Genomic DNA, 226875 nt, shown 5'->3' with positions numbered 1-226875 from the left:
AGGAAAAGAGCCGCGCCAAGGAACGCATCTTCAGCTTCCGCAGCGCGCAGCACCGCTGGGACCCGAAGGCGCAGCGGCCGGAGCTCTGGCGCCTGTACAACGGGCGCAAGCGCAAGGGCGAGTCGATCCGCGTCTTCCCGATCAGCAACTGGACCGAACTGGATGTGTGGCAATACATCCACCTCGAGAACATCCCCATCGTGCCGCTGTATTTCGCGGCCGAGCGCCCGGTGGTCGACCGTGACGGCACGCTGATCATGGTCGACGACGACCGCATGCCGCTGCGCCCCGGCGAGGTGCCGATGTCGAAGAAGGTGCGCTTCCGCACGCTGGGCTGCTACCCGCTGTCGGGCGCGGTGGAATCCGAGGCCGACTCGCTGACCGCCATCATCCAGGAGATGCTGCTCACGCGCACCAGCGAGCGCCAGGGCCGCATGATCGACCACGACGCCGCGGCGTCGATGGAGAAGAAGAAGCAGGAAGGGTACTTCTGACATGGCCCACGTTTCCGACCTCATCGCCACCGACATCCAGGCCTACCTGGCCCAGCACGAGAAGAAGAGCCTGCTGCGTTTCATCACCTGCGGCTCGGTCGACGACGGCAAGAGCACGCTGATCGGGCGGCTGCTGTACGAGTCGAAGATGCTCTTCGACGACCAGCTCGCGGCCATCGAGGCCGACAGCAAGAAGTGGGGCACCCAGGGCGGCGACATCGACTTCGCACTGCTGGTAGACGGCCTGGCCGCCGAGCGCGAGCAGGGCATCACCATCGACGTGGCCTACCGCTTCTTCAGCACCGACCGCCGCAAGTTCATCGTCGCCGACACGCCGGGCCACGAGCAGTACACGCGCAACATGATCACCGGCGCGTCCACCGCCGACGTGGCCGTGGTGCTGATCGACGCGCGCAAGGGGGTGCTGACGCAGACCCGCCGCCACAGCTACCTGGTGCACCTGATCGGCATCCGCAAGGTGGTGCTGGCGATCAACAAGGTCGACCTCATCGACTGCGACGAGGCGGCGATCCGCAAGATCGACGAGGACTACCGTGCCTTCGCCGCGCAGATCGGCCTGACCGACATCACCACCATCCCGTTGTCGGGCCTGAAGGGCGACAACATCGTCGAGCGCAGCGACCGCATGCCCTGGTACCACGGGCCGACGCTGATGGCCTTCCTGGAGACCTGCGAGATCGACGAGACCCGGCTGCAGAAGGACCCGTTCCGCCTGCAGGTGCAGTGGGTCAACCGCCCCAACCTCGATTTCCGTGGCTTCTGCGGTCTCATCGCCGCCGGCAGCGTGCGCCCGGGCGACCGCGTCCGCGTGCAGCCCTCCGGCCGCGAGAGTACGGTGGCGCGCATCGTCGCGCTGGAAGGCGACCGGCCACTGGCGGTGGCAGGCGAGTCGGTGACGATCACGCTGGCCGACGAGGTGGACATCTCGCGCGGTGACCTCATCTCCGCGGCCAGTGCGCCGGCCGAGGTGGCCGACCAGTTCGAGAGCACCATCGTCTGGATGGCCGACGAGCCCATGCTGCCCGGCCGGCCGTACCTACTGAAGATCGGCACCCGCACCGTCAACGCGACGATCACCGAGCCCAAGTACAAGGTGAACGTCAACACGATGGAGCACCTGGCGGCCAAGAAGCTCGACCTAAACGAGATCGGCGTGTGCAACATCGCGCTCGACCGGCCCGTGCCCTTCGACGCCTACGAGGTCAACCGCGACACCGGCGGCTTCATCCTGATCGACCGGATGAGCAACAACACGGTGGGCGCGGGCATGCTGCACTTCGCGCTGCGCCGCTCACACAACATCCACCTGCAGGCGCACGACATCGACAAGTCTGCGCGGTCCACGTTGATGGGTCACGGTCCTGCCGTGCTGTGGTTCACCGGCCTGTCCGGTGCCGGGAAGTCCACCATCGCCAACCTGGTGGAGAAGAAGCTGCATGCCGCCGGCTGCCACAGCTACCTGCTCGACGGCGACAACGTCCGCCACGGCCTGAACAAGGACCTCGGCTTCACCGAGGCCGACCGGGTGGAAAACGTGCGCCGCGTGGCCGAGGTCTCGCGCCTGATGGTGGATGCCGGCCTCATCGTGCTGACAGCCTTCATCTCGCCCTTCCGCTCCGAGCGCGCGCTGGCGCGCGGCCTGGTCGCCGAAGGCGAGTTCATCGAGATCCACGTCGACACCCCGCTGGCGGTGGCCGAGCAGCGTGACGTCAAGGGCCTCTACAAGAAGGCGCGTCGTGGCGAACTGGCCAACTTCACCGGCATCGACTCGCCCTACGAGGCCCCGGAGACGCCGGAACTGCGCGTGGACACCACGACGATGACGGCCGAGGAGGCGGCCGACCGCGTCGTGGCACTGCTGCGAGAGCGAGGCCTGATCCCGTCATGACGCTGCAGCAGGGCGCCGTCTTCCTCGGGTTGGCGGTGCTCGTGGTGGAACTGCTGCGTGGCCGGCGCGCGCCGGCGGTGGTGTTCGCCGGTGTCGCCTTCGCGTTCGTGCTGCTGGACTTCGTCAGCGTGCAGGAAGGCCTGGCCCAGCTGGCGAATCCCGGGCTGGCCACCGTCGTCGTGCTGCTGCTGCTGTCGGTGGTACTGGACAAGTCGCGCCTGCTCGAAGCCATGGCCGAAGGCCTGGTGCGCGGCCCGTACCGCTGGGCGCTGACCAAGCTCTTCGCGGCCACGGCGCTGTACTCGGCTTTCTTGAACAACACCGCGGTCGTCGCCTCGCTGATCGGCCCGTTGCGCACGCTCCGCGCGCACGCGCCGTCTCGCCTGCTGATGCCCATGTGCTTCGCCGCCTCGCTGGGCGGCATCCTGACGCTGATCGGCACCTCGACCAACCTGCTGGTCAACTCCCTGCTCATCGGCCAGGGCATGACCGGGCTGCACATCTTCGACCTGTTCCCGGTCGGCATCCTGATCGTGCTCGCCTGCGGGGTGACGATGGTGCTCCTCTATCCGCACCTGCTCCCGGCCCAGCCGGCGGTCGGGGAGCAGCCCTCCGACTACTTCCTGGAAGCCACGGTGCAGCCCACGTCGACGCTCGTGGGCCGCAGCGTGGAGGCGGGCGGCCTGCGCCGCCTGGCCCACCTGTTCCTGGCCGAGATCGTGCGCGATGGCAGGGTCATCGCGCCGGTGCAGCCGGAGCAGGTCATCGAGTCCGGCGACGTGCTGGTCTTCACGGGCGACCTCACCCGGCTGGACCTGCTGATGCGTTTCGACGGTCTGGAGACGCGTGGCCAGCACTACCGGCTGCCACAGGACAACCTCGTCGAGGTCGTCATCGCCGCCAACTCGCCCCTGGCGCGGCGGACGCTGAAGCAGACCGACTTCCGCTCGCGCTTCGATGCCGCAGTGATCGCGATCCGACGCGGCAGCGAGCGCCTGCGCGGGCCCATCGCCGACCTGCCGCTGGACGTCGGCGACACGCTGGTGCTGGTCGTGGGCAGCGACTTCGAGAAGCGCAACAACCTGCAGCGCAACTTCATCATCGTCACCCGGCACGAGGTGCAGAAGTTCACCGACCCGCGCAAGGGCCTGGTGGCCACCGCCGGCTTCGTCGCTGCCGTCGCGCTGTCGGCGCTGGGCGTGATCGACTTCCTGAAGGCGCTGCTGCTGCTGCTGGTGCTCTTCCTGTCCCTGGGGTTCACGCGGCCCAACGAACTGCGGCGCAACATGCCGTACGCCATCATCGTGATCATCGGCGCGTCCTTGGTCATCTCGCAGGTGATGGTGCAGACAGGCGCTGCCGGGCTGTTGGCGGGTGCCATGCTCGGTGCGATCCACCAGCTCGGGCCCTATGGCGCACTGGCGATGATCCTCATGGGCACCTGGATCCTGACCGAACTGATGAGCAACAACGCCGCCGCCGCACTCGCCTTCCCGGTGGCCATCGGCGTCGCGCAAAGGGCCGGTCTGGATCCGCAGCCCTTCGTCATGGCGGTGCTCTACGGCGCCAGCTGCAGTTTCCTGACCCCCTACGGCTACCAGACCAACCTGATGGTGATGTCGCCCGGCCGCTACACGCTCCGCGACTTCGTGCGCGCCGGCCTGCCGGTGGCTCTGGTCTTCCAGGCGGTGGCGCTGGTGTCGCTGCCCGTGTTCTTCCCGTTCGGCCGCTGAACCAGGACTCCGTGGGCATCGATGTGTTCTCGTCCCGCGCGCGTCAAGGGTGGCGCGTCGCCTTCTGGCTGCAGATCGCCCTGGTGACCGGCCTGATGCTGTGGCCCCGGCCCCCCGCAGGGTTGGACCTGACCGGCTGGGACAAGCTCAACCACGCCATCGCCTTCGCCGGCCCGGCCTTGGCGGGGCTGCTCACGCGGCGCCGGCCAGGCGTGCGGTCGGCGACCCTGCTGCTCGCGAGCCTGCTCGCCTGGGGCGGTCTGCTGGAACTCCTGCAGTCCCGGCTGCCGCCGCGCCAGGGCGACTGGGCCGACCTGCTGGCCGATGCGGTCGGTCTGGGCGTCGGCGCGCTGGCCTACGTCGGCCTGCGCCGCCTGAGGGCGGTCAGACGGTCGTCCGGCTGACCGGCGCCGACACCGAGGCCGCCGTCTCTTCGGCGCTGCGCTCGTTCACCGCCACCGCCATCTTCGAGCGCAGCGTGGCCAACCCCGTCGGGGACCAGTTGGACACCAGGCCCTCGAACTGGTCCAGCGCCTTGTGCAGCACGTCCACCGGCAGGGTCTGCAGCGCGGCCAGGCCCTGCTGCCGCAGCGCCGTCTCCAGGTAGGCCAGGTGGCGCAGTTCCGGCCGGATGTCGGGGTCGGCGTCCAGGCATTGCGCCAGTTCGCCGACCATGCGTCCCAGCTCGGCCCGCTGCCGGCGCGCCTCGGCCTCGGCCGGCGATTCGGTGCGCCTGCCACGGCTGTCCACGAACTCCAGCCGCACGCCCCCGCGCAATTTCAGACTGAGCTGGCTGCGGAAGAAGAGGTGGGCAGCGTGGCGGGCGGATCGAAGCATCTGGCGCATCACGGGCATGCTGGAATCGGGGACGGCTCTCGGGACAGGTCATCTTCGTTATCGGCAACCCGGCGCAGCACTTCACACCGGGCGTGCAACGGGATGTCAAGGATCCGCCGCACGCTGCCCTGCCCTCACGGCCTCCGTCAGGCCACGCAGGTGCGGTTCTTGCCCGTGCGCTTGGCCTCGTACAGCGCCTCGTCGGCACGTTCCAGCGCCACCTCGAGCGCCTCGCCCGCGCGCCACGCCGTGACGCCGGCGGAGAAGGTGACGAAGACCTCCCGGCCCTCGTGCATGAACAGGCTGGCGGACAGTTCGCGCTGCAGCCGGGTCAGGGTCTGCTGCGCGGCATCGGCCGCGGTGCCCGGCAACAGCACGACGAACTCCTCGCCGCCGAAGCGGGCCACCGTGTCCACCGGCCGCAGGCGCTCCTTGACTGCCGCAGCCAGCGACTTCAGCGCCACGTCCCCCGCCGCGTGGCCCAGCGAGTCGTTGAGCTTCTTGAAGTTGTCGATATCGATCAGGCCCACCGCCAGCAAGGGACCCCCATCGGCCCGGCCGGCACGCGCGACCTCGCCTTCGAAGGCCTGCTGCAGGCCACGCCGGTTGGCCACCGACGTCAGCGCATCGGTGGCGACCTCGTCGGACAGACGCCGCAGCTCGGTCTCCAGTTCGCGAACGCGGGACTCCAGTTCGCCAGCGCGGTCGTGGTCCCGCTGCAGACGCTGCTGCGTGCTGCGCACGCGTTCGCCCACGGCATGGCTTTCGGCGACCAGGGCTTGCACGACACCGGCCAGGCTTTCGAGGCTGTCGGCGCGCGCGATCGCCTCCGCGTGGCGTTCGACGCTGTCGCCGAAGCGGCCGGCGTGGTCGCCGAGTTCGCCCACCTCACCCAGCAACTGGCGGATCAGGTCCTTGAGCGCCCTGCTGGCCGCGGCCCGTTCTTCACGCACGCGGCGTTGGCGCGCCCGCGTGTCGGCGAGCAGTTCGGTCGCGGCACGGACATCGCGCGCGCCGATGCCGCCGGCCAGACGCGACTGCAGCACCTCGCACTGGCCGCGCGCCCAGCTGTCGTCCTCCGACAGTTCCACCAGACCCGCGCCGAGCTCGCCACAGAGCCGGCCCAGGTCATCGAACAGCTGCTGGCGGTGGCCGAGCCAGCGTTGCGCTCGCACGCAGGCGGCCTCGACGGCCACCACGATCTCGGGCGTGGCCCCCTCAGCGGCCAGGCGCTGCGCCAGGCGTGCCAGTTCGTCGGCCAGTTCCTCGGCACGCCCTTCCTTGGCCGACAGCGCCGTGCCCACGGTGACCTGCAGGCCACGCACCACACGCGGCCAGTCACCCTGGACGACCGCATCCGTCACCGTCGCGGGCGCCGGCTCGCCGTCGAGCGGCGCATCGCTCTCCCAGGCCTGCAACAGGGCCTGCAGCCGCTGCTGCAGGCGCGCCGCATCGCGCGAGCTGCCTTCCAGCACGCGTTGCAGGCTGTCCTTCTTGCGCGCCGGCGTCCACTGGCGCGCGCCACGCTCGAGCCCACGCACCACCCGGTCGATGAGGCCGGCCCACTGCGCACCGGCCGACCGCGCGTCGGGCGGCGGCGGCTGCCCGGCCTCCTCGGCATAGGCGCGGGCGTAGTTCTCCGGCGTCGGCTCCTGGCGCGCCTGCGCCAGGCGGCGGAGCGCGCCCTTGGCCACCTCGGCAGGCGTCATGCCGGTGCCGCCCCGCCGTCCACCAATACAGCGCGCAGGCGCACCGTGACCAAAGGACCCGAGGGCATGCGGTCAGTGGCGATGCACCACATGTGGGTCGTCGGCGCCGAGGGCCACGACCGTGCGGTCGGCCACGATCAGCTGGCCCGCCTGCAGTTCGGCCGCCAGGCTGTCGGCAGCCACCGGTCGGCAGAAGATGAAGCCCTGCATCAGCGAGCAGCCCAGTCGGATCAGTTGCTGCTGCTGTCGCAGGTGCTCCACGCCTTCGGCCACCACGCGCAGGCCCAGCGCCTTGGCCAGCGCCACGATGGCCTGCACGATGGCCGGGCTCTGCGCGGTGATGCCTAGGTCGCGGATGAAGGTGCGGTCGATCTTCAGCTCGGCGATCGGCAGCGTGGTCAGGTAGGCCAGCGACGAGTAGCCGGTGCCGAAGTCGTCGATCGCGATCTCGACCCCGATCTCGTTGAGGCGCAGCAGGGTGGGCGTCACCGCGTGGTGATCCTCCATCAGCCGGTCCTCGGTGATCTCCAGCCGCAGTGCGCCCGGGGGCACGCCGTGCTGGCCGACGGCATCGTGGATCTGCTCGACCAGGTCGCTGCGGCTGAACATGTGGCTCGGCAGGTTCACCGCCACCGTGATGTCCACGCCCAGGCTGTCGCGCCAGGCGCGGACCTGGCGCGCGGCCTCGCGCAGCGCCCACTCCGACATCGGCACGATCAGCCCGGTCTCCTCGGCCAGCGGGATGAACTCGGCCGGCGGCACGAGGCGACCATCCCGCCGCCAGCGCATCAGGGCCTCCACGGCCGTGACCTGGCGGGTGCGAACCTCGACCTGCGGCTGGTAGTGCAGCACGAGTTCCTCGCGCTCGATGGCCTTGTGCAGCGCGGTCTCGCGCTCGAGCTTGTCGCGCGCGGTGCCGGCGAGCATCGGGCTGTAGATGGCCGCGCCATTGCGCCCGGCGCCCTTGACAGAGTACATGGCCACGTCGGCGTTGCGCAGAAGATCGACCACGTTCTCGCCGTCGCGCGGGTACATCGCAATGCCGATGCTGGCGGTGACGAAACACTCCTGGCCGCCGACGACGACCGGCTCGCGCATGACCTCGAGCACACGCTGGGCGACGCGGTCGGCGTCGCCTTCCTGCACCACCTCGGGCAGCAGCGCCACGAACTCGTCGCCCCCCAGGCGGCCGACGGCCTCGAGCGCCCGGTGCGAGCGCGCACCCACGGATTCCAGCGCGCCATCGAGCACCTGGTCGGTGTGGCGAACGCACCCGCGCAGCCGCTGGGCCACCTGCCGCAGCAGTTCGTCGCCCGAACCATGGCCCAGCGTGTCGTTGACGACCTTGAAGCGGTCGAGGTCGATCAGCAGCATCGCGAACTGGTGCTGCATGCGCCGTGCCTGCTCCAGCGCCTTCTCCGCCCGCCAGATCAGCTGGTGACGGTTGGGCAGACCGGTCAGCGTGTCGAAGTTGGCGAGGTGGCGGATGCGGTCCTCCGCGGCCACCCGGTCGGTCACGTCCTGGACGATGCCGCTGTAGCCGGCGCAGACGCCGTGCTCGTTGAACTCCGGCTCGGCCTCGACGTGGATCACGCGTTCATGGCCGTCGAACTGCTCGATCCCGACGTCCAGCGCGATCACCGAACTCGCCTGCCACTGGTCGCGCAGCACGCGAAGGAAACGCTTGCGGTCGTCGGTGCGCACCATGCGCAGCAGACGGCGCATGCCGACCCGCTCCACCGGCGGCAGGCCGAAGACCCGCAACGCCTCGGGCTGCATCCACAGGGCATGGTCGCCGCGCCGCCAGTCGAAGCTGCCCATGCGCGCCAGGTCCTGGGCCCGCGCCAGACGCGCCTTGCTGCGCTGCAGCTCGATGAAGGTGCGCGAACTGCGCAGCAGGAAGTTCAACCGCTCCGCCAGCAGGCTCCACTGGGTGGCCTTGACGAAGAAGTCGGTCGCGCCGGCCTGGAAGGCGCGCGCCACCGAGGCGTCGTCGTCCAGCCCGGTCAACATCAGCACCGGCACCTGCTCGAAGCCCGGCAAGGCGCGCAGGCGCCGGCAGGTGTCGAAGCCGTCGAGACCGGGCATCTGGGCGTCGAGCACGATGATGTCGGGCGTCCACTGGCTGACCAGCGCCAGCGCACGTTCGCCGCTGGACGCCTCGGTGATCTGCATGCCGCGCTCACGCAGGGCAAGCGAGGTCAACAACAGGTTGACCTCGTCGTCGTCGACCAGCAGTACCCGGGGCTGCAGGGGTGGCTTGTCGTCGGCAGGCGGCGGCGGGGGCATCTAGGCGAAGCGATTGACTCAGGCGGGGAGCATAGCCCGAACTGCGGCCTGCACGCGCGCCGCCTCATCGAGCAGGTTCGACAGCGGCGCACCGAGTGCCGACGTGTCGCCGTGGCGCGCCTGGCGCTCGATGTCCGCGCAGACGGCGGCGAAGGCCGCCGCGCCGATGGCCGCCGAGGACGACTTCAGCGTGTGCGCGGTGTCTCCGGCCAGCTTCAGGTTGCCGGTGTCGCGTGCCTCGTGCAGGCTGAGCAGGTAGCGTTCCAGCGACGCCGCGTAGGTGCGCAGGACCTGGGCGACGAAGCCTCGGCTGCCATCGGGGTCGAGCTGCTGGAGCCGGGCCAGCGCATCCGGCGCCAGCACGGGCGGCGACCCACCGTAGCCGGCCGGGGCCTCCGGGTGGTGCAGTCGGTGACGTTGGGGACGGTTCATCGGCGTGACCAGTAGTTTGACACCGGCCTGGACGGGTGCGTGGCAAGCCCCAACCCGGGCATCCGCCGGTGATTGGCCCTTCTTTCGGCGCCAACCCCACGGACTTGAACGGCCGCGAGATGCCGCGTGTGACCCATTCGTACAATGCCGCGATGCGGAATTGGCATGTTCCCGCCCGGGCCGGCGGTGCGCTGGCGGCGACAGGCCTGCTCGGCGGCTGCACGGGTGATACCGGCCCCTGGTTCTTCGGCAGCGTGGCCCTGGTCGTGTCCGCACTGACCGCCGGCGCCGCCGGGTGGCTGATCGGGCGCCGACGCGACCGCCGGGCACTGCACGCCGCCCGGCAGGAGAACCGGCTGCTGCTGGCCCTGGCCGGCGGCGACGGCTGGCGCACCACGGTGGCCGGCGATGGGATGGCCAGACTGGCGGACGGTCGACGACTGTCCGACCTGTACGACCTGGGCCCGCAGGCCGCCACCATGGAGGCCACGCTCACCCGGCCCGACCCGTTCGGACCTTGCGAGTGGTCGCGACGCGACGGCGGCGGCGCGCATACCGTCGGCGGTGTGCCCTGGTTCCACGGCGACGGACGCTTCGGCGGCCACGTCGTGCTCGCCCGCCCGGGTGATGGTGGCGGCCAGGCGGCGATGGGCCTGAAGGCGCTGGCCGAGACCTGGCCCGACGCCCTGGCCGTTCTGGTGCGGCAGGGTGACGACGCGCCCTGGCGGGTACTGCAGGCCAGCGCCGCCGCCCGCGCGGTGCTGGGCCGGACCGACCGCTTCGACGGTGCCGCCCTGCAGGCGCTGCTGCCGCCGGCTCTGGGCGCGGCACTGGGCACGCCCGGTGATGCACAGGCCGAAGGCTGGCAGCTTCACCATGTGGCGGCCGACGGCGCGGCAGTGCTGCTGCTGGTGCGCGCCGGATCGTCGGGATTCGACGACACGGCAACGATGAGCTACACCGTCTCGCACGACCTGCGGGCGCCGATCCGGGTCGTCGAGGGGTTCACCCGCATCGTCAAGGAGGACTACGGCAACGTGCTGGACCGCGTGGCCAACGACCACCTCGACCGCGTGCTGGGTGCCACCGCGCGCATGAACCAGATGATCGACGCCATGCTGACGCTGGCCCGGCTGTCGACGCAACCGCTGGCCCGCCAGCCTGTCAACCTGTCGCAGCTGGCCACGTTCGTGATCGACGACCTCCGCCGCGCCGCGCCCGACCGCGAGGCCGTGATCCAGGTCGAGCCCGACCTACAGGCCACCGGCGACCCGACGCTGCTGCGCCTGGTGCTGGAGAATCTGCTGGGCAACGCCTGGAAGTACACCGCCAAGCGCGCCCAGGCCCACATCGTGTTCGGCCGGGAAACCACGGACGGTCAGACCGCCTTCGTGGTGCGCGACAACGGTGCCGGCTTCGACATGCGCTCGGCCGAACGCCTGTTCGGCCTGTTCCAGCGCCTGCACAGCGCCAGCGACTTCGCCGGCACCGGCGTCGGCCTGGCGTCGGTGCGGCGCATCGTGCAGCGTCACGGCGGGCGCATCTGGGCCGACGGCGAGCCCGGCCGGGGTGCCGCCTTCTACTTCACGCTGAGGAACTGAGAGCGCGAGAGCCTGCCGGCCTCGCAGATCGACCGCAGCGGCCGATCAGGCATCCGTGTCGGCCAGGGCCTCCACCGCATCGACCAGGCGTTGCGCCTGCTGCTGCGCCGTCAGTCCCTTCTCGCTGGCCAGCGCATGCAGCTTCTGCAGCGCACGGGCTTGGGTGAGCGTATGCCGGTGCATCAGGATGCCGGTGGCCAGGCTCACCGGGTCCGGCGTCGACGCGCTGGCCGGCGCGGGCGGCACCCCGGCCGGCGCGGCCGGACGCTGCGGCGGCGCGGCCGGCGGCAGATCCGCCCCTCGGCCCTGCGCCAGCTGCGCCATCACGCGGTCCACCGTGGGCACGATCTGCCCGACGTCCAGCGGCTTGACCAGGTAGGCCAGGGCCCCGAGTTCGGCCACCTTGGCCCGAGTCGGCTCATCGGCGAAGGCCGACAGGAACATGAAAGGCACGCCGACCACGTCGCGCAGGTACTCCGCCACGTCGAAGCCGGTCTTGCCTTCCATGCGGATGTCCAGCAGCGCCAGCGCCGGGCGGTGCTGGCGCGCCAGCAGGATGGCGTCGTCACCGTTGTCGGCGTCGATGACCTCGTAACCGGCCTGGGCCAGGCCATGGGTCACGGTGGCCAGCACCAGCCTGTCGTCGTCGACGACGAGGATCCGGCCCTTGCCGTGGGGTGGGGCAGCGTCGTTCATGGCGAAGCGTCGTTCGAAGCCCCGATTGTCGCCGCAACGCCGGCAGCACCGGCGTCGCGGCGCACGCTGGGCGGGCTCAGGCGCACACGGGTGAGCACCTCCTCCCCCACCTGCTCCAGCGACAGCGTGGCGCTGCGCCGCGGCAGCAGGGCCCGCACCAGGCCGAGCCCCGACACGCCGCCCGGGAAGCGGGCCAGGTCGAAGGCCTCCGGCAGCTGGCCGGCATGCCGGATGTCAACCACCGCCGCGTCGCCGTCCGGCTCGGCCATCACGCGACAGCGCACGGTGCCACCGCCGTGCTTGACGGCATTGGTCAGCAACTCGTTGACCACGAGTGCGATCGGGATGGCCTCCGCCTCGGGCAGCTCGAAGGCCAGCGCCCCGGCCCCACCCTCGAAGCCGATCTCGCGGCCGAAGGTGCGCTGCACCGACTGGACGATCGCCTCCACCACGCGCGCCAACCGCAGCGGCCCGCTGGCGCCGACCTGCAGTCCGTAGACCTGGGCGATGGCCTGCACCTGGGAGACGGCCTCGCCGAGCACCGGCGCCACCTCGGCGTGGCGCGCCGCGTACTGCTGCAGCAGCCCGGCCACGCCCTGCAGGTTGTTCTTGATCCGGTGGTGCACCTCGCGCACCAGCACCTCGCGCTGCGCAATGGCCGCCTGCAGCCGCGCGAGGTCGGCTGCACGCTGCTCGGTCACGTCGCTGGCCACGAGCAGCAGCTCGGCCGGGCCGCCGTCCACCGCCGACAACGGCACGGTGCGCGTGTCCCAGAGCCGGCCCTCGGCGTCGCGCAGTTCCAGCCGCTGCGGCGCCTGGGCCACTGCACCGTCCAGGCCGGCCGGCGGGGCGGCCAGGAACGCGTCGGCCGCAGGGTTGGTCTGCAGGGGGCGCCGGGTCGGCCCGTCGACCAGTGCGATGGCCAACGGCACGGTCTCGATCAGGCGCTGCAGCGACGCCTTCGCCCGCGCGATGCTGACCTCGGCCTGGCGCCGGCTATCAATGTCCAGCAGCGCAAAGGTCAGCTGGCGACCGCCGCCATCGCGCACCGTCTGCACCACGTTGCCCACGACCCAGAACTCGCGGCCGTCGCGCCCGCGCAGCCGGCACTCGAAAGTTTCCGACTGCCCGTCGGCCAGGCGGCTGGTCCAGTCCGTGCGACGCAGCGGATGGTCGGCCTCGGCGGTGGCGACCACATGGATGGGCTCGCCGGTGAAGTCCGTCAGCTCGCCGCCGAACATGCGCCGCGCCGGACGATTCATCCACACGATGGCGTCGTCCGCCACGGTGACGATGCCCACCAGCACGGAATCGAGGACCGCCCGCGTCTGCTCGGCCTGACGCTGCAGCGACTCGCGCGCGCGGTGGCGTTCGTCGACGTCGACGAAGGAACACACCATGCCGGCGTCGGGCCCGCTGCCGGCGTCGGCCGACACCGGCCGGGCGGCCACCTGGACCCACAGCGCACGGCCGTCGCGCCGGCGCAGCCGGCGCTCGCCGACGAAGACGCCGTCGCGCGCCAGGCCCTCGGCGAGCGCGCGCTCGAAGTCCACGCACTCGCGCGTGCTGGGGTAGAGCTCGGCACCGTCGAGCGCCGTGAGCTCGGGCACCGACCAGCCGGTCAGGTCGGCCAGCGCCTGGTTGGCACGCTCGATGCGCGCGCCCCGCTGCCAGGCGATGCCCACGGCCGAGTGCGCGAACATCAGCTCGCGTTCGCGCGCCAGTGTCTGCAGCTCGGCCTGCTGCGACTTCAGCCGCGTGATGTCCGACAGCACCGCGACCGACTCGCTCAACGCATCGCCGGCCTCGGCCGCCGAGGCGCGCAGCGACAGTGCGTACCAGCGGCCACCGGGCAGCTGCAGCTCGGCATCGAAGTCCCGGCGCTCGAGCACGCTGGACAGGGCGCTGCGCGCCAACGGCGCCCCCTGCACCGTGAGCGCCAGCAGCGACTGCAGCGTGGCGCCGGGACCGGCACCCTCGGCCAGGTCCAGCATGCGCTCGAAGCGGCGGTTGCAGCGCTGCAGCACGTCGCCGCGCAGCAGCGCGATGCCGGCCGGCGAACCTTCCAGGATGGTGCCCAGCTCGCGCAGCAGCTGCTCGTTGCGGCGCTGGGCACGCTCGCGGTCGGTGACGTCGATGGTGACGACCGACGTCGCCCGTCGGCCGCCGGCCAGCGCGCCCGGTTCGACACGCGTGAGCAGCCAACGCTGGCCGAGTTCCGGGTGGCGAACCGCATACCGCACCTCGGCACGGGTGCCGCCACGAAGGGCGGCCTGCAGCTTCTCGTACTCCGGCAGCGATGACGGCTCAACGATGTCGCGGGCAATGCCCTGCAGCGCCGTCGTGGGCGGCGGCGACACCCCGCCGCGCACCGCGCCGGCCGAACGCAGCCAGCCGCGCGCGGGATCGTAGGTGGCCACGAAGATGCCGGCCGTGTCCATCAGCGCGCCGATCTCCAGCAGCGCCAGGTCGCGTTCGTCCTCGGCACTCAGATCCTCGACCACCGCCATGTAGCGCAGCTGCCCCTGGTCGGTGGCGAAGGCGCTGACCCGTGCCGACAGCCGACGCCGGCCGTCGGCCCCTTCGACCAGGGCCTGGCATTCCATCGGCGGAGCACCCGGGACCAGGCCGGCGCTGGGTGCCCTGCCATCCCAGGCCAGCAGCGCCTGCAGGGCCAGCGGCGCCTCTTCCAGGGTCACCGGCACCTGCCCGATGAGCGCCTCGAAGGTGCGGTTGGATCGCACGATCAGGCCACTGGCGTCGAACACCAGCATGCCAGCCGGACTGAGGTCGAACCACTGTGCCAGTTCGTGGCTGGTGCGGTCGGCCTGCGCGCGCGCGGCATGCTCGCTCGTCGTGTCCTGCAACACCGACACCACCAGGCCGTGGTCGCCCAGCGGGGTGCGCGTCTGGCGGTACCAGCGTGCGAGTCCAGCGGCGTCGAGCAGCCTCTGGTCGCCGACGTCGATCTCGCCCTGGACGCGGCGACGGCGCGCCGTCGCCTGGTCTTCGGCAGGCTGCAGGGACACCAGCTCCCTGCCACGCAGATGCTCGCGGGTGTAGCCGCAGAACTGGGCGAAGGCCTCGTTGACGTCGATCAGCCGACCCCCGCTGTCCTCGATCAGCGCCGGGTATGGCGCGGCCCACAGCAACGCCAGCAGCGCACGCGCGCCGTCGGACAGCGCCTCGCCGACCCCGATGGCCGGCGCAACGCCGGCCCCGTTCAGTCCAGCTCCCGCGCCGAGGCCAGTGCGCGCAGAAGCGCGGCGTTGGCTTCGGTCAGGCTGACGAAGGCCGTGTCGGCGGCGTCCCGGATGTCGCCACGGACACCTTGTTCCATGGCCCGCACCAGTTGCAGGTAAGGGTGGAACGGCCCGCCGCCGGCCACCAGGGCCTGCTGGACGCGGTCGGGCACGGGCACGCTCTCGAACAGCGTGGCGAAGTCTTGCCCCAGCATGCGGTCCAGCAGCGAGAAGACGCCACAGATGAACATCTCGCCGCGCATTTCGTCGTCGGCGCTGTGGCGTACCAGTTCCTCCATCAGGAGTCCCCGGCGCACCGCGGCGAACATGGCTGGCTTCATCTGCGGATCCTTGCTCGACGACGCCAGCAGCAGCGCCAGCCAGCGCTTGAGCTTCTGGTAGCCCAGCATCATCAACGCATGCTGGAACGACGAGACCTCCACCGACAAGCCGAACGCCGCCGAATTGAGGTATCGGATCAGGCGGAAAGCGAGCTGAGGATCGTTCTTGAGCACCGCCTCGAGCTTGTCGACCGGTTCCTCGCGGTCGACACGCTTGATCAGTTCGGTGACCACCGCCAGGTCGGGGCCGCCCGCCTGCACGCTGCCACGCCGGAACTCGTCCTCGATCGGCCAGCCCAGCACGCCGACGGCCCCACGGGCGAACGCCGCGTCCAGTTCCGCCAGCGTGCGCACGCCCACCTGGATGTGGGAAATGCGGCGCGCCACCCCCTCCGGAGGCTGGCTTCCGCCACCCCGCCGGTCCTCTGCCGCGTCGATCAGTGAGTGCCGGAAACAAGGCAACAGTTCACGGGGCAGTTCGGTGACCGGGCGACCTTTGACAATGAGCGCACTGCCGGCCGCATGCAGGGCCTGCAGCGCCGCAGCATGCACCGGGTCACCGACCATGAAGGCCGGCACTTCCAGCATGACGTGCGGCGGTGGCTGCACCGCCAGCATGGCGCGGAGCCAGGGCTCGGAAGCGATGTTCAACGTCAGCGGCGTCGCTTTGGTCGGCGCCACCGGCGCCGCGTCGGCGGCCGCGCCGGGCGCCTGCCCGGGCATCGCGCGCAGGTTCAGCGAGATCGTCGCGGCATCGGCTGGCGCCGGCCAGACGTGCATCAGCGCCTGCAGCAGCGCCGCGGCATCGGGCGACTCGTCGCGCTTTTCCGGGAAGACGGTCAGGCGCGTGGCAATGACCGAGCGATCGCGGGCGATCAGTGGGCTGTGACCCAGCACCAGCTGGCCCAGGATGGCAGGCGTGGACATGCGGGAATGAGGCGGTCAGCCGCTGACGTAGTCGAACAGGGACAGGCGCTGCACCATGGCATAGGCCTTCAGGGCGGCATCGTAGCCGGTTTGCTGGTTCTGAAAGTCGGAGACGACCTGGACCATGTCCGCATCTTCAGCCGCCGATCGCTCGGCCTGCGCCGCCAGCGCCTCGCGCGACAGCCGCAACTCGAATCCGTCGGCGTGGTTCAAGGCCTCGCCGAAGCCGGCCCTGACCGCGCCGAGGTGGTCCATGGCGGCGTCCAGCCCGCGCACGCCCACGCGGACGGTCTCCGAGATCTCGTCGTTGCCCCGCCCCGCGGTCTCGAGTTCCGTGGCCAGTTGGTCCAGCACGTTGAAGACCGACAAGGTAGGGGTGCCCGTGTCGGGGTCGGGCGCCTGCAGCCAGGTCCGTCCGCCGTCGGCGGACAACTGCAGGGGCTCCGGGGTGGCGGTCTGAAGCGCCCCGCCATCGCCCCGGTAGGCGACGCCGCCTGGCGCGTCCACGAACGGGGTCTGCGTCGAACCCTGGCCGCCGAACAGGTAGCCGCCCGCGCCGTCGCCACGATTGGCCACCGCCAGCAACTGGTCGCGCAGGCCGCGGATGTCCTGCGCCAGGCTCCTCCGCTCGGCGTCGCTGTAGGTCGGGTTGCCAGCAGCCAGCGTCTGCTCACGGATTCGCTGCATCAAGCCGGTGGCATCGCCGAGCGCCGACTCAGCCTGCTGCATGGCGTTGCGGCTGGCGTCGAGCGCCCGCTGGTCAGCCTCGCTGCGCGCAATCGTGGCCAGCGCGCGTTCGGCCCGCGCGGCTGCCGCCGGATCGTCGCTGGCGCGCGCCACCCGCTTGCCGCTGGTCATCTCTTCCTGCAGGCTCGCGAGTTCGGTCTGGCGCCTCTGCAGCGTGCTGAGTCCGCGCTCGTAGGCGCTGAAGGTGGACATGCGGACGGTCATGGGTTCCTCCGGCAGCGTCAGGTCGTGGCCGACAGCAGGGTGTCGAAGATGGACTGCGCGATCTGCAGCACCTTCGCCGCAGCCTGGTAGCTTTGCTGGTAATGAATGAGCATCGCGGCCTCCTCGTCAAGGTTGACGCCCACCTCGGAACTGCGGTTCGCATCGGTCTGCGCTGCCAGCGCGCTCGAGATGTCCGTGATGGCCTGGGCCCCCTGCACGCGCACCCCGATATCCGCCATCGCCGACGCATAGGCGTCGGTGGCCGACACACCGCCGGCCACGCTTCCGTCGGGCTGCACGACCCGCCCCAGAACGGGCTGGTCACGCAGTGCTGCCAGCGCCACGGCGTTGCCGTTGTTCGAGGCCACGTTGGTCGTCATCGCAACGTTGACCACGTCGCCGGTGCGGGGTACGCCGGAAAGGACCAGGGCGAAGCCGTTGATGTCCGAATCCGGCGGCTGCGGCATGGGAGAACCGGGCTGCCAGGTGCCCGTTCCACTGGACACCAGCGCGTTGGTGATCCGGTCCCTGAGTTCCCAGCTGTAGGCACCGCTGTCGTCGGTGAACGTGATCGCGGCCGTGTGCGCGGGGTTGACGGTGTCGCTCGTGATCGTCAGCGAGGCCAGCTGCGCGGTGCCAGCGTTGGACGTGCCCAGCGTGGCCGTCAGCGGCGATGCCGCCGCGATGTCCTTCGGGTCGGACAGCAGGACCTTCATGCCCTGAGCGGCACGCGTCACCGGCTGCAGCAGGAAGGCATCGCCGGACAGCGGCGCAGGGACACCAGGGTCCACGCGGAAGCCATCGACGACCTCGCCTGGCGCCACCGTGCGCACGAGGCCGTCGGACAGCCGCGTCAGGACGAAGGAACCTGGCACGCTCGGGTCGTTGCGCAGCGTGTACTCGCTGGCCTGCAACTGCGAAGGCTCGACGATGGTCAGCGACAGCTGGCCGATCGGGCGCCCCTGGGCATCGCGGGCATTGCTGCCCATGGGCTGCGCCACGCCTGACCCGGTGCCGAACATGTCCTGGGCCGCCACCGAGCCGGCAGGGGCGTGCAGGGTCAGGCCCAGCCGCTGCTGGGCGTTGACCGCGCCGGCAATCGCCGCCGCCATCTGCCCGATCAGCAGGCCGGCATCGACGAGGTCATCGTCCTGGAACTGCAGCATGCCGGCGATTCGGCCACCGCCCAGCGCCTGCGAATCCAGCCGCACCATCCGCCCGCCGTCGTTGATGGCCAGCGCGGCCCGCGACGGATCACCCAGATCGTCGGCGACCACCAGGGTCTGGGACTGCGCCCCGAGCACCAGCCGTTGCCCTCCGCCGGCGAAGACGGCCACCGTGCCGTCGTCGGCCTGCACGGTGGTGATCGCAATCTCGCCGGACAACTGAGACAGCATGCGTTCACGCGCATCGAGCAGGTCGTTGGGGGGCTGACCCAAGCCGCGCACAGACGCAATCTGCTGGTTCAGCGACGCAATGCCCGAAGCCAGTTCGTTGACGTTGGACACGGTGGCCTTCAGGTCCTCGCGCAGCGTCGACTGCATGCGGTCGATCTGCTGCCCAGCGTCCGCGAAGCGCGCCGCGAGCTCCCGCGCCCGTGCGATCACGACCTGGCGCGACGACGCGTCTGCCGGCAGGTTCGCCAGGTCGCTGAAGGCGTTGAGCAGCTGGGTGGTGGCATGGCCCAGCCCCTGCTCGCCCAACGGGAACAGCTGTTCGAGCTGCTGCAGCTGCTGCAGGCGGGCATCGTCGCGCGCGGCCAGTGCGCGGGTGCTCATCGCCTCGCGGGTGAGGAACTCGTTCTGGTAGCGGCTGATGGTGACGACATCCGCTCCCTTGCCGAAATATCCTGCGCCGCTGTACTGCCCTGCGGCCGTGGCGAGCTCCACCCGCTGCCGCGAGTAGCCGGCCACGCTGGCGTTGGCGATGTTGTGGCCGGTGACCTGCAACGCGGCATAGTTGGCCGCCATGGCCCGCATGCCCAGCGACATCAGCGGTGTGGCGCCCATGGCTTATCCGTTCGTGCGCTGCAGGCGCAGCGTGGTGTTGATGACGGCCGTCAGCTTGTCGGCATACGCCGGATCGGTGGCATAGCCGGCGCGCTGCAGGCCCTGCGCGAACTCGCGCGGGGTGTCGGCCTGCGTCACAGCCGCGTAGCGCGGGCTGTTGCTCATGAGCTTCGCGTAGTCGGCGAACGACTCGGCATAGCTGGCGTAGGCGCGGAACTTGGCGGTCACCTTGCGCGCCACGCCGCCGATGTACTCGGTGGTGGTGATTTCGGCCACAGGGCCGTTCCAGCCGGCACCGGCCTTGATGCCGAAGAGGTTGTGCGACGGCGAGCCGTCGGCGTGCAGGATCTCGCGCCGGCCCCAGCCGGACTCGTGCGCCGCCTGGGCCACCATGAAGGCGGCCGGGATGCCGGTGGCGGCCTCGGCGGCCTGGGCCGAGCGCGTGTGCTGCTGCACGAAGGCCGCCGCGCCCATTTCCGGGATGCGCGGCGCACGCTCGGCAGCGGCGCCAATGGGCGCCGGCATCGGGTTGGCGCGCCGGTCGATCGTCACCGGGATCGGCCCGGGCGTCAGCCCCATCGAGCGCTCCAGCTGGCGCGTCAGTGCCTCGGCCAGGCCGCCGGGCATGCCGGTCAGCGACGTGGCGTACTGCTGGTCCAGCATGCCGGTGGCCAGTTCCTCGCTGGCACCACCCCCCATCAGGCCCTCGCCCTGCGTGGTGGCGCGCATGCTCTTGAGCAACTCCTGCATGAACAGCGCCTCGAACTGCTTCGCCGCAGCCTGGACGGCCGCGCGCGGGTCGTCCTTGGCGCTCGTGCGGATCGACTCCAGCGAGCGGATGTCGGCAGCAAGGCCGTTCACGGCCATCAGAGGACGTCCAGTTCGGCGTTCAGCGCGCCGGCGGCCTTCATGGCCTGCAGGATGGCCAGCAGGTCCTGCGGCGTGGCGCCGAGCGCGTTGAGCGCACGCACCACGTCGGTCAGCTGGGTGCCGGCGGCCAGTTGCACCAGGGCCCCGCCCTGCTGCGTGATCGCGATGTCGGCCTTCTCGCCAGCCACCGTCTGGCCCTGGCCCAACGGGTTGGGCTGGCTGACCACCGGGGTGGAGCTGATGGTCACCGCCAGCGCGCCATGCGCCACCGCACAGGCGCCGATGGTCACTGCTTCGTTCATCACCACCGAGCCGGTGCGCGGGTTGAGCACCACACGCGCGGCCGGGCGCTCCAGCGCCACCGGCAGGTTCTCGATGTCGGCCATGAAGTTCACGCGCGTGATGCCCGCCGGCGGCATCTGGACGCTGACGGTGCGCCCGTCCACCGGCACGGCCGTGCCCTCGCCCTTGGCGGCATTGATGGCGTCGGCCACCGCGCGCGCGGTGCTGTAGTCGTTGGCCTTGAGGTCCAGCTGCAGGCGGTCGCCTTCGTACAGCGGCGTGGGCACGCTGCGCTCCACCGTGGCGCCGCCGGGGATGCGGCCGGCCGACAGGTGGTTGATCTGCACCTTGGAGCCGCCGGCCGAGGCGCCTGCGCCGCCCACGATGAGGTTGCCCTGGGCGATGGCGTAGATCTCGCCATCGGCGCCGCGCAGCGGTGTCATCACCAGCGTGCCGCCACGCAGGCTCTTGGCGTTGCCCATCGACGAGACCGCGATGTCGATCGTCTGCCCCGGCTGCGCGAAGGCCGGCAGCTCGGCCGTGACCATCACCGCCGCCGAGTTGCGGCCCTGCGGTACCACGCCGGCCGGCAACGTGACGCCCAGCGACTGCAGCAGCGCCGAAAGACTCTGCGCCGTCACCGCGTTCTGCTCGCCGGTGCCGTCCAGGCCCACGACGAGGCCGTAGCCCACCAGCTGGTTGGCGCGCACGCCCTGCACGCTGGCGATCTCCTTCACGCGTGCGGCAGCGGCGTCGGCCGGCCACCACAGCGCGGCACTGGCCAGCAGCGCGCCCAGGGTGACGACGGCGCGCATCCAGCGGTCGGTGTCCATGATCGTCTGCATCGCGGTCAGATGGGCAGCACGCTGAGGAACACGCGTGCCAGCCAGCCGATGACCTGGGCCTCGGCCTGCGCGCCGCGCCCGCGGTGCTCCAGGCGCACGTTGGCCACCTGGGTGCTGGAGACGGTGTTGCCCGGCTTGATGCTGCGCGGGTCCACCTGGCCCGAGAAGCGCAGCACGTCGACGTTGCTGTTGACGCCGATCTGCTTCTCCCCGCTGATGATCAGGTGGCCGTTGGGCAGCACCCGCGTCACGGTGGCGGTGATGTTGCCCTTGAAGTCGTTGCTGGCGTCGGTGCTGCCCTTGCCTTCGAAGGTGTTGCTTGAGCTGGCCGTGGCCGTGCCGCGGGCAAAGGCCTTGGACGGCACACCCGGCAGCGCACTGATGCTGGCGTCCAGCCCGCCAGACTTCTCGACCGTGCTGTTGGCGCTCTGGCTGGCGCTGATCTTCTCCTCGATGGCGATCACCAGGATGTCGCCCACATGGCGGGCCCGGTGATCCTCGAACAGCGGCCGGTAGCTGGCGAGCTGGAAGATGGCGCCGTTGGCCACCTTCACCGGCGCCGGCGCGGCGGGCTCCACCGGGGTGGTGTCGGCCACGTCCACGCGCGGGAAGAGGGTGGCGTTGCAGCCGGCCAGCGCGACCGCCGCGGCCATGATGAAGAGCTTGGTGGCCATGGTCATCACAGCTGCGACAGGCGTTGCAGCATCTGGTCCGAGGTGCTGATGGCCTTGGAGTTGAGTTCGTAGGCGCGCTGGGTGGCGATCATCGTCACCAGCTCCTCGACCACATTGACGTTGCTGCCCTCCAGCATGCCCTGCTGCAGCGGGCCCAGGCCGTTGGCATTGGGCGCGCCGACGTTGGGCGCACCGGAGGCGGCGGTCTCGGTGAACAGGTTGCCGCCCATGGGCATCAGGCCGGCCGGATTGACGAAGCCGGCAGTCTGCAGCTGGCCGACCACCGTGGGCGCGTTCTGGCCCGGCAGCAGCGCGCTGACCGTGCCGTCCTTGGCGATGGTGACGTTCTGCGCCGTGGCGGGTATGGTCACTGGCGGCTGCACCGGGTCGCCAGCGCTGGTGACCAGTTGGCCGTTACCGTCGACCTGGAAGGCGCCGTCGCGCGTGTAAGCGGTGGTGCCGTCGGGCATCTGCACCTGGAAGAAGCCCTGACCCTGGATGGCGACGTCGTAGACATTGCCAGTCTGCGACAGCGCACCCTGGGTGAAGGTGCGCGCAGTGGCCGCGGCGCGCACGCCCAGGCCCACCTGCAGGCCAGTAGGCAGCGTCGTGCCCTCGCCGGCGGCAGCCCCGCTCTGGCGCAGGTTCTGGTACATCAGGTCCTCGAACACGACACCGGCACGCTTGAAGCCGTTGGTGCCGACGTTGGCGAGGTTGTTGGTCACGGTGTCCAGCTTGGTCTGCTGGCCTTCCATGCCGGTCTTGGCAATCCACAGGGAGCGGATCATGGAGCGATCTCCCGAAGTCCTGGGGCGCATCGTCGCCCGGACTTGAGGGTCGCCATCCAAGAAAAAGCGCCGCTTCCGCGGCGTTCTTCGGTGCCCGATGCGGAGCCGACGTCAGGCGCCCAAGGCCGGACCCAGCAGCTTCTGCCCGGTCTGGTCACGCTGCTCGGCGCCCTTGAGCGCCTGCATCTGCTGCTCGAACTGGCGCGCGGCGGCGATCATCGCCACCATGGTCTCCACGGCACTGACGTTGCTGCCTTCCAGCGCGCCGGCCTGCAGGCGGGCATTGGGGTCGGCCGGCAGGTCGCCATCGGCGGCGCGGAACAGACCGTCGGTGCCACGGTCCAGCGGCGCCTCGGGCGTGACCAGCTTCAGCCGGCCGACCAGCTGCGGCGCCCCGTTGCCCACCGTGGCGCTGACACTGCCGTCGCCGGCGATGTCCACCGCGGCACCGGCAGGCACCGTGATCGGCCCGCCCTCGCCCTGCACCGGCAGGCCGTTCGCGGTGACGAGGTTGCCCTCGGGGTCGAGTTCCAGCGCACCGGCGCGGGTGTAGGCCTCGGTGCCATCCAGCGCCTGCACGGCCAGCCAGGCGTTGCCCTTCATCGCCACGTCCAGCGGCCGGCCGGTGGATTGCACCGGACCAGCCTGGTCGCTGTAGCCCGGGGTACTTTCCAGCGCATAGACGCGGGTGCTGGCCCCGTCGCCCAGCACCGGCACGGCGCGGAAGGCCTGCAGTTCGGCGCGGAAGCCGGCCGTGGACACGTTGGCCAGGTTGTGCGCCAGCACGTCCTGGCGCTGCATCGTGGCCTTGGCCCCGGCCATCGACAGGTAGATGAGGCGGTCCATCGTGCTTCAGCCGGCCTGCCGTGGCGTCAGCGCAGGTTGACGATGGTCTGCATCACCTGGTCGATCGTCTTGATCGACTGCGCGTTGGCCTGGTAGATGCGCTGCGCGGTGATCATGTTGACCAACTCGCCGGTGATGTCGACGTTGGATTCCTCCAGCGCGCCGGCCTGCAGCACGCCCAGGTTGCCGTCGCCCGGCACGCCGACCACCGGGTCACCCGAGGCGAAGGTCCGGGCCCAGCCGTTGTCGCCGATGGGCTGAAGGCCCTGTGGGTTGCGGAAGGTGGCGATCTCGATCTGGCCTGCCGAGCGCGACATGCCGTTCGAGTAGCGGGCCGAGATGATGCCGTTGGCCTCCACCGTGATCGACGTCAACTGGCCGGCCGAGAAGCCATCCTGGCTCATGTCAGTGACCCCGAACGACGAGCCGAACTGCGAGGCATTGCTCAGGTCCAGCGTGATGCCGGTGATGGCCATCGTCTGTGCGCCGGCCGCATTGACCGACGCCGGGACGTTGAAGGTGATCGGGTCGGTCGGCGCCAGCAGGCTCGCCCCGTTGGCGCTGAAGGTCAGGGTGGCGATCGGCTGTGGCGCCACGTCGCTTCCCGACACCGTCGTGCCGTTGGCCGTGCCGAAGACGTTCCAGGTGTCGTTGCCCGCCTTCTGGAAGTAGTAGGTCAGGGCCACCTCCTGACCCTTGGCGTCGAACACCGTCAGCGAGGTCAGGCTGTTGTAGGTGTCGCGCACCGAGAAGTCGATCGCCATGCCGGCCTGTGCCGACGGCACGGCGTCCACGGCCGCCACGTGCCGGCGCGTGTCGGCCACCAGGGAGTCGAGTTCGGTGATCGCATCCTGCAGCAGGGTCTGCGCCGTGATCAGCTCGCCGTTCGAAGGGTCGACGGCCAGCGCCGCGCGCAGCGACGTCATCGCCGTCTCGGCCGAGGTAAGGGCCGTCTGCGCCGACGACTGGGCCGCGGCCGCGCTGGTCTCCGCCGTGGCCTGGGTGGCCGCCTCGTAACCCGCCGCTGCCGTGGCCATTGCCGCTGCGGCGGTGGTGGCGCTGGTGCGCGCCGCAGTCACAGCGGCCAGGGCTGCAGTCGTCTCCGGTGTCACCGACGTCACCGCGGTCATGGCGGCCAGGGCATCGTCCATCGCCAGGACCGCGTCGGACCCCTGCGCTTCGCCGTTGTCGGCCGTCTGCTGCGCGAGCTCCACTGCGACCGTCACCGGGTTGGTGCTACCCTCGCTGGCATTGAGGTTCATCTCCAACCGGACGTTTTCCGTCGGGTTGGGCTCGATGCCACCGGTGGGGAGGCGGATGGCGCTGGCCAGTCCGGCCTGGATGTTGCCCTCCCCATCGGCGCCATAGCCCAGCAGTCGCTGGGCCGCGTTGTTCACGATGTAGCCGTCCCGGTCGACCTTGAACTGGCCGTTGCGCGTGTAGCTCACGGGGCTGTTGCCGTCGCTGACCTGGAAGAACCCCCCGCCGTTGATCGCCAGGTCCATCGGGTTGGACGTGGTGGTGATGTTGCCCTGGGTGAACTGCTGCGCCACCGCGGCGAGGTTGGTGCCGATGCCGATGGGTTGGGTGCCAGCGCCGCTGAGCGCGGCCGCATACACGTCGTTGAACTCGGCACGTGCCACCTTCGAGCCGTAGGTGTTCGCGTTGGCGACGTTGTTGCCGATGATCTCGAGGTTCTTGCTCGTGGCATTGAGACCGGACAGGCCTTGCTGGAAACCCATGGTGTGTGTCCTTGACGTGAAATCGTTGGAATCGGTGCGCGCGCTCAGTTCAGCGCGTGCACTTCGCCGTACGGCTTGTCGCCACTGCGCTCGAGCGTCAGCACCAGGCCGCTGCTGCCGTCGAGGCCGACGGACACCACACGGTCGAGCATCAGCGGCAAGCTCGCGACCTCGGCGGCGCCGAGCCTGGCGCTGACACGGAAGGTGTGACCGCCGGCGTCAGCCAGCTTCGAAGCGTCCCAGGCGAAGCCGTGGCGGCCACTGTCCTGGGCGCCCAGCTGCAGCGTGTCGACCACCTGGCCTGCAGGATTGAGGATGTCGACCTGCACCGCGTCGGCCGGGCCGGCGAGCGTGAAGCCACCCTCGAGCTGGCCGTCGACCAGCGTGAGCTGGTTGCCGTCGACAGTGACGTCGCGGCCAACCAGGCTGGCGCCCTGCAGTGCCTGCATCTGCAGGAAGCTGGCGTGCATGGCTTGCACGCTGTTGTTCAGGTTCTCGATCCCGGTGACGGTGTTGATCTGCGCCATCTGCGAGGTCAGCTCCGCGTTGTCCATCGGGTTCAGCGGGTCCTGGTTCTGCAGCTGCGTGACCAGCAGCTTCAGGAAGCGGTCGGCACTGCCGGCCTCGCTGGCATTGCTGCCGCCGATCACGGCCGAGAGGTCGGTGCTGGCGCCGGTGACGGAAGCGGTGGTGGTCATGGTTCAGGGCGCTCCGTCACACCTGCCCCAGCTGCAGCGTCTTCATCAGCAGCGAGCGGGCGGTGTTCATCACTTCGATGTTGTTCTGGTACGACCGCGAGGCGGAGATCATGTTGACCATCTCCTCCACCGGGTTCACGTTGCTGTAGGTCACGTAGCCCTCGGCATCGGCGGCCGGGTGGTCCGGGTCGTGCACGCGGCGGCCTTCGGCGGCGCTCTCGGTGACGTTGGACACCTGCACGCCGGCAGCGGCCTCGGCGGCGCCGGTCTGCCCCATCATCACGGTCTGGAAGGTGACCTGGCGCGCCTTGTAGGCCTGGCCGTCGGGGCCGGCCACGGTGTCGGCATTGGCCAGGTTGGACGCCACCACGTTCAGGCGCTGGCTCTGTGCGCTGACCGCACTGCCGGAGACGTTGAAGATCGTGAACAGGCTCATCGGGGTACTCCTTCAGCGCATCAAGCCTGCGTGTGGCTCTTCATCGCGTCGTGCAGCGTGCGCAGGCTGCCGTTGATGAACTTCAGCGTGGCTTCGTAACGCAGTGCGTTGTCGGCGAAGCTGGCGCGCTCGCGGTCCATGTCGACGGTGTTGCCATCGAGGTTGTTCTGGGCCGGCGTGGCGTATCGCATCGTCGGCGCCTGCGTCGCCGGCACGCCAACGCCGGGAGCCATGCCGCCCTTCGGTGCGATCGGATCGCCGAGCTTCGCACCACCAGCAGCGGCCGTGGCTGCACCGAGCGCCGCCCTGAAATCGAAGTCCCGCGCCTGGTAGCCCGGGGTGTCGGCGTTGGCGATGTTGCTGGCCAAAAGGCGCTGGCGCTCCGAGCGCAGCAGCAGCGCCTGCGACTGGAAGTCGATGGATGCACCCAGACGGTTCAGCATCGCGGGCTCCTTCGGGTCAGGACGCCGCCGGCCGGACGCGGGAGGCGCCCTGGCAGGCCGGGTTGAAGGGCAGGTTCATGGGGGCCGATTCTTCGGCGCCGGGCCGGCCGACGATGCACCGATCAGCAGGCGGTTCACCCTGCTATTCCCCGCCTGTCACGGTCAGACGATCCCTACAGTCCAGCCGTCATGTTCCGAAACCCTGCCCTTCCCTTCGCGCCTGCCCGCCGGTGCCGCGCCCGCCGCGCCATCACGCTGGTGGCCGCGCTGGTGACCAGCTTAGTCGCGCCGGGTATGGCCGCCGCCGCCCCGGGACCCGATGCCGACAGCGGCGTGATCACGACCGACCTGGCCAGGACCCTGGCGTCCTGGACCAGCGAGCAGGCCCATGCCGGCGCCGCTGCAGCCGCCGGTAGCGTCAGGGTGGAGGTGCAACTCGGTCGTCTGGACCCGCGCCTGCGCCTGGCCCCCTGTGCCCGCATCGAACCCTACCTGCCCGGCAACAGCCGGCCGTGGGGCCGCACGCGGGTCGGGCTGCGCTGCGTGGACGGGCCAACGCGCTGGAACGTCTTCCTGCCGGTGCAGGTGCAGGTCTTCGGGCCGGCCACGGTGCTGAACACGCCGCTGCCGGCCGGCGCGGAGATCCTGCCCGAGCACCTCACCGAGGCCGAGGTCGACTGGGCCGACGGCCGCCAACCCGTGGTCACGGACCCGGAACAGCTGATCGGCCGCCGGCTGACGCGGGCGCTGTCAGCCGGGGAGCCGCTGCGCGCCACCGACCTGCAACGTGCAGTCTGGTTCCAGGCCGGCGACACCGTCAAGCTGGTGGCCGTGGGCCCGGGCTTCGAGGTCTCCGCCCAGGGACAGGCCCTGGCGCGAGGCATCGATGGCCAGACCGTGCGCGTGCGCACCGCCGGCGGGCGCATCGTCAGTGGCACCGCGGTCGCCGAGCGCCGCGTGGAGATGCCGCTGTGAAGCGCCTGCCACTGCCGGCCCTGCCCCCGGTTCACGGGATCGTTTCCGATTTCGAGAAGTTGCCACTAAAGTCCGGCGCACCACGTGCCGATAGCACGTCCATGACAGGCCGGCACCGCCCAACCGGGCAACGCCGTTGGAGCACGCCATGAAGATCGGTCCTTTCGAGAACAAGCACGCCGGCGTCGACCGGGTCGCGCCCTCGGGCGCCGAGCGCAAGGGCGACGCGGCGAAATCCGGCCAGGCCGCCGGCGGCGACGCCAGCGCCACCGTGGCCCTGTCGTCCACCGCGGCGGCGCTCAGCAAGGAGGGCGTTGGCGAAACCAGCTTCGACCAGGCCAAGGTCGACCGCATCGCCCAGGCCATCCGCGACGGCAACTACCAGATCAATGCCGAGGCGATCGCGGACAAGCTGATCGCCAATGCACAGGAACTGCTCGGCAAGTCCGGCGGCTGACCCCGCCATCGCGCAGATGCTGACCTCGCCTTCCGAGATGCAGGCGCTCGAACGCGCCACGCAGTCGCTGGAACGTCCGCTCGCGATTCTCGAGTCTGCGCTGACCGCCATGTCCGAGGCCCTGCGCGAACGCGACGCCTCGCGCATCGAGAGCGCCGCAAGCGAGTTGCACCGCGCCCTGGCCGGCGCTGTAGACCAGTTCGGCCGCTGCACCCGCCAGGGTCCGATCCCGGCCCCCCTGCGCCGCCGCCTGATGGCTGCAGGCGCCCAGGTGGCCGCGCAGCGCGAGATCCTCGCGCGGGCCACCGCGTCGCTTGACCGCGCCATCGACGTGCTGCTTCCGGCGCAGGCCCCCGACGTCTACGCCGCCGGTGGCCTGGCCGATCGTTCAGCCCACAGCGGCAGCACCCACGCCTGAGCCTGCTGGCGCCCGATGCGCGTGACTTTCGTCACGCCAGCCGCGCCACCCCCTCTTTGAGGGGGCTGCAGAGGCCACAATCAGCTTTGGGGGTGGAACGAACCAAAGGCCAGGGCCCTTGGTCAGGCAGCGAAAGCGACGTTGGGATCACATACTGAAGCGGCCGCCGAGGGCGGGCGGATCGGAGGACGAGCCGCAGCACAGACGCACCGTCGCCCCGAGCGCTGGCTGTTGCTGGCATCGGCGGCGCTCGCGGTGTGTGCAGTGGCGCTGGGGCTCAGGGCAGCCTGGCATCCCGATGCACCCTGGCCGTTGCTGACACGCGCCGCGCTCGCGGGGGGTGGGCTGCTCGCGGCAGGCCTGATGGCGTGGGCGGCCTGGACGCTGAGCCGACAGCGCCACCTGCTGCGCCACCTCGCCACCGAGGTCTCCGGCGCGCTGGGCAGCGGCGACTGGCAGGACGCGGTGCGCTCGCTGCGCAACGACAGGCTGGCAGCACCATCGGCCTTCGACACACTGGCCACGGGCATGGAAGGCGCGCTCGGCGAATCGGAGCGTCGCTGGCAGACGCTGGCCGATCTGGCGGCCGACTGGTACTGGGAGACCGACGGCCAGCATCGCCTGACCTGGATGTCGGGCGCCGGCGCCCTGGTGACCTCACAGGGCCTGCGGGCCGCCGACATGATCGGCCGCCGCCACGACCAGATCGAGGCGTTCGAGGAGCCCACAGACGGCTGGGCGCCCTTTCATGCCCTGCTGGACCAGGGGCGGGCGTTCCGTGACCTGGAGTTCAGGGTCCGCCTGCACGGCAGGGACGACTCCAGCGTATGGGTCGCCGTCAGCGGCCGCCCGCGACGCGACGCCAGCGGCCGGGTGATCGGCTACGAGGGCGTGGGCCGCGACATCACCGAGCGCAAGCAGGCCATCGAGCGTCTGCGCGCCAGCGAGCAGCGCTGGACGCTGATGGCCGGGCTGGTGTCGGACTACTACTGGGAAACCGATGTGCAGCACCGCATGCTGCCACTGCGTCCCGAGGTCGCGCGGCGCTTCGGGGCCGTGGCCGACGCGCTGGAGGGCCGCACCCCCTGGGAGGCCTACCCCGATGCGTTGCCAGCGACGGCCTGGGACGAACACCGTGCCGACATCGCGGCGCGGCGCCCGTTCCGCGGCGTCGAGATGGACATCGACGGCGACGACGAGGGACGCACGCGCCGCATCGTCTCGCTCAGCGGCGTGCCGCGCTTCGACGGCAAGGGGCGCTTCCTCGGCTACCACGGCATCGGCCGCGACATCACGCTGCGGCGCGAGGCCGAACGGCTGATGCTGCGCCAGTCGGAGTCGCTGAAGCAGGCGGTGGACGAGCGCACGCGGACGCTGGAGACGCTCAACCGCGACCTCGAGGCCTTCTCGCGGGAACTGGCGCACGAGCTGCGCACCCCCATCGGCCACGTGCAGGGCCTGGCGCACCTGCTGGTCACCAAGGCCGGCGACCGCCTGGCCGCCGACGAGTTGAACCTGCTGGGGCTACAGCTGCGTGCGGCGCGTCACATGCGCGAGACCGTGGATGCCCTGCTGGCGCTCGCGCGATCCACAGCGCAACCGCTGCTGTTCGAGGACGTGGATCTTTCCGCCCTCGCCGCCGAGGTCGTGGCCGAACTGCCGGAGATCGCGCGCGACGCGCCGGTCGCCTGGCAGCTCATGCCCGGCATCGCGGTCCGCGGCTCGCATGCGGCGCTGCGCATCGTGCTGCAGAACCTGCTGGGCAACGCAGCCAAGTTCACGCGACGGGCTTCGGCGCCGCGGGTCGAACTCGGCGCCGAGGCGCTGGCTGACGGCAGCGTGCGGGTCTGGGTGGTCGACAACGGCGCAGGGTTCGCCCCCGAACTGACCGAACGCCTGTTCCGGCCGTTCGGCCGCCTGCATGGCGACGAGGAGTTCCAGGGCACGGGGATCGGCCTGACCATCGTGCAGCGCATCGTCGAGCGCCATGGTGGCCTGGTGACCGCCGAGGGCAACCCGGGCAGCGGCGCCCGGTTCACCTTCACGCTGCCGGGCGCGCAGGCCGCCGGCGACGGCGCAGCCACGACCTGAACGGCGGCCTGGCCGCGCGCCTCCCGGGCGCGGCCCGCTGCACTCACCAGTCGCGCAGACGCGTGCGCAGCCGGGCGATGGACTGGCTGTGCAGCTGGCAGACCCGGCTCTCGGTGACCCCGAGCACGGCCGCGATCTCCTTGAGGTTCATGTCCTGCTCGTAGTACATGCTCATCACGAACTGCTCGCGTTCGGGCAGGTTCTTGATCGCCTCGACCAGCGCCTCGCGCATACGCTGGTCCTGCAGGCGCATCAGCGGGTTGGCGTCGGCGTCGGCGACGTGGCGGTCGAGGTAGTCGTTGTCACCGTCGTCGCCGCTCATGTCTTCCAGATGGATGAGCTGCGTGCCGCGCACCTTGGACAGCAGATCCTGGTACTGCGTCAGCGACAGCCCCATCTCGGCGGCGATCTCGCTTTCGCTGGGCGCACGGCCGTGGCGTTGCTCGAGCTTGTGCACCGCCGCCTCGATGCTGCGCTGGTGCCGACGGTCGCCGCGGCTCATCCAGTCGTTGCCGCGCAGTTCGTCGAGCATCGCACCGCGGATGCGCTGGGTGGCAAAGGTCTCGAACTGCACGCCCTGCGCCGCGTCGAAGCGGCTCAGCGCGTCGGACAGACCGATCATCCCGACCTGGATCAGGTCGTCGAGCTCGATGTTGGCCGGCAGCTTGGCGATCATCTGGTGGGCCAGGCGGCGCACCAGCGGGCTGTACTGCTTGAGCATCGAGTTGGCGTCGAGTTGTCCCTTGGCGGTGTACATGGCGGGGTCAGCCTTCTCTTCTCGGTCGGGGTCGTTCGATGGGTCGGTTCAACGCAGCGCGGCACGCTCACGGCGCACTGCGGCAGGCACCGCCTGGGTCGGCCGGTCGTCGCCGGCCAGGGCGAGCTGCCCTTGCACCAGCGCCGCGAGTTCGGGCGACGGGCGCGCGGCCGGATCACCGGCCGGGTCGATCACGGCCCAGCGCTGCAGCACGCTGCCGAGGAAACCGTCGGCGGTGCCGGCCAGGCTCTGGGCGATGTGGATCAGGCGCGGGCTGCGCGGCGGCGCGGCCAGCAGCAGGTCGAAGGTCATCAGCGTGCAGCGCTGCGCCAGCAGCTTCACCGACGCATAGGCGTGTTTGATGCTTTCCGGGTGGTCGGCACCGATGACCACCGGGCGCACGCTGCGGCGCTGGAAGATGCGCGCCAGGTCGCTGGCGCTGGCATGCAGCAGCACCACGTCGGCCTGTGGTGCGGCGTCTGCCAGAGCTTCGAGCAGTGCGGATGCCGAACCGCGCGTGTCCACGTAGGCCAGCGGCAGCCCGCGGGCCGCCAGATAAGCCACGTCGGGCCCCAGCGGCTCGATCACGCTGGCCAGGTCGACCCGGGCCAGTTCGTTCGGCGCCGGCGCGCTGTCGGCCGCGTCGACCACCAGCGTGTGGCGGCCGGCGGCGCCAAAGGCCGCGGTCAGGCGCTCGATGGCCGCCCCGGAGAACGGCACGTGCGGGTTGGACACCAGCGGCACCAGGCAGCGCCCGCGCGCGCCGGCGAACAAGCGGCGCAGGCCGTCGGCCTGGTCCAGCGGCATGCTGGCGGAGGTGGCGTAGAAGTCGCGCATCGGTGCCGTCCTCAGGCGGCGGCAGCGGCAGCCGCCACCGCGGGCATGCCGGCGAACACGAGGTTGACATCACCGGCATCCAGCTTCCAGGCCGGGCTGCCGCCACCACGCAGCGCGCGCTGCACCAGGGCATGGGACGACAGGCGATGCCAGTCCTCCGGCACGCGCTGGCCGTTGGCCACCCCCAGCACCGGCAGACGGTGGCGGATCATCGCGTCCACTGCGGGGCCGAGCTTGACAGCCTCGTCGATCTTCGACAGCACGATGCCCTTGCAGCTGGCGGCGCGGTAGCTCACCAGCACGTCCTCGATCGTCTCGCCCTGCTGCGCGGCGTTCACCACCAGCAGGCGGTTGACGGCGCGGTGGGACAGCATCTCGAGCAACTCGCGGGTGCGGGTGTCGCGCTGGGCCATGCCAGCGGTGTCGATGAGCACCATCTTCTTGGCCGACAGCAGGTCCAGCAGGTCCTCCAGCGAGGCGCGGTCGTGGGCCGTGTGCACGGGCACGCCGAGGATGCGCCCGTAGGTGCGCAGCTGTTCGTGCGCAGCCACGCGGTAGGCGTCCAGCGTGACGAGACCCAGGTTGGCCGCACCATGTTTGGTGGCGAACGCGGCGGCCAGCTTGGCGGTGCTGGTGGTCTTGCCCACGCCGGTGGAACCGATGAGGGCGAAGACACCGCCCTGATCCTCCAGCGCCGGCTGTTGTTCACCGGTGGCCAGGTTGTGTTCCAGCACGCCGGCCGCCCAGGCCAGCGGGTCCACGCCCTCGGGCAGGCTGTCGACCAGCTTGCGCACCAGCTGCGGCGAGAAGCCGATGTCCAGCAGGCGCTGCGACAGCTCGGCCTGGCGCGGCTGCTTCTGCAGCTTCTCCATGAAGGCCAGGGCGCCGAAACGCTGCTCGATCAGGCCGCGCATCGAGCGCAGTTCGTCCAGCAGCGGCTGCTGGTTCTCGCGGCGCGCCGGCTCGGCGGCCAGCGACGACGCGAGGATGGGCAGCGCCTGCGGGTCCTCGTGGGCCATCGGGGCGTCGCGCAGCATCGGCATGTCGCGCGGGGCCGGCTTGTCGCGGCCGTTCAGCGACTCGCGCGCCGACATCGCCGACAACGCCTCGCGCGCCGGCACCGGCGTCGGCTCACGCCGCGCGGCCGGCTGCGGTGCCTGCGCCTGCAGCTCCTGCTCGCGGCGCTTGAGCATGCGCTCGCGCACGTAGTCCTGGAACGACAGCGTGCTCATCGCCAGCTGCTCCACGTCCTGCTCGATGTCCTGCTCGGGCACTGACGGGGTGGCGCGCGGGCTGGCCGCTGCCGCCTGACGGGCGGGCGCCCGTCGCGCCGGGGCGGCAGGCTGTGCCGCCGGCTGCGCGGCCACGCGCTCGAGCTGCTGCACGCTCTCGGGCGCCATCGCCAGCACTTCCACGCCTTCAGGGCAGGGCCGGGTGGAGACGACCACGGCGTCGTCGCCGAAGGCCTGGCGCACCAGCATCAGCGCGTCGCGGGAGGTACGGCCGGTGAATCGCTTGACGTTCATGCTGCGCTTCCGATGATCGACCCGATGCGGATCGAATGGGTGTCAGGGATCTCGCTGTGGCCCAGCACCTTCAGGCGCGGAGCGGCTCGCTTGAGCAGGCGCGCCATCGGCGCGCGGATCATGTCGGGCACCAGCAGGCAGGCCGGGTGCCCCAGGTCTTCCTGCTTCTGCGCGGTCTCGGTGGCGCCGCGGCTGAGCGCGTCGGCCACGCCGGGGTCCAGCGCCGCACCGTGCGGCGAGGTCAGCGCCTGGGTCACCAGGCGTTCCAGTTCGGGGTCGAGCGCGATCACCTCGAGCTCCTTCACCGGGCCGTAGATCTGCTGCACGATGGCCGGCGCCAGGTGCACACGGATGCGGCGCGCCAGTTCCGACGGGTCGGTCACGGTGGCAGCATGCTCGGCCAGGCATTCGACGATGGACCGCATGTCGCGGATGTGCACGCCCTCCTCCAGCAGCAGCTGGAGCACCTTCTGGAGCGTTGCGATTCCGACCATCTTGGGTACCACGTCCTCGATCAGCTTGGGGGCCAGCTTGGTCACGTGCTCGACGAGCTGTTGCGTCTCGACACGTCCCAGGAGCTTGGCGGCATTCACCTGCATCAAGTGTGAGAGATGGGTCGCCACGACGGTCGCGCAATCAACCACCGTAAATCCAGCCATCTGCGCCGTCTCCCGGTGGCGCTCGTCGATCCACACCGCGGGCAGGCCGAAGGCAGGGTCCATGGTCTTCTGACCCGGCAGCTGCTGGGTGGCGCCGCCGGGGTTGATGGCCAGCAGCTGACCTGGGAAGGCCTCGCCCTCGCCCACGACTGCGCCGCGCAGCGTGACGCGGTACACGCTGGGCTTGAGCTCGAGGTTGTCCCGGATGTGTACGCTGGGCGGCAGGAAGCCCACGTCCTGCGCAAACTTCTTGCGCACGCCCTTGATGCGGCCCAGCAGGTCGCCCTGGCGGGCCTTGTCCACCAGCGTGATCAGCCGGTAGCCCACCTCCAGGCCCAGGGTGTCCACCGGGGCCAGGTCGTCCCAGCTGGCCTCGTTGCTGGCCATCGGGGCGTCCGCCTCGCCCGGCTTCTTCTCCGGCTGCGCAGCGGCCAGCTTCTGCTTGTGCATCAGCGTCCAGGCCATGGCCCCCAGACCCGACGCAATGAGCAGGAACACCAGGTTGGGCATGCCCGGGATCATCCCCAGGCCACCGACGATGCCTGCCGTGATGCCGATGGCCTTCGGCGAGGCGAACAGCTGGCTGCGGATCTGGGTGCCGACGTCCTCGTCCTTGCCCACGCGCGACACCACCATGGCCGCGGCCACCGAGATCAGCAGCGCCGGGATCTGCGCCACCAGCGCGTCACCCACCGCCAGCAGGATGTAGTTCTCCGCCGCCTGGCTGGCCGACAGGCCATGCATGGCCATGCCGATGATCAGGCCGCCGACGATGTTGATCAGCAGGATCAGCAGGCCGGCCATGGCGTCGCCGCGCACGTACTTGCTGGCACCGTCCATGCTGCCGAAGAAGTCGGCCTCCTCGCCCACCTCGGCACGCCGCCGCTTGGCTTCCTGCTCGTCTATCAGGCCGGCGTTGAGGTCGGCGTCGATGGCCATCTGCTTTCCGGGCATCGCGTCCAGGGTGAACCGCGCGCCGACCTCGGCAATACGCTCCGAGCCCTTGGTGACGACGATGAAGTTGATCACCACCAGGATCGCGAAGACGATCAGGCCGACGGCGAAGTTGCCGCCGATCAGGAAGTGCCCGAACGACTCGATCACCTTGCCCGCTGCGCCGGTGCCGTTGTGACCCTCCAGCAGCACCACGCGGGTGGACGCCACGTTCAGGCTCAGCCGCAGCAGCGTCGTCACCAGCAGCACCGCCGGCAGCGCCGCGAAGTCCAGCGGCTTGACCATGCTGGCGGCCACCATCATCACCATCAGCGCCAGCGCGATGTTGAAGGTGAACAGCAGGTCCAGCATGAAGGGCGGCAGCGGCAGCACCATCATCGCCAGCATCAGCACCACGAACAGCGGCGCCATGCCGGCGGCCAGCTTGCCCGCGTGGGGGCCGAGGGTGGCGTTGAGACGTTGCATCCAGTCGTTCACGGCTTAGGCTCCGGCACGCTTCTTGTTCAACGGGTCGAGTTCAGGCGGGACGCTGATCGCACCCGGCGCATCGGGCAGCGGCAGACCGGCCGCGACGGCAGCGCGCAGCTGATACACCCAGGCCAGCACCTGCGCCACGGCGGCGAACAGCGGGCCCGGGATCTCCTGGTCGAGTTCGCAATGCGCGTACAGCGCCCGCGCCAGCGGGGGCGCCTGCAGCACCGGCACCCGGGCCTCCATCGCGACCTCACGGATCTTGAAGGCGAGGCGATCGGTGCCCTTGGCCACCACGCGTGGCGCACCGGAGCCGGCCTCGTCGTACTTCAGCGCCACCGCGTAGTGGGTCGGGTTCATGACGACGATGTCGGCCTGCAGAACGGCGGCGAGCATGCGCTTGCGGGCGCGCTGGCGCATCAGCGCCTTCATCTTGCCCTTGACCTCGGTGTTGCCCTCGGTCTCCTTGTGCTCCTGCTTGACCTCCTCGTGGCTCATCTTGAGGTTCTCGGCCAGCAGCCAGCGCTGCAACGGGACGTCCACGAGGGAAAAGACCGCGAGTACAGCCACGGCCAGCAACAGTCCGTCCAGCAACATCTGGCCGGCACCGGCCAGCGCCGAAGGCAGTGGCTGGCCAAGCAGCAGCACGAAGTCCTGGCTGCGGTCGCTCAGGTACCACCCACCCAGTGCGAACAGCAGCAGCGCAAGTCCGCAGGCCTTGAGCGTGGGCACGAACTGCTGCTTGGAAAACAGCCGACCCAGCCCGGCGATCGGATCGAGCTTCTCGAGCTTGGGCCGCAGCGGCTTGAGCGTGAAGTTCCAGCCTCCGGACAACGCCCCCGCGGCCACGGCCACTGCCGCCAGCAGCACGCCAAGCGGTACGACGAAGAGGAGCATCTGCCAGGCCAGATCGGCCATCAGCGCGGACATCGCCGCCGGATCGGTGGCCGCAGCGTGGTCGAAGCGGAGGCCCTGACCCACCAGAGCGACCAGCCAGTCCGTCAGCGGGCGCGCCAGGCCGACGATCAGCGCGCCGCCGGCGGCGAAGGCGACGAAGTGCCCCAGGTCGCGCGATCGGGCAACCTGGCCTTCCTTCTTCGCCTTCGAGATCTTTCGACCTGTGGCGGGTAGTCGCTTGTCCTGTGCGGAATCTGCCATGACGGGTGGGCCCCGCGGACGATGGATTCCGCAGGTTCCGCCATGGTGCCGGCCCGGGGCCGGAACTTGAGCCCGATAAGCCGGGCAAACCGGTGCGTGTTCCGCACAACGGCAACGGCCGGGGCAAGGCCCGGCCGGGAGGTGTCAGGGACGCTGGTGCGTCAGAAGCCCAGGGACGCCAGCAGGTCGTCGACCTCGCCCTGGTTGGAGACCACGTCGGCCCGCCCCTCGGCGTCCACCACCGGGCCCTGCAGCACCTGCTCGACCTTGTGCACCTGGTCGGGCGGGATCACCTGCATCAGCAGCTTCAGCAGGCTGCCTTCCAGGTCGTTGGCCAGCGTCACCACCTTGGCCACCACCTGGCCGGTGAGGTCGTGGAAGTCCTGGGCCAGCATGATGTCGGTCAGGTGCTGGTCGGTGCGCGCGGTGGCGGATTCGACGTCCTGCACGAAGTTCAGCACGGCGCCGCTGGCCACCGCCTTGACCGGGTTGGCGGTCAGCGCGGCGGCCAGCTCACGTGTCTTCTGCGCGATCGAAGCCTGTTCGGCCTTGGCGCTGTCGACGGTGTTGAGCACCTTCTCGGCCGCATTGGCGGTCTTGTCGGCGATGTAGTTCAGGCGGCTGCGCGCGTCGGGCAGGCCGTCGGCGGCACGCTGCAGCTGCGGCATGACACCCAGCTGGGACAGGGTGTCGTGCAGCAGGCGCGTGATCGTGCCGACCTGCACGAACACCTCGGTGGCGCTCGCTTCCTTGACGGCGCGCTGCGACAGCGTCTCGGCGGATTCCATCTTCATGGCGATGCTCCCGGGTTCAGGCCGTGGCCGCCAGCTTTTGCAGGATCTTGGTGACCTTCTCTTCCAGCGTCGCCTTCGTGAACGGCTTGACGATGTAGCCGGCCGCACCGCTCTGTGCCGCCAGAACGATGTCTTCCTTGCGCGCCTCGGCCGTCACCATCAGCACTGGCAGGTGCTTCAGGGTGTCGTCGGCCTTGATGGCCTTGAGCAGGTCGAAGCCGTTCATGTTGGGCATGTTGATGTCCGACACCACGAAGTCGAACTTCTGTGCCTTGAGCATGCTCAGCGCGTGCGCGCCATCCTCCGCCTCGTCGGCGTTGTTGCAGCCCATCTCCTTGAGCAGGCCGCGCACGATGCGGCGCATGGTGGAGAAGTCGTCGACGATCAGGAACTTGAGGTCGGTGTGGTTGCTCATGGCGGAATGTCCTCGGGACGGAATGCTGGGGGACTTATCGGCGGGCTTCGCCAGGACTTGAGGGGCGCTGCGCGTGAGGCGCCAGGTCGGGCCGGATCGACGGCATCGGCGCGGGTTCGACCTCGGCGTCAGGGTCGCGGCCGAAGAAGCGGTCCTCGGCGTCGCGGTTCATCACGATGATGCTGATGCGCCGATTCGCGGGGGCGCGCGGATCCTGTTCGTCGAAGGGCCGGCTGTCGGCCAGGCCCTGCACGCGCAGCATGTGCTGCGGCGGCAGGCCACCGGCGGTGAGCTCCCGGCGCGACGCATTGGCACGGTCGGCCGACAGCTCCCAGTTGCTGTAGCCGGTCTGAGCCCCGGCAAACACGGTGGCGTCGGTGTGGCCCTCGAGCGTGATCCGGTTGGGCACCTCGGCCAGCACGCTGCCGATGGCGCGCAGCAGTTCGCGCATGTGCGACTCCACCACCGCGCTGCCGCTGGCGAACATCGGCCGGTTCTGCTCGTCGACGATCTGGATGCGCAGGCCGTCGTGCGTCATGTCCAGCCGGATCTGCGAACTCATGGCCGCCAGCACCGGGCTCTGGGCGATCTTGTCCTCGACCTGCTGCATCAGCCGCTCCAGGCGGGTGATCTCGGCCCGGCGCTGTTCTTCCTTCAGCGCCTTGAGGTTGATCGTGCGCTTGGGCGAAGGGGTCTCGCCTTGCTTGATCTGGCCGGTCTCGCGGGACAGGTCAGCGCCACCGCCCTTGATGATCGACGATGAGTCGCCGGAACCCGAGCCCCCGAACATCGCCACCTTCAGCGGCGACTGGAAGTAGTCGGCGATGCCCTTCTTGTCGCCCTCGGTGGTGGAGCCAAGCAGCCACATCAGCAGGAAGAAGGCCATCATCGCCGTCACGAAGTCGGCGTACGCGATCTTCCAGGCGCCGCCATGCGCCGCGTGGCCGCCCTTCTTGATCTTCTTGACGATGATCGGCTGCAGCTTCTTGGCGTCACCGGCCATCGTCGGCCTCCGGATTCAGCGGGCGCGGCAGCGCCGGCGAGGCGGGTCGGCGAGTCGGCCGCGGCAGCACCGGCGACGCCTTCGTGAGCGACCGCTGCGCCGGCCGGCCTGGCGGGCCGAACGGCAGGGGCCGTTGCTGCGTGACCGTCACTTCTTGCCCTTCACATGGCTCTCCAGCTCGCCGAAGCTGGGGCGGTCGGTGGAGTACAGCACCTTGCGGCCGAACTCGATGGCCACCTGCGGCGCATACCCCTGCATGCTGGCCAGCAGCGTGGTCTTGATGCACTGCAGCTCCTTGCTGCTCTCCTCGTTCTTCTGCTCCAGCAGGCCGGCCAGCGGTTCGGCGAAGCCGTAGGCCAGGAAAATGCCCAGGAACGTGCCCACCAGGGCCGAGCCGATCATCGCGCCCAGCACCGCGGGTGGCTGGCCGACCGAGCCCATCGTCTTGATCACGCCCAGCACCGCGGCGACGATGCCGAAGGCCGGCAGCGCGCCGGCCACCCGCTGCATCGCACCCACCGGGGCATGCGCCTCGTGGTGGTGGGTCTCGATCTCGTTGTCCATCAGGCTCTCGATCTCGTGGGCGTTGAGGTTGCCCGAGACCATCATGCGCAGGTAGTCGGTGACGAACTCCGTCACGTGGTGGTCGTTGCCCACCGTGGGGTACTTCTGGAACAGCGGCGAGCTGTGTGGGTCCTCGACGTCCTTCTCGATGGACATCAGGCCTTCCTTGCGGGCCTTCTGCAGGATGTCGTAGAGCAGCGCCAGCAGCTCCATGTAGCGCGCCTTGGTGTACTTGCTGCCCTTGAAGCAGCTGATGGCACCGCTGATCGTGGCCTTGACCACCTTCATCTGGTTGTTGACCAGGAAGGCGCCCAGCGTGGCGCCGCCGATCATGCCCATCTCCCAGGGCAGGGCCTTGAGGATCGGCCCCATGTTGCCGCCGTGCGCGATGAACACGCCGAAGACGCATCCCAGCGCGACGACCCAGCCGATGATGACGAACATGGTGTGGAATCAGGTCAGGTGCTGCCCCGAAGGGCGTTACCGGGTCTTATCGGCGTCACAGGCGGCGGGTTGAGCGTCGATTGCCGGCCCGGCAGGCGCCAGGCCAGCACCTCGCGCCCGCCCGGCAGCGGATGGCGCAGGTCGGGGGCCCGCCCCGGCACGGCGAACTCCAGGCTCACCAGCCAGCCCCCTGGCAGTTCGGCGCAGGCCTTGTCCCAGGCGCGGGCCATGCTTTCCGGCCGCTGGAAGAGGTAGACGAGGTCCAGCCCGGCCCAGGCCCCGGGCTGCCACATGTCGCCCTGGCGCACGTCGGCGAAGCGGCAGCGCCAGCGGGCCAGCAGGGCCAGGGGCAGGCTCCATTCGACGCCGGTCACGGCCGCGTGCGGCCAGGCCGCGTGCAGGGCACGCAGGCCGTGACCCAGTCCGCAGCCGGCATCGAGCAGCCGGGCGCCGGCGGGCAGCAGCAGCTGCCGGGCCAGGCCCTGGAGGGCGCCAGCCGGTGTCGGGAAAACCGGCGCGTCGCGCCACGCGCGCACCGGGTAGACCGCCAGCAGCAGGGCCGGCGGCAGCAGCCACACCCAGGCCGGCCAGGCCGCGCCGCCTTGTGACGCCAGCAGCCCGGCCGACAGAGGAAATCCGGCGGCCACCCACAGCCGCCGAGGCCAGCTACGCTGGCGCACAGCCAGCCCCAGGGCCAGCAGCCACGCCACCAGGGCCGCCGGCGCGCCGACCATGGGCTGCAAGGCCAGGTAGACCACCCAGCACACAGCCCAGGCCAGCAGCGCCGGCAGGGGCCAGCGCCGCCACCAGGACGGCAGGGCCGTTGGCGCTGCGGCTGGAGCATGAGAGACGGGCATCGACGCAGTATTCCGGCGCACAGGCCAGGCCGGCGGCCGGAACAGCACGGGAATTGCCCCCCAACCCGGGCAAAAAAAGGGCGGGTCCCGAAGGACCCGCCGCAAAGGCACAACGGATGTGCCAGGAGGAGACAAAGTGTCGAGACGGTCGGTCTGTCCAGGATGTCGGCACGCCGACGACAGGACTTGAGCCCGACGGTCCTGGATTCAGTGCGCGTGAGCGGGAATCTGCAACGAACCGGCCTGCTTGCCCTTGCCGGCCCGCGCCGGCGGGTTGCACAGGCCGCACACGAAGTGACGCGCGATCTCGTGGGGGTGGGTGACGAAATGGCCGCCGCACTTGCTGCAGGGCGTCATCGTCAGCATGCCGTTGTCGACGAACTTCACCAGGCGCCAGGCACGGGTCACGCTGAGCATCGGCTCCAGGCCCTGGGCTTGGATCTGCTCCTGGTAGAGCTGGTAGGCCTTGATCACGGCGTCGATCTCGTCGAGCTCCGAAGCCTTGTTCAGGTACTCGTGGATGTTCAGGAACAGGCTCGAATGGATGTTCGGCTGCCAGGTCATGAACCAGTCGGTGGAGAACGGCAGCTGGCCCTTGCTCGGGCTCTTGCCCGCGACCTCCTTGTACAGGCGCAGTAGGCGCTCGTAGCTCAGGTCGGTCTCGCTCTCCAGCACCTGCAGGCGGGCGCCGAGCTGGATCAGCGTGACGGCGCGGTCGATCTGCTTGGCTTCGGTGAGGATGCTCTTGATGCGGGCCATGGTGCTCTCTCCTGTGTTCTGGGTGTGTCGTCAGTCGTCGGCCGGCGTCGGTGTCAGGCGGCTTCTTGATGGCGGCCGGCCATCAGGATGCTGGCGTGCAGGCGGCCGATGCCGTCGTTGGCTGCAGACTTGCCATGGTTGGTCAGCAGGTTCCACACCAGGTCGTCGTCCATGCGGAAGCGGCACAGCAGGGTGTTGCCCGAGGCGATCTTCATCATCTGCGCGGGGGTCAGCATGTCGATCATGGCGGCGGTGTCCTCGTTGACACCCAGGCGGTACAGGGCCTGCTCGCGGTCGGTGCGGATCAGGCTCTGGGCCAGCATCAGGTACGACAGGTTGGCTTCACGGATTTCGGCAAGGATCTGGTCGGCGGTCATGGTGGCTCTCCGGTGGGGTTGCGTTGCAGCGTGAAACGAACTGTAGAGACCGGAACTGGCCGGCGCGATCAGGCCATTTCCACGGCTTGAGTCCGCCTTGCGCCATCGGTCTTGTAGGAATTTGTCTGACAAAGGGCCGGACACACCCGGGCGGTTCGCTGGCAACTCCGCGGGAGAAAGGGGCGCTTGCCGTCGGTTATCCAGCCTTCAGGCAGCTGCGGTGCGGCCGACACTGCGACCCACCCCAAAGCTGCGCAGGAGACCGGCTGCATGGACACCCTGATCGTCGGCGCCGGATTCGCAGGTGCCACCACCGCCCGTCTGCTGGCCGAAGCGGGCGAGCGTGTGCTCGTGATCGACAAGCGCCCCCACATCGCCGGCAATGCGCATGACCGTCGCGACGCCGCCGGTCTGCTGGTCCACTCCTACGGGCCGCACATCTTCCACACCAACAGCGAGAAGGTGTTCGCCTTCCTGTCCCGGTTCACGGCCTGGCGGCCCTACGAACACCGGGTTCTGGCCGTGCCCGACGCGCGTACAGGCCGGGCGTATCCGATGCCGATCAACCGCACGACGATCAACCGCCTCTACGGCCTGAACCTCGACGCGGCGGGCACGGCCGACTTCCTGGAGCGTGTGCGCGAGCCGCGTTCGACGATCCGCACCAGCGAGGACGTGGTGCTGAACTCGGTGGGCCGCGATCTCTGCGAGAAGTTCTTCCGCGGTTACACGCGCAAGCAGTGGGGGCTGGACCTGTCTGAGCTGGCCGGTGGCGTGGCTGCGCGCATTCCCACCCGGACCAACGACGACGACCGCTACTTCACCGACCGCTTCCAGGCCATGCCGGCCGAGGGCTACACGCGGCTGTTCGAGCGCCTGCTGGACCACCCGGGCATCACCGTGCAAACCGCCACCGCCTACGAGGAGGTCGGCACGCAGATCGACCGCCGAAGGACAGTGTTCAGCGGCCCGATCGACGCTTACTACGGCCACCGCTACGGCCGATTGCCCTACCGCAGCCTGCGCTTCGAGCACGAGCACCTGGCAAGGTGCGAGCAGTATCAGCCGGTGGGCACGGTCAACTACCCGAACGACCACGCCTACACGCGCATCACCGAGTTCAAGCACCTCACCGGGGAGTCGCACCACGGCACCTCGATCGTGCGCGAGTACCCCACCACCGAAGGCGAGCCCTACTACCCGATCCCGAACTCCGCCAACGAGGCCCTGTTCAAGCGCTACCAGGCGCTGGCAGACGTCGAGACCGAGGTGTTCTTCATCGGCCGCCTGGCGCAGTACCGCTACTACAACATGGATCAGGTGGTGGCGGCCGCGATGGCGCTCGCCGAGCGGCTGTCGCCGAACCACTGCCCACGATCCCAGGACGCCGCCGCGGCACTGGCCTGACGCCCCGCCCGCCATTCCACCCCTTCCATCCGCGAGACCCCCCATGACCCCCACCAGTGCCGTCGACCGTGCCGTCAGCGAAGTGCGCCAGGCTGCCTTCGAGATCAGTGCCACCGACCAGCGGCAGGCCTATCTGATGCTGCGCGAAGCGCTCAAGCTGCAGCCCGGCCACCCTGACCTGCTGGGCGACCTGGCGGTGCTGCACCTGCAGGCCGGCCGCATGGACGCCTGCATCGAGGCCGCCGGTGAGGCACTGGCCGCCCGCCCCGACCACGACGACAGCGCCTACGCGATGGCGCTCGCGCTGGAAGCCAGTGGCCGCCTAGATGCGGCGCGCGCGTGCTACCGCGAACTGGTGCACGGCGAACGCGCGGCACGCTTCGCGGCCGCACAGCCGGACCTGGCCGAACAGTGCCGGGCCAAGCTGGCACAACTGGAAGCCATGGCACCGACCGCCGCGGTGTCGGCCGCCCCACCTGCACAGGCACCTGCCACTTCCAGCCCCGTGGCGAACCTGCCGGTGGCCACCGCCCCGGCGCCCCCCATCGCACCCGCGCACAAGAGCATCGACGTTGCCGCCGACCGCGCGCCATCGGGCGACGACGAAGAGGTCTTCACGCCGCGGGTCGTGCGGGCTGCCGGCCTGGGCACGCTGCTGAGGGAGACACGCGGCATCCGCGCACTCACGCTGGACTGCTTCGACACCATCCTGTGGCGTCACACACCGCACCCGACCGACGTGTTTCACGACATGCAGCAGCGTCCGGCGTTCCGGACTGCCGCCATCGACGCCGCCCTGCGCCAGAAGGCCGAGCTGTATGCGCGTCAGCTGCAGCGGGTGCGCACCGGCCGGACCGAGGTGTCGCTGGAGCAGATCTACCAGGCTGCCCGCCCGGGCATCGACGACACCCTGGTCCGCTGGCTCGCCGAGGACGAACTCGCCGCCGAGATGGCCGCCTGCCACGCCCACCCGGGGGCCGTGCAGCTGCTGCGCGATGCGCGCGCCCGCGGCCTGCCGGTCACCATCGTCAGCGACACCTACCTCGACGAGTCCCGGCTGCGCCGGCTGCTGGCACACGCCCTGCCCAGCGATGCCTACGAGGCCATCGGTGCCGTCGTGTGCTCGTGCGACCATGGGGTGTGCAAGTCCCAGGGGTTGTTCAAGATCGCCAAGCTGCCCATGCCGGCCAATGCGTCGGCCATGCTGCACGTGGGGGACAACAAGGATGCCGACGTGCAGGCCCCGCGTGCCCTGGGCATCTCCGCCACCCAGCTGTTGCACGACGGTACCGACAGTGCTCAGCGCCGGGCGATGAGCGCCGCGGCCGCATGCCTGCTGGACCCGTCGGCACGCGACTCGCGGATGCTGTGCGCACCCTACCGCGCCGTGCACGCCACCTTCGGCCAGGACAACGCCCTGCCCGCTACCACCATCGGCCACGGCGCACTCGGGCCGATGATGCACGCCTTCGTACGCTGGATCGAAGAAGAGGCCGAGCGCCTCGCGGCCACCCACCCCCGGGTCAAGCTGCTCTTCCTGATGCGCGATGCCCACCTGCCATTGCTGGCCTACCGGGAACTCGGTGGACGCTTCCCCAGCCATTCGGCCCACATCAGCCGCTTCAGCGCCTACGCCGCCTCGTTCCGACGCCAGGAGCATGTCGACCACTACCTGGCGCACTTCGCGAACAACCTGACGCCGGAGATGATCGCGCGCCAGCTGCTGCTGTCGCCCGAACGCACGGCACGCCTGCTGGAAGACGCCGAGAAGGCCGCACAGCCGCGCCAGGCCTTCCTCAGCGCGGTCCGGCAGCCCGAGGTCATGGCCGAGATCGCCACCGCGTCCGCTGCTTACCGGGCGCGCCTGCGCCACTACCTGCAACGCCAGGCAGACCTGATGCCCGGAGACACCGTGATGCTGGTCGACCTGGGGTACGCGGGCACCATCCAGCGTGTGCTAGGCCCGGTGATGGCCGGTCAGTGGGGCAACGAGGTCTTCGGCCGCTACCTGCTGGCGGTGGGGTCGACCGACGATCGCCACCGCGGTCTGCTGGACCGCAGCTGGCTGGACGACCGCGCCTTGTCCACCCTGCAGCCCTACGTGGGCCTGCTGGAGACCCTGTCTGCCGACGACGGAGCCAGCGCCGTGGGCTACGACGAGGACGGGCAGCCCCAGTTCGACGCGCGTCAGGTCGAGGACGTGCAGCACCGTCTGGTGGCCGCCATCCAGGCCGAATGCCTGCGCTTCGTGCGTGAGGCCGAGGCGCACTTCCACGCTGGCGGGCGCACACCGCACACGCACCACCTGCGCGACGAGGCCCTGGGTGGCCTGGGCCGGCTGCTGTTCCTGCCCAGCGAGCAGGAACTCGTCCACCTCAGCCAGTTCAAGTTGGAGATCAACCTCGGCAGCGGCATCGCCCGGCCACTGTTCGACATCGAAGCCGGCCTGGACGGGCTGCGCCGGCACGGCATGTTCTATGTCGGCCTGGCGCAGAACGGCGCGCGCATGGCGGTACCGGCAGAGCTACGTGCCGCCGGCATGGAGATGTCGCTGACCATGCTGGCGCAGGCGCGCTTCGGCGTAGAGGCAACGCGCCAGGACTGGACGATGAGGCGCCTGCCCGTGCCGCTGCTGGTGGCGCGAGACGGCGGCACGCCGGCGGAACTGCAGCTCGACGCCCTGGCCACCCACGACGGCTACTTCTCCGTGCTGGTTCCGCTGCCGACCACACCCACCGACGTGGCGCTGCCTTTCGGCCGCGACCACGCCTGGCTGCAGTTGCACAGCGCGACGATGGTGCCCGTCAGCGAAGGCCGGGCGATGGAACGCCACGAGGCGGACGCAATGCACCTTCTCGTGGCCGACGGCGTCGTGAGCCATGGTGCCGGGCTGCTGAACTTCGAACACGAGAACGCGATGCTGATGTTCCCCAGCGAGTCGTTCACGCACGAGGGCCGCATGGCGATCCGCCTGACCTTCCGCCCGGTCACGTCGCGCACGGAGGCCGTGCAGGCCGCCGCAGCGGCTGGTTCCTAGCGCCTGGATCACATCGCGCGCAACCGAGCGCCTCGGGGTGTGCCGACAGGCGCGTCATGAGACGCGCCGCCGTGACGCCTTGCACGCAAACGGGCACCAGCCCCTCCTCAAGGCAGGAAGGGGACGGCCGAGAGAACGGAGCAGTCCGCGGGAACGTCCCCCGGCGCAGCAGCCGGAGGCCCGCCCATGACCCTCGCCCGTTTCCTGCGTGCCGCCCTGACGGTGGCCGCCATGGGCATGGCCCTGCATGTGGTGGCGGCGCCCTCGGGTGCCCGTATCAGCGCCACCGTGGCCGAGCGTGCCCAGCGCGGCCAGCCGGTGGACGTGATGATCGTGCTCGACGATACGCTGGAGCAGCGGCAACTGCGCAGCAGCGTCGGGCCGCTGGCACTGCATCGCCGTCTGGGACGGGACGAACATGCCCGTGTCGTGCGCGCGCGCCGGGCACTGCTGGGGGCGTTGAAGGTCGACGTCCTGGCGGCCGCCGCGGAACCCGATGTGGAAGTGCTGCGCGACTACGACCAGTTGCCGGTGATGCATGCACGCGTCCGGTCGGCGCGTGCGCTGGAAAACTTGCGCCGGCAGGGTCGGATCCGGTCCATCGACGCCGTCGTGGCTGTCCGGCCGGCGCTGACGGAAAGCCTGGCGCGCATCCAGCAGCCCGCGGCCTTGGCTGCGGGTCATGTCGGTGCCGGTACCACCGTGGCCGTGCTCGACACGGGCGTGGACTATGCGCGGGCGGCCTTCGGGTCCTGCAGCAGCCCTGGCGGCTCCTGCAAGGTGGCCGTGGCCTTGGACTTCGCGACGCCCGACGGTGCGCGCGACACCGGCAGCTTCCACGGCACCAACGTTGCCGGCATCGTGCTCGGGGTGGCGCCAGGCGCCCGCGTGGCCGCGCTCGACGTGTTCGAGGCTGACGGTCTGGCCTACAGCAACGTCATCATCAATGCCATCAACTGGTGCATCGCCAACAAGGCCACCTACAACATCGCCGCCATCAACATGAGCCTGGGCGGCGGTCGCCACTTCGCGGCGCTGGCACCCACCGATGCCTGGGGAACGGCGATCGCCAACGCCGTGGCGGCCGGCATCGTCGTCGTCGCCGCCACCGGCAACAACGGCTACAGCGATTCGATCAGCGCGCCGGCCGCCTATGCCAACGTGGTGTCCGTGGGCGCCACCCATGACGCGGGCGGGTCGACGGACCAGGTGACGAGCTTCTCCAACAGCGCACCCTTCATGACGATGCTGGCACCGGGGTCCATGATCTCGGCCGCCGGCATCACGATGCAGGGCACCTCGCAGGCCACGCCCCACGTGGCCGGCGCCGCGGCGGTGCTGCGGGCCAGCTACCCGAACGACACCGTGTCGGCACTGGTCACCAAGCTCAAGCTCGGCGCCACGGTGACCGACGGCCGCAACGGTGTGCCCAAGCCGCTGCTGGATCTTCAGGCGTCTTTGGCCATCCCACCGGAGACCTACCGCATCACCATCAGCCGAGGAGGCAAGGGCAGTGGAACGGTCACCGGCAACGCCGGCAACCTGAACTGTGGCTCGACCTGCAGTGCGGACATCACCAATGGCGCCAGCGTGACCCTCAAGGCGTTGCATGGCGCCGGCTCGCAGTTCGTGGGCTGGTCCGGCGCCTGCACTGGCGGAGAGATCGGCTGCACGGTGCCGATGACCGCGGCGCGCAGCGTGACGGCCACCTTCGCAGCCTCCACCGCCGAGGACTTCCTGGGCGGCGGCGCGCTGCCCCCAGGCTGGGCCACCGCCAGCGGCGCGTCCGCCGGCTGGGCGCCGACGAGCAGCGGCCCCTACGTGGGCACGCACGCCCTGAAGGCGGCCACCGTGGGGCATGGCCAGGTCGCAGGCATCAGCGTCGGCGGCAGCTTCCGTGCGGGCGACATCAGCTTCGCGCGCAGGGTGTCGTCGGAGGCCGGGCAGGACCAGCTGCAGTTCTTCATCGACGGGCAGTTGCAGGACAGCTGGTCGGGCGAGGTGCCGTGGGGCATGGTGCACTTCCCGATCTCGGCGGGCCAGCACACGCTGACCTGGCGGTACACCAAGAACGGCAGCGGCAGCGCCGGGGCCGACAGCGCCTGGATCGACTCCGTGAACCTGCCCTGGGCCGCGACCAGCGCCCGCGAGGCGCGTCACGACTTCAATGGCGACGGCCGCGCGGACATCCTCTGGCGCCACGACGTCAGCGGCGCAGTGACGCTATGGCACATGGACGGCGCCACCCGGCTGAGCGGTTCCGGCCGGCTGCCCAACCCCTCCGACAAGAACTGGCGCGTCGCCGGCACCGGCGACTTCGACGGCGACGGCCGGGCCGACATCCTCTGGCGGCACGGACTCCATGGCGGCAACTCCGTGTGGTTCATGGACGGGCTCGTGCGCACCAGCATCGGCAAGCCGCCCACCATCGCCGACGTCCAATGGGAGGTCGTCGGCGTGGCCGACTTCGACGGCGACGGCAAGGACGATGTGCAATGGCGACACCGGACGAGCCGCCGGAACCTGATCTGGTTGATGGACGGCGCCACGAGGCGATCGTCGACGGAATTGCCCAATCCGTCGGACCCCAACTGGCAGATGGTCGGCGCCCGGGACTTCGACGGCGATGGCAAGGCCGATCTTTTGCTACGCAACGGCGCCAACGGGGCCACCGTGCTGTGGACGATGGATGGTGCCGTGCGCACCGCGACGGCACGGTTGCCGGACCTGACCGACCTCAACTGGCGCGTGGCCGGCACCGGCGACCTCGACGGCGACGGCAAGTCCGACATCGTCTGGCGCAACGGCAGCACCCGGGCGGTGATGGTCTGGCTCATGAACGGAGCGGTCCGGCTGGCGTCGGCGACCGTGGGCACACCGTCGGACGCAGGCTGGCGGGTGGCTGCCGTGGCCGATCTCAATGCAGACGGCAAGGCCGACATCCTGCTCCGTCATGCCAGCACGGGCGCGCTGTCGGCATGGACCATGAACGGCACCTCCCGCACCGGCGTGGGCCAGCCCCCGGGCATGGGCGACCTGGGCTGGAAGACGGTGGCGCCGCGTGCCTACCCCAACTGAACCGCAGGGTTAGGCGCGACCCACGACGGCGGCGGGCCGAACACCCCGAACAGCTCCCGCATCACGGCGTCGTCGTCCTGATCGACGTACTTGACGCCGTCGTTGCGCCCCTGCGCCTCGAACGCCAGCGTGAACGTGTCGCGGTCGACCGGGCCGACCTGCAGACTCTGAGTCCCCTGCGTGCGGTGATCGATGAAGACGAAGCGGGCGGCCTGGTTCTTGGCCTGGATCAGCCGTCGCACCGCGGCATAGCTTTCGGCAGTCTGCTGCAGCGGCAGCGCGTGCTGGTGCTTGAACCCGTTGGCCCACCGGAGCCGCTTGCCAGGCTCATTGATGAGCTGGCAGACGAACACCACCGGGATCCCAGGGCTCAGCAGTGCCCGGAAACGCCCGACACAGCGCACGTAGTACGCGTGGTCCGCTTCGGTACTCAGCGGCGAACGATGGTTGAACATCGACGCGTGGTACGCCAGATGGCCGGCAGCCGAGCCGTCGCGGATGGGCACCATCTGCGAGCGGTCGAGGAAGGTGGTGAAGTCGTCCTCCAGGCACGCCGCCACGATGCTTGCGGCGCTGAAGATCCAGTCGAACGGCCCGGAGAAGGCCTTGGCGCCAACCTGCGACAGGTACCACGCGACATTGCAGTTCTGGCCCAGCGAGACCGCCTGCCAGGGCCGCGCCCCCAGCCATGCTTTCAACCGACGCCTGGCGTCTGCCAGGTCTGCCGCGATCGGTGGCCGAACCCGTAACGGCGCCTCCGGGCGGCACACCAGGGGTTGCGCCACCCCGTTCAGCGCAGATGCCGGCGTCTGCGTCATCATCGCAACGGCTGCCAGCGCCGTTCGGACCCGTCGCGCGGCGATCCGACCGGACGTACAGCACTGGATCGCAGATCGCGCACGCGCTGATCCAGCGGAAAGCGGCTCGCCAGCACGCTGGCCAGGTCATGCGCCAGGGAGGTCTCACCAAGCGCCAGCATCAGTTCGGCCACGACGAGCGATGGCAACAGTGGCTGGGTGGTCGCATCGCGCCTGAGCAGCGCCGCGTCGATCTCGACCTGACCCCGCAGTCCCATCGCCTGGCACCGGCGCTGGAACGACGCCCGCTCGGCCGCGTCCAACGGCCGCTCGGGTGGCGTGGCGGCCAACGCGCGCTCCAGCTGCAGCAGCGGATCGCCACCCTCGGCGTCCACGGTCTCGGCGAAGGGCCGCGACAGCGACGCGGCCACCGCCGGTAACTCATCACCCGTGTGCTCGACCGGTGGCGTCCAACGGGCCCGGAACTCGGACAGGCGCGTCTGGATGTCCGCATCGCGCGGCCTGGCCAGGCCGGCCAGGTGCCCGGCCCAACGCGCTGCACTGGCGTCCACCGCTCCCGGCGCGACGTCCAGGAGCAGATGTTCGAACAGGAAGGCAATATCGACGCAGAGCCGCTCACGCCGGGCGGGCCAGTGCTCCAGCGCGATGAGCGCATCGACGAAGGCGGCCGTGTCCGCATAGTCGCCCACCATTGGCACCAGACCGTCCCCATGCAGGACGCTTCGCGAAAGCAGCCCGAAGGGCTTGTCCAGGAACACGGCATCGAACTGCAGGGTGGCGATGGTGAACAGGCAGACGTCAGCGGCATCGAGCACGCTGCTCACGTTGGCCTTCACGGGAATCACCCGTGGATCGGTGCGGAGCCTCAGAAGGCGGCCGTTGTCGTGGTTGAACGGGTGCTCCTGCACCAGCAACCAGCAACCGCGTGCCAGCAACTCGTCGGTCACGGCGTCCATGCGCCGCTGCAGCAGTTCCGGCGACAGGTCGTGCAGTGGGCCTGCCGCGCTGCTGCCGTAGGCAGCGAACGACGGCTCGCCGTGCGTGAACACGGCCACCACGGGCGCATCCGGAGGCACGCCCAGACGCGAGCGCAGGGCCGCGCCGTCGACCCGCTCTTCAGCGGGGTAGCGGGCCAGGCTGGCTGCCGCGCAGGCACGGTGCGTCAGGTCTTCGAGCAGACCTTCGGCAGGGACGTAGCGCGCACGTGCCGTGGCGAGCCCGAGGCTCAGGCGGCACTCGCTGAGTAGGCTGTTGTCGACCAGGTCGAACATCAACGTGTTGCGCACCCATCCGCGTTCGCCCGACCAGAACGGCACGTCCAAGGCTCTGGCACATCCACGCAGGATGCGGGTCACGGGGTTCGCACTCTGCCAACCCATCACCGCTACCGGACGCACGGCGTCGATCAAGGCGTCGAAGCAGGCGGTGGCCACGCCATGCCCCGCCTCGGCCTCCTCGACGCTGCAACCGTACCAGCGGGCAAGCTCCGACAAGGTCTCGCCGGACACACCCCCGGGCGCCTTGGCCGATGTCGGGTAGCGCCGGGGGAAGTCCGGCAGCAGGAACGGGATCTCGATGACGTCGACCTCGGGTGCATCCAGCGGCATGGTGCTGGCCAGCACCAGCCGGTAGCCGAGCGCGGCCAGGTGGCGGTGCAAGGCCATCCAGAACGCGTACACCTGGGGATCGGCCTCCGGTGGCGTGCAGTTCACGGCCAGCACCACGCCGCGCTGGCCCGAGGCCTTTTGGTGAGGGCCGATCATGCAGCCTCGCGTTGCTCGTAGAGCGCGCGGGAGAGGTGCAGCCACTGCAGGTCAGGCAGCACCTGGTCCTGCAGCAGCCGCGCGCGCGTGGCGCGCAGCATGGTCCGCCCGTCGAGCACGTCCTCGTAGACGCGAACGTAGTGGTCGACCATGCGCGCCGTGGCCCAGTGTTCTCGCATCCACGCGGCCGAGGTCTGCCCGACCTCACGGCACAGCGCAGAGTCCTTCAGCAGGTCGGGCAGGATGTCCGCCATGGCGCCGAGGTGCACGTTGACCCACGGCAACGCATCGCTGCCAGTGAGTGCGGCCAGCACGGCCACCATGCGTGTGTCCAGGTAACCCAGCGTGGGACGGCCGAGGGCCAGGGCCTCCAGGCCCGAAAGGTGGTAGCTGCCGGTGACGAGTTCGTCGATCACGACGTCGGCGGCGGCCTTGCGCCGCAGCGATTCGGCATGGGGAAGGTTCTCGAATGCATCGATGACGAAATCGTGCGCGGCCCCGAGCCGGCCCAGCAGGGCCCGTGTCTCCGGCGCGCCCTTGGTGTTCCATCTGTCGGCACCGGCCGCCACGTCCGATGTCGGCGCAAAGCTCACGACCGGCGTCCGCCGTGCAGCCTGCGCCGGCAAATCCTGCAGCGTGCGGTCGATGGCGTCGAAATTGATCAGGTTCGGCACCGGGCGTGCCCTCGGATAGAGCCGCTCGTGGAACTGCGCGATGACGACCTGTGGCAGCGGATCGTCGACGATCGCCTGCACGTCCACACCCGCATGCCGGGCGACAAAGCCTGGCTCGGAATGGAACTGGCGGAGCACGACCTTGTGCGAAAGGTCGACCCCGAAAGGGTTGGCGCGCAGATCCATCCAGTGGTGGCAGTGCACGAGGTCGGCCTCGTGCAGCAGTTCAAGCGCCTGAGCGCGGTGACGCGTGAAGTCCAGATCTTCGTCGAAGGTACGCGTGCCGTAGGCCCCCGGGTTGAGGTTGACCAGGCGGGCGTGCACATCGGTGCAGGTGTTGAGTGCCTGCACCAGACGGATGGGCGCGCCAGCCAGTGGCGTCATGGCAAGATGCACGACCTTCATCGCAGCCATCCTCACTCCAAAGCGATGTCGACCACGACCTGCGGATCACGCGAGTAGCCGAAGCGGTCGAAGTCCTCCGCCGCCCACGCCCGGACTGCCTCGACCGCCCCGGGTGTGAGGTAGTCCCGAGCCGCCGAGCGCCGTCGCTGCGGTCGCGTGCTGAAGGCCAGGTCGCCGTCGCCGGCCTGCAGTCGCTGCAGGTCCATGATCCCCTGCTGTTCGGTCGTCGTGGCGTTGAGCAGGCCCAGGCTCGCGCCAGGCCGGGCAAAGGGGAGCGCCGCGAACTCGGCGTCCAGGTCCTCGATCTTCAGGAAGCGGTCGACGCGGGTGTCACGGTGCCACTGGCTCTGGGTCAGGAGAAGTTCGTGGGGCACTGTCCGCAGGCCGTTGACCCATTGCATGAAGCCGCCCAGGGTGTCCGGATCGGCGCAGGCCTGCCGGAAGCCGTAGCGGTCCAGCGCATTTCGCATGCAGGTCGACCACCACAGCGAGATGGCGCGTGTGTACGGGTTGCGGCACACGGAGAAGGTGAAGTAGCCGGCCGGCACCAGTTCCATCCGTCGCTCGTGCAGGCCGCCGGGCATCACGCCGTCGAAGTCCCTGATCAAGGCCTGCGTCAGCGAGTTGGTCGCGCACTTCATCGTGCTGATGAACGCGAATCGATGGCTGTGGCTGATGATCATGCCGTGCGTGCCGACTGTCCCGCTCAGGCCGCGAGTCGCCGCGCATAGCGGCGGGTGAACCAGTCGTTGTCGTGCTCGTAGCCAAGCTCGCGGACCATCTCGAACAGCCCGGTGTTCTCCGTGAACTCGTTCCAGATGCGCAGTGGGTGGCGCGTCCAGGACTCCAGGCTGTCCACGTCGATCGGACGTTGGCCGTTGAGCGCCACGGCCATGCCCGCCGCCACTGGCGAGGTCTCGTCGAAGGACGAGAACCTCTGGGAGACCGGTTCGCCCAGGAAGTCGAAGAGCCCCGCCTGGGTGCCGTCCGGATCCTGGACGAGGTTCTCGTAGTGCAGCGTGTAGGCCCTGCCGCGCACGGCGCGCCAGGCCGCATGGATCTGCCGCAGGCCTGGGTTGCTTGGTTCGCAGATGCCTTGTGCCGGCACGATGAAATACTGGTGCCTGTAGCCGATGAAGTAGTCATGCGGGACCTCGGGGTGCGTGCTGCAGATCACGGCCCTCGGATCGCGCACGCAGAACACAATGCGCAGGTCCACCCCGGCGAAGCGAGGTTCGATCTGATCGAGCTGCAGGCAGTCCAGCGGCCGCTTGGTGACGAGGTTGCGCGGGTGCGTCACATGTGCGAGTGCAGGCACTTCACGGTCGAAGAAGTCGAACCCGGGCAAGGTGTTCATCAGCAGCGAGTGCAGCAGGGTCGTGCCCGCTCGCGACATGCCGCAGACCAGGATGTGCTTTCGGGTCATCGGGGGTCCCTGTGGCAAGATTGGCGCAACCTGTTCACGGCGAGACCTCGAAACCCTGCTGCCACACAACGCCTCGGCTGGGTGACGGCGACGAGGCCAGCAGTGGCGCGGGCGCTTGGCCATCGTGCCAGCGCATGACCATGCGCTCGAACAGCTGGCCGAGCTCGTCGGTGAAGGACAGGTTGTCGAAGAGCGGGAGGTCGCGACGCTGATCCCACAGGTGATCGCGGATGTCCACCAACGCAGCTCGGTCCTGTGCCAGACGCACCGCCAGCGTCTCGTAGTCTTCGGCATCGGCGACGGCCAGTTCCGGTAGGCCCACGGCAGTCAGGAGACTGGCGGCCACGCGGGCCGAGAAGCTGCGGCCCACCTGGGTGAGCACGGGCAGGCCCATCCAGAGCGCATCGCTGCAGGTGGTGTGGGCGCCGTAGGGGAAGGTGTCCAGGAACAGGTCGGCCTGGGGCAGGCGCGCCAGGTGCTCGGTAGGGCTGACGAACGGGGCGAAGATCACGCGCTCTGCAGGGATGCCACGCGCGGCAGCCTGCGCGTGCAGCGCGGCCTGGATCTCCGCCTGGGGCACCAGCAACCACAGAACGCTGCCCGGCACACGGTGAAGGATCCGACACCAGCGCGAGAACACCTCCTCGGTGATCTTGTAGCTCTGGTTGAAGCAGGCGTAGACGAAGGCGTCGTCGGGCAATCCGCAGGCCGCGCGCGACTCCACCGGCTCAGGATGATCACGCAATTCGTCGGTGGGCTCGTAGCACACCGGCAGTTGGGCGATGTGTTCGCTGAAGTCTTCGGCGTGTGCCATCGGGGTGAGCACGGGATCGCCGATCACGTAGTCCATGAAGTCGCCACCGGTCGTGCTGGGGTAGGCCAGCCACAGGGCCTGCACAGGCGCCGGGCGCAGCGTGAACACGTCCAGCCGGGTGTTCTGAGTGAAGCCGCTCATGTCCACCAGCAGTGCGATCCCGTCGGCACGGATGCGTGCCGCCTGCTCGAGGATCGTCATGTGGCGGCAGTCCACGAAACGCTCGGCTGCAGCCTCCATGCGGTGCCGCAACGGTGAACCGTCGTCCGGACCGTGCGAATAGAGCACCGGCTCGAATCGGCTGCGGTCCAGGCGCTCGAGCGTCTGCACCAGCAGCAGGCTGGTGGCATGGGTTCGGAAGTCTGCCGACACGAAACCCACGCGGATGCGGCTGCTCTCCAAGGCGGCCGCGGCCTCGGGGTGCCCGGCAGCTCCGAAGGATGGTGCCCGCCAATCCGCCGCCTGGCGCACGACACGGGCGATGCGTGCCGACTCCATGCGCGCCGCCTGCAGATGCATCGCGGCATCGTCGTTCATCGACAGCAGGCAGAAGGGGCTGAACGCCGGTGTGTCTGCCCGCCCGTGGAGCAAGGCCAGCGACCGCTCGATGCGCGCCATGTCGTCAGCATTGCCAGCCCAGTCGCAGGCCCATGCCGCGTAGTGGGCGGCGTAGACCGCCGCGCCCATGTCGGCTGGCTCGAGCAAGACGATCGTGCGGAAGCACTCCGCGGCTTCGCCATACCGCTTCAGGTTGGCCAGTGCGAAACCGAGCTGCGTGTAGGCCGCCACGTCGTCGGGGCGCTGCTGAAGGGCCTCCAGGAACGCCACGGCAGCGGCCTGCCAGTCGCCCAGCGACATCTGGGCTGCACCCTCGAGCAGGCGATGTTGCGCATCACGTACCGTGGAGGCATCGAGCGAACGCAGCACCTGCAGAGACTCGGCATGGCGCCCGTTCATGCGCAGCAGTTCGGCCAGCATCTGGCAGGCCAGCGCATGGCCTCGGTCACTTTCGAAGGCACGCCGGGCACTTGCCTGCGCATCTTCGGCCTGGCCCAGCCGACGCTCCGCGCCGGCCCTGTTGAGCCAGTACAGCGCAACGCCGGGTTCCAGTTCCGTGGCCCGTCGCAGGAGCGGCAGCGCCTTGGCGTCCTGGCCTGACCTGGCCAGCGCCACGCCCTGCGACCACGCCTGCTGTGCAGCACCACCAGCCATGCGTGCGGCCGACGCCGGTGGCGGCGCGAAGCGCAGGCCTTGGGTCTTCTTGGACATCGACAGCATCGCGGTGCTCATGGGCTCTCCAGGGGTCCCCCGACTCTAGGCTCGCGCGTTCGGCCACCAGCACGAAAACAGCAGGGAAAACCGCGTGCATTCCTTCGCATCCACGGGCCGAAAACTGGTTGACAGCGGGCGACGAAGTTTCGCTGGTCGGGCTCAAGTTCCGTTCGTTGGCTTCCGATACCCACCCCAACGGATCTTGCAAACACGGGGTCCGTGGTCCGGTTGGCCGGCCGATGTCCGAGGGATGCGATGAGAAGCACCCCGAGGCTTCACGGTTGACTAGCGCGGGCGGCATTGCAGGAAGTCGCGGAGCCTCTCCGCGGTATCCGGTGAATTTCGCCGGCGTTGTTGCCGGGAGTCTTGTGATCAACCTTTATTGACTGGAGTGCAGAAAATGGCTTCGACCATCAACACCAACGTCGGATCGCTGAACGCGCAGCGCAACCTCTCCGCTTCGCAGTCCTCGTTGTCGACATCCATGCAGCGTCTGTCCTCGGGCCTGCGTGTCAACAGCGCCAAGGACGACGCCGCAGGTCTGGCGATCGCCGAGCGCATGAACGCCCAGGTGCGCGGCATGAACGTTGCCATCCGCAACGCGAACGACGGCATCTCGCTGGCCCAGACTGCCGAAGGCGCGCTGGGCAAGGTTGGCGATGCACTGCAGCGCATGCGTGAACTGGCGGTGCAGGCCCGCAATGCCAGCAATTCGAACAACGACAAGGAGTCGCTGAACAAGGAGTACGGCGAACTTGCCAAGGAAATCCAGCGCGTGCTGGGTGGCACCAAGTTCAACGGCAAGTCGATTCTCGGCAGCGACGCCGGTACGCAGACCTTCCAGGTGGGCGCCGGCGTGACGACGAACGACTCGATCGACATCGCGACGACCGACCTGACGGCCAACTCGACGATCAGCACGGTGGCGGGCACCGGTGGCTCGGCCCCGACGGCCGGCATCGGTTCGGCTGCATCGACGAGCGACCTCGCCACGGTGATCACGAACATCGACTCGGCGATCGACACGATCAACAGCGAGCGGGCCACGCTCGGTGCGTCGCAGAGCCGCTTCGACTCGGTGATCTCGAACCTGCAGATCTCGGTGGAGAACCAGTCGGCCGCCCGCAGCCGCATCATGGACGCCGATTTCGCCGCCGAAACGGCGAACCTCAGCCGCGCCCAGATCCTGCAGCAGGCTGGCAACGCGATGGTGGCCCAGGCCAACCAGATGCCCCAGCAGGTCCTGCAGCTGCTGGGCTGAGCCTGGACGAGGAACAGTCCCTGCGGACTGTTCATCGCCTGGCGAAGCGGCCGAGCTCTGCGAGGCCGTGGGAGCACCTGGACGAGGAACAGTCCCTGCGGACTGTTCGGCGCCTGGCGAAGCGGTCAGGCGCCGGGGAGCTTCAGGGTGCTGCAACGCAGCCCACGATCCGCCGACAAAATCACAACGCCGCCCTCGGGCGGCGTTTCCATTTGTCAAACGCGCTCAAGTCAGCGCAACGGGCGCCGATAGCGGCCTCAGGATCGTCGAAAAAAGGCGGCGATCCACACCGCTTTTCGGAGATTCGCCCATGCCAGTGGTCATCAATACCAACATCGTCGCGCTGAACGCCCAGCGCAACCTCAGCGGATCACAGTCTTCGCTGATGACATCCATGCAGCGCCTGTCGTCCGGCCTGCGGGTCAACAGTGCCAAGGACGACGCCGCAGGCCTGGCGATCGCCGAGCGCATGAACGCGCAGGTGCGCGGCATGTCGGTGGCAGTGCGCAACGCGAACGACGGCATCTCTCTGGCACAGACAGCCGAAGGTGCGCTGGGCAAGGTGGGCGACACGCTGCAGCGCATGCGGGAACTGGCGGTGCAGGCACGCAATGCCTCGAACTCCAGCAGCGACCGCGAGTCGCTGAACAAGGAGTACGGTGAACTGGCCAAGGAAATCCAGCGCATCCTGGGCGGGACCAAGTTCAACGGCAAGGCCATCCTGGGCGCCGATGCAGGCACGCAGACCTTCCAGGTCGGCGCTGGCGTGAGCAGCAACGATCAGATCGACATTGCCACCACCAACCTCGCCGCCGACTCCACGCTGACGACGGTGGCCGGCACTGGCGGTTCGGCCCCCGCCGGCATCGGCTCGGCCGTGACGACGACCGATCTGGCCACTGTGATCACCAACATCGACAACGCCATCGACAGCATCAACAGCGAACGCGCCACGCTGGGGGCGTCGCAGAGCCGCTTCGACTCCGTAATCTCGACGCTGCAGATCGGCATCGAGAACCAGTCGGCTGCGCGTAGCCGCATCATGGACGCCGACTTCGCGGCCGAGACGGCCAACCTGAGCAGGGCGCAGATTCTTCAGCAGGCGGGCACGGCCATGGTTGCGCAGGCCAACCTGATGAGTCAGTCGGTGCTTCTGCTGCTGCAGCAGCGCTGAGATCCTCGACGCCTGAGGACGGTACCCGGGCGGTTGGCCGCCCGATCCGCGCCCCTTGAACACCGGCCAGAAACGACGAAGCGCCCAAGCGGGCGCTTCGCTGCGTTTCGACGTGCTGACGGCGTCAGGCTGGGCTGCGGGTGTCGGCCGCGTCGTCGGCGGGCCAGTCGCGGATGTAGGCCTTGAGCATGCGGTTCTCGAAGTCCTGGCTGTCCACCACGGCCTTGGCCACGTCGTAGAACGAGACCACGCCCATCAGCGTCTTGCGGTCGAGCACCGGCATGTAGCGGGCGTGGCGCTGCAGCATCATGCGCCGCACCTCGTCCATGTCGGTCTCGGGCGTGCAGGTCAGCGGCGCGTCGTCCATCACCGTGCGCACGATGGTGGTGCCCACGCTGCCGCCGTTGCGCACCACGGCCTGGATCACCTCGCGGAAGGTGAGCATGCCCACCAGGTCGCCATGGTCCATCACCACCAGGGACCCGATGTCCATCTCGGCCATCGTGCGCACGGCGTCGGCCAGCGGCTGCTCCGGCGGCACGGTGAACAAGGTGTTGCCCTTGACGCGCAGGATGTCGGCGACCTTCATCTCAAGCTCCTGGAAAGCGCGGAAGTCGAAGCCAATATAGCCCACAATGGCTGTCGGTCCACCCCCTCCGGCGCACCTGGGCGCTCCGGATTCACCCCATGCCCGGCCCTTCCGACCCCGGTTTCGACACCCTGGCGCTGCACGCCGGCGCCGCGCCCGACCCGGCCACCGGCGCCCGCGCGGTGCCGCTGCACCTGAGCACGAGCTTCGTCTTCGAATCCAGCGAGCAGGCCGCCGGCCTGTTCAACCTGGAGCGTTCGGGCCACGTCTACAGCCGCATCAGCAACCCCACCAACGCCGTCTTCGAGGAACGCATGTCGGCGCTCGAAGGTGCCGTGGGGGCCATTGCCACCGCCAGCGGCCAGGCGGCGTTGCACCTGGCGGTGACCACGCTGGCCGGCGCCGGCAGCCACGTGGTCAGTTCCAGCGCGCTGTACGGTGGCTCGCACAACCTGCTGCACTACACGCTGCGGCGCTTCGGCATCGAGACGACGTTCGTGAAGCCGGGTGACCTCGACGGCTGGCGTGCGGCCATCCGCCCGGAGACGAAGCTGCTGTTCGGCGAGACCCTGGGCAACCCCGGGCTGGACGTGCTGGACGTGCCGGCCGTGGCCCAGATCGCCCACGACGCCGGCGTGCCCCTGCTGGTGGATGCCACGTTCACGACACCCTGGCTGATGAAGCCGCTGGACCTGGGCGCCGACCTGGTCTTCCACTCGGCCACCAAGTTCCTGTGCGGCCACGGCACCGTGGTGGGCGGCGTGCTGCTCGACGGCGGCGGCTTCGATTGGGCCCGTGCCGCGCGATTCCCGGAACTGAACCAGCCTTACGAGGGCTTCCACGGCATGGTGTTCGCAGAGGAAAGCACGGTCGGCGCCTTCCTGCTGCGCGCGCGCCGCGAGGGGCTGCGCGACTTCGGCGCCTGCATGAGCCCGCACACCGCCTGGCTGCTGCTGCAGGGGCTGGAGACCCTGCCGCTGCGCATGGCGCGGCACGTGGAGAACACACGGCGCATCGTCGACTTCCTGGCCGCGCACCCGATGGTGGCTTCGGTGGGCTACCCGGAACTGCCGGGTCACCCCAGCCACGCAGTGGCGCGGCGCCTGCTGCCCCGGGGCTGCGGCGCGGTCTTCAGTTTCGACCTGAAGGGCTCGCGCCGCCAGGGCGTGGCCTTCATCGAATCGCTGAAGATCTTCTCCCACCTGGCCAACGTGGGTGACGCCCGCTCGCTGGTCATCCACCCGGCGTCGACGACGCACTTCCGCATGGACGACGCGGCGCTGGCCCAGGCCGGCATCGGGCCGGGCACGATCCGGCTGTCGATCGGCCTGGAGGATGCCGACGACCTGATCGAGGACCTCAAGCGCGCCTTGAAGGTGGCGGAGAAGGCGGCATGAAGCTCGACGTACAAGGCCGCAGCGCCTACGCCTACACCGGCGGTCGCCCGTTCGACGCCGCGCTGCCGGCCGTGGTCTTCGTGCACGGGGCGCTGCACGACCACAGCTGCTGGAACCTGCTGGCGCGCTGGGCGGCCCACCATGGCCACGCGGCGCTGGCGGTCGACCTGCCGGGGCACGGCTTCAGCGACGGGCCGCCGCTGCCCGATGTCGAAGCCCTGGCCAGCTGGCTGCTGGCGCTGCTGGACGTGGCCGGCGTCCAGCAGGCGGTGCTGGTGGGCCACAGCATGGGGTCGCTGATCGCGCTGGAGACCGCTGGCCAGGCCCCAGGACGCGTGAGCCGGCTGGTGATGATGGGCACGGCCTACCCGATGCGCGTGTCCGAGGCGCTGCTGGCCACGGCGCAGGCCGAGCCGCTGAAGGCCATCGACATGGTGAACGCCTGGTCGCACGCCACGCATGCGGCCAAGCCGTCGTTCCCCGGGCCAGGCATGTGGCTCCACGGCAGCAATCGGGCGCTGATGCGGCGCATGCAGGCCGGCTGCACCGGCACGAACCTGTTCCACCACGAGTTCTCGGTCTGCGACCGCTACCGCGGCGGCGAGGCGGCTGCGGCCAAGGTCGACTGTCCGGTGCACTTCGTGCTGGGCCGTTCGGACCAGATGACCATGCCCAAGGCTGCGCGCACGCTGGCGGAGGCACTGAAAGCGCAGATTCACGAGGTGGATGGCGGCCACAACATGATGGCCGAGCAACCCGGGCTGGTGCTGATGGCCCTGCAACAGGCCATCCGCTGAATCGGGCGTTCGCACCGCCGGTTCGACGTTTCGTCGCCGCCGTGCGGACGGCCGCCGGCGACGCTGAGACACTGCATGCACACCTAGACCACAGGAGGTTTCGCCATGTTGACCCGCCGTGCCCTTTCTCTGCGACTGCTGGCGGCCGGCCTGGGCGCCAGCGCCGTGATGGCCTTGCTGCCGTCCGCCGCATTGGCCGCCGAGACGGCCACCTGGGAGTTCTTCGAGCCGCGCTACGACCAGCTGAGCCCGAACCGCAAGCGCCCGGTGACATTCGCCATCGAGTTCGACGGCGTGCGCGTGGCTCCCGGGCGGTCCTGGAATCGCCTCAGCGACGATGATCGTGCTGCCGTCATCCGCGCCCAGGTCAAGCACCTGAAGCCCGGCATGGAGCCACCGTACCCCAAGGTCGGCACCGCGCCGCTGATCGAGCGGCTGCGCCGCGTGCGTGGGCCGGTCGGCCAGGCGCTGCGGCTGAACCTCGAGATCGACACATTCGGCCGCGTCAACAGCATCGCCAGCGAGACGCCGGTGTCGCAGCAGTTCCTGGGCGACATGCTCCAACTGCTGCTGAACTCGTCGTTCAAGACCGCCAGCTGCGGTGGCGAGAGTTGCACCGGTGTGATCACGATGGACCTGGTGTACCTGGGCGATCCGGACTGACACGGCGGGCGCCCACGTGGGACCGGCGGGGGCCGGGAACCGGCTGCATCGGACGACGCGCCGGTACGCCGGTCCGCCTTGGCACAATGGCAGCGCGAACACCCCAGCGCCCCGGCGCCCGAACGATGAAGATCCTGCTGCTCAACGGCCCCAACCTGAACCTGCTGGGCACGCGCGAACCGCAGACCTACGGCGCGACCACGCTGCCCGAGGTGGAGGCCATCTGCGCCGCCCTGGCGACCGAGCATGGCGCCACGCTGCAGGCGTTCCAGAGCAACCACGAAGGCGCGCTGATCGACCGCGTCCACGCCGCACGTTCCGAAGGCGTGGACGCCATCGTCATCAACCCGGGCGGGCTGACGCACACAAGCGTGGCGCTGCGCGATGCGCTGGCCGGCGTGGCGATCCCGTTCATCGAGGTGCACATCAGCAACGTGCATGCGCGCGAGGCGTTCCGCCATCACTCGTACCTGTCGGGCATCGCCAAAGGCGTGCTCGCCGGCTTCGGGGTGGACGGCTACCGCATGGCACTGAGCCACCTGCTGCGGCCGCGCTGAGCGGGCCGCGCCGGGCAGCCGCGCGGAGGGTGGCGCGTCAGCGCAGCAGCGCGGCCAGCGACATGCGGTCCATGCCAGTCTCGCGCCGGAAACCTTCGACGGCGGCCGACGGGGCCAGCAGCAGGGTGTCCAGCAAAGGCGCCGCGGCCGTCCGTTCGAGGTCGGTCAACAGCACGTAGCGCGCGGCGCCCTCTTCGTCGAGCCGCCCGATCCAGTCCATGGCCACGAGCTGGTCGAGCACCGGCTCCAGCTGCAGCGGATCCAGTCGCATCGCCGCCGCCATGTCGCCCAGGCTGGCGCCCTGGCGGTCGCGGATCAGCCGAAGCGCGCGCAGCGACAACGCGAAACGCAGGCCGGGCGTGTCGGCCTGGCGCACCACCCGCATGCTCAGGCTCGGGGCATAGGCCGCGATCACGGCGCCCAGCAGCACGATGACCCAGGCCAGGTAGACCCACAGCATCAGGATCGGCAGCGTGGCAAAGGTGCCGTAGACCGCCGACAGGCTGGGCACCGACTTCAGGTACCAGGCCAGGCCGGCCTTGGCCAGCTCGATCGCCACGGCGACGAACAGGCCGCCGGCGATGGCGTGGCGCCAGCGCACCCAGGTGTTGGGCACGTGATGGAACAGCGCCGCCATGGCGGCGGCCAGCAGGCCGAACTCCAGCAAGTCGAGCACCAGTGACAGGCCACCGGGCAGGGCCTCGACCATGCCGCGCGACGCGGTGAAGGCGTAGGACGCCAGCGTCAGGCTGATGCCGACCACCAGCGGCCCCAGCGTGAGCGCACCCCAGTAGACCAGCAGGCGCTGGCCCAGGGGCCGCGGCCGCCGCACGCGCCAGATGGCGTTGAGCGTGCGGTCGATGGTCAGCATCATGGCCAGTGCCGTGGCGCCGAACAGCACCAGGCCGACGCCGCCGATGCCGCGAGCCTTGGTGGCGAACTGCGTGAGCGCGCGCAGCACCGGCTTGGCAATGGCCTCGGGCACCAGGGCCTGCAGCAGCACCTTCTCCAGCGCGCCTTGAAAGCTGGCGAACATCGGAAAGGCGCTGAACAGCGCCAGCGCCACGGTGAACAAGGGCACCAGGGCAATCAACGTGGTGAAGGTCAGGCTGCCGGCAGTGAGGCCCAGGCGGTCTTCGCCGAAGCGCTGGCGCAGCGTGCGCAGGGTGTCGAACCAGGGCCACTCGCGCAGCGAATGCAGCGACTCCTGCAGCTGTTCCCGCCAGGGCGCGGTGACCAGGGTCTTGGACATGCTGGCTATGATGCCGCATGACCCAGGATGCATCGTCGGCGCGCGCCGCCGACCCGACCACGCAGCGCATGCAAGCCCTGGCGCTGGCCATGACCGGCGGCCTGATCGTGCTGGGCGTGGCATGGGAGCTGTGGCTGGCGCCCACCGGCAGCGGCACGCTGGCGCTCAAGGTGCTGCCGCTGGTGCTGTGCCTGGCCGGCCTGCTGCGTCACCGCCTGTACACCTACCGCTGGCTCAGCCTGCTGGTGTGGTTCTACTTCACCGAAGGCGTGGTGCGCGCCACCACCGAGTCGGGCATGTCGCAGGTGCTGGCGATCGCCGAGATCGCGCTGACCCTGGGGCTGTTCGCCGCCTGCACGATGTACATCCGCTGGCGCCTGCGCCAGGGACGACTGCTCAACGCATGAACCCAGACGCCCTGCTCCAGGCCCTGCGCGACGCCGTCGGCGCCGCCAACGTGCTGACCGACGGCGACCTCGGCGCCTACGAACTCGACTGGCGCCGCCGCTGGCGCGGCAAGGCGCTGGCAGTGGTGCGTCCGGGCAGCACCGGGGAGGTGGCTGCGGTGGTGCGCGCCTGCGCCGCACACGGCACGCCGCTGGTGCCCCAGGGTGGCAACACCGGCATGGTGGGTGGCGGCGTGCCCGACGCCAGCGGCCGCCAGGTGGTGCTGAGCCTGCAGCGCATGAACCGCCTGCGGCGGCTGGACGCCGACAACCTGACCCTCACGGTGGAAGCCGGCGCGGTGCTGCAGGCCGTGCAGCAGATGGCGCGCGAGGCCGGCCTGTGGTTCCCGCTCAGTCTGGCGGCCGAGGGCAGCTGCACCATTGGCGGCAACCTGGCCACCAACGCCGGCGGCACGCAGGTGCTGAGGTTCGGCAACGCGCGCGAGCTCTGTCTTGGGCTGGAGGTCGTGACCGCCGACGGCGATGTCTGGGGCGGTCTGTCGGGCCTGCGCAAGGACAACACCGGCTATGACCTGCGCCACCTGATGATCGGCAGCGAGGGCACGCTGGGCGTCATCACCGCGGCCACTTTGAAGCTGTTCCCGCAGCCGGCGGCCACGCTGACGGCCCTGGCCGCCTGTGGATCACTGGCCGACTGCCTGGCCCTGCTTCGCCTGGCGCGCAGCCGGCTCGATGCCGGGCTGACCGGCTTCGAGGTGATGGAACGCTACGCGCTGTCCCTGGTGGAGAAGCACTTCCCCGCCCTCCCCCGGCCATTGCCCGGCGCGCCGTGGACCGTGCTGCTGGAGCTGGCCGACGCCGAGGGCGAGGCACCGGCACGCGCGCGGCTCGAGGCCATGCTGGGCGCGGCGCTGGAACAGGGCCTCGTCACGGATGCCGTGGTGGCCGAGAGCATCGCGCAGGCGCGCGGGCTGTGGCACCTGCGGGAGTCGATCCCGCTGGCGCAGGCCGAGGAAGGCCTGAACATCAAGCACGACATCTCGCTGCCGGTGTCGGCGATCCCCGCGTTCTGCGCGTCCACGGACGCTGCACTGCGCGCGGCCATCCCCGGCGTGCAGCTGGTCAACTTCGGCCACCTGGGCGATGGCAATCTGCACTACAACGTGCAGGCGCCGGCCGGGGCCGATGGCGCTGCCTTCCTGCGCGAACGGGAGGACGAGGTCAACCGCATCGTCTACGACGCCGTGGCGGCCCATGGCGGCAGCTTTTCGGCCGAACACGGCGTGGGCCAGTTGAAGGTGCACGAGATGGCCGAGCGCAAGCCTCCGGTGGCGCTGGCGATGATGAAGCGGATCAAGCAGGCGTTGGACCCGCAGGGGCTGTTCAACCCCGGACGCGTGTTGTAGCGGCCGGCCTTGCCGCGTGGCGGCCGCACCGCGCCGCGGCCGCCCGCTACTGCAGCGGGTCCTTCAGGGCCGCGGGCAGCGGCAGCGCAAAGGTCTCGATGCCCTCGTCGCGCAGCGCTTCACGCTCCTCGGAGGAGACCTGCCCGCGGATGCCGCGGTTCTCCGATTCGCCGTAGTGGATGCGGCGCGCCTCTTCGGCGAAACGCTCGCCCACGTCCTCGGTGCGGGCCAGCACCGCACGTGCCGCGGCCAGCCAGGCCGCCTGCAGATCCCCGGCAGCAGGGGCAACGGCCGTCTGCGTCGTCGGTTCCGCGGCATCGTCGCGAGGCGCCCGCGCACCGGAGAGGTTCAGCCGCGGCGCACTGGGCATGCGCGTGACCACGCGGTCGCCGCACATCGGGCACTCGATGAGCCCGCGCCCGTTCTGGTCGACGAAATCGTCGTCCGACCCGAACCAGCCTTCGAAGCCATGACCGTGGGCGCAGCGCAGATCCAGCACCTTCATGCCGTGCATCCTAGCCCGGTTGCTGCCAGCTGAGCGGCCAGCCGCCGGAAACCCAACGCTGGAACCACAACAATCCCACCAGTGTCTTGGCGTCGGTGAGTTCGCCACGGCCGGCCAGCGCATCCAGCTCGGCCGGGCTCATGGCCACGGTCTCGATGAACTCGCCGTCGTCCAGGTGCTGAGGGCCGGCGACGAGGCCACGCGCGAACCAGACGTCGATGCCCTCGTCGGAATACGCCGGGGCATTGTGCATCCAGCCGGCATGGGCCCACTCGGTGGCCCGGTAGCCGGTTTCCTCCAGCAGTTCGCGGCGGCCGCAGTCCAGCGGCGCTTCGCCGGCGTCGAGCTTGCCGGCCGGGAACTCCAGCAGCACGCGCTGCAGCGGGTGGCGCCACTGGCGCTCCATCAGCAGGCGGCCGTCGTCCAGCAGCGGCACCACCATCACCGCACCGGGGTGGCGGATGTACTCGCGTGTGGCCTGCGCGCCGTCGGGCAGGGCCACGGTATCGCGCTGCACGCGCAGAAAGCGGCCGGTCAGCAGCGTCTCGCTGCCGACCGTGCGTTCGATCAGGTGGGCGTCGGGCGCGGCACCGGGTGTCGGGGCGTCGGCCATCGGCGGGCGCGCCGCCGATCAGCCGGCCAGGGCCTTGACGATGGCGTCGCGGCAGGCGGCCAGCAGGCCGCCGGACAGCGGCCCCAGCAGCAGCACGGCCGCACCGTTGAGGGCCAGCAGCGCCGTCACGCCGCTGCCACGCTGCACGGGCTCCTGATCCACCGGCGCGTCGAAGTACATGACCTTGACGACGCGCAGGTAGTAGAAGGCGCCGATCAGCGACATCAGCACCGCCACCACGGCGAGCACGATGTAGCCGGTAACCGCGGTGGACACCAGGGCCTGCAGCACCGCCAGCTTGGCGAAGAAGCCCACCATCGGCGGGATGCCGGCCAGCGAAAACATGAACACGGCCATCACCCCGGCCAGCCAGGGCGCGCGCTGGTTGAGACCCGCGAGATCGCTGATCTCCTCGGCCTCGAAGCCCTGGCGCGACATGAACAGGATCAGGCCGAAGGTGCCCAGCGTGGTCAGCACGTAGGTGACGATGTAGAACATCGACGAGCTGTAGGCGTTGCCGGCCGACACGGTGTTGCCGCTGACGACGCCGGCCGACAGGCCGAGCACCACGAAGCCCATCTGCGAGATGGTGGAGTACGCCAGCATGCGCTTGAGGTTGCTCTGCGCGATGGCCGCGATGTTGCCGACCAGCAGCGACGCGACGGCCAGCACGACGAGCATCTGTTGCCAGTCCACCGCCAGGCCCAGCATGCCTTCCACCAGCAGGCGGATGGTGATGGCGAACGCCGCCAGCTTGGGCGCGGCGCCGATCAGCAGCGTGACCGCGGTGGGTGCACCCTGGTAGACGTCGGGCACCCACATGTGGAACGGCGCCGCGCCGAGCTTGAAGGCCAGCCCGGCGACGACGAACACCACGCCGAAGACGAGCACGTCGCGGTTGATGGCGCCGGTGGCAATCTTCTCGAAGACATCGGGGATCACCAGCGAACCGGTGGCGCCGTACATCATGCTCAGACCGTAGAGCAGGAAGCCGCTGGCCAGCGCGCCCAGCACGAAGTACTTCATCGCCGCTTCGGTGGCCACCAGGTGATCACGCCGCAGCGCCACCAGGGCGTACAGCGACAGGCTCATCAACTCCAGGCCCAGGTAGATGACCAGGAAGTGGTTGGCCGAGGTCATCACCGACACGCCCAGCAGGCTGAACAGCGTGAGCGAGAAGAACTCGCCCTTGAGCATGTCGCGCGCCGCCAGCGTAGGCCAGGCGTAGGCCAGCGTCAGCATCGTGGCCAGGCCGGCGCACAGCGCCAGCAGGTGGCCCATGGGGTCGGACACCACCATGCCGCTGAGGCCGTAGAGGTTGTGGCCATCGAGGAAGAACTGCAGGTGCAGCACCACGAAGATGGCCAGGCCGAGTTGCGTGAGCCAGAAGGTCGGCTTGCGCTCGGGGTCGGTGACGAAGAGATCGAGCAGCGCGACGCCGCAGGCCAGGCCCAGCAGCCAGATCTCGGGGGTGACGATGAACCAGTTCATGTGTTCCATGGCGGCCTCTGCGTCAGTTCAGCTTCGAGACCGCGACGTGCTGCAGCAGCTGGGTCACGGAGACCTGCATCACGTCGGTGAAGGGTTTGGGGTACAGGCCCATGGCCAGCACGGCCGCGGCCAGGACGGCCAGCATGGCGAACTCGCGGGCGTTGATGTCGGTCAGCTGGCGCACGTCGTCGTTGGCCACGTCACCGAAGTACACGCGCTTGACCATCCACAGCGTGTACGCGGCGCCGAAGATCAGCGTGGTGGCCGCCAGCAGCGCGACGACGAAGTTCACCTTCACCGCGCCCAGGATCACCATCCACTCGCCGACGAAGCCGGCCGTGCCCGGCAGGCCGGCGTTGGCCATCGCGAACAGCACCGCGAAGGCGGCGAACTTGGGCATGGTGTTGACCACGCCGCCGTAGGACGAGATCTGCCGCGAGTGCACACGGTCGTAGAGCACGCCGATGCACAGGAACATCGCGCCGGAGACGAAGCCGTGGCTGACCATCTGCACGATGCCGCCGGCCATCGTCAGTTCGTCGAAGAGGAAGAAGCCCAGCGTGACGAAGCCCATGTGGGCGATGGAGCTGTAGGCCACCAGCTTCTTCATGTCCTGCTGCACCAGCGCCACGAGGCCGATGTAGAGCACCGCGATCAGGCTCAGCGCCACGATCAACCAGGCCCATTCGCGGCTGGCGTCGGGCGCGATCGGCAGCGAGAAGCGCAGGAAGCCGTAGGCGCCGAGCTTGAGCATGATGGCCGCCAGCACCACCGAGCCGCCGGTGGGCGCTTCCACGTGGGCATCGGGCAGCCAGGTGTGCACCGGCCACATCGGCACCTTGACCGAGAAGGCGGCGAAGAAGGCGAAGAACAGCAGCACCTGCGGCGTCATCGCCAGCGGCAACTGGTGCCAGGTCAGGATGTCGAAGCTGCCGCCGCTCTTGAAGTACAGGTACACCAGCGCCACCAGCATCAGCAGCGAGCCCAGCAGCGTGTAGAGGAAGAACTTGAAGGCCGCGTAGACGCGGTTCGGGCCGCCCCAGATGCCGATGATGATGTACATCGGGATCAGCGTGGCCTCGAAGAAGACGTAGAACAGCAGGCCGTCGAGCGCGCTGAACACGCCGATCATCAGGCCCGAGAGGATCAGGAAGGCGCCCATGTACTGGGCCACGCGCTCGGTGATCACCTGCATCGCCGAGATCACGACTATGACGGTGATGAAGGCCGTCAGCGGCACGAACCACATCGACAGGCCGTCCACGCCCAGGTGGTAGTGCACGTTGAAGCGCTCGATCCAGGCGAACTTCTCGACGAACTGCATCTGCGCCGTCGAGACGTCGAAGCCGGTGATCAGCGGGATCGTGACCGCCAGCGACACCAGCGCGCCGACCAGCGCCACGGCACGCGCGATGGCGGGCTCGCGGTCGTTGCCCACCGCCAGGACCAGCACGCCGAAGACGATCGGCAGCCAGATCGATGCACTCAGGAGACCCATGTTTGTTCTCTGTGTTCGTCAGCCGGCCAGCAGGGGCCACAGGCGCCAGGTCAGGAAGCCGAAGATGCCGACCACCATCACCAGTGCGTACCAGTACAGCTGCCCCGTCTGCAGGCGACGGACCACTCCGGCCAGCGCACCGACGCCCTTGGCCGAACCGTTGATCAGCGCGCCGTCGATCAGCGCCTGGTCGCCGCCCTTCCACAGGCCGGTGCCCAGCGCACGCGCCAGCGCGGCCAGCACCTTCTCGTTGAAGGCGTCGAAGTAGTACTTGTTCTCCAGCACCGTGCGCACCGGCGCCAGCGAGCGGTCGATGGCCGCCGGGATGTGCGGCGCCTTCAGGTAGAACACCCAGGCCGTGACCACGCCGGCCACCGCCAGCCAGAACGGCAGTGTGACGAAGCCGTGCAGCGCCATGCCGACGGGGTGCGCGGCATGCTCGACCACCGCTGCCATCGCCGGGTGCGCGCTGCTGACGTAGATCGCGTCCTTGAAGAAGTCGCCCGCCAGCATCGGCGCCATCGTCAGGCCGCCGATCAGCACCGACGGGATGGCCAGCGCCACCAGCGGCCCCCAGACCACCATCGGCGTCTCGTGCGGCACGTGCACGTGGACGTGGCCATGCTCATCGGCGTGGTCGTGCTCGCCAGGGAAGGGCTTGTGGCGGAAACGCTCCTCGCCATGGAAGACGAGGAAGTACATGCGGAAGCTGTAGAACGCGGTGACGAAGACCCCGGCCACGACCGCGAAGTACGCGAAGCCCGCGCCCGGCAGCGTGCTGGCGCCCACCGCGAGGATGATGCTGTCCTTGGAGAAGAAGCCGCTGAAGAACGGCGTGCCGATCAGCGCCAGGCTGCCCAGCAGCGAGGTGATCCACGTGATCGGCATGTACTTGCGCAGGCCACCCATGTTGCGGATGTCCTGGTCGTGGTGCATGCCGATGATCACCGAGCCGGCGCCCAGGAACAGCAGCGCCTTGAAGAAGGCGTGCGTCATCAGGTGGAACACGGCCACCGGATAGGCCGACACGCCCAGCGCCACCGTCATGTAGCCCAGTTGGCTCAGCGTGGAGTAGGCCACCACGCGCTTGATGTCGTTCTGGATGATGCCCAGGAAGCCCATGAACAGCGCGGTGATGGCGCCGATCACCAGCACGAAGCTCAGCGCGGTCTCCGACAGCTCGAACAGCGGCGACATGCGGCTGACCATGAAGATGCCCGCCGTCACCATCGTGGCCGCGTGGATCAGCGCGGAGATCGGCGTGGGGCCTTCCATCGAGTCGGGCAGCCAGACGTGCAGCGGCACCTGCGCGCTCTTGCCCATCGCGCCGATGAACAGGCAGATGCAGGCCACCGTCAGCAGGTTCCAGTCGGTGCCGGGCAGCACCTGCTGCGACATCGTGTGCGCCTGGGCGAAGGTCTCGCCGTAGTTGAGACTGCCGCCGTAGGCCAGCAGCAGGCCGATGCCGAGGATGAAGCCGAAATCGCCGACCCGGTTGACCAGGAAGGCCTTCATGTTGGCGAACACCGCCGTCGGCTTCTTGTACCAGAAGCCGATCAGCAGGTAGGACACCAGGCCCACCGCCTCCCAGCCGAAGAACAGCTGCAAGAAGTTGTTGCTCATGACCAGCATGAGCATCGAGAAGGTGAACAGGCTGATGTAGGAGAAGAAGCGCTGGTAGCCGTCGTCCTCCTCCATGTAGCCGATGGTGTAGATGTGCACCATCAGCGACACGAAGGTCACCACCACCATCATCATCGCCGTCAGGCCGTCGACCAGGAAGCCGACCTCCATCTTCAGACCGCCGATGACCATCCACTCGTAGACGGTGGCGTTGAAGCGTGCGCCGTCCAGCGCCACGGCTTCCAGCGTCATCACCGACGCCGCGAAGGACACGGCCACGCCCAGGATGGTGACCCAGTGCGACGCCTTGCGGCCGATGAAGCCGCCGAACAGGCCGGCCACGATGGCGCCGAACAGCGGTGCCAGCGCGGCGGTGAGGAGCAGGGATTCGGAGATCATGTTGCGCTCACCCCTTCAGTGCGTCGAGTTCGCCGACGTCGATGGACGAGCGGTTGCGGAACAGCACGACGAGGATGGCCAGGCCGATCGCCGATTCGGCGGCGGCCACGGTGAGGATGAAGAACACGAACACCTGGCCCGCCATGTCGCCCAGGTAGTGCGAGAAGGCCACGAAGTTCAGATTGACGGCCAGCAGCATCAGCTCGATGGCCATCAGCAGCACGATCAGGTTGCGCCGGTTCAGGAAGATGCCGACCACCGACAGCGCAAACAGGATGCCGCCGAGCGACAGGTAGTGCCCCAGGGTGAGCCCGCTCATGGCTGGCCTCCTTCTTCCTTGGCCGGCGCGGCAGGGGCCTCGACCTCCGGCGCCAGCTTGACGATCTTCAGCCGGTCGGCCTTCTTCACGCGCACCTGCTGGCCCGGGTCCATGTGGCGCGCGTCCTTGCGGCCGCGCAGCGTCAGTGCGATGGCGGCGACGATGGCCACCAGCAGCAGCACGGCGGCGATCTGCAGCGGGTACAGGAACTCGGTGTACAGCGTGATGCCCAGCAGCTTGGTGTTCGGGATCTGCGCCAGTTCCGGCGGCAGCGGCATCGGCTCGACGCGGTCGAAACCGTGCGTGAGCACGAGCGCGATCTCTGCGGCGATCAGCGCGCCAATCACGCCGGCCAGCGGAAAGTGCTTCCAGAAGCCCTCGCGGAACGCGTCGCTGTTGTAGTCGAGCATCATCACGACGAACAGGAACAGCACCATCACCGCGCCGACGTAGACGAGCACCAGCGTGATGGCCAGGAACTCGGCCGTCAGCAGCATCCAGACACAGGACGCGCTGAAGAAGGCCAGCACCAGGTAGAGCGCGGCGTGCACCGTGCTGCGCGCGGTGATGACCAGGAACGCGGCGAACAGCAGGACCGCCGAGAAGACGTAGAAGAGCGCGGTGGTGGAATCCATCGTGTGTGTCTCGCCGGGCCTCAGCGGTACTTGGCGTCGGCCGCGCGGGCGGCGGCGATCTCTTTTTCGTAGCGGTCGCCCACGGCCAGCAGCATGTCCTTGGTGAAGTACAGGTCGCCGCGCTTCTCGCCGTGGTATTCGAAGATGTGCGTCTCGACGATGGAGTCCACAGGGCAGCTCTCCTCGCAGAAGCCGCAGAAGATGCACTTGGTCAGGTCGATGTCGTAGCGCGTGGTACGGCGCGTGCCGTCGTCACGCACGTCGGACTCGATGCTGATGGCCATCGCCGGACACACCGCCTCGCAGAGCTTGCAGGCGATGCAGCGCTCCTCGCCGTTGTCGTAGCGGCGCAGCGCGTGCAGGCCGCGGAACCGCGGGCTCAGTGGCGTCTTCTCCTCCGGGAACTGCACCGTGATGTGCGGCGACAGGAAGTGCCGGCCGGTCAGCGCCAGGCCCTTGAACAGTTCCAGCAGGAAGAAGCTGGAGATGAATTCCTTGAAGGCGGTCATGACGTCGGCCCTCTCAGTTCCAGATGTTCCAGGGCGACTGGATCCAGAGCCCCACGAACACGAGCCACACCAGCGTCACCGGGATGAAGATCTTCCAGCCCAGGCGCATGATCTGGTCGTAGCGGTAGCGCGGGAACGAGGCGCGCACCCACAGGAACATGGTGACGACGACGAAGACCTTGATCGCCAGCCAAATCCAGCCCGGGATGAACGACAGGAACTCCACCGGCGGCAGCCAGCCGCCTAGGAAGAGCAGCACGCACAGCGTGGAGACCAGGATCATGTTCGCGTACTCGGCCAGGAAGAACATCGCGAACGACATCCCGGAGTACTCGATCATGTGGCCGGCCACGATCTCCGATTCGCCTTCCACCACGTCGAACGGGTGGCGGTTGGTCTCGGCCAAGCCGGCGATGAAGTAGACGACGAAGATCGGCAGCAGCGGCAGCCAGTTCCAGGAGAAGATGCCCCAGCCGGCGTCGGCCATCGTGCCCTGCCCCTGCTTCAGCACGATCTCGGCCATGTTCATCGTGCCCGAGACCATGAGCACCACCACGAGTGCGAAGCCCATGGCGATCTCGTAGCTGACCATCTGCGCCGACGCGCGCAGCGCGCCGAGGAAGGCGTACTTCGAGTTGCTGGCCCAGCCGGCGATGATGACGCCGTAGACCTCCAGCGACGTGATCGCCATCAGGAACAGCAGGCCGGCGTTGACGTTGGCCACCACGGCCTCGGGGCCGAACGGCACCACCGCCCAGGCGGCCAGCGCCGGCATGATGGTCATGATGGGGCCGAGGAAGAACAGGCCCTTGTTGGCCGCGGTGGGGCGGATGATCTCCTTGAAGATCAGCTTCACCGCATCGGCAATCGGCGTCAGCAGGCCGAACGGGCCCACCCGGTTCGGACCCGGGCGGATCTGTGTCCAGCCGATGCCCTTGCGTTCCCACAGCGTCAGGTAGGCCACGCAGCCCATGAGCGGCGCCACGAGCACGATGATCTTGATGAGGCTCCACACCACGAGCCACAGCGTGGGGCCCATCAGGCTGGTGCCGAACTGGTTGATCTGGTCGATCATGGTCAGGCCTTTTCGACGGCAACCAGGCCGAACATGGGGCCGAGGCCCACGGTGTCGGGGTGGCCCGCGGCGACGCGCACCACGTCAACCGCCAGCGTCGGGTCGACATCGGCCGGCAGCACCTGGGCTACGGTGCCCTGCTGCACCAGCACCCGGCCGCCCGGCTGCAGGCCCAGCTTGTCCCACAGCGCCTGCGGCAGCACGGCACGCGGCGCGCGGGCGTCGGCCGTGTGCTGGAGCGCCGGGGCGCGGCGCACGAGCGAATCGGTGGCGTAGATGGGCACGTCGGCCACGCGCTGCAGCGCGGTCACGGCCGGCACGGGCACCGGCACACCAGCGGCGTTGTTCAGCCGGCCGGCGATGGCCGACAGGTCGCCCAGCGCTTCGGCGCGCACCTCGTCGGCGCTCTCCTGCTCGAAACCCGGGAGGCCCAGCAGGTTGCCCAGCACGCGCAGCACCTTCCAGCCCGGACGGGTCTCGCCCAGCGGCTTGACCACACCGTGGAAGCCCTGCACACGGCCCTCGGCGTTGACGAAGGTGCCTGCCGTTTCCGTGAACGGCGCGATCGGCAGCATCACGTCGGCCACGTCGGCCGCCGCATCGGCGAACGGCGTCAGCGCGACGACGAGGCCGGCCTGCTTCATCGCCGCCACGGTGGCGGCGGCATCGGCCGTGTCCAGCGCCGGCTCGGTGTTCAGCAGCAGTACGGCCTTCATCGGCTGCGTCAGCATCTGCTGCGCGCTCAGGCCGCCATCGCCCGGCAGGGCCTGCACCAGCTGCGCGCCGACGCTGTTGGCCGCCGCACCCAGGTAGCCGACCGTGGCACCGACCTGCTGGCCGATCCAGGCCGCCAGCGCCAGCAGCGCCGAGGCGTTCGGGTGGTCCATGGCGGCGTTGCCCAGCAGCAGTGCCTTGCGCTCGCCCATCATCAGCGACGCGGCGATGGCCTTGGCATCCTCGCTCGGCACGGCCGGCACGGGCGCCGGCACGCCGTTGATCGCGGCGATCTCGGCGGCCACCCCGGCCAGCGCATCGACCCAGGCCAGCGGCGCGGCCACCAGGCGGCGGCCCATCGGCATCGCCCAGTCGTCGGCCAGCGCGTGCAAGCTGTGCACGGCGGCGCCATGGCGTGCAGCCTGGCGGATGCGCTGCGCGAACAGCGGGTGGTCCTTGCGCAGGAAGCTGCCAATGACGAACACGCGGTCCAGCGTCGACAGTTCGGCGACCGGCCGGCCCAGCCAGAACGCCTGGCCCGCTGGCGCGCGGTGGCCGGCCTCGGCCTGGCGCACGCGGTGGTCGATGTTCTCGCTGCCCAGGCCACGCACCAGCTTGGCCAGCAGGTGCAGTTCCTCGACCGTCGAATGCGCCGAGCCGATGGCGCCGATCTGGCCGACGCCGAACTCGGCCTTGACCTTCTTCAGGCCGTCGACCACGTAGTTCAGTGCCGTGGTCCAGTCCACGGTCTGCCATTGCCCGCCCTGCTTGATGCGGGGCGCGGTCAGACGCTGCTCGCTGTTGACGGCCTCGTAGCTGAAACGGTCGCGGTCGGCGATCCAGCACTCGTTGACGGCCTCGTTCTCCAACGGCAGCACGCGCATCACGCGGTTGCCCTTGACCTGAACCACCAGGTTGGCGCCGGTGCTGTCGTGCGGGCTGACGCTCTTGCGGCGGCTGAGCTCCCAGGTGCGGGCGCTGTAGCGGAACGGCTTGCTCGTGAGCGCGCCGACCGGGCAGAGGTCGATCATGTTGCCCGACAGCTCGGAATCGACCGTGCCGCCGGTGACGGTGGTGATCTCAGAGTGCTCGCCGCGGTGGATCATGCCGAGCTCCATCGCGCCGGCCACTTCCTGGCCGAAGCGCACGCAGCGCGTGCAGTGGATGCAGCGGCTCATCTCCTCCATCGAGATCAGCGGACCGACGTCCTTGTGGAAGACGACGCGCTTCTCCTCGGCGTAGCGGCTGGCGCTGCCGCCGTAGCCCACGGCCAGGTCCTGCAGCTGGCACTCGCCGCCCTGGTCGCAGATGGGGCAGTCCAGCGGGTGGTTGATGAGCAGGAACTCCATGACCGACTGCTGGGCCTTCACGGCCTTCTCGCTCTTGGTGCGCACCACCATGCCCTGCGTCACCGGCGTCGCGCAGGCGGGCATGGGTTTGGGCGCCTTTTCCACCTCCACCAGGCACATGCGGCAGTTGGCCGCGATGCTGAGCTTCTTGTGATAGCAGAAGTGCGGGATGTAGGTGCCGGCCGCGTCGGCGGCATGCATCACCATGCTGCCTTCGGCGACCTGGACCTTCTTGCCGTCGAGTTCGATCTCAACCATGGCGGCGGCCTCAGGCGGGCACCGAGACCATGCAGGTCTTGTGCTCGATGTGGTGTGCGAACTCGTCGCGGAAGTGCTTGAGCATGCCTTGCACCGGCATCGCCGCGGCGTCGCCCAGCGCGCAGATCGTGCGGCCCTTGATGTTGTCGGCCACCGAGTCCAGCAGCGCCAGGTCCTCGGGCTTGCCCTGGCCGTGCTCGATGCGGTTGACCAGGCGCCACAGCCAGCCCGTGCCTTCGCGGCACGGCGTGCACTGGCCGCAGCTCTCGTGCTGGTAGAAGTAGCTCAGGCGCAGCAGGCTCCTGACCATGCAACGGGTGTCGTTCATCACGATGACGGCGCCCGAACCCAGCATCGAGCCGGCCTTGGCGATGCTGTCGTAGTCCATCGTGCAGTCCATCATGATGGACGCCGGCAGCACCGGGGCCGACGAGCCGCCCGGGATCACGGCCTTCAGCGCCCCGCCCTTCACGCCGCCAGCCAGTTCCAGCAGCTTGGAGAACGGCGTGCCCATCGGGATCTCGAAGTTGCCCGGCTGGTTGACGTCGCCGACCACGCTGAAGATCTTGGTGCCGCCGTTGTTGGGCTTGCCCACCTCCAGGTAGGCCTGGCCGCCGTGGTTGATGATCCACGGCACCGCGGCGAAGGTCTCGGTGTTGTTGATCGTCGTCGGCTTGCCGTAGAGGCCGAAACTGGCCGGGAACGGCGGCTTGAAGCGCGGCTGGCCCTTCTTGCCTTCCAGGCTCTCCAGCAGCGCGGTCTCCTCGCCGCAGATGTAGGCGCCGAAACCGTGGAAGGCGTGCAGCTGGAAGCTGAACGACGAACCGAGGATGTCGTCGCCCAGGAACCCGGCGGCGCGGGCTTCCTCCAACGCTTCCTCGAAGCGCTCATAGACCTCGAAGATCTCGCCGTGGATGTAGTTGTAGCCGGTGCGGATGCCCATCGCGTAGGCGGCGATGGCCATGCCCTCGATCACGATGTGCGGGTTGTAGCGCAGGATGTCGCGGTCCTTGCAGGTGCCCGGCTCGCCTTCGTCGGAGTTGCAGACGAGGTACTTGGCACCGGGGAAGGCACGCGGCATGAAGCTCCACTTCAGCCCGGTGGGGAAGCCGGCGCCGCCGCGGCCGCGCAGCGCGCTGCCCTTGACCTCGGCGATCACCTGCTCCGGCGTCAGGCCAGCGCCGCCGTCCTGCCCGAGGATCTTGCGCAGGGCGCTGTACCCCCCGCGGGCCAGGTAGTCCTGCAGGCGCCAGTTGCGGCCATCGAGCCCGGCGTAGATCTGGGCGCCGATGTGGCGGCCGTGGAAGCAGGTTTCCTGCCCCGTGGCCTGGAACTTGGAAAGATCGGCCATCGTCATCAACCTTCCGACTTCAAGGTCGCGATGAGTTCGTCCAGCCGCGCGTCGCTCATGAAGCTGAGCATCTGGCGGTCGTTGACCAGCATCACCGGCGCGTCGGCGCAGGCGCCGAGGCATTCGCTGGGCTGCACGGTGAACGTGCCGTCGGCCGTGGTGCCATAGGGCTCCACGCCGAGCTTCTGGCACACGTGGTCCAGCGCGTGGTCACCACCGCGCAGCTGGCACGGCAGGTTGGTGCAGACGTTCAGCTTGAACTTGCCGACCGGCTGCTGGTTGTACATGTTGTAGAACGTGGTGACCTCGTGCACCGCGATCGCGGGCATGCCGAGGTAGGCGGCGATGCCCTGCTCGGCCTCGGGACTCACGTGGCCCTGCTCGTGCTGCACGATGGCCAGGCACGCCATCACGGCGCTCTGCTTCTGGTCCGCCGGGTACTTGGCGACTTCCTTCGCGAAGCGCGCCAGCGTGTGTTCGGTGAATGTCATCACAGCGTCCCTCGTGCTCAGCGGTCGATCTCGCCGAACACGATGTCCATGGTCCCGATGATCGCCACCGCGTCGGCGATCATGTGGCCGCGCGCCATCTCGTCCAGCGCGGCGAGGTGGCTGAAGCCGGGCGGGCGGATCTTCAGACGGTAGGGCTTGTTGGCCCCGTCGCTGACGAGGTAGATGCCGAACTCGCCCTTCGGGTGCTCCACCGCCGCGTAGACCTCACCCTCGGGCACGTGGAAGCCCTCGGTGAAGAGCTTGAAGTGGTGGATCAGCTCCTCCATGCTCGTCTTCATCTCGACGCGCGACGGCGGGGCAACCTTGTGGTTGTCGGTGATCACCGGGCCAGGGTTGGCCTTCAGCCACGCCACGCACTGCTGGATGATGCGGTTCGATTCCCGCATCTCCTGGACGCGCACGAGGTAGCGGTCGTAGGTGTCGCCGTTGGTGCCGACCGGGACGTCGAAGTCCATGCGGTCGTAGACGTCGTAGGGCTGCTTCTTGCGCAGGTCCCAGGCGATACCGGAGCCGCGCAGCATCGGGCCGGTGAGGCCCAGGTTCAGCGCGCGCTCGGGGCTGACCACGCCGATGCCCACGGTGCGCTGCTTCCAGATGCGGTTGTCGGTCAGCAGCGTCTCGTAGTCGTCCACGTTGGCCGGGAACCGCTGGCAGAAGTCCTCGATGAAGTCCAGCAGCGAACCCTGGCGGTTCTCGTTCAGGCGGTCCATCACCTTCTGGCTGCGGACCTTGCTGGCCTTGTACTGCGGCATGCTGTCCGGCAGGTCGCGGTAGACGCCACCCGGGCGGAAGTAGGCCGCGTGCATGCGCGCGCCCGACACCGCCTCGTACATGTCGAAGATGTCCTCGCGCTCGCGGAAGCAATAGATGAGGATGTTCATCGCGCCGCAGTCGATCCCGTGCGCACCGAGCCACAGCAGGTGGTTCAGCAGGCGGGTCAGCTCGGAGAACATCACGCGGATGTACTGCGCGCGCTCGGGCACCTCGATGCCCAGCAGCTTCTCGATCGCCAGGCAGTACGCGTGCTCGTTGCACATCATGGACACGTAGTCGAGACGGTCCATGTAGGGCAGCGACTGGATGAAGGTCTTCTGCTCGGCGAGCTTCTCGGTGGCGCGGTGCAGCAGGCCGATGTGCGGGTCGGCGCGCTGGATGACCTCGCCATCCAGTTCCAGCACCAAGCGCAGCACGCCGTGCGCGGCCGGGTGCTGAGGGCCAAAGTTGAGGGTGTAGTTCTTGATCTCAGCCATCTGACGCAGTCCTCAGTGGAGGCCTCCGTAGTTGTCCTCGCGCACCACGCGCGGCGTGATCTCGCGCGGCTCGATCGTCACCGGCTGGTAGATCACGCGCTTCTGGTCGGCGTCGTAGCGCATCTCGACGTGGCCCGTCACCGGGAAGTCCTTGCGCATCGGGTGGCCGATGAAGCCGTAGTCGGTGAGGATGCGGCGCAGGTCCACGTGGCCCTCGAAGACGATGCCGTACATGTCGAAGGCCTCGCGCTCGAACCAGTTGGCCGCGGTCCAGAGCTCGGTGACGCTGGCCACGGCGGGCAGGTCGTCGTCCGGGGCGAACACCCGCACGCGCACGCGCTGGTTCAGGCTCACCGACAGCAGGTGCGAGACGACGGCGAAGCGCAGGCCGTCGCGGCCGCGGTTCTGCCAGTCGCTGTAGTCCAGGCCGCAGAGGTCGATCAGCTGCTCGAACTTCAGCGCCGCGTGGTCGCGCAGCGTGGTCATCGCCTCGAGGTAGCGCGCCGCCGGCACGGTGACGGTGAGCTCGCCGCGGTCGCGCACGATGGCGGTGGCGGCGTCGCCCAGCGCCGATGCCAGCGCGGCCTGCAGGGTGTCGAGTTTGGTGCTCATGGCGTCAGCGGGCGATGGTGTTCTCGCGCCGGATCTTGGCCTGCAGCTGCAGGATGCCGTAGAGCAGCGCCTCGGCCGTCGGCGGGCAGCCGGGCACGTAGACGTCCACCGGCACGATGCGGTCGCAGCCGCGCACGACGCTGTAGCTGTAGTGGTAGTAGCCGCCGCCATTGGCGCAGGAGCCCATGCTCAGCACCCAGCGTGGCTCGGCCATCTGGTCGTAGACCTTGCGCAGCGCCGGCGCCATCTTGTTGCACAGCGTGCCGGCGACGATCATCAGGTCGCTCTGCCGCGGGCTGGGCCGGAACAGCATGCCGAAGCGGTCGATGTCGTAGCGCGCCGCACCGGCGTGCATCATCTCCACCGCACAGCAGGCCAGGCCGAAGGTCATCGGCCACAGGGAACCGGTCTTCGACCAGTTGATCAGCTTGTCGACCGAGGTGGTGACGAAGCCTTCTTTGAGAACGCCTTCGATGCCCATAGCTTGCCTACTCCCAGTCCAGGGCGCCCTTCTTCCATTCGTAGATGAAGCCCACCACCAGAATGCCGAGGAAGACCATCATGGCCCAGAAGCCTGACGCGCCGATGTCGTGCAGCGCCACGGCCCAGGGGAACAGGAACGCGATCTCGAGGTCGAAAAGAATGAACAGGATGGCCACGAGGTAGTAGCGCACGTCGAACTTCATGCGCGCGTCCTCGAAGGCCTCGAAGCCGCACTCGTAGGGGCTGTTCTTCTCCGCATCGGGCCGGTTCGGGCCGAGCAGGAAACCGAGCACCTGCGGCGCCACGCCGACACCGATGCCGACGAGGATGAACAGGATCACGGGCACGTACTGTTGCAGGTCCATCGCGGTGTCAGTCAAGCGTCAGGTCGTACGTGGTCGCAAAAAAACGCGCCTTGTGGTGCACATCGCGTGCCTCACGAAGAGCGCGTCGTTGCTCCCCGGCTGTTCCCGGTGTTGGTGCCGACGGCGAGACTCGAACTCGCACAGCTTTCGCCACTACCCCCTCAAGATAGCGTGTCTACCAATTTCACCACGTCGGCGTCTACAACCTGGTGGCGGGACCGGGCCCGCCCTCAGACTTCGAACTGCCCGGTTCGCATGAGGGACTTGCTTGCCAGACAGCCGAAGATTCTAGCCCGAAAACCGAGGGTTTCCCCAGTGATTCGGGCCCGGATTCACTTCGGGATCTGGCCCGCCGGGGCCGAGGCCGCCGGCGCCATGCCCGCGGGGGTGTCGCCCGTGCCGGCCGGGATCGCGCCCGGCACAACACCAGGCACAGCACCCGGAATGGCCCCCGGCGCACTGGCCGCGGGGGCCAGTTGATCGAGCACCGTGCTGCCGCCTTCGGCACGCTGCGCACCGGTGCTGCCCAGGTAGGCCAGCGCCAGCGTGGCAATGAAGAAGACGGTGGCGCAGGCCGCGGTGGAGCGCGACAGGAAGTTCGCGCTGCCGGTGGCCCCGAACAGGCTGCCCGAGGCGCCGCCGCCGAAACTCGCGCCCATGTCGGCGCCCTTGCCGTGCTGGATCAGCACGAGGCCGATCATCACCAGGGCGGCCAGCAGCTGCACCACGAGGATCAGCGTCAACCAGACTTGCATTCTCGAAACTCCAGGAAAACGATTCAGGCCGCGGCGCGGCAGATGGCGACGAAGTCGGCGGCCTTCAGCGAAGCGCCGCCGATCAGCCCGCCGTCGATGTCGGGCATGGCGAACAGCGTGGCCGCGTTGTCGGGCTTGACGCTGCCGCCGTAGAGGATCCGCATGCGGTCACCGTGACCAGTGGCGGCCTGCAGCTGCGCACGCAGCACGGCGTGCACGGCCTGCGCCTGCTCGGGCGTGGCGGTGCGCCCGGTGCCGATGGCCCACACGGGCTCGTAGGCGACGACGATCTCGCCGGCGCAGTGCGCCAGCGTGTGGATCACGGCGGCCAGCTGACGCTTGACCACGTCCTCCGTCTGCCCCGCATCACGCTCGGCCAGTGTCTCGCCGACGCAAACGATGGGCGTCACGCCGCGCGCCAGCAACGCCTTGGCCTTGTCGGCCACCAGCTGGTCGCTCTCGCCGTGGTAGGCGCGGCGCTCGGAGTGGCCCACCAGGGCGTATCGGCAGCCGCATTCGGCCAGCATCGCGGCCGACACCTCGCCGGTGTAGGCACCCTGTTCGTGGGCCGAGACGTCCTGCGCGCCCCAGCGGATGTCGCTGGCGGCCAGCGTGGCGGCGGTCTCGAAGAGGTAGGGGAACGGCACGCACACGGCCACGTCGGCCGTGAACGGGCGTGCGGCCAGGATACCGGCCAACAGTTCGGCATTGGCCGGGCGGCTGCCGTGCATCTTCCAGTTGCCGACGACGAGTGTCTTTCGCATCTTGATCACCAGGTCAGGACGATCTTGCCCACGTGGGTGCTGGACTCCATCAGCGCATGGGCGGCGGCGGCCTCGGCGGCCGGGAACACGGCGTGGATCACGGGCTTCACGCGGCCGGCTTCGATCAGCGGCCAGACCTGCGCGCGCAGCGCGCGGGCCAGCTCGGTCTTGTAGGCCACGGGCCGCGGCCGCAGCGTGGAGCCTGTGATCGCGAGCCGCTTGCGCAGCACCAGACCGGCATCGATCTCGCTCTTCACGCCACCCTGCACTGCGATCAGCGCCAGCCGGCCATCGTCGGCCAGGCACTTCAGCTCGCGGCCGATGTAGTCGCCGCCGACCATGTCCAGCACCACGTCGGCGCCGCGCCCGTCGGTCAGCGCCAGCGTTTCGGCGACGAAGTCCTGCGTGCGGTAGTTGATCGCGTGGTCGGCACCCAGCGTCACGCAGGCGGCGCACTTGTCGTCGCTGCCCGCGGTGACGATGACCTTGGCGCCGCGCGCCTTGGCCAGCTGGATCGCGGTGACACCGATGCCCGACGAACCACCCTGCACCAGCAGCCATTCGCCCGCCACCAGGCCGGCGATGTGGAACACGTTCTGCCAGACGGTGAAGAAGGTCTCCGGCAGGCTGGCGGCCTCGACGTCGCTCAGGCCCGCCGGCACCGGCAGCACCTGGCCTGCGGGCGCCACGCACAGCTCGGCGTAGCCCCCACCCGCCACCAGCGCGCAGACGCGGTCGCCCAGCGCCACGCCGGCGGCCGCGAGATCGTCGGCGGAACCACCCACCACCGTGCCGGCCACCTCCAGACCCGGCAGGTCGGAGACACCCGGCGGCATCGGGTACAGGCCCTTGCGCTGCAGCACGTCCGGCCGGTTGATGCCGGAAGCCGTCACGCGGATCAGCAGTTCACCGGCCGCCGGCACCGGGTCCGGGCGCTGCGTCTCGCGCAGCACCTCGGGGGCGCCATAGGCCGTGATCTCGATCGCTCGCATTCAGCAGCAGCGCAATGCGCTCACTCGCCCTGGGCGGGCGGGTTGCCGTGGTCGGCCTGCGGCGCGGGCGCGTCGGCCGGGGCGTCGCTGCGCGGTTCGCGCGGCTCACGCGGTTCGCGGTGCTCGCGCGGCTCACGCTCGCGGCGCGGGCCGCGGTCGCCACGGCCACCGCGATCGCCCCGGTCGCCGTACTCGCGGCGCGGACGCTCCTCCTCGACGTAGCCCTCGGGCTTCTCGAGCAGTGCCTTGCGGCTGAGCTTGATGCGGCCCTTGTCGTCGGTCTCGAGCACCTTGACCTGGATGATGTCGCCTTCCTTGACGAAGTCCTCGACCTTCTCCACGCGCTGGTGGGCGATCTGGCTGATGTGCAGCAGGCCGTCCTTGCCGGGCAGGATGTTGACCAGCGCGCCGAACTCCAGGATCTTGGTGACCGGGCCTTCGTAGACCTTGCCCACCTCGGCCTCGGCCGTGATCTCGGTGATGCGCTGCTTGGCGAACTCGGCCTTGCCGGCGTCGGTGCTGGCGATGGTGATCGTGCCGTCCTCGCCGATGTCGATCGTGCAGCCGGTCTCCTCGGTCAGCGCGCGGATGGTGGCGCCGCCCTTGCCGATCACGTCGCGGATCTTCTCCGGGTTGATCTTCATAGTGTACAGGCGCGGGGCGAACTGCGAGACCTCGGTCTTCGCCTCGCCCATGGCCTCCACCATCACGCCCAGGATGTGCATCCGCGCTTCCTTGGCCTGCGCCAGCGCGACCTGCATGATCTCCTTGGTGATGCCCTGGATCTTGATGTCCATCTGCAGGGCGGTCACGCCGCCGGTGGTGCCGGCGACCTTGAAGTCCATGTCACCCAGGTGGTCCTCGTCACCCAGGATGTCGGTCAGCACCGCGAAGCGGTTGCCTTCCTTGATCAGGCCCATGGCGATGCCGGCCACGTGGGCCTTCATCGGCACACCGGCGTCCATCAGCGCCAGGCAGCCGCCGCAGACGCTGGCCATCGACGACGATCCGTTGGACTCGGTGATCTCCGAGACCACGCGCAGCGTGTACGGGAAGTCTTCCTTGTTCGGCAGCGCGGCGATCAGCGCACGCTTGGCCAGGCGGCCGTGGCCGATCTCGCGCCGCTTGGGGCTGCCTACGCGGCCCGTCTCGCCGGTGGCGAACGGGGGCATGTTGTAGTGCAGCATGAAGCCGTCGGTGAACTCGCCGGCCAGCGCGTCGATGCGCTGCGCGTCGCGCTCGGTGCCCAGCGTGGCGGCCACCAGGGCCTGCGTCTCGCCGCGCGTGAACAGCGCCGAACCGTGGGCGCGCGGCAGCACGCCGTTGCGGATCTCGATCGGGCGCACGGTGCGCGTGTCGCGGCCGTCGATGCGCGGCTCACCGGCCAGGATCTGGCCGCGCACGATGCGGCTCTCGATCTCGAACAGCAGGCCTTCGACCTTGACGCTGTCGAACTCGACGCCCTGCTCCTTCAGGCCGGCCATCACGGCGGCGTAGGCATCGCGGCAGGCCTGGGTACGGGCCTGCTTGCTGCGGATCTGGTAGGCGGCGCGCAGCTTCTCCTCGCCGAGTTCGGTGACCTTGGCGATGAAGGCCTCGTCCTTCGCCGGGGGCTGCCAGTTCCACTCGGGCTTGCCGGCCTCGCGCACCAGGTCGTTGATGGCGGCGATGGCGATCTTGCCCTGGTCGTGGCCGTAGACCACGGCGCCGAGCATGATCTCCTCGCTGAGCTGGTCGGCTTCCGATTCCACCATCAGCACGGCGGCTTCGGTGCCGGCGACCACCAGGTCGAGCTGGCTGAAGCCGAGCTCGGTCTTGCCCGGGTTGAGCACGTAGGCCCCGTCGACGTAGCCCACGCGGGCGGCACCGATCGGGCCGTTGAACGGGATGCCGCTGATCGCCAGCGCGGCGCTGGTGCCGATCATGGCGGCGATGTCGGCCTGCACCTCGGGGTTCAGGCTCAGCACGTGGATGACGACCTGCACCTCGTTGAAGAAGCCGTCCGGGAACAGCGGGCGGATCGGGCGGTCGATCAGGCGGCTGGTCAGCGTCTCGAGCTCGCTCGGGCGGCCTTCACGCTTGAAGAAGCTGCCGGGGATCTTGCCGGCGGCGTAGGTCTTCTCGATGTAGTCGACGGTCAGCGGGAAGAAGTCCTGGCCGGCCTTGGCCTCGGACTTGGCGACCACGGTGGCCAGCACCACGGTGTCGTCCATGTTGACGATGACGGCGCCGGTGGACTGGCGGGCGATCTCGCCGGTTTCCAGCGTGACCGTGTGGTTGCCCCACTGGAACGTTTTGGTGACCTTGTTGAACAGGCTCATGCGTTGGCTCCTGGTGTGTGCGGGCTGCGCAATGCCTTTCCAGCGGGACCTGAATTCAGGTGCCGGTGGAAAGACACAGCAATGCGGCCCAGAGGTGAAATGAACGAACAGGGGTCGCGCAAGGCGACCCCCAGTGTCCTGGCTTACTTGCGCAGGCCCAGCTTGCCGATCAGCGCGGTGTAGCGCTCGGCGTCCTTGGCCTTCAGGTAAGACAGCAGACGCTTGCGCTGGTTGACCAGCTTCAGCAGGCCACGGCGACCGTGGTGGTCCTTCTTGTGCTGCTGGAAGTGCGGGGTCAGCTGGTTGATGCGGGTGGTCAGCAGCGCGACCTGGACTTCGGGGCTGCCGGTGTCGGCGGCGCCGCGGGCGTGCTGGCTGACGATCTCGGCCTTCTCGGCGGTGGACAGACTCATGGGATTCCTGCGGATTTCCAGTGGTCGGAAAGTCGCCGCAGCAGCCCAGGAGTGGTCCAGGGGCAGGCCAGGCGGTTTCCGGTTGAACTCGCGGACACCCGTGAAACCGACAGGTGCCGTGGACGAATGGCCCAGGCCTCTGCCCGGAACCACCCGAGATTCTAGCCTATCTGCGCAGCGCGTCGGCCAGGCGCTGCACACCAGCGTCCAGCCGGGCCAGGTCCTGCGACGCGAAGCACCAGCGCAGCCAGCCCTCGCCTTCCGGCCCGAAGGCCACGCCCGGCGCCAGCCCCAGGCCGTGGTCGCGCACCAGCCGCTTGGCCAGCGCCAGCGAATCGTCCTCGCCGTCGACGCGGAACCAGGCGTACATGCCGCCCAGCGGGCGCGCCGCGTGCACACCGGGCAGGCGCGCCAGGCCGTCGTGCAGGCGGTCGCGCCCGGCCTTCAGCCGCTGCACCAGGCCGGGCACGAAGCCGTCGGCCATCGCCAGCGCCGCCAGGGCACCGCGCTGCACGAACACCGGCGGGCAGGAGGTGTTGAACTCCAGCAGCTTGCCGGCGGCGTCCAGCTGCCCCGGCGGCAGCACCATCCAGCCCAGGCGCCAGCCGGTCATCAGGAAGCTCTTGGAGAAGCTGTGCACGACCACCAGGCGGTCGTGGGGCGCTGCCAGGTCAAGGAAGCTGGGGGCCGCCGGGCCATTGCCGAACCACACCCGTTCATAGACCTCGTCGGCCACGATCCAGGTGCCCGTGCGCCGGCAGTGGTCCAGCAGCGCCTGCTGCTCGTCCCGCGTCAGCGTCCAGCCGGTGGGGTTGTTGGGCGCGTTGACGAGCAGGACGCGGGTGCGGTCCGTCACCGCGGACAGCACCCGCGCCAGGTCCAGCGTCCAGGCACCGTCGTCGCGCGGCACCAGCGGGACGCGCACCACTTCGGCACCGAGGATGGCCGGCTGCGCCGTCAGGTTGGGCCAGACCGGCACCACGGCCACGACTTCGTCGCCGGCGCCGGCCAGCATCTGCATGGCCACCATCAGCGCGCTGACGCCGGAGGAGGTGACGGCGATGCGCTCCGGCCCCACCGGTCCGTTGGCGCTGTGCAGCGCCGTCGTGTAGCCGGCGATGGCCTCGCGCAGCTCGGCCAGCCCCAGGTTGTGCGAATAGAAGGTCTCGCCGCGCTGGAGCGACGCAGCGGCGGCGTCGCGCACCGCCTGCGGCGTGACCTCGTCGCTCTCGCCGAACCAGAAGGCCAGCACGTCGTTGCGCCCCAGGCCGGCATTGGCCACCTCGCGGATGCGCGAGGCCGGGAGTTGGTCGATGGCGGGGCGGGTCATGGCGCGGACATCCGGCAGGTGGTGGGTTGGGTCACGTCGGCGGTGGCCAGGCGGTGCACGGTGCGGAAACCGTAGCCCGAACCTTCCACCTCCTTCTCGACGCCCGGCGCACCGGCACGGTCCATCACGCTGACGACCAGCGGCTGCTGCAGCTGGTGGTCGTCGGCCCGCATCCAGGCCTCGCCCAGGCCGCCGAGCACGCGATTGTCGAAGCGGGCGCCGGACAGGGCACGCGACACGGCCAGCGCGTCGGTGCTGCCGGCGCGCTCGATGGCCGCGGCCAGCATCTCCACCATGACCTGCATGCGCAGGTGCAGGTAGTCGTCCTTCGGGTCCGGGAACCGCCGGCGGAAGGCGGCGTGGAAGGCATCCGAGGCCGCCCCGCCGACGTTGGGATGCCATTCCGCCACCGCATGCACGGCGCCGACGCCGGCGTCACCGATGGCTGCCGGTGCGCCCAGCGCGTTGCCGTAGAAGGTGTAGAGCCGCACCTGGGCGCCCACCTCGCGCAGCGCGCGCACCAGCAGCGTCAGGTCATTGCCCCAGTTGCCCGTGAGCACGGCCTGCGCGCCGCTGGCCTTGATCTTGGCCGCATAGGGCAGGAAGTCCTTCACGCGGCCGATCGGGTGCAGGTCCTCGCCGACGATGACCAGGTCGGGCCGCGCCTGCGCCAGCATCGCCTTGCCCTGGCGCAGCACGTGCTGGCCGAAGCTGTAGTCCTGACCGATGAGGTACAGGCGTTGCAAGGCGCGGTCGGTGCGCATCACGTCCACCAGCGCCGCCAGCCGCATGTCGGCGTGGGCGTCGAAGCGGAAATGCCAGGGGCTGCAGCGTTCGTTGGTCAGCACCGGGTCGACGGCCGAGTAGTTCAGGAACAGCGCGCGGCGATGCGGTTCGCGGGCGTTGTGCTTGTCCAGCGCCTCGACCAGCGCTGCGGCCACGGCCGAACTGTTGCCCTGGCAGACGAAGCCGATGCCGCGGCCCAGCGCCGACTTCAGCAGCGTCTGCGCCTCCTCCAGTTGCCCCTTGCTGTCGAAGCGCTCCAGCGCGAGCGGGCGCGCGCCGCCGGGCAGGCGTACACCGCCGCGGGCGTTGATGCGCTCGGTGGCCCACAGCAGGTTGCGGAACACGGCCTCGCCGGCGTTGCCGAAGGGGCCGGACAGGCCCTCGATCAGGGCCAGCCGGATCGGCTCGGCCGGCTGCGCGTGCAGCTGCAGCGCAGGCAGGGACAGGGTGGCGGCCAGCAGGCGCCGGCGGGACAGCAGGGACATGGAAGCAGATATGGGGATCAGGAGTGGGAAACCGCCTCGAGCGGCCAGCGCGGCAGCACGTCGAAGCGAGGCGGCGCCGGGTCGGCCGCCGGCAGGCCGTGCTGCCAGCGCAGCGCGGCGGCGAGCGCGATCATCGCACCGTTGTCCGTGCACAGCGCCGGCGGCGGGTAGTGCACGCGGGCGCCCAGCCGCGCGGCGCGCGCGTCCAGCGTCTCGCGGAGCAGCGCGTTGGCGCCGACGCCGCCGGCCACCACCAGGCGTGTCAGGCCGGTGTCCTTCAGCGCCCGCACCGCCTTGGCGGTGAGCACGTCGACGATGGCCAGCTGGGTGGACGCCGCCAGGTCGGCCCGCGCCTGTTCGCAGACGTTGGGGCCCAGCTTCTGCAGACGGGTCATCACCGCCGTCTTCAGGCCGGCGAAGGAGAAGTCCAGGTCGCCGCTGTGCAGCAGCGGCCGCGGCAGGTCGAAGGCCTTGGGGTTGCCGAAGGCCGCCAGGCGCGCCAGCGCCGGCCCGCCCGGGTAGCCCAGGCCCAGCAGCTTGGCGCTCTTGTCGAAGGCCTCGCCGGCGGCGTCGTCCACCGTCTCGCCCAGCAGCGCATAGCGGCCCACGCCGTCCACGCGCATCAGCTGGGTGTGGCCGCCGGAGACCAGCAGCGCAACGAACGGGAACGACGGCGCGTCGTCGTCGGCCAGGAAGGGCGACAGCAGGTGTCCTTCCAGATGGTGGATGCCCAGCGTCGGCCGGCCCAGCGCCAGGCCCAGGGACACCGCCACGCCGGCGCCGACCAGCAGCGCGCCGGCGAGACCGGGGCCACGGGTGTAGGCGATGAGGTCGACGTCGGCCAGCGTGGCACCGGCATCGGCCAGCACCTGGCGGGCCAGCGGCAGCACACGGCGGATGTGGTCACGCGACGCCAGTTCCGGCACCACGCCGCCGTAGGCCTCGTGCATGGCCACCTGGCTGTGCAGGGCCTGAGCGCGCAGGCGCGGCACGCCCACGGCTTCGGCCTGGACCAGCGCGACACCGGTCTCGTCACAGGAGGATTCGAAGCCGAGGATGTTCACGGATGCATTGTCGCCGGGACCGTGGCCGGAGACGCCGGGCTGGCACGACACCTGCTAAATGCGCTGCGGACGCAGCACGTTCGGGCGTCCGTCTCCTCAGCAGGGCGCCATGCCCATGTCACGCCCTCCGGGTTGCGACCCGGGGGGCGCTTTTTTTGGGCAACCGGCACCGCACGATACGCACCGGAGCGGTGCAGCACCGATTCAGTGCTTCTCCTTGGCGTGATTGATCGAGTACTTGGGGATCTCGATCACCACGTCCTGGTCGGACACGATGGCCTGGCAGGACAGCCGGGACGTGGGCGTCAGGCCCCAGGCGCGGTCGAGCAGGTCTTCCTCGGCCTCGTCCATCTCGCCCAGCGAGTTGAAGCCCTGCTTCACGACCACGTGGCAGGTGGTGCAGGCGCAGGCCATCTCGCAGGCGTGTTCGATCGGGATGCCGTGGTCGAGCATCGCCTCGCACAGCGAGGTGCCGCGCGGCGCCTCGATGGTGTCGCCTTCGGGGCAGTACTCGGCGTGGGGGAGGATGGTGATGCGGGGCATGTTCAGATCTCGTCGAGCCGCTTGCCAGACAGAGCCTGGCGGATGCCGCGGTTCATGCGCAGCGCGGCGAAGTGTTCGGTGCCGTCGGCCAGTGCCTTCGTGGCGGCCTCGATGGCGGCGGTGTCGTCGGTCTGGCGCACCTGGTCGAGCGCAATCAGCAGCGCGTCGAGCTGGGCACGAGGTTCGGCCTGAAGCAGGTCGCCATCGGCCGCCAGCGCCGCGCGGGTGGCCAGGGCCATCCGCTCGGCCTCCACGCGCGCCTCGCGCAGCGCGCGCGCGGCGATGTCGCCTTCGGCGTGGGCGAAGCCGTCCTTGAGCATGCGCTCGATCTGGTCGTCGGCCAGGCCGTAGCTGGGCTTGACGACCACCGAGGCCTCGACGCCCGAGGCCTGCTCACGTGCCGACACCGACAGCAAGCCGTCGGCATCGACCTGGAAAGTGACGCGGATGCGCGCCGCGCCGGCGGCCATCGGCGGGATGCCGCGCAGTTCGAATCGCGCCAGCGAACGGCATTCCGACACCAGTTCGCGCTCGCCCTGCACCACGTGCAGCGCCATCGCCGTCTGGCCGTCCTTGAAGGTGGTGAAGTCCTGGGCCTTGGCCACCGGGATCGTGCTGTTGCGTTCGACGACGCGCTCCACCAGCCCGCCCATCGTCTCCAGACCCAGCGACAAGGGGATCACGTCCAGCAGCAGCAGTTCGCCATCCTTCGCATTGCCCGCCAGCGCATTGGCCTGGATGGCCGCGCCGAGCGCGACGACCTCGTCGGGATTCAGGTTGGTCAGCACCGTCCGGCCGAAGAACGCGCTCACCGCCTCGCGCACGGCCGGCATGCGGGTGGACCCGCCGACCATCACCACGCCCTGCACCTCGTCGCGCGCCACGTCGGCGTCGCGCAGCGCCTTGCGCACGGCGCCCAGCGTGCGATCGATGAACGGCCGGGCGATGGCCGCCAGATCGGCACGGCTGACCTCGACGCCCAGCATCTCGGTGACTTCGGCGTCGGTCAGCCGTTCCTTGGCAGCGCGCGCGGCCACCAGTGCCGCGCGACGGGCCTGCGGCGTGTCGGCCGGCCGACCGGCGCGCTGCAGCACCCAGTCGGCCAGCGCGTGGTCGATGTCGTCGCCGCCGAGCGCGGCATCGCCGCCGGTGGACACGACTTCGAAGACGCCTTTGGTCAGGCGCAGGATGGAGATGTCGAACGTGCCGCCGCCCAGGTCGTAGACGGCGTAGAGGCCTTCGCTGCCGTTGTCCAGGCCGTAGGCCACGGCCGCCGCGGTGGGCTCGTTGATCAGCCGCAGCACGTTGAGGCCGGCGAGCTCGGCCGCGTCCTTCGTGGCCTGGCGCTGGGCATCGTCGAAATAGGCCGGCACCGTGATCACGGCGCCGAACAGGTCGGCGTCGAAGCTGTCCTCGGCGCGCTGCCGCAGCGTGGCCAGGATCTCGGCCGAGAACTGCACCGGCGAGACCTCGCCTTCGCGGGTGGCGATCGCCACCATGCCCGGCCGGTCGACGAAGTGGTACGGCAGCTTGTCGTGGGCCGGCAGGTCCGCGAGCGTGCGGCCCATGAAACGCTTGGCCGACACCAGCGTGTTCCCGGGATCGTCGGCCTGCACGGCCAGCGCGTCGTGGCCGATGACGTGCCGCTCACCGGTGTAGCGCACGGCCGAGGGCAGCAGCACGCGGCCCTGAGCGTCAGGCAGGCACTCGGCCACGCCGTGGCGCACGGCGGCCACCAGCGAGTTGGTGGTGCCCAGGTCGATGCCGACGGCGACGCGCCGCTGGTGCGGATCCGGCGACTGGCCGGGTTCGGAGATCTGCAGAAGTGCCATGGTGTTTGTGTTCTAGTGTTCAAGCGCCTCGAGCCGGCGCGCGATGTCCTGCCGGAAGCGGGCGACGAACATCAGTGCCCGCACCTCGGCGGCGGCAGCCGTGGCATCACCCACGTCGTCGAGTGCTGCTGCGACCGACGCGAGGCGCCGCCGCTCGTCGGCGCGCACGTCGTCGTTCAGAGCCTCGACCGCGTCGAGCGTCTCGGCCTCGTCCAGTGCCTCCCGCCAGGCCATCTGCTGCATCAGGAAGGCGGCCGGCATCGCGGTGTTGTCCTCCGCCCGGACTGGCGCGCCGCGCAGTTCGCAGAGATAGGTAGCACGGGCCAGCGGATCCTTCAGGCGTCGGTAGGCCTCGTTGATGCGGACGGACCATTGCATGGCCAGGCGCTGCGCGCTCGCGCCGTCGGCGGCGAAGCGGTCCGGGTGCGCCTCGCTCTGCAACGCACGCCAGCGCGCGTCGAGTTCGGCGCGATCAACCGCAAATCGTTGCGGCAGGTCGAACAGCGTGAAGTCGTCGTCGGAGAGGTTCACGTCAGGTCCGCCCGGCCGTTCCGAAGGACCTGACCGCCCCTCGGGCGCAGCGAACGGAAAGAGCTCGCGGGCTCACGTCACACCGCCTTCTCGTAGAAGGCCGACAGACCATTGTCGGGATAGCCCCCGAACGCGCCGCGCAACCGGTAGCCGCAACGCTCGTACAGGCGCACCGCCTCGACCTGGTCCCGCCCAGTCTCCAGCAGCGCCAGCCCGATGCCGCGCCCGCGCAGCGTGGACTCCAGCACCGACAGCATGCGGCCGCCCAGTCCCTGCCCGCGCGCATCGGGATGGGTCATCATGCGCTTGATCTCGCCATAGGGCCGACCACCGGTGGCCGGCTCGCCCGCCATGCGGCGCACGGCGCCGCAGGCCACCGGGCGCGCGCCCTGCCAGGCGGCAAAGAAGTCGATCTCTGGCGCCAGCAGCGCCGAGGCATCGAGGATGTGGTTGGCCTCGGGCGGGTAGAGGCTGCCGAGATAGCGGTCGAGTTCGGCCAGCAGCGCGAGCACCTCGGGGTGGTCGGGCCGGGTCAGGCGGATCTCGGCAGGCGCCACCGTCACACGCGGAAGGATTCGCCGCAGCCGCAGCGGTCCTTCTCGCGCGGGTTGTGGAACTTGAAGCCTTCGTTGAGGCCCTCGCGCACGAAGTCGAGTTCGGTGCCGTCCAGATACGGCAAACTCTTGGGGTCGACCAGCACCTTCACGCCGTGCCCCTCGAAGATCACGTCCTCGGGAGCGATGTCGTCGGCGTACTCGAGCTTGTAGGCCAGGCCCGAGCAGCCCGTGGTCTTGACGCCCAGGCGCACGCCGACGCCCTTGCCGCGTCGGCCAAGGTAGCGCGTCACGTGGCGCGCCGCCGCTTCGGTCAGGGTGATCGCCATCGGCTGCACAAGCCTCAGTTTGCCGCCGCGCCGCCGTGGCGCTGCTGGTAATCCTGCACCGCGGCCTTGATCGCGTCCTCGGCCAGGATGGAGCAGTGGATCTTCACCGGCGGCAGCGCCAGTTCCTCGGCGATCTGCGTGTTCTTGATGGTCAGCGCCTCGTCCAGGCTCTTGCCCTTGACCCACTCGGTGACCAGCGAACTCGAGGCGATGGCCGAACCGCAGCCGTAGGTCTTGAAGCGCGCGTCCTCGATCAGCCCGGTGGCCGGGTTGACCTTGATCTGAAGCTTCATCACGTCGCCGCAGGCCGGGGCGCCGACCATGCCGGTGCCCACGGTGTCGTCGCCCTTGTCGAAGCTGCCGACGTTGCGCGGGTTCTCGTAGTGCTCGACGACCTTGTCGCTGTAAGCCATGTCCGTACTCCTGTGTCGTCTCTCAGCGGGGGCTCAGTGCGCCGCCCACTGGATGGTGTTGAGGTCGATGCCGTCCTTGTACATCTCCCACAGCGGGGAGAGTTCGCGCAGCTTGGCCACGCGGTCCTGCAGCGTGGCGACGGCGTAGTCGATGTCCTCGACCGTGGTGAAGCGGCCGATGGTCATGCGCAGGCTGGAGTGCGCGAGTTCGTCGCTGCGGCCCAGGGCGCGCAGCACGTAGCTGGGCTCCAGGCTGGCCGAGGTGCAGGCCGAGCCGGACGACACGGCGATGCCCTTGACGCCCATGATCAGCGACTCGCCCTCGACGAAGTTGAAGCTGATGTTCAGGTTGTGCGGCACACGCTTCTCGCGGTGGCCGTTGATGAACACCTGCTCGATCTGCGTCAGGCCGGCCACCAGCCGGTCGTGCAGCATGCGGGTGCGCTCGAGGTCGGTGGCCATCTCGGCGCCGGCCAGTTCGAATGCCAGGCCCATGCCCACACACTGGTGGGTGGGCAGCGTGCCGCTGCGCATGCCGCGCTCGTGGCCACCACCGTGCATCTGCGCCTCGATGCGCACCCGTGGCTTGCGCCGCACGTACAAGGCGCCGATGCCCTTGGGGCCGTAGGTCTTGTGGCTGGCCAGGCTCATCAGATCCACCGGCAGCGTGGCCAGGTCGATGGCGACTTTGCCCGTGGCCTGGGCCGCGTCCACGTGGAACACGATGCCCTTCTCGCGGCACATCGCGCCGATGGTCGGGATGTCCTGGATCACGCCGATCTCGTTGTTCACGAGCATCACCGACGCGACGATGGTGTCGGGCCGCAGCGCGTCGCGGAACTTGTCTAGGTCGAGCAGGCCGTCCTCCTGCACGTCGAGGTAGGTGACCTCGAAGCCCTGGCGCTCCAGCTCGCGGCAAGTGTCCAGCACCGCCTTGTGCTCGGTCTTGACCGTGACGATGTGCTTGCCACGCGACTGATAGAAGTGGGTCGCACCCTTGATCGCCAGGTTGTTCGACTCGGTGGCGCCCGAGGTCCAGACGATCTCGCGCGGGTCGGCGCCGATCAGCGCGGCGACCTGGGCACGTGCCTTCTCCACCGCCTCTTCCGCCTCCCAGCCCCAGGCATGGCTGCGCGACGCCGGGTTGCCGTGGTGCTCGCGCAGCCAAGGGATCATCGCGTCGACGACGCGCGGGTCCACCGGCGTCGTCGCGCCGTAGTCCATATAGATCGGGAGATGCGGGGTCATCGGTTCAGGTCTTGTCTTACTTGGTCAGCACGCTGCCGAGGGCAAACACGGAATTGGGCGCAGTCACCTTGATGGGCTTGACCACCGGGGTCGACGAGATAGCGCGCTTGACCGGCGCTTCCTCGATGGACACACCCTTGGCCAGCTGGTCGTCCACCAGCTTCTTCAGCGAGATGGAATCGAGGTACTCGATCATGCGGGCGTTCAGGCTGGCCCACAGGTCGTGCGTCATGCAGCGGCCCGAGTCGTCGCCCATGCAGTTTTCCTTGCCGCCGCAGCCGGTGGCGTCGATCGGCTCGTCCACGGCCACGATGATGTCGGCCACGGTGATCTGCTCTGCACCACGGCCCAGCGAATAACCGCCGCCGGGGCCACGGGTGCTCTCGACCAGTTCGTGCCGGCGCAGCTTGCCGAACAGCTGTTCCAGGTAGGACAGCGAGATCTGCTGCCGCTGGCTGATGGCCGCCAGCGCCACCGGCCCCGAATGGGAGCGCAGCGCGAGGTCGATCATGGCGGTGACGGCGAAACGGCCTTTGGTGGTCAGACGCATGGGGTTCTCCTGTGTGCCTTGCGGCGTCGCGGTTTTCTGGACGACGGTTCAGGCTCTCGGCGATCGCCCGGCACCGGCGCATCCAGTAACCAAGCGGTTCACTCAAGTATACCTGAACCCGACCCTTTCGGTCGGGTTCAGCCCCGGAAGTTCCCCTGTTCGCGTCGCAGGTGTTCGATCAGACCGTCGCAGGCCACCTCCACCAGGTCCAGCACGCGCTCGAAGCCCTCCGGGCCGCCGTAATACGGGTCCGGCACCTCTTGCGGCAGGCCATCGCGGGCCGCGAAGGTCATCAACAGGCGCACGTCGCCGACGCCGGGCGGACGCACCCGGGCCAGGGCCTCGAGGTTGTCCTCGTCCATCGCCAGCACCAGGCCGAAGCGCTCGAAGTCCTCCGGCCGCACCTGCCGGGCACGCTGGCGCGACAGGTCGTAGCCCCGGCGCGCCGCATGGCGCTGCGCCCGTGGATCCGGCGCGTCTCCGGCATGCCCGCCATAGGTGCCGGCGGAGTCCACGCCGATGCGGTCGCCTAGGCCGGCGGCGTCCAGTCGGTGACGCAGCACACCTTCGGCAGTAGGTGAACGGCAGATGTTGCCCATGCACACCATCAACACACGGAACGCGGGCTCGGAACGACGGGACCAGGGCAGCTTCATCGGCGGGGATCCAGGGCGGGCGGCGTGCCGGATTCTCGCCCAGCGTCCGGCACGCCTTCGGGCAGCACCGCGTCCGCCACCGGCGCCACGGGCGTGGCGCAGGCCAGCAGCGTGGCGAACCGGCCCGCGACCCCCACACCGGCCCAGGCGACGCGGCCGTCCAGCAGATTGGCATGGTGCGCCGGGGAGCGCCGCCACATCGCCACCGCCTGCTCCGGCACGGCGTGGCCAGCCACCAGGTTCTCCACGCATAGCAGGCTGCCTGCCAGCAGGGCTCGCTGGCGGAACCCTTCGTGCGACAGCCGGCCTTCGCGGGCCATGCGCCGGCTGTGCGCCCGGGCGATGGCCGCGAGGCCCGGGTCCCCGCGCCAGCGGGCCAACCCCTGTGCCGCCCGGTAGTCGTTGACGGCGCGCAGCAGGTCCTGCTCCCGCATCTCGGCCTCGGGCGCCAGTGGCGAAGAAATGGGCTCGGCGCTCAAGATCGGCATCGGCAGGCCGAGAACCAGAAGGAGCCCCGCGGCCCTGCCGGCCGCACGGGCGCGCCTCGCCCATGCCATCCACCTCATCTCGCCCGCCATGCCCCCGCTGCAGCCGCCCGCTGCGACGGCAGCGCCGGCGCTGGTTCGAACGTGCGCTGCCGGCCATGCGCCGCTACCGCTGTGCGGCTGCGGGTTGCGGCTGGCACGGTCTGCTGGACGCGCCACGGCCGGCCGCCTGGGCCCTTGCCCTGCCGCGCCGGCCCCTGATCGCGGCGGCACTGGGCACCGGGATGCTGGCCGCCGCGGCCACAGGCTGGTGGCTGCACAAGCCGGTGAAGGACGAGCGCGTGATGGTCGGCCGCCACGTGGTGCACCGCGGCACGCACCTCGAAGGCGACCAGCTGCCGACGGCCCACCCGCTGCGCCTGGAACTGCCCGCTGCCCTGCTCGACGGCGAGCCCGAGGGCTTTGCCGAGACGCCGGAAGCGCGCCTGCACGCCCGCCGGCACTGTGCCTGGGGCCTGCCGGGGCGCAACCCCTACCGCGGCTCGGCGGTGCAGGCGATGCAGACGGCGCAGCTGTCGCCCACCGTGGTCAAGGCCATCGCCGCCGACATCCAGGCCGGCCGCAAGGTGGACCGCGTGACCATCCGCAACGACGGCATCGTGGCCCACAAGAGCGGCCGTGTCTTCGACGCCCGCCGCGTGGCCATGACCTACGGCATGACGATGTGCGTGGACACGCGGGTGAACTTCAAGCCCGGGCACACCGAGGACGGCGACCTCTACGAGGCCATGGACGAGGACGGCCGCATCTACGCGGTGATGGTGCCCGACGTCTGCGGCAACGTGTCGGTGCTCGGCCAGCGCTTCGTGAAGAGCACGCCCGAGGCCGCGGCGGCCGCCACCGGCGGCGACCCGCGCCCCTGGCTGCGCCTGCCGCCGGAACTGCGCCCGCGCATGCTGCCCGACAAGCTGCGCTACACCGACTACCGCGAGCCCAAGGGCGACGGGGAGGATGGTGGCGGCGACGGCGAACTGCCCGAGCCCGGCAGCCTGTTGCTGGCCGCCCTGGCCCTGGCCGCCGCGGTGGGCACGACGCTGCGCGCCAGGCGACGCCGCGGCTGAGTTCACGGCTTCCGGGCCCCGCCGGCCGCCGCCAGCGGCACGACATTGCTGTCGTGCCCGTCGGCGCCGAAGGCCTGCTCGCGCAGCAGGGCCAGCTGGTCGCGGATGCGGGCGGCCTTCTCGAACTCCAGGTTGCGGGCGAACTCCAGCATCTGCTTCTCCAGCGCCTTGATGCGCTTGCCCAGGTCCTTCTCCGACAGCGCCTCCATCTCGGCCTGCGCCTTCACGCGCGCACTCTCGTCCTTGGCCGCCTTGTCCGACACCACACCGTCGATCAGGTCGCGCACCTTCTTGTTCAGCGCCTTGGGCACGATGCCGTGCTCGGCGTTGTAGGCGATCTGCTTGGCGCGCCGGCGTTCGGTCTCGTCGATGGCCCGGCGCATGGAATCGGTGATGCGATCGGCGTAGAGGATGGCCTTGCCGCGGAGGTTGCGCGCCGCGCGGCCGATGGTCTGGATCAGGCTGCGCTCGGCGCGCAGGAAGCCCTCCTTGTCGGCATCCAGGATGGCCACCAGGCTCACCTCCGGCAGGTCCAGCCCCTCGCGCAGCAGGTTGATGCCCACCAGCACGTCGAAGGCGCCCAGGCGCAGGTCGCGCAGGATCTCCACCCGCTCCACGGTGTCGACGTCGCTGTGCAGGTAGCGCACCTTGACGCCGTTCTCCGTCAGGTAGTCGGTCAGTTGCTCGGCCATGCGCTTGGTCAGCGTGGTGATCAGCACGCGCTCGTCGCGCTCCACGCGGTCGCGGATCTCCTGCAGCACGTCGTCCACCTGGCGGCCGGCCGGGCGCACCTCGACCTCCGGGTCGATCAGGCCGGTGGGTCGCACCACCTGCTCCACCACCTGGCCGGCGTGGGTCTTCTCGTAGTCGGCCGGCGTGGCGCTGACGAAAACCACCTGGCGCATCTTGCGCTCGAACTCCTCGAACTTCAGCGGCCGGTTGTCCATCGCGCTGGGCAGGCGGAAGCCGTACTCCACCAGTGTCTGCTTGCGCGCGCGGTCGCCGTTGTACATGCCGCCGAACTGGCCGATCAGCACATGGCTCTCGTCCATGAACATCAGCGCGTCGCCCGGCAGGTAGTCCACCAGCGTCGGCGGCGGCTCGCCGGGCGCGGCGCCGCTGAGATGGCGGCTGTAGTTCTCGATGCCCTTGCAGTGGCCCACCTCCTGCAGCATCTCCAAGTCGAAGCGCGTGCGCTGCTCCAGGCGCTGCGCCTCCACGAGCTTCCCTTCCTTGACGAAGAAGTCCAGTCGTTCTCGCAGCTCGGCCTTGATGGTGTCGATGGCGGCCAGCACGCGGTCGCGGGGCGTCACGTAGTGACTGCTGGGGTAGACGGTGAAGCGCGGGATCTTCTGCCGCACGCGGCCGGTCAGCGGGTCCAGCAGCTGCAGGCTCTCGACCTCATCGTCGAACAGCTCGATGCGCACCGCCAGCTCGCTGTGCTCGGCCGGGAAGACGTCGATCACGTCGCCGCGCACGCGGAAGGTGCCGCGCGAGAAGTCGGTCTCGTTGCGCGTGTACTGCATGCGGATCAGGTGGGCGATGATGTCGCGCTGGCCCAGCTTGTCGCCCACACGCAGCGTCATCACCATCCGGTGGTAGTCGGCCGGGTTGCCGATGCCGTAGATCGCGCTGACGCTGGCCACGATGACGACGTCGCGCCGCTCCAGCAGGCTCTTGGTGGCGCTCAGGCGCATCTGCTCGATGTGCTCGTTGATCGCGCTGTCCTTCTCGATGAACAGGTCGCGCTGCGGCACATAGGCTTCGGGCTGGTAGTAGTCGTAGTAGCTGACGAAGTACTCGACCGCGTTCTTCGGGAAGAACTCGCGGAACTCGCTGTACAGCTGCGCTGCCAGCGTCTTGTTCGGCGCGAAGACGATGGCCGGCCGGCCCAGGCGGGCAATCACGTTGGCCATCGTGTAGGTCTTGCCCGACCCGGTGACGCCCAGCAGCGTCTGGTAGGTCAGGCCGTCCTGCACCCCTTCCACCAGGCCGGCGATGGCCGTGGGCTGATCGCCAGCCGGCGGATAGGGCTGGAACAGCTGGAACGGTGAATCGGGATAGGTCACGAACTGACCGGCCGACTCGGGGTCGGCCGATGCAGGGACTTCGACAAGCTCGGCAGGGTCGGCAGGATCGGGCATAGGCCACCTAAAATCGCGGGGCAACCCGCTAGGGTAGCGCAAGCCCCGCCCCCACGCCCACCTCTCCAGAGACCCCCCATGTCCCTCCTGTCCGCCGTCGAGATGGCCCCCCGCGACCCGATCCTGGGCCTCAACGAGCAGTTCGCCGCCGACCCCAACCCAGCCAAGGTCAACCTCGGCGTCGGCGTGTACTTCGACGAGGACGGCAAGCTGCCGCTGCTCAAGTGCGTGCAGGCGGCCCAGCAGCAGCTGCTGGAAGCGCCCAAGCCGCGCGGCTACCTGCCCATCGACGGCATGGCCGCCTACGACCAGGCCGTGCAGGCCCTGGCCTTCGGCGCCGAGAGCGAGGCCGTGAAGGCCGGCCGCATTGCCACCGTGCAGGCCCTGGGCGGCACCGGCGGGCTGAAGATCGGCGCCGACTTCCTCAAGCGCCTGAACCCGTCGGCCACCGTGCTGATCAGCGACCCGAGCTGGGAGAACCACCGCGCCCTGTTCCAGAACGCCGGCTTTGCCGTCGACACCTACCCCTACTACGACGCCGCCACCCGCGGCGTGCGCTTCGAGGCCATGCTGCAGGCCCTGGGCGCGGCCCCGGCCGGCACCGTGGTGGTGCTGCATGCCTGCTGCCACAACCCCACCGGCTGCGACATCACGCCCGCGCAGTGGGCGCAGGTGGTCGAGGTGGTCAAGGCGCGCGGCCTCGTCGCCTTCCTGGACATGGCCTACCAGGGCTTCGGCGAAGGCATTGCCGAGGACGGTGCCGTGGTCCAGCAGTTCCTGGCCGCCGGCCTGGACTTCTTCGTCTCCACGTCGTTCTCCAAGAGCTTCTCGCTCTACGGCGAGCGCGTGGGCGCGCTCAGCGTCGTCTGCGCCAGCAAGGACGAGGCCGCCCGCGTGCTGTCGCAGCTGAAGATCGTCATCCGCACCAACTACTCTAACCCGCCCACCTTCGGCGCCCAGGTCGTGGCCACGGTGCTCAACACGCCTGCCCTGCGCGCGCTTTGGGAGGAGGAACTGGCTGGCATGCGCGAGCGCATCAAGGCCATGCGCGTGGCGCTGGTGGAAAAGCTGCGTGCCGCCGGCGTGACGCAGGACCTGTCCTACATCACCGCCCAGAAGGGCATGTTCAGCTACTCCGGCCTGTCCAAGGACCAGATGCAGCGCCTGCGCAGCGAGTTCGGCGTCTACGGCGTGGACTCCGGCCGCATCTGCGTGGCCGCCATCAACGGCCGAAACATCGACGCCGTGGTCAAGGGCATCGTCAGCGTGATGTAAGACCTGTCGCCCGCGCGACAGGTCCTGTTCCCGAAAACCCGGCTTGCCCGGGTTTTCGGCCTTTTAGAGGCGCTTGTCTGAAGACAAGATGGGGTGGAAGGACTATATTTGCTGCACTGCAGCATCACTACGACGGGACACGGCATGCTCTACCACCTCTATGAGACGCAGCGCGCCCTGATGGCGCCGTTCTCCGAATTCGCCAGTGCGTCGGCCAAGCTCTACGACCACCCGCTGTCGCCCTTTGCCCACCTGCCGATGTCGCAGCGCTTCTCGGCGGGCTTCGACCTGCTGCACCGCCTGGCCAAGGAGTACGAAAAGCCGCCGTTCGACATCACCACGGTGAAGGTCGGCCCCGGCATCGAGGTGGCGGTGCAGGAGCAGGTGGCGATCCAGAAGCCGTTCTGCCGCCTGCTGCGTTTCAAGCGCTTCACCGACGATCCGACCGCGCTGGCGCTGATGAAGCGCCAGCCCACGGTGCTGGTGGTGGCGCCGCTGTCGGGCCACCACTCCACGCTGCTGCGCGACACCGTCAAGAGCCTGCTGCACGACCACAAGGTCTACATCACCGACTGGACCGACGCGCGCATGGTGCCGGTCGAGGACGGCCCCTTCCACCTGGACGACTACGTGGACTACGTGCGCGAGTTCCTGCGCCACATCGGCCCCAAGGTGCACGTGATCTCGGTCTGCCAGCCCACAGTGCCGGTGCTCGCCGCGGTGTCGCTGCAGGCCACGGCCGGCGACGTGCTGCCGCAGACGATGACGATGATGGGCGGCCCGATCGACGCCCGCCGCAGCCCCACCCAGGTCAACGACCTGGCGGTGCAGCGCAGCCACAGCTGGTTCGAGAACAACGTGATCTACCGCGTGCCGCAGAACTACCCGGGGGCCGGCCGTCGTGTCTACCCCGGCTTCCTGCAGCACACCGGCTTCGTGGCGATGAACCCGGACCGCCACGCCAGTTCGCACTACGACTACTTCCTTGACCTGATCCGCGGCGACGAGGACAGCGCCGACGCCCACCGCAAGTTCTACGACGAGTACAACGCCGTGCTCGACATGCCGGCGGAGTACTACCTCGACACCATCAAGACCGTGTTCCAGGACTTCGCGCTGATGAATGGCACCTGGAAAGTCCACGGCAAGCCGGTGCGCCCGCAGGACATCACCGGCACCGCGCTGCTGACCATCGAGGGCGAGCTCGACGACATTTCCGGCTCCGGCCAGACCAAGGCCGCGCACGACCTGTGCAGTGGCATCCCGGCCGAGCGCAGCCTGCACATGGACGTGGAAGGCGCCGGCCACTACGGCATCTTCTCTGGCCGCCGCTGGCGCGAGAAGGTCTACCCGCAGGTGCGCGAATTCATCGCCCGCTTCCACCAGGGCGACAGCGACACGCCGGAGCCCGCCCCCGCGCCCGCCAGGAAGGCCGCGGCGAAGAAGGCCGTCGCGAAGAAGGCCGCCCGCCGCCGCTGAAGCCGGCCCCGCGGCCGATAATCCGGCGGTGCACGACACCGCCGTCATCTCGCTCGCCGACCGCCTGAACGCGGCACTGCCGCAGACGCAGTGCACGCGCTGCGGCTACCCCGACTGCCGGGGCTACGCCGAGGCCATGGCCAGCGGCGAGGCCGACATCGACCGCTGCCCGCCCGGCGGCGCCGAAGGCGTGGCCCGGCTCGCCGCGATCACGGGCCGGCCGGCGAAGCCGCTGGATCCCAGCCGCGGCAGCGAGGGCCCACGCGCGCTGGCGGTCATCGACGAGGCCTGGTGCATCGGCTGCACGCTGTGCATCAAGGCCTGCCCGGTGGACTGCATCGTCGGTGCGTCCAAGCGCATGCACACGGTCATCGACGCCCGCTGCACGGGCTGCGAACTGTGCGTGCCGGTGTGCCCGGTGGATTGCATCGCGATGGTGCCGGTGACCGCTGATCGCATTGGCTGGGCCGCCTGGAGCCTGGCGCAGGCCGAGGAAGCGCGCGAGCGCTATGCCTTCCACCGCTTCCGCGTGGACCGCGCTGCGCGCGAGCACGACGAGGCCCTGGCCGCCAAGGCTGCCGCCAAGCTGGCCGACCTGCCGGCCCACACTCAGCACACCGACCCGGCCGTGATCGAGCGCAAGCGCGCGGTGATCGAGGCCGCGCTGGCGCGCGCCAGAGCGCGGCGAGAGGCCTCCGCCGACCCGAAGCCCCCCCACGGAGACCCAGGGTGAAGTCTGCCGACATCGAACCCTTCTTCGCCACCCTGGCCGCGGCCAACCCGCAGCCGCAGACCGAGCTGGTCTATACCAACGTCTTCGAACTGTTGGCCGCGGTGCTGCTGTCGGCCCAGGCCACCGACGTCAGCGTCAACAAGGCCACGCGCGCGCTGTTCGCACGCGCCAACACGCCGCAACAGATGCTCGCCCTCGGCCTGGACGCGGTGACCGAACACATCCGCACCATCGGCCTGTACCGCACCAAGGCCAAGAACCTGCTCGAGACCTGCCGCATCCTGGTCGAGCAGCACGGTGGCCAGGTGCCGCGTTCGCGCGAGGCACTGCAGGCGCTGCCGGGCGTGGGCCGCAAGACCGCCAACGTGGTGCTGAACGTGGCATTTGGCGACTGCACCATCGCCGTCGACACCCACATCTTTCGCGTGGCCAACCGTACCGGGCTGGCCCCAGGCAAGGACGTGCTCGCCGTCGAGCAGGCGCTGGAGCGGCGCGTGCCGGCGCGCTACCGCGTGGATGCCCACCACTGGCTGATCCTGCACGGCCGCTACGTCTGCCAGGCGCGCAAGCCGCAGTGCGACGTGTGTGCCGTTCGCCCGTACTGCGACCTCGGCCGGCGCACCGCCGCCTAGAATGACGAGCCGGAGGGTGAGATGGCCACGCTCGAAGACATCGCCGAACGCGTCGAACGCCTGCTGCTGCGCCACGACGAGCTCAAGCGCGCCAATGCACTGCTGGAGCAGCAGCTCGGCACGGTGACGCAGGAGCGCGACAACCTGCGCTCGCGCCTGTCGGCCGCGCGCGGCCGCATCGACGCCCTGCTGGCCCGCCTGCCCGCCGACGCCGGCGAGGAGACGCCGCGATGAAGCAGATGGAAGTCACCATCCTCGGCCAGAGCTACATCCTGGCCTGCCCGGAAGGCGGCGAGACCCTGTTGCAGCAGGCCGTGGGCACGGTGGACCGGGAGATGAGCAGCATCCGCGACGCCGGGCGCGTGAAGGCGCGCGAGCGCATCGCGGTGCTGGCGGCGCTGAACCTCGCCTACCGGCTGGCGGAACAGCCGGCCGCCGTTCCGGCAGCGCCTGCCGCGGCCGTGCCCGACGATCCAGTCACAGGCGGGCCCGACCTCGACGCCCTGCTCGCGCGGCTCGACGCTGCGCTACAGGACGACGGCCTGCTGCTCTAGTCTCGCCAACGCCCGCAACCGCGGGTGCATCACACGGAACCACAGCCGCGGCACCGACGCCAGGAACAGGCAGCCGGCATAGCCGGTGGGCAGTTGCGGCCCGGGCAGCGGCGCCAGCGTCTCATAGGGCTTCCAGGCGTGCAGGTGGTGGTCGCTGTGGCGCTGCAGGTTGGCGATGATGGCGTTTGTCGGCGCGTGGTCGGCGTTCCAGGCATGGCCCACGCCGAAGCGCTCCCCCGGCGCGCGGCGCAGCCCGTAGTGCTCGATGTAGTTGATCGCCTCGAGCAGGAACACCGCGTAGGCCGCCTGAACGGCCCAGAACAGCAGCGCCGGCCATCCGAAGGCCGTGCCCAGTGCCGCCAGGCCAGCGACCTGAGCCACCGAGACCCAGAGCAGCGGGCTCGCCCCCCAGCCGCGCCGGTGCTGCCGCAGGCGTGCCGCTTCCAGCCGCCAGGCACTGGCCAGGCTGCCGGACAGTGTGCGCGGCAGGAAGCGCCACAGGCTCTCGCCGGCACGGGCGCTCGCGGGGTCGGCGTCGGTGGCGGCACGCGGGTGGTGGCCCCGGTAGTGTTCGACCATGAAGTGGGCGTACAGCACGCTGGCCATCAGGGCCCAGGCCAGCACCCGGTCCAGGCGGCTGCGGCGGTGCCCCAGCTCGTGCGCGAAGGTGATGCCCTGGCTGCCGGTGACGCCGCCCACGCCCAGGCCCAGGGCCAGCACCGCCCACGGCGACTCGGCGCGCTGGGCCAGCACCACCCCCAGCGCCAGCAGCGCCGCCTGCAGCAGCACATGCCCGTGAAGCACGGCGCGGAACCCCGCCGACGGGGCCGCCACCGGACTCCCGGTGCGCTGCCAACCGGGGTGGCGTTCGGCCAGCGCCAGCCCCAGCTGCACCGCCAGCATGACGCCCCAGGCGGCCCAGGGTGACGCCATGGCGGCGCTGCCGACGGCCAGCGGCAACAGCCAGGCGCAGGCGAAGAATCGGGGACGGACGGCGGGAAGCTGCGCGGTGGCCACGGCCGGATAATCGCCGGATGAACCCGCTGCTGCAACGGCTGCACCCCTACCCCTTCGAACGCCTTCGCGAGCTCACGGCGAGCCTGACACCCAACCCGGCGCTGCGCCCCATCAACCTGGGCATCGGCGAGCCGCGCCACCCGGCGCCGCCGCTGGTGATGCAGGCCATCGACGAGGCCGCCGCCGGCCTGTCGGTCTACCCGCCCACCGCCGGCAGCCCGGCGCTGCGCCAGGCCTGTGCCGGGTGGCTGCAGCGGCGTTACGGCGTGACGGTGGACCCGGCCACGCAGGTGCTGCCGGTCAACGGCACACGCGAGGCGCTGTTCGCGCTGGCGCAGGTGGTGGTGGACCCCACCCGGCCCGGGGCCACCGTGGTCTGCCCGAACCCGTTCTATCAGATCTACGAAGGCGCGGCCCTGCTGGCCGGCGCCCGGACGGCCTTCGCCAACAGCGACCCGGCGCGCAACTTCGCCGCCGACTGGCGGCAGATCGACGACGCCACCTGGTCCCGCACGCAGCTGCTCTACGTCTGCTCCCCTGGCAACCCCACCGGCGCGGTGATGCCGCTGTCGGAGTGGGAAGAACTCTTCGCCCTGTCCGACCAGCACGGCTTCGTCATCGCCAGCGACGAGTGCTACTCCGAGATCTACTTCGGCGACGAACCGCCGCTCGGCGGCCTGGAAGCGGCCGTGAAGCTGGGCCGCACCGACTTCCGCAACCTGGTGGCCCTGACCAGCCTGTCCAAGCGCAGCAACGTGCCCGGCCTGCGTGCCGGCTTCGTGGCCGGTGACGTGCGCTGGATGAAGGCCTTCCTGCTCTACCGCACCTACCACGGCAGTGCGATGAGCCCGCTGGTGCAGCAGGCCAGCATCGCCGCCTGGGGCGACGAGGCCCACGTGGAGGCCAACCGCACGCTCTATCGCCAGAAGTTCGCACAGGTCACACCCAGACTCGCCGAGGTGCTGGACGTTGCCCTGCCCGACGCCGGCTTCTACCTCTGGGCCGGTGTGCCGCGGCGCCATGTTGAACCTGGTGACGACGTCGCCTTCGCCCTCGGCCTGCTCGCTCAATACAATGTGACGGTCCTGCCCGGCAGCCTGCTGGCCCGCGAGGCCCATGGTGTCAACCCGGGCGCCGGCCGCATCCGCCTGGCGCTCGTCGCCGGCGTCGAGGAATGCCTCGAAGCGGCCGATCGCATCGTCGCCTTTACCCGAGAACACGCATGAACCCGCTGCAATCCGTCATCGACCTGGCCTGGGACAACCGCGCCGAGATCACCGCCGTCAACGCCCCAGAGGTCCGCGAGGCCGTCGAGCAGGTGATCGCCGACCTCAATGCCGGCCGGATCCGTGTGGCCGAGCGCCAGGGCGTGGGCCAGTGGACGGTGAACCAGTGGGTCAAGAAGGCCGTGCTGCTGAGCTTCCGCCTCAACGACAACCGCGCCATGCACGCCGGCGACCTGGCCTTCTTCGACAAGGTGCCGACGAAGTTCTCGCACACCGACGAGGCCGCGATGCGCGACAGCGGCGTGCGCGTGGTGCCCCCGGCCGTGGCCCGCCGCGGCAGCTACCTGGCCAAGGGCGTGGTGCTGATGCCCAGCTACGTCAACATCGGCGCCTACGTCGACGAAGGCACGATGGTCGACACCTGGGCCACCGTGGGCTCCTGCGCGCAGATCGGCAAGGGCGTGCACCTCTCCGGCGGTGTCGGCATCGGCGGCGTGCTCGAGCCGCTGCAGGCCAACCCGACCATCATCGAGGACAACTGCTTCATCGGCGCGCGCTCCGAGGTCGTCGAGGGCGTGATCGTCGAGGAGAACGCCGTGCTCGGCATGGGCGTCTACATCGGCCAGAGCACCCCGATCTACGACCGCGAGAAGGACGAGGTCAGCTACGGCCGCGTGCCCGCCGGCAGCGTCGTCGTCAGTGGCAGCCTGCCCAAGGCCGGCGGCAAGTACAACCTCTACTGCGCGGTGATCGTGAAAAAGGTCGACGCGCAAACGCGCAGCAAGACCAGCATCAACGACCTGCTGCGCCCCTGACCCTTCAACACCGAGCGAGGAGCCGACATGGCCGGAGGCAACATGGAGCGCGTGCTGCGGCTGATGGCCGAGAAGCGCGCGTCCGACGTCTACATGTCGGCCAACACGCCGATCCTGATCAAGATCGACGGCCAGATCCTGCAACTGTCCGACCAGGTGCTCACCACCGGCCAGACGCGTACGCTGTTGGCCGAGCTGCTGACGCCGCAGCAGTTGGAGGAACTGGACGACACCGGCGAGCTCAACGTCGGCATCGGCCTGGCGGGCATCGGCAGCTTCCGGCTGTCGGCGTTCAAGCAGCGCGGGTCCATCGCGGCGGTCTTCCGCTGCATTCCGCACCAGATCCCGGAGCTGGAATCGCTGGGGGTACCGCCGCTGATGTCCAAGCTGGTGCTGGAGCGCCGCGGCCTGATCCTGATGGTCGGCGCCACCGGCACCGGCAAGAGCACCACGCTGGCGTCGATGATCGAGTGGCGCAACCAGCAGGTCACCGGCCACATCCTCACGATCGAGGATCCGATCGAATTCCTGTTCAGCAACAAGAAGTCCATCGTCAACCAGCGCGAGGTGGGCCGTGACACCGCCAGCCTGCAGCTGGCGCTGAAGAACGCCATGCGTCAGGCGCCGGACTGCATCCTGATCGGCGAGATCCGCGACCGCGAGACCATGACCTCGGCGCTGTCGTACGCGCTGTCGGGCCACCTGGTGCTGGCCACCCTGCACGCCAACAACAGCTACCACGCGCTGGGCCGGATCCTGTCGTTCTACACGCCGGAATCCCGCCCCACGTTGCTGTCGGACCTGGCCGCCGGCCTGAAGGCCGTGGTCTCGCAACGCCTGCTGCGCGCCAATGCCGGCGGCCGCGTGCCCGCGGTGGAGGTGATGCTCAACACCAAGCTGGTGTCGGAACTCATCGAGAAGGGCGACCTGCCGGGCGTGAAGGAGGCGATGGAGAAGTCCATGGCCCAGGGCTCGCAGACCTTCGAGCAGGACATCGCGCGCCTGATCACCGAAGGCGTGGTCTCGCGCGACGAGGGCCTGTCGCACGCCGATTCGCCGACCAACCTGGTCTGGCGGCTGCAGAACGACGAGACGCCGGCCTCGCGCGCGCCGGAGAACAAGAAGGCCGACTCCGACGAGGCGGTCTACACCGAGGTCTCGGTGGAGGTGCGCCCGGAGAGCAAGGCCGCCGCGCCGCTGCCGACGATCCCCACGCTGCCACCCATCGTGGCGCGGCGCTGATTCGGTCATGAGCGACACGCTGCGCCTGCTGGAGGCGCTGATCGCGCGCCGTTCCGTGACGCCGGACGACGCCGGCTGCCAGGACCTGCTGCGCACCAGGCTCGAGGCCGCCGGCTTCACCTGCGAGACGCTGGTGGCCGGCCCCGAGCACTTCCGCGTCACCAACCTCTGGGCCATCCGCCGCGGCGGGCTGCCCGGGCCGACGATCGCGTTTGCCGGCCACACGGACGTGGTGCCCACGGGCCCGCTGGAGCGCTGGACCAGCGACCCCTTCGTGCCCAGCGTGCGCGACGGCCACCTCTACGGCCGCGGCACCGCCGACATGAAGACCTCGATCGCCGCCTTCGTGGTCGCGGCCGAACACTTCGTGCAGGCGCACCCGCAGCACCCGGGCGCCATCGCGCTGCTGATCACCAGCGATGAGGAAGGCCCGTCGGTGGACGGCACGGTGCGACTGGTGGAGATGCTGCGTGAGCGCGGCGAACGGCTGGACGCCTGCATCGTCGGCGAGCCGACGTCGGTGGAGCGCCTGGGCGACGTGATCAAGAACGGCCGCCGCGGCACGCTGTCAGGCCGACTCACGGTGCGCGGGGTGCAGGGCCACATCGCCTACCCGCAGCTGGCGCGCAACCCCATCCACGACCTGGCTCCGGCCCTGGCGGAACTGGTGGCCACGCGCTGGGACGGGGGCAACGCCTTCTTCCCGCCCACCAGCTGGCAGGTCAGCAACGTGCACGCCGGCACCGGCGCCACCAACGTGATCCCCGGCGAACTGGTGCTGGACTTCAACTTCCGCTTCAGCACCGAGTCCACGGTCGACGGCCTGAAGGCGCGTGTGCACGCGGTGCTGGACCGCCATGGCCTGGACTACGGCCTGGCCTGGACCCTGGGCGGCGAACCCTTCCTGACGCCGCCCGGCACGCTGAGCGACGCGCTGGTCGGCGCCATCGCGGCCGAGACCGGGGTGGCGGCCGAGCTGTCCACCACCGGCGGCACGTCCGACGGGCGCTTCATCTTCAAGGTCTGCCCGCAGGTGGTGGAGTTCGGGCCGCTCAACGCCACCATCCACAAGATCGACGAGCGCGTGGCGCTGGCCGAGGTGGCGCCGCTGACCGCGATCTACCAGGGCACGCTGCAGCGGTTCCTGCTCGGCGGCACGTCGTGAACGTCCGCGCCCTGATCGACGATGCCGCGCGCCGGCTCGCCGGGGCCGGCGTGGCCTTCGGCCACGGCACCACGAACGCCTTCGACGAGGCCGCCTGGCTGGTGCTGTGGCGTCTGGGGCTGCCGCTGGACGAACTCGACCACGTGGCCGACCTGGAGGTGGACGTCGAGCGCCAGGCCGAGGTCGAGGCCCTGGTCGACGAACGCATCGAACGCCGGGTGCCGGCCGCTTACCTCACCGGCGAGGCCTGGCTGCAGGGCGTGCCGTTCACCGTCGACGAGCGCGTCATCGTGCCGCGTTCGTTGATCGCCGAGCCGCTGGCCGACGGCACGCTGGACGCCTGGCTGTCGGCCGACACCACACGCGTGCTCGACCTGTGCACCGGCAATGGCAGCCTGGCGGTGCTGGCCGCGCTGGCCTGGCCCGACGTGAAGGTCGACGCCACCGACCTGTCGGCGGACGCGCTGGCGGTGGCCGAACTGAACGTGCAGCGCCACCACCTGGAGTCGCGCATCACGCTGCGCCAGGGCGATGGCCTGGCCGCAGCGCGCGGCGCCTACGACCTGGTGCTGTGCAACCCGCCCTACGTGAACCGCGCGTCGATGGCCCGGCTGCCGGCGGAGTACCGCGCCGAGCCGGCCCTCGCGCTGGACGGCAACTTCGCCGGCGGCAGCGACGGCATGGACTTCGTGCGCCGGCTGCTCGGTGGCGTGGCCCGCCACATGACGCCACAGGCCGTGCTGGTGCTGGAGATCGGCCACGAGCGGGCGCACTTCGAGGCCGCCTTCCCGAAGCTGGAAACCGTCTGGCTGGCCACCAGTGCCGGCGAGGACCAGGTGCTGCTGCTGACGCGCTCGGCCATCGAGGGCGCCAAATGATCACGCTGCGCAACCTCACGCTGCGTCGCGGCACCAAGGTCGTGCTGCAGGACGCGAACGTCGTGCTCAACCCGGGCGAGAAGGTGGGACTGGTCGGGCGCAACGGCGCCGGCAAGTCCAGCCTGTTCGCGCTGCTGGCCAGCCGCCTGCACGCCGACGCGGGCGACGCCGAGATCCCGCCCACCTGGCGCATCGGCGAGGTGGCACAGCACATGCCGGAGACCACCGACGCCGCCACCGACTTCGTGCTCCAGGGCGACCAGCCGCTGGTGGCGGCGCAGGAAGAACTGGCCGCGGCCGAGGCGGCGGACGACGGCGAGGCCATCGCCCACGCCCATCTGGCGCTGGCCGATGCCGGCGCCTTCGACGCCCGTGCCCGCGCCCAGGCATTGCTGCTGGGCCTGGGCTTCCGGCCAGCCCAGCTGGACGCGCCGGTGAACAGCTTCTCCGGCGGCTGGCGCATGCGGCTGCAGCTGGCGCGCGCGCTGATGAACCCGTCGGACCTGCTGCTGCTGGACGAACCCACCAACCACCTGGACCTCGACGCCCTGGTCTGGCTGGAGGCCTGGCTGCAGCGCTACGCCGGCACGATGGTCGTCATCAGCCACGACCGCGAGTTCCTGGACGCCATCACCCGCGTCACGCTGCACCTGGACAACGCCACCCTCACCCGCTACGGCGGCAACTACTCGGCCTTCGAGGAGATGCGCGCCGAGCGCCTGAGCCAGGCGGCGCAGGCCTTTGCCAAGCAGCAGGAGCGCATCGCGCACCTGCAACGCTTCATCGACCGCTTCAAGGCCAAGGCCACCAAGGCCAAGCAGGCGCAGAGCCGGGTCAAGGCGCTGGCGCGCATGGAGAGGCTGGCGCCGGTGCTCACCGAGAGCGAGTTCGACTTCGAATTCCGTGAACCGGCCAACCTGCCGAACCCGATGCTGTCGTTGCAGCAGGTGTCCTGCGGCTACGGGCAGATGACGATCGTGCGTCACGTCGAGCGCACCGTGCTCGCTGGCCAGCGCGTCGGCATCCTGGGCGCCAATGGCCAGGGCAAGTCCACCCTGGTCAAGACCATCGCCCATATGCTGCCGGCGCTGGGGGGGCAGATCGTCGAGGGCAAGGGTCTGGCCATCGGCTACTTCGCGCAGCAGGAGATGGACCTGCTCAGCGCCGACGACACGCCACTGCAGCGCATGGTGCGGCTGGCCCGCGAGGTGTCCCCGCAGGCCCGCGAACAGGAGCTGCGCAACTTCCTCGGCCAGTTTCGCTTCGAGGGCGAGATGGTGCACCAGCGCGTGGGCACGCTCTCCGGCGGCGAACGTGCCCGTCTGGTGCTGGCCACCATCGTCTGGCAACGCCCCAACCTGCTGCTGCTGGACGAACCCACCAACCACCTGGACCTGGCCACGCGCGAGGCGCTGTCGATCGCGCTCAACGAGTTCGAGGGCACGGTGATGCTGGTCAGCCACGACCGCGCGCTGCTGCGCGAGGTCTGCGACGAGTTCTGGCTCGTCACCGCCGGTGGCGTGCTGCCCTTCGATGGCGACCTGGACGACTACCAGCGCTGGCTGCTGGAGGTCTCGCGCGCCATCGCGCGCGGCGGCGAACCGCCGCCCCCACCGCGCCCGGGCATCGCCGCAGAAGGCGCGCCGCCGCCGTCCCCCGTCCCAGCGCCGGCGCCGGCGCCGAAGGAGGAGCCGCGAAAGGCCGCCGGGAAAGCCGGGCGCGAGGCCCGCGCCGCGCTGCAGGCGCAGACACGGCCGCTGCGCGTGGAACTGCAGCAGATCGACGCCCGACTGGAGAAGCTGGCCGCCGAGAAGGCCGAGGTCGAGGCGGCGCTGGCCGACCCGGCCGCCAGCGACTTCGCCGAACTGGGTCGCCGCCTGGCCCACGTGGGGGCCGAAGTGGCCATGCTCGAGGAACGCTGGCTCGAACTGCAGACGCAGCTGGAGGACATGACCTCCTGATCGGCCGGGTCATTCGCCGTCATTAGATCGCATGCGATTCAATCGTGTGCGATCATATGGGCATGCCCACCAACTGGCTCGCCCTCGACAAGCAGCTGTGCTTCGCGCTCTACAGCGCCTCGCACGCGATGACCCGCGCCTACCAGCCTCTGCTCGCGCCGCTGGGCCTGACCTACCCGCAGTACCTGGTGATGCTGGTGCTGTGGGAGCAGGACGGCCTCGCCGTCGGCCAGATCGGTGAGCGGCTGAAGCTCGACTCGGCCACGCTCACCCCGTTGCTCAAGCGCCTGGAGGCCGCCGGCCACCTGCAGCGCCTGCGCGACACGACCGACGAACGCCGGCTGCGCCTGCAGCTCACGCCCAAGGGCCGCGCACTGCGCGCCCAGGCCGCGCACATCCCCGAGCAGTTGGCCACCGGCGCCGGCTGCGGCCTGGACGAACTGGCCGACCTCACCCGCCGCATCGCCGCCCTGCGCGACCGCATCCATTCCGCCCACCCCTGACCCAGAAGGAGCACACCATGGCCCTCGACGCCACCCTCTACACCGCCACCGCCACCGCCACCGGCGGCCGCGCCGGCACCGCCGCCACCGACGACGGCCGCCTGAGCGTCACCCTGTCCACGCCCAAGGGCCTGGGCGGTGACGACGGCCCGGGCACCAACCCCGAACAGCTGTTCGCCGCCGGCTACAGCGCCTGCTTCATCGGCGCGATGAAGGCCGTGTCGGGCCGCATGGGCAAGAAGTTGCCGGCCGAGGTGAGCATCACCTCGCAGGTGGGCATCGGCCCGATGAGCGGCAAGGCCGGCGCCTTCTGCATCTCGGTGGCGATGACGGTCAGCGTGCCGGGCATGGACCGCGCCGAACTCGAGGCGCTGGTGAAGACCGCGCACGAGGTCTGCCCCTACTCCAACGCCACCCGCGGCAACGTGGACGTGCAGTTCACCATCGCCTGACCCCGTGTTCGCGGGGGCGGCGGGCCACCTGGGCCCGCCGCCTGTCACGCGACCGTCACGCGGCGTGGGCATTGTGCCGGGGTTGTCCACCCCCCACATCGCAACGCCCATGAACCGCTTCACCCGCACCGCCATCGCCAGCGCGCTGCTCGCCGCCGGCGTGTCCCAGGCTGCCCCGCTGAGCTTCGACCGCGTCTGGACCTACGACCACGCCCTCACCGGCGTGGCCGGGCAGACCTCCGAGATCGTCAGCTTCGACGCGCTGACCAACAGCCTGTGGGTGGTTGGCCTGAAGGGCGTGGACGTGCTGGACGCCGGTAGCGGCAGCCTGCTGCAGCACATCGACACCGCTGCCTTCGGCGAAGCCAACAGCGTGGCTATCTTCGGCGGCACGGCCGCCGTGGCCGTGGCCGCGGCGACCAAGACCGACCCTGGCACGGTGCGCTTCTATGACACTGCCACGCGCGGCTTCACCGGCAGCGTCGGCGTGGGCGCTCTGCCCGACATGCTGGCGTTCTCGCCCGATGGCAGCCGCCTGCTGGTGGCCAACGAAGGCGAGACCACCGCACTGGTGGACCCCCGCGGCAGCGTCAGCATCATCGACACGGCCAGCCGCACCGAGGTCGCGCGAGCCGGCTTCGCCGGCAGCATCACCTTCAACGGCAGCCACATCCGCACCTTCGACGGCATCAAGGGCGGCACGACCATGGACTTCGAGCCGGAGTACATCGTCTTCGACGCCACCGGCAGCAAGGCCTACGTGGCGCTGCAGGAGGCCAACGCCATGGCCACGGTGGACCTGGCGAGCAACCGCATCACCACGGTGACGGGCCTGGGCGTCAAGGACTTCCGCCTGGCCGGCAACGAGATCGACCCCAGCGACCGCGACGGCAAGGTCGAGCTGCGCAACGTCGACGCCTACGGCTTCTACCAGCCCGACGGCATGGCCAGCTACAGCGCGGGCGGCCAGACCTTCATCGTGATGGCCAACGAGGGCGACTCGCGTGCCGACGAGCAGGACGAGGCGCGCGCCAGCAGCTTCGGCGCCACGGGCGAGCTGGCGCGGCTGACGGTGTCCACCGCCGACTCCGCGCCCGGTGAGCTCTACGCCTTCGGCGCACGCTCGTTCTCGATCCGCGACACCGATGGCAACATCGTCTTCGACAGCGGCAGCCAACTCGACGCCAAGGCCATCGAACTCGGCCTGTACGACGACGGACGCAGCGACAACAAGGGCGTCGAGCCCGAGGGCGTCGCATTGGGCAGCATCGGTGGGCGCACGCTGGCCTTCATCGGTCTGGAGCGCACCACCACCTCGGCCATTGCGGTGTACGACGTCACCGACCCGGCCAACGCCAGCTTCGTCGACATGATCGTCGGTGCGGGTGACCTGTCGCCCGAGGGCCTGACCACCTTCACCGCCGGCGGCGTGCTGTATCTGGCCGTGGCCAACGAGGTCTCGGGCACGACCAGCCTGTTCAGCGTCACCGCCGTGCCGGAACCCGGTACCTGGGCGATGCTGGCCGGCGGCCTGGGTGTGATCGGCTGGCCGCGCCGCCGGCGCACCGCGATTCAGGGCTGAACCAGCAGGTCCAGCAGCAGGTCCACCCGGGCCTGCCACGGCGACCGTTCGCCGGCCGAGGGCAACGCCGCGCCCGGCGGATCGATGACCGCACCGTCGGCGCAACGGCTGCAGCGCACCACCGGCACGCCGGCGTCGCTGACCGCCTCGACCAGCGCCGCTTCCAGCGGTGCCGACAACGACCCGTTGCCGGTGCCAGCCACCACCAGGCCGCGTACACCGGCGTTCAGCAGCGCGCGCACCTCGCGGCCGTCGGCCCCGGCATGGTTGGCCAGCACCGCCACCCAGGGCCAGGCGGCCGGGTCGCGCGCGATGGCCTGCAGGCCCGCGGGCTCGCCGCGGGGCCAGGCACGCAGCACGCGCAGGCGGCCATCCTCCACCAACGCCACCGGGCCGACGTCGCCACCCGCGAAGGCGTCCAGCCGCGTCGCATGCCGCTTGCGCAGGTCCGCGGCGGCCTGCACGCGGCCGGCCAGCACCGCCAGCACCCCGGCGGCACCGGGGTGCCGGGCCACCGTCACCGCGTCCAACAGGTTCAGCGGCCCGTCGGCCGACAGGGCCGAGGCCGGGCGCATGGCCGCGGTGAGCACCAGCGGCTTGGCGGGGGCCAGCACGCGGTGCAGGAACCAGGCGGTCTCCTCCAGCGTGTCGGTGCCATGGGTCACCACCACGCCCTGCACCTCGGGCCGCGCCAGGTGGTGCGCCGCGCGCTGCGCCAGCCGCTGCCATGTCGCGGCGTCCATGTCCTTGCTGTCGAGCTGCGCCACCTGCTCGGCCTCGAGGTCGACGGCCTGCAATGGCGGCACTGCGTCGATCAGCACCTGCACGCCAAGGGCGCCGGCGGTATAGCCCACCGCGTCATCGGCCCGCGCGGCCTGCCCGGCGATGGTGCCGCCGGTGCCCAGGATGACGATGCGCGAGGCGGGACTTGGCATGTTGGCCCTATCTGGATGAAAATACAGCCACTGGATACCTTCACAGGTGGCACATGCAGGAAGGCCCGAAGCTTACCGCCCGCCAGCAGCAGATCCTCGATCTGGTGCAGAGCGCCATCGCGCGCACCGGCGCCCCGCCCACGCGCGCCGAGATCGCCGCCGAGCTCGGCTTCAAGTCGGCCAACGCCGCCGAGGAGCACCTTCAGGCGCTGGCGCGCAAGGGCGTCATCGAACTGGTGGGCGGCACCTCGCGCGGCATCCGCCTGAAGGGCGACATGCTGCGGGCGCTCAACGAGTCGCGCGTCAAGCAGTTCATGCTGCCCCTGCCCAGCCTGTCGCAGCTGACGCTGCCGCTGGTGGGCCGCGTGGCCGCCGGCAGCCCCATCCTGGCGCAGGAGCACATCGACCAGACCTACGTCGTCGAGTCCACGCTCTTCGCCCGCAAGCCCGACTTCCTGCTCAAGGTGCGCGGCATGAGCATGCGTGACGCCGGCATCATGGACGGTGACCTGCTCGCCGTACAGAAGGCCCACGAGGCCAAGAACGGCCAGATCATCGTGGCCCGGCTGGGCGACGAGGTCACCGTCAAGCGCCTGCACCGCACGCGCACCGGGATCGAGCTGCTGCCGGAGAACCCCGACTTCGAACCCATCGTCGTGCCCGCCGGGACCGAGGACTTCGCACTCGAGGGCATCGCGGTGGGCCTGATCCGCAACAACATGCTAGGCTGAGCATGCCGGCCCTGGCAAAGGCCCGCCACGCCGGCGAGGCGAGGCAGCTCGAGCAACTGCCCAACATCGGCCCCTCGATCGCCGGCGACCTGCGCCGTCTTGGCATCCAGGACCCGGCCGATCTGGCGCGGCACGACGCGCTGTCGCTCTACCGTGCCCTGGAACGCGCCACCGGCCGCCGGCAGGACCCGTGCGTGCTCGACATTTTTTTGGCCGCCACCGACTTCATGCGCGGCGCCCCCGCGCGGCGCTGGTGGTCGTACACGGCCGAACGCAAGGCCCGCTACGGCATCGGCTGACCCAGGTGAGCGCCGGCCGCCGCAGCGCGGTCGACGCGCCCACTGCGGGTCAGGCTGCTAGCATCCGCGCCCCATGTCCGCCATCGAACACGCCCCCGGCCTCTTCATCCGCGGCTTCACGCCGCCATTGAAGCTGCGCGACTTCCGCCTCGCCGCCTTCGACATGGATTCCACACTGATCAACATCGAGTGCGTGGACGAGATCGCCGCCGCCGTCGGCCGCAAGGACGAGGTGGCCGCCATCACCGAAGCCGCGATGCGCGGCGAGATCACCGACTTCAAGGACGCCCTGCGTCGCCGCGTGGCCCTGCTGGCCGGTGCGCCGGTGGAAGCCCTGGAGCAGGTCTGGGCCGAGAGGCTGCGCCTCAACCCGGGCGTCGAGACCTTCGTGCGTGCCTGCCAGGACGCTGGCCTGAAGACCCTGCTCGTCTCCGGCGGCTTCAGTTTCTTCAGCGAACGCATCCGCCACCAGCTCAAGCTGGACTTCGCCCGCGCCAACACGCTGGGCGTGGCCCAGGGCCGGCTCACCGGCACACTCTTCGACCGCCCCTGGGGCGACATCGTCGACGGCGCCGAGAAGAAGCGCGTGGTGCTCGAAGTCTGCGAGCTGATGGGCATCGACACCGCCCAGGCCATCGCCGTCGGCGATGGCGCCAACGACCTGCCGATGATGGCCGCCGCCGGCCTGTCCATCGCCTACCACCCCAAGCCGGCGGTGCGTGAAAAGGCCATGCTCACCATCATGAGCGGTGGCATGGACCGCGCCCTGGAGGTGCTGCAGCCCGGCTGACCCGTGCGGCCGATGCCTGGGTCACGCCGGTCGGGTTCAGCGTTCGAACGCCAGTTCCACACGATGCACCGTGGGCTGGGCCAGCGCCTCGTAGCGCCACTGCAGCAAGGCCGACAGCAGGACGCGGCGCACCCCCATCGGCACCCGGGTCAGGAACGTCGCGTCCTGGACCGAGCCGTCGGTGGCCAGTGTGAGGTCCACCGACACGACGTCCACCAGGCCGAGTTCATCACGCAGGCGGTCGGTCAGCGCCGGCTCGATCATCGTGCGCAGTGCCGGCGTTGACGGCAAGGCTGGCGACGATGTCTCTGGCATCTCTTTCGGCACCGTGACCGCTGGCTCCGGCGACTGCGGGAACGCCATGGGGTCGCCTGGGGGCACGGACGTGACGGCAGGCGGGTTCGCCGGCACCGCCTGGCTGGGGGCGGAGACGGTCGCGGCCGGCTGATCCGGTGCCCACTCCATGGTCTTGAACACCGGTGCCGGCAGTGGCGTCGCGGGCAGATCCTCGGCCAGGCGCGCCGCGTCCGCCTCCGCAGGCGGCGTCGCGACCGCCTCTGGCGCCCGCGGCGGCCCACTACCCTGACCCACTGCAGGCAACGGCGCCGGCCGCACCGGGGTCGATGGCTGGGCCACCGACACGTCCGCAGTGATCGCCGCCGGCGCCGCGCCGCGCCTCGGCGGCAGGATCGGCTCCACCGTGATCCGGATGCCCGACGGCGCAACGGCATCTTCGCTGGCCAGCCGGTCGCCGCTGGCCACGCCTGCGGGGCTGACGACGGCAGACGCTGCCGCCTCAGGCGCATCCGCCGAGACCCGGCGGCGCACCGTGATGCGGCTGGCCTCCAGGATGCGGCGCAGCGGGTTCTCGGCCTGACGGCGCGCCCTCGCCATGGCCTCCTCGTCGGCTGAAGGCGCAGGAGCCTGTGCCGTCGCGGCAAACGCCATCAGCGCGAGCAGCGGGCCAGCCAGCACCAGCCAGAGCCTGGGCATGCGAACAGTTCCTCCTCCGGCGCGCCGCGTGAGCCGCGCCTCGTGTCGTCGGGTCGATGCGTCTGGTCGGACGCTTTGCCGGTGATTTATGCGGGCAAGCGTGATGCCGGCGGCCGGATTCTAGGCAGCAGGCCCGTCGCGTCCACCCGGGAACCACCGGATCGAGGGGTCCTTGCCGTCGAGGGGCACACACACTGGCCGCCAAGCTGTCAACAAACCGCAGACCGCTGCCATGCTGCAGACCAGGGTCCGGCTCGACGGGCTGCGCATGCCCACCCACTGGTACGACCTCTGCGCCGACCTGCCGCTACCGCTGTCCCCACCGCTGCCCCCGGGCACGCTGCAGCCGGTCGGCCCAGACGACCTGGCCTCGCTGTTCCCCATGGCGCTGACCGGGCCGGAGGTCAGCACCGAGCGCGAGAGCCCGATCCCCACCCCGGGGCCGGCACAACGCCCAGGCCGGCGTGAAGAAGCTCACCACCGAGACCGGCGTCCGGCCAGCGGGGATCGTCGCTGTTCTTCGCCAGCAGCCTGTTCAGTCGGGCGGGCAAGGGCGCCATCGTCGAGGCGCTGCGCTACAAGGCCGAGGACCGCAGCGAGACCATCTCTTCAGCCTCTGCGGCCACGGCCACTTCGGCACGAGTGCCTGCCGCACCTGCATGGCCGACAGGCTGGTCGACCAGGCCCGCGTCGAGGTGGAACGGGCGATGGCGGCATCCGGCCTGCCGTCGGTGCCTGCCTGACGGCCAGAGCGTGGTGGGGCCGCGTCCCGTTCAGGTCCGACGCAGCGGCACGGCGAACCCGCGCAGCACGCCCGGGCGCGCCATCACGGCGTCGTACCAGCGCTTCACGTGGGGATAGTCCGCCAGATCGACCTCGTGCCGCGGGTGGCGCCAGGTCCAGCCCACGATGGCGATGTCGGCGATGCTGAACTCGTCGGCGAAGTGCTCGTGCGCCGACAGGTGCTCGTTCATGACCTCGTACAGCCGGCGCGTCTCCTTCATGTAGCGCGCCAGGCCGTAGCGCCGGTCGGCCTCGTCGGCCAGCGCGATGAAGTGGTGCACCTGGCCCGGCATGGGCCCGAAGCCGCCCATCTGCCACATCAGCCACTCCAGTGCGCGGACGCGGCGCACCGGGTCGGCCGGCAGTCCGCGGCCGGCCTTCTCCGCCAGGTAGATCAGGATCGCCCCTGACTCGAAGACCGACAGCGGGTGACCGCCGGGGCCGTCGGGGTCCAGGATGGCCGGGATCTTGTGGTTGGGGCTCAGGCGGACGAACTCCGGCGCGTGCTGCTCGCCTTTCGTGATGTCGACGACATGCACGCGGTAGGGCAGGCCCAGTTCCTCCAGCGCCACGCTGATCTTGCGGCCGTTGGGGGTGTCGAAGCTGTAGAGGTCGATGGTGCGGTCGGTCATGCGGTCGGTGCAGTCCTTGCCGTCGGTGTCAGGCCGTCTCGGCAGAGGGTTCGGGCCGCCGCACCCAGCGCTGGCTGGCCAGCGTGATGGCGATCAGCGCCAGGCCCAGCAGGTCGGTGGCCCAGCCCGGTTTGATCAGCACCAGGGCCGCGACGAACAGCAGCACGCGCTCCCAGGGGCGCGCCTTGCCGAGGAAGAAGTACTCGTGCAGCGACCCGGCCAGACAGGTGACGCCAACCACCGCCGTCAGCGTGGCCAGGGCCACGTTCAGCGGCTCGCCGATCAGCAGCAGCGACGGCGCGAACACGAACATGAAGGGGATGATGTAGCCGGTGAGGCCCAGCTTCACCGCCGCCCACGAACTGTCCATCAGGCCGGCACCCGAGAGCCCGTTGGCGGCATACACCGCCATCGCCACCGGCGGCGTGATGGCCGAGAGCACGGCGAAGTACAGCACGAAAAGGTGCGCCGCCTCCACCGCCACGCCCAGCTTCACCAGTGCCGGCACCAGCAGGGCCACCTGCACGATGTAGGCTGGCGTGGTGGGCAGGCCCATGCCCAGCAGGATGCCGGCCAGCATGGTCAGCAGCAGCGCCAGGATCAGCGAGTTCTGCGACAGCGCCAGCACCACTCCGGTGAAGCTCAGGCCCAGGCCGGTGAGCGTGATGGTGCCGATGACGATGCCGGCGCAGGCGCAGGCCAGCGCCACGACAATGGTGTTGCGCGCACCGGCCTCCAGCGCCTGCAGCACGACCTGCGGCGTGAAGGTGTGGCGCGTGCTGGCCCGCAGCCAGGTGGTGGGCACCACGGACAACGTGCCCACCAGCGCCGCGAAGGCGGCACTGCGGCCGGAGAGCAGCACGCCGATGATGATGACCAGCGGCAGGAACAGGTGGCCACGCTCGGTCAGCACCTGCTTCAGGCGCGGCAGGTCGGCCTTGGGCAGGCCCTTCAGGCCGATGCGGCGGGCCTCGAAGTGCACCGCCATGAACACGGCCAGGTAGTACAGAACCGCCGGCAGCAGCGCGAAGGCGGCCACCTTCAGGTAGCTCACGCCCAGGAACTCGGCCATCACGAAGGCCGCCGCGCCCATGATCGGCGGCATCAGCTGGCCGCCGGTGGACGCCACCGCCTCCACCGCACCGGAGAAGGCCGGCCGGTAGCCGCTGCGCTTCATCAGCGGGATCGTGAAGGTGCCGGTGGTCATCACGTTGGCCACCGCGCTGCCGGAGACGGTGCCGAACAGGCTGCTGGTGATCACCGCCACCTTGGCCGGCCCGCCGCTGGTGTGGCCGGCCAGCGCCAGCGCGAAGTCCATGAACAGCTGCCCCGCCCCGCTGCGCTCGACGAAGGCGCCGAACAGGATGAACAGCATCACGTAGGTGGCGCTGACATACAGCGGGATGCCGAAGATGCCCTCGGTGGTGAGGTACAGCTGGTCGAGCATGATGCCCGGCGACTGCCCACCCAGCGTCAGCCCGTAGGCCGCGAAGACGATGGCCGTGGCCGGCAGCGCCCAGCCGGTCGCCCGCCGCGTGGCCTCGATCAGCAGCAGGATCAGGCCGCCGCCGAAGACGTAGTCGGCGACCACCGGGTCGTCGACGTAGTACATGCGGTTGCGGATGTACTCGAGGTTGGCGCTGGCGTACAGCGCGCAGGCCGCCGCCGCCAGCACCAGCGCCCAGCCGAACCAGCCCGGCCGTTCGGCGCGGCCGGTCAGCCCCGGCATCACCAGGAAGGCCAGCACCAGCGCGAACGCCAGGTGCGTGCCGCGCATGACGTACGCCTCCGGGGGCCCGACGAAGGCCACCCAGAGGTGAAAGGCCGACATCGCCACCGCGACCGCGGTGACGATGTGCGCGGTCCAGCCCCCGCGGGCCGGCGCTTCCGTGGCGACGGCGTCGGCGCTCAGAGGACGCCCGCTTCCTTGTAGAACTTCTCGGCGCCCTTGTGCAGCGGCACGCCGATGTCCTCGGCCATCATCTTCGGCGTGGTGCTGGCCATGGCCTTGGCGATGGCGGCGAGGTCACCCTTGTTGTCGACCATGCCCTTGAGCACCTTGTAGACGGCGTCGGCGTCGAGGTCGCAGCGCGCGATCACGTGCGTGGCGTAGCCGATGGTCTGCACGTCGGCGGTCTGCTTGGGGTAGCTGCCGGCCGGGATCACCAGCTTGGTGTAGCCCGGGTTCAGCTTGCGCATGGCCTGGAACTTGTCGTCCGGGATCGAGATGAGCTTGATGTCGCGCGCCGAGGCCAGGTCCATGATGGCCGAGGCCGGCACCGTGGTGCCCAGCGTGAAGGCCTGGGCGTTGTTGTCCTTCATCAGCGACACGGCATCGGTGTAGGACACGTAGCTCACGCGGCCCATGTCGTCGTACTTCATGCCGTAGACCTCCAGCGCCTGCTGGCTGATGAACTCGGCCGTGTTGCCCTTGGGCTGCACCGCCAGGCCCTTGCCCTTGAGGTCGGCCAGCGAGTTCACGCCGCTGTCGGCATTGGCCACCACCTGGAAGTACTGCGGGTACAGCGTGGCCACGTTGCAGACGTTGGTGGCCTTCTCGGTGAAGGGCGCGCGGCCGGCGACGCCGTCGACGGTGGAGATGGAGTTGGCGAAGCCCATGTCGGCCTTGCCGCCCTGGATGGCCTTGACGTTGGCGATGCCGGCGCCGGGCAGCACCTGCAGCTTCAGGCCGGCCTTCTCGCCGATGTTGGCGATGGCGCCGCCCAGCGGGTACCAGGACCCGCCCTGCGGGCCGGTCATCAGGCGCAGCTGCTGGGCCTGCGCCGCACCGGCGACGAGCAAGGTGGCAGCGACGGCGACGGTGGCGAAGGTGTGGCGACGGGTCATGCGGTCTCCTTGGTCATATGGTGTGATGATTGGCCGATGGCGGCTCACGCCGGATGGTAGGCCGCGAACCCGGCGGCCCTTATCCGCATTGACCCGGAAGGGCCGACCCCAGGTTCAGGCCGCGGTGTCCGCCGTGCCGGACACCCCGCAGGCGGCGCGCCACGCAGCCGCGCCCAGGCCGACGGTGTCGGCCGCCGTCTCCAGCTGGCGCCAGGTCTCGCGGTCGATGGGCACGCCGTCGGCGCGCGCCGCACGCGCGGCCAGTTCCGGCTCGCCCGCCACCTGCACGCCGCCCTCCCCGGTGGCCGGCGAGGCGCGCACCCAGTCCACCAGCCGCGCGATGTCGGCCGACAGTGCGTCCAGCGTGCCCAGGCGGGCCGGGTCGATGGCGATGGTGAGCATGTTGTTGACGATGCGCCGGCGCGTGGGCACCTCGTGCTGCACCGGGCCGCCGAACAGGGCCGAGCCCAGGATCTCGCACATGAGCGCCAGGCCCGAGCCCTTGTGGTCGCCGAAGGGCAGCAGCGCACCGCCGGCGAAGAGCTGCGCCGGGTCCTGCGTCGGCCGGCCTTGGGCGTCCAGCAGCACCTCCGGCGGCAGGGTCTTGCCGCTGTTGAGCGCCACGCGCACCTTGCCCACGGCCAGCTTGCTGGTGGCGAAGTCCAGGATCAGCGGCGGCGCACCCACCCGCGGCACGCCGATGGCCACCGGGTTGGTCACCAGGCGCGCGTCGCCGCCACCGAAGGGTGCGACGACCGGCGTGCTGATCACGTTGACGAAGTGCAGCGACACCAGGCCCTCGGCTGCCGCCAGTTCGGCCCAATGGCCGATGCGGCCGATGTGGTGGCTCATGCGCAGGCCAGTGAGGCTGATGCCGTGTTCCTTGGCGCCTGCGATGGCCACCTGCATGGCCTCGAACCCGGCCACCTGGCCCAGGCCCATGCCGCCGTCCAGCACGGTCAGTGCGCCGGCCCGCAGCACGGTGTCGGGCTTGCGGTTGAGGTGCAGCTCGCCGGCCTGCAGGATCTCGACGTAGATCGGGATCATGCCCACGCCGTGCGAGTCGTGGCCGGTGAGGTTGGCACCGACGAGCTGCGCCGCCGCGAGGCGCGCTTCCTCCTCGTGGCTGCCGGCAGCGCGGAACAGCGCCTGAACGGCCGCATCGAGCGCGGCAGGATGGACGGTGACGATGTCGGTCATGGGAGCGGTCAGGAAGTCTCGGTCGCGATCGGTGGCGGCACGAATGCGCGGTAGTGGTCTTCGATCCACTGCGCAAAGCGAAGGCACAGCGGGTCGGCAAACAGCGGGCCGACGATCTGCGCCCCCACCGGCAGCCCCTGTGGGCTCAACCCCAGCGGCACGGCCGTGGCCGGCACACCAACGATGCCTGGGTAGCCAGCCCAGAACAGGGCGTCGGTGCTGGGCTGGCGGGTTGGCCCATCTCGCCCGTCCACCGGGATCATGCGCTCCCAGCGTTCACCGGTCTGCATGTGGGGGAAGGCCGGCGTCGTGGCCACCGGGCAGATCAGCAGGTCGAAGCGCTCGAAGAACGCCGCCCACTGCCGGCGCAGCCCGCTGCGCCGCTGGTCCATGCGCACCCAGTCGCGGTGCGTGAAGACGCTGCCGCGCATGTGGCGTGCGGCGTAGCTGCGGTCGTCGGCGGCGTAGCCCCGCGCACGCTGCTGCACCTGGGCGTAGGTGGCGTCGTCGTAGTGCGAGCCGGTGGCCGCGCGCAGCAGGTGCAGGTAGACGTCGTTGGCCTCGGCGCTGTCCACCGGCCGCGCGTCCTCGGTCACCTGCACGCCTTCGCGGCGCAGGAAGTCCACCAGGTCACGCAGGGCCTGCTGGACGCTGGCGTCGACCTCGGCCTCGGTATCGTCGAACAGCACCGCCACGCGGCAGCGGCGCGGCGGCAGGCCGGGGTCGCGCCAGGCCACGGGCAGGCGGCCCAGCGGCGTGGTCACGTCCAGCGGCTGGGCCAGGATGTCCATCGCCAGCGCCAGGTCGTGCGCGCTGCGGGCCAGTGGCCCGGCCACGGCGATGTCGAAGGCGTCGGCATCGGCCATCGGCACCAGTTCGTGGCCGACCAGCGGCACCACGCCCCAGGTGGGCTTGTGCCCCCAGACGCCGCAGTAGTGCGCCGGGTTGCGGATCGAGGCACCGATGTCGCTGCCGAGTTCCAGCGCCGTCAGTCCGGCGGCCAGCGCCGCCGCCGAGCCGCCCGACGAGCCGCCGGGTGTGCGGCCCAGGTCCCAGGGGTTGTTCGTCGTGCCGTAGACCGGGTTGAAGCTCTGCCAGTCGGCCAGCGAGACCGGCACGTTGGTCTTGCCGAAGACGACGGCGCCGGCGGCCTTCAGGCGCTGCACGGTGACGGCGTCGGTGGCGGCCAGGTTGTGGCGGAAGGCCTCGAAGCCGTAGGTCGTCGGCAGGCCGGCGACGTTGAAGCTCTCCTTCACGCTGATGGGCACGCCGTGCAGCGGGCCGTCGACCTGCCCGGCCGCCAGCCGCGCATCGGCCGCGCGTGCCGCGTCGCGCGCGCGGTCCAGGTCGCGCACCGGCATCGCGTTGATGCGCCCGTCCAGCCGCTCGACGCGGGCCGCAAAGTGGTCCAGCAGTTCCAGCGACGACCACTCGCGCCGCCGCAGGCCGCGCGCCAGTTCGTGCGCTGGCAGCAGGGCCGGGTCGCCACCGCCCGATCGCACCGGCCGCGTCATGCCGCCTCCAGCCGCGACAGGTCCGGCCGCGGCACCGGGTGCAGCCGCTCCCAGGCACGTGCTGCTCGCAGCACCAGGGCATCGTCGAACATCGGGCCCACGAACTGCAGGCCGATGGGCAGGCCCCCGGCCGTCAGCCCGCAGGGCACGGTGATCGCCGGCTGCTGCGTGAGGTTGAACGGGTAGCTGAAGGGCGTCCAGCCGAGCATGCTCTGCGGGTTCATCGCTGCGCTGCCGGGCTCGCGCACGTCGAAGGCCGGCACCGCCACCGCCGGCGTCACCAGCAGGTCCCAGCGCTGCATGAACTGCCGCATGTGCGAACCGAGGGCGCCGCGACGCAGGTTCAGCCGCTGCACGTCCAGCGCGCTGTAGCCCGCGCCGATCTCTGCCTGGGCCCGGAAGTCCGGGTCGGCCACGGCCTGCTGCTCGGGGCTCAGCGTGTTCCACAGCGTCCACGAGCCGACGAACCACAGGCCGGTGGTGATCTCCAGCGGGTCCTCGATGCCGGGGTCGATGGCCTCGATGGTCGCGCCCGCGTCGGCCAGCCGCTGCACGGCCGATGCGCAGGCGGCCGCCACCTCCGGGTGCACGCTCTTCGCGTAACCCAGCGTCGGCGACCACGCGATGCGCAGCCCTTCCAGGCCATCCTGCAGGCCCAGCCGGTGGTCGCGGTCGGTGGGCGGCAGCGCCGTCCAGTCGCGCGCATCCGGCCGGCACATCACGTTGAGCGCCAGCGCCGCATCGGCCACGCTCATCGTGTGCGGGCCCAGGTGGGCCACGCTGCCGAAGGGCGACAGCGGGTAGGCTGGCACGCGGCCGAAACTGGGCTTGAGGCCCACGTTGCCGCAGAAGGCCGCCGGGATGCGCACGCTGCCGGCGCCGTCGGTGCCCACGGCTATCGGCCCCATGCCGCAGGCCACCGCGATGGCGGCGCCGCCGGACGAGCCGCCCGGCGTCTTCGTCGGGTCCCAGGGGTTGCGCGACAGGCCGCTGCGCGGCGAGTTGGTCTCGCCCTTGCAGCCGAACTCCGGTGTCGACGTCTTGCCCAGCAGCACCGCGCCGGCCTCGCGCAGGCGGGCCGTCACCGGGGCGTCCACGTCCCAGGGCTGGTTGGCGTCCTGCGTGCGGCTGCCGCGCAGCGTGGGCCAGCCGCGGGTGAGGATGAGGTCCTTGATCGAGGCCGGCACGCCGTCGAGCGCGCCCATGGGTTCGTCGCGCAGCCAGCGCGCCTCGCTGGCGCGGGCGGCGGCCATGGCCTCGTCGCCGGCCACGTGCACGAAGGCGCGCAGCCGCGGGTTGTGGCGCTCGATGCGGTCGAGCGCGGCGCGCGTGGCCTCCACCGGGGAGGCGGCGCGCGTGCGGTACAGCTGCAGCAGCTCGGTGGCGCTGCAGTCGGCAAGGTCGGTGGGGGGCATGCTCGGGTTGTGCCTGTGGCGCAGGCCCGCATCTTCGGTGACGCTCACGGCCGTCCACCCCGGGGAATGCCCCAAGCCACAGGGAGCCCACGCATGCGCCTGGTGATCGCGCAGATGAAGCACGAGACCAACACCTTCTCGCCCGTGCCCACGCCGCTGGCGCGCTTTGCCGTCGGTGGTGGCGAGCCCTTGTCGGGTGACGCCGCGCGCGAGGCCTGCCGCGGCACGGGCGCGGCACTGGCCGCCTTCGTGGAGCAGGCCGAAGCGGCCGGCGCGGACATCGTGCTGCCCATCGCCGCCAACGCCTGGCCCAGCGGGCCGGTCGACGAGGCGGCCTACGAGCACATGGCCGGCCGCATCGTCGACGCCGTGGCCGCCGGCTGCGACGGCGTGCTGCTGGACCTGCACGGCGCCATGGTGGCCGAACACCTGGACGATGGCGAAGGCGAACTGCTGAGGCGCGTGCGTGCCGTGGCGCCCACCGTGCCCATCGGCGTGGCGCTGGACATGCACACCAACCTGTCGGACACCATGGGTGTGCACAGCACGGTGATGGCCGGCTACCAGACCTACCCGCACGTGGACATGCACGGCACCGGCCAGCGCGCCGGCCGCGCGCTGCTGGCCCAGTTGCAGGGCCAGGCCCGGCCAGAAATGGCCTGGGGCCGGCGCCCGATGCTGCCGCACGTGATGCGCCAGGGCACGCACGACGGCCCCAACCGCGCGCTGCAGGCCCGTTGCCGCGAAATGGAGGCCGCGGGCGCGCTGTGCGCCACGGTCTTCGTCGGTTTCCCGAACGCCGACGTCGAATTCGCCGGCCTGTCGGCCGTGGTCGTGACGGACGGCGACGCCGCGCTGGCGCGCCTCTGGTGCGACGAGCTGCTGGACATGGCCTGGGCGCAGCGCGAAGGCTTCGTGTTCACGCCCGAACCCCTGGCCGACTCGATGGCCCGCGCTCGGAAGCTGGCCACCGACGGCGGCACGGTGGTCCTGCTGGACCACTGCGACAACTGCGCCAGCGGCGGCACCATGGACACGATGACGGTGCTTGGCGCCATGCTCGACGCCGGACTGCAGGACGCGGTGGCCTTCGCCGTCTTCGACCCGGAAGCTGCGCTGGCCATGCACGCCGCCGGCGTCGGCGCCACGCTGACCCTGCCGCTGGGCGGCAAGCTGGCGATGCCGACGCTCGGACTGGCCGGTGCGCCTCGCATGGTCTCGGGCCGCGTGGTGCACCTGGGCGACGGCCGCTTCCGCAACCGCGGCCCCATGGCCGCCGGCGAGTCGAATCACATGGGGCCGACCGCCGTGCTGGACACCGGTGGCGTGCGCATCGTCGTGATCTCCAACCACGTGGAGCCGCACGACCTCGCCGCCTTCGACGCCGTCGGCATCGACCCGGCACGGGCCCGGTTCCTGATGCTCAAGAGCCGCGTGCACTGGCGTGCCGGTCTGGGGTCGCTGGCGCGGCACATCGTCGAGTGCAACGGCACCGGCGTCTGCACCTCGGACTACGCCGCCCTGCCCTTCCACCGCCTGCGGCGGCCCATCTACCCGCTGGATCCGCTGTGACCGAACACGCCACCGACACCACCACCACCACCGTCTTCGCCGCCCGCCGCATCGTCACGCTGGAACCGGGCCAGCCCGAGGCCACGCACGTCGCCGTGCGCGACGGCCGCATCCTGGCCGTCGGCGACCAGGCGCGCATGGCGGCCTGGGGGCCTTTCACACTCGACGAGCGATTCGCCGACCAGGTGCTGCTGCCCGGCTTCGTCGAGGGCCACTGCCACCTGGCCGAGGGCGGCGTGTGGCGCGACGTCTACCTCGGCTGGCACGAACGCCGCGGCCCGGACGGCCGTGTCTGGCCCGCCCTGCGCAGCATGGCCGCAGTGGTCGAACGCCTGCGCGAGGCCGACGCGCGCATGGCCGCCGCCGGCCTGGGCGCGGACGTGCCGCTGGTGGGCTGGGGCTTCGACCCCATCTACTTCGGTGGCGAGCGCATGACGGTCCGCACGCTGGACGCGGTGGACGAATCCCCCACCGCGCGGCCCATCGTCATCGTGCACGCCAACGTGCACCTGCTCAACGCCAACCGCACGATGCTGGCCCGCGCTGGCATCGACGAGCACATCGAGGTCGAAGGCGTGGGCCGCCTGGACGACGGCACGCCCGACGGCGAACTGCGCGAGCCGGCGGCCATGTACCTGGTGTTCAAGCACATCGGCCCGGTGGGCCCGATGGCGCCGCTGAGCGACGGCGCGCTGCGCGACTTCGGCCGCATCGCCTGCCGCGCCGGCGTGACCACGGCCACCGACCTCGTCAACAAGCTCACCGAAGCCGACCTGGCGCGGCTGGAAGCCTACGCCGACGACGACGACGCCTGCCGCGTGCGCCTGCTGCCGGCCTTCCAGGCCTTTCATGGCACGCACGGCGCGGCCGCCGGCGCGGACTACGTGGCCGGGCTGCACAGACGCAGCCGCGAACGGCTGCGCTACGGCCTGGTGAAGATGATGCTGGACGGTTCCATCCAGGGCTACTCCGCGCGGCTGCGCTGGCCCGGCTACGTCAACGGCGCGGCCAACGGCATCTGGGTGACGGCGCCGGCGCAGTACGAGGCCGACTTCGAGACCTATCACCGCGCCGGCCTGACCATCCACACCCACACCAACGGCGACGAGGCCAGCGAGGCCGCCATCGAGGCCATCGAGCGCGTGCTGGCCCGCTGCCCGCGGCCCGGCCACCGGCACACGCTGCAGCACGGGCAGATGATCGACCGCGCGCAGTTCCGCCGCATGGCCGCGCTGGGCCTGCACGCCAACCTGTTCCCCAACCACCTCTGGTACTGGGGCGACGCCCACCACGACATGACACTGGGCCCCGACCGTGCGGCGCGCATGAACGCCTGCCGCAGCGCGCTGGACGCCGGCGTGACGCTGGCCATCCATTCCGACGCACCGGTGACACCGCTGGGGCCGCTGTTCAGCGTGTGGTGTGCGGTCAACCGAGTCACCCCGGCGGGCCGTGTGCTGGGCGCCGGCGAGCGGCTGACGGTGGACGAGGCCCTGCACGCCGTCACGCTGGGCCCGGCCGCCACGCTGGGGCTGGACGGCGAGATCGGCAGCATCGCCGTCGGCAAGCGCGCCGACTTCGCCGTGCTGGCGCAGGACCCGCGCGACGTGTCGCCGGAGGCGCTGAAGGACATCGCGGTGCACGGCACGGTGCTCGGCGGCCGCTGCTTCGCCGCGGGCTGAAGCACGCGTGGTGCCACGCATCCCCTTCGTCGTGATCGGCGGCTTCCTGGGCGCCGGCAAGACCACGCTGCTCAACCGCTGGCTGCGCGAAGCCGAAGGTCAGCGCCTGGCGGTGCTGGTCAACGACTTCGGCGCCATCGACGTCGACGGCACGCTGCTCGACAACACCGCCGGCCACCGCACGCTGGCGCTGGCCAACGGCTGCGTGTGCTGCGCCGTCGGCGACGACCTGGGCGGCGCGCTGACCCAGGTGCTGGCCATGACGCCTGCCGTGGACGCCATCGTCGTCGAGACCAGCGGCGTGGCCGACCCCTGGCGCGTGGCGCAGTACGCGCTGGCCGACCCGGCGCTGGTGCTGGAAGCCGTGGTGGTGCTGGTCGACACTGCCGCCATCGTGGCCATGGATGCCGACCGTCGGCTCGCGGACAGCGTGCGGCGCCCGCTGGCGCATGCCGACCTCGTGCTGCTGAACCACGCCGACCGCTGCGACGCCATCACGCTGTCGGCAGCCGAGGCCTGGGCAGCAGCCCACGCGCCGACGGCGCCACGGCTGACCACCTCGCACGCCGACCTGCCCTGGCCGGCCGTCTGCGGCGCCGGACTGCACGTGGCACGCGGCGGCTGGCCGGCCGGCCCGGACCCGCGCCACGGGCAGCGCTTCGCGCAGTGGGCCACGCGTGGCGCCGGCCCCTACGACCCGGCGCTGCTGCGCCAGTGGCTGCGCCAGCTGCCCGCCGGCGTGCTGCGCCTGAAGGGCCTGCTGCCGCTGGCCGACGGCCGTTGGGCCGAGCTGCAGTACGCCGGCCGCCACGGCAGCCTGCGCCTGCGCGACGCGCGCAAGGATCTGGCACCGGCGCTGGTGGCCATCGGCCTGGCGGGCGAGCTGCCCGAGCGGGCGCTCGAAGCCGGCCTGGCGGCCACGCGCGGCTAACATCGCGGCACACGTGAGGAGTCGGCCATGAGCCTGCAGATCCAGCCCTTCAGTCCCGCCATCGGCGCCCGCGTCAGCGGCGTTCGCCTGGCCGGCGGCATCGACGACGCCACGCGCGACGCGCTGATGGCGGCGCTGCTCGAGCACCACGTGCTGTTCTTCGAGGACCAGCCGATCACGCCCCCCGAGCAGCGCGACCTGGCCCGCCGCTTCGGCGAGCTGATCACGCACCCGATCTACCCGCACGCGCCGGGCGTGCCGGAGATCGTGGTGCTCGACACCAGCGATGACAACCCGCCGGACAACGACAACTGGCACACCGACGTCACCTTCCTGGCCGAGCCGGCGATGGGCGCGATCCTGTCGGCGCAGCACCTGCCGCCGCGCGGTGGCGACACGCTGTGGGCCAGCGGCATCGCCGCGTTCGAGGCCCTGTCGAAGCCTTGGCAGCGCATGCTCTGCGGCCTGCACGCCGAGCACGACATCCTGCGTTCCTTCCCGGCCTGGCGCTTTGCCCGCACGCCGGAAGAGAAGGTGCGCTGGGAGCAGGCGCGCATCGATCACCCGCCGCGGCTGCACCCGGTGATCCGCACGCATCCGGTCAGCGGCCGCCAGGGGCTGTTCGTCAACGAGGGCTTCACCGCCCGCATCGTCGAGCTGACCCCCACCGAGAGCGACGCCGTGCTGCGCCAGCTGTACGCGCACATCGCCAAGCCGGAGTTCACCGTGCGCTGGCGCTGGAAGCTGGGCGACATCGCCTTCTGGGACAACCGCCTGACGCAGCACTACGCCACCGCCGACTACGTGCCGTCGCGGCGGGTGATGCACCGCGCCACGATCAAGGGTGACGCGCCGTTCTATCGTGCCTGAGACCGGCACGCGACTGACGGTCGACGGCACCGAGGTCCTGGTCGACGGCAGCGGGCCGGCCACGCTGGTGATGGTGCACGGCTGGCCCGACACGGCCGCGTTGTGGACCCCGCAGGTGGCGCACTTCCGCGACCGCTTCCGCTGCGTGCGCTTCACGCTGCCGGGCTTCGACATGCACGGGCCGCGGCGTCCTCTCACGCTGCAGGCCATGGTCGACCACCTGGCGGCGATCGTCGACGCCGCGAGTCCAGGCGAACCCGTGACGCTGATGCTGCACGACTGGGGCGCGGTCTACGGCTACCAGTTCGCGATGCAGCACCCGCAGCGGGTGGCACGCATCGTCGGCATCGACGTCGGCGAGACGGCCTCGGGCGAGTTCCTGCGCAGCCTGCCGTGGCAGGCCAAGGCCGGCGTCCTGGCCTACCAGGGCTGGCTGGCGCTGGCGTACCAGTTGCCGCGCGCCGTGGGCGACCGCATGACGCGCTGGATGGCGCGCCAGCTGCGGGCACCCGGCGATCCGGCCACCATCGGTGCCACGATGAACCATTCGTACGTCATGCAGTTCACCGGCGGCTTCAAGGGGTCACGCCGCGTGAGCCCAGCCTGCCCGATGCTGTTCGTCTATGGCACGCGAAAGCCCTTCATGTTCCACGCGCCAGCCTGGGCCGAGCGCATCGCCGCCACGCCCGGCGGCGCCGTTCATGGGCTGAAGGCCGGACACTGGGTGACGGTGAACCAGCCCGAGGCTTTCCACCGCCTGGTGGACGCTTGGCTGGCGGCCTGAACGGCAGCCCGTCCGGTTCAACGCCGAGCCATCGCCCGCATCGCCAACGCCGCGCCGCCGAGCACGGCCGCGAAGCCCAGCAGGTCCAGACCACCGGGGCGGTCGCCCACCAGCAGCATCGCCCCGAGCACGCCCACCACCGGCACCGCCAGCGTGGTGAGCCCGGCCACGGTGGCCGACACGGCGCCCAGCAGGCGGTACCAGAGCACGTAGGCCACTGCGGTGGCGATGAGCACGTGGAAGCCCATGGCCACCAGCGTTGCCGCGGGCCAGGTCGTCGGCCAGGCCTCGCCGGCCACCGCCGCGGCGGCCAGCGCAGCCAGTGCACCCACGGCCAGCTGCCAGGCGGTGGCCACGACACGGTCGCCGGTCATCGGCCAGCGCTTCATCACCATGCTGCCCAGCGCCCACACCAGCGCGGCCAGCAGCGGGAACACCAGCCCGGCCACCGAAGCACCGTGCAGCGCGCCGTCGAGCACCGGCCAGGCGAGCACGGCCACGCCGGCCATGCCCAGCGCCAGCGCCGCTGCGCCTGCGGCGCCCAGCCGTTCACCCAGCAGCAGCGCGGCCAGCGCCGCGTTCATCATCGGCATCGTGAACGTGAGAACGGCGGCGCGCGATGTGCTGGTGTTGAGCTGCGCGAAAGCGGTCGCGAAGTTGAACAGTGCCACGGTGAAGCCGCCGCCGATCAGGATGGGGATGGCGTCGGCGCGGCGGGGTCGCAGGTCCCTGCCCTGCCAGGCTGCCAACGCGAACAGCACGAGCACACCACCGCCCAGGCCGATGCCGCGGGCCAGGAAGGGCGGCACGGAGCCGAGGATGATCTTCACCGCCGGCCAGTTCAAGCCCCAGGCCAGCGCCAGCACCACCGGGATCCAGCGCAGCGGCATGGCCGGCAACGGATTCAGGGACGTCGGCGGGTGCTGGCCGGCAGCTTGCGCCAGGGCAGGTCCGCCGGGTCGGCCGCCATCGGCCCCGGCGCCTTGGCCACCAGCACCGCGCAGGCGATGGGCGTGAAGTCGGCGCGGAAGTGGTTGGAGCTCTTGACGACGACGATGCGCATGGCCTCGGGCTGCACGCCCAGCATGCGCAGCATCTCGCGGTCCAGCAGCTGCGCCTTGCCGCTGACCACGGCGATCAGCAGGCCGTCGCAGGCCAGCAGCGCGCTGGCGCGGAACTGCGTGGTCATGCCGGTCATCATCGGGCCCTTGAGCGTGCAGCGGCCGTCGGCCAGGGCGCGCACCGTGAAGCGGCCGGCGAACGGCGGGTCGCTCAGCGGCCCGCCGGCCCACAGCGGCACCGCGCGGCCGACGTGGCCGTCGAACGTGCCGCCCACGCCCACGGCATGCGCGCGCGCCGCGGCCTCGGGGTCGTAGAGCATGCCCACCACCACGCGGTCCGGATGCTGCGGCCCGGCGCCCTGGGCGCGCAGCGCATGCAGCATGCCGGTGGTGTTGCTGTCGGCACCGGCGCCGCTGTTGTCCTGCGTGTCGGCGATGACCACCGGTTTGTCGCCGGGGAGCGCCAGGGCCTGGCGCACGGCGTCCTCGGGCTGCAGCACGTCCAGGCGCCAGATCGACGGGTCGGCGACCTGCTCGAACAGGGCGTCCACGCTGCGCTGCGCCTGGTCGCCGTAGGCCCACACGGCGGGCGCACATTCGGCGAAGTCCGCGGCCGGGAAGCCCATGCAGAAGCTGGGCATGCTGGCGTGCGCCTCGTCGAGTTCGCCCAGGCGCGCGTAGCAGGCGTCGGCGGGCGCCATCCAGGTGCTCTGTGCCGGCAGCGGGATCAGGAAGGGCAGCCGCCGCCAGGCCAGCGGCTCGCGCGTGCCCGCACGCAGGCGCCGCACCAGCATCTGCGCCGCGCGCTCGCCGGTGGCGGCCATGTCCACGTGCGGGTAGGTGCGGTAGGCCACCAGCGCGTCGGCCAGCGCCAGCATGCGTTCGGTGACGTTGGCGTGCAGGTCCAGGCTGGCCACCAGCGGGAACGCCGGGCCGACCACCGCGCGCACGCGCGCCAGCAGCTCACCCTCGCAGTCGTCCACGTGCTGCGCGACGGCGGCGCCGTGCAGGTCCAGGTACAACGCGTCCAGGCCCTTCGGGTCAGCCACGGCCGCGCGCAGATCCTGCACGATGGCGCCGGCGATGCGCTCGAAGGCGTCCTCGGTGACGTAGCTCGATGGCGTGGCACCGCCCCAGCCGGAAGGCACCAGCGTCCAGCCACGGGACGCCGCGGCGTCGATGAAGCCGCCGGTGGGCGCGTTGACGCCGCGGAAGGTGTCGAGCATGGCCGCCCCACGCGACCAGGGCGGGAAGCCGTCGCCACGCTGGAAGGCGGGCCAGTCGGCCAGGCTGGGGGCGAAGGTGTTGGTCTCGTGCTGGAAGCCGGCGATGAAGACGCGCGTCAAGACGCACTCCCGAAAGCGAACTCGCGGCCCGGTGCAGCGGCGAACAGCGCCCGGGTGTATTCGTGGCGCGGTGCACCGAAGACCTGGTGCGCCGGGCCGTGTTCGACCACCTCGCCCTGGCGCATCACGGCCAGGAAGTCGCAGACCTGAGAGGCCACGCGCAGGTCGTGGGTGATGAAGAGCATGGCGATATGCAGGCGCTGGCGGATCTCGGCGAACAGCTCCAGCACCTGGGCCTGCACCGACACGTCCAGCGCGCTGACGGCCTCGTCGGCCACCAGCAGCTCGGGCTCCAGCATCAGGGCGCGCGCGATGCAGATGCGCTGGCGCTGGCCGCCGCTGAACTGGTGCGGGTAGCGCTCCAGCGCGCTGGCGTCCAGGCGCACAAGGCCCAGCAGTTCGGCCGCCTTGACATCCGCCTCGGCACGCGCCATGCCGAAATTCATCGGCCCTTCGATCATCGCCTCGCGCACGGTGCGGCGCGGGTTCAGCGAGCGGTACGGGTCCTGGAACACGATCTGCACGCGCCGGCGCAACGGGCGCAGGCGGGCCGCCGGCAGGCGGGCGATGGACTCGCCGCCCAGCGACACCTCGCCCCCGCTGGGGTCGATCAGGCGCACGATGCAGCGCGCCACCGTGCTCTTGCCGGAGCCGGACTCGCCGACGATGCCCAGCGTCTGGCCGCGCCGGATCTCGAAGCTCACGCCCTGCGCGGCGTGCACGGTGCGCCGCTGGCCGAACCAGCTGCGCGTGTCGTAGGTCTTGGCCAGGCCCTGCACCTGCAGCACCACCGGCGCGTCGGGCGGCAGCGCACGGGCCGTGGTGCGCAGCGTGGGCACCGAGGCCATCAGCATGCGCGTGTAAGGGTGCTGCGGCTGCTGCAGCACCGCGTCCTTGCCGCCCACCTCCACCAGGTCGCCCAGGCGCAGGACCGCCACGCGGTGGGCGATCTCGGCCACCACGCCGAAGTCGTGGGTGATGAACAGCACGCCGGTGCCGTGGCGGGCCTGCAGGTCCAGGATCAGCTTGAGGATCTGCGCCTGCGTGGTGACGTCCAGCGCGGTGGTCGGTTCGTCGGCGATCAGCAGCACCGGGTCGAGCACCAGCGCCATCGCGATCATGATGCGCTGGCGCTGGCCGCCGCTGAGCTGGTGCGGGTAGCTGGCGACGATGCGTTCCGGGTCGGGCAGCAGCACCTCGCGCACGATGTCCAGCACCTTGGCACGGCGCGCGGCGGCATCCAGCGGGGTGTGCTCGCGCAGCACCTCGTCGATCTGGTCGCCGCAGGTCATGACCGGGTTCAGCGCCGTCATCGGCTCCTGGAAGATCATGCTCATGCGCGTGGCGCGCAGCTCGCGCAGGCGCGACAGCGGCGCGTGCGTGATGTCCTCGCCTTCCAGGCGGATCGCGCCCGCCTGGACCGGCAGCGACTTGGGCAGCAGCCCCATCACCGACTGCGCGATCACCGACTTGCCGGAGCCGGATTCGCCGACCAGGCAGACGATCTCGCCACGGCCGACGGTGAAGGACACGTTCCGCACGGCGACGCTGCGGTCGCCGCCACTGGGCAGGCCGATGGTCAGGCCATCGACCTGCAGGATCGGTGACGTATCGGGCCCGCCGGGCCGCCCCAAGGGCCCGGCAGCCCCCTCGGGGGGCCCCGAGCGCAGCGAGGTTGGGGGCTCGTTCATACCCGCTTGGCCATCTTGGGGTCCAGCGTGTCGCGCAGACCGTCGCCGAGCATGTTCACGGCCAGCACGGTCAGCGCCAGGAAGATGCCGGGGAAGAAGATGTTGTGCGGGTACTCGGTGAACTGCGCCCGGCCTTCGGCCATCACGTTGCCCCAGGTGGGCACGTCTGGCGGCAGGCCCACGCCCAGGAACGACAGGATGGCCTCGGTGAGGATGCCCGAGGCGCAGATGAAGGTGGCCTGCACGATCAGCGGCGCCACGGTGTTGGGCAGCACGTGGCGCGCCATGATGCGCCAGGTGGGCGTGCCCAGCGAGATCGCCGCCTCGACGTACGGCTCCTCGCGGATCGTGAGCACCAGCGAGCGCACCAGGCGCGTCACGCGCGGGATCTCGGGGATGGCGATGGCGATGACCACGGTGGTCAGGCTGCCCCGCCACATGGCCACCAGCGCGATGGCGATCAGGATCGCGGGGATGGCCATCAGGCCGTCCATGACGCGCATCAGCGGCCCGTCCAGCCAACGCAGGAAGCCGGCGAGCAGGCCGAAGACGATGCCGAAGGCCATGGCCACCACGGCCGTGGCCAGGCCCACGATCAGCGAGACCTGGGTGCCGTAGATCACGCGGCTGTAGATGTCGCGGCCGAAGCTGTCGGAGCCCATCAGGAACCGGTGCGGCAGGTACTCGCCGTCCAGCGTGGTGATCTCGCCTTCGGCACCCGGCAGCAGGTCGCGGCTGGCGGGGTCGAACAGCGACGGGTCCACCGTGCCCAGCCAGGGCGCCAGCAGCGCAATCACCACCAGCAGCGCCATCACCCCGCCACCGATGCGCACCGACAGGTTGCGCCCGGCACGCGCCCAGGCACTGGGCTGCTCGACGACCGATGCGGCCTCGACGCTGAGTTCGTCGTATTCGGATCGGCTCATGCTCAGTAGCGGATGCGCGGGTCGAAGAACACGTAGCTCAGGTCCACCGCCAGGTTCACCAGCACGTAGACCACCGAGAACAGCAGGATCACGCCCTGGATGGTGGGGAAGTCGCGCGCCAGCACCGCGTCTACCGTCAGCCGCCCCAGGCCCGGGATGGCGTAGACCGATTCCGTGACCACCACACCGCCGATCAGCAGCGCGATGCCGATGCCGATGACGGTGACGATGGGCACCGCCGCGTTGGCCAGGGCGTGGCGCATCAGCACCGCCTTCTCCGGCAGGCCCTTGGCGCGGGCGGTGCGGATGTAGTCCTCGCCCAGCGTCTCCAGCACCGACGCCCGCGTGACCCGCGCGATCAGCGCCACGTAGATGACCGACAGCGTGATCGACGGCAACAACAGGTGGTAGAGCCATGGCCCCACGCCGTCGGCGATGCGCTTGTAGCCCTGCACTGGCAACCAGCCGAGCTTGAGCGACACGAGCCAGATCAGGATGTAGGCGAGCACGAACACCGGGATGGAAAAGCCCATCACCGAAAAGCCCATCAGCAGCCGGTCGAACCACGAGCCGAAGCGCCAGGCGGCCAGCACGCCCAGTGGCACGGCCACCAGCACCGCGATGGCGATGGTGAGGGCCGCCAGCGACAGCGTGGGCTCCAGCCGCTGCGCGATGAGCGTGGCCACGTCGGTCTTGTAGTAGTAGCTCTGACCCAGGTCGCCGGTGAGCATGTGGCCGGCCCAGATGGCGAACTGCTCGGGGATGGACCGGTCCAGCCCCAGCGTGGCGCGGATCCCGGCGATCTGCTCGGTGGTGGCGGCGTCGCCGGCCAGCACCGCGGCCGGATCACCCGGCGTCAGCCGCAGCATCAGGAACACCAGCACCGCGACGATGACCAGCACCGGCACGGCGGACAGCAGGCGGCGCAGCAGGAAGTTCAGCATGGCCGGTGCTCAGTGGGGGCGCGGCGCGCCGTTGCGCGGCGTACGCCGCAGCACCTGGCCGGGGCGTGCGCCGGTGATGGCACCGCCCTGCCACACCGGCTCGCCGTTGACGAGCACGACGTCGATGCCCGCGGCGGGCCGCTGCGGGTCGTCGTAGGTGGCGGTGTCGGAGATGGCGTCGGCGTCGAAGACCACCAGGTCCGCCGCCTGCCCCACGGCCACCGTGCCGCGGTCGGCCAGGCCGAAGTTGCGCGCCGTCAGCCCCGTCATCTTCCAGACCGCGGTCTCCAGCGGAAACAGCCCCAGGCCGCGGCTGTAGTGGCCAAGCACGCGAGGGAAGGTGCCCCACAGCCGCGGGTGCGGCTTGTCGCCCAGCGGGATGCCGTCGGAGCCGATCATGGTCTCGTCGAAGGCCAGGATGCGCTGCACGTCGCCCTCGTCCATCATGAAGTAGATGGCGCTGCCCGGTTGCAGGCGGCGTGCCGCCTCGTCGCGGGCCACGCCCCACTCCGCGGCGATGTCCGCCAGGTCGCGGCCGGCGCACTCGGGGTGCGGCACGCTGGAGGCGATGATCACGCGCACGTCGAGCATGCCGCGGTCGGGGCGGATCATCGTCGAGCCGGCGGTGTAGGGGTAGCAGTCCAGCGCCACGCACTGCCCGCGCATGGCCGCGGCGATGCGGCCCAGCGACTGCGGCGAACGCCCGTGGTTGGCGGCGCCGCTGAGCTTGTGGTGCGAGATCACCACCGGGCAGTCCAGCGCGCGACCGATGTCCAGCGTTTCCTCGATGGCGGCCATCACCGCATCGGCCTCGTCACGCATGTGGGTGGCGTACAGGCCGGCACCGCCGCGCAGCGGTGCGCCGACGCCGATGATCTCGTCGGTCGTCGCCGCCACCGCCGGCGGGTAGAAGGTGCCGGTGGACAGGCCGATGGCCCCCGCCGCCAGCGCCGCCTCGACTTCGCCGGCCATGGCCGCGATCTCGTCGCGCGTGGCCGGCCGGTCGGTGCGATCCATGGCCAGCACGCGCAGCGTGCTGTGGCCCACCAGTGCCGCCACGTTCACCGCGGCGGGGTCGCGCTGCAGCGCGCCCAGGTAGTCGGCGAAGCCCGTGAAGACCTCGTCACCGCGGTCCATCAGGTCCAGCGGCGGCGGGCACGGCGCCCCCGTCCGCCAAGGTGCGATGCTGATGCCGCAGTTGCCGGTGACCACGGTGGTCACGCCCTGGGACACCTTGAACGGCAGCGCGGGCAGCGCACGGACCGCCTGGTCGTCGTGCGTGTGGGCATCGATGAAGCCGGGGGCGACGATGCGCCCACGGGCGTCGATGCGGCGCGCCGCGGCACGATCGGCGAGGTCGCCCACCGCGGCAATGCGCCCGTCGACGATGCCCACATCGGCACCAAAGCGCGGCGCCCGCGTGCCGTCGATCACCGTGCCGCCGGCGATCACGCAGTCGAAGGCCGGGGCGGCGGGCGCCCCGGTGGCCACGTCGTGCACGGGCGGCTCAGTTCTTCTTCAGGTTCCAGTAGATGTTGCCGTTGGTCACGAAGAAGCCGCTGATGTTCTTGCGTGCGGCCATCGGCTGCTGGTACTCCCCCAGCGCCGCGTGCGTGCCCACCTCGAAGGCCCGGGCGTGGATCTGGTCGGCCAGCTTCTTCTTGGAAGCCTCGTCGGTGGCCCGCATGAAGGCGTTGCGCAGCTCCACCAGCTTCTGATCGGTGGGCCAGCCGAACCAGACCGACTTCTCACCGCGCGAGTCGAGCGCCGGGTTGGCGATCGGGCTCCAGACGTCGAAGGCCTGCCAGGCGGTCAGGAACATGTTCCAGCCACCGGCCGACGGTGCGTCCTTCTTGGCGCGGCGGCCGACCAGGGTCTGCCAGTCCATGGCCTGCAGGTCGACCTTGAAACCGGCCTGACGCAGCAGCTGCGCGGCCACGTCGGGCAGCTTCTGGATGGCCGCCAGGTCCGTGGGCTTCATCAGCACCACGGGTGTGCCGTCGTAGCCGCTCTCCTTGAGCAGCTGCTGCGCCTTGCGCATGTTGCCCTTGGCCTGGATCTCGCTGCCGGCGGTGCTGCCGTAGGGCGTGCCGCAGATGAACATCGACGCGCAGCCCTTGTAGAGTTCCTTGACGCCGACCTGCGCGCGCAGGAACGGCTCCTGAGAGAACGCCGCCAGCGCCGCGGCACGCACCTTCGGGTTGTCGAAGGGCTTGTGCAGGTGGTTGAAGCGCGCCATGTACTGCAGACCGAAGTTGCTGTACTTGGGCAGCTGCAGGTTGGGGTCGGCCTTCACTGTCTCGAACTGGTCGAAGCCCAATGCCTCGATGATGTCGACCTCGCCCTTCTGCAGCGCATTCACCTGCGCCTGCGCGTCACGCAGCGCGAGGTTCCACTCCACGCGGTCGACGTAGACGTTCTTGCCGCCGGTGGTGCCCGACGGCGGTTCGCTGCGCGGCACGTACTTGGTGTTCTTGACGTAGACCGCCTTGTCGCCCGGCTTGAACTGGTCCTTGACGAAGATGTACGGGCCGGAACCGATGTGCTCCTCGATCTGCTTGGTGGCATCGGTCTCGGCAATGCGCTTGGGCATGATGAAGGGCACGTTCGACGACGGCTTGCCCAGCGCCTCGAGCACGAAGCCGCAGGCCTCGCCGAGGAAGATGCGGAAGGTGTCGGGGGCCGGCGTGTCCATGCGCTGCACGAACTGCATCAGCGCCGAGCCCATGGCGTCGCGCTTGCCCCAGCGCTGCAGGCTGGCGATGACGTCCTCGCCGGTCACCGGCGCGCCGTCGTGGAAGGCCAGGCCCTTGCGCAGCTTGAAGGTCCACAGGCGGTTGTCGTCGCTGACGTTCCAGCTCTCCACCATCTGCGGCTTGACCTGGCCGTTGGCATCGGTGCCGAACAGCGTGTCGTAGATCATGTAGCCGTGGTTGCGGCTCATGTAGGCCGTGGTCCAGATCGGGTCCAGGATCGCCAGGTTCGAGTGCGGCACGACGCGCAGCACCGTTTCCTGCGCCACGGCGGGCAGCGAGACCAGCGCGGCGACGGACAGGGCGGAGGCCGCGAGCAGGCTGCGACGGACGATCTTCATGGGGGCGATCCTTTCCATTGAACGGCGGCGTGAGACAAGGGTGATGGCCCATTTTGCGGGTCGATCGGCGACAAATTTCATAGGGAAAACCTTCGCCGGCATCGGCCACCCGCTGACCTGCCGGGCGGCGCCGGGCTGCGCACAATCGTCGCGTCTCAGACGACACCATCCCGACCGCCATGGACCTGCCCGCCGACCTCACCGACCTCGACGCCGATGCCCTGTCGCGGGCCATCCACGCCCGCCAGGTGTCGTGCCGCGAGGTGATGCAGGCCACCTTGGCGCGTGTGCATGCGCTGAACCCGCAGGCCAACGCCATCGTCAACCTGGCCGCCGACGACCAGCTGCTGGCCCAGGCCGACGAACACGATGCCGAACTGGCGCGCGGCCCCTCCCGCGGCTGGCTGCACGGCATTCCGCAGGCGATCAAGGACACCGGGCATGCGGTGGGCTTTCCCACCACTTTCGGCTCGCCGCTGCTGAAGGATGCAATGCCCACCGCCGACAGCCTCTACGTGGCGCGCATGAAGGCCGCCGGCTGCATCGTCATCGGCAAGACCAACATGCCGGAGTTCGGGCTGGGCTCGCACACCTACAACCACCTGTTCGGCAAGACCCCCAATGCCTGGGACCCGGCACGCAGCGCGGGTGGCTCCAGCGGTGGCGCGGCGGTCGCGCTGGCCCTGCGCCTGCTGCCGGTGGCCGACGGTTCGGACTTCATGGGCTCGCTGCGCAACCCGGCCGGCTGGAACCACGTGTTCGGCCTGCGGCCCAGCCCCGGCCGCGTGCCAGGCTGGCCGCGGCCCGAGCTCTTCGTCAGCCAGCTGGCCACCGACGGCCCGATGGCGCGCACGGTGCGCGACCTGGCGCGGCTGCTGTCCGTCCAGGCCGGCTTCGACCCGCGCGTGCCGCTGTCGCTGGACGACCCGCACGACAGCCTGGTGCCGCCGGCCGACGTGACGCTGGACGGCGTGCGCATCGGCTGGCTGGGCGACCTGGAGGGTCACCTGCCGTTGGAGCCTGGCATTGCCGGCGTGTGCGAAGCGGCGCTGCACCGCATGGCCGACGCCGGCGCCCATCTGAGCCCGGCGCGGATAGACCTGGACCTGGAAGCGGTATGGCGCGCCTGGCTGGTGTGGCGCCGCGCCCTGGTCGCACCGGCCGTGGCGGCGGTGATGCAGACGCCCGAGCAGCGTGGCCAGGTCAAGCCCGAGGCCCTGTGGGAACACGACGGCGCGCAGGACCTGCGCTTCGGCAGCTTCATGGCCGCCAGCGTGCAGCGCGGCGCACTGCTGCAGGCGCTGCTGGCGCTGTTCGAGCGCTACGACGTGCTGGCGCTGCCGGTGGCCCAGGTCTGGCCCTTCGACATCGACCAGCCCTGGCCGCGCGAGATCGCCGGCCACCCGATGGACACCTACCACCGCTGGATGGAGACGACGATCTACGCCACCTTCGCCGGCCTGCCGGCGATCAGCGTGCCGGCCGGCTTCGACGCCACTGGCCGCTGGCCGATGGGCCTGCAGCTGATCGGCAGGCCGCGCGGCGACGCGGCGCTGCTGCGCGTGGCGGCCGGCTACGAGGCCGTGGTGCCGGAGCTGCTGGCGCGCCGGCCGCCCGCGGTCAGTTCGACAGCTGCTGCCAGACCTTTTCCAGCCGCTTGACGCTCACCGGCTGCGGCGTGCGCAGCTCCTGCGCGAACAGGCTCACGCGCAGTTCCTCCAGCAGCCAGCGGAACTCGTCGAGCCGGGCATCGGCCTGGCCCTTGCGCTCGGCCAGGCGGCGCTGCCAGCGCTGCTCCAGCGGCCGCAGCTCCGCCAGACGCGCCGCGTCGCGGGCGGGGTCAGCGCGCCACTTGTCCAGGCGGAGCACCACGGCCTTCAGGTAGCGGGGCAGGTGCTGCAGCGCCGCCCAGGGCGTCTCCAGCAGGAAGCGCTTGCCGACCAGCCGCTGCAGCTGCGCCGTCACGTCGTCCACCAACGCCTTGTCGGCACGGCTGTCCTTGAGCTTGCGCTGCGCCGCCTGCCACTCCACCAGCACCACGCCGCACTGGCGCGCCACCTCCTGCGCGATCAGGTTCAGCCGCGTGCGGCCTTCGTCCACCCGTGCGCTGAACGATGCGGCATCGGTGGGCAGCGGGTCGGCCAGGAAGGCACGGTCCAGCGCCAGGTCGACGATCTGCTGGCGCAGGTCCTCCACCGAGCCCAGGGCCATGAAGGCGGCGCCCATCTTCTGCAGGTCGGGGATGTTCTTCTCGAGGTACTTGAGCGGCTCGCGGATCTGCAGCGCGACCAGCCGGCGCAGGCCCACGCGGTGCTTCGCGGCGGCCACCTCGGGCTCGTCGAAGACCTCGATCTCGACATGCGCGCCCTTGTCCACCAGGGCCGGGAAGCCGATCAGCACCTGCCCGCCGCGCTCGATCTCCATCAGCTCCGGCAGCTCGCCGAAGGTCCACGCCGTCAACGGCTGGACCTTCGCCGCGTGGCTGGTCGCAGGCCGCGGCGCCGCGCGTGTCGGCACGGCCGCGCGCGGCTGGCCGGCCGGTGCGGGCTCGGCGGCCGGCACCTTCAGCGCCGCCAGCGCCTGGAAGGCACTGCGCGCCTGGCTGCCGAGCTCGGTCTTCAGCGCCGGCAGGCTGCGCCCCATGCCGAGCTGGCGGCCGTGCTCGTCGACCACGCGCAGGTTCATGAACAGGTGCGGCGCCAGCATCTCCAGCTTGAAGTCGGCCCGCTGCACCGGCAGCTGGGTGCGCTCGCGCACGGCCTTGAGCAGTGCGTCCATCAGCGAGCCGTCGCCGAACGGCAGCGACGCCGCCAGCGACGCCGCGGTGTCCGGCAACGGCACCAGCCGCGAACGCGGCCGCTGTGGCAGGCTCTTCAGCAGCGCCTGGATCTTGTCCTTCAGCATGCCGGGCACCAGCCACTCGCAGCGGTCCTCGGCGACCTGGTTGAGCGCGTAGATCGGCACCGTCACCGTCAGGCCGTCCTTGGCGTCGCCGGGTTCGTGCAGGTAGGCGGCGGCGCAGTCGATGCCGCCCAGGCGCACCATGCGCGGGAAGGCGTCGCTGGTGACGCCGGCGGCCTCGTGGCGCATCAGCTCGTCGCGGCTGAGCTGCAGCAGGCCGGGCTGGCGCTTCACCTCGTCACGGAACCAGCGCTCGAGCATCGGACCGCTGCAGACCTCGGGCGGGATGAGCCGGTCGTAGAAGCCGAAGATCAGCTCGTCGTCGACCAGCACGTCCTGCCGGCGCGACTTGTGCTCCAGCGCCTCGAGATCGCGCACCAGCTTGCGGTTGTGCGCCAGGAAGGGCATCCTGCTGTCCCAGGCGTCCTCGCGCAGCCCGCGCACCAGGGCCTCGCGGATGAAGAGCTCGCGCGCGCCTGCGGGGTCCACCTTCGCGTAGTTCACACGCCGGTTGGCGTAGACCACGATGCCGTAGAGCGTGGCGCGCTCCAGCGCCACCACCTCGCCCGCCTTCTTCTCCCAGTGCGGCTCCAGCAGCTGCGTCTTCAGCAGGTGGCCGGCGATGGGGGCGATCCACTGCGGCTCGATGGCGGCCAGCCCGCGGCCGAACAACCGCGTGGTCTCCACCAGTTCCGCCGCCACGACCCAGCGGCCCGGCTTCTTCGACAGGTGCGCGCCCGGGTGGCGCCAGAACCGGATGCCGCGCGCGCCCAGGTACCACTCGTCGTCGTCGGCCTTCAGCCCGATGTTGCCCAGCAGGCCGGCGAGCATGCTCTGGTGCACCTGCTCGTAGGTGGCCGGCGTGCCATTGAGGCGCCAGCCGTGCTCGGCCACCACGGTGTGCAGCTGGGAGTGGATGTCGCGCCACTCGCGCACGCGGCGCGGGCTGACGAAGTGGTCGCGCAGGCGCTGTTCCTGCTGGCGGTTGCTGAGCTTGTGCGTCTTGGACGCCTCCCCGTGCCCACGCCCTTCCTCGATCCACCGCCACAGCTTCAGGTAGCCGTTGAACTCCGACTTCTCGTCGTCGAACAGCTTGTGCTTCTGGTCGGCGGCCTGCTGCTGCTCCAGCGGCCGGTCGCGCACGTCCTGCACCGACAGCGCCGAGGCGATCACCAGCACCTCGGTCAGCGCCTGACGGTCGCGCGCGGCCAGGATCATGCGGCCGATGCGCGGGTCCAGCGGCAGGCGGGACAGTTCCCGGCCGGTGTCGGTGAGTTCGTTGCGCTCGTCGACCGCGCCCAGTTCCGCCAGCAGCGCGTAGCCGTCGGCGATGGCCTTGCGCGGCGGCGGCTCCAGGAACGGGAAGTCCTCGATCGCGCCCAGGTTCAGCGCCTTCATGCGCAGGATCACGCCGGCCAGGCTGCTGCGCAGGATCTCGGGGTCGGTGAAGCGCGGCCGGGCGGCGAAGCCGGGCTCGTCGTAAAGCCGGATGCACACGCCGTCGGCCACGCGGCCGCAGCGGCCGGCGCGCTGGTTGGCCGCGGCCTGGCTGATGGGCTCGACCTGCAGCTGCTCGACCTTGTTGCGGTAGCTGTAGCGCTTGACGCGCGCCTGGCCGCTGTCGATGACGTAGCGGATGCCGGGCACCGTCAGCGAGGTCTCGGCCACGTTGGTGGCCAGCACGATGCGGCGGCCGTTGCCCGGGTTGAACACGCGCTCCTGCTCGGCCTGGGACAGGCGGGCGAACAGCGGCAGGATCTCCGCCGGCGGGCCGCCGCGGTGCTGCTGGGCGAGGTGCTTGTGCAGGTGGTCGGCCGCCTCGCGGATCTCGCGTTCGCCGGGCAGGAAGACCAGGATGTCGCCGGCGGCGCCGCGCCACAGTTCGTCGACCGCGTCGGCGATGGCGTCGTTGGCGTCGTAGGACGGCCGTCCGCCGGGCCGCCCCAAGGACGGCGCGCCCCCTTGGGGGGCCGGCGACGTAGTCGCCTTGGGGGCGACACCTTCCTCGAACGGCCGCCAGCGCTGCTCCACCGGGAACAGGCGGCCCGAGACCTGGATCACCGGCGCCGGGCCGCGGGTCGAGGCGAAATGTGCCGCGAAGCGGTCGGCGTCGATGGTGGCCGAGGTGACGACGATCTTCAGGTCCGGCCGGCGCGGCAGCAGCGCCTTCAGGTAGCCGAGCAGGAAGTCGATGTTCAGGCTGCGCTCGTGCGCCTCGTCGACGATCAGCGTGTCGTAGGCCTTGAGCAGCGGGTCGCCCTGGGTCTCGGCCAGCAGGATGCCGTCGGTCATCAGCTTGACACTGGCGCCGCGCTGCAGCCGGTCCTGGAAGCGCACCTTGTAGCCCACGACCTCGCCCAGCGGCGTCTGCAGTTCCTCGGCGATGCGCTTGGCCACGCTGGTGGCGGCGATGCGGCGCGGCTGCGTGTGGCCGATCAGCCCGCGGCCGCCGCCGGCCCAGCCACGGCCGATCTCCAGCGCGATCTTGGGCAACTGCGTGGTCTTGCCGGAGCCGGTCTCGCCGCAGACGATGACCACGGGATGGTCGCGCATCGCGAGCGCGATCTCGTCACGCCGTGCGGAGACCGGCAGCGATTCCGGGTAGTGGAGCTTCAGCGGCGCGGCTGGGCGCGCGGGCGATCGGGGCGGCGAGGACACGGGGCGCGGATTATCCCCGGCGCCATGGCGCCCCGCGTCAGGAGGCGCTGCTGTACGTGATGGCGCTGATGACGGCGCCCAGCGGGTCCTTGAGCACCGCCATGCGGCCCACCGTGGGGATGTCCATCGGCGGCATCAGCACCTGGCCACCGAGCTCGGCGCAGCGCTTCGCCGTGGCGTCGATGTCGTCCACGGTGACGTAGCAGCCCCACATCGGCGGCATGCCCGGCGGCGCGTCGGGCGGCATGCCCATCACGCCGGCCACCTGGGTGTCGCCCGCCTTGAGCACATGGTAGGGGCCAGTGCCCATGTCCATGTCCTCGCTGGTCCAGCCGAACAGCGCGCCGTAGAAGGCGATCGCGGCCTTCGGGTCTGGCGTCATCAGCTCGGCCCAGCTGAAGGCACCGTGGGTCTTGTAGACGTCCATCGCAAGGCTCCGTCGGCTTCGTGGCCAACGATGCTGCGGCACAATCCGCCGCGCGATGAGCCTCGTTTTCCCGCATACCTTCGTGCCCTGGTTCCGGCTGGTGGCGCCGCACATCCACGCCTACCGCGGCAAGACCTTCGTCGTCGGGCTGACGGGCGAGGCCATTGCCGCGGGCAAGCTCAACGCCTTCGTGCAGGACCTCGCCATCCTGCACGCCATCGGCATCAAGATCGTGCTGGCGCACGGCTTCCGGCCACAGGTGACGGAACAGCTGGCGGCCAAGGGCCAGACCTCGCGCTACAGCCACGGCATGCGCATCACCGACGCGGTGGCGCTGGACTGCGCGCAGGAGGCCGCGGGCCAGCTGCGCTTCGAGATCGAAGCCGCGTTCAGCCAGGGGCTGCCCAACACCCCGATGGCCAACGCCACGGTGCGCGTGATCTCCGGCAACTTCCTCGTCGCGCGGCCGGTGGGCATCGTCGACGGCGTGGACTACATGCACAGCGGCGTCGTGCGGCGCGTGGACGGTGCGGCCATCCGGCGCGCCATCGACAGCGGCGCGATGGTGCTGCTCAGCCCGTTCGGCTTCTCGCCCACCGGCGAGGCCTTCAACCTGACGATGGAAGACGTCGCCACCGCCACGGCCGTGGCCCTGCAGGCCGACAAGCTGCTGTTCATGACCGAGGTGCCGGGCATCCGCGAGCGCCAGGACGACCCGGAGTCGGCCATCGACACCGAACTCTCGCTGGCCGAGGCCCGGCGACTGATGATCGCGCTGCCGCGCCCGGAACGGCCCACCGACACCGGCTTCTACCTGCAGCACTGCGTGCGCGCCTGCGAAGGCGGCGTCGAGCGTTCGCACATCCTGCCCTTCTCGGTGGACGGTGCGCTGCTGATGGAGGTCTTCACGCACGACGGCATCGGCACCATGGTGGTCGACGAGAAGCTCGAGAGCCTGCGCGAGGCCACCGCCGACGACGTCGGCGGCATCCTGCAGCTGATCGAGCCCTTCGAGCGCGACGGCACCATGGTGCGCCGCGACCGCCACGAGATCGAGCGCGACATCGCCAACTACACACTGATCGAGCACGACGGCGTGATCTTCGGCTGCGCCGCGCTCTACCCCTACCCCGAGGCGCGCACCGGCGAGATGCTGGCGCTGACCGTCTCGCCGCAGAGCCAGAGCCAGGGCGACGGTGAGCGCATCCTCAAGCGCATCGAGCAGCGTGCCCGCGCGGCCGGGCTGGACAGCATCTTCGTGCTGACCACGCGCACGATGCACTGGTTCATCAAGCGCGGGTTCGCCGTCGTCGACCCCGGCTGGCTGCCCGAGGCGCGCCAGCGCAAGTACAACTGGGACCGGCGCTCGCAGGTGCTGGTCAAGAAACTGAACTGAAGGAGTCCACCGATGACACGCATGGTGCAGTGCACGTACCTGAAGAAGGAAGCCGAGGGCCTGAGCTTCCCGCCCTACCCGGGCGACCTGGGTAAGCGCATCTACGACAACATCTCCAAGGAAGCCTTCGAGCTCTGGAAGCGCCATCAGACCATGCTGGTCAACGAGAACCGGCTGAACCTGGCCGATGCGCGCGCCCGCCAATATCTGGCGCGGCAGATGGAACTGTTCCTGTTCAGCGAAGGCGCCGACAAGCCGGCCGGCTACGTGCCGCCCAGCGCCTGAGCCCCGACGCCGGAGACACCGGCGCCTCGGCCCCCGCGAGGCGATGGTCCGTCGGCGGCATCGGCTTGGCCGCCGCCGAAGGCCCGGGTGCACGGCGCTGCGGTCCGAAGACTGGCGGGTGCGTTGAAGATCCCCAGGCCGGGCGTCGGACTTTGAACGATAAGGATTCTTGTTTACATTAGACTTCATCCTGTCGTTCACACTGCCTCTGGAAGTCCCATGCGCCTGTCCCACGCCCTGAAGTCGCTCGCCGCCGCCACGCTGGCCATGGCTGCCATGCTGGCCGCTGCCCAGCAGCCGGTGCTGAACCTCTATTCCGCCCGCCACTACCAGACGGACGAGGCGCTGTACGCCAACTTCACCCAGGCCACCGGCATCCGCATCAACCGCATCGATGGCGACGACAACGGCATCCTGTCGCGCCTGAAGAGCGAGGGCGCGGCCAGCCCGGCCGACGTGGTGCTGCTCGTCGACGCCGCCCGCCTGTGGCGCGCGGAGAACGATGGCCTGTTCCAGCCGGTGAAGAGCGCCGTGCTCGCGCAGCGTATCCCGGCCACGCTGCGCAGCAGCGACACTGGCCAGGGTTCGGCCTGGTACGGCTTCTCCACCCGTGCCCGCGTCATCGTGTACGACAAGATGCGCGTGCAGCGCGCCGACGTCGACACCTACGCCGACCTGGCCGCCCCGGTCAACAAGGGCCGGCTGTGCACGCGTTCGGGCTCGCACCCGTACAACGTGTCGCTGTTCGGCTCCATGCTGGAGCGCATGGGCCCTGAGAAGACCGAGGCCTGGCTGAAGGGCATGGTGGACAACATGGCACGGGCGCCGAAGGGCGGCGACACCGACCAGATCCGCGCCGTGGCGGCCGGCGAGTGTGCGGTGGCCATCTCCAATTCCTACTACGTCGCGCGCCTGATGCGCTCGAACAAGCCCGAGGACCGGGCGGTGATCGAGAAGGTCGGCATCGTCTTCCCCGACCAGGACGGTGCCGGCACCCACGTCAACATCGCCGGCGGCGCCGTGGCCAAGCATGCCAAGCACCGCGACGCGGCTGTGAAGTTCCTCGAGTACCTGGCCAGCGACGAGGCACAGCGCTACTTCGCCGAAGGCAACAACGAGTGGCCGGCCGTCACGTCGGTGCGCACGCAAAACCCGGCCTTGCTGGCCCTGGGCGACTTCAAGATGGAGGCGGTGCCGGTGTCGGCCATCGGCGGCCACCAGGCCGAGGTGCAGCGCATGCTCGACCGCGTCGGCTACCGCTGACACCGGGACTTCGGGGGGCCGCACGCCTCCCGGCGCCCACGGGGCTGGGATATATTGGCTCGATCACACCATCAGGGAGACCGAGACGTGGCAGCCCCGTCATTGAGCGACTTGCTGGCCCAGAAGGCCGCGCTCGAACAGCAGATCCTCGAGGCGCAGCGCGAGGAGCGCAGCCAGGCCATCGCCAAGGTGCGCGCGCTGATGGCAGAGTACGGCCTCACGCTGGCCGACCTGGGCACCCGCGCCACCTCCGCACCGCGCAAGGCGTCCGCCAGCCGCGTCGCGCCCAAGTACCGCCACCCCGAGACCGGCGAGACCTGGTCGGGGCGCGGCCTGCAGCCCAAGTGGCTGAAGTCGGCGCTCGCCGCCGGCGCCCGGATCGACGACTTCAAGCTCTGATCTGAACACCCTGCCGACCTTCGATCGCCTGGTCCCTGGTGCCGGGCGACCCAGCCTGGCCTGGTGGGCCGGGTCGGCGGCTGCACTGCTGGCGGCGGCCTGGTTCGACACCTACCTGGCCCTACCGGGCCTGAGCGGGCTGCCCTGGCTGGGCGCCGGCGTCGGCCTGGCCATCGTGCTGCGGGTGCGCTGGCAGGGTCTGCCGCTGCTGGTCGGCGTCTGGGCACTGGCCGGCGTGCTGGCGGGTCTGTCGCCCTGGGCGGTGGCAGTGCAGGCCGTCGGCCCGGCCGGTGCCACCTGGGCCGTCGGCGAGGTGCTCCGCCGCCTGGGCGGCCGGGCCGATCTCGAGCGCGCGCGCGATGCCCTGGTGCTCGGCGCGGTGGCGCTGCTCGTCGGCGGCCCGCTGATGGCCGGCGTACAGACGGCCATGCCGGCGGTGGCGCGCACCGCGGCCGAAGCCTCGCTGCTGGACCTGCTGGCCTGGCCCTGGCATGCGCTGGGCCTGCTGACCGGCAGTTTGCCCGCCATCGCAGTGGCGCGTGCGTCGCGTCGGCGCACTCGCGGGGCCTGGCACCTGGCCGGTGGCGTGACCCTGGCGCTGTCGGCCGTGGCCGCGGCCTGGCTCTGGTTCGGCGGCCTGTCGCTGAGCATCGTGGCCAGTGCGGCCGTGGCCTGGTGGCCGCACGTGCTGCTGCTCGGCCTGCTGTTGGCCGGCACGCTGACCCTCCCGCTGCTGGCGCTGCTGGGCGTGGCGGCGGTGGCCGCCGCCGGCACTGCGACCGGCACCGGACCCTTCGCATCGCTGTCGCCGGCCGGCGCCATCGCAGCGCTCTGCGGCTATCTAGGTTCGCTGATGGTGATGCTGCTGACCGCGCGCAGCATCGGGCAGGAACTGCGCCTGCGCGAGCGCCGTGCCGTCACCGCGCTGGGCGCCGCACGCCTGGCGGTGGCGGAATGGCACCGTCATCGCGCCGAGGAGGTGCACCTGTCGGCCGACTGGCTGGCGCTGACGCGCCACCGCGACCCCGTCACCTGGACCCCCCGCGCCTGGCTCGACGACGTGCACATCGACGATCGCGGGCGGCTGCAGGAAGCGCTGTCCGAGGTGACGCTTGGCGAACGCGACCAGTGGCAGCAGGAACTGCGCGTGCAGAGCGACGACGGCTGGCACTGGGTGGAGGTCAACGTGGTGGCGGCGGAGCGTGACCTCGCCGGGCAGCCGCTGCGCCTGGTGGCCACCATGGCCGACGTCAGCGAGCGCCACGAGGCCCAGGAGCGCCAGCGCCTGTCGGCCAGCCTGTTCGAGCACCTGCACGAAGGCCTGCTGATCGCCGACGCCGACTTGCGCGTGCTGGATGCCAACGCCGCCTACACCCAGATCCTCGACGTGACGCTGGCCGAACTGATCGGCCGCGTGCCGTCGCTGCTGCAGCCCAACCCCAGCGACCCGTTGGCGCGCCAGCAGCGTGCGGCGATGTGGACCGGGCTGCGCCAGCATGGCCGCTGGCGCGGCGAACTGATCGAACGCCGCCGCGACGGCCAGATCAGCACGCTGCAGGCGACGATCTCTCAGGTACACGGGCCGGAGGGCGACCTGCGCTACCACGTGCTGGCGATCTCCGACATCACCGAGCAGCGCGTGGCCCGCGAGCGCCTGGAACGCCAGGCGCACTTCGACGAACTGACGCGGCTGCCCAACCGCGCCCGCCTGAGCCAGCTGCTCGGCGACGCCATGCGCGCGGCCGACCGCGACGGCTACCTGCTGGCCGTGTGCTACCTGGACCTGGACCGCTTCAAGCCGGTGAACGACCGGCACGGCCACGAGGGCGGTGACCGCCTGCTGGTGGAACTGGCCGGCCGCCTGCGTGGTGCGCTGCGCAGCCGTGACCTCTGGGCCGACGCCGCGGCGCGCCTGGGCGGCGACGAGTTCGTGCTGCTGCTGCGCGCCGGCTCGATGGAAGAGGCGCGGCTGGCCGTCGAACGGGTGCTGCGCGTGGTCTCGCAGCCCTACGTCATCGACCCGATGCAGGAGCCGGTTCAGATCACCGCCAGCCTGGGTGCCACCGTCTACCCGATCGACCGCAGCGACGCCGACACCCTGCTGCGCCACGCCGATCACGCCATGTACGGCGCCAAACAGAGCGGCCGCAACGGCTACCTGTTCTTCGACCCGGAACTGCGCCGGCGCACCGAAGAGCGGGTGATGGCCATCGGCCGCGTGCAGGAGGCGCTGGACCGGGCCGAGTTCGTGCTCTTCTACCAGCCCATCGTCGACATGCGCAGCCAGCGTGTCTTCGGGCTGGAGGCCCTGCTTCGCTGGGACCACCCCGAGAAGGGCCTGATCGCGCCGATGCAGTTCCTGCCGCTGATCACCAACACCGGGCTGTCGGCGCGCGTCGGCGACTGGGTGCTGTCGCAGGCGCTGGAGCACCTGGCGCAGTGGCGCCGTGCCGGGCTGGACCTGCAGGTCAACGTCAACATCTCCGCCCGCCACCTGCAGGAGCCGGACTTCGTCCAGCGGCTGGCCGAGCTGCTGGCGCGCCACCCGGACCCGCTGGCCGAGCACCTGAAGCTCGAGATCGTCGAGTCCGAGGCGCACGCCGATCTGGCGGCCAGTTCCCAGCTGCTGGCACGCTGCCGGGCGCTGGGCGTGCGCTCGGCGCTGGACGACTTCGGCACCGGCCACTCCACGCTGACCCACCTGCAGCGCCTGCCGGTGGACGTGCTGAAGATCGACCGCAGCTTCGTCAACCACATGCTCGACGACGCCCAGGACAAGGCCCTGGTCGAGGGCGTGATCGGCCTGGCGCGCACCTTCGGCTGCTCGGTGGTCGCCGAGGGTGTGGAGACCCCGGCGCAGGCGCGCATGCTGCTGGACCTGGGCTGTGACAGCGCCCAGGGCACCGGCATAGCCGCGCCCATGCCCGCCGCCCAGGTGGCCGACTGGGTGCGCAGCTACAGCGGGCTGTTCGCGCTGGCGCCGGCCGGTTCGCCGCGCCTGGCCACCGGGACAGGGCCCGAGGCGCCCGTAGACTCCGGCGGGTGATCCCCGCCAGCTTCCTGCAGGACCTGCTCGGCCGCGTCGACATCGTCGACGTGGTGGGGCGTCATGTCGAACTGAAGAAGGCCGGCATCAACCACAAGGGCCTGTGCCCCTTTCACGGCGAGAAGACGCCGAGCTTCATCGTCAGCCCGTCGCGGCAGACCTACCATTGCTTCGGCTGCGGCGTGCATGGCGACGCGATCCGCTTCCTGGTCGAGCATGGCGGCCTGCCCTTCCCCGAGGCGGTGCGCGAGCTGGCGCAGCAGGTCGGTCTTCAGGTGCCGGAGGACGACACCGACCCGGCCGAGCGCGAACGCGCCAAGCAGGCCCGTGAACGCCAGCTGTCGCTGACCGAGGTGCTGGACAAGGCCGCGGCGCATTACCGCGGCCAGCTCAAGGCCAGCCCCAAGGCGATCGACTACCTGAAGCGGCGCGGGCTCACCGGCCGCATGGCCGCCCGTTTCGGCCTGGGTTATGCGCCCGAGGGCTGGCGCACCCTGGCCAGCGCCTTCGCGCGCTACGACGACCCGCTGCTGGCCGAGGCCGGCCTGGTCATCGTGCAGGGCGACGAGGGGCCGGAGCAGAAGCGCTACGACCGCTTCCGCGACCGTGTGATGTTCCCGATCCGCAACGTCAAGGGCGAGGTCATCGGCTTCGGCGGCCGGGTGCTCGACGGCGGCGAGCCCAAGTACCTGAACTCGCCCGAGACGCCGGTCTTCAGCAAGGGCCGGGAGCTCTATGGCCTGTACGAGGCCCGCCATGCACTGCGCGAGCGTGGCTACGCGCTGGTCGTCGAGGGCTACATGGACGTGGTGGCGCTCGCGCAGTCGGGCTTCGGCAACGCCGTGGCCACGCTGGGCACGGCGTGCACCGCCGAGCACGTGCAGAAACTCTTCCGCCACACCGACGCCGTGGTCTTCGCCTTCGACGGCGACGCCGCCGGCCGACGCGCCGCCGGCCGTGCGCTGGAGGCCGCCCTGCCCCACGCGACGGACCTTCGCAGCGTGCGCTTCCTGTTCCTGCCGGCGGAGCACGACCCCGACTCCTTCGTCCGCGCGCAGGGCGCCGACGCCTTCGAGGCGGCCGTGGCGCAGGCGGTGCCGCTGTCGCGCCAGCTGATCGGGCACGCTGCCGAGGGCCTGGACCTGGCCAGCGCCGAGGGCCGGGCGAAGATGCTGGCGCTGGCCCGGCCGTTGTGGGCGCAACTGCCGGCGGGCATGCTGCGTGGCCAGGTGCTGGCCGCGCTGGCCACTGCAGCCGCGATGCCGGTCGATGCCCTGGAGGCCAGTTGGGCCGATGCACCCCGCCCGCGCAGCGCGCCGCGGCAGACCCAGTGGGCCGCACCGTCGCGCCAGCGCACGCGCGAGGCCACCAAGCTGCTGGACCGCACCGCCTGGCTGCTGGCCCGCCACCCCGACCTCTGGCTGAGCCTGTCCGAGGCCGACCATGCCCGCCTCGGCGGCCTGCCGCTGCCGCATGGCCCCTTCTTCTGCGCGCTGGAGCGCATCCTGCACGACCACGGCACCCTGACCTTGGACGCGCTGGACGCCGAGATCGGCAGCCTGGATCAGTCGGAGACGGTGGCGGCGCTGATGGCCCGCGTGCGCAGCCTGCACCACTTCGAGCAGGACGACCACGCCGGCGATGACCTGCGCGCCCTGATGCACCGCCTGCACCAGCAGGCAGTGGACGAGGAACTGCAGTGGCTGATGGAATCCGGCGAGATGTCGGCCGAGGCCATGGCGCGCGGCAAGGCCCTGCTCGCCGAGCGGGCACGCCTGCGCGCCCAGGCTGCTTTGACGAAAGAAGCCGACTGAACGATAATTACGGGTTCGTTGCAGCGGCAAGAGTGACAGCAACGCCATCCGGTCCCCGGCCACCCTCGACAAGGGTTCCCATGCAAGGCCACCTCGACCGCAGGCTTGCGCTTCCAGACGTCCACGCGAGCTTGCCCGCCCGACAGCACGAACGGCCTGCCGTGGCCGCGCACCGGTCGACCCGCTGGGGTCCAGGTGTGCAGGTGCCCGGCCCGAGGCCGGTCGCAGCATGTCCGGACGCGACACCCGCTCATCTACGAGGACCCGCATGACCGCCAAGAAGACCGTCGCCCCTGATCCGAAGAAGGCCGCCGCTGAAACGCCGAAGAAGGCCAAGGCCGCCAAACCTGCCGCCGACCCGAAGGACACCAAGGCGCTGAAGGTGGCTTCGGGCAAGGCCGCGACCACGGCCGCCGCCGCACCGGCCGCGGCGAAGTCGTCCGCGAAGGCCGCACCGGCCAAGGCGGCGCCGGCCAAGCCGGCGGCCAAGGGCAAGCCTGCGGCCAAGACCGCCGGCAAGTCGCCCAAGGGCCGGACCGCCCAGGCCATCGAGGACGAGGACGTCGACAGCGACGGCGACACCGAGGTCGAGGTCGACGCCGAACTGGAGGTCGAGGCCGAGGTCGAGGCCGTCGACGAGAAGGAGGCCAAGGCCAAGCCGCTGCGCATGAAGGTCAGCCGCGCCAAGGAGCGCGCGCTGATGCGCGAGTTCGGCCTGGACGAGACGGCGCTGACGGAAGAGGAAGCCACCAAGCGCCGCAGCGAGCTGAAGACGCTCATCAAGATGGGCAAGACCCGTGGTTTCCTGACCCACCAGGAGATCAACGACCACCTGCCCGAGAAGCTGGTCAACGAGGAGATCCTCGAGGCCATCATCTCGATGCTCAACGACATGGGCATCGCAGTCTACGAGCAGGCGCCCGACGCGGCCACGCTGCTGATCAGCGGCAGCAACACCTCCACCGCCACCGAGGAGGAGGCCGAGGAGGCCGCCGAGGCGGCGCTGTCGACGGTCGACTCCGAGTTCGGCCGCACCACCGACCCGGTGCGCATGTACATGCGCGAGATGGGCACGGTGGAACTGCTCACGCGTGAAGGCGAGATCGAGATCGCCAAGCGCATCGAAGGCGGCCTGCAGGCGATGATGCTGGCCATCAGCGCCAGCCCGACGACCATTGCCGAGATCCTGGCGATGGCCGACCGCATCGCTGCCGGCACGATGCAGATCTCCGAGGTCGTCGACGGCTTCGTCAGCGACGACGAGGCCGACGACTACGTGGCCGAGGAGGACTTCGACGAGTTCGACGAGGAAGACGACGACGACGGCAACGGCGGCTCCAAGGCGCTGACGAAGAAGCTCGAGGAGCTGAAGAACCAGGCGCTGGAGGTCTTCACCGACCTGCGCGGGCACTTCGAGCGCATGCGCCGCGCCTTCGAGAAGGAAGGCTACAAGTCGCCGGCCTACAACAAGGCCCAGCAGGCCATCAGCGACACGCTGATGAAGATCCGCTTCACGGTCAAGACGATCGAGAAGCTGTGCGACATCCTGCGCTCGCAGGTGGACGACGTGCGCCGCTACGAGCGCGAGATCCGCAAGATCACCGTCGACCGCTGCGGCATGCCGCAGGAGCACTTCATCAAGCACTTCCCGCCGAACGTGCTGAACCTGAAGTGGGCGGCCAAGGAGGCCGCCGCCGGCAAGCCCTACAGCGACATCCTGGAACGCAACCTGCCGGCGGTGCAGGAACTGCAGCAGAAGCTGATCGACCTGCAGGCCAGCGCCGTAGTGCCGCTGGAGGACCTGAAGGAGATCAACCGCGAGATGAACGCGGGCGAGAAGGCCAGCCGCGACGCGAAGAAGGAGATGATCGAGGCCAACCTGCGCCTGGTGATCTCGATCGCGAAGAAGTACACCAACCGCGGCCTGCAGTTCCTGGACCTGATCCAGGAAGGCAATATCGGCCTGATGAAGGCGGTGGACAAGTTCGAGTACCGCCGGGGCTACAAGTTCTCGACCTACGCCACGTGGTGGATCCGGCAGGCCATCACACGCAGCATCGCCGACCAGGCACGGACCATCCGCATCCCGGTTCACATGATCGAGACGATCAACAAGATGAACCGCATCTCGCGCCAGCACCTGCAGGAGTTCGGCTACGAGCCGGACGCGCCGACGCTGGCCGAGAAGATGGAGATGCCCGAGGACAAGATCCGCAAGATCATGAAGATCGCCAAGGAGCCGATCTCCATGGAGACGCCGATCGGCGACGACGATGATTCGCACCTGGGCGACTTCATCGAGGACACCAACAACACCGCCCCGATCGAGGCCGCGATGCAGGCCGGCCTGCGCGACGTGGTCAAGGACATCCTCGACAGCCTGACCCCGCGCGAGGCCAAGGTGCTGCGCATGCGATTCGGCATCGAGATGAGCACCGACCACACTCTGGAGGAGGTCGGCAAGCAGTTCGACGTCACGCGCGAGCGCATCCGCCAGATCGAGGCCAAGGCCATCCGCAAGCTCAAGCACCCGAGCCGCAGCGACAAGCTCAGGACGTATCTCGACAATCTTTGATTGGCGAGATGCGTGCCGCCAAGGGCGGTCGCGGCGGCGCCGCAGGCACAAGCTGCGCACGTACCTGGACAGCCTGCAGGGTTGGTCAGGCACTTGGCCCGCGCCGGCGGGCCGCCGTGCGCCATGTGAACAAGGCCCGCATCTGCGGGCCCGTTCCGTGACGGACGTTACACTTCGCGGCCTGATGACCCGCATCACCGAAAGCACCGTCCTGTTCGCCGATCTGCGCGGCAGCACGTCGCTGTTCGAGACCCTGGGCAACGCCGAGGCGACCTCGGTCGTCACGCATTGCGTGGGGGCGCTGGCGCGTGCGGTGGAAGGCTGCGGCGGCCGGGTCGTGAAGACGCTGGGCGATGGCCTCATGGCCTTGTTCGACCAGTCGCATCACGCCGCGCAGGCGGCGGCACAGATGCACGACCTGCTCGACTCGATGGTGTTGCGCGGCCAGGAGCGCGGTGCCTCGTCGGGCCTGCGGCTGCTGCGCCTGCAGGTGGCATTGGCCCGCGGCGAGATCGTCGAGATGGGGGGTGACGCCTTCGGTGACGCGGTCAACGTCGCTGCCCGGCTGCTCGACCACGCGGGCGACAACGAAACCCTGCTCACCGTCGAGGTGCTGCTCGGCCTGCCGCTGGAACAGCGCACGCGCTTTCGCAGCCTGGACCGGCTGGCGCTGCGCGGCCGCGCCGAGCCGGTGCAGGTGCACGTGCTGGGCGGCCGTCGTGGCACCGTGGACCAGGCGCAGACGCAGTTCGGCGACATGCCGGCGCCCGTCGAGGAGCCTGACGGCCTGCGGCTGCACTGGCAGCACGCGGAGCGCCTGTTCGCCAGCCAAAACCTGCCGCTGGTGGTGGGGCGCAGCCCGCAGGCGGCCTTCTGCGTCGACGACAACCGCGTCTCGCGTTCGCACTGCCGGATCGACTGGCACGGCGGCAGCTTCCAGCTCACCGACCTCAGCTTCAACGGCACCTGCGTGCGCTTCGCCGACGGCGAGATCGTTAGCCTGCGGCGCGGCAGCTGCACGCTGCACGGCAGCGGCACCATCGGCCTGGGCGGCACGCCGCTGGACAGCGGCACGGCCTGTGTGGACTTCGAGGTGCTGCGCTTCAGCCAGACGGCAACGCGGCCCGTCGACGACTGGCTGCCGACCCAGACCTGATGCGCCTGCTCTGCGTCGAGGACGACCGCGTCAACGCGATGCTGCTCGAGCAGAGCTGCCGGGATGCCGGCGTGACCGAACTCGAGATGGCCGAGTGTGGCCGCGACGCACTGGCCCTGGCCGCGCGCTGGTCGCCGGACCTCGTGGTGCTCGACTTGCACCTGCCGGACACCGATGGCCTGGCCCTGCTGGCCGCCTTGCGTCGGCTCCTGCAAGCCCCCGACCTCCCGGCGGCCCTGTGTTCGGCCGATGCACCCGACGACCTGCACGACATGGCCATCACCGCGGGCTTCCAGTTCGTCTGGCGCAAGCCGGTGATGCCCGACGACGTGCGCCTGACGCTGGCCGCGCTGCGGGCCGCGAACTGAACCACACATGCCCTACCGCCAGGAACCCGCCTACCGCCATGGCCAGGCCGCCACCACGGCGGTGTTGGTGGTCAACCTAGGCACGCCCGATGCGCCCACCGCACCGGCGCTGCGCCGCTACCTGGCCGAGTTCCTCAGCGACCCGCGCGTCGTGGAGATCCCGCGCCTGGCCTGGTGGCCGATCCTGCACGGCATCATCCTCAACACACGTCCGGCGAAATCGGCCGCCAAGTACGCCACCGTCTGGACCCCTGAAGGTTCGCCGCTGGCGGTGTGGACCCGGCGTCAGGCCGACGGCCTCCAGGCGCTGCTCAGCGAGCGCGGTCACCGGGTGCTCGTGCGCCCGGCCATGCGCTACGGCCAGCCGGCCATCCCCGACGTGCTGGATGCGTTGCGTGCCGAAGGCGCCACCCGCGTGCTGGTGCTGCCGATGTACCCGCAGTACGCGGCCGCCACCACGGCCAGCGTGAGCGACAGGGTCGGCCAGTGGCTGGCCGGCGCCCGCCGGGTGCCGGAAATGCGATTCGTCGCCGAGTACGCCGACGACCCCGGCTACATCGCCGCGCTGGCCGCGCGTGTTCGCGAGCACTGGGCGCAGCATGGCCAACCCGACCGGCTGGTGCTCAGCTTCCATGGCGTGCCGCACCGTTCGCTGCTGCTGGGGGATCCGTACCACTGCCAGTGCCACGTGACGGCGCGCCTGCTCGGCCAGGCCCTGGGACTGGACAAGGACCGCCTGCTGGTCACCTTCCAGAGCCGCTTCGGCAAGGCACGCTGGCTGGAGCCCTACACCGAACCCACGCTGCGCCAGCTGGCCGCCGACGGCGTCAAGCGCGTCGACGTCATGTGCCCAGGGTTCGTGGCCGACTGCCTGGAAACGCTGGAGGAGATCGGCGAGGAAGTGCGCGACGCCTTCCTCGAGTCCGGCGGCGAGACCTTCCACTACATCGACTGCCTCAACGCGCGCCCCGACTGGCTGGCGGCGCTGGCCGACCTGACCGAGCGCCACCTGCAGGGCTGGGACACGCGCACCGCCCCCGATGCCGACGCCCTGGCGGCGCAACGGTCGCGCGCATTGGCGATGGGTGCGCCAGACTGACGACGGGCGGGCCGCGGCGCCTCGCCCGCGCGTCAGCGTCGCCGCTGCAACGCCCGCCACAGCGGCGGGCCGACAAGCACCGCCACCACCAGCGCCAGCAGCGTGGCCGACATCGGCCGCTGCACGAAGACCAGCCAGCTGCCTTCGCCGATGGACAGCGCGTTGCGCATCTGCGCCTCGGCCAGCGGCCCCAGGATCATGCCGACGATGACCGGTGCCGTGGGGAAGTCGAAGCGCCGCATCACCACGCCCACCAGGCCGAAGCCCAGCATCAGGTAGAGGTCGAAGGCACTCTGGCGCATGCCGTAGACGCCCACCGTGGCGAAGATCAGGATGCCGGCGTACAGCGGCGCGCGCGGGATCTTCAGCAGCTTCACCCACAGGCCCACCAGTGGCAGGTTCAGCACCAGCAGCATCACGTTACCGATGTAGAGGCTGGCGATCAGCGCCCACACCAGCGCCGAGCTGGTCTGGAACAGCTGCGGGCCGGCGTTGATGCCGTAGTTCTGCAGCGCCGACAGCAGGATCGCCGCGGTCACCGACGTGGGGATGCCCAGCGTCAGCAGCGGCACCAGGGTGGCGGTGACGGCGGCGTTGTTGGCGGCCTCCGGCCCGGCCACGCCCTCGATGGCGCCGACGGTGCCGAACTCGTCCTTGTGTTTCGAGAGCTTGCGCTCGACGCCGTAGCTCAGGAAGGTGGGGATCTCGGTGCCACCGGCGGGGATGGTGCCGAACGGGAAGCCGAGCGCCGTGCCGCGCAGCCACGCGGGCCAGGAACGGCGCCACTCGGCACGCGTCATGTGGGCGCGGGTCATGCGGTTGGCATCCGGCTTGAAGCGGCCTTCGTACATCGCCGTGTACAGGCACTCGCCCACCGCGAACAGGCCCACCGCCACCAGCACGACCTCGATGCCGTCCAGCAGTTCCGGCACGCTGCCCACGTAGCGCGCCTGGCCGGTGATCTGGTCCAGCCCCACCAGGCCGATGGCCAGGCCGATGAACAGCGCCGTCAGCCCGCGCAGCTTGCTGCCGCCGAGCACGGCGCTGACGGTGGTGAAGGCCAGCAGCATCAGCAGCGCGTATTCCGGCGGGCCCAGCAGCACCGCGTAGTCGGCCACGATGGGCGCGAACAGCGTCACCAGCACAGTGGCAATGGTGCCGGCCACGAAGCTGCCGATCGCCGAGGTGGCCAGCGCCGCCCCGGCGCGGCCGCTCTTGGCCATCTTGAAGCCTTCGAGCGCGGTCACCATGGTACCGGTCTCGCCCGGCGTGTTGAGCAGGATGGACGTGGTGGAGCCACCGTACATCGCGCCGTAGTAGATGCCGGCGAAGAAGATCATGCTCGCCGTGGGCTCCACCTGCGCGGTGATGGGCAGCAGCATGGCCACCGTCACCGCCGGGCCCAGCCCGGGCAGCACGCCGATGGCGGTGCCCACGGCGCAGCCCACGAAGGCCCACATCAGGTTGATGGGCGTGGCCGCGGTCGCGAAGCCGGCGATCAGGTTCTGCCAGATGTCCATCGTCAGCGAACGCTCAGAGCCAGCCGGTGCCGGTGAGGCCCGGCAGGTTGATGTCCAGCACCAGCGTGAACAGCCAGTACGCCGGCGCCGCGATCAGCGCCCCCGTGGCCACGTCCAGCGCCCAGCGGCGCAGCCCCCCGCCCACAGCCCCTTCGGACTGGCGCAGCCCGCGCACGGCGCAGACGAAACACAGGGTGCAGGCGACGATGAAGCCGGCGCGCTCGATCAGCAGCGCGTTGAGCACGATGCCGGCCACCACCCAGGCCAGCGGCGGCCAGTCGCCACGCTCGCCGCCCGACGGCAGTTCGCGCGGCCGGAAGCCGCCGCTGAAGGCCTGCCACAGCAGCCCTGCACCGCAGACGGCCAGGGCTGCCGTGATCACCCAGGGCAGGAAGTTCGGGCCCACGCCGGCGTAGCCGGCTTCGCCCGGGATCTGCACGGCGCCGAAGGCCAGCATGGCCGCCACGGCCAGCACGCCGACGCCGATGGCCTTCTGTGCCCACCGGTCGTCGGGCATCGCGTCCTGCGGCTGGTCGCTCATCGTCAGACCATGCCGGCCTTGACCATGGTCGCGCGCAGCGACGCGAAGCTTTCGTCCACGAAGTCGGCGAAGGGCTTGCCCGCCAGCAGCGCCGGCGTCCACTTGTTCTTCTCCAGCGACGCGGCCCAGGACTTGGTCTTCGTGGCCTTCACCACCATGTCCACCAGCGCCTTGCGCTGCGCGTCGCTGATCCCGGCGGCGCCATACACCCCCCGCCAGTTGCCCAGCACCACGTTGAAGCCCAGCTCCTTCATCGTCGGCACCGGGATGCCGGCCTGGCGGGCCTCGGACGTGACGCCGATGGCGCGCATCTTGCCGGCCTCGATGTAGGGCTGGAACTCGCTGTAGCCGCTGCCGCCGACGCTGACGTTGCCGCCGATGATCGCGGCCGTGGCCTCGCCACCGCCGCGGAAGGGCACGTAGTTGATCTTCATCGGGTCCACACCCACCTCGCGCGCCAGCATCGCGATGGCGATGTGCTCGGTGGAGCCGGCCGAGCCACCCCCCCACTTCACGCTGCCCGGATCCTTCCTGAACTGCGCCACGACGTCGGCCATGGTCTTGAAGGGCGAGTCGGCCGGTACGACGAACACGTTGTATTCCGTGGTCAGGCGCGCGATCGGCGTCACCTGCGTCACCGACACCGGCGGCTTGTTGCGGATCTCGCCGCCCAGCATCACCGCGCCCATCACCATCAGCGCGTCGCCATCGCCCTTGCGCGCGTTGTAGAACTGCGCCAGGCCGATGGCACCAGCGGCACCGCCCTTGTTCTCGTAGGTGATGGACGAGGCAACGCCGGCCTCCTGCATGGCCGCACCCAGCGCGCGGCCCGTGCCGTCCCAGCCGCCACCGGGGTTGGCCGGGATCATCAGCTTCAGGTTGCCGGCGGCCCAGGCCGTCATCGGCAGGCTGCTGCCGGTGGCCAGCGCGGCCAGGGACTTCAGGAAGGTGTCGCGACGCATGGGTTGTCTCCTCGTTGCAGGAACCGTGATGGCCACGATGCTCGACAGCGAGCCTGTCAATCGGCTGTCCACGGCCCTGGGGATTACCCGCTGCCGCCTATGATCCGGCCGCCATGAAGCTGCTGTTGGTGGAGGACAACCCGGCGATGCAGGCCACGCTGCAGCGCAGCTTCGAGCGCCGCGGCATGCAGGTGCTGCTGTGCGGCGACGGCGCGCGTGCGCTCGACCGCTGGCGCGCGAGCCTGCCCGACGTGGTGCTGCTGGACCTCAGCCTGCCCGGCCTGGACGGCCTGCAGGTGCTGAGCCAGGCACGGGCCGACGGGCTGCGCACCCCGGTGCTGATCCTCACCGCCCGCGGCACCGTGGGCGACCGCATCCTGGGCCTGAACACCGGCGCCGACGACTACCTGGCCAAGCCCTTCGACCTCGACGAACTGGAAGCGCGCGTGCGCGCGCTCGCGCGTCGCGGCAACCCGGCCGGGACCGATGCCGCACCGCGCTTCGGCGGCCTGCACGTGGACGCCGAGTCCGGCGCCGTGCTGCATGGCGGGCAGCCGCTGGAACTCACCCAGCGCGAGGCCGCCATGCTGCGAGCCCTGCTGAGCCGGCCTGGCCAGGCGGTGGCCAAGGAGCGGCTGCTGGAACTCGTGTTCCCCGGCGATGCCGAGGTGCAGCCCGAGGCGGTGGAGGTGGTGGCCTACCGGCTGCGGCGCAAGCTGGCCGACCTGCCGGTGCAGCTGGTGACACTGCGCGGCCTGGGCTACCTGCTGAAGACTGCGGCGTGAATCGACGCGTGACCCAACGCCTGAAGCGCCACCGGCCATCCCTGCGGCGCCAGTTGCTGCTGGGCATCCTGGTGCCCACGGTGGCCGTGGTCGCGCTCAACACGGTGATGCTCTACCGGCAGGCCCTGGCCGCTGCCGACACCGCCTACGACCGCACGCTGCTGGCCACGGCCAAGTCGCTGGGCGAGCAACTGGCGCTCGCCGCCGCGGCCGATGGCGGCGCGCCGCGGGTCGTTGCGTCCGTGCCCTACTCCGCGCTGGAGGCCTTCGAGGCCGACAGCCGCAGCCGGCTGTACTACCGCGTGCTGGGCTTCGCCGGCGAGGTCGTTTCCGGCTTCGACGACCTGCCCCCGCCCGACCGCCGCCTGCCCGACCGCGGCGTCTACGCCGCGCTGGTGCACTTCTACGACGAGTTCTACCGCGACGAGCCGGTGCGCATGGCCGTGCTGCTGCAGCCGGTGGCCAGCGCCGAGGCCCAGGGCATGGCCACCGTGCAGGTGGCCGAGACGCTGGAACTGCGGCAGGCGCTGGCCCGGCAGATCCTGTTCGACACCGCGTGGCGGCAGGCCCTGCTGCTGGGCCTCATCGCGGTGGTGGTGCTGTGGGTGGTGCAGCGCGCCACGCGCCCGGTGCGCGACCTGGGCGCGGCCATCGACCACCGCCCCGCCGGCGACCTGACGCCGATCGACGCCGAACAGGCGCCGCGGGAACTGACGCCGCTGCTGGACGCCACCAACCACGTGATGCAGCGGCTGGACCACCTGCTGGCCCACCAGCAGCGCTTCGTGCGCGACGCGTCGCACCAGCTGCGCACGCCGCTGGCGGTGCTGAAAACACAGCTGCAGTCGGCCCGGCGCGGCGACCTGCCGCCGGAGCGTGCCCTCGACGAGATGGCGCACACGGTGGACGGTGCCATTGCCCTGGCCAACCAGATGCTGGCGCTGGCCAAGGTGGAGCAACTCCGCCAGCAGGGCGATGCCGGCCTGGTGGACCTGGCGGCCGTGGCGCGCGACGTGGCGCTGGACCTGGCCCCGCTGGCCGCGGCACGCGACATCGCGCTGGCCGTGGAGACCCAGCCGGCGCCGGTGCGGGCGCACGAGTGGATGCTGCGGGAGCTGCTGCGCAACCTGCTGCACAACGCGATCCGGCACTCGCCCGATGGCGCGCCGCTGACGCTGAGCCTGGTGGCCGACGGGCGCCACGCCGCGCTGACGCTGGCCGACCAGGGCCCGGGCCTCGACCCGGCGCTGGGCGACCGCCTGTTCCAGCCGTTCGTGGCCGGTGCCGGCAGCGGCACACCGCTGGCGGCCAGCGGCGGCACAGCGGGCAGCGGGCTGGGGCTGGCCATCTGCCGTCAGATCGTGGAGACGCTGGGCGGCACGCTGACGTTGGACAATCGGCGGGAGCACGGCAAGGTGGTGGGGCTGGACGCGATCGTCCGCCTGCCGCTGGCCGCCGCCCCCACCGCATGACCGAACTGCCGCTGACCGACCGCCTGCGCCTGGACAAGTGGCTCTGGGCCGCCCGCTTCTACAAGACCCGCGCCCTGGCCGCCGACGAGGTGGACAAGGGCCGCGTGCGCGTCAACGGCCAGCCGGCCAAGCCGGCGCGGGAGCTGAAGGCGGGTGACCTGGTGGAGATGCGCCAGGACCAGGTCTGGCGCTGCGTGGCGGTGGTGGCGCTGTCGGCCGTGCGCGGCCCCGCGCCACTGGCCCAGGGGCTGTACACCGAAACGGCCGAGAGCCTGGCCAACCGGGCCAAGGCGGCCGAGACGCGACGCCTGGCGGCCGAGCCGGCCCAGGCCATCGCCCAGGGCCGGCCCACCAAGCGCGAGGGACGCGAGCTGCGCAGCTGGCAACGCTGGAGCGCCTCGCTCGACGACGACTGACCCCGCCCCGGTCGCTGCCCGGCCCGCGCCGGCGCAAAGACCCCTCTTGAAACCCCGGCAAGCGCCCCCATGTGCCCGGGCATGACCGCGCAGCCTTCCTCCGACACCGCCTCCGACATGCACCCCCAAGACCCCCAGACCGCCGACCCGCAGGGCACGGCCGCCCCCGACGACGCCGCCGCCGGCGCGACGACCTCCGATCCCGCGGCCGAACTGGCCGCCCTGCAGGCCAAGCATGCCGAGGTGGCCGACGCCTACCTGCGCGCCAAGGCCGAGGCCGAGAACACCCGCCGCCGGGCCGACGAGGAGATGGCCAAGGCGCGCAAGTTCGCCGTCGAGTCCTTCGCCGAGAGCCTGCTGCCGGTGACCGACAGCCTGGAGGCCGCCATCGCCATCCCGGATGCCACGGCCGCCCAGGTGCTCGAAGGCGTGCACGCCACGCTGCGCCAGTTGCTCGCCGCGCTGGAGCGCCACAAGGTGGTGCCCATCGCCCCGCCGGCCGGCACCAGGTTCGACCCCCACCACCACCAGGCCATCAGCATGGTGCCGGCCGAGCAGGAGGCCAACACCGTGGTGGCCGTGCTGCAGAAGGGCTACCTGATCGCCGACCGCGTGCTGCGCCCGGCCCTGGTCACGGTGGCCGCGCCGAAATGATCGACATCAGCGTCCGGTGACTTGAAACCGGACGACTTATCCACAACTTCCAGACAACCGAATTCCAGCTTCAGGAGCCACACAACATGGGCAAGATCATCGGCATCGACCTCGGCACCACCAACTCGTGCGTGGCCGTGATGGAAGGCAACACGACCAAGGTCATCGAGAACAGCGAGGGCGCCCGCACCACGCCGTCCATCATCGCCTACCAGGAGGATGGCGAGATCCTCGTGGGCGCCTCGGCCAAGCGCCAGGCCGTGACGAACCCGAAGAACACGCTGTACGCGGTGAAGCGCCTGATCGGCCGCAAGTTCACCGAGAAGGAAGTGCAGAAGGACATCGACCTGATGCCCTACACCATCGCGGCCGCCGACAACGGCGACGCCTGGGTGGAGGTGCGCGGCAAGAAGCTCGCGCCGCCCCAGGTCAGCGCCGAGATCCTGCGCAAGATGAAGAAGACCGCCGAGGACTACCTCGGTGAAGAGGTCACCGAGGCCGTGATCACGGTGCCGGCGTACTTCAACGACGCGCAGCGCCAGGCCACCAAGGACGCCGGCCGCATCGCCGGCCTGGAGGTCAAGCGCATCATCAACGAGCCCACCGCCGCGGCCCTGGCCTTCGGCCTGGACAAGCACGGCAAGGGCGACCGCAAGATCGCCGTGTTCGACCTCGGCGGCGGCACCTTCGACATCTCGATCATCGAGATCGCGGATGTGGACGGCGAGAAGCAGTTCGAGGTGCTGTCCACCAACGGCGACACCTTCCTGGGCGGCGAGGACTTCGACCAGCGCATCATCGATTACATCGTCACCGAGTTCAAGAAGGAGCAGGGTGTCGACCTGACCAAGGACGTGCTGGCCCTGCAGCGCCTGAAGGAAGCGGCCGAGAAGGCCAAGATCGAGCTGTCCAACAGCACGCAGACCGACGTCAACCTGCCCTACATCACGGCCGACGCCTCGGGCCCGAAGCACCTGAACATCAAGCTCACCCGCGCCAAGCTCGAGAGCCTGGTGGAGGAACTGATCGCGCGCACGATCGAGCCCTGCAAGATCGCCATCAAGGATGCCGGCGTGAAGGCCAGCGACATCGACGACGTGATCCTGGTCGGCGGCATGACGCGCATGCCCAAGGTGCAGGAGAAGGTCAAGGAGTTCTTCGGCAAGGAGCCGCGCAAGGACGTCAACCCGGACGAAGCCGTGGCCGTGGGCGCCGCCGTGCAGGGCCAGGTGCTGGGCGGCGAACGCAAGGACGTGCTGCTGCTGGACGTCACCCCGCTGAGCCTGGGCATCGAGACCCTGGGCGGCGTGATGACGAAGATGATCAAGAAGAACACGACCATCCCGACCAAGTTCAGCCAGGTGTTCTCCACCGCCGACGACAACCAGCCGGCGGTGACGATCAAGGTCTTCCAGGGCGAGCGCGAGATGGCCACGGGCAACAAGAGCCTGGGCGAGTTCAACCTCGAGGGCATCCCGCCGGCGCCGCGCGGCCTGCCGCAGATCGAGGTCACCTTCGACATCGACGCCAACGGCATCCTGCACGTCAGCGCCAAGGACAAGGGCACGGGCAAGGAGAACAAGATCACCATCAAGGCGAACTCGGGCCTCAGCGAGGCCGAGATCGAGAAGATGGTCAAGGACGCGGAGATGAACGCGGCCGAGGACAAGAAGAAGCTCGAGCTGGTGCAGGCCCGGAACCAGGCCGACGCGATGGTGCACACGGTCAAGAAGAGCCTCGCCGAGCACGGCGACAAGCTCGACGCGCCGGAGAAGGAGAAGATCGAGGCCGCGCTGAAGGACGCCGAGGAGGCGCTCAAGGGCGACGACAAGGCCGACATCGAAGCCAAGACCGAGGCCCTGATGACCGCGGCGCAGAAGCTGGGCGAGAAGGCCTACGCCGACGCGCAGGCCGCGCAGGCCGCCGCCGGCGCCGAAGCCGGTGGCGAGGCGCCGAAGGCCTCGCCGGGCAAGCCGGCCGACGACGACAACGTGGTCGACGCCGACTTCAAGGAAGTGAAGAAGTGACGTGGCCGGCGGGCCACCGGCCCGCCCCCGCTCTGCGCCGCGACCGCGCGCCAGGCCTCGCCTGACGCCCGGCGCGGCGGTTTCACTTCCAGCGTTTCCAGGATACGGACCCACTGATGGCCAAACGCGACTACTACGACATCCTCGGCGTGCCGAAGAACGCCTCCGAGGACGACATCAAGAAGGCCTACCGCAAGCTGGCCATGAAGCACCACCCTGACCGCAACCAGGGTGACGACGCCAAGAAGGCCGAGGAGAAGTTCAAGGAGGCCAAGGAGGCCTACGAGATCCTTTCCGAGCCCCAGAAGCGAGCGGCCTACGACCAGTACGGCCACGCCGGCGTGGACCCCAACATGGGCGGCGGCCGCGGCGGCCCGGGGCCGGAGGGCTTCGGCGGCTTCGCCGAGGCCTTCGGCGACATCTTCGGCGACATCTTCGGCGGCCAGGGTGGCGGCCGGCGCGGTGGCGGCGGCCAGCAGGTCTACCGCGGTGCCGACCTGAGCTACGCGATGGAGATCACGCTGGAGGAGGCGGCCCACGGCAAGGACACGCAGATCCGCATCCCCAGCTGGGACAGCTGCGACACCTGCCACGGCAGCGGTGCCAAGCCCGGCACCCAGCCCAAGACCTGCCCCAGCTGCAACGGCAGCGGCACGGTGCACCTGCGCCAGGGCTTCTTCAGCATCCAGCAGACCTGCCCGCACTGCCACGGCACCGGCAAGATCATCCCCGAGCCCTGCCCCAGCTGCCATGGCGCCGGCAAGATCAAGCGCCAGAAGACGCTGGAGGTGAAGATCCCCGCCGGCATCAACGAGGGCATGCGCATCCGCTCGGCCGGCAACGGCGAGCCGGGCACCAACGGCGGCCCGCCTGGCGACCTGTACATCGAGATCCGCATGAAGGCCCACGAGGTCTTCGAGCGTGACGGCGACGACCTGCACTGCACGGTGCCCGTGGGCCTGACCACGGCGGCGCTGGGCGGCACCATCGAGGTGCCCACGCTGGGCGGCAAGGCCGAGATCGACCTGCCCGAAGGCACCCAGCACGGCAAGACCTTCCGCCTGCGCGGCAAGGGCATCAAGGGCATCCGCTCCAGCTACCCGGGCGACCTGTACTGCCACGTGACGGTGGAGACGCCGGTCAAGCTGACCGAGCACCAGCGCAAGCTGCTGAAGGAACTGGAAGAGTCCTTCAGCAAGGCGGGCGACCGCCACTCGCCCAACGCCAAGAGCTGGACGGACCGCGTCAAGGACCTGTTCAAGTAGGCGGGAGGCTGGCGGGGTCCACGCAGGCCCGGCCGCCCGCATAGCCGACGCCGACTGGACGGCCGACGCGGCAACGGAGTTGCTTAAGTTCCCGCGTGCCACGCCGAGATCGATAGGATGGAATCGCCTTCCGCCCTGTCCTACGACTTCAGCATCGAGCTGGTAGCCCCTGCCAAGGCGCCGCCAGCACAGGCTGCACCGGTCCAGCGCGATATCTCGGCAACGCGAGCCCTCGTCGTTGACGGGCAACCAGGCTCGCGCAGCCTGCTGATGGCACAGTTGCGTGACATCGGCGTGGGCATGGTGAAGCACGCGGCCTGCCCGTCCGACGCCCGGGTACTGCTCGAGCGCGGCGCCTACGATTTCGTCTTCTGCGAGGCCAGTTTCCCCGACCCGGACGAGTCGGGGCACGACCTGCTGGAAGAACTGCGCCGCGAGCGGCTGCTGCCCTACGGTACGGCGTTCATCATGGTGACCGCGGAGGCCGATTACGGCGCTGTGCGCGAAGCCGCGGAATCGGTGGTTGACGGCTACCTGCTTCGCCCCTACAGCACCCAGAACTTGTCCGACCGCGTACACGAGGCACGCCGCCGCAAACAGGCCCTGGCCGATGTGTATGCGGCGGTGGAGGCTGGCCGTACGGATCATGCGATCGAGCTGGCCATGGCCCGCGTGACCGCCAAGGGCAGCTACTGGCGCCTGTGCGCCCGGCTGGCGGCAGAACTGCTGCTGCAGGCTGAACGGCTTGACGAGGCAGTGGATCTGCTCCAGAGCCTGGCAGAGGACTCGACGATGGGGTGGGCCCGGTTGGCATTGTCACGCGCCCGTGCGGCGCGCGGCGAGACGGCCCTGGCACGCCGCGAGATCGAGACGCTGGTCAAGGACTCACCCGACTATGCCGACGCCTACGATGTGCTGGGCATGCTGCAGGTCGACCAGGGCGAGTTCGCCGGCGCACTGGAGACCTACCGCACGGCATCGCGACTCACGCCGGGCTGCCTGCTCCGGCAGCAGCACAACGGCACGCTGGCCTTTTATGCTGGCGCGAGCGAGGAAGCCCTGCGCTGCCTCGAGCGTGTGGTGGCCCTGGGCCTCGAGTCCAGGCTCTTCGACGCCCTGACCCTGGCGCTGCTGGCCCTCTGCGGGCACGATCTGGGCCAGGCCAAGGCGGTGAGCCGGGCACTGGAACAGTTGCAGGCGTTCCAGCGCAGGCACCCGGGTTCGGCTCGGCTGCGTCGGATGACCCTGGTGCCGCTGACGTTGGAGGCCCTGGGCAACGGCGACATGGCCGCGGCCAGAGCAGGCTTCCAGCGGCTGGCGGGCGAGCACCGAAGCGACAGTTTCGACGTCGAGGCAGCTACGCTCCTGCTGGCGCTGGCAGCCCGGATGCCTGCAGATCTTCGGCATGAACCCGAACTCACCAGCCTGCGGCAGGACCTGGCGCGGCGGTGCTGCGTGTCGCGTGTGGTCAGCGACATCCTGGTCATGGCTGCAGGCCGCGACCCGCAGACGGCGGAAATCATCCTGACGGCCCACGCCGAGATCCACGGCATCGCCGAACGCGCAGTGGCGATGTCGGCACGCCAGCGGCCCCGGCAGGCGATCAAGCTGCTGCTCGAGCGCGGCCGGGCGACCTTGAACGCCAAGCTCATCGACATGGCAGCCATGATCGCCGTCCGGCATCGTGCGGCTCTGGAGGACGCTGACGCGATGCTGGACCTGATCAGCCAGTTGCAGGAGCGCTACTGCCGTCCGGTGACCCACCTGGCCGGCGTGATGCGGGCCCGGCGCCCGCCGGGTGCGCTGGCCCTGAGAGGCCAGCCGGCGGTGACGCGACGGAGGCCGTCCGCATGATGATGCTGGACAAGGACATCGACCGAGCCCATGCTCTGGTCATCGACGGCAACCCGTCCTCGCGCAGCATCATCACCGCGCAGTTGCGGGATCTCGGCGTGCCCAACATCGTGCAGGCACCGCGACTGTCGGACGGTCGACGGCGACTGGAAACCCAGCGTTTCGACATCGTGGTCTGCGAGCAGGTGTTTCCCGGCGAGGACATGACCGGGCAGGAACTCCTGGAAGACCTGAGGCGAGCCAACCTGCTGCCCTACGACACGGTGTTCGTGATGGTCACCGGCGAAGCGCGCTACGAACATGTGGCCGAGGCGGCGGAATCGGCGCTCGACTCCTACTTGCTCAAGCCGTACGCGGCGTCGACGCTGTGTGAGCGACTTCGCCATGCCCGCCACCGCAAGCGGTCACTGTCCCAGATCTTCGCGGCGATGGAAGCCGGCGAACTCGAACTGGCTGCGGCACTTTGCCTCAAGCGGTATCGCGAACAGGGCGAGTACTGGCTTTACGCCGCCCGGCTGGGTGCAGAACTGCTGCTTCGCCTGTCCCGTCACGACATTGCGGCCAAGCTCTACGAGGCCATCATCGAATCCCGTGCCGTTCCGTGGGCGAGGCTTGGGGTCGCCCGTACCCAGGTGGATGCCGGGCAGTTGAATCAGGCCCGCAAGTCACTCGAGACCCTGCTGTCCAGCGAGCCCGACTACGCCGACGCCTGGGACGTGATGGGGCGGGTACAGGTCGAGCAGGGCCGCTTCGACGAGGCGCTGGAGACCTATCGCAAAGCGGCCTCGTTGACACCCGGGTCCATACCCAGGCTGCAGAAGCAGGGGCTGCTGGCCTACTACAACGGTGACCTGCAGGAGGCGGAGAAACTCCTGGACCGCGCCGTGCTGCTGGGCGTGAACTCGAAGATGTTCGACATGCAGTCCCTGGTCGTGCTGGGGCTGGCCCGCTTTGGGCTGAAGGACGCCAAGGGACTGCAGCGCTGCAAGGAGAACCTGGAGCACTTCGCCAAGCGCGGCGGGGAGAACGAGCGGCTCGAGCGATTCGTCATTCTGGTGACCAGCCTCGAACGCATGGCCGCCGGGCAGAAGACACGGGCTGTCGAACTGGCCGAGACACTCACCGCACAACGCAGCGACGCCACATTGGACATCGAGGCCGCCTGCAATCTGCTGGCCCTGTTGGCCGAACTCACTCAGGCTGGCGCGTGCATCGAGGATGTCGGCACCTGCGTGCTTGAACTGGCCCGGCGCTTCTCCACCTCGCGAAGTGTGGGGGAGTTGCTCACACGGGCTGTGGCGCGGCATCCGCCGTTTCTGGAGCTTGTGGAGCAGGGCCATGCCGACGTGCTCTCGCTGTCGGAAAAGGCCATGAACCACGTGCTGGAGGGGCATGCGTCGCGAGCCCTGGAAGGCCTGATGGAGGCTGCCCGAAGCACGTTGAACGCCAAGCTGGTCGACACCGCTGCAGCGACATTGCAGCGCTATCGGCAGAAGATCGAAAACCCGGAGACCTGGGACGCATCGATCGAAGACATGCGACGCCAATACGCGCTTTCCTGGGCGGCGCCGCGCCTGGGTCAGGGCGAGCGCGCGGCCGGCGCTCTGGTGCTGCGCACCGGGAACGCCAGTGGCAACACCAACCCCGCAGCGGGCCAGGCCGTCAGAACAGACTCGCCTGCCCCGGCTGTCTCGCCGGCGGCCTGAACGGCCCGGCGTCGAGAGGCGCCTTCGCCTGGTTGAGCCCAAGCCTGTGGCAGGCCTTATGGAAGCGCTGGCGCAGCAGCTGCGCCCAGACGCCCTCGCCGGTCATGCGGCTGCCGAAGCGCGCGTCGTTGTCGCGCCCGCCGCGCATCTCGCGCAGCCGCGCCATGATGCGCGCCGCGCGGTCGGGCACGTGCTGCTGCAGCCAGTGCTGGAACAGCGGGCTCACCTCCCAGGGCAGGCGCAGCACGATGCTGAAGGCCGACGTGGCGCCGGCGTCTCTGGCCGCCTCCAGGATGCGCTCGAGTTCCGGTTCGTTGAGGAACGGGATCACCGGCGACACGCTCACCCCCACCGGCACGCCGGCGTCGGCCAGTGTGCGCAGCGTGCGCAACCGGCGCACCGGCGAAGCTGCACGCGGTTCCAGGCGACGCGCCAGTTCACCGTCCAGCGTGGTGATCGACACATAGACCGCCGCCTGCCGCTGCGCCGCCATCGGGGCGATCAGGTCGAGGTCACGCTCGACGCCGGCCGACTTGGTGATCAGCGAGAACGGGTGCCGCGCCTCGGCCAGCACCTCGATGACGCCGCGCGTGATGCGCAGCCGGCGTTCAGCCGGCTGGTAGGCGTCCGTGGCCGAACCGATGTTCAGTGACCGCGGCCGGTAGTCGCGGGCGTTCAGCGCATCGCGCAGGCAGTCGGCAGCATTGACCTTGGCGACGATGCGCGTCTCGAAGTCCAGCCCCGGCGACAGGTTGAGGTAGCTGTGCGTGGGCCGCGCGTAGCAGTAGATGCAGCCGTGCTCGCAGCCGCGGTAGGGGTTGATGGACAGGTCGAAGCCGATGTCCGGCGAGTCGTTGGCCGCCAGGATGCTGCGCGCCTGTTCCTCGATGATCTGCGTGTCGGGCGGCAGGTGCTCCTCGCCGGCCGCTTGATCCAGCGTGCCCCAGCCGTCATCGAAAGCGTCGGCCTGCGTGGTGCTGAAGCGATGTTCCAGCGCCCAGACCGTGCCGCGCCCCTTCAGCGGCGCCGGCGGCGGGAGATCGGATGACACGGACATGCTGTATGTTCATACAGTACCGTGTTGTCGTCAATACTCGTTGCCGTACTCCGGCGCCATGTTCTCGAAGCGCGTCAGCGGCTTCAGGAAGGTGAGCTTGGTGGTGCCCACAGGGCCGTTGCGCTGCTTGGCGATGATGATCTCCGACACCCCCGGCTCCTTGCTCGGGTTCGGGCCATCCATCTTGTTGTAGTAGTCGTCGCGGTAGATGAACATGATGACGTCGGCGTCCTGCTCGATGGCGCCGGACTCGCGCAGGTCGCTCATCATCGGCCGCTTGTCGGTGCGGGTCTCGACGCTGCGGTTGAGCTGCGACAGCGCGATCACCGGGCACTGCAGTTCCTTGGCCAGGCCCTTGAGGCCCCGCGAGATCTCGCCCAGCTCGGTGGCGCGGTTCTCGTCGCTGCCGCCGCTGCCGCTCATCAGCTGTAGGTAGTCGATGACGATCAGGCCCAGCGTGCCGCCGAACTGGCGCGCCATGCGCCGCGCCCGCGCACGCAGCTCGGCCACGTTCAGGCCCGGCGTCTCGTCGATGAAGAGCTGCGCCTGCTTGAGCTTGTCCACCGCCTCGGCCAGGCGGCCCCACTCGTCGTCGCCCAGCTTGCCGGTTCGCAGGTGGGTCTGGTCGATGCGGCCCAGCGAGCCCACCAGACGCAGCGCCAACTGCGACGCGCCCATTTCCATCGAGAACACCAGCACCGGCAGGCCCTCGTGCACGGCCACGTTCTCGGCGATGTTCAGCGCGAACGCGGTCTTGCCCATCGACGGGCGCGCGGCGAGCACGATCAGGTCGCCCTTCTGCAGACCGGCCATGTTGCGGTCGAGGTCGAAGAAGCCGCTGCGCACGCCGGTGACGTCCTCGGCGCCGTTCTCGGCCAGTTCCATCACGCGGTCGATCAGCGCCACGGCCAGCTTGTCGATGGCCTGGAAACCCTGGCGCTGGCGCGCGCCTTCCTCGCCGATGCGCAGGATCTGCGCCTCGGCCTCGTCCAGCAGCTGCGCCACCGCGCGGCCCTGCGGGTTGAAGGCATTGGTGGCGATCTCGTCGCTGGTGGCGATCAGCTTGCGCAGGATGGCGCGCTCGCGCACGATCTCCGCGTAGCGACGCAGGTTGGCCGCGCTGGGCACGCTCTGCGCCAGCGCGTTCAGGTAGGCCAGGCCGCCGACGTCCTCGCCCTTGCCCAGGCCCTGCAACTGCTCGAAGACGGTGATCACGTCGGCTGGCTTGCTGGCGGCGATCAGCGTGCCGATGGCGCCGTAGATCAGCCGGTGCTCCAGGCGGTAGAAGTCGCCTTCGGTGAGCAGGTCCGCCGCGCGGTCCCAGGCCAGGTTGTCCAGCAGCAGGCCGCCGAGCACGCTCTGCTCGGCCTCGTTGGAGTGCGGCGGCACGCGCAGGCGCGCCACCTCGTCGTCGCGTTCGGCGCCGTCTTTGCGGGAGGGGCTCAGCAGGGACATGGGGACAAACCTGTGGACAGCCGGTGGTCACGGTGGGGACAACGCCAGCCCCGAAAAGCAAAGGGCCGGCGTGAGCCGGCCCTCTCGGGTGGAGTGCCGGCGTCAGCCAGCCCTCGGATCGGGGCAGAAGCCCCGAGTGTGCATCGAACCGCCTGGTCGCGCCAGTCAGTCCGCCAGCGCGGTGACGGCCACCGTCACGTCGACCACGACGTCGGTGTGCGGCGCCACGGCCACCGTGTACTCGCCCACGGTCTTCAGCGGGCCAGTGGCCAGACGCACCTGCGACTTGGCGACCTCGAAGCCCAGCTTGCCCAGGGCCTCGGCAATGTCGGCGTTGGTGACGGAGCCGAACAGACGGCCGTCGACGCCGGCCTTCTGCGCGATGGTCACGGTCTTGCCGCTCATCTTGTCGCCCAGGGCCTGGGCGGCGGCCAGCTTCTCGGCGGCGGCCTTCTCCAGGTCCGCGCGCTTCTGCTCGAACTCCTTGATCGCGGCCTCGGTGGCGCGGCGGGCGCGCTTGGTCGGGATCAGGTAGTTGCGGGCGTAGCCGTCCTTGACCTTGACGATGTCGCCCAGGTTGCCCAGGGTGCCGATCTTTTCCAGCAGGATCACTTGCATGCCGTTCTCCTCTTAGACCTTGTGCTGGTCGCTGTAGGGCAGCAGGGCCAGGAAGCGCGCGCGCTTGATGGCGGTGGTCAGCTGGCGCTGGTAGATCGCGCGCGTGCCCGTCAGGCGCGCCGGCGTGATCTTGCCGTTGTCGCCGATGAAGTCACGCAGCACGTCGATCTCCTTGTAGTCGATCTCTTCGACGCCGGCGACGGTGAAGCGGCAGAAGCGCTTGCGGCGGAACAGCAGCGACTGGCTGTTGCGCTTGGGCTTCTTGTCCTTGCCGAAACGGCCTTTGCCACGGGGGGGTGCCATTGGGAATCTCCTGAAAATTGATCCGGATCGGAATTCGATGGGGCGAACAGGTCAGACAGCGTCGTCTGCAGGTTCGACCTCGGTCACGTGGAACAGCCAGCCGCGCCCGTTGCGGGCCGATGCCAGGAAGCCGGCGAACCGGGCTTGCCTGCCCAGCGGCATCGCCGCCAGGACCGCGGTGACCTCCCCCACCGCCTGCGCCTTCATCTCCAGGGAGAGCTGGCGCGGGTGGCCGGCCTGTTCGACCGTGGACTGGTGCTGGATCAGCAGGTCCAGGGCCGGCAGCCCGGCGGGGGTGAACCGCGGTGCGCCCCGCTGCAGCAGCGAACCCGACAACAGCAGCCGGTTCACGTGCGTGCGGCAGGCGCGGTCGCCGTCCTCAGGCCGCGGCCTCCTGCTGGCTGGCGGCCTTGCGGGCCTCCTCGCGCTCGACGGCCTTCATCATCACCGACGGGGCCGTCTCGGCCTTCTTGCGGGCGATGGTCATGTGGCGCAGCACGGCGTCGTTGAAGCGGAAGCCGGTCTCGAGTTCGGCAAGGGTTTCCTTGCTGCACTCGATGTTCAGGCACAGGTAGTGCGCCTTGGCCAGCTTCTGGATCATGTAGGCCAGCTGGCGCCGACCCCAGTCCTCGACACGGTGCACCGAGCCGCCGGCGGCAGTGACGATGCCCTTGTAACGCTCCAGCATGGCCGGAACCTGTTCGCTCTGATCCGGATGGATCAGCAGAACGATCTCGTAATGACGCATGAACACTCCTTGTGGATTCCGGCCGGCCAGGATGGCCTGCGCGGGGAAGCCGCCCCGGTGCGTCGGCATGGGTGCGGCAAGGGGAAAGCCCGCGATCATAGCACGGGCAGGCTGTGGCACCTGCCGCCCTGCCCGCCAGGGCGGCCCGGGGCGGGTCAGCGCGCCAGACCGTCCAGGTTGGGATAGCGGACGTGCTCCACCAGCGCCTGCACCTCGGGCCGCGGCGGCGGCGTCAGCAGGCTCACGACGACGATGACCGCGAAGCCCAGCGGCACACCGAACAGCCCCGCGGCAATCGGCTGAATGCCCCACCACAGCTCCACCGGCGAGGTGACGCCGAAGACGCCCCGCAGCCACGGGTGCGTCACGGCCATGTAGTAGAAGGTGATGCCCAGGCCCGCGACCATGCCGCAGATGGCGCCCCACTTGCTGGCGCGCTTCCAGAAGATGCCCAGCGTCAGCGCCGGGAAGAACGCGGCGGCGGCGAACGAGAACGCCGCCGAGACCAGGAACAGGATGTCGGCCGGCCGCTGGGCCGCCACCGACGCCGCGGCCACCGCCACCACCAGCAGCAGCGCCTTGGAGATGGCCACCCGGCGCGCGGTGGACGCGTTGGGGTCGATCATCTTGTAGTACATGTCGTGCGACAGCGCGTTGGCGATGGTCAGCAGCAGGCCGTCTGCGGTGGACAGCGCCGCCGCCAGGCCGCCGGCGGCCACCATGCCCGAGACCACGTAGGGCAGCCCGGCGATGGCCGGCGTGGCCAGCACGATGATGTCGCCGCCGATCTTCATCTCGCCGAGCTGCAGGATGCCGTCCTTGTTGATGTCGGTCACCGTCAGCAGCGCCGGGTCCACGCGGTGCCAGTCGGCGATCCATTGCGGCAGCTGGTCGAATGGCGTGCCCACCACGAGGCTGAACATCTCGTACTTCACCAGTACCGCCAGCGCCGGTGCGGTGACGTAGAGCATGAAGATGAAGAACAGCGACCAGGTCACCGACTCGCGCGCCTGCTTCACCGACGGCGTGGTGTAGTAGCGCATCAGGATGTGCGGCAGCGCCGCCGTGCCCAGCATCAGGCAGAACACCAGGGCCAGGAAGTTGCGCCGGGAGACATCGAAAGCCGCCTGCTCCTGCGGCGTGCCGTCCGGGTCGCCGGCGAATTGCTGCGCATGCCGCGGCATGCCGGCCAGCGGACGGGCCCGCGATTCGGCGGCGGCCTGGGCCGCCGACCAGGCCGCCGCGGCTTCGGTCTCGTTGCCGGGGAGGCGCGACAGCGCACGTTCCGCGGCCTGGATCTGTGCCACCGGCGCGTTCTCGGCCTTCAGCGCCGCCAGCTCCGCTTCCGCGGTGCTGCGCGCGGCGGTCAGCGAGGCGGGCACGTCCTGCAGCCGCCGGGCGTAGTCGTCGGCCTGCGCCTGGTACAGCGCGATCACCTCGCGTTCCTTCGGGTCGTCCAGCAGCTTCTGCTCCAGTGCCGTGACCTTCTGCAGCTGCGCGCCGTAGACCACCTGCGGCACCGGCACGCCGGTCTGCTTCACCGACAGCCAGACCACCGGGATCATGTAGGCGATGATGAGGATGATGTACTGCGCCACCTGCGTCCAGGTGACGGCACGCATGCCGCCGAGGAAGGAGCACACCAGGATGCCGCCCAGGCCGACGAAGACGCCGATGGTGAACTCCAGCCCGGTCAGCCGCGCGGTGATCACGCCCACGCCGAGGATCTGCGCCACCACGTAGGTGAAGGAGCAGAGGATGGCGGCGAAGATGCCGATGAAGCGCGCGGTGTTGCCCTCGTAGCGCGCGCCCAGGAAATCGGGGATCGTGAACTGGCCGAACTTGCGCAGGTACGGCGCCAGGAACAGCGCCACCAGCACGTAGCCGCCGGTCCAGCCCATGATGAAGGCGAGCCCGCCGTAACCGGTCAGGTACAAGGTGCCGGCCATGCCGATGAAGGAGGCGGCGCTCATCCAGTCGGCACCGGTGGCCATGCCGTTGTAGATCGCCGGCACGCGGCGGCCGGCCACGTAGTACTCCGACGCGTCGGAGGTGCGGCTCATGACGCCGATCCCGGCGTACAGCGCCACGGTGGCGAGCAGGAAGGTCAGGCCGATCCAGGTGCGCGGCAGGCCCAGCACCTCCAGCACCGCGAGCACGATGACGAAGGCGATGAAGCCCCCGGTGTACCAGCCGTAGACGCGGTTGAGCTGGGCCTTGAAGGCACGGTTGGCGGCCGCTGCGGAGCCGGTGGCGGGGCGGCTCATCTCACTCGTCCTCGGCCACGCCGTGCTCTTGGTCGAGCCGGTTCATCGTGCGCGCGTAGACGCCGATGATCAGCACGTAGACGACCAAGGCCCCCTGGGCCGCGACCCAGAAACTGAAGGGCCAGCCGAAGAAGTCGAAGCTGAGTTCGCGCGCGAAGTAGGCGACGACGAAGCTGACCACGAACCAGACGGCCATCAGCACCGTCGTCAGGCGCAGGTTGCTGCGCCAGTAGGCGCGGTGGTGTTCGCTCGCGGTCACGGGGGTCCTCCTCGGTCGTCTTGTTGTGTCGTGCGGCCAGGTGCTCGTTCGAGGCCGTGGGGGCCTCAGCCGGCCAGCATCGGGCCGAGTGAGCGCTGCAGCGCCGCCGCCGCGCGCGGCTCGAAGCCCTGCAGGTGGTGCACGATGCGCTTGGCTTCGTCCGGCCGGCCGCGGGCCTGGTGCACCTGGGCCAGGGCCACCCAGCCGTGCGGGCTCATCGGCTGAAGCGCCGTGTTCCGCTCCAGCGCCTGCGCGGCGCCGTCGAGCTGGCGCTGGCGCCACAGGGCCTGGCCGAGGCCGAACCAGGCACGGTCTAGCCGGGCGTCCACCTCGGTGGCGCGGGTGAAGGCGACGATGGCGCCCGCGTCGTCACCGCGTTGCTCACGGACCCAGCCCAGGTTGAACCAGGACGCCGCGTCCACCGGGGCATCGCCGAGCAGCTGCATGTATGCGGCTTCGGCCTCCGCCAGCCGACCGGCCGCGGCCAGCAGGTGGGCGCGGCTGGCCTGGGCGTGGCGGTCGGCCGGGCAGCGCACGAGCAGCCGCTCGAACAGCGCCAGCGCCGCCGCCGGACGGCCCAGGGCTAGCATCGCCAACGCGCGCCAGCGCAGCCATCGCAGACCGAGCGCGTCCATCATCGGCACTGCTCCAAGCCGATGCGCACGCACCAGCGCACCTTTTCGATCGTGACCACGACGTAGGCCAGCGCCAGCATCACGAAGGTCAGCAGGCCGACCTGCCGGTCCGACACCTGCGCCGGCGTCAACCGCCTCAAGGTGCCGGTGAACGGCCGGCCAACGACGCGCAGCAGCTGGTAGAACAGGTTGTGCTCGCGCGCCGGCCCGGCCAGCAGGTACAGCAAGCCCTGCCCGGCCAGGGCCAGCAGGGCGATGTAGAGCACGAGTTGCAGGACGTTGAGGACAGTGAGCATCGGGCCGCGGGCCCATCGGGGTGCGCCGGCCGCCATGGCCAGGGCCGCCCTCGGCACTGTTGGCCCGGCGTCTTACGGCGTTCTGACGCAGAGGGCCCGACCCCGCGTTTCCCCGGGGCCGGATTTCCCGCAGCGCGCCCGTCGGCGGTGTTCAGCCCTTGGCCAGACGCTGCCAGGTGTCGACCACGGTGTCCGGGTTCAGCGAGATCGACACGATGCCCTCGGCCGCCAGCCATTCGGCAAAGTCGGCGTGGTCGCTGGGGCCCTGACCGCAGATGCCGACGTACTTGCCGGTGGCCCGGCACGCGGTGATGGCGCGCGAGATCAGCGCCTTGACCGCCGGGTCGCGCTCGTCGAAGTCGTGCGCCAGCTGCTCCAGCCCACTGTCGCGGTCCAGGCCCAGCGTGAGCTGGGTCAGGTCGTTGGAGCCGATGGACATGCCGTCGAAGTGCTCCAGGAACTGCTCGGCCAGGATGGCGTTGCTGGGCACCTCGCACATCATGATCAGGCGCAGGCCGCTGTCGCCGCCCTCGGCCGCGCGCTTGAGGCCGCGCTCGGCCAGCATCTGCTTGACGCGCTCGGCCTGGCTGACCGTGCGCACGAAGGGCACCATGATCTCGACGTTGGTCAGCCCCATGTCCTGGCGCACGCGCTTGAGCGCCTCGCACTCCATCGCGAAGGCGTCCTGGAACTCGCCGCTGATGTAGCGGCTGGCGCCGCGGAATCCCAGCATCGGGTTCTCTTCGTCCGGCTCGTAGCGGGTGCCGCCGATCAGCTTGCGGTACTCGTTGCTCTTGAAGTCCGACAGGCGCACGATCACCGGCTTGGGCCAGAAGGCCGCGGCGATGGTGGCCACGCCCTCGGCCAGCTTGTCGACGTAGAACGCCCGCGGCGAGGCGTGACCACGCGCCACCGACTCCACCGCCTTCTTCAGCTCCGGGTCGATGTTGGGGTAGTCGAGGATGGCCTTGGGGTGCACCCCGATGTTGTTGTTGATGATGAACTCGAGCCGCGCCAGGCCGACCCCGGCGTTCGGGATCTGCGCGAAGTCGAAGGCCAGCGTCGGGTTGCCGACGTTCATCATGATCTTGATCGGGCAGTACGGCATCTCGCCGCGACGCACCTCGGTGACCTCGGTCTCCAGCAGGCCGTCGAAGACGAAGCCGGTGTCGCCCTCCGAACAGGCCACGGTGACCAGCGCGCCGTCCTGCAACGCATCGGTGGCATGCCCGCAGCCCACCACGGCCGGGATGCCCAGTTCACGGGCGATGATGGCCGCGTGGCAGGTGCGGCCGCCACGGTTGGTGACGATGGCGCTGGCGCGCTTCATCACCGGCTCCCAGTTGGGGTCGGTCATGTCGGCCACCAGCACGTCGCCGGGCTGCACCTTGTCCATCTCGGCCGGGCTGTGCACGATGCGCACGGTGCCGGTGCCCACCTTCTGGCCAATGGCGCGGCCCTCGGTCAGCACGGTGCTGCGCTTGTGGGGGTCGCCCTTGAGCTTGTAGCGATGCTCCACCTTGCCGGCGGCCTGGCTCTTCACCGTCTCCGGCCGCGCCTGCAGGATGTAGAGCTGGCCGTCCTGGCCGTCCTTGCCCCACTCGATGTCCATCGGGCGGCCGTAGTGCTGCTCGATGATCAGCGCGTACTTCGCGAGCTGGATCACGTCGGCGTCGGTGATCGAGTAGCGGTTGCGCTGCTCCGGCGGCGTGTCCTCCACGTGCACCAGGCGGCCGTGGTCGGCCCGCTGGCCGGCCGACGCGAAGGTCATGCGCTGCAGCTTGCTGCCCAGGCCGCGGCGGATGACCGGGAACTTGCCGGCCTGCAGCATCGGCTTGTGCACGTAGAACTCGTCGGGGTTCACCGCACCCTGCACCACCATCTCGCCCAGGCCATAGCTGGAGGTGATGAAGACCACGTCGGAGAAGCCCGACTCGGTGTCGATGGTGAACATCACGCCGGCCGCGCCCAGGTCGGAGCGCACCATGCGCTGCACGCCGGCCGACAGGGCCACGTCGGCATGCGCGAAACCCTTGTGCACGCGGTAGGAGATCGCGCGGTCGTTGTACAGCGACGCGAAGACCTCCTTCATCTTGTGCAGGATGTCGTCGATGCCCTCCACGTTGAGGAAGGTTTCCTGCTGGCCGGCGAACGAGGCATCGGGCAGGTCCTCGGCGGTGGCCGACGAGCGCACGGCGAAGGTGGCGCCCGGGTGGTCGGCCGTCAGGCGCACGAACTCCTCGCGCACCGCCTGCTCCAGCGCCGCCGGGAACGGCGTGTCCACCACCCACTGGCGGATCTGTGCGCCGGCCTCGGTGAGCGCTCGCACGTCGTCCACGTCCAGCTTCGTCAGCAGGGCGTCGATGCGCTCGGTGAGGCCCCCTTCGCGCAGGAACTCGCGGAAGGCGTGCGCCGTGGTGGCGAAGCCGCCCGGCACCTGCACGCCGGCGTGGGCCAGCTGGCTGATCATCTCGCCGAGGCTGGCGTTCTTGCCGCCCACCACCTCGACGTCGGTCATCCTCAGTTGTTCGAACGGAACGACCAGGGCGGTCGCCAGGGAGGCCTGAGACATGGGAAAACTCCGTGATGTGAAAAAACGGGGGCTCCCGCGTCCCGGGGCGAACCAGCGACGGCAGCACTTGGTGATTCTGCTTGTCGGCTGCGGCGGTTCACGGCGGGGATCGACGCGTGCATGGCCGCAAGGATAACGCCGGACGGCGCCCTATCATCGGCCGATCTCACGCCGACGAAGGCTGACCGCGCCATGCCCCATCGCACCGTGTTCTTTGTCTCGGACGGCACCGGCATCACCGCCGAGACCTTCGGCAACTCCATCCTCGCCCAGTTCCCGACCCAGCCGCGGCACGTGCGCCGGCCCTTCATCGACAGCATCGAGAAGGCGCGCCAGGTGGTCGACGAGATCAACCGCACCTTCGAGCGCGAGGGCAAGCGGCCCATCGTCTTCGCCACCCTGGTCAACGAGGCAGTGCGCGACACGCTCCAGGCCGACGACTGCAAGGGCCTGGTGATGGACATGTTCCGCACCTTCGTCGAGCCGCTGGAGGCCGAGTTCGGCGTCAAGAGCAACCACCGCGTCGGCCGCTTCTCCGACGTCAGCAAGAGCCACGAGTACACCGAGCGCATCGAGGCCATCAACTTCGCGCTGGCGCACGACGACGGCCAGAGCGCGCGCAACCTGGACATCGCCGACGTCATCCTGGTCGGCGTCAGCCGCAGCGGCAAGACGCCCACCAGCCTGTACCTGGCGATGCAGCACGGCATCAAGGCGGCCAACTACCCGCTGATCCCCGAGGACTTCGAGCGCAACGAACTGCCTTCGTCGCTGGCACCGTACAAGCCCAAGTGCTTCGGGCTGACCATCGACCCGGCACGGCTGGCGCAGATCCGCCACGAGCGGCGGCCGGGCAGCCGCTATGCGGCGCTGGAGAACTGCCGGCAGGAGGTGCGTGATGCGGAGGCGATGATGCGCCGCGCCGGCATCCCCTGGCTGAGTTCGACGCACAAGTCGATCGAGGAGATCGCCACCACCATCCTGCGCGACATCCAGCCGGAGCGGCTGGTCTACTGAAGCCTGCGCAGGCTTTCGTAGAAGCAGATGGCCGCGGCGGCGGCCACGTTCAGCGACTCCTCGCCACCGGGCTGCGGGATGCGCACGGTCAGGCTGCAGCGGGCCATCAGATCCGCCGACACGCCCTGCCCTTCGTGTCCCAGCACCCAGGCACAGGGCGACGGCAGATCGGCGGCAGGCAACGTGCCACTGGCGTGGCTGCTGGTGGCCACCAGGGGCAGCGCCAGGCCGTCCAGATCGTCCACCGTCAGTCCTTCGACCAGGCGCAGGCCGAAGTGCGCCCCCATGCCAGCCCGCAGCACCTTGGGCGACCACAAGGCCGCCGTACCCTTGAGCGCCAGCACCTGGCGCACGCCCAGGGCCGCGGCACTGCGCAGGATGCTGCCCACGTTGCCGGCGTCCTGCAGGCCGTCGAGCACGACACTCGGCGTCGCGGGTTCGGGGGCCGCACCGGCGGGCAGGTCGATCAGCGCGGCCAGGCCGGCGGGCGATTCCAGCGCACTCAGCCCGTCGAACAGCGCGGGTGGCAGCAGCACCACGTCGGCGGCCAGGGACACCAGGTCGGCATGCGTGTGCGCCATCGCCTCGGTGGCGAACAGCTGCGGCAAGGCCCAGCCGCGCTGCACGGCGGCCCGGCACAGGTGGTCGCCTTCCAGCCAGACCTGGCCGGTGCTGCGGTAGCCGCCTGGGCTGCGCAACTGCTTGCGCAGGCGCACTAGGTGCGGGTTGTCGCGCGACGTGATCCAGCGCGTGTTCACGCACCGCCTCCTGCAGCGCGAACCGGGCCGAAGCTGCGCCGGTGTGCCGGGCACGGGCCGTGGGCGCGCAGGGCGGCCAGGTGGGCTTCGGTCGGGTAGCCCTTGTGGCCGTCGAAACCGTACTGTGGCCACTGCACATGCAACGCCGCGCACTGCCGGTCGCGATGCACCTTGGCCAGGATCGACGCCGCCGAGATGGCCGGGACGGTGGCGTCGCCCTTCACGATGGCCGTGGCCGGCACCTTGAGCACCGGCAGCCGGTTGCCGTCCACCAGCACCTGCTTGGGCGTCAGACGCAGGCCCTCCACAGCGCGCCGCATCGCCAGCAGCGTGGCCTGCAGGATGTTCAGGCGGTCGATCTCCTCCACGCTGGCCTCGGCGATGCACAGCGCCAGCGCCTTGGCGTGGATCTCGTCGAACAGGCGCTCGCGCCGCAATGCAGTCAACGCCTTCGAGTCGGCCAGGCCGCGCACCGGCGCCTGGTCGTCGAGGATCACCGCCGCCGCCACCACCGGCCCGGCCAGCGGGCCACGGCCGGCTTCGTCGACGCCGGCCACCAGACCCGGTACCGACCAGTCGAGGCCCAGCTGCTGCGGCACGGTGGCCGCGCGCCGGCGCTCAGGCATGCAGCACCTCGGCGATCGCCCGTGTGGCAGCGGTGGCCGTGTCGCGGCGCAGTTCGTGGTGCATGGCCGTGAACCGTGCGCGCAGCCGGTCGGCGCGCGCCGCGTCGTCCAGGCCGACGAGCACGTCGACCGCCAGCTGCGCCGGCGTGCAGGCGTCCTGAATGCGCTCCGGCACCAGGAACTCGCGCGCGAGGATGTTGGGCAGGCCGACCCACGGCTGGTAGGCCATGCGCTTCATCAGCTGCCAGCTCAGCGGGTGCATGCGGTAGCCGATGACCATCGGCCGCTTGAACAGCGCCGCCTCCAGCGTGGCCGTGCCGCTGGCGATCAGCGTCAGATCGCAGGCCGCCAGGGCTTCGTGCGACCGGCCCTCCAGGCGCAGCAGGTCCAGGCCCGGCGCATGTTCGGCGATCAGCGGATCGACCAAGGGGCCGAGGCCGGGTGCCACCGGCAGCACGAAGCGCAGGGCCGGCCGTTCACGCTGCAGCCGGACGGCGGTCTGGAGGAAGGTCGGGGCGATGGTGCGGATCTCCGAGGCCCGGCTGCCGGGCAGCACCGCCACCACGGCGGCGTCGTCCGCCAGGCCCAAGGCGGCACGTGCGGCGGCGCGCGGCGGGTCGAGCGGAATCGCATCGGCCAGCGGATGGCCGACGAAGGTGGCCGCCACGCCGTGCTGCCGCAACAGCGCCGGCTCGAACGGGAACAGGCACAGCACGTGATCGCAGCTGGCCACCATCTTCTTCGCGCGGCCGCCCCGCCAGGCCCAGATCGACGGGCAGACGAAGTGGATCGCCGGAATGCCCGCAGCCTTCAGCCGCGCCTCCAGGCCCAGGTTGAAGTCGGGGGCGTCGACACCGATGAAGGCCGCCGGCCGCTCGGCGAGAAGACGGTCGCCGAGTTCGTCGCGCAGGCGCTTGAGGCCGCGGTAGTGCCGCAGCACCTCGACGTAGCCGCGCACGGCCAGCCGCTCGCTGGACCACCAGGCCTCGAAGCCTTGCGCCACCATCTTCGGCCCGCCGACACCAGCGAGCGCCAGCGTGGGCCAGTGTGCACGCAGGCCGCCGATGAGCAGGCTGGCCAGCAGGTCGCCGGACGCCTCGCCCGCCACCATCGCGAGCTTCATCGCACGATGCCGCGCGTCGAGGCCTCGAGGAAGTCCAGCAGCAGGGCCAGGTCGCCGTCGCCGCCGTCGACCGTGCCACGCAGCGCGCCGATGGCGGCCTTGGCCGCCTCCAGCGTCAGGCCGTCGCGGTAGAGCAACCGGTGCATCTGGCGGACCTGCGCGATGCGCTCGCGCGAGAAGCCGCGCCGCCGCAGGCCCTCGAGGTTGACGCCGTGCACCGCCAGCGGGTTGCCGCTGACGGTCATGAACGGCGGCACGTCCTGCGACACGTGGCTCTGGAAGCCGGTGATGGCGTGCGCGCCGATCTTGCAGAACTGGTGCACGCCCGTCAGTCCGCCGACGATGGCCCAGTCGCCCACGTGCACGTGGCCGGCCAGCGTGGCGTTGTTGGCCAGGATGGTGTCGTGGCCCAGCTGCACGTCGTGCGCGATGTGCACGTAGGCCATGATCCAGTTGCGGTCACCAACGCGGGTGACGCCGCCGTCCTGCACCGTGCCACGGCTGAAGGTGCAGAACTGGAAGATGGTGTTGCCGTCACCGATGTGCAGTTCGGTGGGTTCGCCGGCGTACTTCTTGTCCTGCGGCGTGCAGCCCAGGGCCGCGTGGGCATGCACGACGTTGTCGCGGCCCAGCGTCATCGGCCCTTCCAGCACGCAGTGCGCGCCGATGCGCGTGCCCTCGCCCACGCGCACGCCGGCGCCGATCACCGCGTAGGGGCCGACCTCCACGCTTGGGTGCAGTTCGGCACCGGCGTCGATGAGCGCGGTGGGGTGCAGGCGGGCCATGCCGCAGGCCCTCAGGCGATCTTGCGCATCGTGCACATCAGCTCGGCCTCGACGGTGGTCTCGCCGTCGACGCTGGCGCGTGCCTTGTACTTGTGGATGCCGCCGCGCACGCGCTCGATGGTGGCCTCCAGGATCAGCTGGTCACCGGGCTCGACGGGCCGCTTGAAGCGGGCGCCGTCGATGCCGACGAAGTAGACCACCGTGTCGTCGCCCGGCTCCTGCCCCATCGACTCGAACGACAGCAGCGCCGAGGTCTGCGCCAGCGCCTCGAGCATCAGCACGCCAGGCATCACAGGCCGGGCCGGGAAGTGCCCCATGAAGTACGGCTCGTTGTAGGTGACGTTCTTCAGCGCCTTGATGCGGACGTCCTTCTCGAACTCGACCACGCGGTCCACCAGCAGGATGGGGTAGCGGTGGGGCAGCTTCTTGAGGATCTTGTGGATGTCCAGGATCGGGGTCGTCATGTCTTCTTCTCCAACGCACGCAGGCGCTCGCGCAGGGTGTGCAGCTGCCGCAGCGTGGCAGCGTTCTTCTCCCAGGCGGCATTGTCGTCGAAGGGGAACAGGCCGCTGTACTGGCCGGGCTTGAGGATGGACCGCGTGATCACCGTGGCCGCGGTCACGTGCACGTGGTCCACCAGCTCCAGATGCCCGAGGATGATGGCGCCGCCGCCGGCCGTGCAGTGGCGGCCGATCCTCGCGCTGCCGGCCACGCCGACGCAGCCGGCAAAGGCGCTGTGCGCGCCGACACGCACGTTGTGGCCGATCTGCACCAGGTTATCGAGCTTGACGCCGTCCTCGATCACGGTGTCCTCGAGCGCGCCGCGGTCGATGCAGGTGTTGGCGCCGATCTCCACGTCGTCGCCGATGCGCACCGTGCCCAGCTGCTCGATCTTGACCCACTGCCCGCCGTGCGGCGCGAAGCCGAAACCGTCGGCGCCGATCACGGCGCCACCGTGCACCAGGCCGCGTGCGCCGATGCGGCAACCGTCCAGCAGCGTGGCGCGCGGCATCAGCCGCGTCCATTCACCAACGACGGCATCCCGGCCAACGTGGGCCTGCGCCGACACGACGGCGCCGCGGTCGATGCGCGCTCCCGGGCCGACGTACGCCAGCGGCCCCACATGGGCCTCGGCATGGACCACCGCGCCGGCTTCCACCACGGCGCTGGGATGCACACCCGGAACCACTGCGGGCTGCACCTGCCGTGCCCACCATTGCGTCAGCAGTGCAAACGCGTGGTAAGGGTCGGCCACCAGCACCGACGCGGGGCGCTCGCCCACCGCGTCGCGCAGTTCCGGCTGCACTAGCACGCAGCCCGCACCGCTGGCGTCGAGCTGCGCGCGGTAGCGCGGATGGGAGAGGAAGCTGACGGTGGCGCCGTCGGCGGTGGCCAGCGGACCGATGCGATGGCATGCCAGCCCGCCATCGCCCTGCACCTCGCCGCCGACCAGGGCGGCGATCTCGGCGACGCTGATCGTCAGCATCGCAGGCGCAGGGGTCACTTGCCGCCGGCGGCGTTGTTCAGGGTGCGGATGACCTTGTCGGTGATGTCCACCCGCGGGCCGGCAAAGACCACGCCGTCCTGGACGATGAGGTCGTACTTCTCGCCGTCGAAGATCTGCTTGATGACCTTGTTGGCACGCTCGACCACGTTGGCCAGCTCTTCGTTCTTGCGCTGGTTCAGGTCTTCCTGGAAGGCGCGGCGCTTGCGCTGCAGGTCACGGTCCTGCTCGATCAGCTCGCGCTGGCGGCGCGTGCGCTCGGCTTCTGACAGCGTGGGCGCCTCCTTGTCCAGGCGGTCGGCCGCCGCCTTCAGGCGGTTGGCGTCGTCGGCCAGTTCGCGCTCGCGCTTGCCGAACTCGGCTTCGAGCTTGGCCTGGGCCGCCTTGGCCGGCGTGGACTCACGCAGCACGCGTTCGCCGTTGATGTAGCCGATCTTCAGCTCCTGGGCGCCCGCCAGTGTCGTGGCCCCGGCGATCAGCACCGTGCAGACCAAAGTCTTGAGGGTCGTCAGGTTCATCAGAAAGCGGTCCCGATCTGGAATTGAAACTTCTGGATTCTATCGTTGGGCTGGTACTTCACCGGGGTACCCCAGCTCAGGCGCAGGGGGCCCACGGGCGACAGCCAGTTCAGGCCAATGCCGGCAGATGCACGCAGCGAACGGGCCTCGATGGGCTCGCCCTCGCGCCAGACGTTGCCGACGTCGGTGAAGGCGAACAGGCGCAGCGTCTTGTCGTTGCCACCGCCGGGCACCGGCACGTAGAACTCGGCGTTGGCGTTGAACTTGCGCGCCCCGCCGATGAAGGCGCCGGTGGGGTCGATCACGCCGAGTGAGCTCTGCTCGAACACACGCACCGAGCCCAGGCCGCCGCCATAGAAGTTCTTGAACAGCGGGTACGGACGACTGCCCAGGCCCTTGCCCCAGCCGATCTCGGCATTGAGCATCAGCGAATACTGGGTGCCGAAGGGGAAGTACTGCTGTGCCTGCAGGTTGTTGCGCAGGTAGCGCACGTCGCCCCAGAGGCTGGCCTCTAGGTTGACGCGCAGGAAACGGCCGCTGGTGGGCGCCAGCGCACTGTCGCGCGCATCCCGCGCCCAGCCAACGGTCAGCGGCCAGGCGGTGCTGCTCTCGCCGAAGGCCTGCCGGTACAGGAAGTAGCTGTTGGGGATGCCGGCCGTGGCGCCGATCTTGGTGCGCTCCCAGCCGATGCCCATGAAGACGGTGTCGTACTCGGAGAACGGCACGCCGAAGCGGATCGACGCGCCCGGCGTGGCGATCTGGTACTTGTCGCCCAGGCTGTTGAAGGGGCGGGTCGTGCGGTAGAAGAGCGACAGTGCGCGCGACACGCCGTCGACGGTGAAGTACGGCTCCACCGTGCTGAACTCGAAACTGCGCGAGGACTTGCTGGTGTTGAGCTCCACGCCCAGGTAGTTGCCAGAGCCGAAGACGTTGTCCTGCTTGACCGACGCGGTGAGCGACAGCCGCTCCGAGCTAGAGAAGCCGGCGCCGATCAGCAGGTTGCCGGTGGGCTTTTCCTTGACCTTGACGACGAGGTCGACCTGGTCGGGCGCGCCCGGCACCTCGCGGGTCTCGACGTCGACCTCGGAGAAGTAGCCCAGGCGGTCGACGCGATCGCGCGAGAGCTTGATGCGCGCGCCGTCGTACCAGGCCGACTCCAACTGCCGGAACTCGCGCCGCACCACCTCGTCGCGCGTGCGCGTGTTGCCTGCCACGTCGATGCGGCGCACGTACACGCGGCGCTGCGGGTTGGCGGTGAACACGACAACGACCTGGGCATTGGCGCGGTCGATCTCGGGTCGCGCCTCGACACGGGCGAAGGCGTAGCCATAGAGCCCGTACAGGTCGGTCATCGACTTCTGCGTGGCGGTGACGGCCGCACCGCGGTAGGCCTCGCCGGGACGAACGGCCACCAGCTGCCGGAAGGCGTCCTCACGGCCCAGGTAGTCGCCCTCCAGGCGCACGCCAGTGACCGTGTAACGCTGTCCCTCGCGCACCGAGACCGCGATCGAGATGTCCTGCTTGTCGGGGGAGATGGTGACCTGCGTGGACTCGACCGCGAACTCCAGGTAGCCGCGGTCGACGTAGAAGGCGCGCAGGGTCTCGAGGTCGCCGTTGAGGGCGGCGCGCGAGTAGCGGTCGGACTTGGTGTACCAGGTCAGCCAGCCCGGGGTGGTCAGCTCCAGCTGGCCGAGCAGCGTCTTCTCATCGAAGACCTCGGTGCCGAGGATGCGGATCTCGCGGATGCGCGCCGCCTCGCCCTCGGTCATCGTGAAGGTCACGTTGACGCGGTTGCGCTCGATCGGCGTGATCGTCGTCACCACCTCGGCGCCATACAGGCTGCGCGTGAGGTACTGACGCTTGATCTCCTGCTCGGCGCGGTCCACCAGCGCCTTGTCGAAGGGCAGCCCCTCGCCGATGCCGGCGTCGCGAAGCGCCTTAAGCATCTGCTCCGACTCGAACTCCTTGAGCCCGCTGAAGTTCACGCGCGCGATCACCGGCCGTTCGGCCACGATGATCACCGCGGTCTGGTCCTCGATCTCGATGCGCACGTCGGAGAACAGGCCGGTGGTGAACAGGGCACGCAGCGCAGCGGCGGCCTTCTCGTCGGTGTAGGTCTCGCCGACGCGGAACGGCAGCGCGGCGAACACCGTGCCGGGGTCGGCGCGCTGCAGGCCTTCGACGCGGATGTCCTTGAGCGTGAAGGGTTCGACCGCCAGCGCCCGCAGGGGCACAGACAGGGCAGCGACGGCCACCACGGCCGTGGCGACCGGGCGCAACGGCCCGAACGGAAAATGAAGCGACATGGAGTTGGGATCAGTGCAGGCCGAGGAGCCGGGCCACGTCATTGAACAGGGCCACCGACATCATGACCACCAGCACGGCAATGCCGCCACGCTGCAGCCGCGCAAGCCAGAGTTCGGAGACCGGCCTGCCCGTGACACCCTCGAAAAGATAATACATCAGGTGTCCGCCATCGAGCATCGGCAGCGGCAGCAGGTTCAGGACGCCCAGGCTCACGCTGACCAGCGCCAGGAAACCGAGGTAGTAGGCCAGGCCACGCTCGACCGACTGGCCGGCCGCGTCGGCGATCGTCAGTGGCCCGCTGAGGTTCTTCACCGAGGCCTCGCCGACCAGCATGCGGCCGATCATGCGCACGGTCAGGGTGGAGATTTCCCAGGTGCGTGCCAGGCCCTGGGCCAGCCCATCCACCGGACCCCGCCGTACCGTCACCATCTCCGGGGCTGCGCCCACGTAGGCATCGATGCGGCCGCGGAGCTGCCCGCCGTCGTCCACCAGGCGCGGCGTGACCGAGATGTCCCGCACCGAACCCGCCCGCTCGACACGCCACAACAGCCGCTGCGGCTGGCCGTCGACCACCGCGGCCCGGATGCGCTCGCGCAGCGCCTGCGCGTCGCCCACGGGTTCGCCGTTGATCGCCAGCACGCGGTCACCCTTGGCCAGACCGGCCCGGGCCGCCGGCCCGCCGGGTTGCAGGTCGCCGAGCACCGGGGCGCTGAAGGGCGCACCCAGGCCGATGCGGCGCAGCGCCGCGGCATCCACGTCCTTGGTCTCGAGCGCATCCAGCGGCAGCAGCACCGTGCGGCTGCCATGCCCCTGCCGGTCGCTGAGCATCAGCTGCAGCGGCTGGCCATCGAGCGCGGCGCGGGTCACGCGCCAACGCAGGTCGGCCATGGATTCCACGTCCTCCCATTCGCCACCGGGCAGCGCGGCCGAGCGCACCCAGTCGCCGGCGCGCAGGTCCGCCGTCTGCGCCAGGCTTCCGGCCAGTGGCGTGCCCAGCACGGCCTTGGCCTCCTGCACACCGATCCACTGCGACGCCGCCAGCAGCACCACCGCCAGCCCCAGGTTAGCCAGCGGCCCGGCGGCCACGATGGCCGTGCGCTGGCGCAGCGGCTTGCGGTTGAAGGCACGGTCGCGCTCGCCGGGCAGCACACCGTCCTCGCGCTCGTCGAGCATGCGCACGTAGCCGCCCAGCGGCAGCGCACAGAGCACGAACTCCGTCTCGCCGCGCTGCCAGCGCAGCAGCGGCCGGCCGAAGCCGATGGAGAAGCGCAGCACCTTCACGCCGCAGGCGACGGCCACGCGGTAGTGGCCGTACTCGTGCACCACGATGAGCACGCCCAGCGTGAGCAGGAAGGCCAGCACGGTGGTGATCATCGCGTCAGCGCTCCGATCTCCAGGCGCGCCTGTGCACGGGCCTGCGCGTCCAGTGCCATCAGGTCCTCCAGCGCGGCCAGGCGCCCGATGCGCGGTGCCATCGCATCCACGGTGCGTGCATTGACGCTGTGAATCTGCGGGAAGCGGATGGTTCCGTCGAGGAAGGCCGCCACGGCCTCCTCGTTGGCGGCGTTGAGCACGGCCGACGCGCCCTCGGGACCGGACAGCGCGTCGTAGGCCAGGAACAGGCCCGGAAACCGCTCGCGCGTGGCCGGCTCGAAGGTCAGTGCCTTCAGCGACAGGAAGTCCAGCGCCGGTGCGCCGGACTCGATGCGCTCCGGGAACGACAGACCGTAGGCGATGGGCACCTTCATGTCCGGCGTGCCCAGCTGCGCCAGCACGGACGCATCGCGGCACACCACCATCGAGTGCACGATGCTCTGGGGGTGGATGACGACCCGGATCCGCTCCGGCGGCAGGCTGAACAGCCAGTGTGCCTCGATGACCTCCAGCGCCTTGTTCATCATCGTGGCCGAATCCACCGAAATCTTGCGCCCCATCACCCAGTTCGGGTGCGCCACGGCCTCGTCGGGCGTCACGTCGTGCAACGACGCGGGGTCCCGCGTGCGGAAGGGCCCCCCGGAGGCGGTGAGCACGATGTGGTCGATGCGGCTGTTCCAGCTGCCGCGGTCTTCCGGCAGGCACTGGAAGATGGCCGAGTGCTCGCTGTCGATGGGCAGCAGCGTGGCGCCGCCGGCGCGCACCGCGTCCATGAAGAAAGCGCCGCCGACGACCAGCGCCTCCTTGTTGGCCAGCAGCAGGCGCTTGCCGGCGCGCGCTGCGGCCAGGCAAGGCGCCAGGCCAGCGGCGCCGACGATGGCAGCCATCACGCTGTCCACCTCCGGGTGCGACGCCAGGTCGCACAACGCACTCGGCCCCACGGCCACCTCGGTGGCCACACCAGCCGCCAGCAGCCCGGCCCGCAGGCGCGCGGCCGCTGCGTCGTCAGGCACCACCGCCAGCCGCGGCCGGAACCGCACACACTGCGCCAACAGTTCGTCGACGCGCCGCTGGGCCGTGAGGCCGAAGACTTCGTAGCGGTCGGGGTGGCGCGCGACCACGTCGAGCGTGCTCACGCCGATCGAGCCGGTGGCACCAAGGATGGCAAGACGTTGTCGGGTCATCAGGACAGGCCGAGCGCGGCGACGAGGGGAAAAACGGGCAGCAGCGCATCGATGCGGTCGAGCACGCCGCCATGACCCGGCAGCAGGCGGCTGCTGTCCTTGGCACCGGCGGCGCGCTTGACCAGCGACTCCACCAGATCGCCCAGCACGCTGGCTGCCGACAGCAGCACCAGCACCGCCGCCGCACCGGCGAAGCCAAAATGGCCGACCAGTCGCGTGGCCAGCCCCGCACTGCCGGTGTCGACCTGCCGGTCGAACCACCACCAGGCTGCCGCCAGCAGCAGCACACCGATCACCCCGCTGACCGCGCCTTCCCAGGTCTTGCCGGGGCTGATCGACGGTGCGAGCTTGTGGCGTCCGAAGGCCCGGCCACCGGCATAGGCGGCAATGTCGGCCACCCAGACCAGGCACATCACCGACAGCAGGAACACGACGCCCTCGGCATGTGCACGCACCAGGCCGAGCCAGGCCACGGCCAGCAGCAGCGGCCCGAGCGCCACCCGCAGCGTGCGCGGCCAGCGCGTCCAGCCGGCCGGCCCCTGGCGCAGCGCAAACGCCCCCGCCACCAGCCAAGTCAGGGCGCCAAGCTGGCAGACGGTGCTGGAGCCCTCGGCGGGCTGCGCCCTGGCCAGCAACAGGGCCAGCATGGCCGTCAGCGCGCCCAGGCCGAGCGCAGGCCCCCCCGCCAGACCGTTGAGCCGGCCCCACTCCCACCCGGCGGCAGCCACGAAAGCCAGCGTGAGGGCGGCGAATGGCCAGGGCATGGGCGCGAACAGCGCAGGCAGCAGCACCGCCAGCAGCACCACGGCGGTCACGATGCGCTGGCCCAGCATCGCGTCAGGTCCGGGTTGCGGCCGCCGGGGCCGCTGCCGTCGACAACGGGGGCGGCGAACGCCTGGCGCCTGCGGAAAGCGGCGTCATGTCAGCGACGAGTGTCGATGGCACCGAACCGCCGGTCGCGCCGGGCGAACGCCGTCAGCGCCGCATCGATCTCGGCGTCGCCGAAGTCGGGCCACAGGCAGTCGGTGAAGAACAGCTCGGAGTAGGCCGCCTGCCAGAGCAGGAAGTTGCTGATCCGCATCTCGCCGCCGGTGCGGATGAACAGGTCCGGGTCGGGCGCGAACGACAGCGCCATGTGCTGCGACAGCCAGCCCTCGTCGAGTTGTTCCGGCGGCAGGCCCTGGGCCAGGGCCTGCCGCGCCGCCTGCACGACGTCCCAGCGCCCGCCGTAGTTGAAGGCCACCGCCAGCGTGATGCGCGTGTTCTTCTCGGTCAGCGACTCGGCATGCTCCCAGGCCTGGCGCAGCTTGTCCGACACGGCGGAACGGTCGCCGATGATGCGGATGCGCACGCCGTCGCCCGCCAGCTTGGCGAGGTACTTCGACACCGCCACCAGCACCAGGCCCATCAGGCCGGAGACCTCCTCGGTCGGACGCTTCCAGTTCTCCGACGAGAAGGCGAAGACCGTCAGGTACTCCACGCCGCGGTCGGCGAATGCATTGACGGTCTTGACCAGCACGTCGACGCCGGCCTTGTGGCCGAAGAAGCGCGGCATGTAGCGCTGGCGTGCCCAGCGGCCATTGCCGTCCATCACGACGGCCACGTGCCGGGGCACGCTGCGAGGTTCGGCAGCCTGCGGGCCGGCCGCCGGGGGCATCAGGGACTCGAGCATCGGCGACATGGCGGATCAGACCGCCATCACCTCGGCTTCCTTGCCCTGCACCAGGCGGTCGATCTCGGCGATGGTGCGATCGGTGAGCCGCTGCACCTCGTCCTGCGCGCGGCGCTCGTCGTCCTCGGTGGCCAGCTTGTCCTTGAGCAGGCGCTTGAGGTGGTCGTTGGCCTCGCGGCGCACTGCACGCACGGCCACCTTGGCTTCCTCTCCGGTGTGGCGCACCACCTTGGTCAGGTCGCGCCGCCGCTCCTCGGACAGTGCCGGCATCGGCACGCGCAGCAGGTCACCCTGCGACGCCGGGTTCAGACCGAGGTCCGACTCGCGGATGGCCTTCTCGATCTTCGGCCCCATGCCCTTCTCCCAGGGCTGGACGCTGATCGTGCGTGCGTCCAGCAGGCTCACGTTGGCCACCTGACTGATGGGCACCATGGAGCCGTAGTACTCCACGTGCACCTGATCGAGGATGCCGGGGTGGGCGCGTCCGGTGCGGATCTTCGCCAGTTCGCCCTTGAGGGCCTCGACCGACTTGCCCATCTTGTGCTCGGCGGTCTGCTTGATCTCGGGAATGGTGCCTGCCATTGCTCTCGTGCTCCAGGGTTCAGACGTGGACCAGGGTGCCCTCGTTCTCGCCGCGCACGACGCGCTCCAGCGCACCGGGCTTGAAGATGCTGAACACCTTGATCGGCAGCTTCTGGTCGCGGCACAGCGCGAAGGCCGTCGCGTCCATCACCTGCAGGTTGCGTGCGATCGCCTCGTCGAACGTGATGTTCTCGTAGCGCTTCGCGTCGGGATCCTTGGCCGGGTCGGCGGTGTAGACGCCGTCGACCTTGGTCGCCTTGAGCACCAGTTCGGCGCCGATCTCGGCGCCGCGCAGGGCCGCGGCGGTGTCGGTGGTGAAGAAGGGGTTGCCGGTGCCGGCCGCGAACACCACGACCTTGCCCTCCTCCAGGTACTGCAGCGCCTTCGGGCGCACATAGGGCTCGACCACCTGCTCGATGCTGATGGCCGACATGACGCGCGCGGTCATGCCTTCCTGGCGCATCGTGTCGGCCAGCGCCAGCGAGTTCATCACCGTGGCCAGCATGCCCATGTAGTCGGCCGTGGCGCGGTCCATGCCCACGGACCCACCGGCCACACCGCGGAAGATGTTGCCGCCGCCGATGACGACGGCCACCTCGACGCCCTGGTCCGTGACCTGGCGCACCTCGCGCACCATGCGCACGATGGTGGCGCGGTTGATGCCGTAGGCGTCGTCGCCCATCAGGGCCTCGCCGGAGAGCTTGAGCAGGATGCGTTTGTACGCGGGCATGCGCGGGGCCCTCCCTTGGGGCACGGTGGTGTTCGGTTCAGCGCGCAGTCTAACGCCCGGGGCCAAGGGCCCCGGTGGCTTCACAGTCGGTTTCCGGCCGGAAACACGCGCGGCGTCTGGGCAGCGGCGGACGCAGCCCGCACGCGACGGGCCATGCGTCCAGTCACGTGGCCGACGGCAACGGCGGCCACGCGTGGGTCATCAGCCATTCTTGGCCGCGGCCACCTGGGCGGCGACTTCGGCGGCGAAGTCGTCGGCCTTCTTCTCGATGCCCTCGCCCACCACGTACAGGGTGAAGCCCTTCACCGTGGTGCCCTTGTCCTTGAGCATCGCGCCCACGGTCTGCTTGCCGTCGGCGGCCTTGACGAAGACCTGGTCGAGCAGCGAGACCTCCTTGAGGAACTTCTGCACCGTGCCTTCGACCATCTTGGCGACGATCTCGGCCGGCTTGCCGCTCTCGGCCGCCTTCTCGGTGGCGATCTTGCGCTCCTTCTCGACCACGTCCGCCGGCACCTCGGCCGACGACAGGGCCGCGGGCTTCATCGCCGCGACGTGCATCGCCACGTCCTTGGCCGCCACCGCGTCGCCGTCGAACTCGACGACCACGCCGATGCGGGTGCCGTGCAGGTAGTGGGCCAGCTGGCCGCCGCTGGCGTAGCGCTTGAAGCGGCGGATGGTCATGTTCTCGCCGATCTTGCCGATCAGGCCCTTGCGCACGTCCTCGACGGTGGGGCCGAAGCTCTCCATCGACAGCGGCAGCGCCGACAGCGCGGCGACGTCGGCCGGGGCTTCCTTGGCCACCAGCTCGGCGCAGGCCTTCACGAAGGCCAGGAAGGCGTCGTTCTTGGAGACGAAGTCGGTCTCGCAGTTGACCTCGACCAGCGCGCCGGTGCTGCCGTCCACGGCGGCCGACACCACGCCCTCGGCGGTGATGCGCGCGGCGGCCTTGCCGGCCTTGTTGCCCAGCTTGACGCGCAGGATCTCCTCGGCGCGGGCGATGTCACCCTCGGCCTCGGTCAGCGCCTTCTTGCACTCCATCATCGGCGCGTCGGTCTTCGCGCGCAGTTCGGCAACCATGCCGGCGGTGATAGCAGCCATTTCAACTCTCCTGATTCGGTTGGCAAACCGGCCGGGCGCGAAGGCTCGCGGCCGGCCGGTGGTTCAAGGGAAGCCGGCTCAGGCTTCTTCTTCGCGGACCTCGACGAACTCGTCGCCTTCGCTGGCGGCGGCCACGACCTCGTTGGTCGCGTTGGCCTTGCCTTCCAGCACCGCGTCGGCGATGGCGCGGGCATACAGCGCCACGGCCTTGGCCGAGTCGTCGTTGCCCGGGATCACGTAGTCGATGCCCTGCGGCGAGTGGTTGGTGTCGACGATGCCGATCACCGGGATGCCCAGCTTCTTGGCCTCGGCCACGGCGATCTTGTGGTAACCGACGTCGATCACGAACATCGCGTCAGGCAGCGCGTTCATGTCCTGGATGCCGCCAATGTCCTTCTCGAGCTTGGCCAGCTCGCGCTCGAACATCAGGCCTTCCTTCTTGATCATCTGCTCGATGCCGGCTTCCTTGGTCGCCTGCATGTCCTTGAGCTTCTTCAGCGAGCCCTTGACCGTCTTGAAGTTGGTCAGCATGCCGCCCAGCCAGCGCTGGTCGACGAAGGGCATGCCGCAGCGATGGGCCTCGGCGTTGATGACCTCGCGCGCCTGGCGCTTGGTGCCGATCATCAGGATCGTGCCGCGGCGGGCCGACAGCTGGCGCACGAACTTCAGTGCTTCCTCGAAGAGCGGCTGCGTCTTCTCGAGGTTGATGATGTGGATCTTGTTGCGGTGGCCGTAGATGTACGGGGCCATCCGCGGGTTCCAGAAGCGCGTCTGGTGGCCGAAATGGACACCCGCTTCCAGCATTTCACGCATGGAGACAGACATGGAAACTCCGAAGGTTGGGTCTAGAATCCCGGCGCTCACCGAAGCCCGCGCCGGGCCTGACAAACGGCCTTGAGCGCCTGACCTCGACACCTTTCGGCTGCCGGGTTCGCGATTTGTCTTCCCCGGCCTGACGAACGAGCCAGTCGAACAATCAGGCGGGCCACCGAACTTCTGTCCAGTCGCACACCCGTGCCGGGTAAAACCCAATGAGTATAGCACCCCGCGGCACGGATCTCTCCGCCGCGCAAGACCGCGTGCAACGCGGCGAGACCACGGCCACTGCACTTCTGGCCGCCAGCCTGGCCGCCGCGGATGCCCCGGCCAACGCCCACGTCTACCTGCGCCGCTTCGACGCCGGTGCCCGTGCGGCCGCGGCTGCGGCCGATCTGCAGGCGGCCGCAGGGCAGCCGCTGCCGCCGCTGGGCGGCCTGGCGGTGTCGGTGAAGGACCTGTTCGACGTCGCCGGTGCGCCCACCACCGCCGGCTCGGCCGCGATGGCCGACGCCCCAGCCGCCGCCGCGGACTGCCCGGCGGTGGCGCGGCTGCGTGCGGCGGGCGCGGCGCTGACGGGCCACACCAACCTCAGCGAGTTCGCCTTCTCCGGCGTCGGGCTGAACCCGCACCATCGCACGCCCGCCAATGCCGCCACAGCGGCCCTGGATCCCACGCCGCGCGTCCCTGGTGGCTCGACGTCCGGCGGCGCCGTCAGCGTGGCCACCGGCGCGGCGTGGGCGGCGTTGGGCTCGGACACCGGCGGCTCCATCCGCATCCCTGCGGCGCTGCACGGCCTGGTCGGGTTCAAGAGCACACAACGCCTCGTGCCGCTGGACGGGGCCGTGCCGCTGTCGACCACGCTGGACACGGCCTGCGCCATCACCCGTTCGGTGCGCGACGCGGTGCGCCTGCACGAGGTGCTGGCGTCGCGACGGGTGCTCCAGATGCCGCGTGAGCCGTCGGCCTGGCGGTTCCTGGTGCCGACGACGCTGATGCTCGACGCCCTCGAACCCGCCGTGGCCGCCGCCTTCGACGGCGCCTTGCGCGCGCTGCGCGACGCCGGTGCCTGCATCGTCGAACGGCCGCTGCCAGCGCTGGCCGAACTGGCCACGCTGAACGCCACTGGCGGCTTTGCCGCGGCGGAAAGCTGGGCCTGGCACCGCCAGCGGCTGGGCACTCGGGGTAACCAGTACGACCCGCGCGTGGCGCTGCGCATCCGCCGCGGCGAAGCGATCGGCGCCGCCGACTACATCGACCTGCTGGCCGCGCGCCGGCGCTGGATCGCCAAGGTCGAGGCCGAGGTACAAGGCTTCGACGCCCTGCTCGCGCCCACGGTGCCACTGCTGCCACCGCCGATCGCCCCGCTGCTGGCCGACGACGCCGCCTTCTTCTCGGTCAACGCGCTGCTGCTGCGCAACCCTTCGGTGGTCAACTTCATGGACGGCTGCGCCCTCTCCCTGCCCTGCCACGCCGCGGGCGACTGGCCCGTGGGCCTGATGCTGTTCGCCCCGGCCATGGCCGACGACCGCCTGCTCGCCGCAGCAGCGTTCGCCGAATCGGTGCTGCCGGCCCGCTGAACCCCAGACCATGCGCATCGCCATCATCGGCGCCGGCATCATCGGCGTCACGACCGCCTACGAACTCTCGGCCGACGGCCATGCCGTGACCGTCTTCGAACGCGGCAGCGCCGTCGCCGACGGCACCAGCTTCGCCAACGCCGGCGTCGTGGCGCCGGGCTACGTCACACCCTGGGCCGCGCCGGGCATGGCCTGGAAGGTGCTGCGGCAGATGACCGGCCGCCACGCCGCGGTGCGGGTGGCGCCATCGGCGCTGCTGCGCGACGCCGGCTGGCTGTGGCGCTGGTGGCGCGCCTGCCGGCCCGCCGTGCACGGCGCCAACCGCACCCACATGCACCGTCTGGCGCGCTACAGCCAGGAACGGCTGACCGGCCTGAGCCAGCGCCTGCAACTGGACTACGAGCGGGGCCAGGGCTACATGGTGCTGTTGCGCGGCGAGCGTGAACTGGCCGCCGCGCGGGGTGGCCTGAAGCTGCTGGCCGAACTGGGCGTGGCCTTCGAACTGCTGGACGGGGCGCGCGCCCGGCAACTGGAGCCCGGCCTGAACCCCGGGGCACCGCTGCGCGCGGCCATCCACCTGCCGCTGGACGGCGTGGGCAACTGCCGGCAATTCGCCCACCTGCTCAAGGCCGAGGCGCAAAAACTGGGGGCCCGCTTCCAGTTCCAGCAGACGGTGCGCGCGGTGCACCCCGGGCCGACGGTGACGCTGGACCTGACCGACGGCCCCCAGGCCTTCGACGCCGCGGTGGTCTGCGCCGGCGTCGACGCCGGCGCGCTGCTGGCGCCGCTGGGGCTGCGCCTGCCGCTGCTGCCGGTGTGGGGCTATTCGCTCACCGCGCCGCTGCGCGAGCTCGAGCATGCGCCGGACCTCGGCCCGCGCAGCGCCTTGATGGACGAACGCTACAAGGTCGCGATCTCGCGCCTGGGCCGGCGCGTGCGCGTGGCCGGCAGCGCGGAACTGGGCGGCCAGGCCGGCCGCTTCCACGACGGCGCCATGGCCACGCTGCACCAGGTGCTGGACGACTGGTTCCCGGGCGCGGCGCAACTCGCCAAGGCCCAGCGCTGGAAGGGTGCGCGCCCGATGCTGCCGGACGGCCCACCGGTGATCGGCCCCAGCGGCCGCGAAGGCCTCTGGCTGAACCTGGGCCATGGCTCCAGCGGCTGGGCCCTGTCGGCCGGCAGCGCCCGTGCGCTGGCCGACCTCATGGCCGGGCGTACCCCTGGCGTGGCCTTGGACGGGCTGGGCGTCGAGCGCTTTGCGTGACACAGTGCGGACCATGGATCCCGCCGTCGATGCCCGCCCCACCCTGCCCGTGGCCGTGCTGCCGGCCACGCGGTCCTGGCCGCTGCACGACACGGCCGCCTCGCGCGCGATGGAAGCTGCTGCCGCCTCGCAGTTGCCGCCGCATGCGCTCATGGCCCGGGCCGGTCGCGCTGTGGCCCGGCTGGCCCTGGCACTGGCGCCGCGCGCACGCAGCGTGTTGGTCCTTGCGGGCCCCGGCAACAACGGGGGCGATGCGTTGCTGGCCGCGGCCCTGCTGCACGACGCCGGTGTGCCAGTGTGGCTGGTGTTGCTGGCCGACCCCGGTCGGCTGCCCACCGATGCCACCTGGGCGCTGGCGCAGGTGCGTCGGCGCGCGGGCCTGGTCGTCCATGCGGCGATGCCCGCCAGCTGGCAGGCCGACCTCGTCATCGACGGGCTGCTGGGGCTGGGCCTGGCCCGCGCCCCGGCGGGCCCGGTGGCTGAGGCGATCGCAGCCGTTGGCACGTACCGCGGCCCGGTGCTGGCCATCGACCTGCCCTCGGGCCTGGACGGGGACCGTGGCACCACGTTCGGCGGCATCGCCATCCGCGCGACCCACACGCTGGCCCTGCTGAGCCTGAAGCCAGGCCTGTTCACCGCCGAAGGCCGTGACCACGCCGGTCAGGTCTGGTTCGACGACCTGGGCGTGGCGCCCGTCACGACCCGGCTGCGGCTGGCCGGCCCGCCGGCGATGTTGGCGGTACCCCACAGCGCGCACAAGGGCCGCTTCGGCGACATGGTGGTCGTCGGCGGTGCGCCGGGCATGACCGGCGCGGCCGCGCTGGCGGCCCATGCGGGACTGGCCGCCGGTGCGGGACGGGTCTACCTGGCCAGCTTGAATGCCGACGCCGGCAGCGCAACGTGCCGCCTGGAGCTGATGCAGCGCCACGTCGACGACATGCTGGAGCCGGAAACGCTCCGGGCACGAACGGTGGTGGCCGGCTGCGGCGGCGGCGAGCCCATGCGCGCCGTTCTCCCTGCCCTGCTGCGCCACGCGGCCCGGCTGGTGCTGGACGCGGATGCGCTCAACGCCGTGGCGGCCGACACCGCGCTGCAGCACGCACTCGCCGCCCGCGGCGCGGCAGGCCGACCGACGGTGCTGACGCCCCACCCCTTGGAGGCGGCGCGCCTGCTGGACTGCAGCACCGGCGACGTGCAGGGCGACCGCCTCGGCGCGGCAGGTGCGCTGGCCGAGAGATTCGGTGCCGTGGTCGTGCTCAAGGGTTCCGGCAGCGTGGTGGCCTCCCCGGACGGGGCACTCATGCTGTGCCCCTTCGGCAACGGCCGTCTGGCCACGGCCGGCACGGGCGACGTGCTGGCCGGCTGGCTGGGCGGGCTGTGGGCGCGTCAGGCCGCCGCCGTGGCCGACGCCGACACCCTCGCGGACCTGGCCAGCGCCGCCGTGGCTGGCCATGGCCTGGCCGCCGAGCAGGGGCCGGGCCGCGGCCCGCTGCTGGCCACCGACCTGATCGCCGCGATGCAGGCGCTCGGCTGACTGGCAGGCCGTCGAACCGCGGCCCCTGCCTCGCGCCACCCCGACTCAGCGCTTGCGCGCAGGGGCGCGGGACTTCTTCGCCGGCGCGGCCCCCTTGCGCGCCTTGGCACGCTGGGCCTTGCCGGCGCGGTCGGCGGCCTGCACGGCGGCCAGTTCATCGGCAGCGCTGGCCTTCACGCGTGCGCGGTCCGGTCGGCCAGCGGCCAGCAGCCGCTCACCCTGGCCTTCGCGCACCATGCGGAAGTCGATGCGCCGCCCGTCAAGGTCGACACGGCTGACCTGCACCCGCACCCGCGTGCCCACGCCATACCGCACGCCGGTGCGCTCCCCGCGCAGTTCCTGGCGCGCCTCGTCGAAGCGGTAGTACTCGCCGCCGAGTTCGGTGATGTGGACCAGGCCTTCCACGTAGAGCGCATCCAGCGTGACGAAGAGGCCGAATCCGGCCACCGCGCTGACCGTGCCGCTGAATTCCTCGCCCAGGCGGTCGCGCATGTAGCGGCATTTCAGCCACGCCTCGACATCGCGCGAGGCTTCGTCGGCGCGGCGCTCGTTGGCACTGCAGTGCTGACCCGCCTGCTCCCACAGGCCCAGTTCACGCGTGGCGGCCTTCGGCGGCTTGGGCTGCAGGCGCCCGCCCTTGCGCAGCGGCGGCGGTGGCGGCACCGTGTCCACCAGGCTGATCTGGTAACGCTTTTTGCCCAGCAGCGCCTTGATCACACGGTGCACCAGCAGGTCCGGGTAGCGTCGGATCGGACTGGTGAAGTGCGTGTAGGCCGGGTAGGCCAGGCCGAAGTGCCCGGCGTTGGCCGGCGAATACACCGCCTGCTGCATCGAGCGCAACAGCATGGTGTGGATCTGCGAGGCATCGGGCCGGTCCTTGGTGGACGCGGCGAGCGTGGCCATCTCCTTGGGCGAAGGGTCGTCGCTCAGGTGCAGGCCCAGCCCCAGTGCGCGCAGGTAGTTCTGCAGCGCGATGCGCTTCTCCGGGGTCGGGCCTTCGTGCACGCGGTAGAGCGACGGATGCTCCGCGCCGGCGATGAAGTCGGCGGCACAGACGTTGGCCGCGAGCATCGCCTCCTCGATCAACCGGTGCGCATCGTTGCGCGTGCGTGGCACGATCTTCTCGATGCGGCCGTCGGCGTCGCAGACGATCTGCGTCTCGGTGGTCTCGAAGTCCATCGCGCCGCGCTGCGCACGTTGCTTGAGCAGGGCACGGTACAGGTCGTGCAGGTGCAGCAGGTGCGGCAGCAGGTCCTTGTGCTTCTGCGCCTCCGGCCCGCGGGTGTTGGCCAGCGCGGCCGCCACTTCGGTGTAGGTGAAGCGCGCATGCGAGCGGATCACGGCCGGGTAGAACTGGTAGGCCTCCACGCTGCCGTCGCCCTGGACCACCATGTCGCAGACCATGGCCAGGCGCTCGACGTCGGGGTTCAGCGAGCACAGCCCGTTGGACAGTTTCTCCGGCAGCATCGGGATCACGCGGCGCGGGAAGTAGACGGACGTGGCGCGTTCGTAGGCGTCGGCGTCCAGCGGTTCACCGGGCTTGACGTAGTGGCTGACGTCGGCAATCGCCACCAGCAGCCGCCAGCCTTCCACCGCGCTCTTGCCGCGGCCGCGCTTGAAGGGCTCGCAGTAGACGGCGTCGTCGAAGTCGCGCGCGTCCTCGCCGTCGATGGTGACCAGCGGCACGTCGGTGAGGTCGATGCGCTGGCGGCGGTCGGCCGGGCGGATCTTCTCCGGCAGCGCCGCGGCCTGGGCCAGCGTCTCGGCGCTGAAGCGGTGCGGCACCTCGTACTTGCGCACCGCGATCTCGATCTCCATGCCGGCGTCGTCGATCTCGCCCAGCACCTCGGCCACGCGGCCCACTGGCTGCGCGTGCAGCGATGGTGTCTCGGTGAGTTCCACGCTCACCACCTGCCCGGCCTGTGCGCCGGCGATGGCGTTCTTGGGGATCAGGATGTCCTGACCGAAACGGCGGTCCTCCGGCGCCACCAGCCAGTGCCCGCCCTCGTGCAGCAGGCGGCCGATGATGGGTGCCTTGCGGCGTTCGAGGATGTCGATGACGCGACCCTCGGGCCGGCCCTTGCGGTCCAGGCGGAGGATGCGCACGCGCACGCGGTCCTTGTGCAGCACGGCGCGCATCTCCTGTGGTGGCAGGTAGATGCTGGCCTCACCGTCGTCGCGCAGCACGAAGCCGTGACCGTCGCGGTGGCCCTCGACGAGACCGTCGACTTCGGCGAGCAGGCTGGCGCCGGGAGTGCTTGCAGCGTTTTCTTTTTTGATGGTATAGTCCTTTGTTCCTGACACGACGCGCAGCTTCAAAGCGATTGCATTGAACAGCGCGACTCACCTGCCCAGGTGGCGGAATTGGTAGACGCACTAGTTTCAGGTACTAGCGCTGAGAGGCGTGGAGGTTCGAGTCCTCTCCTGGGCACCAGACGATGATAAAGGCCGGTTCGAAAGAGCCGGCCTTTTCCGTTTCCGGGCTGTGTTCCGGCGACCTCACGGAGGCGCGGATCGCCGAACGCCATCAAACGCCCGCCGCGGAGCGGCGGGCCGAGGGTGCCGCGCTCAGATCGCAAACTTGCGCGCCAGGCCTTCCGGGCGCAGGTTGTCGTATTCCTCGAACGGCTGGTGGATCCAGGGGCTGGTGGGCAGCGTCTCCACCGAGTAGTCCGGCGTGTAGCTCGACACCCCCTTGGTCCAGATGACCGCCGAGCGCAGTTCGCGGATCGCCGGCATCGCACGCAGGCGGTCCACCACCGCGCGCAGGGTGACGCCGGAGTCGGCCAGGTCATCCACCAGCAGGATGCGCCCGGCGAGTTCGCCCTTGGGCAGGGTGATGTACTTGGCCATGTCCAGCCGGCCCTGGATGGTGCCGGCCTCGGCACGGTAGGAACTGGTGGCCATGATGGCCAGCGGCTTGTCGAACACGCGCGAGAGCACGTCGCCAGGGCGCATGCCGCCACGCGCCAGGCACAGGATCTGGTCGAACACCCACCCGGACGCATGCACCTTCAGCGCCAGGCGCTCGATGAGCATGTGGTACTCGTCCCAGGACACGTACAGGTGCTTGCCGTCATCGGTCAGCATGCGGACTCCTCGTAGGCCAATGGCGTGACGTTGCGGATGCTTCAGGCGCGGTACGGGTGCCGCAGCACGATGGTGTGCTCGCGGTCGGGCCCGGTGGACACCATGTCGATGGGCGCGCCAATCAGTGCCTGCACGCGCTCCAGGTAGAGGCGGGCGTTGAGCGGCAGCTGGTCCCAGTGCTGGATGCCGGCCGTGCTCTCGGTCCAGCCGGGCAGCGTCTCGTAGACCGGCTCGCAGGCCTCGATCTCGTCGGCGTCCAGCGGCAGGATGTCGACGGCACGGCCGCCGAGCCGGTAGCCCGTGCAGACCTCGATCTCCGGCAGCCCGTCGAGCACGTCGAGCTTGGTGATGCACAGGCCGGAGACGCCGTTGATGATGACCGAACGCTTGAGCGCCGGCGCGTCGAGCCAGCCGCAGCGGCGCGCGCGACCGGTGACGGTGCCGCGCTCCTGGCCGACGGTGGACAGGTGGTGGCCGACGCTGCCGGGCTCGTCCATCGGCAGTTCGGTCGGGAACGGCCCGCTGCCCACGCGCGTGGTGTAGGCCTTGGTGATGCCCAGCACGTAGTGCAGCATGCCCGGGCCCACACCCGAGCCGGCGGCGGCGTTGCCGGCCACGCAGTTGCTGGACGTGACGTACGGATAGGTGCCGTGGTCGATGTCCAGCAGCGTGCCCTGCGCGCCTTCGAACAGCAGGTTGTCGCCCGCCTCGTGCGCGCGCTGCAGGCGGTGGCCCACGTCGGCGAGCATCGGCAGCAGCTGCTCCGCGGCCTTCATGGCGCCGTCGAACATCGGCTGGTACGCCAGCGGGCTGGACTTCAGGTAGCCGCTGAGTTCAGCGTTGTGCAGCTCCACCAGTTCGCGCAGCTTGCGCGCCAGCCGGTCCGGGTGCTTGAGGTCCTGCACGCGCAGCGCGCGGCGCGCCACCTTGTCCTCGTAGGCCGGGCCGATGCCCTTGCCGGTGGTGCCGATCTTGCCGCTGCCGCTGGTCTCTCGCAGTGCCTCGCGGGCGCGGTCGGTCTCCACGTGGAAGGGCATGATCAGCGGGCAGGACTCGCTGAGGTACAAGCGCGAACGCACGTCCACGCCGGCGGCCTCCAGGCGCTGGATCTCGCCGATCAGGTGGGTGGGGTCGACGACCACGCCATTGCCGATGTAGCAGGCCACGCCGTCGCGCATCACACCCGAGGGGATCAGCTGCAGCGCCGTCTTGACGCCCTTGATCACCAGCGTGTGGCCGGCGTTGTGCCCGCCCTGGAAGCGCACCACGCCCTGCGCGTGGTCGGTCAGCCAGTCGACGACCTTGCCCTTGCCTTCGTCACCCCATTGGGTGCCGACGACGACGACGTTGCGACCCGGTGTCGCGGAGCTTGGGTTTGCCATGGAGAGGTTCTCGGGATCGGTTCAATCGGGCTGGGCATCGCGCGCGGTGACGACCCAGCGGTCGCCCACGGGCACCAGTTGGCGGTCGCAGCGGAAGCCGGCGGATTCGATGGCGTGGCCGGGCAGCACCGCGACCACCACCTCGCCGGCATCGCGCAGGGCACGCACCGCAGCGCGCAGCGAGGCGTCCTCGCCCCACGGGGCCTGGATGGCCGACGCCGCCGGCATCGGCCGGCCCGCCGCGGCCAGGGCCTTCAGGTCGAGGCTGAAGCCGGCGGCCGGACGGCTGCGGCCGAAGGCGGCGCCCACCTCATCGTAGCGGCCGCCGCGGGCCAGCGGGTCGGTGGCACCGGCGCCGTAGAGCGCGAAACGCGCCCCGCTGTAGTAGGTGTAGCCGCTCATGTCGGACAGGTCGAAGCCGACGCGCACGCCCGGGTGGGCGCTGCGAAGGTGGCTGCCCAGCCAGGCCAGCTGTTCGATGGCGTCCTGCACCAGCGGGCGTTGCGGCAGGCGCTCGCGCGCCGCGCCGAGCACCTCGTCGCTGCCGTAGAGCTGCAGCAGGGCGCCGAGTGCGTCGCGCGTCTCGGCCGGCAGTGGTGCGCTGCGCGCGGCCAGCGTGGCCGCGTCCTTCTTGGCCAGGGCTTCGACGAGGCCGGTCAGCGCGTTCGCATCCAGGGGCAGGCCGGCGAGCACGCCCCGCACGATGCGTGCGTCGGCGAGGTCGATCACCGGCTCGGCAATGCCGGCCAGCGTCAGGCAGTCCACCGCCAGGTCCAGCACCTCCAGGTCGGCCTCCAGGCCGGCGTGGCCGAAGACCTCGGCGCCGAACTGCAGCGGTTCGCGGTTGCCGTACAGCCCGGATGGCCGCGTGTGCAGCACCGGGCCGCAGTAGCACAGGCGGGTCACGCCGTCGCGGTTGAGCAGGTGGGCGTCGATGCGCGCGGCCTGGATGGTGGTGTCGGCGCGCAAACCCAGCGAGCGGCCGCTGAGCTGGTCCACAAGCTTGAAGGTGCGCAGGTCCAGCTCGTGCCCGGTGCCCGACAGCAGCGACTCCAGATGCTCGAGCATCGGTGGCGCCACCAGTTCGTAGCCGTAGCCGTGAGCGCGGTCCAGCAGCCTGCGGCGAAGCTCCTCGATGCGCCGGGCCTCCACCGGCAGGACGTCGGCGATGTGCTCAGGCAGCAGCCAGGCAGAGGACATGCGTTTCACCGCGCTGTTGAAAACGGCATTGTACCGGCCTGCCCCACACGTCACTGACGAATGCTTCGGGCAAACGGCGACGCCGCCGGCGAGCCCGCTGGGCCCGCTCGGCGGCGTCGATGCGCATCGTCCCGGTGACGGACCGGGATCAGTTCGCGCGGTACTGCTGGAACAACTGCACCATCCGCGTGTCCTGACCGGCACTGAAGGTGTTCATGCAGGCGTCGTCGGTGTAGTCCATGAAATTGGTGATCGGGTCCTTGCCGGCTTGACGACGGCAGCTGTCGCGATTCGCCGGGCAGCCGTAGGCGGGCGAACGCTCGGCGGCGGTGTCGGCCACGGAATCGCCCGGGTTCCGGCACCCGCCCTGGAACGTGTGGTACAGGCCCAGCCAGTGGCCGACCTCGTGGGTGCCGGTGTCACCTTCGTCGTAGGGCGCGGCACTGCCACCGGGCATCGACGCCGTCAGGATCACGACACCGTCGTTCGATGGGTTGGACGCGTAGCTCCACGGGAACGTGGCCCAGCCCAGCAGGCCGCCGGCCATGTTGTTCGCGTACACATTGAGGGCATTGGCGCCGCCTTGCCGCAGTGCCGACTTCATCTGCGTCTCGCAGGCGCCGCCGGTGCAGGTGTACCAGGCATCGTTTGCCGAGGTGTCCACGGCCACGAGATCGAAGCTGAAGCCACTGCTGGCATAGGCCGCATTGAGCACGGCGATCTGCGCGTCGATCTGCTGCTGGGTGGGCGCGCCCTGGCCCGCGCTGTTGGTGATCACGTGGAAGTAGACCGGGATCGACACGGCAGCAGCCTGTGCCAGCGGGTCGCGCCCCTGCGCACGCTGGTCGGCCAGCCAGGACCGCTCCTGCGCCGCCTGCAGCCGCATCTCCAGTTCGCTGGGCTGATGGGTGCTGCAGCGCGCCCCGCTCTCCACGAAGGCCTTCTGGCTCGCGAACGTGGCCCCGTTGATCGTGAACGACTGGGCTGCGGCCAGCGAGGGCAGCAGGGCTGCCAGGCCCAGCGGAATCAGGGCACGCAGCCCGCGGTGAACGATGGACATCGAACTTCTCCTCCAGGATGGAAGTTCGATCATAGGCAGCCGCCAGGGCTCATGGGGCCGGTGTATCCCGCTCCCCCCCACAAATCGAGGCCAGCGTGCCGTCAACCAGCGCCTTCGGCCGACAGGCGATGGGCTTCAGCGCCAGATCAGCAGCAGCAACAGCCCCAATCCGACGCTGAACAGCCCGATGAAACGGATCTGTCCGTCGTTCATCTGCAGCACGCGCTCGAACACGCTGCGCCAGCCGCGCGGGTTGATCAACGGCAGCAGACCCTCGAAGACGAGCATCAGCGCCAGCGCGCCGAGCAGCGCGTCACCCATTGCGACGGCCGTGACTCAGCGGCCGCCCGGGCCGGCGCCGCGCATCGCGCCGAAGAAGTCGCTCGCCGGATCGACGACGATCATGTCGGACTTGCTGCGGAAGCTGCCACGGTAGGCTTCCAGGCTGCGATAGAACTTGGCGAACTGCGCATCCCGGCCGAAGGCATCGGCATACAGGGCAGAGGCCTGCGCGTCGCCCTCACCCTTGATCTTCTGCGCGTCGCGGTAGGCTTCGGCCAGGATGACCTCGCGTTGGCGGTCGGCGTCGGCGCGGATCTTCTCCGCCTCGGCGCTGCCGGTGGAGCGCAGTTCGTTGGCCACGCGCTTGCGCTCCGATTCCATGCGGCGGTAGACAGCGTCGGTGATGTCGGCCACGAAGTCCACGCGCTTGACCCGCACGTCGATGATCTCGATGCCGAAGGACTGGGCCTCGTCGGCCAGGCGTTCGCGAACGCCGGCCATCACGCGCTCGCGGTCGGTGGCCAGCACCCCGCTGACGGTGCGGCGCGTCACTTCCTCGTTGAATGCGGCCTGCACCACCGGCGCCAGGCGCACCTCGAGGTTGCGCAGATCCGCGCCGTTGTTGCGGATGAACTGGCGCGGGTCGGTGATGCGCCACTTCACCATCCAGTCGATCAGCAGGCTCTTCTTCTCGGCGGTGAAGATGGGGCGGGTGTCGGGGCTGTCCAGGGTCTGGATGCGCTTGTCCAGGAACACGACGTTCTGGAACGGCGGCGGCAGCTTGAATTTCAGCCCAGGTTCGGTGATGACGTTCTTGATCTCGCCGAGCGCGTAGACCACGCCGACCTGGCGCTGGTCCACGATGAACACGGTGGAGAACGCCACCATCAGCATCACAAGGAAGCCGGCGACGATGAATCCGATGCGGTTGGCCATGTCGTGCTCCTTCAGCGGCCTTCGCGGTCGCGGCTGCGGGCGTCGGCCCGCGCGCGCACGTCGATCACGGTCGGCGCCACCTGCTCGGCCACGCCGGGTGCCGGCGCGGGCGCGGCGGACCCATTGGTCGTCCCACCGGACTGCAACAGCCGATCCAGCGGCAGGTACAGCAGGTTGGAGTTGTTGCGGCTGTCGACCATGACCTTGGTGACGTTGGAGTAGATCTGCTGCATGGTCTCGATGTACAGGCGGTCGCGCGTGACGGCAGGTGCCTTCTGGTACTCGGCCAGCACCGAGCGGAAGCGCTGCGCATCACCCTCGGCCTGGGCGACCACGCGGGCCTTGTAGGCTTCGGCCTCCTCGCGCAGCCGGCTCGCCGCGCCCTGGGCCCGCGGGATCACGTCGCTGGCGTAGGCGTCGCCCTCGTTCTTGAAGCGGTCACGGTCGGCGCTGGCCTTGACCGCGTCGTTGAACGCGGCCTGCACCTGCTCGGGCACCTGCACGTTCTGCACGTTGACGTTGGCGATCACGATGCCCGCACCCAGCCGGTCGAGCTGCGACTGGATCGACTTGACGAGGTCGGCGGCCACGGCATCACGCTGCTCGTACAGCACGGAATCGACACGGCTGCGGCCGACGATCTCGCGCACCGCCGATTCCGCTGCCAGCACCACCGCACCGTCGGGGTCGCGGTTCTCGAACAGGTAGGCCCGCGCGTCGTTCAGGCGGTACTGCACGGTGAAGCGGATGTCGATGATGTTCTCGTCCTGCGTCAGCATCGACGAGTCGCGCAGGCCGGTGGCCTGGGTCACGGTGCTGCGGCCCACGTCGACCGAACGCAGCTGCGTCACCGACACCGTCTCGTGCGCCTGGAACGGGTAAGGCAGGCGCCACTGGAAGCCGGCGTCCACGGTGTGGCTGAAGCGGCCGAAGGTGGTGACGACGGCCTGCTGGCCTTCCTGCACGATGAACACGCCGCTGCCGGCCCAGATCAGCAGCAGCACGCCGCCGATCAGCCCCACGCCGATGCCAGCGCTCTTCATGTCGGGCGGCTGCAGCGGGCCACCGCCGCCACCGCCGGGCGGGCGCTCGCCGCCGTTGTGCCCGCCACGCGAGGGCCGGCCACCGAACAGGCCGCCGAGCTTGCGGTTGAAGTCGCGCCAGAGTTCGTCGAGGTCGGGCGGGCCGTCGTTGCGGCCGTTGTTCAGCATCGGCTGCAGGCGACGCGGCGCGAGGCCGGCGAACAATGCCGCCGTGGCGCGCATCAGCGCACGCCAGCGGTGGCCGAAGGAGATCTCGGTCGGATCAGGCATGGTGGGAAGGCAGGAAATCGGGAAGGTGCCCGTCCGAAGACGGGTGGTCGGGAAGGGCATGGTGGGCGCGCGCCGCGTCGGCGATGGCCTCGCGCAAGGTGTCGAGTCCGGTGCCGTCGCGTGCGCTGACGAAGACCCGCCGGAAACGCCGGCCGCCATCGGCCAGGATCCAGTCGGCCGCCTCGCGCGGCTGCTGCGAGTCCTCGAGCTGGTCGATCTTGTTGCAGACCCAGATCTGCGGGATGTCGCCGGCGCCGATCTCGCCGAGCACGCGCATGACCTCGTCGCGCTGCTCGATCTGGTGCGGGCTGGCCACGTCCATCACGTGCAGCAGCAGGTCGGCCTCGGCGGCTTCCTGCAGCGTGGCCTCGAAGGCCTCGACCAGCTTGTGCGGCAGGTCGCGGATGAAGCCCACCGTGTCCGACAGCGACACCGACCCCACGTCGTCGCCCAGCCAGAGCTGGCGCGTGGTGGTATCCAGCGTGGCGAAGAGCTGGTCGGCCGCGAAGGCCCGCGCCTTCACCAGCGCGTTGAACAGCGTGGACTTGCCGGCGTTGGTGTACCCGACCAGCGAGACGCGGAAGGTGCCGCGCCGCTCGCGCGCCTTGCGCTGCGTGTTGCGCTGGCGCTTGACCTTCTCCAGCCGCGCGGACAGCGACTTGATGCGCTCGCCGATCATGCGCCGGTCGAGTTCGATCTGCGCCTCGCCCGGGCCGCCGCGGGCGCCGATGCCGCCCCGCTGGCGCTCCAGGTGCGACCAGCGCCGCACCAGGCGCGTGGCCAGGTACTGCAGCCGCGCCAGTTCCACCTGCAGCTTGCCCTCGTGAGACCGCGCGCGGTCACCGAAGATGTCCAGGATCAGCGACGTGCGGTCGGCCACGGGCACGCCCAGGTGACGCTCGAGGTTGCGCTGCTGCGCAGGCGACAGCGCCTGGTCGAAGATCACGCCGCTGGCCTGGGTGCCCAGCACCAGGGCCTTGATCTCGTCGGCCTTGCCGCTGCCGACGAACAGCGCGGCGTCGGGCGCGCGGCGGCGCGCGGTGACGCGGCCGACGACTTCGTCGCCGGCAGACGCCGCGAGCAGGGCGAGTTCCTCCAGCGTCGGGTCGAAGCCGGCCGGCTGGCCGAGGTCGACGCCGACGAGCACGGCACGCGGCGGCGCGCCGGCCTGCACTTGGGCTTCAGGGGTCAAGTGGTCGGGTGCGGGGTGGCGGGGGCGCTCAGGCCGCCGGCGCCTGCGGTTCGTTGGGGTGGAAGTTCACCGCGCGGCCAGGGACGACGGTGGAGATCGCGTGCTTGTAGACCATCTGGGTGACGGTGTTGCGCAGCAGCACGACGTACTGGTCGAAGGATTCGATGTGCCCTTGCAGCTTGATCCCGTTGACCAGATAGATCGAGACCGGCACGTGTTCCTTGCGCAGCAGGTTCAAAAAGGGGTCCTGCAAAAGCTGGCCTTTGTTGCTCACGGTTGTTTCTCCGTGTTGATGTCGACGCTTGGCACGTTATCACAGCAGGGGTTGCGCGCTGCGGCAGTGCATCAATTCCGGTCAGGAACCCTTGTCGACGAAGGGATTCGTGCCCAGCTTCATTTCCACGCGCAACGGCGTGCCCACGAGCTTGAAGTGCTCGCGGATGCGACCCTCCAGGTAGCGCTTGTAGGTGTCGGTGACGTGTTCGAGCGCATTGCCGTGGATCACCACCACCGGTGGGTTCATGCCCCCCTGGTGGGCATAGCGCAGCTTGGGCCGGAAGGCACCGGCACGCTTGGGCGCCTGGTGCTCGACGGCGTCGTGGATGAGGCGCGTGAGCTGGGGGGTGGACAGCTTCTTGGTCGCCGAGGCGTGCGCCGCATCGATGGCCTTCCAGACCGCGCCGATGCCGCGCCGCTTCAGCGCCGAGATGTGCAGCACCTCGGCAAACTTCAGGAAGCCCAGGCGGCTTTCGATCGAGCGTTCCAGCATCTGCCGCTGGTAGTCGTCCACCGCGTCCCATTTGTTCACCGCGACCACCACGGCCCGACCCGACTCGAGCACATAGCCGGCGATGTGCGCGTCCTGCTCACCCACGCCCTGGGTGGCGTCGATCAGCAGCAGCACCACGTTGGCATCGGCGATGGCCTGCAGCGTCTTGACCACCGAGAACTTCTCGATCGCCTCGAACACCCGGCCCTTGCGCCGCAGGCCGGCGGTGTCGATCAGCTCATAGCGCCGGCCGTTGCGCTCGAACGGCACATGGATGGCGTCGCGCGTGGTGCCCGGCAGGTCGAAGGCGACCAGGCGCTCCTCGCCCAGCCAGGCGTTGATCAGCGTGGACTTGCCAACGTTCGGCCGGCCCGCCACCGCCAGGCGGATGGGTCGATCGGCGCTGCCGTCCTCGATCTCGCCGTCGTGGTCCTCGTCGAAGATGAACTCGTCCAGCGCAGCCTCGAGCAGGCTGCGGATGCCCTGCCCGTGTGCCGCCGACACCGGGTGCGGCTCGCCGATGCCCAGTTCGTGGAACTCGGCGATCTGCGGCGCGTCGAGCATGCCCTCGGCCTTGTTCACCGCCAGCAGCACGCGCTTGTTGGCCGTGCGCAGGAAGCGCGCGATCTCGTGGTCCTGGGCCGACAGCCCGGCCCGCACGTCGGTGACGAAGATCACCGCGTCGGCCTCGGCCACCGCCTGCTTGGTCTGCTGCGCCATGCGCTGAACCACGCCGGTGGTGGCGTCTGGCTCGAAGCCGCCGGTGTCGATGACGATGAACTCGCGCGGCCCCAGGCGTGCATCGCCGTAGTGCCGGTCGCGGGTGAGGCCGGCGAAGTCGGCCACGATGGCATCACGCGACTTGGTGATGCGGTTGAACAGCGTCGACTTGCCCACGTTGGGCCGGCCGACGAGGGCGATGACCGGCTTCATGGTGCGGGTTCCTTGTGCGGGATGCTGGGCCGGGGCCGCGGCTCACTGCGGCCGGAAGGCGAACAGGCCGCCGCCGCGCGTGGCCACCAGCAGCGTGGTGCCCGACAGCACCGGCGCACCGACCACCGGCGTGCCGTCGGTCGGCAGGCGCAGCTGCGTGGCGCCGTCCTGGCGCGACAGGAAGTGCACCTGACCCTCCAGGTCCCCGACCACCACCACGGCGCCGGCCAGCAGCGGCGCCGTGGGCTCGCGGTACAGCAGCAGGTCCTGCGACCAGGCCACCTCGCCCGTGGGCGTGCGCCACGCGGTCAACCGGCCGGTGGCGTCGGTGCCCAGCAGCAGTTCGGCGTCACCGCCGAGCGCCGTGGCGCCGGCCGACGGGCGGCTCCACAGCAGCACGCCGCGGCGCGCATCCACGCAGCCCGCCGCGGCCTGGAAGGCACGCGCGCAGACCGTGTCGCCGATGCGCAGCGCCGGCCCGACCAGGTCGGCCAGGCGCTCGACCTCGTTGGTGCCGCGCGGCGTGGCCACCGCCGATTCCCAGCGCAGCGTGCCTCGCAGCGGGTCGAGCGCCACGAGCCGTGGCCCTTGCCCCACGAGCAGCAGGTTGCCGAACGGGGCGATGGCGCCGGCCTGGCCCAGGGTCAGCGGCTCGCCAGGGCGCTGGTACGTCCACAGCGGCCGGCCGTCCAGCGCGTCGAAGGCCATCACTGCACGGTCCACGCGCAGCACGAAGACCCGTTCGCCGGCGACCAGCGGCGCGGTCAGCACACCCGCCGGCAGCCGCTTGCGCCAGCGCTCCGCGCCACCTTCGAAGACCACGACTTCGTTGTCGCGCGTCACCACGCTGGCAAAGCGCCCGTCGGAGCCGACCCCGGCCGAGAGGGTGGCGCCAGCCTGCGCACGCCACAGTTCGCGGCCGCTGCCGGGCTCCAGCGCCAGCACGGTGCCGTCGCGGCCGGCGGCAACGAAGGCATCGGGGCGCGCGGCGATCTGCAGCGGAAAGTCGATGCCTTCGAGCTTCGCCTGCCAGACCGGGCTGCCGGCAATGGCCGGCGTGTAGGCCGCCAGCGGCGTCGGGTCGGGCCGCGGGGTGGAACAGCCGGCCAGCAGCGACAGCGCCGCAGCCGCCGCCCAGATCACTCGCTTCATCGCGCCGCCTCTGAGGCTGCCGGGGCCGCACCCACGGCCGTGAGCTTGGCCTCCACCAGGCGGCGGTACTCCAGCCGTTCCGGCAGGCCGTCCCAGGCCTGGCGCCAGGCTGCTGCAGCCTCCTCGGCCTTGCCTTGCGCGGCCAGCACGTCGCCACGGCGGTCGGCCACCAGCGGCGCCATGCCGGGCACCGCAGCGCCGTCCAGTTGCTTCAGCGCCTCGTCGTACTGCTTGGCGTCCAGCAGCAGGCCCGCCAGCCGCAGCCGGGCCAGCGCCTTCACGGCGTCGTCGGCAGCACTCTCGGCGGCCCAGGTCAGTGTGGCCTTGGCCGCATCGGCCTGGCCCGCCTCGGCCTGCACCTTGGCCGTCAGCAGCGCGCCCTGGGCGGCGTAGGGCGTGCGGCCGAACTTGTCGCGCAGGTCGGCAAAGCGGCTGGCGATGCGGTCGGCCTCCTTGGCCTGCGCACTGCGCTCCAGCGCGTCGTACAGCGCCGCAGCCTTGACGGCCTGGTCGCGCTGGTACCACTGCCAGCCGTTCCAGGCCGCGAAGGCGCCCAGCGCGAGGATGAGGACCCAGGTGATCAGGTTGCCGTACTGGTTCCAGAACGCCTTGAGCTGGTCGAGCTGTTCCTGCTCCTGCAGGTCGAGTTGTGTGGCCATGGTGACGCGTCGAAGAGAGCCGGGGATTATGCGTTGCGCAGGCTGGCGGCCCAGGCGGCGGGATCGGCCAGCGGCTGGCTGACCTGCGCGGCGGTGGCATCGCGCAGCGGCTTGACGGCCACTTCCGCGCGGGCCAGCTCGTCGCCGCCGAAGATCAGCGCGTGGCGCGCACCGGAGGCATCGGCCTTCTTGAACTGCGTCTTCATGCTGCCGCCGCCGGCGTGCAGCTGCACCGCCAGCCCGGCGGCACGCAGGACCTCCACGGTGCGCACGGCCACGGGCATCGCCGCCGCGTCAGGCACGATGGCGTAGGCATCGGGCACCGGCGCGGGCGGTGCGCTGCCGATCTGCTGCACCAGGTCGAGCACGCGCTCGATGCCCATGCCCCAGCCAATGCCCGGCGCCGGCTTGCCGCCCACCAGTTCCATCAGCCCGTCGTAGCGGCCGCCGCCGCAGATCGTGCCCTGGGCGCCGAGCTTGTCGGTCACCCACTCGAAGACGGTGAGGTTGTAGTAGTCCATGCCACGCACCAGGCGCGGGTTGACACGGAAGGGCTGGCCAGCGGCATCGAGCATCGCCTTGAGCGCATCGAAGTGCTTCAGCGACGCCTCGCCGAGGTAGCTCATCAGCTGCGGCGCGGCCTCCACCAGCGGCTGCATCGCCGGGTTCTTGGTGTCCAGGATGCGCAGCGGGTTGCTGTGCAGGCGGCGCTGGGCGTCGGCATCCAGCTGGTCGCGGTGCGCCTCGAAGTGCGCGATCAGCGCCGCGCGGTGGGCGCGCCGTTCGTCGGGCTGGCCCAGGCTGTTGATGTCCAGCCGCACCTCGCCCAGGCCCAGGTCCTGCCACAGGGCGCGGCACATCAGGATGACCTCGGCATCCACCTCCGGCCCGGCGTAGCCCAGGGCCTCCACGCCGACCTGGTGGAACTGGCGGTAGCGCCCACGCTGCGGCCGCTCGTGGCGGAACATCGGGCCGATGTAGAACAGGCGCTTGCCGCCGTCGTAGAGCGCGTTGTGCTCCACCATCGCACGCACCACACCGGCCGTGCCCTCGGGACGCAGCGTCAGCGGGTCGCCGTTCATGCTGTCGACGAAGGAGTACATCTCCTTCTCGACAATGTCGGTCACCTCGCCCAGGCCACGCACGAACAGCGGCGTGTGCTCGACGATGGGCGTGCGCACGAACTGGTAGGCATAGCGGCGCATCAGCGCGCGCACGGTGTCCTCGAACCATTGCCAGCGCGCCGAGTCCGGCGGCAGCAGGTCGTTCATGCCCTTGACGGCACGGATGGGGTCGGCCATGGAAAGTCTCTGAGGCGCCGGAGCACCCGAAGGTTCAGGCGGTGGCGCCGAAACGCCGCTCGATGTAGTCCTCGACGATGCGATGGAACTCGGTGGCGATGCCTTCGCCACGCAGCGTCATCGCCTTCTGGCCGTCGATGAACACCGGCGCGGCCGGCGCTTCGCCGGTGCCCGGCAGGCTGATGCCGATGTCGGCGTGCTTGCTCTCGCCGGGGCCGTTGACGATGCAGCCCATCACCGCCACCTTGAGGTTCTCCACCCCCGGGTAGCGGCTCTTCCACACCGGCATCTGCGCGCGCAGGAAGTCGTCGATCTGCTTGGCCAGCTCCTGGAAGGTGGTGCTTGTGGTGCGGCCGCAGCCGGGGCAGGCGGTGACGCTGGGGTTGAAGCTGCGCAGGCCCAGCGCCTGCAGGATCTCGAGTGCCACCACGACCTCCTGCGTGCGCGCCTCGCCGGGCTGCGGCGTGAGGCTCACGCGGATGGTGTCGCCGATGCCTTCCTGCAGCAGCACCGCAAGTGCCGCGCTTGACGCCACCGTGCCCTTGGTGCCCATGCCGGCCTCGGTGAGGCCCAGGTGCAGCGGGTAGTCACAGCGCGCGGCCAGGCCGCGGTAGACGGCGATCAGGTCGCGCACGCCGCTGACCTTGCAGCTGATGATGATCTGCTCCGGTGCCATGCCCAGTTCGCGCGCGTAGGTCGCCGAGCGCAGCGCCGATTCGATCAGCGCCTGGTACATGACCTGCTGCGCGTCCCAGGGCTGGACGCGCTGGGCGTTGATGTCCATCATCGACGCCAGCAGTTCCTGGTCGAGGCTGCCCCAGTTGACGCCGATGCGCACGACCTTGTCGTGCTTCAGCGCCGCCTCGATCATCATCGCGAACTGGCGGTCCTTCTTGTCGCCCTTGCCGACGTTGCCCGGGTTGATGCGGTACTTCGACAGCGCCTGCGCCATCGCCGGGTGCTCGGTGAGCAGGCGGTGGCCGTTGTAGTGGAAGTCGCCCACCAGCGGCACGTCGATGCCCATGCGGTCGAGCTGCTCGCGGATGTGCGGCACGGCCTCGGCCGCCTCCGGCGTGTTGACGGTGATGCGCACCATCTCCGAACCGGCGATCGCCAGTTCCTTGACCTGGATGGCGGTGCCGATGACGTCCACCGTGTCGGTGTTGGTCATGCTCTGCACGCGCACCGGCGCATCGCCGCCGATGGTCACCACGCGGTCCCCCCAGACCACGCGCGCCTGCCGGCTGCGCCGCGGCAGCGGGTCGGCATGGGCGACCAGGAAGTCTTCGCTCATCGGGCCCTCACTTCAGTTCGAGGCGCGCCACGTTGGTGTTGCCCACCGGCACCAGCGTGACCGGCTGGCCGCGAAACGTCACCTCGGTGGCCGCAGCGTTGCCGATCACGACGCGAAGCGGCAGCGCGCCGTCCAGGGACAGGGGCTCGCCCGGGGTGACCACCCGCGAGACCAGGGTACGGCCGCCCGCGTCGACGATCTCGATCCAGCTCGCCGCCGTGGTGCGCAGTTGCAGCAGCGGGTCGGCGGCTGCTGTTGCTGCGGCGGCCTCAGCGGATGGGGCCGGCATCGACGGCGAACTGGCGGCCGTGGCCGGCGCCGCGTCGGCCGCGGCCGCCGACGCCGGCTCCGATGCCGAAGCGGCAGCCGAGGCGGCCGTGTCTGCGGCAGAGGCCGCCTCGGCGGGTGCTGCAGGCGGGAACAAGGCGGTCGCCTCGGACGCCGCCGGGGCCGGGCCGGCTGGCACCGGTGCGCCGGCGCCACGCGGCCAGAACCACAGGGCGGCGGCCCCGGCGAGCAGCAGCACCACCACGATCAAGGCCGGGTGCCGCAGCACCGCCACGGGGGCGAAGTCCTGGGCCGCCGGCTTGTCGCGGAACGGGGTGTTGAGTCCGGCCGACACCTGCTCCAGCCCCGCGCCGGCGGCCGGCGGCAGCAGGGCCAGTACCGGCGCGGCGTCGATCTTGAGCGCGCGGCAGACCGTCTGTGCCAGTGCACGCGCGAAGGTGGCGTCGGGCAGTTCGTCTAGGCGGTCACGCTCCAGCGCCTCGAGCTTGCGCTGCGGCACCTTCAGGTTGGCGGCCAGCACGGCGATGTGCAGGCCCTGGGCCTCGCGGGCCCGCCGCAGCAACGCACCTGCCGTGGGCGCGGGCGATGCGCCCGTCACGTCCTCAGCCATCGAAACGGCCCTGCTCGAATCGCAGCGCTTCGGCACTCTGCGGGAACCGCTGTCGCAGTTCATCGCCGAAGCGGCGCACACCGGCGGTGTTGCCCAGGCGCTGCTCGACCCGCGCTGCCAGCCACAGCGTCTGGGCGTTGGACGTGGCCGGCTGCTCGTTCAGCCGGCGCAGGTAGAAGCGCGCCCGCTCGTACTCGCCCAGGCCGTACAGCACCTCGGCCAGGTTGAAGGCGGTGCCCGGGTTCCCGGGGTCGATCTCGTAGGAACGCGTCAGCGTGCGCTCGGCCGCGGCCACGCGCCCGGCTCGCGCCTCGCACAGGCCCTTGGCCAGCAGCGAGCGGGCGGCGTCACGGTACTGCGGCTGCGCGATCGCGGCATCGAAGCGCGCGAAGGCCTCGTCCCAGCGCCGCAGCTGGCACAGGTACCAGCCGTAGTTGTGCAGCGTGTCGGCGTTGTTCGGTTCCAGCTGCAGGGCACGCTGGAAGCTTTCGTCGGCCAGCGCCGGCTGGTTCAGGCTGGCGTAGATCAGGCCGCGCAGCGCATAGGCCTCGGCAATGTCCGGGCGCGCGGCAATGGCCTGCTTGACTTCGTCGAGCGCCGTCTCGGGCTGGCCGCGCGAGAAGTAGCCCGACGCGAGTTCCAGCCGCAGGCGGGCACGCCGGTCGGCTTCGGTCATGTCAGACGCGGTGCGCAGGTCGGTGCCGCCCGTGGGCGCGGCGCACGCCGACAGCAAGGTCAGCAGCGCCGCCAGCAGCAGGGTCGTGGTCAGGCCGCGCATCAGCGCCCAGCCTCTGCCGGCACGATGCCGACCACGCGCCGCGACGCCAGGCGCTCGCGCGCATTCGTGCGGTCCAGCACCTCGCCGGCCAGTTGGCCACAGGCGGCATCGATGTCGTCGCCGCGGGTCTTGCGGATGGTGGTCACGAAGCCGGCCTCCTGCAGAACGCGCTGGAAGGCCCGCACGCGCTCCGGCGACGAGCGCTTCAGGCCGGACGCCGGGAAGGGGTTGAACGGGATCAGGTTGAACTTGGCCGGCACGCGCTCGCGCCGCATCAGCGCCACCAGCGCGCGCGCCTGCTCGTCGCTGTCGTTGACGCCGTCGAGCATGCAGTACTCGAACATGATGAAGTCGCGTGGCGCCGCGCCCATGTAGTCGCGGCAGGCGGCCATCAGTTCGGCGATCGGGTACTTGCGGTTCAGCGGCACGAGGTCGTCGCGCAGCGCGTCGTCGGGAGCATGAAGCGACACCGCCAGCGCCACCGGGCAGTCGGCACGCAGGCGCTCGATCATCGGCACGACGCCACTGGTGGACACCGTGACCCGCCGGCGCGAGAGGCCGTAGGCATGGTCGTCGAGCATCACGCGCAGCGCCGGCACCAGGGCGCCGTAGTTCTGCAGCGGTTCGCCCATGCCCATCATGACCACGTTGTCGATCACGCGTTCGGTGGGCGCCAGGCCGAAGCGCTGGTGCAGCCGGTGCTCGGCGTGCCAGAGCTGGGCCAGAATCTCGCCCGTGGCCAGATTGCGGCTGAAACCCTGATGGCCGGTGGAGCAGAAACGGCAGCCCACCGCGCAACCCGCCTGCGACGACACGCACAGCGTGCCGCGGTCTTCCTCGGGGATGAAGACAGTCTCGACGGCGTTGCCGCCGCCGACGTCGAACAGCCACTTGATGGTGCCGTCGGCCGAGGCGTGCTCCGACAGCACCGGCAACGACCGCACCTCGGCCACGCCCGCGAGCTTGGCGCGCAGGCTCTTGGCGAGGTCGGTCATGGCGTCGAAGTCCGACGCCCCTTTCTGGTGGATCCAGCGGAACAGCTGCTGGGCGCGGAAGCGCTTCTCGCCCAGGCTGTCGCAGTAGGCGGTCAGGCCCTCGAGATCGAAGTCGAGCAGGTTGACCGCCATGACCGCCGCAGCCTCAGCCGCCTTTTCAGCGGGAGTAGACGTTCATGCCGGGGAAGAAGAAGGCCACTTCCACGGCCGCGGTTTCCGGGGCGTCGGAGCCGTGCACCGCGTTGGCGTCGATGCTGTCGGCGAAGTCGGCGCGGATGGTGCCCTTCTCGGCCTTCTTCGGGTCGGTGGCGCCCATCAGCTCGCGGTTCTTGGCAATGGCGCTCTCACCCTCCAGCACCTGGATCATCACCGGGCCGGAGACCATGAAGTCGACCAGATCCTTGAAGAACGGGCGCGCCTTGTGCACGGCGT

At 70.2% G+C, this 226875-nt stretch carries 207 protein-coding genes, 2 tRNA genes and 1 pseudogene (2 of these 210 cut by a window edge); 69 read left to right on the top strand and 141 right to left on the bottom strand.

Features of this window, described 5'->3' with window-relative positions:
* The 4 genes in view from cysD to ENE75_RS05775 are tightly spaced (at most 11 nt apart) and all read left to right on the top strand, a layout consistent with a single transcriptional unit that may run on beyond the window.
* Positions 1–494, top strand: the 3' portion of a protein-coding gene (gene cysD / locus ENE75_RS05790; protein WP_128196477.1) for a sulfate adenylyltransferase subunit CysD. The gene continues 427 nt to the left of window position 1, outside the view; only the last 494 of its 921 coding nucleotides appear in the window; the start codon falls outside the window, past its left edge; it ends in the stop codon at positions 492–494.
* 1 nt (position 495) lies between these two features.
* Positions 496–2403, top strand: coding sequence for a sulfate adenylyltransferase subunit CysN (gene cysN / locus ENE75_RS05785; RefSeq protein WP_128196475.1), 1908 nt, complete (start codon positions 496–498; stop codon positions 2401–2403).
* Positions 2400–4136, top strand: a complete 1737-nt coding sequence (locus ENE75_RS05780) for an SLC13 family permease (RefSeq protein WP_128196473.1) — start codon at positions 2400–2402, stop codon at positions 4134–4136. Before cysN ends, ENE75_RS05780 begins: the two co-directional genes overlap by 4 nt.
* An 11-nt stretch (positions 4137–4147) precedes the next feature.
* The gene (locus tag ENE75_RS05775) at positions 4148–4540 is read left to right on the top strand and encodes a VanZ family protein (protein ID WP_233258931.1); all 393 of its coding nucleotides are present in this window, start codon (positions 4148–4150) and stop codon (positions 4538–4540) included.
* Here ENE75_RS05775 and ENE75_RS05770 read toward each other — a convergent pair.
* From ENE75_RS05770 to ENE75_RS05755, 4 genes are all read right to left on the bottom strand, one after another.
* Complete coding sequence (locus ENE75_RS05770) at positions 4521–4991, bottom strand: hypothetical protein (RefSeq protein WP_158288862.1); 471 nt, start codon at positions 4989–4991, stop codon at positions 4521–4523. The genes ENE75_RS05775 and ENE75_RS05770 overlap by 20 nt on opposite strands.
* Before the next feature lie 128 nt (positions 4992–5119).
* Entirely contained in the window at positions 5120–6682 is a 1563-nt protein-coding gene (locus tag ENE75_RS05765; protein ID WP_128196469.1) for a GGDEF domain-containing protein, read from the bottom strand.
* A 72-nt stretch (positions 6683–6754) separates the two neighbouring features.
* The gene (locus ENE75_RS05760; RefSeq protein WP_128196467.1) at positions 6755–8971 is read right to left on the bottom strand and encodes a putative bifunctional diguanylate cyclase/phosphodiesterase; all 2217 of its coding nucleotides are present in this window, start codon (positions 8969–8971) and stop codon (positions 6755–6757) included.
* An 18-nt stretch (positions 8972–8989) separates the two neighbouring features.
* Positions 8990–9403: an Hpt domain-containing protein gene (locus tag ENE75_RS05755; RefSeq protein WP_128196464.1), complete on the bottom strand. Its 414-nt coding sequence runs from the start codon at positions 9401–9403 to the stop codon at positions 8990–8992.
* A 152-nt stretch (positions 9404–9555) separates the two neighbouring features.
* On the opposite strand from ENE75_RS05755, the gene ENE75_RS05750 reads away from it, so the two are divergent.
* Positions 9556–11004 carry a sensor histidine kinase gene (locus ENE75_RS05750; protein WP_128196461.1) on the top strand — a complete coding sequence of 483 codons (1449 nt, stop codon included), beginning with the start codon at positions 9556–9558 and terminating at the stop codon, positions 11002–11004.
* Between the two features lie 45 nt (positions 11005–11049).
* Here the strand turns inward: ENE75_RS05750 and ENE75_RS05745 are convergent, their stop codons facing one another.
* The 14 genes from ENE75_RS05745 to flgB all read right to left on the bottom strand — a co-directional run bounded on the left by ENE75_RS05745 (position 11050) and on the right by flgB (position 26794).
* Entirely contained in the window at positions 11050–11700 is a 651-nt protein-coding gene (locus tag ENE75_RS05745; RefSeq protein ID WP_128196459.1) for a response regulator, read from the bottom strand.
* Entirely contained in the window at positions 11697–14852 is a 3156-nt protein-coding gene (locus ENE75_RS05740; protein ID WP_158288861.1) for a PAS domain S-box protein, read from the bottom strand. The genes ENE75_RS05745 and ENE75_RS05740 overlap by 4 nt, the downstream gene beginning before the upstream one ends.
* Before the next feature lie 71 nt (positions 14853–14923).
* Complete coding sequence (locus ENE75_RS05735; RefSeq protein WP_128196454.1) at positions 14924–16210, bottom strand: EAL and HDOD domain-containing protein; 1287 nt, start codon at positions 16208–16210, stop codon at positions 14924–14926.
* A 15-nt stretch (positions 16211–16225) separates the two neighbouring features.
* The gene (flgL, locus tag ENE75_RS05730; protein WP_128196452.1) at positions 16226–17161 is read right to left on the bottom strand and encodes a flagellar hook-associated protein FlgL; all 936 of its coding nucleotides are present in this window, start codon (positions 17159–17161) and stop codon (positions 16226–16228) included.
* A gap of 17 nt (positions 17162–17178) precedes the next feature.
* Complete coding sequence (flgK, locus tag ENE75_RS05725; RefSeq protein WP_233258930.1) at positions 17179–19170, bottom strand: flagellar hook-associated protein FlgK; 1992 nt, start codon at positions 19168–19170, stop codon at positions 17179–17181.
* 3 nt (positions 19171–19173) lie between these two features.
* The gene (gene flgJ, locus ENE75_RS05720) at positions 19174–20037 is read right to left on the bottom strand and encodes a flagellar assembly peptidoglycan hydrolase FlgJ (protein ID WP_128196450.1); all 864 of its coding nucleotides are present in this window, start codon (positions 20035–20037) and stop codon (positions 19174–19176) included.
* Positions 20037–21155, bottom strand: coding sequence for a flagellar basal body P-ring protein FlgI (locus tag ENE75_RS05715; protein WP_233258929.1), 1119 nt, complete (start codon positions 21153–21155; stop codon positions 20037–20039). The genes flgJ and ENE75_RS05715 overlap by 1 nt, the downstream gene beginning before the upstream one ends.
* Positions 21156–21172: 17 nt before the next feature.
* On the bottom strand, positions 21173–21847 hold the full coding sequence (locus tag ENE75_RS05710) for a flagellar basal body L-ring protein FlgH (RefSeq protein ID WP_128196448.1): 675 nt from the start codon (positions 21845–21847) through the stop codon (positions 21173–21175).
* Entirely contained in the window at positions 21847–22629 is a 783-nt protein-coding gene (flgG, locus tag ENE75_RS05705) for a flagellar basal-body rod protein FlgG (protein WP_128196445.1), read from the bottom strand. Before flgG ends, ENE75_RS05710 begins: the two co-directional genes overlap by 1 nt.
* Before the next feature lie 111 nt (positions 22630–22740).
* A complete protein-coding gene (gene flgF / locus ENE75_RS05700; RefSeq protein ID WP_128196443.1) occupies positions 22741–23475 on the bottom strand; it encodes a flagellar basal-body rod protein FlgF in 735 nt (244 codons plus the stop codon).
* A gap of 26 nt (positions 23476–23501) precedes the next feature.
* A complete protein-coding gene (locus tag ENE75_RS25235) occupies positions 23502–25217 on the bottom strand; it encodes a flagellar hook protein FlgE (RefSeq protein WP_233258928.1) in 1716 nt (571 codons plus the stop codon).
* Positions 25218–25261: 44 nt separating this feature from the next.
* Entirely contained in the window at positions 25262–25915 is a 654-nt protein-coding gene (locus ENE75_RS05685) for a flagellar hook assembly protein FlgD (RefSeq protein ID WP_128196440.1), read from the bottom strand.
* Positions 25916–25931: 16 nt separating this feature from the next.
* Entirely contained in the window at positions 25932–26351 is a 420-nt protein-coding gene (gene flgC / locus ENE75_RS05680) for a flagellar basal body rod protein FlgC (RefSeq protein ID WP_128196438.1), read from the bottom strand.
* Between the two features lie 20 nt (positions 26352–26371).
* Positions 26372–26794: a flagellar basal body rod protein FlgB gene (flgB, locus tag ENE75_RS05675; RefSeq protein ID WP_128196436.1), complete on the bottom strand. Its 423-nt coding sequence runs from the start codon at positions 26792–26794 to the stop codon at positions 26372–26374.
* Between the two features lie 189 nt (positions 26795–26983).
* Here flgB and flgA point away from each other — a divergent pair, with 189 nt between their 5' ends.
* From flgA to ENE75_RS05655, 4 genes are all read left to right on the top strand, one after another.
* Positions 26984–27769: a flagellar basal body P-ring formation chaperone FlgA gene (gene flgA / locus ENE75_RS05670; protein ID WP_128196433.1), complete on the top strand. Its 786-nt coding sequence runs from the start codon at positions 26984–26986 to the stop codon at positions 27767–27769.
* Positions 27770–27917: 148 nt separating this feature from the next.
* Positions 27918–28226, top strand: a complete 309-nt coding sequence (flgM, locus tag ENE75_RS05665) for a flagellar biosynthesis anti-sigma factor FlgM (RefSeq protein WP_128196431.1) — start codon at positions 27918–27920, stop codon at positions 28224–28226.
* Positions 28227–28242: 16 nt separating this feature from the next.
* A complete protein-coding gene (locus ENE75_RS05660) occupies positions 28243–28644 on the top strand; it encodes a hypothetical protein (RefSeq protein WP_199232214.1) in 402 nt (133 codons plus the stop codon).
* Positions 28645–28956: 312 nt separating this feature from the next.
* Positions 28957–30735, top strand: coding sequence for a sensor histidine kinase (locus ENE75_RS05655; protein WP_128196429.1), 1779 nt, complete (start codon positions 28957–28959; stop codon positions 30733–30735).
* 43 nt (positions 30736–30778) lie between these two features.
* On the opposite strand, the gene ENE75_RS05650 is transcribed toward ENE75_RS05655, so the two are convergent.
* The 12 genes from ENE75_RS05650 to flhD all read right to left on the bottom strand — a co-directional run bounded on the left by ENE75_RS05650 (position 30779) and on the right by flhD (position 42310).
* A complete protein-coding gene (locus tag ENE75_RS05650) occupies positions 30779–31492 on the bottom strand; it encodes an RNA polymerase sigma factor FliA (RefSeq protein WP_128196427.1) in 714 nt (237 codons plus the stop codon).
* Positions 31493–31540: 48 nt separating this feature from the next.
* Complete coding sequence (locus ENE75_RS05645) at positions 31541–32329, bottom strand: flagellar biosynthesis protein (RefSeq protein WP_128196425.1); 789 nt, start codon at positions 32327–32329, stop codon at positions 31541–31543.
* Positions 32330–32340: 11 nt separating this feature from the next.
* Positions 32341–33855, bottom strand: coding sequence for a flagellar biosynthesis GTPase FlhF (flhF, locus tag ENE75_RS05640; RefSeq protein WP_128196423.1), 1515 nt, complete (start codon positions 33853–33855; stop codon positions 32341–32343).
* Positions 33852–35933 (bottom strand): flagellar biosynthesis protein FlhA, encoded by a 2082-nt coding sequence (gene flhA / locus ENE75_RS05635; protein WP_128196872.1) that lies wholly within the window; start codon positions 35931–35933, stop codon positions 33852–33854. Before flhA ends, flhF begins: the two co-directional genes overlap by 4 nt.
* 15 nt (positions 35934–35948) lie before the next feature.
* Entirely contained in the window at positions 35949–37097 is a 1149-nt protein-coding gene (locus tag ENE75_RS05630) for an EscU/YscU/HrcU family type III secretion system export apparatus switch protein (protein WP_128196420.1), read from the bottom strand.
* A 161-nt stretch (positions 37098–37258) separates the two neighbouring features.
* Positions 37259–37891, bottom strand: a complete 633-nt coding sequence (locus ENE75_RS05625; RefSeq protein ID WP_128196418.1) for a protein phosphatase CheZ — start codon at positions 37889–37891, stop codon at positions 37259–37261.
* Positions 37892–37907: 16 nt separating this feature from the next.
* Complete coding sequence (gene cheY / locus ENE75_RS05620; RefSeq protein ID WP_128196415.1) at positions 37908–38306, bottom strand: chemotaxis response regulator CheY; 399 nt, start codon at positions 38304–38306, stop codon at positions 37908–37910.
* Between the two features lie 34 nt (positions 38307–38340).
* Complete coding sequence (gene motB, locus ENE75_RS05615) at positions 38341–39309, bottom strand: flagellar motor protein MotB (RefSeq protein WP_128196413.1); 969 nt, start codon at positions 39307–39309, stop codon at positions 38341–38343.
* 147 nt (positions 39310–39456) lie between these two features.
* A complete protein-coding gene (motA, locus tag ENE75_RS05610; protein WP_128196411.1) occupies positions 39457–40317 on the bottom strand; it encodes a flagellar motor stator protein MotA in 861 nt (286 codons plus the stop codon).
* 14 nt (positions 40318–40331) lie between these two features.
* The gene (locus ENE75_RS05605) at positions 40332–41174 is read right to left on the bottom strand and encodes a class I SAM-dependent methyltransferase (protein ID WP_233258927.1); all 843 of its coding nucleotides are present in this window, start codon (positions 41172–41174) and stop codon (positions 40332–40334) included.
* Positions 41175–41381: 207 nt separating this feature from the next.
* Positions 41382–41933 carry a flagellar transcriptional regulator FlhC gene (flhC, locus tag ENE75_RS05600; protein ID WP_128196408.1) on the bottom strand — a complete coding sequence of 184 codons (552 nt, stop codon included), beginning with the start codon at positions 41931–41933 and terminating at the stop codon, positions 41382–41384.
* Positions 41934–41986: 53 nt separating this feature from the next.
* Complete coding sequence (gene flhD, locus ENE75_RS05595) at positions 41987–42310, bottom strand: flagellar transcriptional regulator FlhD (RefSeq protein WP_128196405.1); 324 nt, start codon at positions 42308–42310, stop codon at positions 41987–41989.
* 270 nt (positions 42311–42580) lie between these two features.
* On the opposite strand from flhD, the gene glf reads away from it, so the two are divergent.
* The 3 genes from glf to ENE75_RS05580 all read left to right on the top strand — a co-directional run bounded on the left by glf (position 42581) and on the right by ENE75_RS05580 (position 49832).
* The gene (gene glf / locus ENE75_RS05590) at positions 42581–43717 is read left to right on the top strand and encodes a UDP-galactopyranose mutase (RefSeq protein WP_128196403.1); all 1137 of its coding nucleotides are present in this window, start codon (positions 42581–42583) and stop codon (positions 43715–43717) included.
* A gap of 43 nt (positions 43718–43760) precedes the next feature.
* A complete protein-coding gene (locus ENE75_RS05585; protein WP_128196401.1) occupies positions 43761–46754 on the top strand; it encodes an HAD family hydrolase in 2994 nt (997 codons plus the stop codon).
* A 186-nt stretch (positions 46755–46940) separates the two neighbouring features.
* Positions 46941–49832: a S8 family serine peptidase gene (locus ENE75_RS05580; protein ID WP_128196399.1), complete on the top strand. Its 2892-nt coding sequence runs from the start codon at positions 46941–46943 to the stop codon at positions 49830–49832.
* Here the strand turns inward: ENE75_RS05580 and ENE75_RS05575 are convergent.
* From ENE75_RS05575 to ENE75_RS05550, 6 genes are read right to left on the bottom strand one after another with little or no spacing between them, the layout of a single operon-like run.
* A complete protein-coding gene (locus tag ENE75_RS05575) occupies positions 49820–50650 on the bottom strand; it encodes a DUF1796 family putative cysteine peptidase (RefSeq protein ID WP_158288860.1) in 831 nt (276 codons plus the stop codon). The genes ENE75_RS05580 and ENE75_RS05575 overlap by 13 nt on opposite strands.
* A complete protein-coding gene (locus tag ENE75_RS05570) occupies positions 50650–52413 on the bottom strand; it encodes a hypothetical protein (protein WP_128196394.1) in 1764 nt (587 codons plus the stop codon). Before ENE75_RS05570 ends, ENE75_RS05575 begins: the two co-directional genes overlap by 1 nt.
* The gene (locus ENE75_RS05565; RefSeq protein ID WP_128196392.1) at positions 52410–53492 is read right to left on the bottom strand and encodes a glycosyltransferase family protein; all 1083 of its coding nucleotides are present in this window, start codon (positions 53490–53492) and stop codon (positions 52410–52412) included. The genes ENE75_RS05570 and ENE75_RS05565 overlap by 4 nt, the downstream gene beginning before the upstream one ends.
* Positions 53493–53503: 11 nt before the next feature.
* Positions 53504–54175, bottom strand: a complete 672-nt coding sequence (locus ENE75_RS05560) for a hypothetical protein (protein ID WP_128196390.1) — start codon at positions 54173–54175, stop codon at positions 53504–53506.
* Positions 54176–54198: 23 nt separating this feature from the next.
* A complete protein-coding gene (locus ENE75_RS05555; protein ID WP_158288859.1) occupies positions 54199–54918 on the bottom strand; it encodes a sulfotransferase family protein in 720 nt (239 codons plus the stop codon).
* Between the two features lie 34 nt (positions 54919–54952).
* A complete protein-coding gene (locus ENE75_RS05550) occupies positions 54953–57022 on the bottom strand; it encodes an O-linked N-acetylglucosamine transferase, SPINDLY family protein (RefSeq protein WP_128196386.1) in 2070 nt (689 codons plus the stop codon).
* A 382-nt stretch (positions 57023–57404) separates the two neighbouring features.
* Here ENE75_RS05550 and ENE75_RS05545 point away from each other — a divergent pair, with 382 nt between their 5' ends.
* Together ENE75_RS05545 and ENE75_RS05540 are read left to right on the top strand one after the other, a co-directional pair.
* Entirely contained in the window at positions 57405–58265 is an 861-nt protein-coding gene (locus ENE75_RS05545; protein ID WP_128196384.1) for a flagellin domain-containing protein, read from the top strand.
* Positions 58266–58575: 310 nt separating this feature from the next.
* The gene (locus ENE75_RS05540) at positions 58576–59439 is read left to right on the top strand and encodes a flagellin N-terminal helical domain-containing protein (RefSeq protein ID WP_128196382.1); all 864 of its coding nucleotides are present in this window, start codon (positions 58576–58578) and stop codon (positions 59437–59439) included.
* Positions 59440–59563: 124 nt separating this feature from the next.
* Here ENE75_RS05540 and ENE75_RS05535 read toward each other — a convergent pair whose 3' ends face one another.
* On the bottom strand, positions 59564–60028 hold the full coding sequence (locus ENE75_RS05535; RefSeq protein WP_128196380.1) for a CBS domain-containing protein: 465 nt from the start codon (positions 60026–60028) through the stop codon (positions 59564–59566).
* 98 nt (positions 60029–60126) lie between these two features.
* Between ENE75_RS05535 and ENE75_RS05530 the strand changes: the two genes are divergently transcribed.
* The 4 genes from ENE75_RS05530 (at position 60127) to aroQ (ending at position 63442) form a co-directional block, all read left to right on the top strand.
* Complete coding sequence (locus ENE75_RS05530; protein ID WP_128196377.1) at positions 60127–61425, top strand: O-acetylhomoserine aminocarboxypropyltransferase; 1299 nt, start codon at positions 60127–60129, stop codon at positions 61423–61425.
* A complete protein-coding gene (locus tag ENE75_RS05525; RefSeq protein WP_128196375.1) occupies positions 61422–62222 on the top strand; it encodes an alpha/beta fold hydrolase in 801 nt (266 codons plus the stop codon). Before ENE75_RS05530 ends, ENE75_RS05525 begins: the two co-directional genes overlap by 4 nt.
* Before the next feature lie 105 nt (positions 62223–62327).
* Positions 62328–62885 carry a hypothetical protein gene (locus tag ENE75_RS05520; RefSeq protein ID WP_128196373.1) on the top strand — a complete coding sequence of 186 codons (558 nt, stop codon included), beginning with the start codon at positions 62328–62330 and terminating at the stop codon, positions 62883–62885.
* Between the two features lie 125 nt (positions 62886–63010).
* Positions 63011–63442 (top strand): type II 3-dehydroquinate dehydratase, encoded by a 432-nt coding sequence (gene aroQ, locus ENE75_RS05515; protein WP_128196371.1) that lies wholly within the window; start codon positions 63011–63013, stop codon positions 63440–63442.
* Positions 63443–63479: 37 nt separating this feature from the next.
* Here aroQ and ENE75_RS05510 read toward each other — a convergent pair whose 3' ends face one another.
* Complete coding sequence (locus tag ENE75_RS05510; protein WP_128196369.1) at positions 63480–64694, bottom strand: YihY family inner membrane protein; 1215 nt, start codon at positions 64692–64694, stop codon at positions 63480–63482.
* Between the two features lie 17 nt (positions 64695–64711).
* On the opposite strand from ENE75_RS05510, the gene ENE75_RS05505 reads away from it, so the two are divergent.
* A complete protein-coding gene (locus ENE75_RS05505; protein ID WP_128196367.1) occupies positions 64712–65101 on the top strand; it encodes a DUF2069 domain-containing protein in 390 nt (129 codons plus the stop codon).
* Positions 65098–66507, top strand: coding sequence for an FAD-binding oxidoreductase (locus tag ENE75_RS05500; RefSeq protein WP_128196364.1), 1410 nt, complete (start codon positions 65098–65100; stop codon positions 66505–66507). Before ENE75_RS05505 ends, ENE75_RS05500 begins: the two co-directional genes overlap by 4 nt.
* Before the next feature lie 46 nt (positions 66508–66553).
* On the opposite strand, the gene ENE75_RS05495 is transcribed toward ENE75_RS05500, so the two are convergent.
* The 35 genes from ENE75_RS05495 to ENE75_RS05325 form a co-directional block, all read right to left on the bottom strand.
* Entirely contained in the window at positions 66554–67012 is a 459-nt protein-coding gene (locus tag ENE75_RS05495) for a DUF1178 family protein (protein WP_128196362.1), read from the bottom strand.
* Between the two features lie 10 nt (positions 67013–67022).
* Positions 67023–67625, bottom strand: coding sequence for an NUDIX domain-containing protein (locus tag ENE75_RS05490; protein WP_128196360.1), 603 nt, complete (start codon positions 67623–67625; stop codon positions 67023–67025).
* An 18-nt stretch (positions 67626–67643) separates the two neighbouring features.
* Positions 67644–69125, bottom strand: coding sequence for an NADH-quinone oxidoreductase subunit NuoN (nuoN, locus tag ENE75_RS05485; RefSeq protein WP_128196358.1), 1482 nt, complete (start codon positions 69123–69125; stop codon positions 67644–67646).
* A gap of 13 nt (positions 69126–69138) precedes the next feature.
* Complete coding sequence (locus ENE75_RS05480; protein ID WP_128196356.1) at positions 69139–70614, bottom strand: NADH-quinone oxidoreductase subunit M; 1476 nt, start codon at positions 70612–70614, stop codon at positions 69139–69141.
* Positions 70615–70632: 18 nt separating this feature from the next.
* Positions 70633–72636: an NADH-quinone oxidoreductase subunit L gene (gene nuoL / locus ENE75_RS05475; protein WP_128196353.1), complete on the bottom strand. Its 2004-nt coding sequence runs from the start codon at positions 72634–72636 to the stop codon at positions 70633–70635.
* 7 nt (positions 72637–72643) lie between these two features.
* Positions 72644–72955: an NADH-quinone oxidoreductase subunit NuoK gene (nuoK, locus tag ENE75_RS05470; protein ID WP_128196351.1), complete on the bottom strand. Its 312-nt coding sequence runs from the start codon at positions 72953–72955 to the stop codon at positions 72644–72646.
* Positions 72952–73590, bottom strand: coding sequence for an NADH-quinone oxidoreductase subunit J (locus ENE75_RS05465; protein WP_128196349.1), 639 nt, complete (start codon positions 73588–73590; stop codon positions 72952–72954). The genes nuoK and ENE75_RS05465 overlap by 4 nt, the downstream gene beginning before the upstream one ends.
* Positions 73591–73610: 20 nt before the next feature.
* The gene (nuoI, locus tag ENE75_RS05460) at positions 73611–74099 is read right to left on the bottom strand and encodes an NADH-quinone oxidoreductase subunit NuoI (protein WP_128196347.1); all 489 of its coding nucleotides are present in this window, start codon (positions 74097–74099) and stop codon (positions 73611–73613) included.
* Between the two features lie 13 nt (positions 74100–74112).
* Entirely contained in the window at positions 74113–75174 is a 1062-nt protein-coding gene (gene nuoH / locus ENE75_RS05455) for an NADH-quinone oxidoreductase subunit NuoH (RefSeq protein ID WP_128196345.1), read from the bottom strand.
* 2 nt (positions 75175–75176) lie between these two features.
* The gene (gene nuoG, locus ENE75_RS05450; protein WP_128196343.1) at positions 75177–77495 is read right to left on the bottom strand and encodes an NADH-quinone oxidoreductase subunit NuoG; all 2319 of its coding nucleotides are present in this window, start codon (positions 77493–77495) and stop codon (positions 75177–75179) included.
* 10 nt (positions 77496–77505) lie between these two features.
* Positions 77506–78852: an NADH-quinone oxidoreductase subunit NuoF gene (gene nuoF, locus ENE75_RS05445; RefSeq protein WP_128196341.1), complete on the bottom strand. Its 1347-nt coding sequence runs from the start codon at positions 78850–78852 to the stop codon at positions 77506–77508.
* Positions 78852–79337: an NADH-quinone oxidoreductase subunit NuoE family protein gene (locus ENE75_RS05440; protein WP_128196339.1), complete on the bottom strand. Its 486-nt coding sequence runs from the start codon at positions 79335–79337 to the stop codon at positions 78852–78854. Before ENE75_RS05440 ends, nuoF begins: the two co-directional genes overlap by 1 nt.
* 17 nt (positions 79338–79354) lie before the next feature.
* Positions 79355–80608, bottom strand: coding sequence for an NADH-quinone oxidoreductase subunit D (locus ENE75_RS05435; protein WP_128196337.1), 1254 nt, complete (start codon positions 80606–80608; stop codon positions 79355–79357).
* A gap of 12 nt (positions 80609–80620) precedes the next feature.
* The gene (locus tag ENE75_RS05430; RefSeq protein ID WP_128196335.1) at positions 80621–81220 is read right to left on the bottom strand and encodes an NADH-quinone oxidoreductase subunit C; all 600 of its coding nucleotides are present in this window, start codon (positions 81218–81220) and stop codon (positions 80621–80623) included.
* Between the two features lie 4 nt (positions 81221–81224).
* Complete coding sequence (locus ENE75_RS05425; protein ID WP_046113908.1) at positions 81225–81701, bottom strand: NuoB/complex I 20 kDa subunit family protein; 477 nt, start codon at positions 81699–81701, stop codon at positions 81225–81227.
* Positions 81702–81708: 7 nt separating this feature from the next.
* Positions 81709–82068 carry an NADH-quinone oxidoreductase subunit A gene (locus ENE75_RS05420; protein ID WP_128196869.1) on the bottom strand — a complete coding sequence of 120 codons (360 nt, stop codon included), beginning with the start codon at positions 82066–82068 and terminating at the stop codon, positions 81709–81711.
* A gap of 112 nt (positions 82069–82180) precedes the next feature.
* A tRNA-Leu gene (locus ENE75_RS05415) sits at positions 82181–82265 on the bottom strand.
* Positions 82266–82400: 135 nt separating this feature from the next.
* On the bottom strand, positions 82401–82823 hold the full coding sequence (secG, locus tag ENE75_RS05410; protein ID WP_128196333.1) for a preprotein translocase subunit SecG: 423 nt from the start codon (positions 82821–82823) through the stop codon (positions 82401–82403).
* A gap of 23 nt (positions 82824–82846) precedes the next feature.
* Positions 82847–83587: a triose-phosphate isomerase gene (gene tpiA / locus ENE75_RS05405; protein ID WP_128196331.1), complete on the bottom strand. Its 741-nt coding sequence runs from the start codon at positions 83585–83587 to the stop codon at positions 82847–82849.
* Between the two features lie 5 nt (positions 83588–83592).
* Positions 83593–84579, bottom strand: a complete 987-nt coding sequence (locus ENE75_RS05400) for an NAD(P)H-quinone oxidoreductase (protein WP_128196329.1) — start codon at positions 84577–84579, stop codon at positions 83593–83595.
* Positions 84580–84599: 20 nt separating this feature from the next.
* Positions 84600–86900, bottom strand: a complete 2301-nt coding sequence (gene pnp, locus ENE75_RS05395) for a polyribonucleotide nucleotidyltransferase (RefSeq protein ID WP_128196326.1) — start codon at positions 86898–86900, stop codon at positions 84600–84602.
* Between the two features lie 143 nt (positions 86901–87043).
* Entirely contained in the window at positions 87044–87313 is a 270-nt protein-coding gene (rpsO, locus tag ENE75_RS05390) for a 30S ribosomal protein S15 (protein ID WP_128196324.1), read from the bottom strand.
* A gap of 166 nt (positions 87314–87479) precedes the next feature.
* On the bottom strand, positions 87480–88643 hold the full coding sequence (locus ENE75_RS05385; protein WP_128196322.1) for a pyridoxal phosphate-dependent aminotransferase: 1164 nt from the start codon (positions 88641–88643) through the stop codon (positions 87480–87482).
* Complete coding sequence (locus ENE75_RS05380) at positions 88640–89914, bottom strand: branched-chain amino acid ABC transporter substrate-binding protein (protein ID WP_128196320.1); 1275 nt, start codon at positions 89912–89914, stop codon at positions 88640–88642. Before ENE75_RS05380 ends, ENE75_RS05385 begins: the two co-directional genes overlap by 4 nt.
* Before the next feature lie 17 nt (positions 89915–89931).
* Positions 89932–90978 (bottom strand): tRNA (adenosine(37)-N6)-threonylcarbamoyltransferase complex transferase subunit TsaD, encoded by a 1047-nt coding sequence (gene tsaD / locus ENE75_RS05375; RefSeq protein WP_128196318.1) that lies wholly within the window; start codon positions 90976–90978, stop codon positions 89932–89934.
* Between the two features lie 204 nt (positions 90979–91182).
* The gene (gene fdx / locus ENE75_RS05370) at positions 91183–91521 is read right to left on the bottom strand and encodes an ISC system 2Fe-2S type ferredoxin (protein ID WP_128196316.1); all 339 of its coding nucleotides are present in this window, start codon (positions 91519–91521) and stop codon (positions 91183–91185) included.
* Positions 91522–91523: 2 nt separating this feature from the next.
* The gene (gene hscA, locus ENE75_RS05365; protein ID WP_128196314.1) at positions 91524–93353 is read right to left on the bottom strand and encodes a Fe-S protein assembly chaperone HscA; all 1830 of its coding nucleotides are present in this window, start codon (positions 93351–93353) and stop codon (positions 91524–91526) included.
* A gap of 12 nt (positions 93354–93365) precedes the next feature.
* Complete coding sequence (gene hscB / locus ENE75_RS05360; protein WP_128196312.1) at positions 93366–93884, bottom strand: Fe-S protein assembly co-chaperone HscB; 519 nt, start codon at positions 93882–93884, stop codon at positions 93366–93368.
* Positions 93885–93961: 77 nt separating this feature from the next.
* On the bottom strand, positions 93962–94447 hold the full coding sequence (locus ENE75_RS05355) for a GNAT family N-acetyltransferase (protein WP_233258926.1): 486 nt from the start codon (positions 94445–94447) through the stop codon (positions 93962–93964).
* Complete coding sequence (gene iscA, locus ENE75_RS05350) at positions 94444–94767, bottom strand: iron-sulfur cluster assembly protein IscA (protein WP_128196310.1); 324 nt, start codon at positions 94765–94767, stop codon at positions 94444–94446. The genes ENE75_RS05355 and iscA overlap by 4 nt, the downstream gene beginning before the upstream one ends.
* A gap of 14 nt (positions 94768–94781) precedes the next feature.
* Positions 94782–95180 (bottom strand): Fe-S cluster assembly scaffold IscU, encoded by a 399-nt coding sequence (gene iscU, locus ENE75_RS05345; protein WP_128196308.1) that lies wholly within the window; start codon positions 95178–95180, stop codon positions 94782–94784.
* Between the two features lie 33 nt (positions 95181–95213).
* Positions 95214–96428 carry an IscS subfamily cysteine desulfurase gene (locus ENE75_RS05340; protein WP_128196306.1) on the bottom strand — a complete coding sequence of 405 codons (1215 nt, stop codon included), beginning with the start codon at positions 96426–96428 and terminating at the stop codon, positions 95214–95216.
* A gap of 16 nt (positions 96429–96444) precedes the next feature.
* Positions 96445–96978 carry a Fe-S cluster assembly transcriptional regulator IscR gene (gene iscR / locus ENE75_RS05335; protein WP_128196304.1) on the bottom strand — a complete coding sequence of 178 codons (534 nt, stop codon included), beginning with the start codon at positions 96976–96978 and terminating at the stop codon, positions 96445–96447.
* 137 nt (positions 96979–97115) lie between these two features.
* Positions 97116–97634, bottom strand: coding sequence for a low molecular weight protein-tyrosine-phosphatase (locus tag ENE75_RS05330; protein ID WP_233258925.1), 519 nt, complete (start codon positions 97632–97634; stop codon positions 97116–97118).
* Positions 97631–98122, bottom strand: a complete 492-nt coding sequence (locus ENE75_RS05325) for a CAP domain-containing protein (protein ID WP_158288858.1) — start codon at positions 98120–98122, stop codon at positions 97631–97633. The genes ENE75_RS05330 and ENE75_RS05325 overlap by 4 nt, the downstream gene beginning before the upstream one ends.
* Before the next feature lie 155 nt (positions 98123–98277).
* Between ENE75_RS05325 and ENE75_RS05320 the strand changes: the two genes are divergently transcribed.
* Complete coding sequence (locus ENE75_RS05320) at positions 98278–99240, top strand: hypothetical protein (RefSeq protein WP_128196300.1); 963 nt, start codon at positions 98278–98280, stop codon at positions 99238–99240.
* Positions 99241–99242: 2 nt separating this feature from the next.
* Here the strand turns inward: ENE75_RS05320 and uvrB are convergent, their stop codons facing one another.
* Positions 99243–101384: an excinuclease ABC subunit UvrB gene (gene uvrB, locus ENE75_RS05315; RefSeq protein ID WP_128196298.1), complete on the bottom strand. Its 2142-nt coding sequence runs from the start codon at positions 101382–101384 to the stop codon at positions 99243–99245.
* A 78-nt stretch (positions 101385–101462) separates the two neighbouring features.
* Between uvrB and ENE75_RS05310 the strand changes: the two genes are divergently transcribed.
* From ENE75_RS05310 to ENE75_RS05285, 6 genes are all read left to right on the top strand, one after another.
* Complete coding sequence (locus ENE75_RS05310) at positions 101463–102659, top strand: amino acid aminotransferase (protein WP_128196296.1); 1197 nt, start codon at positions 101463–101465, stop codon at positions 102657–102659.
* 144 nt (positions 102660–102803) lie between these two features.
* Positions 102804–104138 (top strand): polyhydroxyalkanoate depolymerase, encoded by a 1335-nt coding sequence (locus tag ENE75_RS05305; RefSeq protein ID WP_128196294.1) that lies wholly within the window; start codon positions 102804–102806, stop codon positions 104136–104138.
* A 28-nt stretch (positions 104139–104166) separates the two neighbouring features.
* Positions 104167–104871, top strand: coding sequence for an electron transport complex subunit RsxB (rsxB, locus tag ENE75_RS05300; RefSeq protein WP_128196292.1), 705 nt, complete (start codon positions 104167–104169; stop codon positions 104869–104871).
* Positions 104868–105503, top strand: a complete 636-nt coding sequence (gene nth, locus ENE75_RS05295) for an endonuclease III (RefSeq protein WP_128196290.1) — start codon at positions 104868–104870, stop codon at positions 105501–105503. Before rsxB ends, nth begins: the two co-directional genes overlap by 4 nt.
* A 21-nt stretch (positions 105504–105524) precedes the next feature.
* Positions 105525–105737 (top strand): coiled-coil domain-containing protein, encoded by a 213-nt coding sequence (locus ENE75_RS05290; protein ID WP_128196288.1) that lies wholly within the window; start codon positions 105525–105527, stop codon positions 105735–105737.
* Positions 105734–106057 (top strand): cell division protein ZapA, encoded by a 324-nt coding sequence (locus ENE75_RS05285; RefSeq protein WP_128196286.1) that lies wholly within the window; start codon positions 105734–105736, stop codon positions 106055–106057. Before ENE75_RS05290 ends, ENE75_RS05285 begins: the two co-directional genes overlap by 4 nt.
* Here the strand turns inward: ENE75_RS05285 and ENE75_RS05280 are convergent.
* Entirely contained in the window at positions 106031–107074 is a 1044-nt protein-coding gene (locus tag ENE75_RS05280) for an alkane 1-monooxygenase (RefSeq protein ID WP_128196284.1), read from the bottom strand. The genes ENE75_RS05285 and ENE75_RS05280 overlap by 27 nt on opposite strands.
* Before the next feature lie 17 nt (positions 107075–107091).
* Between ENE75_RS05280 and dapC the strand changes: the two genes are divergently transcribed.
* The 9 genes from dapC to ENE75_RS25230 all read left to right on the top strand — a co-directional run bounded on the left by dapC (position 107092) and on the right by ENE75_RS25230 (position 116898).
* Positions 107092–108300: a succinyldiaminopimelate transaminase gene (gene dapC, locus ENE75_RS05275; protein ID WP_128196282.1), complete on the top strand. Its 1209-nt coding sequence runs from the start codon at positions 107092–107094 to the stop codon at positions 108298–108300.
* Positions 108297–109115 carry a 2,3,4,5-tetrahydropyridine-2,6-dicarboxylate N-succinyltransferase gene (dapD, locus tag ENE75_RS05270; RefSeq protein WP_128196280.1) on the top strand — a complete coding sequence of 273 codons (819 nt, stop codon included), beginning with the start codon at positions 108297–108299 and terminating at the stop codon, positions 109113–109115. Before dapC ends, dapD begins: the two co-directional genes overlap by 4 nt.
* 27 nt (positions 109116–109142) lie before the next feature.
* Positions 109143–110357: a PilT/PilU family type 4a pilus ATPase gene (locus tag ENE75_RS05265; RefSeq protein ID WP_128196278.1), complete on the top strand. Its 1215-nt coding sequence runs from the start codon at positions 109143–109145 to the stop codon at positions 110355–110357.
* A 7-nt stretch (positions 110358–110364) separates the two neighbouring features.
* Positions 110365–111522 (top strand): succinyl-diaminopimelate desuccinylase, encoded by a 1158-nt coding sequence (gene dapE, locus ENE75_RS05260; protein WP_128196276.1) that lies wholly within the window; start codon positions 110365–110367, stop codon positions 111520–111522.
* Positions 111519–112400, top strand: coding sequence for a 50S ribosomal protein L3 N(5)-glutamine methyltransferase (gene prmB / locus ENE75_RS05255; protein ID WP_128196273.1), 882 nt, complete (start codon positions 111519–111521; stop codon positions 112398–112400). The genes dapE and prmB overlap by 4 nt, the downstream gene beginning before the upstream one ends.
* Positions 112397–114361 carry an ABC-F family ATP-binding cassette domain-containing protein gene (locus tag ENE75_RS05250; protein ID WP_128196271.1) on the top strand — a complete coding sequence of 655 codons (1965 nt, stop codon included), beginning with the start codon at positions 112397–112399 and terminating at the stop codon, positions 114359–114361. Before prmB ends, ENE75_RS05250 begins: the two co-directional genes overlap by 4 nt.
* Positions 114362–114423: 62 nt before the next feature.
* Positions 114424–114864, top strand: coding sequence for a MarR family winged helix-turn-helix transcriptional regulator (locus ENE75_RS05245; RefSeq protein WP_310733607.1), 441 nt, complete (start codon positions 114424–114426; stop codon positions 114862–114864).
* A 17-nt stretch (positions 114865–114881) separates the two neighbouring features.
* Complete coding sequence (locus ENE75_RS05240) at positions 114882–115316, top strand: organic hydroperoxide resistance protein (RefSeq protein WP_128196268.1); 435 nt, start codon at positions 114882–114884, stop codon at positions 115314–115316.
* A 109-nt stretch (positions 115317–115425) separates the two neighbouring features.
* On the top strand, positions 115426–116898 hold the full coding sequence (locus ENE75_RS25230; protein WP_128196266.1) for a choice-of-anchor I family protein: 1473 nt from the start codon (positions 115426–115428) through the stop codon (positions 116896–116898).
* Here the strand turns inward: ENE75_RS25230 and ENE75_RS05230 are convergent.
* Entirely contained in the window at positions 116889–117833 is a 945-nt protein-coding gene (locus ENE75_RS05230; RefSeq protein ID WP_128196265.1) for an asparaginase, read from the bottom strand. The genes ENE75_RS25230 and ENE75_RS05230 overlap by 10 nt on opposite strands.
* Positions 117834–117886: 53 nt before the next feature.
* Here ENE75_RS05230 and lexA point away from each other — a divergent pair, with 53 nt between their 5' ends.
* The 3 genes from lexA (at position 117887) to serB (ending at position 119653) form a co-directional block, all read left to right on the top strand.
* Positions 117887–118564 (top strand): transcriptional repressor LexA, encoded by a 678-nt coding sequence (gene lexA, locus ENE75_RS05225; protein WP_128196263.1) that lies wholly within the window; start codon positions 117887–117889, stop codon positions 118562–118564.
* Positions 118565–118566: 2 nt separating this feature from the next.
* Complete coding sequence (locus ENE75_RS05220) at positions 118567–118863, top strand: helix-hairpin-helix domain-containing protein (RefSeq protein WP_128196262.1); 297 nt, start codon at positions 118567–118569, stop codon at positions 118861–118863.
* Positions 118864–118936: 73 nt separating this feature from the next.
* Positions 118937–119653 carry a phosphoserine phosphatase SerB gene (serB, locus tag ENE75_RS05215; protein ID WP_128196260.1) on the top strand — a complete coding sequence of 239 codons (717 nt, stop codon included), beginning with the start codon at positions 118937–118939 and terminating at the stop codon, positions 119651–119653.
* Positions 119654–119689: 36 nt separating this feature from the next.
* Here serB and ENE75_RS05210 read toward each other — a convergent pair whose 3' ends face one another.
* Complete coding sequence (locus ENE75_RS05210; RefSeq protein WP_128196258.1) at positions 119690–120646, bottom strand: hypothetical protein; 957 nt, start codon at positions 120644–120646, stop codon at positions 119690–119692.
* 464 nt (positions 120647–121110) lie between these two features.
* Between ENE75_RS05210 and ENE75_RS25055 the strand changes: the two genes are divergently transcribed.
* Entirely contained in the window at positions 121111–121389 is a 279-nt protein-coding gene (locus ENE75_RS25055; protein ID WP_199232213.1) for a hypothetical protein, read from the top strand.
* A 30-nt stretch (positions 121390–121419) separates the two neighbouring features.
* On the opposite strand, the gene ENE75_RS05200 is transcribed toward ENE75_RS25055, so the two are convergent.
* The 6 genes from ENE75_RS05200 to ENE75_RS05175 all read right to left on the bottom strand — a co-directional run bounded on the left by ENE75_RS05200 (position 121420) and on the right by ENE75_RS05175 (position 129037).
* Positions 121420–122061, bottom strand: a complete 642-nt coding sequence (locus ENE75_RS05200; protein ID WP_128196256.1) for a glutathione S-transferase family protein — start codon at positions 122059–122061, stop codon at positions 121420–121422.
* 28 nt (positions 122062–122089) lie between these two features.
* Entirely contained in the window at positions 122090–123916 is a 1827-nt protein-coding gene (locus ENE75_RS05195; RefSeq protein WP_259371701.1) for a TRAP transporter permease, read from the bottom strand.
* A 53-nt stretch (positions 123917–123969) separates the two neighbouring features.
* Positions 123970–124908 (bottom strand): TAXI family TRAP transporter solute-binding subunit, encoded by a 939-nt coding sequence (locus ENE75_RS05190; RefSeq protein ID WP_128196253.1) that lies wholly within the window; start codon positions 124906–124908, stop codon positions 123970–123972.
* 114 nt (positions 124909–125022) lie between these two features.
* Positions 125023–126108: a malate/lactate/ureidoglycolate dehydrogenase gene (locus ENE75_RS05185; protein WP_128196252.1), complete on the bottom strand. Its 1086-nt coding sequence runs from the start codon at positions 126106–126108 to the stop codon at positions 125023–125025.
* 8 nt (positions 126109–126116) lie between these two features.
* On the bottom strand, positions 126117–127622 hold the full coding sequence (locus ENE75_RS05180) for an amidase (protein WP_128196250.1): 1506 nt from the start codon (positions 127620–127622) through the stop codon (positions 126117–126119).
* Complete coding sequence (locus ENE75_RS05175; protein WP_128196249.1) at positions 127619–129037, bottom strand: amidase; 1419 nt, start codon at positions 129035–129037, stop codon at positions 127619–127621. Before ENE75_RS05175 ends, ENE75_RS05180 begins: the two co-directional genes overlap by 4 nt.
* 93 nt (positions 129038–129130) lie before the next feature.
* Between ENE75_RS05175 and ENE75_RS05170 the strand changes: the two genes are divergently transcribed.
* Genes ENE75_RS05170 through ENE75_RS05150 form a run of 5 tightly spaced genes read left to right on the top strand, consistent with a single transcriptional unit; the run spans position 129131 to position 134876 of the window.
* The gene (locus tag ENE75_RS05170) at positions 129131–130609 is read left to right on the top strand and encodes a M81 family metallopeptidase (protein ID WP_128196247.1); all 1479 of its coding nucleotides are present in this window, start codon (positions 129131–129133) and stop codon (positions 130607–130609) included.
* A complete protein-coding gene (locus tag ENE75_RS05165) occupies positions 130606–132291 on the top strand; it encodes an amidohydrolase (RefSeq protein ID WP_128196246.1) in 1686 nt (561 codons plus the stop codon). The genes ENE75_RS05170 and ENE75_RS05165 overlap by 4 nt, the downstream gene beginning before the upstream one ends.
* A 10-nt stretch (positions 132292–132301) precedes the next feature.
* On the top strand, positions 132302–133222 hold the full coding sequence (locus ENE75_RS05160) for a CobW family GTP-binding protein (RefSeq protein ID WP_310733606.1): 921 nt from the start codon (positions 132302–132304) through the stop codon (positions 133220–133222).
* Between the two features lie 27 nt (positions 133223–133249).
* The gene (tauD, locus tag ENE75_RS05155; RefSeq protein ID WP_128196242.1) at positions 133250–134092 is read left to right on the top strand and encodes a taurine dioxygenase; all 843 of its coding nucleotides are present in this window, start codon (positions 133250–133252) and stop codon (positions 134090–134092) included.
* The gene (locus ENE75_RS05150; RefSeq protein ID WP_233258924.1) at positions 134067–134876 is read left to right on the top strand and encodes an alpha/beta fold hydrolase; all 810 of its coding nucleotides are present in this window, start codon (positions 134067–134069) and stop codon (positions 134874–134876) included. The genes tauD and ENE75_RS05150 overlap by 26 nt, the downstream gene beginning before the upstream one ends.
* Positions 134877–134893: 17 nt before the next feature.
* Here the strand turns inward: ENE75_RS05150 and ENE75_RS05145 are convergent, their stop codons facing one another.
* The 7 genes from ENE75_RS05145 to ENE75_RS05115 all read right to left on the bottom strand — a co-directional run bounded on the left by ENE75_RS05145 (position 134894) and on the right by ENE75_RS05115 (position 143938).
* Positions 134894–135766, bottom strand: coding sequence for a DMT family transporter (locus ENE75_RS05145; protein ID WP_310733604.1), 873 nt, complete (start codon positions 135764–135766; stop codon positions 134894–134896).
* Between the two features lie 14 nt (positions 135767–135780).
* Positions 135781–137283: a M81 family metallopeptidase gene (locus ENE75_RS05140; protein ID WP_128196240.1), complete on the bottom strand. Its 1503-nt coding sequence runs from the start codon at positions 137281–137283 to the stop codon at positions 135781–135783.
* Positions 137280–138974: an ABC transporter ATP-binding protein gene (locus ENE75_RS05135; RefSeq protein ID WP_128196238.1), complete on the bottom strand. Its 1695-nt coding sequence runs from the start codon at positions 138972–138974 to the stop codon at positions 137280–137282. The genes ENE75_RS05140 and ENE75_RS05135 overlap by 4 nt, the downstream gene beginning before the upstream one ends.
* Positions 138971–139786, bottom strand: a complete 816-nt coding sequence (locus ENE75_RS05130) for an ABC transporter permease (protein ID WP_233258957.1) — start codon at positions 139784–139786, stop codon at positions 138971–138973. The genes ENE75_RS05135 and ENE75_RS05130 overlap by 4 nt, the downstream gene beginning before the upstream one ends.
* A gap of 116 nt (positions 139787–139902) precedes the next feature.
* Positions 139903–140844 (bottom strand): ABC transporter permease, encoded by a 942-nt coding sequence (locus ENE75_RS05125; RefSeq protein ID WP_128196234.1) that lies wholly within the window; start codon positions 140842–140844, stop codon positions 139903–139905.
* A gap of 9 nt (positions 140845–140853) precedes the next feature.
* On the bottom strand, positions 140854–142335 hold the full coding sequence (locus ENE75_RS05120; protein WP_128196857.1) for an N-acyl-D-amino-acid deacylase family protein: 1482 nt from the start codon (positions 142333–142335) through the stop codon (positions 140854–140856).
* A gap of 16 nt (positions 142336–142351) precedes the next feature.
* On the bottom strand, positions 142352–143938 hold the full coding sequence (locus ENE75_RS05115; protein WP_128196232.1) for an ABC transporter substrate-binding protein: 1587 nt from the start codon (positions 143936–143938) through the stop codon (positions 142352–142354).
* Between the two features lie 179 nt (positions 143939–144117).
* On the opposite strand from ENE75_RS05115, the gene ENE75_RS05110 reads away from it, so the two are divergent.
* On the top strand, positions 144118–145599 hold the full coding sequence (locus ENE75_RS05110; RefSeq protein ID WP_128196230.1) for an amidase: 1482 nt from the start codon (positions 144118–144120) through the stop codon (positions 145597–145599).
* Here the strand turns inward: ENE75_RS05110 and hrpA are convergent.
* Together hrpA and ENE75_RS05100 are read right to left on the bottom strand one after the other, a co-directional pair.
* Complete coding sequence (gene hrpA, locus ENE75_RS05105; protein WP_128196228.1) at positions 145559–149497, bottom strand: ATP-dependent RNA helicase HrpA; 3939 nt, start codon at positions 149495–149497, stop codon at positions 145559–145561. The genes ENE75_RS05110 and hrpA overlap by 41 nt on opposite strands.
* Positions 149498–149534: 37 nt before the next feature.
* Positions 149535–149924 (bottom strand): VOC family protein, encoded by a 390-nt coding sequence (locus tag ENE75_RS05100; protein WP_128196226.1) that lies wholly within the window; start codon positions 149922–149924, stop codon positions 149535–149537.
* Between the two features lie 55 nt (positions 149925–149979).
* Between ENE75_RS05100 and argA the strand changes: the two genes are divergently transcribed.
* The 10 genes from argA (at position 149980) to hemH (ending at position 163325) form a co-directional block, all read left to right on the top strand.
* Entirely contained in the window at positions 149980–151320 is a 1341-nt protein-coding gene (argA, locus tag ENE75_RS05095; protein ID WP_128196224.1) for an amino-acid N-acetyltransferase, read from the top strand.
* 12 nt (positions 151321–151332) lie between these two features.
* Complete coding sequence (locus ENE75_RS05090) at positions 151333–151605, top strand: oxidative damage protection protein (protein WP_128196222.1); 273 nt, start codon at positions 151333–151335, stop codon at positions 151603–151605.
* Positions 151606–151824: 219 nt separating this feature from the next.
* Positions 151825–152868: an extracellular solute-binding protein gene (locus ENE75_RS05085; RefSeq protein WP_128196220.1), complete on the top strand. Its 1044-nt coding sequence runs from the start codon at positions 151825–151827 to the stop codon at positions 152866–152868.
* Positions 152869–152955: 87 nt separating this feature from the next.
* A complete protein-coding gene (locus ENE75_RS05080; RefSeq protein WP_128196218.1) occupies positions 152956–153267 on the top strand; it encodes an H-NS histone family protein in 312 nt (103 codons plus the stop codon).
* A gap of 184 nt (positions 153268–153451) precedes the next feature.
* Positions 153452–156313: an EAL domain-containing protein gene (locus ENE75_RS05075; RefSeq protein ID WP_233258923.1), complete on the top strand. Its 2862-nt coding sequence runs from the start codon at positions 153452–153454 to the stop codon at positions 156311–156313.
* Positions 156310–158127 (top strand): DNA primase, encoded by a 1818-nt coding sequence (dnaG, locus tag ENE75_RS05070; protein ID WP_128196214.1) that lies wholly within the window; start codon positions 156310–156312, stop codon positions 158125–158127. Before ENE75_RS05075 ends, dnaG begins: the two co-directional genes overlap by 4 nt.
* Positions 158128–158395: 268 nt before the next feature.
* The gene (gene rpoD, locus ENE75_RS05065; RefSeq protein WP_128196212.1) at positions 158396–160702 is read left to right on the top strand and encodes an RNA polymerase sigma factor RpoD; all 2307 of its coding nucleotides are present in this window, start codon (positions 158396–158398) and stop codon (positions 160700–160702) included.
* Between the two features lie 184 nt (positions 160703–160886).
* A complete protein-coding gene (locus tag ENE75_RS05060) occupies positions 160887–161858 on the top strand; it encodes an adenylate/guanylate cyclase domain-containing protein (protein ID WP_128196210.1) in 972 nt (323 codons plus the stop codon).
* The gene (locus tag ENE75_RS05055) at positions 161858–162226 is read left to right on the top strand and encodes a response regulator (RefSeq protein ID WP_128196207.1); all 369 of its coding nucleotides are present in this window, start codon (positions 161858–161860) and stop codon (positions 162224–162226) included. The genes ENE75_RS05060 and ENE75_RS05055 overlap by 1 nt, the downstream gene beginning before the upstream one ends.
* A 7-nt stretch (positions 162227–162233) precedes the next feature.
* Positions 162234–163325 (top strand): ferrochelatase, encoded by a 1092-nt coding sequence (hemH, locus tag ENE75_RS05050; protein ID WP_128196205.1) that lies wholly within the window; start codon positions 162234–162236, stop codon positions 163323–163325.
* 32 nt (positions 163326–163357) lie between these two features.
* Here hemH and ENE75_RS05045 read toward each other — a convergent pair whose 3' ends face one another.
* Genes ENE75_RS05045 through ENE75_RS05035 form a run of 3 tightly spaced genes read right to left on the bottom strand, consistent with a single transcriptional unit; the run spans position 163358 to position 166348 of the window.
* Positions 163358–164845 (bottom strand): tripartite tricarboxylate transporter permease, encoded by a 1488-nt coding sequence (locus ENE75_RS05045; protein WP_128196203.1) that lies wholly within the window; start codon positions 164843–164845, stop codon positions 163358–163360.
* A gap of 13 nt (positions 164846–164858) precedes the next feature.
* Positions 164859–165386, bottom strand: a complete 528-nt coding sequence (locus ENE75_RS05040) for a tripartite tricarboxylate transporter TctB family protein (RefSeq protein WP_128196201.1) — start codon at positions 165384–165386, stop codon at positions 164859–164861.
* 2 nt (positions 165387–165388) lie between these two features.
* Positions 165389–166348: a Bug family tripartite tricarboxylate transporter substrate binding protein gene (locus ENE75_RS05035; protein ID WP_128196199.1), complete on the bottom strand. Its 960-nt coding sequence runs from the start codon at positions 166346–166348 to the stop codon at positions 165389–165391.
* A 113-nt stretch (positions 166349–166461) separates the two neighbouring features.
* On the opposite strand from ENE75_RS05035, the gene ENE75_RS05030 reads away from it, so the two are divergent.
* The 8 genes and pseudogenes from ENE75_RS05030 to ENE75_RS25785 all read left to right on the top strand — a co-directional run.
* Positions 166462–167133: a response regulator transcription factor gene (locus ENE75_RS05030; protein ID WP_128196198.1), complete on the top strand. Its 672-nt coding sequence runs from the start codon at positions 166462–166464 to the stop codon at positions 167131–167133.
* 8 nt (positions 167134–167141) lie between these two features.
* On the top strand, positions 167142–168605 hold the full coding sequence (locus tag ENE75_RS05025; protein WP_233258922.1) for a sensor histidine kinase: 1464 nt from the start codon (positions 167142–167144) through the stop codon (positions 168603–168605).
* A complete protein-coding gene (locus tag ENE75_RS05020) occupies positions 168602–169021 on the top strand; it encodes an Hsp15 family ribosome-associated heat shock protein (protein ID WP_128196196.1) in 420 nt (139 codons plus the stop codon). Before ENE75_RS05025 ends, ENE75_RS05020 begins: the two co-directional genes overlap by 4 nt.
* Positions 169022–169138: 117 nt before the next feature.
* Entirely contained in the window at positions 169139–169675 is a 537-nt protein-coding gene (grpE, locus tag ENE75_RS05015; RefSeq protein WP_128196194.1) for a nucleotide exchange factor GrpE, read from the top strand.
* A 38-nt stretch (positions 169676–169713) separates the two neighbouring features.
* Positions 169714–171702: a molecular chaperone DnaK gene (gene dnaK / locus ENE75_RS05010; protein ID WP_259371700.1), complete on the top strand. Its 1989-nt coding sequence runs from the start codon at positions 169714–169716 to the stop codon at positions 171700–171702.
* A gap of 116 nt (positions 171703–171818) precedes the next feature.
* Positions 171819–172967: a molecular chaperone DnaJ gene (dnaJ, locus tag ENE75_RS05005; RefSeq protein WP_128196189.1), complete on the top strand. Its 1149-nt coding sequence runs from the start codon at positions 171819–171821 to the stop codon at positions 172965–172967.
* Between the two features lie 117 nt (positions 172968–173084).
* Positions 173085–174821, top strand: a complete 1737-nt coding sequence (locus ENE75_RS05000; protein WP_128196187.1) for a response regulator — start codon at positions 173085–173087, stop codon at positions 174819–174821.
* Positions 174818–175612, top strand: a pseudogene (locus ENE75_RS25785) (response regulator); the annotation flags it as partial. The gene ENE75_RS05000 and the pseudogene ENE75_RS25785, both read left to right, overlap by 4 nt.
* Before the next feature lie 871 nt (positions 175613–176483).
* On the opposite strand, the gene ENE75_RS04990 reads toward ENE75_RS25785, so the two are convergent.
* The 11 genes from ENE75_RS04990 to ppsA form a co-directional block, all read right to left on the bottom strand.
* The gene (locus ENE75_RS04990) at positions 176484–177584 is read right to left on the bottom strand and encodes a PA0069 family radical SAM protein (protein WP_128196183.1); all 1101 of its coding nucleotides are present in this window, start codon (positions 177582–177584) and stop codon (positions 176484–176486) included.
* A gap of 30 nt (positions 177585–177614) precedes the next feature.
* Positions 177615–179039, bottom strand: coding sequence for a replicative DNA helicase (gene dnaB, locus ENE75_RS04985; protein ID WP_128196180.1), 1425 nt, complete (start codon positions 179037–179039; stop codon positions 177615–177617).
* A gap of 165 nt (positions 179040–179204) precedes the next feature.
* Complete coding sequence (rplI, locus tag ENE75_RS04980; RefSeq protein ID WP_128196178.1) at positions 179205–179657, bottom strand: 50S ribosomal protein L9; 453 nt, start codon at positions 179655–179657, stop codon at positions 179205–179207.
* Positions 179658–179669: 12 nt separating this feature from the next.
* Complete coding sequence (rpsR, locus tag ENE75_RS04975) at positions 179670–179960, bottom strand: 30S ribosomal protein S18 (protein ID WP_128196176.1); 291 nt, start codon at positions 179958–179960, stop codon at positions 179670–179672.
* A gap of 51 nt (positions 179961–180011) precedes the next feature.
* Entirely contained in the window at positions 180012–180311 is a 300-nt protein-coding gene (gene priB / locus ENE75_RS04970; RefSeq protein WP_128196174.1) for a primosomal replication protein N, read from the bottom strand.
* A gap of 28 nt (positions 180312–180339) precedes the next feature.
* Positions 180340–180708 carry a 30S ribosomal protein S6 gene (gene rpsF, locus ENE75_RS04965; RefSeq protein ID WP_128196172.1) on the bottom strand — a complete coding sequence of 123 codons (369 nt, stop codon included), beginning with the start codon at positions 180706–180708 and terminating at the stop codon, positions 180340–180342.
* Positions 180709–180863: 155 nt separating this feature from the next.
* Entirely contained in the window at positions 180864–182975 is a 2112-nt protein-coding gene (locus ENE75_RS04960; protein WP_128196170.1) for a sodium:solute symporter family protein, read from the bottom strand.
* Between the two features lies 1 nt (position 182976).
* Complete coding sequence (locus ENE75_RS04955) at positions 182977–183234, bottom strand: DUF4212 domain-containing protein (protein ID WP_128196167.1); 258 nt, start codon at positions 183232–183234, stop codon at positions 182977–182979.
* A 65-nt stretch (positions 183235–183299) separates the two neighbouring features.
* Positions 183300–183872: a tetratricopeptide repeat protein gene (locus ENE75_RS04950; protein WP_233258921.1), complete on the bottom strand. Its 573-nt coding sequence runs from the start codon at positions 183870–183872 to the stop codon at positions 183300–183302.
* A complete protein-coding gene (locus tag ENE75_RS04945; protein WP_128196165.1) occupies positions 183869–184165 on the bottom strand; it encodes a hypothetical protein in 297 nt (98 codons plus the stop codon). Before ENE75_RS04945 ends, ENE75_RS04950 begins: the two co-directional genes overlap by 4 nt.
* Before the next feature lie 151 nt (positions 184166–184316).
* Positions 184317–186737: a phosphoenolpyruvate synthase gene (gene ppsA / locus ENE75_RS04940; protein ID WP_128196163.1), complete on the bottom strand. Its 2421-nt coding sequence runs from the start codon at positions 186735–186737 to the stop codon at positions 184317–184319.
* Positions 186738–186929: 192 nt separating this feature from the next.
* Between ppsA and ppsR the strand changes: the two genes are divergently transcribed.
* Positions 186930–187754 (top strand): posphoenolpyruvate synthetase regulatory kinase/phosphorylase PpsR, encoded by an 825-nt coding sequence (ppsR, locus tag ENE75_RS04935; RefSeq protein WP_128196160.1) that lies wholly within the window; start codon positions 186930–186932, stop codon positions 187752–187754.
* On the opposite strand, the gene ENE75_RS04930 is transcribed toward ppsR, so the two are convergent.
* The 16 genes from ENE75_RS04930 to rpsB form a co-directional block, all read right to left on the bottom strand.
* Positions 187748–188512, bottom strand: coding sequence for a TrmH family RNA methyltransferase (locus tag ENE75_RS04930; protein ID WP_128196158.1), 765 nt, complete (start codon positions 188510–188512; stop codon positions 187748–187750). The two genes, ppsR and ENE75_RS04930, sit on opposite strands and share 7 nt — an antisense overlap.
* Positions 188509–189138 (bottom strand): ribonuclease HII, encoded by a 630-nt coding sequence (gene rnhB / locus ENE75_RS04925; protein WP_128196155.1) that lies wholly within the window; start codon positions 189136–189138, stop codon positions 188509–188511. The genes ENE75_RS04930 and rnhB overlap by 4 nt, the downstream gene beginning before the upstream one ends.
* Positions 189131–190261: a lipid-A-disaccharide synthase gene (lpxB, locus tag ENE75_RS04920; RefSeq protein ID WP_128196153.1), complete on the bottom strand. Its 1131-nt coding sequence runs from the start codon at positions 190259–190261 to the stop codon at positions 189131–189133. Before lpxB ends, rnhB begins: the two co-directional genes overlap by 8 nt.
* Positions 190258–191046: an acyl-ACP--UDP-N-acetylglucosamine O-acyltransferase gene (gene lpxA / locus ENE75_RS04915; RefSeq protein ID WP_128196151.1), complete on the bottom strand. Its 789-nt coding sequence runs from the start codon at positions 191044–191046 to the stop codon at positions 190258–190260. The genes lpxB and lpxA overlap by 4 nt, the downstream gene beginning before the upstream one ends.
* An 11-nt stretch (positions 191047–191057) precedes the next feature.
* Positions 191058–191498: a 3-hydroxyacyl-ACP dehydratase FabZ gene (fabZ, locus tag ENE75_RS04910; RefSeq protein WP_128196850.1), complete on the bottom strand. Its 441-nt coding sequence runs from the start codon at positions 191496–191498 to the stop codon at positions 191058–191060.
* Between the two features lie 8 nt (positions 191499–191506).
* Positions 191507–192529 (bottom strand): UDP-3-O-(3-hydroxymyristoyl)glucosamine N-acyltransferase, encoded by a 1023-nt coding sequence (gene lpxD, locus ENE75_RS04905; protein ID WP_375138468.1) that lies wholly within the window; start codon positions 192527–192529, stop codon positions 191507–191509.
* 17 nt (positions 192530–192546) lie between these two features.
* The gene (locus tag ENE75_RS04900) at positions 192547–193068 is read right to left on the bottom strand and encodes an OmpH/Skp family outer membrane protein (protein WP_128196149.1); all 522 of its coding nucleotides are present in this window, start codon (positions 193066–193068) and stop codon (positions 192547–192549) included.
* Complete coding sequence (bamA, locus tag ENE75_RS04895) at positions 193068–195374, bottom strand: outer membrane protein assembly factor BamA (protein ID WP_128196147.1); 2307 nt, start codon at positions 195372–195374, stop codon at positions 193068–193070. Before bamA ends, ENE75_RS04900 begins: the two co-directional genes overlap by 1 nt.
* 10 nt (positions 195375–195384) lie before the next feature.
* Positions 195385–196749 (bottom strand): RIP metalloprotease RseP, encoded by a 1365-nt coding sequence (rseP, locus tag ENE75_RS04890; RefSeq protein WP_128196145.1) that lies wholly within the window; start codon positions 196747–196749, stop codon positions 195385–195387.
* A complete protein-coding gene (locus tag ENE75_RS04885; RefSeq protein ID WP_128196143.1) occupies positions 196746–197933 on the bottom strand; it encodes a 1-deoxy-D-xylulose-5-phosphate reductoisomerase in 1188 nt (395 codons plus the stop codon). The genes rseP and ENE75_RS04885 overlap by 4 nt, the downstream gene beginning before the upstream one ends.
* Positions 197933–198766, bottom strand: a complete 834-nt coding sequence (locus ENE75_RS04880; protein WP_128196140.1) for a phosphatidate cytidylyltransferase — start codon at positions 198764–198766, stop codon at positions 197933–197935. Before ENE75_RS04880 ends, ENE75_RS04885 begins: the two co-directional genes overlap by 1 nt.
* Positions 198767–198855: 89 nt before the next feature.
* The gene (gene uppS / locus ENE75_RS04875) at positions 198856–199605 is read right to left on the bottom strand and encodes a polyprenyl diphosphate synthase (protein WP_233258919.1); all 750 of its coding nucleotides are present in this window, start codon (positions 199603–199605) and stop codon (positions 198856–198858) included.
* A 15-nt stretch (positions 199606–199620) separates the two neighbouring features.
* Entirely contained in the window at positions 199621–200187 is a 567-nt protein-coding gene (gene frr / locus ENE75_RS04870) for a ribosome recycling factor (RefSeq protein ID WP_128196138.1), read from the bottom strand.
* Between the two features lie 19 nt (positions 200188–200206).
* A complete protein-coding gene (gene pyrH, locus ENE75_RS04865) occupies positions 200207–200917 on the bottom strand; it encodes a UMP kinase (RefSeq protein WP_128196136.1) in 711 nt (236 codons plus the stop codon).
* A 201-nt stretch (positions 200918–201118) separates the two neighbouring features.
* Positions 201119–202015, bottom strand: a complete 897-nt coding sequence (gene tsf, locus ENE75_RS04860) for a translation elongation factor Ts (RefSeq protein WP_128196134.1) — start codon at positions 202013–202015, stop codon at positions 201119–201121.
* Positions 202016–202093: 78 nt separating this feature from the next.
* Positions 202094–202840, bottom strand: a complete 747-nt coding sequence (rpsB, locus tag ENE75_RS04855) for a 30S ribosomal protein S2 (RefSeq protein WP_128196131.1) — start codon at positions 202838–202840, stop codon at positions 202094–202096.
* 206 nt (positions 202841–203046) lie between these two features.
* Here rpsB and ENE75_RS04850 point away from each other — a divergent pair, with 206 nt between their 5' ends.
* From ENE75_RS04850 to ENE75_RS04840, 3 genes are read left to right on the top strand one after another with little or no spacing between them, the layout of a single operon-like run.
* Entirely contained in the window at positions 203047–204411 is a 1365-nt protein-coding gene (locus ENE75_RS04850; RefSeq protein WP_128196129.1) for an amidase, read from the top strand.
* A 10-nt stretch (positions 204412–204421) separates the two neighbouring features.
* Positions 204422–205675, top strand: coding sequence for a D-amino acid dehydrogenase (locus ENE75_RS04845; RefSeq protein ID WP_128196127.1), 1254 nt, complete (start codon positions 204422–204424; stop codon positions 205673–205675).
* Between the two features lie 13 nt (positions 205676–205688).
* Entirely contained in the window at positions 205689–207209 is a 1521-nt protein-coding gene (locus tag ENE75_RS04840; RefSeq protein ID WP_128196124.1) for an NAD(P)H-hydrate dehydratase, read from the top strand.
* 45 nt (positions 207210–207254) lie between these two features.
* On the opposite strand, the gene rnr is transcribed toward ENE75_RS04840, so the two are convergent.
* On the bottom strand, positions 207255–209450 hold the full coding sequence (gene rnr / locus ENE75_RS04835) for a ribonuclease R (protein WP_375138467.1): 2196 nt from the start codon (positions 209448–209450) through the stop codon (positions 207255–207257).
* Between the two features lie 108 nt (positions 209451–209558).
* On the opposite strand from rnr, the gene ENE75_RS04830 reads away from it, so the two are divergent.
* A tRNA-Leu gene (locus ENE75_RS04830) sits at positions 209559–209643 on the top strand.
* A gap of 134 nt (positions 209644–209777) precedes the next feature.
* Here ENE75_RS04830 and ENE75_RS04825 read toward each other — a convergent pair.
* The 18 genes from ENE75_RS04825 to ndk form a co-directional block, all read right to left on the bottom strand.
* On the bottom strand, positions 209778–210299 hold the full coding sequence (locus tag ENE75_RS04825) for a phosphoribosyltransferase (protein ID WP_128196122.1): 522 nt from the start codon (positions 210297–210299) through the stop codon (positions 209778–209780).
* Positions 210300–210340: 41 nt separating this feature from the next.
* Entirely contained in the window at positions 210341–211681 is a 1341-nt protein-coding gene (locus ENE75_RS04820) for an adenylosuccinate synthase (RefSeq protein WP_128196120.1), read from the bottom strand.
* A gap of 21 nt (positions 211682–211702) precedes the next feature.
* Positions 211703–212881: an ATP phosphoribosyltransferase regulatory subunit gene (locus ENE75_RS04815; protein WP_128196118.1), complete on the bottom strand. Its 1179-nt coding sequence runs from the start codon at positions 212879–212881 to the stop codon at positions 211703–211705.
* A gap of 148 nt (positions 212882–213029) precedes the next feature.
* A complete protein-coding gene (locus ENE75_RS04810; protein ID WP_128196116.1) occupies positions 213030–213941 on the bottom strand; it encodes a zinc metalloprotease in 912 nt (303 codons plus the stop codon).
* Between the two features lie 135 nt (positions 213942–214076).
* Positions 214077–214262, bottom strand: a complete 186-nt coding sequence (locus ENE75_RS04805) for a DUF2065 domain-containing protein (RefSeq protein ID WP_128196114.1) — start codon at positions 214260–214262, stop codon at positions 214077–214079.
* A gap of 15 nt (positions 214263–214277) precedes the next feature.
* A complete protein-coding gene (gene hflC / locus ENE75_RS04800) occupies positions 214278–215159 on the bottom strand; it encodes a protease modulator HflC (protein ID WP_128196112.1) in 882 nt (293 codons plus the stop codon).
* A gap of 11 nt (positions 215160–215170) precedes the next feature.
* Positions 215171–216370, bottom strand: coding sequence for an FtsH protease activity modulator HflK (gene hflK / locus ENE75_RS04795; RefSeq protein ID WP_128196841.1), 1200 nt, complete (start codon positions 216368–216370; stop codon positions 215171–215173).
* A gap of 94 nt (positions 216371–216464) precedes the next feature.
* Complete coding sequence (gene hflX, locus ENE75_RS04790; protein ID WP_233258918.1) at positions 216465–217664, bottom strand: GTPase HflX; 1200 nt, start codon at positions 217662–217664, stop codon at positions 216465–216467.
* A gap of 28 nt (positions 217665–217692) precedes the next feature.
* On the bottom strand, positions 217693–217938 hold the full coding sequence (gene hfq, locus ENE75_RS04785) for an RNA chaperone Hfq (protein ID WP_128196110.1): 246 nt from the start codon (positions 217936–217938) through the stop codon (positions 217693–217695).
* Positions 217939–218019: 81 nt separating this feature from the next.
* Positions 218020–219366: a ribosome biogenesis GTPase Der gene (der, locus tag ENE75_RS04780; protein WP_128196108.1), complete on the bottom strand. Its 1347-nt coding sequence runs from the start codon at positions 219364–219366 to the stop codon at positions 218020–218022.
* Positions 219367–219408: 42 nt separating this feature from the next.
* Entirely contained in the window at positions 219409–220518 is a 1110-nt protein-coding gene (gene bamB / locus ENE75_RS04775; RefSeq protein ID WP_128196106.1) for an outer membrane protein assembly factor BamB, read from the bottom strand.
* Positions 220515–221177: a YfgM family protein gene (locus tag ENE75_RS04770; protein ID WP_128196104.1), complete on the bottom strand. Its 663-nt coding sequence runs from the start codon at positions 221175–221177 to the stop codon at positions 220515–220517. The genes bamB and ENE75_RS04770 overlap by 4 nt, the downstream gene beginning before the upstream one ends.
* Positions 221178–221203: 26 nt before the next feature.
* Positions 221204–222478, bottom strand: a complete 1275-nt coding sequence (gene hisS / locus ENE75_RS04765) for a histidine--tRNA ligase (RefSeq protein ID WP_128196103.1) — start codon at positions 222476–222478, stop codon at positions 221204–221206.
* Between the two features lie 34 nt (positions 222479–222512).
* Positions 222513–223772, bottom strand: coding sequence for a flavodoxin-dependent (E)-4-hydroxy-3-methylbut-2-enyl-diphosphate synthase (gene ispG, locus ENE75_RS04760; RefSeq protein ID WP_128196101.1), 1260 nt, complete (start codon positions 223770–223772; stop codon positions 222513–222515).
* Positions 223773–223779: 7 nt separating this feature from the next.
* Positions 223780–224670: a helix-turn-helix domain-containing protein gene (locus ENE75_RS04755; RefSeq protein WP_128196098.1), complete on the bottom strand. Its 891-nt coding sequence runs from the start codon at positions 224668–224670 to the stop codon at positions 223780–223782.
* The gene (gene pilW / locus ENE75_RS04750; RefSeq protein WP_128196096.1) at positions 224663–225448 is read right to left on the bottom strand and encodes a type IV pilus biogenesis/stability protein PilW; all 786 of its coding nucleotides are present in this window, start codon (positions 225446–225448) and stop codon (positions 224663–224665) included. The genes ENE75_RS04755 and pilW overlap by 8 nt, the downstream gene beginning before the upstream one ends.
* A complete protein-coding gene (rlmN, locus tag ENE75_RS04745; protein ID WP_128196094.1) occupies positions 225448–226575 on the bottom strand; it encodes a dual-specificity RNA methyltransferase RlmN in 1128 nt (375 codons plus the stop codon). The genes pilW and rlmN overlap by 1 nt, the downstream gene beginning before the upstream one ends.
* Before the next feature lie 25 nt (positions 226576–226600).
* A protein-coding gene (gene ndk / locus ENE75_RS04740; protein WP_128196092.1) for a nucleoside-diphosphate kinase crosses the window boundary here: on the bottom strand, positions 226601–226875 show its 3' portion. 151 nt of this gene lie beyond the right edge of the window; 275 of the gene's 426 nt are visible here — the last part of the coding sequence; its start codon lies off the right edge, out of view — the gene reads right to left on this strand; it ends in the stop codon at positions 226601–226603.

Source organism: Rubrivivax albus (assembly GCF_004016515.1).
GTDB lineage: Bacteria > Pseudomonadota > Gammaproteobacteria > Burkholderiales > Burkholderiaceae_C > Rubrivivax > Rubrivivax albus.
The sequence above is the reverse complement of the archived record's forward strand: the minus strand, read 5'-3'. Positions and strand labels throughout refer to the sequence as shown.

Bases quoted from the DNA above. Each gene is read 5' to 3' on its own strand.
- cysN (WP_128196475.1), top strand. From the start codon at position 496: ATGGCCCACGTTTCCGACCTCATCGCCACCGACATCCAGGCCTACCTG.
- ENE75_RS05780 (WP_128196473.1), top strand. From the start codon at position 2,400: ATGACGCTGCAGCAGGGCGCCGTCTTCCTCGGGTTGGCGGTGCTCGTG.
- ENE75_RS05770 (WP_158288862.1), bottom strand. From the start codon at position 4,991: ATGCCCGTGATGCGCCAGATGCTTCGATCCGCCCGCCACGCTGCCCAC.
- ENE75_RS05765 (WP_128196469.1), bottom strand. From the start codon at position 6,682: ATGACGCCTGCCGAGGTGGCCAAGGGCGCGCTCCGCCGCCTGGCGCAG.
- ENE75_RS05760 (WP_128196467.1), bottom strand. From the start codon at position 8,971: ATGCCCCCGCCGCCGCCTGCCGACGACAAGCCACCCCTGCAGCCCCGG.
- ENE75_RS05755 (WP_128196464.1), bottom strand. From the start codon at position 9,403: ATGAACCGTCCCCAACGTCACCGACTGCACCACCCGGAGGCCCCGGCC.
- ENE75_RS05750 (WP_128196461.1), top strand. From the start codon at position 9,556: ATGCGGAATTGGCATGTTCCCGCCCGGGCCGGCGGTGCGCTGGCGGCG.
- ENE75_RS05745 (WP_128196459.1), bottom strand. From the start codon at position 11,700: ATGAACGACGCTGCCCCACCCCACGGCAAGGGCCGGATCCTCGTCGTC.
- ENE75_RS05735 (WP_128196454.1), bottom strand. From the start codon at position 16,210: ATGTCCACGCCTGCCATCCTGGGCCAGCTGGTGCTGGGTCACAGCCCA.
- flgL (WP_128196452.1), bottom strand. From the start codon at position 17,161: ATGACCGTCCGCATGTCCACCTTCAGCGCCTACGAGCGCGGACTCAGC.
- flgK (WP_233258930.1), bottom strand. From the start codon at position 19,170: ATGGGCGCCACACCGCTGATGTCGCTGGGCATGCGGGCCATGGCGGCC.
- flgJ (WP_128196450.1), bottom strand. From the start codon at position 20,037: ATGGCCGTGAACGGCCTTGCTGCCGACATCCGCTCGCTGGAGTCGATC.
- ENE75_RS05715 (WP_233258929.1), bottom strand. From the start codon at position 21,155: ATGGACACCGACCGCTGGATGCGCGCCGTCGTCACCCTGGGCGCGCTG.
- ENE75_RS05710 (WP_128196448.1), bottom strand. From the start codon at position 21,847: ATGACCATGGCCACCAAGCTCTTCATCATGGCCGCGGCGGTCGCGCTG.
- flgG (WP_128196445.1), bottom strand. From the start codon at position 22,629: ATGATCCGCTCCCTGTGGATTGCCAAGACCGGCATGGAAGGCCAGCAG.
- flgF (WP_128196443.1), bottom strand. From the start codon at position 23,475: ATGGACCGCCTCATCTACCTGTCGATGGCCGGGGCCAAGGCCACGATG.
- ENE75_RS25235 (WP_233258928.1), bottom strand. From the start codon at position 25,217: ATGGGTTTCCAGCAAGGCCTGTCCGGTCTCAATGCCACGAGCAAGAAC.
- ENE75_RS05685 (WP_128196440.1), bottom strand. From the start codon at position 25,915: ATGACCACCACCGCTTCCGTCACCGGCGCCAGCACCGACCTCTCGGCC.
- flgC (WP_128196438.1), bottom strand. From the start codon at position 26,351: ATGAGCCTGTTCACGATCTTCAACGTCTCCGGCAGTGCGGTCAGCGCA.
- flgB (WP_128196436.1), bottom strand. From the start codon at position 26,794: ATGCTGAACCGTCTGGGTGCATCCATCGACTTCCAGTCGCAGGCGCTG.
- flgA (WP_128196433.1), top strand. From the start codon at position 26,984: ATGTTCCGAAACCCTGCCCTTCCCTTCGCGCCTGCCCGCCGGTGCCGC.
- flgM (WP_128196431.1), top strand. From the start codon at position 27,918: ATGAAGATCGGTCCTTTCGAGAACAAGCACGCCGGCGTCGACCGGGTC.
- ENE75_RS05660 (WP_199232214.1), top strand. From the start codon at position 28,243: ATGCTGACCTCGCCTTCCGAGATGCAGGCGCTCGAACGCGCCACGCAG.
- ENE75_RS05650 (WP_128196427.1), bottom strand. From the start codon at position 31,492: ATGTACACCGCCAAGGGACAACTCGACGCCAACTCGATGCTCAAGCAG.
- ENE75_RS05645 (WP_128196425.1), bottom strand. From the start codon at position 32,329: ATGCGCGACTTCTACGCCACCTCCGCCAGCATGCCGCTGGACCAGGCC.
- flhF (WP_128196423.1), bottom strand. From the start codon at position 33,855: ATGAACGTCAAGCGATTCACCGGCCGTACCTCCCGCGACGCGCTGATG.
- flhA (WP_128196872.1), bottom strand. From the start codon at position 35,933: ATGCAACGTCTCAACGCCACCCTCGGCCCCCACGCGGGCAAGCTGGCC.
- ENE75_RS05630 (WP_128196420.1), bottom strand. From the start codon at position 37,097: ATGGCAGATTCCGCACAGGACAAGCGACTACCCGCCACAGGTCGAAAG.
- ENE75_RS05625 (WP_128196418.1), bottom strand. From the start codon at position 37,891: ATGAAGATGGAATCCGCCGAGACGCTGTCGCAGCGCGCCGTCAAGGAA.
- cheY (WP_128196415.1), bottom strand. From the start codon at position 38,306: ATGAGCAACCACACCGACCTCAAGTTCCTGATCGTCGACGACTTCTCC.
- motB (WP_128196413.1), bottom strand. From the start codon at position 39,309: ATGGCCGGTGACGCCAAGAAGCTGCAGCCGATCATCGTCAAGAAGATC.
- motA (WP_128196411.1), bottom strand. From the start codon at position 40,317: ATGTTCGTCATCATCGGCTGGGTCGTCGCGCTGGGATGCGTCTTCGGC.
- ENE75_RS05605 (WP_233258927.1), bottom strand. From the start codon at position 41,174: ATGCCCGTCTCTCATGCTCCAGCCGCAGCGCCAACGGCCCTGCCGTCC.
- flhC (WP_128196408.1), bottom strand. From the start codon at position 41,933: ATGGCCCGCATCAAGAGCATCCTCACCGAAGCCAAGCAGATCGACCGC.
- flhD (WP_128196405.1), bottom strand. From the start codon at position 42,310: ATGACCGCCGACCAGATCCTTGCCGAAATCCGTGAAGCCAACCTGTCG.
- glf (WP_128196403.1), top strand. From the start codon at position 42,581: ATGGACACCCTGATCGTCGGCGCCGGATTCGCAGGTGCCACCACCGCC.
- ENE75_RS05585 (WP_128196401.1), top strand. From the start codon at position 43,761: ATGACCCCCACCAGTGCCGTCGACCGTGCCGTCAGCGAAGTGCGCCAG.
- ENE75_RS05580 (WP_128196399.1), top strand. From the start codon at position 46,941: ATGACCCTCGCCCGTTTCCTGCGTGCCGCCCTGACGGTGGCCGCCATG.
- ENE75_RS05575 (WP_158288860.1), bottom strand. From the start codon at position 50,650: ATGACGCAGACGCCGGCATCTGCGCTGAACGGGGTGGCGCAACCCCTG.
- ENE75_RS05570 (WP_128196394.1), bottom strand. From the start codon at position 52,413: ATGATCGGCCCTCACCAAAAGGCCTCGGGCCAGCGCGGCGTGGTGCTG.
- ENE75_RS05565 (WP_128196392.1), bottom strand. From the start codon at position 53,492: ATGAAGGTCGTGCATCTTGCCATGACGCCACTGGCTGGCGCGCCCATC.
- ENE75_RS05560 (WP_128196390.1), bottom strand. From the start codon at position 54,175: ATGATCATCAGCCACAGCCATCGATTCGCGTTCATCAGCACGATGAAG.
- ENE75_RS05555 (WP_158288859.1), bottom strand. From the start codon at position 54,918: ATGACCCGAAAGCACATCCTGGTCTGCGGCATGTCGCGAGCGGGCACG.
- ENE75_RS05550 (WP_128196386.1), bottom strand. From the start codon at position 57,022: ATGAGCACCGCGATGCTGTCGATGTCCAAGAAGACCCAAGGCCTGCGC.
- ENE75_RS05545 (WP_128196384.1), top strand. From the start codon at position 57,405: ATGGCTTCGACCATCAACACCAACGTCGGATCGCTGAACGCGCAGCGC.
- ENE75_RS05540 (WP_128196382.1), top strand. From the start codon at position 58,576: ATGCCAGTGGTCATCAATACCAACATCGTCGCGCTGAACGCCCAGCGC.
- ENE75_RS05535 (WP_128196380.1), bottom strand. From the start codon at position 60,028: ATGAAGGTCGCCGACATCCTGCGCGTCAAGGGCAACACCTTGTTCACC.
- ENE75_RS05530 (WP_128196377.1), top strand. From the start codon at position 60,127: ATGCCCGGCCCTTCCGACCCCGGTTTCGACACCCTGGCGCTGCACGCC.
- ENE75_RS05525 (WP_128196375.1), top strand. From the start codon at position 61,422: ATGAAGCTCGACGTACAAGGCCGCAGCGCCTACGCCTACACCGGCGGT.
- ENE75_RS05520 (WP_128196373.1), top strand. From the start codon at position 62,328: ATGTTGACCCGCCGTGCCCTTTCTCTGCGACTGCTGGCGGCCGGCCTG.
- aroQ (WP_128196371.1), top strand. From the start codon at position 63,011: ATGAAGATCCTGCTGCTCAACGGCCCCAACCTGAACCTGCTGGGCACG.
- ENE75_RS05510 (WP_128196369.1), bottom strand. From the start codon at position 64,694: ATGTCCAAGACCCTGGTCACCGCGCCCTGGCGGGAACAGCTGCAGGAG.
- ENE75_RS05505 (WP_128196367.1), top strand. From the start codon at position 64,712: ATGACCCAGGATGCATCGTCGGCGCGCGCCGCCGACCCGACCACGCAG.
- ENE75_RS05500 (WP_128196364.1), top strand. From the start codon at position 65,098: ATGAACCCAGACGCCCTGCTCCAGGCCCTGCGCGACGCCGTCGGCGCC.
- ENE75_RS05495 (WP_128196362.1), bottom strand. From the start codon at position 67,012: ATGAAGGTGCTGGATCTGCGCTGCGCCCACGGTCATGGCTTCGAAGGC.
- ENE75_RS05490 (WP_128196360.1), bottom strand. From the start codon at position 67,625: ATGGCCGACGCCCCGACACCCGGTGCCGCGCCCGACGCCCACCTGATC.
- nuoN (WP_128196358.1), bottom strand. From the start codon at position 69,125: ATGGAACACATGAACTGGTTCATCGTCACCCCCGAGATCTGGCTGCTG.
- ENE75_RS05480 (WP_128196356.1), bottom strand. From the start codon at position 70,614: ATGGGTCTCCTGAGTGCATCGATCTGGCTGCCGATCGTCTTCGGCGTG.
- nuoL (WP_128196353.1), bottom strand. From the start codon at position 72,636: ATGATCTCCGAATCCCTGCTCCTCACCGCCGCGCTGGCACCGCTGTTC.
- nuoK (WP_128196351.1), bottom strand. From the start codon at position 72,955: ATGAGCGGGCTCACCCTGGGGCACTACCTGTCGCTCGGCGGCATCCTG.
- ENE75_RS05465 (WP_128196349.1), bottom strand. From the start codon at position 73,590: ATGGATTCCACCACCGCGCTCTTCTACGTCTTCTCGGCGGTCCTGCTG.
- nuoI (WP_128196347.1), bottom strand. From the start codon at position 74,099: ATGACCGCCTTCAAGGAATTCATCTCCAGCTTCTTCCTGCTGGAACTG.
- nuoH (WP_128196345.1), bottom strand. From the start codon at position 75,174: ATGATCGACCAGATCAACCAGTTCGGCACCAGCCTGATGGGCCCCACG.
- nuoG (WP_128196343.1), bottom strand. From the start codon at position 77,495: ATGGTTGAGATCGAACTCGACGGCAAGAAGGTCCAGGTCGCCGAAGGC.
- nuoF (WP_128196341.1), bottom strand. From the start codon at position 78,852: ATGACGATGGCCGATCTTTCCAAGTTCCAGGCCACGGGGCAGGAAACC.
- ENE75_RS05440 (WP_128196339.1), bottom strand. From the start codon at position 79,337: ATGACATTCACCGAACACACGCTGGCGCGCTTCGCGAAGGAAGTCGCC.
- ENE75_RS05435 (WP_128196337.1), bottom strand. From the start codon at position 80,608: ATGGCTGAGATCAAGAACTACACCCTCAACTTTGGCCCTCAGCACCCG.
- ENE75_RS05430 (WP_128196335.1), bottom strand. From the start codon at position 81,220: ATGAGCACCAAACTCGACACCCTGCAGGCCGCGCTGGCATCGGCGCTG.
- ENE75_RS05425 (WP_046113908.1), bottom strand. From the start codon at position 81,701: ATGGGCATCGAAGGCGTTCTCAAAGAAGGCTTCGTCACCACCTCGGTC.
- ENE75_RS05420 (WP_128196869.1), bottom strand. From the start codon at position 82,068: ATGGACCTGCAACAGTACGTGCCCGTGATCCTGTTCATCCTCGTCGGC.
- secG (WP_128196333.1), bottom strand. From the start codon at position 82,823: ATGCAAGTCTGGTTGACGCTGATCCTCGTGGTGCAGCTGCTGGCCGCC.
- tpiA (WP_128196331.1), bottom strand. From the start codon at position 83,587: ATGCGAAAGACACTCGTCGTCGGCAACTGGAAGATGCACGGCAGCCGC.
- ENE75_RS05400 (WP_128196329.1), bottom strand. From the start codon at position 84,579: ATGCGAGCGATCGAGATCACGGCCTATGGCGCCCCCGAGGTGCTGCGC.
- pnp (WP_128196326.1), bottom strand. From the start codon at position 86,900: ATGAGCCTGTTCAACAAGGTCACCAAAACGTTCCAGTGGGGCAACCAC.
- rpsO (WP_128196324.1), bottom strand. From the start codon at position 87,313: ATGAGTCTGTCCACCGCCGAGAAGGCCGAGATCGTCAGCCAGCACGCC.
- ENE75_RS05385 (WP_128196322.1), bottom strand. From the start codon at position 88,643: ATGACCCGCCCCGCCATCGACCAACTCCCGGCCTCGCGCATCCGCGAG.
- ENE75_RS05380 (WP_128196320.1), bottom strand. From the start codon at position 89,914: ATGTCCCTGCTGTCCCGCCGGCGCCTGCTGGCCGCCACCCTGTCCCTG.
- fdx (WP_128196316.1), bottom strand. From the start codon at position 91,521: ATGCCCCGCATCACCATCCTCCCCCACGCCGAGTACTGCCCCGAAGGC.
- hscA (WP_128196314.1), bottom strand. From the start codon at position 93,353: ATGGCACTTCTGCAGATCTCCGAACCCGGCCAGTCGCCGGATCCGCAC.
- iscA (WP_128196310.1), bottom strand. From the start codon at position 94,767: ATGGCGATCACCCTGACCGAAGCGGCGGCGCGCCACGTGACGCGCTAC.
- iscU (WP_128196308.1), bottom strand. From the start codon at position 95,180: ATGGCTTACAGCGACAAGGTCGTCGAGCACTACGAGAACCCGCGCAAC.
- ENE75_RS05340 (WP_128196306.1), bottom strand. From the start codon at position 96,428: ATGACCCCGCATCTCCCGATCTATATGGACTACGGCGCGACGACGCCG.
- iscR (WP_128196304.1), bottom strand. From the start codon at position 96,978: ATGCGTCTGACCACCAAAGGCCGTTTCGCCGTCACCGCCATGATCGAC.
- ENE75_RS05330 (WP_233258925.1), bottom strand. From the start codon at position 97,634: ATGAAGCTGCCCTGGTCCCGTCGTTCCGAGCCCGCGTTCCGTGTGTTG.
- ENE75_RS05325 (WP_158288858.1), bottom strand. From the start codon at position 98,122: ATGCCGATCTTGAGCGCCGAGCCCATTTCTTCGCCACTGGCGCCCGAG.
- ENE75_RS05320 (WP_128196300.1), top strand. From the start codon at position 98,278: ATGCGCCGCTACCGCTGTGCGGCTGCGGGTTGCGGCTGGCACGGTCTG.
- uvrB (WP_128196298.1), bottom strand. From the start codon at position 101,384: ATGCCCGATCCTGCCGACCCTGCCGAGCTTGTCGAAGTCCCTGCATCG.
- ENE75_RS05310 (WP_128196296.1), top strand. From the start codon at position 101,463: ATGTCCCTCCTGTCCGCCGTCGAGATGGCCCCCCGCGACCCGATCCTG.
- ENE75_RS05305 (WP_128196294.1), top strand. From the start codon at position 102,804: ATGCTCTACCACCTCTATGAGACGCAGCGCGCCCTGATGGCGCCGTTC.
- ENE75_RS05290 (WP_128196288.1), top strand. From the start codon at position 105,525: ATGGCCACGCTCGAAGACATCGCCGAACGCGTCGAACGCCTGCTGCTG.
- ENE75_RS05285 (WP_128196286.1), top strand. From the start codon at position 105,734: ATGAAGCAGATGGAAGTCACCATCCTCGGCCAGAGCTACATCCTGGCC.
- dapC (WP_128196282.1), top strand. From the start codon at position 107,092: ATGAACCCGCTGCTGCAACGGCTGCACCCCTACCCCTTCGAACGCCTT.
- dapD (WP_128196280.1), top strand. From the start codon at position 108,297: ATGAACCCGCTGCAATCCGTCATCGACCTGGCCTGGGACAACCGCGCC.
- ENE75_RS05265 (WP_128196278.1), top strand. From the start codon at position 109,143: ATGGCCGGAGGCAACATGGAGCGCGTGCTGCGGCTGATGGCCGAGAAG.
- dapE (WP_128196276.1), top strand. From the start codon at position 110,365: ATGAGCGACACGCTGCGCCTGCTGGAGGCGCTGATCGCGCGCCGTTCC.
- ENE75_RS05250 (WP_128196271.1), top strand. From the start codon at position 112,397: ATGATCACGCTGCGCAACCTCACGCTGCGTCGCGGCACCAAGGTCGTG.
- ENE75_RS05245 (WP_310733607.1), top strand. From the start codon at position 114,424: ATGCCCACCAACTGGCTCGCCCTCGACAAGCAGCTGTGCTTCGCGCTC.
- ENE75_RS05240 (WP_128196268.1), top strand. From the start codon at position 114,882: ATGGCCCTCGACGCCACCCTCTACACCGCCACCGCCACCGCCACCGGC.
- ENE75_RS25230 (WP_128196266.1), top strand. From the start codon at position 115,426: ATGAACCGCTTCACCCGCACCGCCATCGCCAGCGCGCTGCTCGCCGCC.
- ENE75_RS05230 (WP_128196265.1), bottom strand. From the start codon at position 117,833: ATGCCAAGTCCCGCCTCGCGCATCGTCATCCTGGGCACCGGCGGCACC.
- lexA (WP_128196263.1), top strand. From the start codon at position 117,887: ATGCAGGAAGGCCCGAAGCTTACCGCCCGCCAGCAGCAGATCCTCGAT.
- ENE75_RS05220 (WP_128196262.1), top strand. From the start codon at position 118,567: ATGCCGGCCCTGGCAAAGGCCCGCCACGCCGGCGAGGCGAGGCAGCTC.
- serB (WP_128196260.1), top strand. From the start codon at position 118,937: ATGTCCGCCATCGAACACGCCCCCGGCCTCTTCATCCGCGGCTTCACG.
- ENE75_RS05210 (WP_128196258.1), bottom strand. From the start codon at position 120,646: ATGCCCAGGCTCTGGCTGGTGCTGGCTGGCCCGCTGCTCGCGCTGATG.
- ENE75_RS05200 (WP_128196256.1), bottom strand. From the start codon at position 122,061: ATGACCGACCGCACCATCGACCTCTACAGCTTCGACACCCCCAACGGC.
- ENE75_RS05190 (WP_128196253.1), bottom strand. From the start codon at position 124,908: ATGACCCGTCGCCACACCTTCGCCACCGTCGCCGTCGCTGCCACCTTG.
- ENE75_RS05185 (WP_128196252.1), bottom strand. From the start codon at position 126,108: ATGACCGACATCGTCACCGTCCATCCTGCCGCGCTCGATGCGGCCGTT.
- ENE75_RS05180 (WP_128196250.1), bottom strand. From the start codon at position 127,622: ATGACGCGGCCGGTGCGATCGGGCGGTGGCGACCCGGCCCTGCTGCCA.
- ENE75_RS05175 (WP_128196249.1), bottom strand. From the start codon at position 129,037: ATGCCCCCCACCGACCTTGCCGACTGCAGCGCCACCGAGCTGCTGCAG.
- ENE75_RS05170 (WP_128196247.1), top strand. From the start codon at position 129,131: ATGCGCCTGGTGATCGCGCAGATGAAGCACGAGACCAACACCTTCTCG.
- tauD (WP_128196242.1), top strand. From the start codon at position 133,250: ATGAGCCTGCAGATCCAGCCCTTCAGTCCCGCCATCGGCGCCCGCGTC.
- ENE75_RS05145 (WP_310733604.1), bottom strand. From the start codon at position 135,766: ATGCCGCTGCGCTGGATCCCGGTGGTGCTGGCGCTGGCCTGGGGCTTG.
- ENE75_RS05135 (WP_128196238.1), bottom strand. From the start codon at position 138,974: ATGAACGAGCCCCCAACCTCGCTGCGCTCGGGGCCCCCCGAGGGGGCT.
- ENE75_RS05130 (WP_233258957.1), bottom strand. From the start codon at position 139,786: ATGGCGCTGCTGGTGGTGATTGCGCTGCTGGCGCCCTGGCTGGGCACG.
- ENE75_RS05125 (WP_128196234.1), bottom strand. From the start codon at position 140,844: ATGCTGAACTTCCTGCTGCGCCGCCTGCTGTCCGCCGTGCCGGTGCTG.
- ENE75_RS05115 (WP_128196232.1), bottom strand. From the start codon at position 143,938: ATGAAGATCGTCCGTCGCAGCCTGCTCGCGGCCTCCGCCCTGTCCGTC.
- ENE75_RS05110 (WP_128196230.1), top strand. From the start codon at position 144,118: ATGGACCTGCCCGCCGACCTCACCGACCTCGACGCCGATGCCCTGTCG.
- ENE75_RS05100 (WP_128196226.1), bottom strand. From the start codon at position 149,924: ATGGACGTCTACAAGACCCACGGTGCCTTCAGCTGGGCCGAGCTGATG.
- argA (WP_128196224.1), top strand. From the start codon at position 149,980: ATGAGCCTCGTTTTCCCGCATACCTTCGTGCCCTGGTTCCGGCTGGTG.
- ENE75_RS05090 (WP_128196222.1), top strand. From the start codon at position 151,333: ATGACACGCATGGTGCAGTGCACGTACCTGAAGAAGGAAGCCGAGGGC.
- ENE75_RS05085 (WP_128196220.1), top strand. From the start codon at position 151,825: ATGCGCCTGTCCCACGCCCTGAAGTCGCTCGCCGCCGCCACGCTGGCC.
- rpoD (WP_128196212.1), top strand. From the start codon at position 158,396: ATGACCGCCAAGAAGACCGTCGCCCCTGATCCGAAGAAGGCCGCCGCT.
- ENE75_RS05060 (WP_128196210.1), top strand. From the start codon at position 160,887: ATGACCCGCATCACCGAAAGCACCGTCCTGTTCGCCGATCTGCGCGGC.
- ENE75_RS05055 (WP_128196207.1), top strand. From the start codon at position 161,858: ATGCGCCTGCTCTGCGTCGAGGACGACCGCGTCAACGCGATGCTGCTC.
- hemH (WP_128196205.1), top strand. From the start codon at position 162,234: ATGCCCTACCGCCAGGAACCCGCCTACCGCCATGGCCAGGCCGCCACC.
- ENE75_RS05045 (WP_128196203.1), bottom strand. From the start codon at position 164,845: ATGGACATCTGGCAGAACCTGATCGCCGGCTTCGCGACCGCGGCCACG.
- ENE75_RS05040 (WP_128196201.1), bottom strand. From the start codon at position 165,386: ATGAGCGACCAGCCGCAGGACGCGATGCCCGACGACCGGTGGGCACAG.
- ENE75_RS05035 (WP_128196199.1), bottom strand. From the start codon at position 166,348: ATGCGTCGCGACACCTTCCTGAAGTCCCTGGCCGCGCTGGCCACCGGC.
- ENE75_RS05030 (WP_128196198.1), top strand. From the start codon at position 166,462: ATGAAGCTGCTGTTGGTGGAGGACAACCCGGCGATGCAGGCCACGCTG.
- ENE75_RS05020 (WP_128196196.1), top strand. From the start codon at position 168,602: ATGACCGAACTGCCGCTGACCGACCGCCTGCGCCTGGACAAGTGGCTC.
- grpE (WP_128196194.1), top strand. From the start codon at position 169,139: ATGCACCCCCAAGACCCCCAGACCGCCGACCCGCAGGGCACGGCCGCC.
- dnaJ (WP_128196189.1), top strand. From the start codon at position 171,819: ATGGCCAAACGCGACTACTACGACATCCTCGGCGTGCCGAAGAACGCC.
- ENE75_RS05000 (WP_128196187.1), top strand. From the start codon at position 173,085: ATGGAATCGCCTTCCGCCCTGTCCTACGACTTCAGCATCGAGCTGGTA.
- ENE75_RS04990 (WP_128196183.1), bottom strand. From the start codon at position 177,584: ATGTCCGTGTCATCCGATCTCCCGCCGCCGGCGCCGCTGAAGGGGCGC.
- dnaB (WP_128196180.1), bottom strand. From the start codon at position 179,039: ATGTCCCTGCTGAGCCCCTCCCGCAAAGACGGCGCCGAACGCGACGAC.
- rplI (WP_128196178.1), bottom strand. From the start codon at position 179,657: ATGCAAGTGATCCTGCTGGAAAAGATCGGCACCCTGGGCAACCTGGGC.
- rpsR (WP_128196176.1), bottom strand. From the start codon at position 179,960: ATGGCACCCCCCCGTGGCAAAGGCCGTTTCGGCAAGGACAAGAAGCCC.
- rpsF (WP_128196172.1), bottom strand. From the start codon at position 180,708: ATGCGTCATTACGAGATCGTTCTGCTGATCCATCCGGATCAGAGCGAA.
- ENE75_RS04960 (WP_128196170.1), bottom strand. From the start codon at position 182,975: ATGAGCCGCCCCGCCACCGGCTCCGCAGCGGCCGCCAACCGTGCCTTC.
- ENE75_RS04950 (WP_233258921.1), bottom strand. From the start codon at position 183,872: ATGATGGACGCGCTCGGTCTGCGATGGCTGCGCTGGCGCGCGTTGGCG.
- ENE75_RS04945 (WP_128196165.1), bottom strand. From the start codon at position 184,165: ATGCTCACTGTCCTCAACGTCCTGCAACTCGTGCTCTACATCGCCCTG.
- ppsA (WP_128196163.1), bottom strand. From the start codon at position 186,737: ATGTCTCAGGCCTCCCTGGCGACCGCCCTGGTCGTTCCGTTCGAACAA.
- ppsR (WP_128196160.1), top strand. From the start codon at position 186,930: ATGCCCCATCGCACCGTGTTCTTTGTCTCGGACGGCACCGGCATCACC.
- rnhB (WP_128196155.1), bottom strand. From the start codon at position 189,138: ATGCCTGAGCGCCGGCGCGCGGCCACCGTGCCGCAGCAGCTGGGCCTC.
- lpxB (WP_128196153.1), bottom strand. From the start codon at position 190,261: ATGAAGCTCGCGATGGTGGCGGGCGAGGCGTCCGGCGACCTGCTGGCC.
- lpxA (WP_128196151.1), bottom strand. From the start codon at position 191,046: ATGGCCCGCCTGCACCCCACCGCGCTCATCGACGCCGGTGCCGAACTG.
- ENE75_RS04900 (WP_128196149.1), bottom strand. From the start codon at position 193,068: ATGAACCTGACGACCCTCAAGACTTTGGTCTGCACGGTGCTGATCGCC.
- bamA (WP_128196147.1), bottom strand. From the start codon at position 195,374: ATGTCGCTTCATTTTCCGTTCGGGCCGTTGCGCCCGGTCGCCACGGCC.
- rseP (WP_128196145.1), bottom strand. From the start codon at position 196,749: ATGATCACCACCGTGCTGGCCTTCCTGCTCACGCTGGGCGTGCTCATC.
- ENE75_RS04885 (WP_128196143.1), bottom strand. From the start codon at position 197,933: ATGACCCGACAACGTCTTGCCATCCTTGGTGCCACCGGCTCGATCGGC.
- ENE75_RS04880 (WP_128196140.1), bottom strand. From the start codon at position 198,766: ATGCTGGGCCAGCGCATCGTGACCGCCGTGGTGCTGCTGGCGGTGCTG.
- uppS (WP_233258919.1), bottom strand. From the start codon at position 199,605: ATGCTCGAGTCCCTGATGCCCCCGGCGGCCGGCCCGCAGGCTGCCGAA.
- frr (WP_128196138.1), bottom strand. From the start codon at position 200,187: ATGGCAGGCACCATTCCCGAGATCAAGCAGACCGCCGAGCACAAGATG.
- pyrH (WP_128196136.1), bottom strand. From the start codon at position 200,917: ATGCCCGCGTACAAACGCATCCTGCTCAAGCTCTCCGGCGAGGCCCTG.
- tsf (WP_128196134.1), bottom strand. From the start codon at position 202,015: ATGGCTGCTATCACCGCCGGCATGGTTGCCGAACTGCGCGCGAAGACC.
- rpsB (WP_128196131.1), bottom strand. From the start codon at position 202,840: ATGTCTGTCTCCATGCGTGAAATGCTGGAAGCGGGTGTCCATTTCGGC.
- ENE75_RS04850 (WP_128196129.1), top strand. From the start codon at position 203,047: ATGAGTATAGCACCCCGCGGCACGGATCTCTCCGCCGCGCAAGACCGC.
- ENE75_RS04845 (WP_128196127.1), top strand. From the start codon at position 204,422: ATGCGCATCGCCATCATCGGCGCCGGCATCATCGGCGTCACGACCGCC.
- ENE75_RS04840 (WP_128196124.1), top strand. From the start codon at position 205,689: ATGGATCCCGCCGTCGATGCCCGCCCCACCCTGCCCGTGGCCGTGCTG.
- ENE75_RS04825 (WP_128196122.1), bottom strand. From the start codon at position 210,299: ATGCTGACCGATGACGGCAAGCACCTGTACGTGTCCTGGGACGAGTAC.
- ENE75_RS04820 (WP_128196120.1), bottom strand. From the start codon at position 211,681: ATGGCAAACCCAAGCTCCGCGACACCGGGTCGCAACGTCGTCGTCGTC.
- ENE75_RS04815 (WP_128196118.1), bottom strand. From the start codon at position 212,881: ATGTCCTCTGCCTGGCTGCTGCCTGAGCACATCGCCGACGTCCTGCCG.
- ENE75_RS04810 (WP_128196116.1), bottom strand. From the start codon at position 213,941: ATGTCCATCGTTCACCGCGGGCTGCGTGCCCTGATTCCGCTGGGCCTG.
- ENE75_RS04805 (WP_128196114.1), bottom strand. From the start codon at position 214,262: ATGGGTGACGCGCTGCTCGGCGCGCTGGCGCTGATGCTCGTCTTCGAG.
- hflC (WP_128196112.1), bottom strand. From the start codon at position 215,159: ATGGCCAACCGCATCGGATTCATCGTCGCCGGCTTCCTTGTGATGCTG.
- hflK (WP_128196841.1), bottom strand. From the start codon at position 216,370: ATGCTGAACAACGGCCGCAACGACGGCCCGCCCGACCTCGACGAACTC.
- der (WP_128196108.1), bottom strand. From the start codon at position 219,366: ATGAAGCCGGTCATCGCCCTCGTCGGCCGGCCCAACGTGGGCAAGTCG.
- bamB (WP_128196106.1), bottom strand. From the start codon at position 220,518: ATGAAGCGAGTGATCTGGGCGGCGGCTGCGGCGCTGTCGCTGCTGGCC.
- ENE75_RS04770 (WP_128196104.1), bottom strand. From the start codon at position 221,177: ATGGCCACACAACTCGACCTGCAGGAGCAGGAACAGCTCGACCAGCTC.
- hisS (WP_128196103.1), bottom strand. From the start codon at position 222,478: ATGGCCGACCCCATCCGTGCCGTCAAGGGCATGAACGACCTGCTGCCG.
- ispG (WP_128196101.1), bottom strand. From the start codon at position 223,772: ATGAGCGAAGACTTCCTGGTCGCCCATGCCGACCCGCTGCCGCGGCGC.
- ENE75_RS04755 (WP_128196098.1), bottom strand. From the start codon at position 224,670: ATGGCTGAGGACGTGACGGGCGCATCGCCCGCGCCCACGGCAGGTGCG.
- pilW (WP_128196096.1), bottom strand. From the start codon at position 225,448: ATGCGCGGCCTGACCACGACCCTGCTGCTGGCGGCGCTGCTGACCTTG.
- rlmN (WP_128196094.1), bottom strand. From the start codon at position 226,575: ATGGCGGTCAACCTGCTCGACTTCGATCTCGAGGGCCTGACCGCCTAC.